The sequence below is a fragment of the Chitinophaga sp. CF418 genome (genome assembly GCF_900142925.1).
In the GTDB taxonomy this organism is placed as follows: Bacteria; Bacteroidota; Bacteroidia; order Chitinophagales; family Chitinophagaceae; genus Chitinophaga.
Genome location: NZ_FRCN01000006.1, coordinates 57,672 through 288,357, shown reverse-complemented (window position 1 = coordinate 288,357; position 230,686 = coordinate 57,672). Strand labels below are relative to the sequence as shown.

Sequence of the window (230,686 nt, the reverse complement as noted above, 5' to 3'; positions counted from 1 at the left end):
CTGCCGCACATCCAGTTGTTTTCTGAGTAGTGAGAAAGTATTTACTTTTACAAAAATACGCGCTACATCCAGCAAAAGATGTTGATGCGTATTCCAGAGACTATCCTTTATGCTGACCCCCTCCAGGGCTACAGAAACGTTTGGAAAACTGCGTATCAGCGAAGGTTCCATGTCTTTTATCACCAGTGTTCCTCCATGTAGCCTGTCATTCAGCCTGTCGCTGATCTGTTGCAGGATATCTGCCTTGTTATGGCGAATATATAAAGCTAGCCCCAGCCATAGCAGTACAAGTATCCCAAGGAGGCTACCAGAAACAATCAGGGTTATACGAAGCCATTTCTGCATGAGGGGTATTTGCGTGAACAATAGGAGGTTTGGGTTTAAATTAACACAAAATGTGCCGTAGTTGATCTTGTTGGAATGGCTTTTGCATTTTAAAGAACACATATGGAAAGACATACCTATCAGACAGGGATCATTGGCAATTGCGCATACCTTGCGCACGTCAATGTAAATACCAATATAGACTGGCTTTGCTGGCCGAGGATGGACAGCTCCTTTATCTTTGGCTGTATGCTGGATGCAGGTAAGGGAGGTGAATTTTCCATCCTTCCCCCGGGGGAATATGCGTCAAAGCAGTACTACCTTGAGAATACAAATATTTTATGTACCGAAATCACCAGTGAAAGCGGCAGATATCGTATTACCGATTTTGCACCCCGTTTTTACCAGTACGAACGGTATTTCAAGCCATTGATGCTGATCCGTAAAGTGGAGCCGCTGGAGGGTAACCCACGTATCCGGGTGAAATGCCAGCCGGTCTGTGAGTATGGCAGCGGATTTCTCAAAGCCCAGCGGGGCAGCAATCATATTGAATTCCTGGGATGTGAGGAGAGCCTGCGGCTCACCACCAATATTCCCATGAGTTATCTTGTAGAACAGGAACATTTTGTTCTCAACGAAGATAAATACCTGCTGCTGACTTACGGCAACCCGCTGGAAGCGCCGCTGAACAGTACTGCGGAACATTTTCTCAGGGAAACCACCCTCTACTGGCGTACCTGGATCAAACATTCCAATATTGCCAACTTTTACCAGCCGGCCGTTATCCGTTCGGCCCTCACGCTGAAGATCCACCAGTATGAAGATACCGGGGCCATTATCGCCGCCAGTACCACCAGTTTGCCCGAATATCCCGGTAGCGGTCGTAACTGGGACTATCGCTATTGCTGGCTGAGGGATACCTTCTATGTGATCACCGCACTGAACCATATTGGTCATTTTGAGGAAATGGAAAAGTATTTCAGTTATGTGGCCGATATCTCATTTTCGGGCGATTACCGTTATCAACCTTTATATGGCATTACGGGCAAAAAGAACCTGGTAGAACAGATACTGCCACACCTGGACGGATATCTCGGCAATCAGCCCGTACGTATCGGTAATCAGGCGTATGAACACATTCAGAACGACATCTACGGACAAGTGCTCATTTCCATGTTGCCGCTATATACAGATCACCGTTTTATATTCTCCGAAAGGAAGGATTCTACCTGGTGGATAGAATACCTGTTAAGCAAAATCGAGCATACGATCGACGAAAAAGATGCAGGCATATGGGAGTTCCGCAATTTCGCCAATATTCATTGTTACAGTAACCTGTTCCAATGGGCAGGATGTTCTGCGGCAGAGAAAATGGCCCGTACTATCGGCAATGAACAGCTGGCTGAAAAAGCAGTGGCCCTCAAGAATCGCGCTGCCGTCCACATAGAAAGCTGTTATGATCCGGTAAGAAAAGTTTACACCAATGCTGCCGGCAGTCAGCATCTTGATGCCAGTACCCTGCAGCTCATCATGATGAATTACCTCGATCCTGCATCTGAGAAGGCCAGAGATCATCTGGCAGCGTTGGAAAGGGAACTGAAAACTCCCCAGGGACTTTTCTACCGTTATCTGCATTCCGACGATTTTGGCAAACCTAAAACCACTTTCCTGGTCTGCGCCTTCTGGTACGTAGAAGCGCTTGCCTGTGTAGGGCGTCTGGATGATGCCATTCGTGAATTCCAGAACCTGTTACAGTATTCCAATCACCTGCTGTTGTTCAGTGAGGATGTAGATGAAGAGAATGGCAGCCAATGGGGTAACTTTCCCCAGGCATACAGCCATGTGGGATTGATGAACGCGGCCTACCGAATATCCATGAAACTGGATGTGCCGATATTTCTTTCATATCAACAACCGGTATCTTCTCCCGTTACAGCTACACCACTCATACAATCAACTATCAATACATGAAATAAAGAGAGCCTGCATCAGAAGAATACAGGCTCTCTTTATAATTATCTTTCACTACAATACGAGCGCCCTTAAAAACGCCCTTACTTCCTGGTGACTTCTGAGGTAATATCTCGCAGCGGATACCTGGCTTCCGACCTTGATCGTCACCGCTTCCGCAGGTAATGATTTAAAGATGTCTTCATCAGTATAATCATCGCCTATAGCCAGCATAAAGTCAAACTCACGGTCCTGTAACCAGGACAATGCCGCTTTCCCCTTATTGATCTCCATGTTCTTGATCTCAATGACCTTATCTCCCGGCAGGATCTGTAGGCCGATATCATTGGTAAAATAACGTAAAGTGTTCATCAGTTCATTGGCGCGCAATTCACCCAAACCCGTTTCTACCTTGCGGTAATGCCATACCAGTGAATAGCTCTTTTCCTCTATAAAGGAACCTGGCGTACGGTCCATAAAGGTATCCAGGATAGGCAGGATATCCTGCTTCCAATGCGCGGTCAATCCGGGAAGCATCAGCCAGTCCTCACCATATTTTTTATTCCATGCGCCATGTTCCGCAATAAGGTCCATCGGCAGATGTCCCAGCCATTCTTCCAATGTTTCATGCTTACGGCCACTGATCATTACAACATGATTTGCCGGATCATCCGAAAGTGTCTTAAGTAAGTGATAAAGGTCCTGGTCGGGAGATGCCAGATCAATATTGGATTGGAACCCTACTAATGTACCGTCGTAATCAAGGAAGATAGCCCGTTTGGAAGATTTCTTATATGCGTTTCTGACGGTCGACTGCATATCAAGGCTCATACGGCGGGCCAGCATGGACTGCTGCAATTGTTTGACCTCCTGTAATCGGGCCATGAACAACTTCACCCAATGTGCGATATTGAATTTCGCTACTACCTGCCGCATTTGCTTCATACGCCGCTGCTGTTCTCTTTCCGGCATATTCAATGCTTCATGCAGCGCCCTGGCAATGGCGCCGATATTATTAGGATTAACAATCAGTGCATCTATCAGTTCTTTCGAGGCGCCAGCCATTTCACTTAATATCAACACCCCATCATTGTTTTTGCGGCTCGCTACGTATTCCTTACTCACCAGGTTCATACCATCCCGCATAGGCGTGACCAGTCCCACATCAGCGAAATTATACAACGCGGCCAGCACTTCTACGGGAAATGAACGGTAGAAGTAATTGATCGGATGCCAGTTTATTGTACGGAAACGGGCATTGATACCGCCGGCCAGCATGTCTATTGCTTCCCTCAGCTCTTTATATTGCGGAACAGTATCTCTTGAAGGAACGACGATCATGTACAATATTACTTTCTCAACATATTCAGGATATAATTGCAGGAATAATTCGAAGGCCTGCAGTCGCTGGATAATGCCTTTACTGTAATCCAGTCTGTCGATAGACAGCACCATATGTATATGCTGAAAACTCTCCTTCAGATTTTCCATCTGTCGCAGCACTTCAGGATCATCAGAGAGCTGCTCAAACTTCTCATTATCGATACCCATAGGAAATGTTTCGGCAATCACTGCACGGTCATTCACCATCACAACGTTGGCAGAGGCATTCACGGGTAGCAAACGGGTAACAGCGTTAAGGAAATGATGGCTGTCGTCGAAAGTGTGAAAACCCAGCAGGTCAGCCCCCAGCATGCCTTCAAGCAGTTCGCAGCGCCATGGTATAAGACGGAAAAGCTCATAAGATGGAAAAGGAATATGCTGAAAATATCCGATAGCAACATCCGGCGCTTCGGCACGGATCATGCCTGGCAATAATAACAGCTGATAGTCGTGTATCCATATGATATCCCCTGGTTCAGCGACCTGCAAAACAACATCCCTGAATTTATTGTTCACCTGATAATAAAAATCCCAGTACACCTGTTCATAACGGGCATAAACGGACATATAGTGGAAAACTGGCCACAGTATCTCATTTGAAAATCCCTCATAATAGTTATTAATTTCTTCCTGTGTCAGGTACACAGGCATAAGGTTCAACGTTTCTAATTGTTCCCTGATTTGTGGTTGTGCTTCCTCACTCACATCAATGCCCGGCCATCCTATCCAGATATTATAGCCTTGCCTGTAAATGGATCCCAAGCCTGTAGCCAGACCGCCTTCACTCGGATTCAACACATATTCGCCATCTTTTTCTGTGATCTTTACCGGTAGCCTGTTAGATACAATAATGGTTTTACTCATAATACAGTTATTAAGTCAAAAAATCAATGCTAATATCAATGCCCGCTCCTGTAGTACGGAGAGCCTTTAACAAAAAACGCACCTGAAAATAGATACGGAAACTAGCGCTGCCTGTTTTTATAGGATACAATGGATCATAGCGCCGATGGCAATAGCGCCTAAGATACGGAAATTTATGGTATCTGTTTTGGAACAAACTCGTACATTGAGAAATAAATTGTAGTCATACGATCAACAACACCGTATCGATAATACGGGATCAACAAGACATCCATAACCATCTTCGATCAGGAACAACATCCGATCAGCTCCGTTAGGAGCCGCCGTGTTTGTAGCACGTAGCGATAACTACGGGGACGCGGTTAATAAACGAATAAAAAAATCAACGTAAATGGAAAAAAGACAACTGGGCAGATCAGCATTACAGGTTGCACCCTTGGTTTTCGGCGGAAATGTATTTGGCTGGACAGCAGATGAAGCAACATCTTTTTCATTACTGGATGCATTTGTAAGTGCAGGATTCAACACCATAGACACCGCAGACTCTTATTCTCATTGGGCGCCGGGCAACAGCGGTGGTGAATCGGAAACCATCATCGGCAAGTGGTTAAAGAAAAGCGGCAAACGCGATCAGGTGATCATCTCAACAAAAGTAGGTGGTGGCAAAGTAAGAGATCTCTCACCTGCCTATATTGAAAAGACCGTAGAAGAATCTCTCCGCAGACTGCAGACAGATTATATAGACCTGTATCAATCACATTATGATGATCCTAACACACCCATAGACGACACTCTTGCCGCCTTCGGCAAACTGATAAAAGCGGGCAAAGTAAGAGTGATTGGCGCATCCAACTTTAGTCCGGAAAGACTGTTACAATCATTGGAATTCAGTGAAACGAATGGTTATCCCAGGTATGAGTCTTTACAACCATTATACAATCTATACGACCGTCAGAAGTTTGAAAGAGAATACCTCCCCATCACACAACAATATCAGCTGGGAGTGATCAGCTACTACTCTTTAGCCAGCGGTTTTCTCAGCGGAAAATACAGAAGCAAAGAAGACGCTGCGCAAAGTGCACGGGGAGAAAAAGCCACCAGCTACCTTGACGAACGCGGACAAAGCATCCTCGAAACCCTTGACGAAGTAGCCGCAGACTTCAAAACAACTCCCGCCAGTGTCGCCATCGCATGGTTGGTACAACATCCGGATATCACCGCCCCTATTGTAAGCGCCACCAGCACAAAACAATTGGAAGATCTTATAAAGGCTACTCAATTAAAGCTGGATGCAGGAGCAGTAGAGAAATTGAATATAGCGAGTGATTATGTTGATGAGTGAGCCGTTATTGCTCCAAATCGAAAATTATGATAGCTATGCAGGGGATGGTATTGCCATGTTTTTTGTGGTATGGCAATGATTTTTTGAGCCTGATAAACCTATTGAGAGACCGCTGCAGCGTTGGTTCAGATAGAGATACGCAGTTTAAATATCAACGTTGGAAAGGTGCGCATTACTTTACTCAATCCTGATCACCGTCTTCCCCTTCCCCTTGAGTTTGCGACTCATCTCAATCGCCTCCGGCACCTCCTCCATACTGATCACCATTCCTACGGGTACTTTCAATGCCCCACTATCCACTGCATCCGCCAACGTATCCAAAGATGCCGGCGTTCCCTGCGTCTCAAAATTTCCTCCTGTAATCCCCCTCGCCTTCAACGCCTCTTTATCCGCCACAAACGCTGTCGTCAATGCGGCCCCGCCAACCTTCACCAATGCTGTCATGGCCTTGAACACTGGCGCAGCGCTGACAAGATCAATCAACCCCTCAACCCCCGACGGATATTTAGCATTTATCTCTTTCTCTAGAGATATTTTCTTGTAATTGATCGTCTCTTTCGCCCCCAGTTTCTTCATCCTTTCCGCACCTTCTTCATCGCTGACGGTAGCAATCACATAGATCCCCTGCATATTAGCCAGTTGTACGATGAAAGATCCTACACCACCGGTAGCCCCAACGAGTAAGAGCGTCTGCTCATGTTTAAGCCCCAGGCGCTCTAACAGCTGAAGAGCGGTCATCCCGGCAGTCGGCATAGCCGCCGCTTCGACGAGCGAAATGCTGGCAGGCGCGTGAGAGATAGCCGCCTTTTCAGGCACGACAACATACTCCGCGTAAGAGCCCTCGCCAATAGGTGAGTGTATAAATTGCCCATAGATCTTATCGCCCTGCTTGAAATGGGTAACACCTTCTCCTACTGCTTCAACGGTCCCTGCACCATCAACACCGAGCACCATAGGAAAATTGTGTGGCATCTTTCCGTCGAGGATACCATCTATTAATTTCCAATCAAACGGGTTAATACCTGCAGCGGCTACACGTACCAGGACAGTCCCTGGTTTTACCTGTGGTTTAGGTAATTCCATTACCTGTGGAATGGCCTTAAACTGGGGAACGGCTACAGCCTTCATAAGTTTCAATTCAAATTGTTCTGGTTAATCAATATCATGGTTCTTCGGTACCGCTATACGTTGCGCACTGTAGATGCCGGCATGTCCACTGAAATAATAAGCTGTGAAGCAAGCTACTGCGAAGTATAGTACATGTGACGTGCCAAAAAGCTCTACACCCATTAAAGTACAGGCAATAGGAGTATTTGTGGCACCTGCAAATACGGCAATAAATCCGAGACCTGCAAACAAATCCACCGGCGCACCTAAAAGTATTGCCAGTGTATGTCCTAAGGTAGCGCCGATAAAGAATAATGGTGTCACCTCTCCTCCTTTGAATCCCATGCCAAGGGTAATGGCTGTCAGCAGTAATTTCCATAACCAGCTCCAGGATGAGATAGGCGTACTGCTAAAGGCAGAAACAATACTAACGCCACCGGGATCAGGACTTGTCACGCCCAGGCCAATGTAGTCCCGGGTACCCAACAGGAAACAGGCTATAATAACAATAATCCCTCCTGCTACCGGGATCAGCCAGGCCGGCCGGATCCATTTCTTAGCACTGGCTTTGATGTTATGTATGCAAACAGAAAAGAGGTAGCTGGCAAGACCAAAGGCAACACCACCCACAATTACTTTCGCAAGTAACACAAAATCGAAATGTACAAAATGGAAGATTATATTTTTCTGGTCAAAAAGAATCTGGTAGTGTGTGTGTTGAATGCCCCAGGCAGAACATACGATATCTCCGAATACAGCGGCAATCAGGCAGGGAATCAGGGCATCATAGCGGATCAGGCCAATAGCGAGTACTTCCAGCGCAAATACAGCACCCGTCAGCGGCGTACCAAAAACAGCCCCGAAACCGGCCGCTATTCCCGCCATTAATATAATACGCAGGTCGGCAGCGGATAGCCGCATCCAGCGGGCCAGCATATTCGCCATACTGCCTCCTATCTGCACGGCAGTACCCTCCCTTCCGGCAGAGCCCCCAAACAGATGGGTAATGATTGTTGTTGCCAATACCAGGGGCGCCATCCTGACGGGTACGCCGCCACCCGGCTCGTGGATCTCATCCATAATGAGATTATTACCGGCTTCAGCATTGCTACCCAGCTTCTTATATAAAAAGTAGATCAGGATGCCCGCAAGAGGCAACAAATAGAGCAACCAGCCATGTTCCTGGCGAATGATGGTTACCTGCTCCAGTAACCAGAGGAATAAAGCAACGAGAGATCCTACAAGGAGAGATACCGGAATAATGATCGCCGTCCACCGGATCAACTGATATGCGATCTTCAATTGTTCAACAGAATGCCTGAAATATTTCATTAGCCTACAAATAAATACGAATTGCTTATTTCTCCCGTTGTATATATAGGGAGGTGGTTATTTGCAGGCGCCATCAGACTTGCCCTTATTACATGGGCGAAGACGGTTCTTGTGCAGGAAGACACCATTTCCTGGTATAACACAAATATACCATTTGTAAGTGTAAAAAAGTGAAAATATAGTTAAAGACGTGGGATTTTTAGAATCTCTACAGTTTCTTTTGGCAATTTTGTATTAATTTAAATAGTATTACCAGTTACATAAACAGAATTTACCAAGTCAAATATGAGATTGTTCTTACTGCTTAGCCTGCAACTGTTGACATACGCTTCCTATGCTGCTGCAGACACAACTATTGCGGGGATTAGTGCGGATACCACCAGTCCGGCAAATGTTGTGCCAACCACTACATCAGAGAAAGATGATACACCAGTTCCGGTATTTAATACGAATCTGAATTATAAACGTAGCATTCCAAATTACAACGCCAGGCTGGTAAGCATCATCGTTCCTACAGCTATGTTGACCTATGGCGCCGTGTCGCTCGGTGGTGGCTCATTGCGCTCCCTGGATATGTCGACAAGAAAAGAAGTCATGGAAGACCATGCTACCTTCCACACCAATGTCGATGATTACCTGAAATGGGCCCCCGCAGCTGCAGTATACGCGCTGAATATGGCAGGTATTCATGGTAAACATAACTTCGCTGACCGTACCATGCTGTTCGGCATGTCTACTCTCATAGCCACCGGAAGCACCCTCGCGATTAAGAGTGCTACCAACAGGCTTCGTCCTGATGGCAGTACTTATAACTCCTTCCCTTCCGGGCATACTGCTATCGCATTTATGAGTGCACAGTTCATGTGGGAGGAATATCATGAGGTAAGTCCCTGGTATGGCGTAGCCGGTTATGCGGTAGCTGCTACTACCGGTGCGCTTCGCATCTATAACAACCGTCACTGGGTAAGTGATGTGGTTACAGGTGCAGGTCTTGGTATTCTGAGTACAAAAGCGGCTTACTGGATGTATCCCAAACTGCAGCGCCTCTTTGTGCATAATCCGGAGCATTCATCCACAAAGATAATGTTGATGCCTAATTACAATGCGGAGTGGAAGTCTGTAGGGCTTTCAATGATGTTGATGAGGTAATTGTAATTAAATCATATTTGAGGGCAAGGGTCTTTAAAGAGCCTTGCCCTTTTTCGTTTTTATAAGCCGGATACAGTCTCCCTCCGCGTCCCCAAATATTGTCTTTCACTTGTTATTTTGTCGGGAATATTTTAATTGAAGGTATAACACCCCAAAACATATCAAGTATTTATGCGCTGCTGACGACAACGGTTATGCCATGGTCAAACTGTACGATGATGGCAGCTTTGAGAATGAGTACGTCCCTTACGGATGGACTGTTTAAGCCTTACGGCGCTTTTCACATGGCGCACATAACAGGGAGGTGCCTCAATTCCTTTGAGACACCTCCACTTCTCCATTCTGATCTGCCCTTATTCCCGCCTTTATCTCACAATTTCGAGACGTTCTTTATCCTTATCCAATCGATCCTTGTTCCTTTCTTTCTCTCATAATTCTGAGACGTGCTCCGCGCCAATCTAGTCAATCCTGATCCCTTCTTTTATTTCATCATTCGCATGAACAATCACCTTGTCTCCCGGCATCAAACTACCAAACACTTCAGAAGAATCGCTGTGATGATTCCCCTCCTGCACATCGATCCAGTGTGTATAACCCTCCCGGATCGCGACTACATACTTCTTTTCTGTGGAGGTCACGATAGCACTACCGGGCACCACCATTGCCTGTACTGAACCGGTAACGGGAATAGTGATCTCTGCATACATCCCAGGTTTTAGTTGATGCTGTATATTCTGGACATCCACTTCTACAGCTTCAGAACGATAACGGTCATTCAGTGAACCGGCCTGGCGACTGATAGCTCCGGCAAATACTTTCCCGGGTAAGGCATTCACATGAAAGGATACCTGCCTTGCTGCCGACAGTTGTGCACTATACACCTCCGGCACCTGTACAACCAGGCGCAGGCGGTCTTCCTGTTCCAACATCAGCATAGCACCGCCATCGAGTTTTGTTCCCGGTCCCACTAAGGCGCCCGGATGCACATTACGTTCTGTGATCACGCCATCAAAAGGCGCGGTAACCGTTAAATAGTTTCTGGTAGCTTCCAGCGCCCGGAAATTCGCCAGCTCGCTGTTCATAATGGCGCTGTCTGCCGTCATACGGGCATTGGCAACTTCTATATCATGTGCGGAAATAGTACCCGGGGTCTCACTCACTGCAAGCGTACGCTCGTAGTTATCTTTAGAAGCCGCTAATACCGCCCTCGCCTGCAGATACCTGGACTGTGCGGCAAAATATTGCTGAACGATCTCCGGAGCATCCAGCGTGATCAGCACCTCTCCTTTACGTACCACACTGCCCCTATCGACCGTCACGGTTTTTACAAAACCATTCACCCGCGGATAAATACTCACCCGCTGATACGCTTCTAATACTGCAGGCAATTGTATATCAGACGAAAGTGGTTCATGAACAACTGTTGCCAGTTCATATTTCCTGCCTTTATCGCTTTTACCGGCGACTTTCTTTTGGGGGGCCTTTTCATGGCAGGCAGTGAACAATGCTGCCAGCAGGCCTATAGTGAACAGATATTTATACATGAGTGGTCGCTATTTTAGGTTTTTTGATTTTGTTTTCAGGCATCAGTGAAGGATCCTCATAAGAGGCTTTCCGCTGGATGGCGGCATATACAAGCGGTAAGATCAGCAGGGCCGCCAGTGTGGAGGCGATCAGGCCTCCTATCACCGCCCGGCCCAGCGGCGCGGTCTGATCTCCTGATTCACCCAATCCCGTTGCCATAGGGATCATACCCGCTATCATTGCCAAACTGGTCATCAGGATAGGCCGCAAACGGATGCCTGCACTAACAATGGCGGCCTTATAAGCATCCCGGTATTCCAACCGGAGCTTCTCCGCATTGGTCACGATCAGGATCGCATTCGCAACAGATACACCTGTCGACATGATCATACCCATATAAGACTGCAGGTTCAGGGTAGCCCCTGTCAGCAACAGCATGATCAAGGCGCCCGCTATAACAGCAGGTACGGTTATCAGCACCACAAAACTTAGCTTGAATGACTGGTAATTAGCAGCCAGCAATAAGAAGATCACCACGATAGCAAGCATCAAACCATTCTGTAAGCTGGACAATGTATCTACCAGCAGACTGGAACTACCCTTCAGCTCTACCTTCAGTCCTCTCGGCGGTTCTCCCATTTCGTTGATCGCTGTCTGCACAGTCTTGGTCGCCGCTCCCAGGTCCTTCCCTTTGATGTTAGCACTCACCGTCACAAAACGCCTTGTTCCCGACCGGTCAAATTCTCCGGGCATCTCACCATTGGAAAAAGTGGCTACATCTCCCAACACAGGCCTTGGCTGCCCCTTAATAAGTGGTATCTCCTTCAGATCATTAATGGTCTGCATGATATATTCCGGCACCTGTACCTGCACCTGGTAAGTATAGGCGACCTTCTCATCCAGCCATTGGTTCTTTTCCGTAAAGCGGCTGGACGATGTGGATGCCGTTACAGAACGGGCCACCTGGTACATATTCAATCCCATCTGTGCTACCTTGAACCTGTCGATGTTGATATTAATCACCGGATAATGCAGCGGCTGCGCGATCTGTACATCCCGGAGGAAATCCACCTTTTTCAGCTTATCCACCAATTCTCCTGCATAGGCTGCTATCTGTTTCATGTCCTTTCCTGCCACCCTCACTTCAATGGGCGTAGCAGCTCCCTGCGCCATGATCTTTTCCGTCATGTCCACCGGTTCAAAGCTTACACGCATTTCGGGCATTCTGGCCTTAATACGGGCTCTTAATTCATCTTTGAGCTCTTCTATATCAACTTTGTAATCCTCATTCAGATTGACCTGTAATACCGCTTCATGAGTACCCGCATTAAACACATACAGGTTACTCGTGCCATAACTGCTCGGCACCAGCCCTACATACCCGGAGCTGATCGCCACATTTCCATTCACCGTACTGTCGATCAATGCCAGGACCTCATGTACTTTCTCCTCCGTTCTCTCGAGCCGCGTACCGTCCGGCTCCTTCAATCTCAACTGAAATTGCCCTGTATTCACATGTGGCATCAGATCTTTCCCGATAATCATAAAAGCCGCACCCGCAATTCCAAACGCCAGTATAACATACACGCTTATCACCCAACGGGAGCGTCTGCCCAGCCATTCCAGTAATGACACAAAACGGTTCTTGAAACGCTCAAAACCATTCGCTCCATGTTGCGCCTGATCATGCCTTACCTGCCTGATCTCTTCTTCATCCAACACTAGTCCATGATTGAACTTGCCCTCCTTCAGCCACCAGTTGGCCAACACTGGTACCAGCGACTGTGCCGCAAAGTAGGACGCGATCATCGCAAAGCCAATTGACAACGACAAAGGCAGAAACATAGCCTTCGGCACACCCGTCATGATCAGCGAAGGTGCAAACACCGCCAGTATACACAACAGTATCAGCAACAAAGGGAATGCAATCTCCTCACTGGCTTCATAAATAGCCTGCCGCTTGGATTTCCCCATTTCAAGGTGCTGATGAATATTTTCTATCGTCACCGTTGCCTGATCCACCAGCACGCCGATAGCTAATGCCAGCCCGCTTAATGTCATCAGATTGATAGTCTGCCCTGCCAGCTGTAATCCCAATACTGCCGCCAGAATAGCGATCGGTATAGTGATCACCACTACAAGACAACTCCGCAGGTCCTTCAGGAACAACAACACCATCAATCCTGTCAGCAATGCTCCCAATATCCCCTCTGTCAGCAGACTTTTTACAGCATTGATCACAAACACGGACTGGTCAAACTCATAAGTTACCTTCACATCTTCAGATAAAAGACTCTGCATCTCCGGCAGTCTGGCCTTTAGTTCTTTGACTACATCCCAGGTGGAAGCATCCGCAGTTTTCACGACAGGGATGTAAACAGAGCGCCTTCCATTCACCAATGCATAATCCACCGTTATGTCGGCAGCATCGGATACATGCGCTACATCCCTGATAAACACGGTAGAATTACCGTTCGTTGTAATAGGAATATCCCCGAAATCTTTCACTTCCTTTTCGAGTGAGTTGATAGTGGTTACATACATCGTATTGTTGATGCGGATGTTTCCCGAAGGCGTCATTACATTGTTCTTCGCAATTGCCTCCACCACTTCATCAGCAGTCATATTGTAACTACGCAGACGGTCAGGATCTACATTAACAATCACAGAGCGGGAGTTCGCACCAAAAGGTGGTGGCGCCGACAATCCCGGTACAGCGCCAAACATGGGCCTTACACGCGTATTGGCCAGGTCATAGATATCTTTCAGCGACCGGTTCGGACAACTGAACACCAATTGTCCCACCGGTAACGAAGATGCATCGAAACGAACTACCTGTGGCGGCAATGCGCCCGGCGGAAAGAACTTCATCGCCCTGTTCACCTGTAAGGCCACCTGCGCCGAAGCCTCCGCCATATTGGTATTCTCATAAAAAGAAAGCTTGATCATAGTAAGCCCCTGTATATTCTTACTGCTGATGTTTTTGATCCCGTTTACATACAGGAACTGATCCTGTAAACGGGTAGCGAAGAATCCTTCCATCTGCTGGGGCGACATACCGCCATAGGGCTCTATGACGTAAATAGTCGGCAGGTTCAGCTTTGGAAAGATGTCTATCGGAATGTTCATAACAGCCAGTACTGAAAACAGGAACATGCCCAGGGTAAGAACCACCACGGACAATGGCTTTTTCAGTGCGCTTGTGACTAATGACATAATAATATTATTTTGCTATTACTGCTTGCGGGCAACCTCCAGCTGCTGCACCAGTTCCTGAATATTGTTAGCTGTAAATGCCTGTGTGAAAAGGGCCTGCCACGCAACATTACGTGTCTGTATAAGGTCTGTTTCCGCCCTGTTCAGCAGGTATAAGGCATTGGCCACCTCAATGATGTTGGTCAGCCCGCCTTTATACAATGCCATCTTCTGCAAGGCAGCCGCTCTTGCTGCATTTAACTGTGCAGGCATTTCCCGGAGCTTGTCAAGCGAGGTATGAATATTCAACCGGGCCTGTTGCAATTGGTTATCCAGTATCGTCTGCGTAGTCTCCAGCTGCTCAGCAGCAGCTTTGGTACGCAAGTGCTGTTCCCTCACTTTATCCCGTGTATGTCCTATGTCAGCAAGGTTATACGTCAGCGCCAGTCCTGCCAAGTAATTATAGCGGCTGTAGCCCATGCCACTCCACAGGTTTTTATTATAGATATCATTGAACTGACCACTGGAGCCACGCATCCATCCTGAAGCCAGCAGTGATATTTTAGGCAGCGCCGCCTTACGGATCACCTGCTCATGTCGTTGCTGTTGCAACATAAGTCCATTATAATACTGCAATACAGGGTGCTCTTTCGCCACTGATGTGGTATCATTCAATTCTGTCAGCAACGACAGCAGACCATTGTTGTAGAGCGTATCCGGTTGAATGGCGCTGGTATCAAGCCCTGTCAAAATACCCAGGTGCAGCCGTACACTATTGTAATTGTTTTGTATATCGAGATAGTTCAGTCTTGCTTTGGACAATTCTGCAGCGGCTACCGAGCTGTCTACACCAGGTTTCAGACCATGCAGCACAATAGCCGTTACGGCTCTTTGTACAGATCGCGTGCGGTCTATATTGTCTTCCTGGATCTTCATTAGTGAATGGTATTGTAGTAAACCCAGGTAATCCCGTACCACAGCCACCAGAAGATCATTGGCACTAATATCTGCATCGAGGCTCAATACCTTCTGCTGTTGAATTGCTTCTTCTTTCTGCGTACGGTAAGCACCGAAATTGTACACCTCCCACTGTACCTGCGCCAACGCGATATTGCCACTCATCACGTCGCTGCGGTTAGCTCCCCGGATACCGCCCGATGTGGAAGGAATCGTACTTAAAGGAAAATAAGAACCATAGATACCATTGTCTGTTCCGGCAGTCGCCTCTTCGACCAGCTTTACAGAAGGCCACCAGTTATGGCTGATATCTGTTGTATGGGCAATACCTGCCCGCGATAATGTTTGCTTTGCTTTTAACGAAGGATAATGTTGAAGGGTCAGGGTAATAGCATGTTGCAGGGACAAGTCCCCTCCGTGCGACTGTGCACATACACAGTGGGAAACGCCAGTCACCAGGCATAGTATTATCACCCACAACCCTGCAGCAGTTTTTTTATTCATAACTACAGATGTTGAGTTACCATAGACACCCGTCTACGGCATTAATGAAGGATAATGAGAAAGAATGGAAAATCAGGCCAAAGGAGGGCCACGCCAGTCGCTCAGGGTGACGGCAACACTAATATAGGACGCTTTATAACCGCCGTAAACAGGAGGAATATAAACGAAGAATGTTTTAATACGGATACTGGGCACAAACAGACATAGCTCATGATAATCGTTCAATGCCCTGGTACGATGATTATATTTTCGGGAACTGCTCTTAAACCAATATGTATCGCAAGCGTCATTTGATACCCGCACCTGGTCATCATCAGCATGTGATATAACACTGATGCTACCTGCATGTATGACGGTCTGTGGTCCGGAAGAAATAAATGGGGATCCATCCCTTAGCAGAAGCAGGGAAAAGACGCATGAAAGAAAAAGTAAAAGCCCTCTGAGCTGTTTCAAGTTGAAACCCATTTATACACATGCAAGATATTTAAACAAATTTATAATACATAACCCACTCCGCAGGTTTTAAGCGAATTATAATGTCTGTTCCGGCATCCCGGTACAGAGCTTGCGTATATTTGCGGTATGAACTGCCTGATTATTGACGATAACAAACTGGCGCGCACCGCAATGAAGCAACTGGCCAGTCATGTGGATCAGCTGCGTGTAGCTGGCGAATGCTCCAGTGCATTGGAAGCTTATAATATCCTGCAGAAGGAAAAGATCGATCTGTTACTGCTGGACATTGAAATGCCCGGTATGAATGGTATTGAACTGACACGTAACATCGGGAAAAAAGGCCCTATCATCATCTTTACCACTGCCAAAAAAGACTACGCAGTGGAGGCCTTTGAACTGCATGTAGCAGATTATCTGATCAAACCTGTTACTCCTTCCCGCTTCCTGCAGGCTATAGAAAGGGCAAAAGAGGTGCAACAGGCTACCTCCCATGAAGTGCACGATACCGACAATGAGTTTGTCTTTATCAGGGATAGCGGTATACTGAAGCGCATCAAGCTGGATGATATCCTCTACCTGGAAGCAATGGGCGACTATGTAAAACTGCATACTTCCCAGAAATTCCACGCCGTTCACTCCACTTTAAAAGCGATAGAAGAACGATTGCCCGAAACGAAGTTCATGCGCGTTCACCGTTCTTACATCGTAGCGCTGGACAAGATCGATGCCATACAGGATGGTGCTATCGTCATCTCAAAGAATGCCGTACCTGTGGCTGATGCTTATCGCGCTGCCCTCAACAGTCGCTTGAACTTATTATAACTTCTCTAGTCACACAAAACTGGCCGTAACAAGCAGATTTACAGATATCTTGCCGATATCTATGATCCCAAACGCCAGATATAGGCACAGTCGGTTTTTTCTCCGGACAAACTTGCCCGCAATACACGGTAATTACTCGCTTAGATAACGCTTAGATAACGCTAATCTTACGTTCATGAACGTAGCATGAACGTAAGATTAGCGTTATCTAAGCGTTATCTAAGCGAGATATGTCTTAGTACAGAAAAACTTTACAGTTTTATTGTAGCCGTTCAGAATTGACTTTACAGGTGATTGTAAGAAATGCCCTTCTCCCCATTACAGTGAGAGGCGATATCTTCTAAGAGGGAGAGCGGAAGTAGCAGCGGTTTCAGATGGGAATGGCGGGCCTTCGGCTCTCGGGTGACACGACCGATATTGCTCAATCTATATTCAGAATCCTATTCGATTGACAACGCTCAAACGCCTTCCGGAGAGGCGCCGACCGCCATCCCATACTGAAACCGAAGCTACTTAGCGTGAATATTTAATAAACAGCAACAGCACAGAAAAACTTTACAGTTTTATTGTAGCCGTTCAGAATTGACTTTACAAAGCTTTACCTTACTTCAATCCCGCTGCAGTCTGTTGCAGATAAGCCGCCAAGCGGTTCACAGCTGCTGCTGCAATAGCGATCTGTTCCTCTGCTTCCTGCCATCTTCTCTGTTCTATTGCCTCCCTGATACCTGGTAACGTCTTCACACCATAACCGATATAAAACCCAGGAGCATACACAGTATGTTTATACCAGGCCCGGTTCGGCAATCCTTTATCATACAGCAGTTGTTGTTCTGCCTGATAAAGCGCCTTATTCAAGCTATCTGCTTTTGCCGGAGAAACAGGCGCTTTGGCTCTCGCCTCCTGCAATTGCTGGGAGGCTTTGTCCAATGCCACCAGTGCGTTCTGCAGTTTGGAAAAGTCAATGTAAGGCACTTCCGCTTTTACCGCCGGCGCTTTGATAGGTTTGCTGGCATCAGCCGCCAGCTGGTAAGCATTATTGTTGATGATCTGGTTTTCCACAGCGGTGGATTCTCTCATCTGTTCGGCCAGCGAGATCAGTTCTGTAGCATATCCGTTGATGGTTTTGGAAAGACTACGGAAGTCAAATGGCAATACATCAGCATCCGCCAGTCTCAGCGCCGCATGGCCGCCAAATTTGGACAATGCCACTCCATACTCAAAATCGGGATCTTTAAAGCGGGAATAATTTTCATACGTATCATAGATAGAATGGTATTCCCCGCCAGCGCCTTCACCACCAAAACCGATATTCAGAGAAGGGACGCCCAGATGCTGAAGAAAAGAAGAATAATCAGACCCTGAACCCAGTGCACTGATAGTCAGTTCTTTCTTTGCCAGCAGGTCCTTTTTAGCCTTTATGGTAGCCGCCGATACAATATCAGCCGCCTGCTTTCTTTCAAAGACAGTCACTTTGGTCTGTGGATCGGTGATCCCCTTTGCAATCTCTCCTGCAAAAGGTTCCAGCGCATGTGAACCACCTATACCCAGGAAACCACGGCTATTGCCGTCTGAATTAATATAAGCTACTGCCTTCTGCTGTAACTCAGCGGCATGCGTTTCCACCCATTCGGTAGAGCCGAGCAACCCCGGCTCCTCACCATCCCAGGCAGCATATACCAGCGTCCTTTTGGGTTTATAACCTTTCTTAGCTAATATGCCGATGGCTTTCGCCTCTTCCAGCAGGGCTGCCAGTCCGCTGACAGGGTCAGCAGCGCCATATACCCAGGCATCATGGTGATTACCTCTGATCACCCACTGGTCAGGCAGCTGACTTCCTTTCATAAAAGCGATTACGTTATAGGCAGGCACCGTCTTCCAGTCAAATTCTAGCTTCAAATGCACTTTCGCCTTGCCCGGACCAATATGATAAGTGAAAGGCAGGGCGCCCCTCCAGCCTTCCGGCGCCACCGGACCTTCCAGTGCTGCCAGTAAGGGAGCTGCATCATGATAGCTGATCGGTAACACCGGTATCTTCAGTAGGTTGGTGGCCTCAGCCCGCTCCAACCTTTTCGCATTTTCCGTCGCGCCTACGCCCGGAGTGAGTGGATCGCCGGGATAGATCACCATATCCATAATAGAGCCTCTTTGCACCCCGTATTCGCTTTTATAGGGCCCCTGCGGATATACATCCCCCTGGTAGTAACCATCATCTTTGGGATCGGAATAGATAAGCGTACCGATAGCGCCATGTTCCTGCGCTACTTTCGGCTTGATACCCCTCCAGGAACGGCCATACTTAGCGATCACGATCTTACCCTGAACACTGATCCCCAGCCTTTCGAGGTATTCGTAGTCCTCGGGCAGACCATAATTGACAAACACCAGTTCGCCGGTCACGTCACCGTCGGCGCTCCAGGCATTGTAAGTAGATAGTTCATCTGGCTGACCAGTACTGGGATCTTCTTTGAGAGCAGGCTCTTTGAGTACCGCCTTATAATTCTCCGGATAGCTGGCCTCCAGCACCCTGGTTTTGGGCGTAGGAAAAAGTACCTGGTAGGTTTCTATCCTGGCATCCCAACCGTAGCTTTTGAACTGCTGCAGGATATTCTCTGCCACCCACTTGTCTCTGGGCATACCGAGATAGTGTTGCTGCGCCGACAGCGTCCTGATGTTATTCCCAATAGCAGCCGCGTTCAGCTCCTTGTCGAAGTTAGCTTCGAGTTGCTGTTGTTGTTGGGCATGCTCACCGTTGAAACCACTCAGTTTCTGCTGGGCATAAGTGCCTTGCAGCGTTAGAATGAGGGCAATACCGGAAGTGATCTTCTTTGAATTCATGCAAAAAGAGGGTTTATATTGGTTGACATTTAATGTCTGTTGATGGCGGTGGCAAACAAATATAATATATCCCACCGACAGTTGTTCCTTTTCCACCGACGGCTGATGCCTGTTAAACAATTTACCCTGATCCACCCCTCATATGCCATGTATCTTTGGTTCAACAAAACAATAAAGCAGTTGAACAAAGCAACTGACCAATAAAGAAGAAATAATAGAAAAAATAATCGGTCAAACGAATTAATCATCAAATAAAAAAATAGAAGTCATGAAAAAGTTAGGAACTCTGATGGCTGCTGCTCTGATCTTTGCAGGTACCGCCACTTTCGCTGCTGCTCCTGTACATACAGCTAAAGCAGCAACTGCCAAAACCACAACTGTTAATGCTAAACAGCAGGAAAAACCTAAAGCGGCAACCGCCCCGCATGCTCACAAAGCTCACAAGAAACATCATGCAAAGAAAGCTGCTAAATAAGCAGTAAGATCAGCAGATTATGCGGTTCAGGAGGTTCTGAAAGAAAACATAATATCGAAAAAACAAGCAGAATACAAAACGGACAGAACAAACACAAAGAACCGACTGAATGCATAAAACCTGAAGAGCCATGAAGAGCATGTGGATGACTGGCTTATCTAAATAAGATTTGGGTTTATCAACAATGAATGACGGGTGACGAATAACTAGTATTCGTGATTCGTCATTCGTATTGCCAGGCAGTGGGAACGAATGTATTGCTTTAGGTATCAGAAAATATCCGGTTGGCCGGCGGATTAACTGTTGAAACGTAACTGATGTACTAAAGATTACAACTTAAAATTATCTGAAGCATCAAACAATATCTCAGGTGCCCACCAATAAGCAGCGGATGCTGGCTGCCGTCAAACAGTCCCATCAAACAACTACCTGATAAAAACCAGGAGACATAACAAAATACATTCGTAATTTTAAATCAAATATTCTCAGAAAAAATGCAGCCGAAGCTGATCAAATATTACCTACTAGGACTGTTCATACTGGGGCTGGTACTATTCATCGTGCTGCAATTTAACTCAGCCCAGAATATACGCAAACTCATCACCGGCAACGAAAAACTGCTCGACGAACTAAACGTCAAAAACGAACTGCAAAAGTTACAAACCAGTATAGCCAGAACCGATAGCAAGGTACGCGGCGCAGTGATCTCCCAGGATACACTGAATATCACCGGCATAGAAGCCGAAGTTGCCCTCATCAAAGCCGACCTGCAGGAAATTAATAAACTCGTAAGCAACGATAGCACCGAGAAATTGCTGACCCAGCTAAATTATCTCGTAGAAGAAAAGAACCAGTTGAACATTGCCACACTCGACACCTTCTACACCAAAGGTAAATGGTCCGCAGAGAAAATCATCAACGCGCAGAAAGGTAAACGCCTGGGCGATGCTATCAATGTGATCCTTCATGCCCTCGACAGCACCCGGCAGACGGAAGTGAATCACACCACGCACATGATCGACACCAGCGGGCAAAAAGCCCTGAACTGGGGCACGGTCATGCTGTTCTTCGCCTGCCTCTCCAGCCTGTTGTCCTTTCTATATATCACCAGCAGGATCTACAAACAGGAACACCTGATCGAGGCACTCGACAAATCGCGCCAGAAGGAAAAGAAGCTGACAGTTGTCAAAGATCAGTTCCTGGCCAATATGAGCCATGAAATAAGAACTCCCATGAACGCGGTACTGGGCTTCACTCACCTGCTGCAACAGCAACCCATGAATGAAAAGTCCAGAGAATATGTAGCCGCTATACAGCATGCCGGAGAGAATCTGCTGGAAATCATCAACGATATACTCGACATCTCTAAAATAGAATCAGGCATGATGCGGCTGGAACCCGTGTCCTTCAGTTTACGCGGTATGCTGCATTCCCTGGAACTGATGTTCCAGCCCAAAGCCCTGGAAAAGAAACTGGAATTATCCTTCAATATAGACACTCATGTCCCTGACATCCTCTACGGAGATGTTATGCGCCTGACACAGGTGCTGGTCAACCTGGTGAATAATGCGATCAAATTTACCCACCAGGGTAAAGTGCAGATAAAGGTAAACCGGGTAGTCGCAGAGACCGGGGTAAGACTATTGTTCACCGTCAGTGATACCGGCATTGGCATCTCGCCCGACAAGCTGCCCGCTATCTTCGACCGGTTTAACCAGGCAGAAGCAGACATCACCCGCAAATTCGGCGGAACAGGCCTGGGGCTGACCATTGTAAGACAACTGGTGGAATTACAACATGGCAGTATTTCCGTTGAAAGCGAACCGGGCAAGGGCAGCATATTTAAAGTGGAACTGCCTTACACATTAGGAGAGCTCTTGTCTGACAGCGGGGAGAACTATAACTATTCCCACGACAACTTTGCCCTGCCGCAACAACCTGATATACGCCTGCTGGTGGCAGAGGATAACAAAATGAATCAGAACCTGTTGAAGCATCTGCTGGGTAACCGGCAGCTGCATTATCAATTGGTGAATAACGGGCAGGAAGCATTATCCGCCCTGTCCAGGCAGCATTTTGACCTGGTGCTGATGGATCTTCAGATGCCGGAGATGGACGGCTATACGGCTACTAAAAAGATACGGGAGGAATTGCAATCCAATATTCCTATTATCGCCATGACTGCCCATGCGATGTCGGGAGAAAAGGAGAAATGCCTCCAGGCAGGAATGAATGAATATCTGGCGAAGCCCATACGGGAGGGAGAGCTATATCGTATGATACAGGTCTTTACAGGCAAGAGCAGTACACCGGAACTATATGCGCGTCATAACGGGTATACAGCCTTTAGCAATGGCAGCAGCAATGGACAGACTGTTGAACAGGAAACACCGATGATACAACTGGAATATCTGCAACAGCTATCTATGGGAGATAAAGCATTCGAACAGAATATGCTGCAGCAGTTCGTTACACAGTTACCGGAAGATCTTGGCCAGCTTAAAAATGCGATCGATGAGGGATCGGTAACAGCTATACGTAGTACCGCCCACAATATAAAAACCACTATTTCTTTTATAGGATTGGAAACCAGGTTGTACCCGCTGCTCGAGACACTTGAAAAGTTGGATAATACCTATGATGCGGACTTTGTAACAGAACAATACAACACCCTTAAAGAATTGTGTATAAAGGCTTTAGAAGAAACCCTGAGATTGCTCTTATAACCCGGCCTTCGTTTTTTCCTTTTTCAACGACAGTTAATCCCTGTTCACCGAAACCGCAAATTTGGCCCCTATTGCAGTTGTATCTTTACATAGCAATTAGAAATAATTCATCTCTCAATTAAAAATTATTACTCATGAACATCAAGAAAAGTCTTATTGTAGCTGCAGTATTTATGAGCGTTAGTGCTGTAGTTTTCGCACAGACACCTGCACAGAAACCTGTTAAGAAAGAAAAAGCAAAAACAGAAAAACCTGCTGCGGACACAGCTAAAGCTGCTCACAAAATGCACAAAAAAGCTGCTCCTAAAGCTCAGTAGTCTTTATGCGCAACGAAGAGATTCTAAAGGGACTGGCCTGTGGGTCAGTCTCTTTTTTGTTTGTCAGGGAAATAGTCTGGCAGATTATATCTGCATAAAAAAATCATTCACGTCAATCGGCTCCGGAGAAGCCGTGGGTTTGTAGCGTGGGGTGCAACCCGGGGATGACGTAATACGATGACGGAACCGATGCCGTCTGTAATAATGCACAGGGTATTTACCATCCGGAAACGCTAAAACATCAATACAAGGTCTTATCCCCCTTTATCTGCCAATCCCTGAACACATCTAAAGCAGCTTCAGACGGAAAAGCAATAAAAGGGATCTTTTTCAGGTCATGAGGCACTCCGATCTCCTGGTAAATGAATGAGTCGTCAAAATCGATTGCTGCAGCATCCTCTTTGGTATTGGCAAAATAAACGCGTTGGGGTCTGGCCCAGTAAATGGCACCCAGGCACATAGGACAAGGTTCACAGGAAGTATAGATCTCACAGTCATGCAGCTGGAAAGTACCTAAATGGGTACAGGCATCCCGGATAGCCATCACCTCAGCATGGGCAGTAGGGTCGTTATGAGACAGCACCTGGTTCCAGCCCCGGCCAACAATCTCCTCTCCCCTCACTACAATGGCCCCGAAGGGACCACCTTCTCCATTCTCCATTCCCTGACGGGAAAGATCCACTGCCATCTGCATAAACCGTTTTTCTCTTTCTCCGATCATAATATTGCTTTGTTCTCAAAAGTACGCAAAAATGACGCGCCTCCCTTACAGCATAAAAAAACCCGGATAAAGAATTATCCGGGTATTCGTAACTGTATATCGTCGTATTTGAATATAATGTATTGCTATGCGATTATGCATTCACGGTATGATGGTTATTATTGTTCCTTATTACTACAACTCCGTCAAACACATCTATCAATACCGGTTTGCTTTTATCAATATCCCCTGCCAGGATCTTTTTACTCAGCAGGTTAATGATCTCTTTCTGTATCAACCGTTTCAGCGGTCTTGCCCCGAATTGCGGGTCATAACCCTGGGTGGCGAGATACTCCATCGCATAGTCTGAGAATTCCAATATCATGCCATTTTGTGCAACCAGGTCCTTCAGCTGCTGTAACTGAATGTTAATTATTCCCTTAATTTCATTACGCAGTAATGGCTGGAACATAATTACCTCGTCTATACGGTTCAGGAACTCCGGCCGGATGGTCTGTCTCAGAAGATTCATCACTTCGGCCTTGGTAGCATCCACCACATCCTCACGGTTCTTTTCATTTATCTTTTCAAAATTCTCCTGGATGATCTGGCTACCCATGTTGCTGGTCATGATGATAATGGTGTTCTTAAAGTTCACCACACGCCCTTTATTGTCTGTCAGGCGTCCATCGTCCAGTACCTGTAACAGGATGTTAAAAGTATCCGGATGCGCCTTTTCTATCTCATCCAGCAACACAACGGAATAAGGCTTACGCCTTACTGCTTCTGTCAGCTGTCCGCCTTCATCATACCCCACATATCCGGGAGGTGCACCTATCAAACGGCTCACAGCATGTTTTTCCTGGTATTCACTCATGTCAATACGCGTCATCATGGAATCGTCGTCAAACAGGTATTCTGCCAGCGCTTTCGCCAGTTCCGTTTTACCTACACCGGTGGTACCCAGGAATATGAAGGAACCGATAGGACGTTTAGGGTCCTGTAAACCGGCCCTGCTTCTGCGGATAGCATCAGATACTGCGATGATCGCCTCTTCCTGTCCTACTACTCTCTTATGCAGCTCATCCTCCAGGCGAAGCAGTTTATCCCTTTCACTCTGCAGCATTCTGGACACCGGGATACCGGTTGCCTTAGCAACGTTTTCCGCAATGTCTTCCGCGTCTACTTCTTCTTTCAACAGCCTTTTGTGATCGGAGGATATAGTGTTCAGTTCCGCCGTGTAACGGGTTATCAGTTCTTCCTGCTCTTTTACCTTTCCGTAGCGGATCTCTGCTACCCTGCCATACTCCCCGTTACGCTCGGCCTGTTCAGCTTCCAGTTTCAGGTTTTCTATGGCAGCTTTGGCATTCTGCAGTTTATCTACGATCTCCTTCTCTGCCTGCCATTTTGCTTTAAATGTGCTGCGTTGTTCGCCCAGTCTGGCTATCTCCTCATTCAGCTCACGCAATTTATCTTCGTCATTCTCACGTTTGATCGCTTCCCTTTCAATTTCCAGTTGCCTGATACGGCGTTCCAGTTCGTCCAGTTCCTCCGGCATGGAGTTCATTTCCAGGCGGAGTTTAGCCGCGCTTTCATCTATCAGGTCAATAGCCTTATCGGGCAGGAAACGGTCGGTAATGTAGCGGTTTGACAATTCTACCGCCGCAATGATCGCTTCATCTTTTATCAGTACATGGTGATGGCTTTCGTAACGCTCCTTCAGACCGCGGAGGATGGATATAGCGTCTTCCACGTTAGGCTCGTCTACCATTACCTTCTGGAAACGGCGTTCCAGTGCTTTATCTTTCTCAAAATATTTCTGGTATTCATTCAGGGTAGTAGCACCGATGGCACGAAGCTCACCACGCGCCAACGCAGGCTTCAGGATATTGGCAGCGTCCATTGCTCCTTCCATAGCGCCCGCACCTACCAGGGTATGGATCTCGTCTATGAAGAGGATCAGTTGCCCGTCACTTTCAGTTACTTCCTTGATCACTGATTTCAGTCTTTCTTCGAATTCACCCCTGTACTTTGCACCTGCCATTAATGCACCCATGTCCAGCGCATAAATGGTTTTGGTCCTCAGGTTCTCAGGAACATCCCCGTTGATGATACGATGCGCCAGTCCTTCCACGATAGCCGTCTTACCTACACCGGGTTCACCCACCAGGATAGGGTTGTTTTTGGAACGGCGGGAAAGAATATGCAGGGTTCTGCGGATCTCCTCATCACGGCCGATCACCGGGTCCAGTTTACCGGCCCTTGCCAGCTCATTGAGGTTCTTGGCATACTTCTGCAAGGAATTGTACTGGGTGTCAGCTGTTTGGGAGTTTACCGTGCTACCCTTGCGTAATTCGAGGATAGCAGCCTTTAACCCTTTTTCCGTTACACCCGCATCTTTTAGCAGCTTTGCGGTATCATCACTACCGCCGAGTAAACCCAGTAGCAGGTGTTCTACACTAACAAATTCATCTTTGAATTCCTTGATGCTGGCGCCAGCTCTCAGCATGGCATTGTTGGCATCGCGGCTTAATACCTGTCCGCCTTCCCCTCCGGAAACGCGGGCGTATTTCTTTATTTGTTCATCCAGTCTTGTAGACAGGAAGTTGGTATTTACATTATTCTTCTTTAACAGATAGTCTATAGCACTCTCCTGGTCATCCAGCAATGCCTTCAACAGATGCCCGGTCTCAATGGCCTGTTGCTGTCCATTAAAGGCTAATTGCTGCGCCTGTTGCAGTATCTCCTGTGATTTAATTGTGAAATTATTCAGATTCATAACAGTTAGTTTTCTCCTTTTAACGTTATCTAAAAAACGTCTTTAAGAGAACAACAAAACCTGCTCCAAGGTTAACAGAGGGGGCAATTTGGCAGAAATACCGGTACCGGACTGCTCTTTTTACAGCATTTCCGGTACCGGACTGCAATTATTTCACTTTTTGACCAGCACCATCCTGGCCCTGTCGGCTTTATACATGCCATTATAGAACTTCTCCAGTTCCGGATAGGCAGAGGCCGGGTAAGATCCTCCCTTATGATCTATGGAACGGATATAGGTGATCACGTTGCCGTCTACTGCTACCTTCGAAGAGTAGGTGCCAAAGATGCTTTGTAATGTTACCGGTTGGGGCACTGCCTCCGGCGTATACCCTTCGGGAATGGTAATCTTTACAGTATCCACATCCCGGTAGGCATCATTCAGGTATATATCCGATCTGCGGGCTGTATCCGATGTTAGTCGTCTGCCGGTTTTAGTCAGCAGATTCGGTTCCAGGAACATACGTTTGCCCGTAACGGTAGCATAGTTATGGGCAGCAATCTCCAGGTGTTCATCAATGGCAGGCAGGGACTCTTTCAATTGCCTGCACTCATAGCTATTAACGTCATAGCTGGAGAAGTAACCCGCCTGTTTCAGACGTTCCAGGATCTTCTCCCTGGTCAGCACGTTCAGCCTCGCACTCGGGTCATCCTGTTGCAGACCTGTATAACGTGTATCCGCCTTTAGCGCCATGTCCCCTGTTGCTGCAATAGTGGCACTAATGTGGCGTATCTGTTGATTCTGTTCCATAGTGTACACCGGGGTGTGGACCAGCCTACTCCCTGTTTCATCCACAAACAGTACAGGCCTGTCCGCAGTAAAACTACCCAGGTATCCTACAGGCTGAAAACTACTCGTACATTCCAGCCATGTGCTGTCTTTAGTGCCAGGCACACAAACAATTACATGGTTAAAACGGGTGGAAGGAAAGCCCGCCTCTGTCACATCTTTAGCGTCTTCACCTGCATACACAAGTACACAGGAGGCTTTTACTCCCGCTTCCTTCAGCAGGGCACACATGTAATTGGAGAGTGCTTTACAGTCCCCATACCCCTTGGTAGCCACATAATTGGCATCAAAGGTCTGCCATCCGCCTATCCCCAGCTGGACACTGATATACCTTGTATGTTGCTGCAAATAAGTATAAAGCTTTGAGATCTTTTCCTCCCGGCTCAGGCCATCTGTCAGCTGATGTACCGTTTGTTTCACGCCATCGGGTAGCTGATCCCTTCCCTGGTTCAATATGTACGAAAAATGGCCGAACTCCTCCCAGGTGTTCATAGACCCTTTATACTGCTGCATTTCAAAAACAGCAGGCGCCAGCAGGACAGTCGTTGTACGTTTGTACCATCTTGGTGCATAGGGCTCGTCCGGCCGGGCGGCCATGTTCTTTACCTCCCATGTATAGGTATTGTCACCACCATCATTGGTCACCAACGGTTCTCCCTTATAATTGAAGTTCCGGTAACGTACCAAGTAATCCTTCGGAGCTGTTACTACCAGCTTGCTCTGCTGCACGGCATAAGACTCCGCTTCCTGCGGCACCCAGTAAGGCAGGTAAAAGGAGTGATTGTATTTTACTTCAATTTCGTACTCCACTGTATGCGGATATACGTTGTAGTAGAACGCATGCTGTTTATACCTGTCATCCGTCATCAGCGATTCACTGCCTACACCGCTCATATCCTGTATATCGCTCTGTTTCAGTTTTTTGATAGGCATCCCCAGGGCATCATACAGGGTACCTTTAATAGAGCGGAGATCTTTCAGTTTGTCGTACGATTCCGTCACTCTTGCATACTTCTCTCCTTCCGCATCCAGGACGGTGATTACAAAGTGGGTAGTCACCCTTACATCCCGGGGATCATTGATCTTAACGATCACCTCCTCCATCCGTTTCACCACATGTGCATTTTTCTTCAGTGAATCGGGGATCATAAATGCCGGATACACCGGGTCGCCTGCAAATACAGGCGTAAGGAAGAACAGGAAGCATACGCAGCAACAGATACTGTATGCATACTTCTTTAGCATGTAGGTTAGCATGTTTAGCTTTTTCTTTTGAGGACGATTTGTTCGGATTGTTTCTTTACGATCATATCAAAGAAATCACGCAGGGAATTATATTCATCCGGCGCAAACACAGCCCTGCTCAGTTTTATTCTTGAACGGAATTGGATAGAATTTTCACTTTGCTGGATGAGATACTGGAACACCCCTTCATTCTCATTGAATTTCACCATGGCAGACTTGGGGATTTCCTCTACTACATATCCGTCAGGGATAGTCAGATTAAGTGTATAGGTTTCATCCATCACACAGGGCATTTCAACAGGGTATCTGCGTTCCTGCGAACGGAAAGGATTCTTACGCATTGCCTCTGTAAATAAAGGATTGATATAGAGCATACCTGCATCATCTGCTTTCATCTCAAAATCGTACTTCATTTTCAATACTTCTTCATTGTCATCCAGGTTCTCCAGTTCCACACCGCTGATAACTGTTTCAGTTGCAAAGTCTTTTTCTCTTCCTTTAAAATAAGCATCCTTGCCCTTATCCTTTATGGAAGAACGGATCATGCAGGATTCAAAATAGGTGGGATATTGCTGCATGCTTCCTTTAAGGCTGCCCCCTTCTCCACCCATCAGCATCACAAAAGTACTCTTCTGTTCCAGCAGGTCGTCCGGGTTGAAATATACGGGCACTGATTCCGGAGTCAACATTCTTGCGTGACCGTTATAGCAGGCCATATCCACCCTGCCAAACCCCAGGTAAGGCCGGGAAGCATCCAGGAAGTATGTCAGTGTGTCCACTGTAATAGCGGCCATCGTATAGTTAAAACGGGATTTAAGCGGGTACAGCTCATGGGTAAAGCCATGATTACGCGTACTGAGCACCACGGGATCCGCATTCAGCCTTGCACGGCGTAACATAGCTATCAGCAGCAGGTTGATGTCTGCTTCACTACCGTTATGAGAAGTGAAAACCGATTTTAATGGTTTGGTGAGATATAAGCCGTAATGATCCGTGCAGGTAAAGTTATTCCTCACATAGTTATAGATGCGGCGCGCTTTGGCGGTATCATCTTTCAGGCCATCAGTCAGTTGGTCCACTACATCTCCCAGGTAGCCGTTATTCCTGCTCAGGTCTGCACCGAAATCCTCATCTTTGTTCAGTTCTTCAGAGAATTTCTGCCAGTTACCCAGTATTGGTTTTATAGGCGACTCAGGATATTTGATCGCAGACAACTGGAATTCTATCCTGGTAATATGGTTCCTCAGGGAGGTAGTATAGCTTTCTTCCTTCAGGGCCGGAATATCCTTGGCTGTCCATACGTTTTTTACCGTATTGGCGGTAAAACTGCCATGCTGGGAAGCGCCGGTAGGGCCATTTGATTCATAGGTCACGTTATAGGTCTGCCTGTCAACAGTTGTCTTTACAGCCAGCAGGCTATTGATATCCTGCTTCAGGAAAACGTAGTCATATATCTCAGGAATAGTAACACTGTACTCACTGAGCAGACAGGGATATTCGTCCTGGAAATTCCAGGGTTGCAGGTTAAAGTAGAAAGGAGAAGTTACCGAATAGGTATACTCGATGATCGTTCCCTCTTTTACCCCGGGAACGGTAAACTTCTTTAGAATGTGGTTCTTGTCAAACTTATCGGTGAAGACGCTTTTACTCTCCATTTTTGTTTCCACCACCTGTCCGTTTTCCAGGTTGTAGGCAACTGCCTTGAGGTTAATCAGCTTTTCTTCCGACTGGCCGGAGATATAAAGAGGGATATTTTCGGTAGCAACGTCGTAACCGTTCTTATCCACCACCTTTATTCTCTTAAATCGCTTATAAGTCAGTTCAAAATGGTCTCTCTCCACCTGGAACTCCGAAGAACCTATGTCCGCGAGAATAACCGCATGCGCTGATGTATCTTTTTCGAATGATGTCGGAGTAAAATCCTCCGCACTGATCTTCCCAAATCTGACCTTGTCCCTGGTCTGGGAAAATGTTGTAAGTGTAAACAAGCAAGCCGCTACGAGCTGCAGGGGGAACACAATAGATCTGCTACGCATACAGGATATAAGGATTATTTTGTGATGAAGGTAAGGGAAAAACCATATTCCAACCTTTGCTATAGCAAACTTTTATTTTTGTGTAACTTGCACTCAATCATGAACCTCGCAGCGAAATATACGGCATTCATCAAGCAGCATGCGGCTGATCTGGGCTTTGACCATTGTGGCATAGCCAGGGCGGTGCAGCTCGACGATGATGCGCGCCGGCTTGAACAGTGGCTGCATAAGGGCATGCATGGCTCCATGCATTATATGGAGAATAATTTCGATAAACGGGTCGACCCCAGGAAGCTGGTAGATAATGCCCAGTCTGTCATCACCCTGCTCCTGAACTACTATCCCGCCCAAACGCAGCAGCCTGAAGCGCCTAAGATCTCCAAATATGCCTACGGACAGGACTATCACGAGGTTATCAAAGGCAAACTTAATACCCTGCTGGCCCGTATGCAGGAAGCATTCGGAGAGGTAAGCGGCCGTGGGTTTGTAGACTCTGCCCCTGTGCTGGAAAGAAGCTGGGCCCAGCGAAGCGGCCTGGGATGGCTGGGAAAGAACGGGAACCTCATCCATAAACAGGCGGGTTCTTTCTTTTTCATTGCTACCCTCATTACCGATCTGGCGCTGGAATATGACAGCCCTGTAGGTGACTATTGCGGTTCCTGTACACGTTGCCTGGATGCCTGCCCTACCGAAGCACTGGTAGCGCCCGGGGTGGTGGATGGCAGCCGCTGCATTTCCTACTTTACGATTGAACTGAAAGAACTTTTAATTCCTGAAAACATGCAGGGCCGGTTCGACAACTGGATGTTCGGTTGTGATGTATGCCAGGATGTCTGCCCCTGGAATCGTTTTTCTAAACCCAATCAGACGGTTGAATTTACCCCCATCCCTGAGGTCCTCAACTTCAGCACAAAGGACTGGGAAGAGCTGACAGAAGAAGAATTTAAGAAGATCTTCCGCCGTTCCCCCATGAAACGATCAAAATATGCCGGTATCCGTAGAAATTTGCGTTTTATTAACGGATGAGGTTATTTCCTTTTGTTCTTTTTTGCGTACATTGTTATTCTCATATTGCCAACAACTATTCCATCACCTATCTGCTAAAGGGAGTGCTATAAAGTTTCTGTTTTATGGAAGTGAAGGTATTAACTGCACCAGGTTTACATGGCTCAGGCCCATTACACTGGCAAAGCATCTGGGAAAAGACATCCGGATATAAACGTATCGATCAACAAGACTGGGACACCCCGGTCATGACCGAATGGGTAAAAACAATAGAGGACGCTGTGGCAGAAGCAGGTCCTGACGTAGTGATTGCTGCACACAGCCTGGGCTGTATTGCGCTGGCCTACTGGGCGCAGCAGACAAAACTCAGCATTAAAGGTGCCCTCCTGGTAGCGCCTGCAGATACCGAGCGCCCCGGATTCCCGGCTGACGCACGGGGATTTGCTCCCATTCCATTGGGGCCGCTGCCCTTCAAAAGTATTGTGGTATCCAGCACGAACGACGAATATGCCAGCCTGGAAAGAGCAAGGTCTTTTGCTGATGCCTGGGGAAGCCGCTTTGTGAACGCTGGTCCCAAAGGACATATCAATGCAGATTCCAACCTGGGCGAATGGCCCACAGGACAGGTATTACTGGGTGAGCTGGTAAGGAACTGGGAGACGCTGTAATAAAAAAAAGGCCATCCGCCTGAAGGCGGACGGCGATTGATATTCCACGTCATGGCTTATTCAGCCGTTATAGATCTAGTTCTTATTTAAATCCTTTCATCAGGTAAAATGCATCATTCCAGCGCAGCTCATTTCTGAACTGATACAGGTCTGTATCCTTACCAATACGCACATACTCAATACCCGCCATGTCTGCAAAGTCCTGCATATGCGCAGCAGTCAGGTTCTGACTATAACCGGTGTGGTGCGCCCCTCCGGCCTGTATCCAGGCAGCACAACCTGTGCGCATGTCAGGCAATGGCTTCCACAATACCCTTGCTACCGGCAGTTTAGGCAGCTGATGTAACGGCTCTACTGCATCCACTTCATTCACCAGCAATCTGAAACGATTGCCCATATCAATTACAGACGCATTAATAGCCGGACCTCCCGCAACATTGAATACCAATCTTACAGGATCAGCCTTACCACCTATACCCAGCGGATGGATCTCACAGGATGGTTTGCCGTTCGCGATAGATGAACAGATCTCCAGCATGTGCGCCCCCAGTACCAGGCGATTATCCGGATCAAAATGATAGGTATAATCTTCCATGAAAGAGTTACCCCCTGGCAGTCCGCTACCCATTACTTTCATCGCTCTCACCAGTGCAGCCGTTTTCCAGTCACCTTCACCGCCGAAACCATATCCGTCAGCCATCAGACGCTGTACTGCAATACCCGGCAACTGCTCCATGCCATGCAGATCCTCGAAAGTATCTGTAAAACCTTTGAATTTACCTTCTTCCAGGAAAGCACGCAAGCCTAACTCTATACGTGCAGCTTCCCGCAGAGATGAGTGTTGTGCGCCACCTTTCAGCAAAGGAGCCGCAAGTACATAACTCTGCTCATATTCCTGTACCAGTGTGCCAATAGCAGCATCGCTGATCCCTTTGATATATTTTACCAGGTCTCCTACACCATAGCCATTCACTGAATACCCAAACTGCAGCTCTGCTTCCACTTTGTCGCCCTCAGTTACAGCCACCTGACGCATATTGTCTCCAATACGGGCAAAACGGGCGCCCTGCCAGTCAAACCAACCGGCAGCTGCACGCAGCCATGTACCTATTTCTGCTGTTACTTCCGGATCCTGCCAGTGGCCAGCTACTACTTTCCGGTCCATTCTCATTCTCGACATCATGAAACCAAACTCGCGGTCGCCATGGGCAGACTGATTCAGGTTCATAAAGTCCATATCGATATCTCCCCAAGGGATGTCCCTGTTAAACTGTGTATGCAGGTGTAATAACGGGCGTTGCAGGATCTTTAATCCCCCGATCCACATTTTGGCCGGAGAGAAGGTATGCATCCAGGCGATCACCCCTATACAATCAGGAGCTGTGTTAGCTTCCTGGCAAATGCGGTATATTTCATCCGGCGTTTTTACGACCGGTTTAAATACAATGCGTACCGGTATGTTGGCGTCTGCACTGAGCGACTGTGCAATCTTTTCTGCGTGCGCCGCTACCTGCTTTAAAGTTTCTTCTCCATAAAGATGTTGGCTGCCGGTGATGAACCAGGCTTCAAATTGCTTCAACTGTATCATGCTGTTGGAATTTTAGATGTGACCTGCACTATTGACCATAATAGGCATCGGGCCCGTGTTTGCGTTCAAAATGTTTTCTGATCAGGGATTCTTTCAGTTTAGGACACTCCGGACGGATGCTCTCTGTCAGGTATGCCATCCTCGCTACTTCTTCCAGCACCGCCGCGTTGTACACTGCTTTGTCGGCTGTCTTTCCCCATGTAAATGGCGCGTGATTGCCTACGAGTATCATCTCCACATCCTTATACGACAATTGCCTTTCCTGCAGGCATTGCATGATCTGGAAGCCAGTTTCATGTTCGTAGTTGCCCTTAATCATCTCATCACTCATCGGTGCTGCGCAGGGAACATCTGCCGTCAGGTGATCGGCATGTGTAGTGCCATAGATAGGAATATCCCGCTGTGCCTGTGCCCAGGCGGTAGCATATGTAGAGTGCGTATGTACAATGCCTCCGATATCCTCCCAGTGTTTATACAACACCGCATGGGTTTTGGTATCTGAAGACGGACGCCCTGTTCCTTCAACGGTCTTTGCGTCGAAATCAACAATTACCATGCTATCGGGCGACAATAGCTTATAAGGCACGCCGCTGGGTTTAATGGCAAAGACGCCCAGGTTGCGGTCTACCACGCTCACATTTCCAAAAGTGAACAATACCAGTCCTAAGGCGGGCAATTGCATATTGGCTTCGTAAGCCTGTTCTTTTATGCCCTTATAACGGTTGCTCATACGTACAATTTTTCGGTGAATGCGCCCAGTTCCTGGAATTGACGGTAACGGGCTGCATAGTATGGAACATTCTCCTGGCGAGGCTGCCAGACAGTTTCAAATCCAGAGGTCATCGCTTTCTGCGCACTGTCAATATCGCTATAGATGCCTGCCGCTGTAGCTGCAAACATGGCAGCGCCGAGTGCACATGCATTCTCACTGTTTACGATCCTGATAGGCCTGTTCATAACATCTGCCAGTACCTGCATGGCGTAAGAAGACTTCTTGGCCACGCCGCCCAATGCAATTACCTCTTTAATAGGCACGCCTTCTTTCGCGAAACGCTCAGCTATGCTTTGCGCGCCAAAAGCGGTAGCTTCTACCAGTGCTTTGAACATCTGTACGGCATCTATACCCAGGTGTAAACCGGTAATAGTGCTTTTTACAGTATGATTGGCATCAGGCGTACGACGGCCGTTAAACCAGTCTAAAGCCAGGGGATCATTATCCTTTAGCGGCAGCTGCTGCGCCTGTTGTGACAGGTAGCCCAGCAGTTTATCTTCCACTGCAGCGAGTTTATCCTTATCCTCAGGCAGGAGCGCATACAATGGCCCCATAATGAGACGGCGCAACCAGGCGAATACATCGCCATAGGCGGATTGTCCTGCTTCCAGTCCCAGCATGCCAGGTATTACAGAGCCATCTACCTGTCCGCAGATGCCTTTTACAAACAGATGCCCTGCTTCTTCCATGGGTGCCACCAGGATGTCGCAGGTGCTGGTTCCGATCACCTTACAGAGAGAATAAGACTGGATACCGCCACCTACAGCGCCCATATGCGCATCGAAGGCGCCTGTGCCTATTACCACATCTTTGGAAAGTCCCAGGCGGGTAGCCCATTCCTCACTGATGGTGCCAGCCGGAACGGTCGCGTCTACAGTATCGGTATATGTCTGATCATATTTGCCCAGGTAAGGGTGTAATTTCTCCAGGAAATCCTTCGGAGGTAAACCTCCCCATGAAGCATGCCACATCGCTTTATGTCCTGCCGCACAACGGCTGCGTAATAAAGTGCCGAGACCCTTGTTGCCTGTCAGCAGTGCCGGGATCCAGTCGCAATGCTCTACCCAGGAAGCCGCTTTCTCTCTCACAACAGCATCTTCTGTAATTACATGCAGGATCTTGGCCCAGTACCATTCACTGCTGTAGATACCCCCGCAATATTTTGTATAGTCGGTGCCATTGCTATGTGCAGTGTCATTGATCAATGCAGCCTCCTTATTGGCAGTATGATCTTTCCAGAGAACGAACATGGCGTTAGGATTATCCTCAAAACCAGGTAACAGGGCCAGCGGTGTGCCTGTTTCATCTACCGGGCCGGGAGTAGAACCCGTTGTATCAACGGCAATACCTTTCACGAGAGCAGCCGTACCTGCAGGACATTGTTTCAATGCCCCGAGGATGCTTTGCTCCAGTCCTTCCAGGTAATCTAATGGGTGCTGACGGTATTGCTGCACGGCAGGGTCACAATACAAACCTTTCTGCCAGCGGGGATAATAGTGCACGGCACTACCTACTTCCTCTCCTGTCCGGGTATTCACTACGAGAGACCGTACTGAATCGGTGCCGAAGTCGACACCTATTACAAATGAATTTTCCATAACGTACATCCTTGAACGGTCTTCCTGCCTGTTGGCAGCGAAAGACAACAACGTATTTTAAAATGAGTAATTGTTCCAGTCTACTTTATTGTCAAACAGACAATTATTAAATAAGGTAAAAAAACACTGATATGAGCGTCACGTATTACAGTGAAATCATATCAGTTTGCCTTATTTCAGATTTCCGGGATCGGAAACAAAATTGAGGAAGGCGTGGAATTTGGCGCTGTATTTTCTTTTATCCAGCTTATAATAGAATGCTCCCCTTTTGGAAGTAGCCCTCTCTTTTTCCTTCTGTTTGACAAGTAAGCCGGTAGATAATACCTTCCTGCTGAAGTTACGCTTGTCAAAGCCTGCATCATATACTGCTTCGAACAGTATCTGCAGTTGTGGGATGGTGAACCTGGTAGGCAACAGTTCAAATAACAGCGGGTGAATGGCCGCTTTATAACGAAGCCTTGCCTGAGCCTCTTCAACCATTTTTGCATGGTCGAAGATCAGTTTGGGAGCATCCCTGAGCGGAAACCACTCAGCTTTGTACTCATCCGTGATCTGTTGCTTGTACTGGTTGATATCGATCAATGCGAAATAGGACACAGAAAGCGTACGTTCCATCGGGTCCCTGTCCGGGCTGCCGAAAGCTGCCAGCTGCTCCATATAGACGCCTTCCAGCCCTGTGAGCTTGGTCAGCGTGCGGGCCGCTGCCTGTTCGAGATCTTCATCTGTCTGTACAAAGCCCCCCATCAGGCTCCATTTTCCCTTTTCCGGCTCGAAACCGCGTTTGATCAGCAAGAGCTTAAGATCCTGTCCGTCAAAACCGAAAATAATACAGTCTACAGCTACCAGCATCCGGGTTTGCCGGGAATAACGTGTCATACTATCCTGGAGTTTAATTCCGCTAATATAAAACTCCCCGTTGACATTGCCAGTTTTTTGAGCCACAGACTGTTTATTTGTACACAAGATAGAACTTTAAATGTCAATTTTACAATTATTTTTTATCAGTGTAACTGACCAGGAGTTAAAGACCTGTAATCAGGTACAAAAGTGATGATATTATTGTAGTCACCGAACTCCTCACGGGTGTGCATAGTGGTAAGCACCACCGCCTTCATACCCGCATTAGCAGCGGCTTCCACACCTTTTGGCGCATCTTCGAACACAATGCAGGAAGCGGGATCAACACCCAGTTCCTCCGCTGCTTTCAGGAATACTTCCGGATGAGGTTTGCTCGTGCTGACATCATTCGCAGTAATAATACTCCTGAAATAATGGCGTATATGCAGATTGTCCAGTGCAAAATCAACGTTAAAAGGAATAGCCGCCGTACCTATCCCCATTGGGATCCCCTCCTTTTCAGCGGCTTCCAGGAATGCCTGAAGGCCCGGTATCAGCTGCAGATGAGGCAAATAAGCCTTCTGGTAACGTTTCTCCTTCTCCAGGGACAGCTCATCCATCTCTGCCACTGTAAAACGGTCCTTTCCAAAAACACGGATCAGCAGCTCCTGGTTCTTACCGTACATTTCCTTCTTTACCGCCTCCCGGCTCAAACCTGCTCCCAGCTCTGTCAATGTGTTATACCAGCCCTCCAGATGATACGCCATGTCGTCGATCATAGTGCCGTTCATGTCAAATATAAATGCCTTTTTCATAAGTCTCTTTTACAATTTTGCAGGGTCAAAGCTAATAAATTAAATAGCGGCATAGTAGTCCCAATTCTATCCTTATTTGCTTAAGTTGGCCTTGAGATTCGGTTGATCCTATAGCCTACAGGCACTCTACTATAGCTTTATAGGCACTGTTCTATAGCCAAGGCTATACAAAAGCTCTGCTAAAGCAGGACTACAGCAGCTATAGCTATGGAATCCGGGCGAATCCTGAGCGAAACCGGAGCATTTTTGAACCACAGAAGATCCGGTTCTGAATTGCTACATAATTGGATCATTCGCAACAATAGGCTCCGTTAGGAGCCTCAGTGTTTGTAGCCCGGGGTGCAACCCCGGGGGACGAGTAGCGTAAGGTTTCAACCCCGGGTTCCGAAAGGGGCAATGCCCCCGGGATAGATACCAATAAAGAAAAAAAAAGAAGGTCGAATGAGTTCGACCTTCGCGATCTAGTTCACGTTATTGAATCGACCGCATGCGGCAAAAATTACTGGATTTGCATGCAGTTCGCAGAAACATTTATATAGTAAACCGGTGTCTCCTCCATATCAACATGCACACCCCATCAACTGGAAACAGACCCGGCAGCTATGAAAGCAACCACAATAGATTAATGAGCTGTAAGAAGACTCGTCACCCGCCGGATAAATAGCATAAACAGTGGAACATCCAGACAGGAAATTTTCGGTAAACGTAATTGCTACCTGATGCAATTTAGTGATAAATGTCAAAATTACAATTAAATATTTCCCTCCTTCCGGACATAAAGAAAGGTCCATGGACAAGCGCCACTTTTATAGCGCTGTCCATGGACCTTTATATGTTTCAATCGTATTGTTTACTCCCCTACCTGGAAACACCGCATGCTGATGCTGCCATTCTGGATCTCTTCATAAGTGAACCTGATATCTTCATCCGGTTCGGCCAGACCAAGTCCGTAAATGAAAGGAAAATAGTGGTCCGGAGTAGGGATGGAAAGTTTCGCTGCTTCCCCCAATCTCTCATAGTGCAGCAGGTCTTCAAATGCCTGCTGTTCCACCTTGTTCTTTACAGTAGCGTCAAACTCCTGTGCCCAGTCAAAGGGAGCTGCATTGTCTGCAAAACTGATCCTTCTCAGGTTATGAACAATATTGCCACTACCTACAATAAGTACTCCTCTTTTACGGAGTTCCTTCAGCTCCTGCGCCAGCTGATAATGATAAGCAGGTGGCTTATAATAGTCAACGCTCAGCTGGAACACCGGTATATTGGCTTCCGGGTACATATGTTTCAGGACAGTCCACGTGCCGTGGTCCAGTCCCCACTGATCATCTTCCACCACCTGGGTACTTTTGATCAGCTTTGCCGTTTCACGAGCCAATTCCGGCGCTCCCGGGGCCGGGTACTGCACATCATGCAGCGCCTGCGGAAACCCTCCGAAATCATGTATTGTAGCCGGCCTGGCGGAGGTCAGCACATGCGTGCCTCTCGTCAGTCAGTGGGCAGATACTACCAATATAGCGTTAGGTAATTGTTTCACTGATTCCCCCATCTCTTTCAACCGGCGGGTGAAAGCATTGTCGTAAAGCGCGTTCATCGGATTACCATGACCAATGAACATAGCCGGCATTAATGTAGTACGCTGATAATCACGGGTAATCTTCCCCAGTTCTTGTAATTGCATATATAATCCTCCTACAGGCAAAACGGCCATTGCGGCCAGAAAATCCTTCCTGTTCATCGTACACAAAGATACTCAACGCCTATGCGCAGGAAATGGACAAATCATCTGATAAAGTGGACTTTTCGATATATTTGAGCCATGCGGACCATACTCAAAAATTATAGCAGCCTGCTACTGCTGCTTGGCGGAATTATTGCCGGCAGCATTCTGGGGCTGATCTTCGGAAAACGGGTGGAAGTGATCAAACCGATAGGCGATATATTCCTTAACCTTCTTTTTACAGCTGTTATACCGCTGGTATTCTTTGCCATTGCTTCAGCTATTGCCAATGTTGACCCCAGTCAGAAGCTGGGCAAAGTGATCTCTGTTATGGGATTGGTGTTCGTTGGCACCGTCCTGATATCGGCATTTCTTACCATTGTTGCTATCTGGTTCTTTCCCTTACAGGCAGTAACCACCGGCCCCGCAGTTATGGAGGAAATGAAGACCGCCGGACCAGGAGAACAACTTACCCGCTTACTGACAGTAGGAGAATTTTATGAGTTGCTATCCCGGAAAAATATGTTACCCTTCATCATCTTCTCTGCTCTCGTTGGATTTGCAGCCCTAAAGGCAGGAGAATCAGGCAAGGCTTTCCGCCGCTTCCTGGATTCAGGCAACGAAGTGATGAAGCAACTGCTGAATATTATTATGCTCCTCGGACCTGTTGGTCTGGGCGCATATTTCGCCTACCAGGTAGGTACGCTGGGGCCTGAGCTCTTTGGCACCTATGCCAGTTCAATGGCGGTTTACTATGGCTTCGGACTATTTTATTTCATAGTAATATTCAGCGTCTATGCTTTTCTGGCAGGAGGAATGGCCGGGGTGAAAATTTACTGGAAGAATAACCTCGTTCCTACCTTTACTGCACTCGGTTCCTGTAGCAGTATTGCTACCATACCAGCCAACCTGGTGGCCGCACAGCGTATGGGCATTCCAGAACATATCGGGAATGTGGTTGTACCATTGGGCGGCACGCTGCATAAAGATGGCTCCAGCATCTCTTCTATCGTAAAAATAGGCGTCGTATTTGCCATGTTCCACCGTCCGCTGACAGGCGTGGATACTGTATTGCTTGCATTGGGGGTAACGGTAATTGTGAGTATTGTAGAGGGGGGAATTCCTAATGGTGGTTATATCGGGGAATTGTTGGTAATGTCCGTATACGGCTTTCCGATAGAAGCCCTTCCGGCTGTGATGGTGATCGGTACCCTCGTGGATCCCCTGGCTACCATCCTGAATGCTACCGGCGATACAGTAGCCGCCATGATGGTGACCAGGGTAATGAAAGGGCGCCGTTGGCTTAAGGATCGAGAGGATCTTCAGGATCCTGCTGCCAGGCTTTCAGATCCGGCAATATAATATTCTCCGTAGGAGCTTTTCTTTCCAGACCTGTATAAGGCAGATAACCTATCTCATTTATAAAGCGCGCCGCCATCTTTTCAATAGCGAGCGACTGGAATGAATCTGATACGATCAACATCGGTTTTGACGCTGGTATATTGAACAGGTATACCAGTCTTACGGCATTCCTGATGTTGGTCGTCGTGTGTCTTGCATGCGGTTCTATGATCACAACACTATCAGGGATACCTAATTTGTCGACCATATACTTCTTCATCTCTATCGCTTCACAGAAAGGCGTTTTATAAGGATGTACATGCCCGCCGGACACAATGATAAAAGGCGCTACATTATCACGGTACTGTTCTGCCGCCAGTTTACAACGGAATATTCCCATACTGTCCATCGTCTGTCCTGCCTTTCCCGGACCGCTTCCAGGAACCATGATGGTACTGAAGCGATAGGCATTCCAGTTGGTCCTCTTCAACTTTGCAAAGGGCGCTGCATTCTGAGCCTTATATAAGGGTTCATAACGGGTGGCTTCATCCCTGCCATTAATTTCCAGCGCCTTTAGCGATCCCAGTAAAGATTGTTTATAGAACGTATTGCCTGTACCGATAGGCATGATCTGCTGTACCGCCGTTTTCACCTGCTTCACAAATCCAGGATCTGAGGGCCGGAAAGAAATAGAATCGATCCTCGGATAACGGGGAGGAAGCCCCTGGAGATATACCCTGCACACATGATTGATGCCTGCGGCTACATCCTGCCAGGCCTTACGGATAAAGGTTGTGTCGGGGTTCTCTGCATATAACGGATAACGATCTACAACCTTGAGACGCTGCACAGTTTCCGTAATATCGGGATTGGTGACTGCCAGCCTTTTGAACTCCTCACCCACTTCCTGTATCTCGGCTGCCGTCCATTCCAGCGCTTTGCCAATACAGGCTGCGTCTGCGCATTGGCTGTAGGCGGCTGTTAAACGTGCCTGCCTGTCTTTCGCGATCTGGTTAAACACGGCATCTTTTACAATAGCATCATGCGCAGGACCTGTCCTTTCCAACAGATATAACAGGTAGAATGATTTCCTCATCTGCACCTGCTGTGAAGCAGTGTAGGAAGGAGTGACAATCTTCGCTGTCTTTGTTGTCCTTGCTTTGGATTTACCTTTTGTTGATTTTCTACGCTGCGATTGTGCGGTCAATGTTACCAGGCACAATAACAGGCATAAGCTCATGTTGACTGCTGATCTCATATTTTTTCCCCGGCGCGTTGGCAGCGCCTTAGTTTTGATTATTGTATCTGTTTCCCGTTCTTATAAATAGCTTTAATACTACGTGTAGCTCTGATATCCTGCAAGGGATTGGCATCCAGTACCATAAAGTCAGCCTTTTTACCGGGCAGCAGGCTGCCGGTCTGCCCTTCTATTCCCAGCATGGCAGCTCCGTTATAGGTAGCATACCTGATCACTTTTAAAGGAGGAACTCCCGCCTCTGTCATCAGCTGCAGTTCCATGTGTTCGGAAAAGCCCAAGGCTCTCACAGGCTGTGCGCCGGAGTCGGTACCCATGACAATTTTTATGCCTGCACTATCCATTTTATGCAGGTTCCGGGAAGCGATCTGGAGCGATTTCATCTTACGCTCCCGTTCACTGTTTTGTTGTTTTTGATATTCTTCGCTCTTCAGCATATCCCATACGCCGGGTTCCAGCGAACGGACAAAGAAAGGATCAGCAAACCATCCCGGCAGGGTGGCATAAGCAAAACCGAATTCTTCAATGCAAAGAGTGGGGATATAATAGACATTCTTCTGTTTCATCGCAATGATCAGGGAATCATCCACCTCCTGGTCCCTGATACTGTGCGCCAGTACATCGACGCCTGCATCTACCAGCTTGCGGGCATCTTCGAGGTAATATACATGTGCGGCTACCTTAATGTTATGCGCATGTGCTTCTGTAATGATGGCATGGTAGATCTCAGGAAGAAGACTTGGCTCTCCATCTACCCATATCTTGACAAAGTCAGGTTTCAATACAGCCAGGCGGCGCATATCCTGTAAGGCCTGATCCGCGCTTATGGGGCGCAGAATGCTTGGACCAAATGCAAGGGGAGGTACTCCTTTAGGAGCACCAAAACCATAACCGGCAGTGTAAAAAGAGGCGCCGGGAAGCATGTCCATCCGTGATGCGTCCCGAAAAATGAAAGCGGCTGGCTGGTCGGTTCCCAGACTCAATATTGTTCCCACACCATATTCCAGGTATTGCATCAAATGGTGGTTAACATTTTCCGGAGTATAGTTGGCAGCTGCAATAGTCGTGCCCTTTAATAATCCAACATGCGCATGACCGTTCACCAGTAGTGGCATCACGGTCATCCCCTGACCATCTATTTCAGCGGCGCCTTTAACGGGGTAGTTTGTACCTGCCGGTAGTATAGCGGCAATGGTGTCTTCAGTAACAACCAGACTGACATGGGAACGGGCTTCAGCCCCGCTCCCATCAATCAGGGTAATATCCTTGAGTATAAAAGAAGTGTTGTCCTGGGCATAAGTGTAGTAACATATAGCGGAGAGGCAAACACTGAAAAATGTACGTTTTAGCATAGTTACGCAATTTGCAGTTTATCAATCCAGAAACTGCAAACTACGAAACTATAAACTTAAAACGGACCCGGCCGCCTGCTGAATTTTATAAAAGGCAAGATCAAGATCCGAAAGGAGGTCTTCCGGCTCCTCCAGTCCTACCGACAAACGGACCAGACTATCGGCCACCCCGGCGGCTCTCCGCTTTTCATCAGGGATGGATTTATGGGTCATGCTGGCCGGATGGCATAACAAACTTTTAACACCTCCCAGGCTTTCCGCCAGCTTAAAATATTGGGTACCAGTCACAAAAGCCTGTGCTGTTGCTTCCGTATCATCTTTGAAGGTAAACGAAACAATCCCACCAAAACCTTTCGACTGCTGTTTCGCAATGTCATGACCGGGATGGCTTGCCAGACCGGGATAATATACTTTATCCACCAGCGGATGCTGCTCCAGGTATTCCGCAATAGCCTGGGCATTGGCGCAGTGTTGCCGTACACGCAGGTGTAACGTCTCTATACCACGGATTAACAGAAAACTATCAAACGGTGAGAGAATGGCGCCACAGGCGTTCTGGTAGAATTTGATCTCTGCACCCAGTTCAGGCGTTCTGGTCACTACCAGACCGGCAATAAGGTCGCTATGTCCTCCCAGGTATTTGGTAGCACTATGCACTACTATATCAGCGCCAAGCGCCAGGGGCTGTTGTAATACAGGAGATGCGAAAGTATTGTCCACACAGAAAAGGCATTTACTGGCGGCTGCAATCTTCGCAATGGCAGCAATGTCAGATATCTTTAACGTAGGGTTGGTGGGTGTTTCCAGCCATATCAGTTTAGTGGCCGGAGTAATGGCATTGAAGATAGCCTGCACATCAGAAGTATCCACATAAGTGACCTTGATGCCAAATTTATTATACACTTTGTTGAATAACCGGAAAGCCCCTCCGTAGATATCATCCACAGCAACAATCTCATCACCGGATTGCAACAGTTTCACAATGGCGTCAATAGCTGCCAGTCCGCTGGAAAAAGCAATACCGGTAGCGCCGCCTTCCAGCTGTGCAGCTATCTTTTCCAGCGTTTCACGGGTGGGATTATTGGTCCTTGCATAGTCATACCCTTTATTTACGCCGGGCGCCTCCTGTACGAAAGTAGAGGTCTGGTAAATAGGTACAGCAATAGCGCCTGTTTGTGGATCTACGGGAATAGAATGGATCAGTTGTGTGATTGTGCTCATCTCTTTTGTGTTTTTGAGTTTGATGAAAATTGTTGATTAAACATGTCCTTATGAGGAACTTATCAAAAGAGATGCAGATAGCGGCAGGAATTGCTTAAAAGCAAAAAACTCACCTGGTAGCCAGGTGAGTTTATATATTTCTAGTAAAATAGATCAAACCTACTGACTTATCTTTCCCGCTGTGAGCGGGCTGGATGTAGCACCTTTCCGGTTTGGTGGAACCAGGTGGTTGCTAAGGCTTCGCAGGGCCATTTCCCTCTGCCTTTCTTGATAAGAAACTTAAAGAACTGGTGCAAAGGTATATGAGAACAAATTAAATCGCCAAATTTATTTTTTGCTGTCTGCAATACTTTTCACCGTTAGGGCAATACCATCTTCATAAGAAGTGGGTTTAAAATTGAAATGCTTTTCAAATTTCGAGCTGTCAAAAATATACGGATGTGTAGTCTGGTACATCATCTCATGCAACTCGCCGATAGTTTTATTAAAGAGACCTGCCAGACGAATCATAAAACCATTCAGCTTTGAATAACGGGGTTTCACATTTAAAGCTGCCGCCACCATGTCCACATATTCTTTTCCGTTAGGCGCAGGATTAGTCGTGGGCAGATGCCATACCTGGTTAAAGGAAGACGGATCGGCTGCCAGCAGATAAAGCGCCTTTCCTGCATCAGGTATAAATGTATAGCTATGGGTTACCTGGTCATTGCCCATCCAGTTGGCCGCTTGTCCCTGCGCCAGTTTATTGATCACCATGATATTGAGAACGCTGGTACTGTCTGCCGCAGGGCCATAAAAGTCGGCCGACCGTGCGATGGTCGCTGTAAGATTACCCCGTTTCACATTTTGCGTGATCTTATCTGCAATCATCGCTCTGATCTCTCCTTTCTTACTCCGCGGATTGTACGGCGTATCCTCGGTCATAGCGCCATTCACCAGCCCATACATATAGACATTGTCAAAAAAGATGAAAGGAATACCCGCTTCGCTGCAAGCCTCAATCACATTCTGAATGATCTTCGGCCACTTGTCCTGCCATACCTTGTGGTCATAGACCAGTCCCACACATAAAAACACGACAGATGAACCGCTGACAGCCCTGCGCGTCTGCAAAGGATCTGTAATGTCTGCCGCCATAATATCCGATACCCCATTTACCGGCTTCGCCTGCCTGCTTACCAATCTCACCTGTTTGCCCTCCTCCAGTAAAACGCTTGTCAGCTCCCGCGCTATACTCCCTCCTGCTCCCAAAATTGTGTAAACTCCTGATCCTGTAACGTTTGATAGTGTGTTGTTGGTCATAATAGGGTAGTTTTTTTAATATTAATGACGTAAAGCTAAAAGAAATATTTTATTTTCTGAACACTGTTTATTAAATTTGTACTGTAAAGTTATTTATATGGGCATCACAGACAGAAAGGAACGGGAAAAGCAGGAAATGAGGAAACTGATCATCGACGCCGCGATGGAAATGTTTATTAAAGAGGGGTTTGACAGGACCTCAATACGCAACATAGCTGATAAGATAGAATATAGCCCTGCTACTATTTATCTCTATTATAAGGACAAGGACGAACTTTTATATGAAGTACAGGGCCAGGCCTTCCTGGAGTTATATAATGCTTTCGTTAGAGACGTAACAGCTACTGATCCCCTGGAAAGATTGGAACAGCTACTTCACTCCTACGTAAACTTCGGTTTCGAACATAGGGATCTGTACGACCTGATGTTCATCCTGCGCTCTCCTATGAATGCCGTAGACGAGGGTAATGACTGGCCGAATTGCGATGAAGCTTATAATTTCCTGACCGATACGATGAATAAGTGTATCGACCAGCTGCGATATGAGAATGCGCAGATTGCCGCTCTCTCTATCTGGTCACTTGGGCATGGCCTGATCTCCCTTTTTATCAGAGAGCGCATTAAGGTTGCTCAAATACCTGACGATCAGATGCGTAATGTGATTACAGCTACTGTAAATGAACATCTGCGGCTGATAAAAAAATAAGCGATGGCGTTGGATAATTGACGCCATCAACTATCCGGGGCTCAGATAATGAAGACACCTGGCTCTTATTTGACCTTGTCAACATAAAATAGGTATCAGTATGATCTACAGCTGATATTGCGACACTTAATGTGTCTTTTTTTATCCTCTATTACTAAACACTGTTCATAATTTCAACTACGATCATGAAAAGAAAAACGTTCATAATACTGCTCGCCTTGTCCGGAATAGCCAGCCAGTATGGCTATGGACAGGGAAAGATCCTGGATGACTATATCCAGAGCGCCTTTTCGCAGAACCAGGGGCTGAAACAGCAGAACTTTCAGTTGGATAAATCCCTCTATGCCCTGAAGGAAGCTAAAAGCCTTTTCTATCCTCAGGTGGGCCTTGCAGGCAGCTATACCAAAACTGATGGCGGCCGTACGATCGATCTTCCCATCGGAGACATGCTGAACCCTGTTTACAGCACACTTAATCAGCTGACCAACAGTGAGAAATTCCCACAGGTGCAGAATCAGTCGTTCTTACTGAACCCTGATAACTTCTATGATGTACACGTGCGCACTTCTCTCCCTTTGGTAAATACGGAGATATGGTACGCCAACAAGATCAGGAAGGAAAGCATTTCACTGCAGCAGGCTGCAGTGAACGTTTATAAACGCAAGCTGGTAAAAGACGTTAAAACTGCATACTACCAGTATTATCAGGCGGGGAAAGCTGTGGAGATCTACAATACCGCACAACTCCAGGTACAGGAGAATATAAGGGTCAACACCAGCTTCCTCGCCAACGGTGTCACTAACAGCACTGCCCTTACCCGTGCAAAGGCAGAACAGCAAAAGATCGCAGCCGCTATTACGGAAGCAGAAAATAAACAACGGAATGCCCAGGCATATTTCAACTTCCTGCTCAACCGTGATCTGAACGCTTCCATTACCATAGACAGCAGCATCTTTATGCCGGAAGAAATACTGCCAGCTCCCACTCCTACCGGCAATACAAGAGATGAACTAGTTCAGTTATCCCAGCAACAAAAGATCGCTTCACTATTCTACCGTCAGTCAAAGTCTTACCTGGTGCCGAAAGTCAGCACCTTCCTGGATCTTGGCTCACAGGGTTTCAACTGGAATGTTGATGATAAATCCCGTTACTACATGTGGGGAGTGAACCTGCAATGGGATATTTTCGCTGCCGGCCAGCGCAAATACAAGGCACAGCAGGCAGCCATTGACGTTAGCAATTTGCAGGCTGCTTACAACGAAACCAGCATCTCATTTCAACTGGAACAACAAGTGGCTGAAAACAACTACCGCACAGCAGTCGCCAACTTCAAAAGCGCCAGACAACAGTTACAGTTATCCGAAAAATACTATACAGACCAATCCAAGGTATACAAAGCGGGACAGTTACTGTACATCGAATTACTGGATGCACAGACCCAGCTTACCAATGCAAAACTGCAGTTGTCCGTAGCTTTTGCTGCCGTACAAACCGCTATCGCCGACATTGAACGCACACAGGCTTCCTATAAACTTTAATCTACTTCCTTAAAAATATTCAACATGAAATCTATTCTCTCTTTCTCACTACTGGCATCTTTTTCCTGCCTGGTCATCTCCTGCGGAGCACCCAGCGCAGCGGAAAATAAAAATAATCAATCCAGCGAGATACCAGTGAAGCTCCTTCCGCTGAATGGCCAGATGAACTCCAACCCGGCTATCTCAGTATCAGGCCAGTTTACTACTGATGATGAAGTGCTGTTGTCTTTTAAAACGGGTGGTATCATCCAACGTATCCTGGTGAAAGAAGGCGATGCCGTTAAAAAAGGACAACTGCTGGCAGTACTGAACCCTATAGAGATCAATGCGCAGGTACAACAGGCGCAGCTGGGTTTTGAAAAAGCACAACGTGATTACAAACGTGTGGAGAATCTTTATAAGGATAGTGTCGCTACCCTCGAGCAGTTACAGAATGCAAAGACAGCTCTTGACATGGCTGGCGAACAGGTGAAGACTGCACAGTTCAACCGTACGCACTCCCAGATCCAGGCGACCGAAAGTGGTTATATACTGCGCAAACTTGCCAGTGAAGGGCAACTGGTGCAGCCGGGCACTCCCGTGTTGGAAACCAATGGCGCCCAGTCAGGTAACTGGATGTTGCGTGTGAATGTCAGCAATAAAGAATGGGCAGCTATTAATCTTCAGGATAAAGCGAACGTAGAAGTGGAAGCTGTTCCCGGTAAGACCTTCGAGGGTGTTGTTTCCCGTAAGTCAGAAGGTGTGCAGCCACAAAGCGGCTCTTTCACTGCGGATATTAAGTTAACCGGAGAAAAACCTTCCGCCATCGCCTTCGGCATGTTTGGTAAGGCCGTTGTCAAACCCGTAGTTGCTGCTTCTGCTGATGGTAAAGGTCCCTGGGCCATTCCCTATGATGCGTTACTGGAAGGTGATGGTAGTACAGGCTATGTATATGTCACCAACGATAACAAGACCGCACACAAAATAGCTGTTACCATTGCGGGAATGGAAGCCGATAAAGTGATCATCAGCAAAGGACTGCAGGACGCAGGCGCCCTGATCATCTCTGGCAGCGCTTATCTGACAGAAGGCAGCACTATCACCGTAAAATAATACCCGCCCGGTAAGAACTCCTCTAATAAATCAACTAATCATGAAAATTTCTTCATACGCGGTAAAGAACTATCAGTTTACACTGGTGATCTTTATTATGATTATCGTACTGGGTATTACCACCATCCTCACGATGCCCCGGTCCGAAGATCCCGAAGTAAAATCTCCTTTTTTTAATGTCGTAGTCGTATATCCGGGCACCAGCCCGAAAGACATGGAAGACCTTGTGGTAGATCCGCTGGAAAAAGAATTGTCTTCCCAGGAAAATATTAAACGTGTAAGGACCAGTATCGGGGACGGTCTGGCTGTAATACGTGTGGAATACAAATACAAAAGCAACGTTGATGATAAATACCAGGAAGTACTCCGTGTGGTGAATGGCAAACGCAGCGCGCTACCAGAGAATATCAGTATAGATGTTTTGCGCCAGCAACCCAGTGATGTAAATATCATGCAGATAGCCCTGGTGTCTGAAACAGCATCTAAGGACAAGCTGCAGTACTACGCAGAGAAACTACAGGACGACCTGGAAACGATCAAGGCCCTGAAAAATGTGGAGATACATGGTATTCCCGACAGGCAGGTAAGAATTGAGCTGAACCTCGAAAAGATTTCCCAGATGGGCCTACCGGTAAACAAAGTCATTTCCAGTATTCAAAACGAAATGAGCAATATCCCCGGTGGTAGTATTGAAGCTGGTAACCGTAGTTATAATATTAAAAGCAGCGGCAGTTATCAGCAGCTGGATGAAATAAAGAATACGGTTGTCTTTAACAGTAAAGGAAAAAATGTCTTCCTTAAAGACGTCGCCGTTATTCATTACGGCCTGGCAGACGAACAATATGAAACAAGACTGAATGGACACAGGTGCGCCTTTGTGGTGGCCGCTCAGAAAGAAGGTGAGAACATCAGCGCAACGAAAGAACTTTATCTGCCTGTACTGACCCAGTTTAAGAAAACGCTGCCCTCAAACATCGAAATGATCCAGCATTTTGACCAGGCAGACAATGTGAACAGGCGTTTGGGAGGACTGGGAAAAGACTTTATGATCGCTATATTGCTGGTGGCGATTACCCTGCTGCCTTTAGGATTCCGCCCCGCATTGATCGTAATGATCTCCATTCCGTTATCACTGGCTATCGGGATTGTGTTACTGAACTTATTCGGTTATAATCTTAACCAGCTCAGTATCGTAGGGTTGGTAGTAGCATTGGGATTACTGGTGGACGACAGTATCGTAGTAATAGAAAATATAGAGCGCTGGATACTGGAAGGACATTCGAGAATGGAGGCCACACTCAAAGCCACGAAACAGATCGGCCTTGCGGTAGTGGGATGTACGGCTGCGCTGGTAATTGCGTTTATGCCATTGGTGTTTCTGCCTGAAGGTGCTGGCGATTTTATCCGCGGACTCCCTATGGCTGTGATCCTGAGCGTATTTGCCTCTATGTTCGTATCGCTGACCATCATTCCCTTCCTGGCCAGCAAACTGCTGCCGCAACATGCAGGCAATCCTGAAGGTAACATCTTCATGCGCGCCCTTAAAAGACTGATCCATGGCAGCTATTCACGCGTGCTGGACAAGGCATTGAAAAGACCTGTTCTCTCAATAATAATTACCGTGATTATCTTCAGCGGTTCCATCGTATTGTTCCAGGTAGTAGGTTTCAGTCTTTTCCCGGCGTCAGAAAAGCCACAGTTCCTGGTGAATATTACAACACCGCCACAATCAAGTCTTGCTTACACCAAGAGCATCGCGCGACAGGTGGAACGGGCTTTGAATAAAGAAAGAGCGGTTACCTACTTTGCAACCAACGTCGGTAAGGGCAATCCCCGCATCTACTATAATGTCATACAGGAAAATGAAAGAAGCGACTTCGCCCAGATATTCATCCAGCTGGACAATCACACTACTCCTTATGATAAATTACAGCTGATTGAAAAATTGCGTAGGCAGTGGACACCATATCCGGGGGCTAAAGTGGAGGTGGTCAACTTTGAGCAAGGGCCACCTGCCCCGGCCCCGGTGGAAGTACGTCTCTTCGGCGATAACCTTGACACCCTCCGTAGCCTGGCTGCAAAGGTAGAGATCATGCTGCAGAAAGTGCCCGGCGCTATTTATGTGAACAATCCGGTAAAACTGCTTAAAACAGACATCCGGGTAGATATCGATAAAGAGAAAGCACAGCTGCTGGGCATTCCAAGTATCAATATCGACAGAACAGTGCGACTGGCAGTAGCAGGATTGAACCTGGGACATTATGCAGATAAGAATGATAACGACTATGATGTATTGCTGACACGCAATAAAGACGGCCGTCCTACAATGGATGTCTTCAACAACCTTTACGTAAATAACCAGGACGACAAGCCTTACCCGCTGTCGCAGGTAGCAAACCTCAGAATGGAAGCCTCTCCCCTGCGTATCAATCACCAGGAAAAGAGACGGGTAGTCTCTATTACAGCTTCCATACAGGAGGGCTTTCTGACTGACCGGGTGATCAACAGCACTATAGAGAAGATGAATGCCTTCCCGCTGCCTGCCGGCTACAGCTATGAGATGGGCGGCGAAGTGGAAACAAGACAGGATTCTTTCGGAGGTTTTATGAGCATTATCATTGTCACCATATTCCTGTTCGTGGCTGTGCTTGTACTGGAATTCAAGACCTTCAAAAGTACGTTGATCGTACTGTCAGTGATACCGCTGGGAGTAGTGGGTGCCGCTGTCGGCCTGTGGGTGACCGGCAATTCCCTGTCCTTTGTGGCCATTATCGGTATGATAGCCTTGGCGGGGATTGAAGTGAAGAATACTATCCTCCTGGTGGATTTTACGAACCAGCTCAGAGAGCAGGGCAAGTCCCTCGAGGAAGCAATCAGGGAGGCAGGGGAAATACGCTTCCTTCCTATTGTACTAACTTCACTGACTGCTATCGGAGGATTAATCCCTATCGCGATATCGACGAACCCATTGATAGCGCCATTGGCAATAGTACTCATTGGCGGCTTGATCAGCTCCACCCTGCTGTCAAGGATTGTAACCCCTATTATCTATAAACTGATTCCTCCGAAAGTGGAGCGTCACTAATAAGCACAAAAAAGCCGCAGAGATCATCTGCGGCTTTTTTATGAGTATTCAATTAAATTATTTCCTGATCACGTCCATCCAGGAAGCCGCCATCAGCGAAGCTCCGGCTATCGCAGGATGCACTCCATCGCCTGTCCAGTAAGAACCCGGTGCAGACTGCTGGGCCTTATCATAAATAGCCTGGTATGGGATGAAGGCCGCATTAAATTTTGTCGCAATTTCGCGGGCAGCCGCACGATACTCGTCAAATGCCGGGAACCATCTATCGTCCACTGCTTTCACGCCTTTAACAGCAAATGGCTCACCAATGATCAGCTGTACGTCGGGTAGCTGCTGTTTGGTACGTTCCAGCAAAGCGGTAAAATCGTCGCGATAAGTTTTGATAGTGCCGCTGTAGTTGCCATTCAGCATATGCCAGTAGTCATTTACACCAATGAGTATACTCAGCACATCCGGCTTTATCTGCAGGCAGTCTGTATCCCATCTTTCAGCCAACTGGTACACTTTGTTACCACTGATACCCTTGTTATAGATCTTCAGATTTTTCCCGGGAAACTCTTTCAGCAAAGCTGCAGCAGTAAGGTACGCATAACCATTGCCCAGTGCGCTCGTATTGTTGGCTTCACTCTGGTCCCGTTTACGTCCTGCATCTGTAATAGAGTCTCCCTGAAAGAGAATGACTGCATCCTTTTTTAATGTTACTTTTTTAGCGTGGGCTTTCATTTCACTGGAAGCTGCCGACACGATGTTGGGAAGACTAAGGGCGGCTAGACTGCCCAGTGATACGTTCCGGATAAAATTCCTCCGGTTTGAATTAGGTTGTTGTTCCATGGAATTATGATAGTTAAGTATGCACGTTGTGGTTATACCATGCAAATGGTGAGAACCTGTAATGAATAAAGCTAATGAATTATCGGAACAAAATAAAGATGCCGCCCAGGAATGAGCGGCAATTTAGTTATCTATCCTATGAAAACCTGTGTTTAAAAAATCTTTCGCATTTGCCGGGTATACAATCTCATAATTAACATACCAGGCTAGCGAAACCATGTGGCTTTATTATGGATATGGATATGGCAGTATTAATATATTCAGATATGTCGATTAAACATATAATTTTTTGAACTTATTGATATTAATTTTTACTTCAAATTCACTTAATGCTAAATGATTTATGCATTTCTTGTGTAAAGATGTACAATTGTTGCTGCCAATTTCGTAAATTTCAGGAGCTTATATCGAAAATGAGTAAGGACACACATATTTCTAGGTGCTAACACTTATTTTCAAGAAGCACAGCGGTCTTGGCGGTAAAAGGCCCCATTATTTGACGCATATTTACGCCCAGCTCGCTGCTTTGACTGTTTTTACCCACCTATCTTCTCTGGAAAACCTCATTAAAAGTAAATCCTGTATTGTCCGGGTACATTGCTGCTGACCATATAGGTGTGAATTGTTCATCGATCAGTAAATAGACTTATTTGAATACAAAATTTGATACGCGACCTATAACTATGCGGATACAATCTTTGCCTACTGCCAATTTCAGCGGCGGTTATACGTTTAATGAAAAAAAAACATCCGAATGTCCGGCAAACAGGTGTAATGAAGAATGCACTAACGGGGACGAACAAACTACCTCAAACTAGTTAGCCAATGAACGAGCCAATTTACAGAATACTGGTTATTGAAGAAGATGCTGCTTTAATAAAAAAGATTCAACAGTTATTAACCCCGCATCATTATGACGTCTATACTTCCACGACTCCGGAAGAGGGCATTTATATCTGTCGGCAGTATAGACCGGATCTTGTCGTATGTGGTGTAAGGCTGCGTGGTGGAAGCGGATATCATTTCCTGATGGAACTAAGGAATGATCCATCCCTGCAGCATATTCCCCTGATCTTCATCAGCGGCAAAGAGGGAACGGAAGACATGCGCATGGGCATGAACCTTGGTGCGGACGACTTCCTTTCAAAACCCTTCAAGAGTAAGGAATTGCTGCTTAGCATCAAATCCAGGCTTACCCGCTTTACGGTTTTTAATGTACAGCAGAGAGAAAAAAAGCACACTACCATCGTTTCCATGCCCGTTATCCCTCCTGAAGTCCATCACAAACTGAGCAAAACGGAATTCAGGGTAATGCAGATGATTGCAGAAGGAATGAGCACTAAAGAGATAGCACAAACACTTAATATCAGTATTAAAACAGTAGAGAACCACAGGCACAATATTTCTAAAAAGCTGAATCTTACAGGGCATAATTCATTAATAAAATATGCCATAAAACACCTTACACAGCAATACAAAATATTATCATAAGGGGACTCTGTAAGTGCTTATAGGGGGCAGTGGGGACTTACACGTCGTTCCGGCCGGTTGGGGTATTTATAGTGGTGATGCCCGTGCCGGCGGGTAGTGCAGTTTGCTATTGATGGTGAAAACCGCCAGCGATGACGGTCCTCTCAAATTCATTTCAAATGTATGGCGCCGTTTTCGTCATAACTGTATTTGATGTCGCCGATCAGTTCCAGGGTTTCCAGGAAGTAATCCAGACGTTGCAGTTTCTCAAGTCCGCCCGTAAACTTTTTACCGGCCAGCGCCTTATTGTCAAAGACAACCTTTACTCCGTACCAGCGTTCCAGGACCTGGGCTATCTCGAGCAGGGAGGTATCATGAAATACATACACCCCTTTCATCCAGGCCAGTACTTCGCTCTCGTCAAATGAGCGTACATTATACCCCTGGTCGGCCTTGTAAACTGCCTCCTGTCCTGGCTGCAGGCGTACTTCCTTTCCATCGGCCCTGGCTATTATAGCGCCGCTTACGAGTGCCGTTCTGGTGAGACCATCATTGTAAGCATTGACGTTAAAGGAGGTACCCAGTACTTCTATATCCGTTTGCTCGGTGTGTACAACAAATGGTTTGGAATCGTTTTTTGTTACCTGGAAATAAGCCTCTCCGTCCAGGTACACCTCTCTCTTATTGCTTGAGAAGTTAAAAGGAAAACGGAATCTGGAGGTGGCGTTCAGCCATACTTCCGTCCCGTCTGATAGCAATAATTTATAATCCATTTTAGGTGGTACGGTCAGCGTATTATACCCGTTGCCCATGGCAGTACCGCCTGTAAATTGCAACTTTTTAGCGCCGGCGCTGAGCTGTACATCCCCTGCCTTAATGTTCTGTTTTTCCTGGTTGTAGGGCAATGCAATTGTCTCTCCTCCTGCCAGTTGTAATTGCAGTCCGTTAACCGGAGCGGGTGGCGCCGCAACTACCGGAGGCGTCTGCACGGCTTTGCGCTGCGTATTTTTCCATATCAGGCTGATGCCGATGCCGGCTACTGCCAGCACAGCTGCCGCAAACAGCCATCTTTTGATGCTGTGGATCCCGTTCTTTTTGACGGATAATTCACTCCTTACGGAACTCCAGGCGTTGGCTACGTCTATCTGCTGCCAGAATTTCTCTTCTCCGGGCAATGAAAAACTGTGTTTCAATGCCCTCCACATCAATTCAACATCCTCATGACCGTTGATTAACGCTGATACATACTGATCGTCAGACTCGTTAATTGTACCATTACGCTTTTTCAACAACAACTGGTAAATGTGTTCGTGATTTTCACTCATCATTCTTAACTGTTCGATTTTATGGTAGATGGCTCCGCACGTGGATAATGCAGGTTCATTCACTGCAATCTATTGCATGAAGCTACGTACATCTCGTCATTAAAACTGTTAATTGCCAGTTAACGCATTTGCTAACAAATTGTTATGAGGGTTGTAAGGTAAACGATTGCGCTGGAAATGGTGCCGCAGCAGGCAGATTACCGGAGTATCTGTTAACTGGCTGTAATATAACGAAAAATGGCCGCCCTGTATTTAACGGGGCAGCCATTAGCCTCATATCTTTATATGATCAATACTTTGAATCCGGACGGTTAGCCACCAGTTTGCCGAAATCGGAAGGCTTGTTGCCCATCGTGATTTTCAGTACTCCTCCCTTCAGGATATCTGAGTGACGGATAAAACTGTTATTGTACGGTTTACCATTCAGGGTTACCTGCTGGATATAGATATTCTCAGCACTGTTATTGATGGTTTCTACGGTAAATGTTTTACCACCCTGTACTTTCAGGCTTGCCTTTTCGAACAGCGGACTACCGAATACGTAAATACCTTTGGCAGGATTTACCGGATATAAGCCGAGGGAAGAGAACACATACCAGGAAGACATGGCGCCAACATCTTCGTTACCTGCCAGCCCTTCCGGGGTCTTGGTATAGAAATCCTTCATTACCTGTCTTACCTTTTCAGCCGTCTTCCACTGATTGCCGGAATAAGCATACATGTAAGTTACGTGGTGGCTTGGCTCATTACCATGTGCATACATCCCGATCAGACCGGAAATATCGTTGGATGCCTGAGCACCCATGTCTCCTTTTGCTACGAACAGGCTATCCAGTTTCCTGGTGAAAGCGTCATCACCGCCCATCAGGCTGATCAGACCTTCTACGTCCTGCGGTACCAGCCAGGTATACTGCCAGCCATTACCTTCGGTAAAGTCACCTTTCTCATGGATAGAGTTGAATGGATCGTAAGGCGTTTTGAAGCTGCCATCATCCATTCTGGGGCGAACGAACTTAATGGTGCTGTCGAAGTAGTTTTTATAGTAGCCTGCTCTTTTTGAATAATATTCAAAGTCAGCTGTACGGCCCAGTTTCTTTGCTACGGCAGCAATACACCAGTCGTCTATTGCATATTCCATGGCTTTGGATACAGACTCATATTCCTTATCAGCAGGGATGTAACCTTTAGCCTTGATATCTTTCATACCCAGATCATCTCTTGTAGAAGATGCCTTCATCGCCTCAAAAGCAGCATTGATATCAAAACCTCTGTATCCTTTCAGATAAGCGTCTGCGATCACCGGCACAGCATGATAACCCACCATACAGTTTGTCTCACTGCCCATCAATGGCCAGATAGGTAATTTGCCCTGCTGCTTGTAGATGGTCAGCATGGAATTCACAAAACTGTTTACTCTTTCCGGTTGCGTCAGTGTATACAAAGGAGCGCAGGAACGGTAGATGTCCCAGAGGGAGAACACGGTATAGTTGTCAAAACCTGGATTGCTGTACACTTTTTTATCAGTACCACGGTAGGCGCGGTTATGATCATTGAAGAGCGCAGGTCCTATCATAGTATGATACAAAGCTGTGTAGAAGATGCTCCTGTTGGTTACATCTTTGGTTTCCAGCTGTATCCTGGACAGTTCCTTATTCCATTTTGCAGTGGCAGTTTTCAGGGTGCCTGCAAAATCCCATGACGGGATCTCACTATTGATATTTGCCAGGGCATTCTCACTGCTAACAGGGGAAATACCTACTTTCAGCATCGCCTGCGCCGGCGCTTTATCAAATGAGATCACACCTTTGATATTCTTGCCTTTACCCTCGGTACCCGCCAGTTTCTCATCGCCATTGAACACCTGGAAATCTTTCAACGGTACGCTACTGCGGATAGCAAACCAGAGACGCTGATCTTCCGCCCAGCCCTTAGACAAACGGTAACCAACCAGGGTGTAGTCGTCTTTCTTCTGGATGAAGGTTTCTACGGGAGCATCCCAGCCTATGCCTTCTTTCAGGTCTACAATGATATGACCTTCTTCCCCCTGCGGGAAAGTATATTTATGAAAACCGACCCTCTCGGAAGCGGTCAGTTCTACCTTGATATTATAATCTTCCAGCTGCACAGAATAATACCCCGGCCTGGCTGTTTCATGTGCGTGGGTGTAATGGGAACCATATCCACTGGTAGGGTTCTCCTGACTACCATGGTTAGTCCTGATCTTACCGGTGTAAGGCATGATCAGTACATCTCCCAGGTCGCCGATACCTGTACCGCTAAGGTGTGTTTGCGGAAAACCGATTACCACACTGTCCGAATAGTGATACCCGGAACACCAGTCCCACCCTTTTACAATGTTGGTAGGCCCAACCTGTACCGCGCCAAATGGCACGCTCGCTCCCACAAACACGTGACCATGACCACCCGAACCAATGTAGGGATCTACATATTCTACCGGTTTAAAATCTTTTGCTGCGGTGAAAGCTGTTTTTTTCTCTTGTCCCTTTACCTGCATGCCCGCTAATAATAGTGAAGCAGCCAGTACAGGATAATGCTTAAGTCCCAATTGCATATCTCAAAATTCCTTTAGAAAGGCAATATACGGAGCAGAACGCAGAAAATGAAGGACAGACGCGAACACCTTTCATCTATAAAAACAATTCATTATGGATTATTCGCTGTAAATGGTCAATTTATGTCCTATAAGACTATCTTTTTAAATATGCTAACACGTTTTGGGGAAGCATAAGGAATTGAGTATGAGTACTGAAAAAGCTCCTAATCATTCATGGTTGATAATCAACATATAGACACCTTCCACTTCAAGTAATCTATTAATTCATATACCACGAAAGTTGTAAATATAATAGTCAAAATGAGTATAAACCCTTCATTTCTACATCCAACGTGTAGCAGGTTTGTGTAAACAATACATTAAAATAAGAATAAATAGAATATAAGTCATATCTTTACTTTATTTATAATATAAGATATAATATAATATTATATGCTTATAGCCTTATTACTGTTATAACTTGTATGAGATGAAAGCAATTTTACTCATTTTATTTATTCCCATTTTCGTCTGTTCGGGCTTCCTCGCAAAAGCACAGCAAAGTGGCTTGTGGGGTATCAACTACCAGGCAATCGCCAGGGAAAACCCCAAAGGTGCTGTAATTGGCCTGCAGGCAATACAGGTAAAATTCAGTATTCTTGATGGTAGCCCCGATGGCAATCCCCTGTACACTGAAAAGCATTCGACCACTACCAACAGTCAGGGTCTCTTCTCCCTGGTGATAGGTGCTGGTACTCCAGAGATTGGCGACTTCAAAACCATCCCCTGGAGCAGAGGTAATCAGTACCTGAGAGTGGACCTGGACATAAAGGGAACAAATGACTTTGTACCTATGGGTGTAATGCCGTTCATGACAGTGCCTTATGCGCTTTATGCAGCCAATGGCGGTTCCGGCGGCAACGGAGGAAATGGCGGTACCTATGTCAGCATTGTGTGGCTGGGTACACTGACAACCCCACCGGCAACACCTTCTGCAGGTCAGGCATATTATAACAGTACAGACAAGAAATCCTATATCTACGATACAACCGGCAATGCCGGCACCTGGAATATCATGGCCCAGGACGGTTTACCTGGTACTGCTCTCTCCTGGTTAGGTTCATTTACGACAGTACCTTCCGGTGCGGGAGTAAATCAGGCTTATTATAACCTGACCGACCGGAAAGCATATATATATGATGGCACTGCCTGGCAGGTTTTCTCTGAAAGCGGCCAGAATGGTGTTGGTACAGGTATCAGCTGGCTGGGCTCTCTGGCAACGCCACCTGCCAGCCCTGTTGTAAATCAGGCCTATTACAGCACTACAGACAAGAAATCCTATATCTACGATACTACCGGTACCGGTAGCTGGCAGATACTGACACAGGATGGTATCTCCGGTACCTCCATCAGCTGGCTGGGTACATTGGCTACCCCTCCGGCTACTCCTGCGCAGAATCAGGCTTACTATAACAGTACCGACAGAAAAGCTTATATCTACGATACTACCGGCACCGGTAGCTGGCAGATACTGGCCCAGGATGGTTCTACCGGCATTTCCATCAGCTGGCTGGGTACATTAGCAGCTGCTCCTGCCGATCCGCTGACAAATCAGGCTTATTATAACAGTGCAGACAGAAAAGCTTACATCTATGATTCTACCGGCACCTGGCAAATCCTGGCGCAGGATGGTACAGGATGGAACCTGTCAGCACTGGAATTCCAGGATAACGGAGCTTTAGGACTAACAACAACAGCGAATACCGATACAGTAAAATCTGCAAACAGGGCATGGCTGGTCAGAGGTAACAAAGACACCAACCCGGCCCTTGACTTTATCGGTACAGTAGATGATAATCCATTTATAATAAAAGCTGGTGGTACTGCCCCTAACTTTGAAAGGCTCCGTACCTTCCCCGATAAGCCGGTGACTATCTTAAACGGTACTGACGATGCAGGTGCACAGGTGGGTAAAGCTGTATTAACAGTATTTTCAAGTGAAGTGCCGACAGGTATTATTAATGGCGACCCCAATTACTCCAATGGTATCGTGGGATATGCCAACAGTAGTACCGGCGCCGGCGTAGCAGGATATAACTTTGGTAGCGGCCCTGGGGTAAGAGGCGCTACTGCCTTCGGACCTGCTGTTCTCGGAACGGGTACTTCACGTTATATACAGGGTGTAAAAGGAACTAACTCTTCTACCAACGGTGGTTTGGGCGTTGAGGGTACAACTAACTCTCCTTATAAACCAACTACAGAAGTAAGATCTGCCGGTGTGATGGGTTCATCCACTCATGCAGCTGGCTACGGTGTGGTTGGTGTCGGCAATAACCTGAAACCGGACCTGTTCACAAACCCGCCAACAATTGGTGGTGGTATGATGGGTATCGGTACCCGTGCGGGTGTAGTTGGCTTTGCAACAACAGCTACCAATGGTATTGGTGTAGTGGGCGGTGGAAATAATGAGGTAGTTGTATATCCCATCGGTGGCGCCGGTGTAGCCGGTTCTGCAGGTGGATTGAACGTGGGCGTAGGTGTACATGGTTTTGCTAAAGGTAACGCAACTGATATTGATCGTTGGGGTGGTGTTTTCCAGTTTGGTACTGGTATCTCTGCTACACACGTATATACTTACCTGGCTGGAGCCAATTCCAGTGGCATCTATGGTCTTATCTCCAACGGTACTAAATCAACCGTTGTAAAAGACAACGCAGGTGAAAACCGCCTCCTTTTCTGTACAGAGGCGCCTGAAGTGCTCTTCCAGGACTTCGGAACTGGTGAGCTCCAGAACGGTTCTGCTCACATTGATCTCGAGGGTTTACTCACAAAAGTGATTCGCGTAGACGCCAAACATCCGATGAAAGTGTTCATTCAGCTGGAAGGCGAATGTAACGGCGTATATGTGACCAATAAATCAGCTAAAGGATTCGATGTAAAAGAATTACAGGGTGGTAAATCAAATGTTCCCTTCACCTGGCAGATCGTAGCATCCCGTGCGGATGAAGTACTGCCTGACGGAACAGTACTCCCTTACTCTGACAGACGTTTCCCTGTTGGTCCCGGTCCATTACCGGTACAGGAAGTATCTACTGCTGCTACTCCTGATGCTCCGGTAACCACGGCTAAGCCAGCCCTCAAAACAGTGGAGCTGAAAACAACAGAAAAAGAAGTTATCAATAAAGCATTCTCCAACCTCCAGTTTGCCAGTGCAAAGGCTGATATCGCTACGACATCACTGCCATCCCTGGATAAAATGGCTACCCTGCTGCAGGCGCATCCGGAATGGCACTTATCCCTGAGCGGACACACTGATAATGAAGGAACAGAGGCATTTAACCAGACTTTATCAGAAAAAAGAGCGGAAGCAGTGAAAGAATACCTGGTTAGCAAAGGTGTTACCGCTGGCAGAATTGCCGCTAAAGGGTACGGACAAACGAAACCACTCGCTGCCAACGACAGTAAAACTGCCAAAGGAAAGAACAGAAGAGTGGAAATGGAAATCCTTACGGAAGAAAAACCTTAATAATGACAGTCATCAGAAAAATATTAACTGTTAATGCTGTGTGTGCGTCCCTCCTGGTTTCAGGAGCGGCGCACGCGCAGTATATTGAAAGACAGGTAATAACCAGCACCGGTAAAAACGTCACTTATGAAGCTGGTTCGAAGTTTGAACTCGGACTTGACCTGGATTGGACCGCAGGTGATATTGCCGTAAGAACCATTACTTATCCGGACGTGGCTATGCTCACACAGGGGTTCCTGCAACCCCCGCTACAGAACCTGTTAGTCCTGAAAGATAATGACATGGTCCTGTATCCCAACCCTATTGTTACGACCCCCAAACTGACGATCGTTTATATGATGGATACGCTTTCCACAAAGCTGATAGATATCCGTATTATAAGCATTGGAGGAACTACTGTGTACACTGAAAAAGGGATTGTTCCTACAAGAGGAACAGGGACCAGATTTGATCGCGAGGTGGATGTCAGCAATTTCTATCCTGGCGTCTACGTAGTTACATTGTACCTGAACACCGGTATTAAAGTGAGTAGAAAATTCATAAAATTTGCTTCCCAATGAGTATATTGGAGCATGAAAAGACGGATTCCACAATGCCTTTTACTGGTGGCTGTTATGATCATCTCCGGTATGCCAACGTTCGCCCAGCGGAAAAGCGCTATGCTAAACCATATAGCGCTTTATGTTTATAACCTGGAAAAAAGCACAGCTTTTTACAGGGACATCATTCAGATAGATACCATCCCCGAACCTTTCCACGATGGTCGTCACACCTGGTTCAAGGTAGCTGAACATAGTCATCTGCACATTATATCAGGAGCAAAGGAAATCGTTCCCCACGACAAAAACTCCCACCTTTGTTTCAGCGTTCCTTCAGTAGAAGAATTTATGACACGTCTGCGCCAGCATCATATTCCTTTCGAAAGCTGGAAGGGAGAAGCTGACAAACCTACCCTCCGTGTAGATGGTATAAAACAGATCTATTTCACCGATCCTGACGGCTATTGGGTAGAGATCAATGACGATCATTCCTGATCCCCGATCAGCGGACGCTCTCCATCTTCAAGAATAGTACGTTTTTTAGGCAGGCAGTAAGCGTGATGCTCCTGTATAAAAGCAAGCATTTTCTCCCGTAGATAGCAACGCAGGTCGAAAGCCCTGCCTGAACTATTGGCGCTCACCAGCATCCGGACTTCTACCGTCTGTTCTGTAATGTTGGTGACCTGCATCACCTGTACCCTTTTGTCCCACAATGGCTGGTCCTTCAGCAGGCGCTCAAATTCCGCACGTAATATGTCAATTGGGGCGTTATAATCCAGGTACAGGAACGCCGTACCCAGTATGGCAGAACCGGTCCGTGTCCAGTTCTGAAAAGGTTTTTCTATGAAATAATTGATGGGCAGGATCAGTTTACGCTGGTCCCAGATACCTACCACCACATAGGTAAGGGTGATCTCTTCCACCCTGCCCCATTCTCCTTCTACTACCAGCACGTCATCGATCCGGATAGGCTGCGTAAATGCGATCTGCATACCCGCCAGGAAATTAGACAGGGAACGTTGCGCCGCAAAACCGACGATGATACCGCCAACCCCGACTCCCGTCAACAGCCCTGCTCCTATCTTACGCAGATTGTCAAAACTGAGCAGGACGGCGCAGAGTGTGAGTATCATAATGGTGCTGATAGCCAGTTTACGTACAAACTGCAGCTGGGTTCGCATTTTTCTCTCCAGGAGATTATCTTCCTTTTTGAGATCATAGAGATGCGTCAGATAGTCCTCAAATACCTTCACCAACGCCGTCAGCGTAAAGCCAAAAGAAACGATCAGTGAAATCTCCACTACCTTAGTCAGCACGGCCATCGGCTTCCTGTTCAGCTCCATGAATGGCAGCACTATATCCAATACCAGCACGGGCAGGAAATAGCTGATCGGCCTCCCCAGGCGCTTCAGCACAGATCTTACAAATGAATAGTCGGTCGCCTTTCTGGAAGTATATTTCAGGATGAGGGCTACGAGATATTTGATGATTAAGCCGCTGATCAGAGCTGCACAGCCAAGTAAAATATTCCATAAAACGGGAGGAAGACGAAGGTCCCGCTGCAGATTTTCGAGCATATCAGACGGTTTTTAGATACCCGGCTTTGCTGCAAAGAACATACCGTATGTGCTCTGAGTACAATTCCTTATCTTTAACTAATATTTTTTTGAATCAAAACCATCTTAGCATTTTGTATTTTGACGAATTTGACCTGGACGACAGGGTTTTGGACGGAATAGATGCCATGGGATACACCACTGCGACACCTGTTCAGGAAAAAGTTATCCCCCCAATTATTGCCGGGAAGGACATTCTGGCCTGCGCACAGACAGGTACAGGGAAAACTGCGGCATTCCTTTTGCCAATATTGCACCGTTTAATCACTGAGCCCCACGATACACATAAGATCAACTCACTGATTATAGTACCCACCCGTGAATTGGCAGTGCAGATTGCCCAGACACTGGAAGGTATGTCCTACTTTACATCCGTCAGCTCTATTGCCGTATACGGCGGTAGCAACGGCGCATTGTTCTCTGCAGAAAAGAAGGCACTGACCTCGGGGGTAGATATTGTGATCTGTACGCCCGGACGTATGATCGCGCATTTAAATATGGGCTATGTAAAGCTGGATGCCGTTAAGTACCTGGTATTGGACGAGGCAGACCGGATGCTGGACATGGGCTTTAATGACGATATCATCAAGATCACGTCCTTCCTGCCCAAACAAAGGCAGAATCTCCTCTTTTCGGCCACCATGCCGGACAAGATCAGGAAACTGGCCCTTAAGATCCTGCATCAGCCTGAGGAGATCAATATTGCCATCTCCAAACCGCCGGAAAAGATCGTACAGGAGGCATTCGTAGTCTTCGAAGAGCAGAAGATTGCGCTGATGAAGCACCTGCTGTCGCAAAAACAGTTTGGCAGCATCATTATTTTCTGTTCCCGTAAGCAGAACGTAAAACAGCTCTGCCAGGAGTTAAAAAGGGCCCGTTTTTCTGTCGAAGAGATCCATTCCGACCTGGAGCAGGAAAAAAGGGAACAGGTGCTCATGGACTTTAAAAACAAAAAACTGAAAATGCTGGTAGCTACGGATATTCTGAGCCGTGGTATCGACATCGAGGATATTGACCTGGTCATCAACTATGATGTACCTAATGACGGTGAGGACTACATTCACCGTATCGGGCGTACAGCCAGGGCGGCCACAGATGGCACAGCCTATACCATCGTCAGTGAAAAAGAGCAGCGGAAATTTGCCCGGATAGAAGAGGTACTGGGAAAACCTGTAGAAAAGGCAGCCGTACCTCCAGCCCTTGGCCCGGTACCGGAATACACTCCCAAAGTTGGCCGCTCCGGCGGAGGCAGAGGAGGCCCTGGTAAAAAACGCCCTGGTGGAGGCGGTAACCGTAACCACAAGCCATCCGGTAATAATAACCGGGGCGGCGGCCATCCTCAACAACAGCGCAGCAAGAGTAGTAATAGCCAGCGTAGCGGCAATAATCACCCGCAAAAGCCATAATAGGAATGCCTGTCCCAGGCGCCTGAAAAGTAATTATATATCATATTATCTGAAACGTTCCGGTCATCCGGGACGTTTTTTTTATGATCCAGCCTTGTTTTTCCATTTTCTGGAATTTTTTTCCTGCAAATGGACGTTTTTCGCCCCGTGCCAATTCTATCATCAGCCACCACGGCCACTTTGGAGCGATTTCGCAATCTGGCATCCAAATGGATTCTATTATATCAAACGACGCAATATGGCAAACAAATTCGACAGTAAGATTTATGTAGTGGATGATGATCCATTCTGTTTAGCCACTTACGATAAGCATCTCAGGGCGCAGGGATATGAAAAGGTGACCTGCTTCTTATCGGGTACAGACTTTCTGCTGCAATTGTCAGATGAGCCGGATATTGTGCTGTTGGACCATGACTTAGGAGATATGACCGGACTGGAATTATTAAAGGATATCAAGCGATTCAACTCTGACATCTTCGTAATCTTCGCCAGCTCCCGTCAGCAACCGGAGATTGCTACAGAGTCCCTCAAGAACGGCGCGTTTGACTACATTATAAAAGACGACAGTGTATTAGACCATATAACTGCCACACTTAACAAATTATTCATAGTACAGGATTATCTGAAGAAAAAACGACGAAATAACAGGTTCTTCTTTTTCGTGGGATTGGTGCTGGCGTCCTGTTCATTATTCAGCTATTTATACGATGTATTGAGATCTTCATAACCTACTTGCTTGCCTGCTAAACCCACAACTGTTAAAGAAATGTTCTGCTTATCCCTATACCTATATCACCACACTTAACAACGCATATCATGAAAAAGATCATAGCAGTACATCTGCAGAACGACAGAAGCGGCAATACGCTTGTATTTCGTCAGTCACTGGAAGCATTGGCCGAGAAAGAAATGGAAGTGCACCTTATTACAAATCGTACAGGTGAGATGCCTGGGTTCCTGACAGGTATCCCGGGTGTACAGTACCACTATATAAATTATTCAGAACGGGGGAACAAATGGCGTCTATTCTTCAGCTTCCTGCTGGCACAGGTGCTGATCTTCAGGAAAGTATTGAGTCTGTATGAACCGGAAGCGAAAGTGTATATCAATACTTTGCTGCCTTTTGGAGCAGCATGGGCCGGCAGGCTGAAGAACGCGCCGATCACCTATCACATTCATGAAATGACGGTGCCGCTGCCCTTCCTCCGGGCTCCACTGTATGAAACTGCTAAAAGACTGGCTACGCATGTTGTGTTCGGTTCAAGGTACCTGCAGTCACTGATGAGTTTTCCGAAAGCAGAGAAACATGTCATACACAGTTGCCTGCCTCAGTCATTCGTACATGAAGCCGTACTGCATTCTAATCATGGTTCCCGCAAAACGGTATTGATGATCGCATCCCTGGATGAAGGAAGCGGATTGCATGAACTACTTGAATTAGCTACGCTCATGCCGGCTACAAAGTTTGAACTGGTGATCAATGCCCATAAGAAAGATGTCGACGCTTATTTCGAAAACTGCCAGATGCCGGACAATTTAATGGTATATGGTACGCAGCTGAACCTGCATCCCTTCTACCAGCGCGCAGCTTTGGTGCTGAATCTCTCTCACGTTGAATACAAGGATACGTTTGATATCAGCATATTACAGGCAATGAGTTATGGCAGACCGGTGATCGTACCACTAAGTGGAGGAGCTAATGAACTGGTGGCGCACGGATGGAATGGCTATCGTATCAGCGGAAATTATATTGACAAAGTACGTAAACACGTGGAGCAGCTGTTGCAGAATAAGCCTTTATATGCTGACATGAGTTGTGCAGCACAGTTGGTGGCTTCTCAGTTCAAAGCGGACGTTTTCAGGCAGCAGGTGGAAGACATTTTTGTAGAGGGTAATTATTTTACCACCTCGCGCAAAAAGGAACAACTGGCAGAAGTACTGCTCTATCCCGCTGCCTTACAGGAATATATTGACAATGCAAGAAATTAATATAGGATACGGGTATGGATGCCAATTTGGGAGACTGACACTAATTCAGGAGTCATTCAGGATATCAGTTGAAGATGTGTGTTGATTTTGTAGACTTTCATCCCGGCCCCTGTGCAGGAGCCTATTGTGGAGCAGAAGGGGCCGGTCGATGAGTCAAAAAGAAATTGAAATTATTACGGATGTGGATGTTATGCTTTGCCAGCTTGAGAATGCGTCATCCCGGCCCCAGTGAAAAAAAGGAACGTGTCGTAGAGGGGCCTGGCGATGATAACAGTAAAAAAAGATCTTTATAAGACAAAATATTGTGTTGAGTATGTGGACTGTCATCCCGGCCCCTCGTGAGGGTTGTCATTGGTGAGTGTTGGAGGGGCCAGGCGATGATCGTAACAAAGTAGTAAAAAAGAGGTGATTTATACGTGGACGTGGTCCTATCCGGCTTTGAGAGTGAATCATCACGGCCCCGATGCAAATGGATTTGTGAGGCAGAGGGGCCCGCTGATGAAACCAGAACAGTGAACAAATATTGTTTTTTTGCTTGCCTACATAATCCCTATCGGGCCTCCGGCGCGTACACTTTCGGAAAGTGTCGCAAAGGAGGCCTTTTTTGATGATGGGAAATTTTCCTAAATTAACAGAAAATTCCATGAATGCTCGATTTTAAGATTTTTATCGTTGAGGATGACAAGTGGTACGGAGGATTATTACAGCATTACCTTAGTCAAAACCCCGACTACGAAATAACCTTGATCGGTTCAGGCAAAGAATGCCTGGCACAGTTGCACCGGAAACCAGATCTTGTGACTATTGACTTCGGGCTTCCCGACATGAACGGGGAAGAACTTTATAAAAAAATCAAACAGGCCCAGCCCAATCTGCCTGTGATTATCATCAGTGCACAGGAAAGGATCACTACAGCAGTGGATCTGCTTAAAATGGGAGCTGAAGATTACCTGGTAAAAGATGATAATACCCAGCAGCTGTTGTGGAAGGCGATCATCCGCTTACGCGAGAAACTGTCTCTCAAAAATGAGATTTCCGAGCTCAAGGCTGAGCTCAAGACCAAATACGACTATTCCCGGTCTATTATAGGCAATAGTCCTGCCTTACAAACCGTTTTTAAATTAATAGATAAAGCAGCCGGTTCACTTATCAATGTTTCCGTATCGGGAGAGACTGGTACAGGTAAGGAACTGGTAGCGCGGGCGGTGCATTATAATTCCGCCAGGAGCAGTCATCCTTTTGTTCCGGTAAATATGGCCGCAATTCCGAGAGAACTGGTCGAAAGCGAACTATTCGGTTACGAAAAAGGCGCCTTCACCGGTGCACAGAACAAAAAGACCGGCCGTTTTGAGGAAGCAAATGGCGGTACCCTTTTCCTGGATGAGATCGGGGAAATGGACCTGAACATACAAAGCAAACTGCTGCGGGTATTGCAGGAAAAAGAACTGACACGTCTTGGAGGCACCAGCAAGATCAAACTGGATTTCAGGTTGGTTGTGGCCACCCATAAGAATCTGGCGGAAGAAGTTAAAAAAGGGAATTTCCGCGAAGACCTTTATTACCGCATCATCGGTCTTCCTATCACCCTTCCTCCGCTGCGCGATCGCAAAGAAGATATCCTGCTGCTCTCACAGCATTTCCTGACCGGTTACTGTAAAGAGAATAAAGTGGCTGAAATAAAAGTGTCTCCCAGTGCAAGGGAAAAACTGCTGGGATACGGCTATCCGGGAAATGTCCGCGAACTGAAATCGGTAGTGGAACTGGCAGCGGTGATGTCAGAAAATAATCTCGTGGAACCTGAAGATATTACCTTCCTCTCGGGTAATAATCATGATGTGGATACTGTATTGAATACGGAACTCACCTTAAGAGAATATACAAGGCTCATTATCCGCAATTACCTGAAAAGATATGATGACAATGTGCTGTTGGTTGCGGAGAAACTGGATATTGGGAAATCCACTATTTATAAAATGTTACAGACAGGTGAAATAGAGGGCGCCTGACGATACTATCAACCCATTATGCGACCGGAACATCAATTGTATACTTACACTTACCTGTACAAGATAAGTAATACCAGCACTGCTTTCATTCAGAAAATGATCATACTTTTCATCTCTTCACTGGATGAATACATTATTGAGCTGGCTACGCTGCAAGAGCAGAAAAACCTCCCGGAACTTAAAAAAGTATTACATAAAATGAAACCCAGTGTGATAAACCTGGAGGTGAAGGGAGCTGCGGATATTCTGAAATCATTGAATAGCGCTACCTCCTGGAACAATGACACCAATCGCCGTGTTACACAGCTGCGGGAAATATTTGCTGCAATTAAACCAATGATGGAAAAAGATCTTGCCCATTTGGGCACTGAAGAAATATAAAACAAAGAGGCTGCTCCATTACAGAGCAGCCTCTTTCAATTTTTTTCGCCCAATTATTGGTTATCTGTTTTTATTGGCATCCCGAAGGGCCTTGATCTGATCATGGGAAGCTCTCAGGGTGGCCTGTTGTTCGCTGATCATTTCATGCAGATAAGCAGGTAGTTCTTCATCTTCGAGGGCTGTTCTGTATGCACGTTGCGCTGCATCTTCACCAGCTTCGCAGTTGGAAAGTACCGTGTGACGATCACGGCCTGTAAACACAGCTTTAATATCCATCCAGGCACGATAGATCTTGCCACTTGTAGTAGAAGAATGCTCCATATCCCCACCTAGCACATTTACTTCTGTACCTAATGCAAGACGGATTTCGTGGCTTTCGCTGATCATGGAAGAGAACAACGCTTTCAGATCTGAATCTTCTGGTTTTAATTCCTTCAATGCTTTTTCATATCCCTCGATACGATCATTATTGATCTGGATCAGATCATTCAGTACCTCAATAGTTTCAACTGTAGCTTGCATAATATAAAATTTATTGGTTAACAGATAAGGCTGTTACACTGCCTCTGTATTACGCAATAATTCTAACAAAATTATGCCACAGGAATTTCTCTCCCTATAAGCGCTGTGCCTCGTAGAAGTTGGAGTAATGTTCTCATCACTATGTGTAAATTAAAGGACGGTCTCAGGCGGGAACCTTTACCGCCTGCCTGGCAAGTAGTTTCCACTGATTGCCTTCTTTACTCCACACCAGTAATACGTAGAGCTTTACATGTCCCGCCACGCCATTGTCATTAGTTTCTGCAGTAAGCGTATGTCTTACAATTGCTGTATTTCCGCTTATGACAATTGTCTGATCAGCGAGATCGATGGAGACAAAATCAGATTTTCCACCCACGATATTGGAAACAAACGCAGTTTTGTCTTCTATTTTACCACCGGAATGTCCATAGGACAGTTTCTCGTCAGCTACCTTTTCCAGTGCTGCCTTATCTGCGTCCACCATGGCTTTTCTCAATATTTCCACCTGTGAAGCGACGGCCTTTTCTTCTTTGGACTGTGCGAAGGAAATTGTTGACATTGTGCAAAATGCTAGTAATATGAAGTAAATTTTCATACAGTTTAGTTATACAATAAAAATATTGAATAGCGTTCTTAAAAATAAGTGTTTTATTATCTTTTTACAGCAAAGGCTACACGATAGAATTCATATCCTTTTTCGCTGCGTTCAGGGAGATAGTGGCTACGGTATTCTCCGGCACTGTAGTCTTCCAGCAGGTCCATGTTAAAATTATCCAGGTAACGTCTGGTCAGGAAGGGCTCCAGCCCAAAGGTCCAGTTTTCCTCGATCTGCTTCAGGTCTTCCAATAATTTTTCGCCTCCGAAGAAGGCTGCGGGATACCTGATGATCTTCTCGTCCACATAAGTAAAGATCACATAACTGCCACGCGCAAACTGTTGCATAAACGAAAAGGTAGCGGCAACAGCATCTGCTGTGAGATAATTTGTGACGCCTTCCCAGATAAATACAGTAGGTAATGTGCGGTCGATCTGCTGTTCAACAGCCAGCTGCTCAAGGCTCCGGTCATTAAAATCCGTCTGGATATACCGGACATTCTCCGGTAATCTTCCCAGGCTTCTCTTTACCCGCTCCTGCTTAAGGCGGGCTGTAGACGGATGATCTATTTCTATCACGGGCAATGCACGCAGGAAGCCCAGTCTCAGGGCACGGGTATCGTATCCTGCTCCTAATATGATCACCTGTTTAACGCCGTTACGTACGGCCTGTTGCAACAGTTCATCAATATAACGGGTACGCGCTACTCCGGATGACAGGGCTCCCGGAATTCTTTTCCGGATGATACGATAGACCAGGCTCCGGATAAAAGGGATAACTGATAATTGGGTAATGAATTTAAATCCTGAAGTAAGAAAAGAAACAGCATAAGGGTCGGTGAACAGTCTTTTTCCGGATGGACGATTCGTCTCCAGTGCCCGGAACAACGCCATATATTGGGCGGTACGACTGGCGGTATTTGCTTTCATAACGGGTGGATGTTGCGGTTTTACTAAAGATAATAAAAAAAACTGCGGATAAAACTATTTGTAATAGTATTATCCGCAGCCGGTCAAATGTGTCTTTTTACAAAAAATCTATCCCTTAACTTAAAGAATATTCATTATTCTTCATGAATGTTGCAAACGCTTCCTGGGTCCATTGTCTGTAATCTTCCAGGTTAATGCCCAGTTTTTCGTCGCGCTGTATTTCCTTGATCTCGCGGCTATCCCAGTATCCTTTGGCCAAAGACTGCACATTGGCAGCTGTATCCTTCGCCTCGATTCCATAATCACCAGGGTAGCTTCTGTAGTTACCTATTGCCAATTCCTGGATTGCATGCTTAACGCCTTCTTTACTGTTCTTTGACATAGTTAAAATTTTTAGTTCTGCTACATAAAACAAGAACTATTCCTCTATGCCAATATCGGGCAAGGTTTAGCGGAATTTTAACTTATCTTTTAGTTTTCTTTTCCGTGATATAGCCGTTGAATGTGATAGGTTGCCTGTTATTACTGATGACCTGCAATGAAGCATATCCTGTCTCGGAAACACTTAACGACATTAACCTTGTATCCTGGGTATCATGTGGTTTGATTACGATATCCCAGCCACCTTTCTTTCTGGCTGTCTGCGTATAATCAAATTTTGTAGAAGTGAACTGGATACCGCCCTTGGTAGGGTCCATCGGTGCATTGTAAGCGCGGCCAAAATAAGGCAGGTAACTGATGATGGTATCGGGAGAGAATTTTACGTCATAATCAGATGTCAGCTGCCTGTTCATTGTTGGACTGGTAGGCATCACCGTCTGCGCCTTAAAAACATAACTTCGGGCCATGATCATTTTTTCGATAGCCAATTCTTTACTATCTTGTTTCTTCTGTGCATATAAATGACTGGAAAACAATGCCATAAGAAATAATATTACTGCTATACCTTTGCATTGTGCACGTCTCATATAAAAGTATTTATTGTAGAATATGCTAAGATCATTCCATATTTTGTTATATAAAAGTTATAACATCTATGTGTTATAAATATTCGCTTTTAAACTATGAACTTTGCGTAACTTATCTATTATCAGCATTTAGACTATAAAAGCCCAGCATTTGCATAAAATTGTACGTAAACTAGCCAACGTATGGGAAGAACTAGTAGGAAACCCTGCATCATTCTCACTTGAGAATCGGGCGTTTAACTCTATCAGCGTCGTGACAATGGCGCTGCTGACAGTATTGCTGCCTTTTAATATGTGGCTGGGACTCACGGCAATATGGGTGATGGTTGCAACGCTGCTGGCATTACAGGGTTTCTTTTTCTATCTTTCCCGTTACAAGCGCATTTACTACGCCAGTATGCTGGCTTATGTGATAGTTAGTTATATCACCCTTACTGCTACCTTTTACCTCAATTCCGGTAGCCACGGTCCTGCCCTATTGCTTTTCTTCCTGACTTTTAACCTGCTGATCGCATTCAGTCCCCGTCGCCGGCACTGGATCTGGGCCTTGTTGCATCTCCTGATCCCGGTGATACTGCTGACCAAAGAATACCTTCATCCCGCATGGATAGCAGATAGCTATAAAGATGCGTCGAACAGGTATATTGATATTCTTTCCAGTTATATTGTCACCCTGACATGTATCTACCTGATTACCAATTATCTCAGGAATAACTATGAAAGGGAGAAACAGAATGCAGAAGAACGTGCTGACAAAATAGACACTCAGAATATCAATCTTGAGCAGTTGAACCAGAAAAAGGATAAACTGTTTTCTATCATTGCCCACGATCTTCAGAGCCCTCTTAATTCCATCATCACCACCCTTCACCTCATAGCGGAATATGAACTGGAGGAAGAGGAGAAAAAAATGCTGGGCGACGAACTGCTGACCCTGACCAAAAACACATCCAATTTACTGACCAACCTGCTGACATGGTCAAAACTGCAGATGGATGGAAAAGGCGTCAGGTTGTCATCAGAAAATGTCTACGAAGCAGTGGAAAGAGTATTGTCTATACAACGTATGCTGGCCGACAAAAAGTCTGTCGACGTCATTTCCCATGTAGATCCCAACATCTTTATCACTGCTGATCATAACATGCTGGAACTCGTGATCCGCAACCTGATCAATAACGCTATCAAGTTTACCCCCTCCGGTGGGCAGGTCGGCATCGATCTGCAGATCAGGAAGGATTTCTGCCATCTCATGGTTTCTGACAACGGAATTGGTATTGATCCCAGTCAGCAGGACGAGATCTTCTCCCTTAAAACCCAATCCACCTTCGGCACCAACAACGAAAAAGGGATCGGCTTAGGTCTTGTACTCTGCAAGGAACTGCTGGCTTTACAGCAGGGAGAACTATGGTTTGATAGCGCTCCGGGTAAAGGGACAACCTTTTACGCCAGTTTTCCGCTTGCCCAGCTGAACAGCAACGGTAAAAAGCTATCCGCCTGAGATATTCGGTCGCTCCTCACCATGTTCCCGCACGTTTTCTGAATATGCCCCGTATACAGCAGGAATACAGCCGCGCCTTTCTGTATATTCTACGCCCCGGTAACGAATTGCTTTTTATGTCTTTAATCGCTTTCTTTATCTCCATTTGACCTGCATATGACTAGCATACAGCCAGGATATGACTAGCATTATCCTCCGTTCTTCCTCCGTTCCGAACGAAGGATTAACGAAGGATAATGCTAGTCATATGCAAGTTACATGCAAGTCAGATACACCCATATCCGACTCACCAACATCACATCTTTCCAGGAAGATGCAAGCCTGATCCTGGTTCAATCTTACTTGTCCCACCACAGATGATCAGCCAGTGAGCCAACAGCAGGCACATTTTCCGCGTTCCGGCTGGTTTCAGACGTCGGATACCCGACTCTTCTGATAAAAGTATTCAGTTGCGCGTTCGTTGGTAAATTGAAATTCTTGTACCTGTAATCAAACCGGCGGGCATCCGTCCAGGTTTCAGGCTGCAGGAAGGTAGCCACATATTTCTCCTTGAAGATCAGTTCTTTCGTAAACGCCGCTACGCCTACCGCGACTACCGGATTGCTCAGATAAGCCTGTTTGGCAGCAGCAGCAACCCCGACCTTATCCATGTTGGCCGCTATACCATCCAGGTATGCCTGGTAAGATCTGGCCTTATCTGTGCCAAAAGAGGCTTCTGCTTCGATGAATTTCATCTCTGCATAGGTTAACATCAACAGGGGTGTTCCGCCCCGGGAATAATACCCATTTGGCGATAAAGCACATGCCGAGTTATCGGTACCTGAGCCGGTACGGCCCACGCCATTTGCAGTGCCCCTGTAATCGCCGAAACGGGTCGTATCGGTAATGAGGGGAAGACGGGGATCAAAAACTCCGAATGTGGTCCCGTTAAGGGCATTTACGAAGGTGGCGCTCAGCCATCCGTCCAGGCTGCCGCTGGCGTTATTCTTTGCCACCCCATTCCAGAGGCTCAAGCTTTCAAAACGGGTTACCTGGGCATCGTCAGCATTACTCGCATAGGCTTTCCCCAATGCGTCAAAAATGGCCGCAGGATCATAGTTGGACTGTTTGCTCATCCGGTTCAGTAAACGTGCCTTCAGGGCAAAGGCGGTTTTAAGCCAGGCCGCTTTCCTGCCGTTATGAATAAGATCATTACTCACTGTATCCAGGCTGATTGCCGGATTTGGCAGATTCAATGCTGCCACTCCCTGGTCTATCAGGGACAGACAACTATCGTAGATGGCCCTTGCTGAATCATATCCCGGTTTCAGGTTCTCACCTTCACTCCATGCTTCGCGGTAGGGCGCATCGCCGAAAAGATCTGTCAACATACTCATGTTAAATGCCTCGAGTATATCTGCTACTCCCAGATGTTCATAGGCATTACGCTCAAGCGCCAGTTTCTTCATCTGGCGGATATCCGTGACATTCAGATAAATATATCTCCAGGTGGTACTCCTGTCCACGTCGTCATAGATGTCGGAACCACTGCCGGCATTGGGAGACGCCAGCTGCTGTACATAATAGGAAGTGATATTTCCTGCAGAAAAAACATTTACCGCCGATTTATAGGTCACTCCTGCCAGTAGCCCATTAATGGGCGGGTTTTCTGTCAGATTGGGATTAGTCTGGTTCACGTCCAGGTATCCTTTCTTACAGGCAGCCAGTGAGAACAACAGTCCTGCAGCCAGCGCCATTGTATATATTTTGCGATGTGTGCGTTTCATTGATAGGCTGTTTTAGAATTGAAGGTTTACGCTGAAAAGGAAACTGCGTGTAGCCGGATAAGTAAATCCGGAGAAAGCATCCGATGCGTTATTACCTGCAGATGAAGAACTTGTTTCAGGATCGAAGCCCGTGTATTTTGTATTCAGCCAGAGATTGTTCCCGGTGAATGATACGGTCGCCCCGGTGATCGTCTTTGTAGCGCTCAGCCACTGGGCAGGTAATGTATACGACAATGACGCAGACCGCAATCTCACCCAGGAAGCATCTTCGATGAAGTTCTCACTCGCTCCCCTATAGTAATTCCTGTAAAAACCAGCGCCATAGTCTACCCCATCAGGGCCTTTGGCCTGACCCAGGTATACCGGTTTGGTATTAGGCGTTCCATCAGCATGTACACCATTGAATACGATGGTCTGGTCGCGGTCTTCTGTTAGTTTCGATTCTCCAAAGGCTGTCAGGAAGTTGGACAACTGGTTGTACTTGTAATTGCCACGGCGTACATCCAGCAGCAGCGACAATGATAGTTGTTTATAACGGAAGGTCTGTGTGGTGCTACCGATCCATTTAGGTAAACTGTTACCCAGGTAACGCTGATTGGAAGCATCATCCAGCACAGGGAAACCATTGGCGCCGATCAGCAGCGGAAGGTCTTTACGAAGCGTGATCTTATCATCCACTTCATTGCCATAATAGCGCTTGTAGGTTCTGCCGTATAGCGCTCCGTAAGACTTGCCCGGCACCAGTTTGGTGGTCACACTGGAACTGAGATAACCAAATTGTGTAGCGATAACGATCTGTCCCAGGTTGTCATTCAGTTTTTCTACCCTGTTCCTGTTCGTTGAAAAGTTTACACGGAAGTCCCAGCTGAAGTCTTTTGTACGTACCGGCATGGCAGATAATGTCACCTCCAGCCCCTTATTATTGATCTCACCTGCATTGACATAAGCCTTGTCAAAACCCGTAGTAGGCGAAACATCCACAGGTACCAGCAGGTCTTTACTCTTCTGCTGATAAGCTGTCACTTCCAGTCCCAGCCTGTTCTCCAGGAATCTCAGTTCAGCGCCTGCTTCCAATGTCTGGGTAAATTCAGGGCGAAGGTTAGGGTTGCCTAAGGTCCTGCTCTGATAGAAAGGAATGGTAGAACCCAGGGGAAGCCCCGTTTCAAACCCGTTGGTGATCGCGTAAGCGTCACCATCCTTACCGATCTTCGCATAAGACAGCTTTGCCTTACCATAGCTCCACCAGTCAGGCAGTTTGAACTGATCGCTGAAGATATAGCTGACACTCACAGAAGGGTAAAAGTAGTTGCGGTTGCCTTTTGATAAGGTAGTGGTCAGATCATTTCTGCCGGTTACTTCCAGGAACAGGTAATTGTTCAGTCCCAGGGTCAGATCGGCAAAGTAGCCATAGTTCCTGTAATCCAGGATGTAGGAATCAGCCGTTACACGTTTGGCATTACCCAGGAGGAAAAGGTCAGGCACCACCAGGGTATCTCCCATTACGCTGCTTCTCCTTACCCGCTGATCGCGCAGGTCATGGCCCAGTTTCAGGTCAATGGAATATTTCTTATTGAAAGTATGCGTGATGTTTGCCAGTAAAGTAGATGTCAGGTTACGGCTACGCAGGTTGTACTCGTAAATGAAGCCGTATTCATTGTCATCGAGATTGGGAGCTTCTCCCACCAGTCCCATTGGACCAGGCGCCTGATGTGTTCTGCCATCGGTATAGAAATCGTTCCCGATACGGTAGGAAAAATTCAGCCATTGTGTAGGTTTATAGGTAATGAATGTACTGGCGATAGTACGGTTCACATTATCCCTGAACTTGTTGGTTGACAAGGTATAGATAGGATTGTTCGTACCACTGCTGTAAGTCTGCTGGGTACCGTCAGCTTTCACATAATCTTTCATGTTCCAGCGGGGTGACCAGTAAATGATCTGTTCACCATAGCGGTCCGAATTTATCCTGTTACCTCCTGCATTAATATAGTTGAGCGAAGCTCCTGCACTGATCTTATCACTGATCTTAAACTGAGCGTTCAGGCGTGCATTATAGCTGGTATAATCACTGAAAGGAATCACTCCATCCTGGTTGGAGTAGGACATAGATCCCATTAACTGCGCCCTCTCAGAACCGCCGGTCATATTCACGGTATGTCGTGTCTGCGTACCCGTTTCGAAAGCCTGTTTGTAATTATTATATAGCTGTGCCGGGTGAGTATTATCCAGTTTCCTCGCATCTTCCACAGTAGGACCAAACGAAGGCCAGAAACTGGCAGGATCATACACACTCAGGTATCCCTGCGAAAACCTGGACTGTACATCCGGTGTTTTGTTCACTTTATCCAGCCCATACATACCGCTGTAGCTCACCTGCAGCTTACCGGCCTTTCCCGATTTTGTGGTAATAAGGATAGCGCCATTCGCTGCGCGGATACCATACAAGGCTGTAGCCGCTCCGCCTCTGAGCACGGATACACTTTCGATATCATCAGGATTGATATCGCTGGCGCGGTTGCTCATGCCTCTCGTTTCGGAGCTGCCGGTAGTATAGGTGCTATTATCTATTTCCACTCCGTCTACGATAAACAAAGGCTGACTGTTCCTGTCACTCGCGATGGAATTGATACCCCGGATAATGATACGGGAGCCCTGACCTGGACCGCCGCCGGCACTGGAGATCTGTACGCCGGCCACCTTTCCCTGGAGTGCGTTCACCACGTTGGATTGATGATTCACGTTCAGGTCTTTGCTTTCTACCTGTTGAATAGTGTACCCCAATGCACGTTTTTCCTTCTTTACGCCAAAGGCTGTCACAACTACCTCGCTCAGGTCTTTCGAAGAAGACTGCATGGTAACGTTAAGCGTCTCACCATTTCCTGCGGGCAATTGCTGTGTGCCATATCCCACGTATGAGAATACCAATGTAGCATTGTCGGCGGTGAGGGTTATTGCATAGTCGCCGGCGGCTCCTGTAAAGACATGGTTCTGTGTGCCTTTTTCCAGTACGGCCACTCTTTCAAGCGGTTGCCTGTTTTCTCCGGCAACTACCTGTCCGCGCACGATTCTCCCTTTCTGGGCAAATGCGGTAGAACAGGTAGCCAATAGCATGACCAGTGCCAGCCCTGTAAAAAATTTCATAAGCTGTAAGTTTAGAAAGTGATGTGAAAAAGCATGAAAAGTCTGACCGTCCTTTTGAGACAGCATGGTTTTGTCCGATAGTGCAATAAATAGCTTCCTTTAATAGGTTACGAACTAGAGTTTCCTCGACATAAGCAATTCTTCCTTATCTGATTTTGGTTAAAACAAGCAGTTTTATATTACTACATAGGACAAAATATAAAAAGAATCATTCTTTTACAAGAATTTCATATATCAATTTAATTATTATCTGATTACCGGTAAATGCAGGCACTAAAGCGGAATACACAGGATAGCGCACTGACCGGGCATTCAAAGAAATCCTAATCAGGACTATAAAAAATGATGATCTCTACCCTACGATTCCTTCTTCTTCCTTCAGCAGACTGGTTATTGGCAACAGGCTGACTTTCACCTGCGCCACTGATCTGCCTGATATCATTTCCAAGGCCATGTGCCTGCATATAATGCGCAACAGCGTAGGCACGCTTAATGGAAAGCGTGTTATTATACGCGGTGGTGCCTGCATTGTCAGTATGACCGCTCACCTGCAACTGGATACTGCCATTACGGGGTATCTTATTCATGAGGCTGTCCAGTGAACCGTAAAACGCGGTATTCAGTTCGCTGCTGTTGAATTTGAAGAGGATATCAGGAATGATGAGGGTATCAGGATGTTGTACTACCTTGTTGGGACGAATAGTATCTTTCGCAATGGGTGGACGGCAAATGATCATCTCCACACGGTTATTGTCGCCTGCAACGTTGCCTGTTGTATCATATCGGGGATACTTCTTGCCTACTCCCTGTATATCGAAGTCATCGAAGCTGTATCCTTCGTTATAGACAAGATAGTTGGCTACGGCTTTAGCTTTATCAGCAGAAATGATCTTATTGAATTCATCAGAAGCAGCCTGCCATGCATGACCGATCAGGAGTATGCGGGCCCGGTTACCACTACGGTAATTCTTCAACGCTTCGTCGATCTGCTGTTTGTAGCGGGCATTCAGACTACTTCTGTCAGCGGTGAACAGATCATCTTTCAGGATGATGGTATCGCAACCTGAGCGGTTATCAAGTCGATGAATAAGGCTACCTGCGGGGATGTATTTTTCGGGAATAGTATGACGGTGATGTTCTGTGTACAGATGCCGAAAAGTGCTGTCCTGGCCGGAACAGGTCACCTGACCGTCTACCGGTGTTATACTGATACTATCTATCAGCAGTTGCGCATTTTTATAACCACCACTGTTCTTTTCGGGATGCCTGAAATTGCCTATGAGCAAATGTGTGGCTGCACCCGTTGCAACGTAAGTCTTTTCCAGGATATACCAGGGATGCTTAAAGCGGAATAACTTCTTCTGGACATCATTTTCAGTGAGTTCCATGCTGGCGGGAACCGTAAGGCAGATGGACTTTTCAGTAAAAATGAAAGCAGTATCAAAGCGGATCCCGGCGCGTAAGGGATAGTTATCTGTATTCATATACAGGCGGATCCTGTAGGCCCGGCCTTTTTCAAGGGGGCATAAGAGACGTGTCTGGATATATACCCTGGTATCGGGGTTATCACGATCTTCCTGTAGTAAAGTGACATGGTGCTGTCCCTGAAGGGCGGCGCCGTTACACAGATATTTCATTCTGGCAGCCTCCGGGGCTACAGAGAGCCAGGCAGACGGGGCACAGGGCGCTGTATATTCCGTACAGATATTTACATCTTCGAAAGAAGCATTCAGCACCAGGTTCTGGGCCATTGTGGGCGTCGCACAGCAACCATAAATCAGTATCATTGCGATACTTTTTCTAACATTGGCCAGCATGCACGTGGAATTATTATATCTTAGTCCATCGAAAACCTACACCAAAAGTACTACTTATGTTGCTCTTAATTAAATTTCTCATTGGCTTTTGCGCCCTGGAGCACCTCTATATCCTATGGCTAGAGATGTTTGCATGGACCACACGTGCGCCAAAGGTCTTTAAACAGCTGCCCGCACACCTCTTTGAACCTACCAAAACACTGGCTGGCAATCAGGGACTTTATAATGGTTTCCTCGCCGCAGGACTGATCTGGTCATTCTTTATCGGGGATACAGCATGGTCGTTGAAGATCGCTGCTTTCTTCCTGATCTGTATAGCGATAGCGGGCATTTACGGAGCGTTTACGGCAGGAAAACGTATATTCTTCGTACAGGCATTGCCGGCGCTTATTGCCTTAGCATTGTTGCTGTTTCTTTAAGGAGGCTTCCGGATATTTTTCCCGGTACGATTACCACCCTGTTGCTTTCATATGTCATCTTTGTATGTGAAAATGAACGGTGTCGTGGGTTACATACCTATTGTGTGATGTTTCACAGCAGTGAAACGCTTATCAACATACAACCCATGAAAAAGATATTAGGGCTGTTACCGGCAATTATAATATGCCTTACCGTTATAACAGGTACCTCCTTTGCGTAATCGGGGAAATATGCCAGGGATCTTTATACATTCCGTACAAACCAGGCCAGCCATGCTACGGATGGAAGGATCAGGACCTAACCGGAGCCACCGGGCCAGAGGGTGTATCGTAATGCAGATACACCCTCTCTCCTGTTTTATAGTCTGTATATTATACGCCGGTCAGTTCCAGCACCATACTGGATAATTCACTTCTGCCGGATACCGGTAGTCCTACCTTCATCAGGTAATCTCCAGTAAATACTTTCCCGTTCTCTTTCCAGTGGCTGGCCTTTCCGTCGGCCGTATTGATCTCTTCCACTTTATATTGTTTTGCAGCATCCAGCCCTTCCAGCCGCACATTGGGAAAGCTCTCCCCGTAGCGGGTATGCAGGTTGTATGAGAACACCACGGCTTTATCCTTTACGCCATTTACATACATCAGCACAGCCCTGTTTTCCTCATATGGCGATATGAGACGGTACAGGTCCCCATGACTGATAACGGGATATAAACGCCTGTAATTGGCTACTGCCTGCTGACTGAAAACCAGTTCCTCCGGTTTGAATTTATCTACGTTAATATCGTATCCCAACCGGCCCATCATAGCCACATCGGTACGGTATTTCAGGGACTGTTTACCCCAGGAGGTCACGTGGCACGCAACGGTGAAGGAGGGGAAGAAATAAGAGTAACCCCATTGAATGAAGACCCTTTCGAAAGCATCAGTATTATCGCTGGGCCAGAATTCGGTGAAATAAGGCAATGCGCCATAGTCCACACGACCACCACCACCGGAACAAAGCATGATAGGAACATCCCTGTACTTGCTTCTTAAACGGCCCAATACTTTATACAGGCTGCGCACATAATCAATGTATAACGCAGACTGATTATCCTTCAGGTAAGGCGACCAGCCATTGGTGATCATACGGTTACAATCCCATTTGATATAAGCAATATCCGGATTGGCAGTCAGCATATTGTCCAGTACTCCGAATACAAAGTCCTGCACTTTTGGATTGAGCAGGTCCAGGACCAGCTGATTACGGAAATAGTCTTCCTCACGGTTAGGCAGTTTCAATATCCAGTCAGGATGTTTTTCATAGAGCTCACTTTTAGGATTCACCATTTCAGGTTCCACCCAGATACCGAATTTCACACCTTTGGCGGCAGCTGTTTTCACCAGGTAGCCAATGCCATGAGGCAGTTTGGTGCTATTTTCTTCCCAGTCGCCTAAAGATGTTTCATCGTTATTACGGGGATATTTATTGGCAAACCATCCGTCATCCAGCAGGAAGAGGTCTGCCCCTAATTTCTTTGTATCGTCAAACAGGTTTGTCAGTTTCTCTTCATTAAAGTCGAAACCGGTTGCCTCCCAGTTGTTCAGCAGTATCGTTCTGGGAACATCGCCATTCAATACACCCCATTTATTGGCCCAGTGGTGGAAATTACGGCTTGCAGTTCCTCTTCCGGTATTGGAGTAGGTAAAGAGAAAACCAGGTGTTATAAACGATTGATCAGGCTGTAGTTTATACTGGGATGCATAGGTATTCATGCCTGTCACCACACGAAGGGAGTTATGTTCATCTACCTCAAAGGCGAAACGGAAGTTACCCGTCCATGCGAGGGTACCGGCAATCAGTTCCCCGTGCGTCTCTGTGGAAGGTTCATTAAGGGACATGAAAAAGAAGGGAGACTGGTACATATCAGCCCTGGTACCCAGTTTGGTATCGAGGATCTTGATACCGCTGGTCAGTTCATTATCCTTCATCTTAGCTTCTTCTGCCCAGTCGCCATGGAAATTGGTCAGCCAATATTTACGTGCATCGAAGTGCAGCATGGAAGAAGCGAAATTATTCAGTATAACAGGGCCTTTCTCCTTATGGCGAATCTCTGTCCAACTCTTAAAAATATCATCTTTCTTGTAGCAGTCAATATGCAGGAGTACTTCAAAAGGGTACTGTGGATCTTTCAGCGTAATCGTATACGCTGTTATGCCTGAAACGACAGAATCTACTGATAAAGAAGAGAATAAGAGCTCCAGCGAGGGGTTTCCGTCAGCATGTGTCACGCTGACAGCGGGCTCGAACAGGTTGTTGGTACCGGCAGGAACATAGGCTTCATGACGGCCCTGCGGCAGGTCATTATTTCCAATTAATCTGCTACCCAGGTAACTCTGGAACAACTTTCCTTTCGGGTCAACAGAGAAGACAAGCTCGGTATGGTCTGTTGTTAATGAGATTCTCCTGTTTGTCTGGGCTGTGACGGGTTGCAGCACCAGTGAGGAGACAAAAGCAATCGCGATCTGTTTGATCATAACGTTGAATGGTTAATATAAACACATAAGCTATAATTTTTTTTTGAAAGATTACAATTTTCAGGAATGAATACTCAGGCGGGCCTCAGGGAATGAACAGAATAGGGACGTCACACTATTCTGTTTCATAAAAACTAATACCAGGCCGCTTTATCAGGCATTAAACCCACCGTCTATCGTCAGCGAAGTACCTGTGATAAAGCCGCTTTGCGGGCCGGCAAGGAAAGTCACCAGGCTGGCAATGTCTGTAACGGTACCATAGTGCGGCAGTGCCATCATGGAACGGAGTTTGTCGGCGTGTGCGCCGATAGCCGGGTTCATATCGGTATCTGTAGGACCCGGTTGTACGAGGTTGACAGTAATGCCCTTCGGACCGAGTTCACGGGCCAACCCTTTAGTCAAACCTATCAGTGCTGACTTACTCATGGCATAGAGTGTGCCACCGGGGCCGGTTACACGATCCGCCATATTGCTGCCGATACTGATGATCCTCCCTCCTTCTTTCATGTATTTAATGGCGGTAACGGAAGCCATAAATACAGCTTTCACGTTGATATCCATCATTTCATCATAGTCTGCCGCAGTTTGCTCTTCCAGGGGTTTCCTTTCATAGATACCGGCATTATTCACCAGGATGTCTATGCCTCCAAGCGTGCCCACTACTTCTTTCACAGCCGCTGTTACAGCGGTATCAGAAGCGCTGTCGGCCGCCAGGGCAAGAACGGTTTGCCCGGTTGTATTTAATATTTCTGCAGCCAGTTGATGGGCTTTTTCGGCAGAACGGACATATGTGAATGCTACCTTTGCTCCTGCTTCAGCCAGTTGTCTTACGATGGCGGCGCCCATACCACGACTGCCTCCAGTCACTAATGCGACCTTGTTTTCAAGATGTTTCATAATAACTATTTTTCTTAATTGTTTGTAAAAGTAAAGCTGTAGCGTTAATTTTACAGGTACTGACAAGATTATTAAGTACTGACAAAAATGTAAGTAATGAGAAAGGAAAGCTCAACTAATACATTGAACAGGAATAAGATACACATAAATTGCGGGATGGCTTATACGCTCGATCTCATCGGTGGAAGATGGAAACCAACGATCCTCTGGGCGCTGCTGGAAGGCAAACTGCGGTATAGTGAGCTGAAAAAGAACATTCCTGATGTATCCGAGCGTATTCTTGTGTTGCAACTGCGGGAACTGGAAAAAGACGGGCTGATCAAACGGCTGGTATATGCTGAAGTACCACCAAGAGTGGAATACGAGCTCACAAGTGACGGGCAGTCAATGAGACATATGTTGCAGATCATTTCTGACTGGGGCGATCTGCATAGACCTAAAAAGGCAAATTAGTACTATCTTAAGAATCCTTAGTATAAATTAAGACACATCATACATGACGTTAGACATATTTTTCACCATCTTCCTGGTTCTGCTGAACGGATTTTTTGTGGCAGCAGAGTTTGCGATAGTGAAAGTCCGCTCCTCGCAGATAGAAGTCAATTCCGGCCGTAGTAAAGCGGTCTCGCAGGTGGCCAAAAGTATTGTTAATAACCTCGACGGTTATCTTGCGGCCACTCAGCTGGGGATCACCCTTGCTTCACTCGGATTAGGCTGGGTAGGCGAAAAAGTCACCACAACACTGATCTTAGAACTTTTTCATGCATTACATCTCAATCTGGAAGAAGCAGTAGCGCATAAAATAGCCGTTCCTGTTGCCTTCCTTAGCATTACCATCCTGCATATCGTATTCGGAGAACTGGCGCCTAAGTCGCTGGCTATACGTAAACCGGTGCCTACCACCTTTACCATTGCGCTTCCCCTGAAATTATTCTACGTGGTGTTCAGACCTTTCATCTGGATACTGAACAGCCTTGCCAATGTGATACTGCGAATGGTAGGTATCCGCCCGGTACATGAGCATGAAGACATCCACACGGAAGAAGAGCTCCGCGTGATTATAGCTGAAAGTCACCAGGGAGGCGTGATAGAAGAAACCGAGAAAGCGCTGATACAGAACGTATTCAACCTGGGCGACCGCCAGGTATCTGCCCTGATGACACCCCGTAATGAGGTGGTATGGCTGGATATTACTGACGATCCTGAAGTAAATAAGGCGAAGATCCTGTCACAGAAACATACTGTCTATCCGCTTGCTAAGGAAGACCTCGACCATACAACAGGTTTCGTGTATTCCAAAGACCTCCTCAGCGAGAATTTTAATGATGTGATCAATAACCTTGAAAGCATCAGCAGGAAACTGCTGGTTGTAACTGTCCATAACAGGGCCTATCAGCTGTTGGAGCTGTTCAAAAGGGAACGTATCTATCAGGCGATGGTAGTAGATGAATTTGGATCTATCAAAGGCCTGGTAACCATCAACGATATCGTGGATGCTCTTGTAGGAGACATCTCTGAAACGAATGAATTTGAATACGAGGTGACCCGCAATGAAGACGGCAGTCTGCTGGTAGACGGTCAGTTACCTTTCGTAGAGTTCCTCGAACTGATGGGTTTAGACGCCGATCCGCAGAAAGTGAATATTGCCAATTTCGTGACCCTGGGTGGGTTTATATTGGACAGGATGGGCAAGATACCCAGTACCGGCGATAGTATCAACTGGCGGAACCTGAAGCTGGAAGTGATCAGGATGGACCAGCACCGTATTGCCAAGGTACACATCTGTAATTTTGAAAAGGATAAAGACAGGGAAAAGGACAAAGAGGACGAAAAATAATGTTTCTTCTGACCAATAAAAGAAAGGAGCGCTGTTTAGGACAGGGCTCCTTTTTTATTTAAACTATTTATATATTCATCGTTCAATTAGGACACTTTATGATCACCCGTTTGAAGACCTTGCTACCACATGCCCTTGCTATACTGGCACTGTTAATACTTTCTATTATCTATTGTAAACCAGCGCTGAATGGCAAAATACTCAGCCAGAGTGACAATGTGCAATGGCAGGGTATGGCCAGGGAAGCCATGGAATATAAGAAGGCACATGGCATCACTCCGCTGTGGACAACCAGTATGTTCGGGGGAATGCCTACCTACCAGATAGCGATGGAGACATCTTATGATTTTACCAATTACATTCCGGCTGTTCTGACGTTTGGACTGCCCAAACCGGTCAATGTCCTATTCCTCTCTGCACTATGCTTTTACCTGTTATGTATTGTGCTGGGTACAAATCCCTGGGTGGGGTTTGCGGGAGCAGTGGCGTATACTTATGCAAGTTATTCACCAATCATTATCGTAACAGGCCATGAAACCAAGATGCTGGCACTCGCCTATCTGCCTGCGGTAATAGCAGGATTTGTGCTGATCATGCGCAAAAGATACCTGTTGGGAACCGGCATCATGGCCTTATTCCTCACCTACCTGGTAGGCGCCAATCACCTGCAGATCACCTATTATTTCTTTCTGATACTGGCGGTGGTTGCAATTGTCTATGCCGTGTACTGCATTCTCCAAAAACAATACAGGCATCTCCTTATCAGCGGTTTGCTAACGGTGCTGGCGGTGGTGCTTTCATTGGGTTCGAATGCGGTTTCTTTATGGACAACCTATGAATATGCGAAGGAAAGTACCCGTGGCGGCACTTCGGAACTCACCCCGCTACCAGGAGCATCACCCGATAAAAGCAAGGGAGGATTGGACAGGGAGTACGCCTTCCGCTGGAGTTATGGCAAGTTTGAGACATTTACCATGCTGGTGCCTGATATATACGGAGGCAGCTCCGGGGGGGCATTGAGCAGCAATACTGAAACATATAAGAAACTGATGGCAATAGGTCTGCCCGAACCCAATGTACAGGAAATGACCAAACACTGGAATCTGTATTGGGGTGATCAGTCCTATCTGGGCACTTCCGGACCGGTATATATGGGCGCTGTGATCTGCCTGTTGGCATTACTGGGTCTTTTTATTGTCCGCTCCTGGCATAAATGGTGGCTGATTGCAATCAGTGTATTGGGCATTTTATTGGCGTGGGGGAGTAATTTTCCTGCCTTTAACTATTTTATGTTCGATCATTTCCCGATGTACAATAAGTTCCGCGCACCATCACAGGCCCTCATTATTCCCCAGCTTTCATTTGCTGTATTGGCGGTGCTCACCTTACAGGAGCTGATCAGCGGCAAACTATCGCGTGAGGAGTTGCAGAAGAAACTGAAATGGACAGGAATGATATTCGCCGGTCTGCTGCTGATCATCTATGTAGCATCCTTTAACTTCAAATATACAAACGCCACCAACAGTGTTGATAATCCGGGCGGAGACGACGTTTTCCATTCCAGACTGGTACAGATGTTTCAGGGTAATACCCAGATAGCGGACGAGCTGATGGTGGCCCTGTATACAGACAGAGAAAATCTGTATCATGATGATGTATTACGGACTGCTATTTTCGTGGGGCTGGCTTTTCTCTTGTTATGGCTATTCATCAAGGGCCGCTTCAATACCACCTGGCTGCTGGCTGGTATCTCCCTGTTAATTGTGATAGACCTGCTGCAGGTCGACAACCGTTATCTGAATGCGGACAGTTTTATGGACGAAAGCAGTTACAGTCTTCCCTTCCAGGCCACCGAAGCAGACCAGCAGATATTACAGGATAAAGATCCTTACTATAGGGTATTTAACCTGACGGCCCAACCGTTTGATGATGCAATGACATCCTATTTTCATAAGAGTGTAGGCGGCTATCATGCAGCTAAATTACAATTGTATGCAGATCTGATTGAGCGACAGATCAGCCACAATAATATTAAGGTGCTTAACATGCTCAATACAAAATATGTGATCGTGCCCGGAAACGACGGGCGCCCGGTGGCACAAAGGAACCCTGATGCACTGGGTAATGCCTGGTTTGTAAAACACATCCTGTGGGCTAAAAATGCAGATGCAGAGATGAAGGCGCTCGACCACCTGGAGACGAAGGATACCGTGGTGATAGATCAGCGTTATAAGGAAGTGATAAAAGGTCTTCCTGCTTTTGATTCTACGGCGACTATCAATCTGATTGCAAACAACCTGAATGAGATCAGTTATAGTTCAACAGCGGGCAGTCAACAATTTGCAGTGTTCTCAGAAGTATATTATGAGCAAGGCTGGAATGCGTTCATCGATGGTCAGCCAGCACAATACTACCGCGTAGACTATGCATTGCGCGGCATGGAAGTGCCAGCAGGAAAGCATACTATCACTTTCAAATTTGAACCATCATCTTATTACACGGGTATTAAACTAGCGATATCAAGTTATATCGCGATGTTATTGCTACTGACCGGAGGTGTAGTGATGGGTTTGAGAATGAACAAAATGAATAGCGAAAAACCGAAAAGGGTTTAATATTTTTGGCGGGTAATAAAAAGCCATTGTTTGTTTATGATAGAAGATATAAATCCACCATAGGATAACTGAGTTTATCTTTATCCGAAGATAAACTCAGTTATCCCTTTGAAAGAAAGTAACCATTTTTCACGTAGAAAACTGTTTTTATGATAATGCAGATACTACCTGCTCAGCTACCAATATTATTTCCCGGTAAAGAGAAGCAGGTATCTAAAAAGTTACCGGGGTATAAGGTGCAATATTCACCGAATGTAGTTGTATCAAAGCCTGCTCAGTATCGCAGCGCCAATTAATTTGTTTGTAGACGCTCCCAACCACACATAGCCGCAATAAGTCTTTTGCCGGCATCAACTTAACCACCTGAAGAATTGAAATTGTCACAAGGTCTGTTTATCGTGAGGTAAGCGGAACAGAAGCTCATTGTCTTGGCACTGGGACTTGCATTTTTATGTGCCGTCCGATTGCCAGTGGAGTTTAGCTTCTTATGTGATATTGCGTAGGAGGTTTAAGAGTGTTGGAGTTGCCGGGATGTGTTTTTGGGAAACGGTTATTATGCGGAAAGTTGAGGCTGTGCTGGAATTGTGAGGAGCTGTTTTTTGGGAGCCGGTTATTACATGGAAAATCAAAACCGTTTTTGGATTGTGAGGATCCCTTTTGGGCGCCGGTTATTGTGCGGAAAGTTGGTACAGTATGGCAATTGTGGGGATATCATTTTTAAAAAAACAATTATTGTACAAGCAGTTACGAACTGTATGGAGATCACATTTTTTTTATCCAATTAGTTTATATAAAAACATCTTGATTATGGAATTTACAATTAAAGCTGACGTAGCGCAACAAATTCTGGTAGTATTTAACATTATAAGTGCCAAATTTATAGATCCACCATGTAAGAATGAACCACCCATTGGAAGAACAGATGCCTCTCCGAAAGAAACGGAGATGGCAGAGAAAAAGACTAACGCTGACCTCACAGATGATACTGCAAAGGAAGTTAACCCTGTAATGAAATTTCAGGGAGATCATCTTTAACCAATTATTTACACAAAAACCATCTTTATATGGAATTTACAATCGGAGCTGAGACAGTACAGCAAATACTGACTCTATTGACCAATCTGGATGCGAAGGTAGATGCACTCGCAGAGAAAGTAGATGCAATCGCAGTAAGAGTTGAGGCACTTGAGGAGAAAGTAGATGCACTCACAGTAAGAGTTGAGGCACTTGAGACGAGAATGACTGCAGTTGAGGAGAAAGTAGATGTACTCATCATAAGGGTAGATGCGCTGGAGGTTAACTTGTACAGTTTTAGAAAAGAAGTCAAGGAAGAATTCAGGGTACTGGGAGAAAGAGTGGCAATCGTAGAGAAGAAAACAAGTATGATCGAATCAAGACAGATCGACATTGAGCAGAAGTTTGTGGCAATGGAGATTCAGATAGAAAGCCGGTTCTTTTCGTTAGAGGTACTGCTCGACAAAAACGCTGAACCAGCATCTGTTAAGAAAAACATTCCCAGGCATGCAACTAAAGGCCGCGCCTGATAGCAATATTGTGGTCAATGACATGAACTGGAATAAATAGGAAACGCCGTCCTGGCTCACCAGGACGGCATTTTTTATACCGATACGGGTTTATTTACCCCATACGGCGCTGAAACGTTCACTATCATCATAATTCTGCACCTTCACCAAACGTAAACCCTGGGAGGTAAACTGGTTAAATTTGGCCTGGTAGTCTGCGGACGTCATACCATAGTAAGCGGCGTAATTGTTCTTTTTCGGACGCCATACCCCTCCTACCTGATTACCATTTACACAGATGCTCTTCAATTCCCAGTTAGGATATAATTCATTGAATTTGTTGTTAAAGTCTGTTGAATTCATACCATAGTAGAGATAGAAGCCATTGTCGTTAGGTTTATTGATAAAGACTGCGGCATGCAACCTCTTGCCATTTACTGTATAGTCAACGTGTTCCTGTACATGCCATTTTTTGGTGGTCACATATGTTTTCCAGGCATTGTCAAAGGCAGCATCGTCTGCATTGTGGATAGAGTATGCTGATTGTCCGGCCGGATTCTTTTCCCAGATCACAGAAAAACGCGGATTACCACTGCCGTCCTTAGTTACTGATATCTGGCGGGGACGCATACCTTTTGCATTATAGGTATTAAAGTAAGTCTGGTAAACAGTACCTGTCATATAGAAGTGTGTATACCACTCTCCGGATAATCCCCACTGGAAGGAACCAGCAGCATACAGATCACCACTATGGCGGTCAACGCTTACTGTCTGTAACGCCATACCCATACCAGTATAATAAGACCAGAATTTGTTTACAATATTCAGTGGTACGTTATGGAAGCTGGGATAAAATGGTGCAAATAAACGGGCATAAGGGGTTACAGATTCAAGATCATAACAACTAACACCACTATGATTGTATGTGCCATATGGATCTATATTCACCCATTCACCACTATGACCACTACGGGTATCCAGTACACTTGTTTCAAAATGCAGGTGCACGTTGAATGATTTTGTGCCTGGATTTGTCAGTGTACCATCTTCGTTGAGGATAACACCGATACCACCGGAGCCGGTATTGCCTGAGTAAGCCAGGAACTGCCCCGCCTGTACATAGTCATCTTTCTTGACTTTAATAGTCTGACTGTTGGTCCCCCAGCACAAGGCACTGGTAGTACCATTTTTTGCAAATGCTTTATACTTGGCAGTTGGAGAGTTTTTAGCCAGCGCCCTGTCATTATCATATCCATTACGGAGATGCAGATAACGGCTGCGATATTTAAATCCGTCTGGTGCGGTATGTTCGATAACGATAATATTACCACCACCATTTGACCAATATACATCAACGACTTTACCGGGTGCTATGGCATACACCCCAAAGGTAGGGTCTTCATTGGTATCGACTGAAGTCTTACCATAATCGATAGCGCGGTGAATATCTTTACTACCGTCGTTATTTTTATCCCAATTGTAGTAAAAGCCCTGCCAGATGCCTACGCTGCTGTTTTTATAAGGCAGGTATAATGGCATATGTGGTTTTACGCCATCATATACAGGGTCCATACCATCCTCCACAACCGGAGGAGCACAACTGCCTCCACTGCGCATCATTGCAATGCCGGGAGCATCTGCTTCTGTAAATATCACCTGTTTGGTGGCACTGATCCTCCTTGCGGGAGTGACTGTCCTTAACCTGCTACTTAGAGGCCTGTTGCTGATCTCGTCACCATCCGGTCCGTCCGGGGTGGCCATTGTTACTTTTTTAACGCTCTTGTACAGAAGTTCTGGTGCATCTTTTTCTTCTTTTTGAGGGTCTTGCGCAAACGCTTGTATGCATAGAAGCATGGCCGCTGCGGCTGTCATTGCGATTTTCATATTATGCAATTTTTTTGGGGTTGAATATTTTTACGGAGGCAAAGTAAGAGCATCCCACAAGAAAAGAAAAATGGCAATTCCTATCTGGTTAGAATTGGCGGGTAAATGGTACTTATGGCAAAATAAAAGGCAGTATAAATCCTCAAAGCAGCCACCATTGCGGGAAATACGTATCCCCTAACCTTTCAGTAACTACGTAAATATTGCGGATTATAAGGGTTGGGCAGGAATAAAATGTGCGCGGTGCCAGAGAGCTGCGGAATGGAAGAGGCTGACAGTCAGAAAAACAGGGGCAAACGATTATTATATCTGCCCCTGTTCTATTGTGCGTCTAATATCTCTTAGGCTTTTAGCAAATTGCTTTTCACATATCCGTAACTCTTCTTAATACTTTCAAACGGATCAATGGAGATCTTGTCCTGCTCTACGAAAGCATATTTAACACCTGCTACACTGGCATTGGCAAAGACATTTTTGAAATCAACGGCGCCGGTACCTACTTCTGCGAATTTCACATGAGGCAGGATCTCCATGGCTGTTTTATGATCTGCATCGCCACCTGCAATTTTCTCAGTGGCTGATTTATCAATGTCCTTGACATGCCACATAGAGAAACGGCCGGGATATTTTCTGAATAACGTTACAGGATCAACATTGGCTTTAATAGCCCAGAAGAGATCCAGCTCAAATGTTACCAGAGATGGATCAGTACCTTTCAGCATGATCTCATATCCGGAGGTCTGGGCCTCTGGCAGCTGTCTGAATTCCCAGTAGTGATTATGATACCCTATTTTCAGGTCAGATTGCTGTGCTAATTCTCCTGCCTTATTCAACTGTTCTGCGATGAATTTATAGTCATCGGCAGTCAGCTTATCCCACGTACCAACAGGGGGAACCGGTACAACCAGATATTTCTGTCCAAGTTCGTTAGCGATGCCGAGCTGCACCTTCAAGGCTTCCTCCTTACCATTTCCGCGGGTCAGGTAATCGTTCAGCTGATAGTGCCCACTGTAGGTAGCAAGGTTATTGTCTTTCAAAAGGGCCTTAAACCCTTTAGGATCAAGTCCCCAGAACTGTTCCTTCTGATCAGGTGCTTTGTAGCCGTAGAATGTCTCAACATGACTATAGCCGGTCTGAGCGACCTTCTCTATGGTGTTTTTTACGTCTTTCGCCAGCTGTTCACGCAGGGTATATAACTGGATACCTATTTTGCTAACTGTATTTTCACGGCCTTTGCTGAAAATACCAGATGGGTTGATCATAACACCGGCGGCTATGAGGCCTGCCTGTTGCATAAATTGTCTTCTTGAACTCATGTTTTTTGTGTTTAACGTGGCATGGTATGACAATGAAAATACAAAAAAACAATTACCACAAGAAAAGTATAGGAAGAACGGTTATTTTTTCATGCGGTCCCCGCTTCCGGTGAATATAGATAACAATGGCAAGGGAATATAAAAAGAGGGCGTATCAGACTTTTTTGATACGCCCTCTATATTTATGTGCTGAGTAACAGTTAAGCAAAAATTTTCACAAAAATCAGTATCAGTGCGGCAATAATAGGACCGGCAAAAGCAAGCCATCCCATTTTAGGCCTTGGCAATGCGTTCAATGCCGGCAAGAGTTCATGGTTTACTTCATACAGCTTGTTATCAGTCTTACGTACACACCATTGTGAGCCAATAGGAAACATTGGGATCCAATACAGATGCGCATATTGTTGTCTGTATTCAAATTGTACCACGCCCGGAACTTCGGTGTGGATACCAATTTCCGACAGCTGAACAGTCTTCGTCTTAAAACTGTTGCGTCCATAAAAGAAAATCATAGGTTCTGGGTTTAGGTTTAGGGAAAATGCCGATTAAGTATAACAAATATAAATAATTTAAATAAGAAATAAAAGGCCCGCCGGAGACGGGCCTTCATAGGTATAGGGTATATAGAACAGGGGAAAATCTTATTTATTTCCATGGAAGATCCACGGTAGCACCGAAACGCAGTGTATTGGACAGAGGGCTTTTGGTGGCGCCGCTGCCGGATGGTACGATGTAGGCGATATTGATCATAGCGGAACCATATCTATATCCAACGCCGGTGGTCAGATATTTACGGTCACCATGGTATTTGTCTTCGTAGAAATAGCCGGTGCGGAGGAAGAACTGATCTTTATAGCTGTATTCACAGCCCAGGGATACCTGGAAGGATTTCAATCCACCGTTAGCACTACTAAAGGATTTAAACCAGCTTTTAACGACGCTGTAATCGTAGTATGAGGCAATACCTGCGGAATCGTTGGGAATAACAGGCGTCAGCATCTTATTGAGTTCCAGGCCGAAAGTAAACTTATGGCCTTCCTGTACCGGCAGATGATAAGCGACACCTGCACCGAAATTGGAAGGCAGATAATCCTTGGCAGCGCTGTTATTGCTATAGTTAACCCGTGAACCCAGGTTAGTGATAGTGGCTCCGGTTGTAAGCCCCTTCCCTTCTTCGTTTACCGCATTGTAAGTCATGGAGATATCCACTCCAAAGGCATTTCCGGCTTTGTAATTGACTCCGGAATTGTTGGCGTTACCGGTGGCCAGCTTTGAATAAATATAACGAGCTGCCAATGCGAGGCTCAAACGATCTCCCAGTTTACGGGCGTAACCTCCTTCCAGGGAGAACTCCCGTGGACTGGAGCTGCCCAGCGGATTCCCCGAAGCGTCCGCAAACTGAATATTACCCAGGTTAAAATACCGGAGCGCCCCACTTACCGCCTGGTTATCATCCAATTTATGATAACCGCTGACAGTAGCCAGGTAAATCTTGTTACTGATCTCCCTCAGCCAGGGAGTATATGAAACCGCCACGCCGTCTGGCGCATCTGCAAAGACAATCTTAGACAAATTATAGAAAGGTGCATTGGCATCCGCTTTTGTGGCAATGCCCATTTCTCCCATACCACCTGCACGGGCATCCGGAGATATTCTCAGGAAAGGTGCGGCAGATGTAGCCACATTAATAGTCTTTTGTGCATGCGATACAACAGGCAGAACTGTTCCTATCAGAAAAGCCAGTGTTGCAGAACGGAAACAGAAACGTATCATCTCAGTTGTTTTGTATAGTCCCGGCAGCTCAGGTTAGCTACCGGAACTATCAGTTGTTATCTTGCTATTACGACTGTAGTGTTAAAGCTGTGATCTTTCATCCTGATGTACAGTACATATGTACCGGAAGGAACACGTTGCGTATTGAAGGTCAGTATACCATTCTTCACAGTACCATTCTGCTGCAACAATACCTGGCCTGCCATACTTGTCATAGTAAAATTAGCATCTCCATAATCAACCCCAGAGAAGCGTACATTCACCACATCAGTTGCCGGCATTGGGTAGACAATATCTATACTCATCCCGAATTTTATTCGGAGGGCCAGCGTACTGGAAACCGTATTGCCATTACCTGCCATATCAGTTACCTTATCCGCCGGAACGTTCACTGTCATCATCCCATTTTCCAGCGGCACAATAACCACATCATAGATGGTGGGCGACAACTGTTTGACTTCCTTCACGGTACCATTGGTCACATTGATATCTCCGGATTCGAACCCTATAACATCTTCAGAGAAAGTAAACGTAAAGACAGCAGGATCATCCAATGGCTCTTTAGCCCGCGTCATCAGAGATACGTCGGGCTTGGTGAGGTCCACCGTCATTACCACCTGGTTACTATGCCCACTTTCATTTCCCTGCTTGTCGGAGGCGGTCACAGTGATATTGTACGCACCTTCTGCCAGTGCAGGATTATAGGTATAAGACCAGTCGCCGGCAGCGTTTACGTCAGCCGTACCTACCGCCTTACCGTCGGTGTAAATGGTGATGGTCGTACCTGGTTCCCCTCTGCCTGTGATCCTTGGAGTACCGGTATTTACAAGACCCGGGATATTTATACCAGGCAATACAGGAGCTCGAGGAATACCCGGAGCTGTTGCATCGATTGAGAAGGAAAGCGGACCACCTGGCAAGCTGGTATTACCTGCAGCATCGGTGGCTGTAGCCGTGATGGTATGAGCGCCCTGAGATAAAGCAGGGTTGAAAGTATATGTATAATGACCACTTGCATCTGCAGTTGCAGTACCTGCCACTACCCCATCCGCATAGATTGTCACAGTGCTGTTAGCTTCCGCAGCACCTGAGATTGTTGGCGTGTTGGTAGTGATCACACCATTGTTGCTGGCGGTTTCCAGTACAATGGTCGGTGCAGTTGGCGCCTGGGTATCAACAGTGATACTCAGTGATGGCGTTTGTGCGCTGGTATTGCCTGCAGCATCTGTGGCGGTGGCAGTAACGTTGTGGTTACCGTCGGTCAATGCAGGATTGAAGGTATAGTTGTAATTACCGCTATTGTCTGCAGTTGTTGTACCAGCAGGTTTGCCATCTACGTAAACTGTTACGGTACTATTCGGTTCTGCTTTACCGGTGACAGTTGGTGTATTGTCGTTTGTAGGCGACTTGTCGGTCGTAACAGTCGGCACAGGCGGCGCTTGTGTATCTATCACGATAGCAAGTGCCGGGCTTTGTGCGCTGGTATTGCCGGTAGCGTCTGTTGCGGTTACGGTGATGTTGTGCGGTCCGTCTGCTAATGCAGGATTAAATGTGTAAGTGTAATGACCGCTGGCATCAGCTTTTGTGGTGCCGACAGGTATGCCATCTATGTACACGGTTACGGTACTGTTGGCTTCTGCGTCACCTTTGATAGATGGCGTGGCATCATTAATGATGCCATTAGTGCCACCGATCAGTTGAGGCGCAGCTGGCGTTGCGGGGCCAGCTGCATCAATGGTGATATTTAAGGCCGGGCTGTGTGCGCTGGTATTACCGGCGGCATCTGTTGCCGTCGCGGTAATAGCATAGCTACCATCAGCCAGAGCTGGATTAAACGTATATGTATAGTTACCACTGGCGTCTGCCTTAGTGGTGCCTACTGCGGTTCCATCCCGATAGATTGTCACTGTGCTGTTAGCTTCCGTTGTACCGGTTACTGTTGGCGTATTATCGCTGGTAGGTGTTTTATCGGTGGTGATGGTTGGCACAGCTGGCGCCTGGGTATCGATAGTGATATTCAGGGTAGCACTTGGTGCACTGGTGTTACCTACTGCATCGGTAGCTGTAGCAGTGAACGCATGTGTACCATCTGACAGCGGTGTTGGTACTGTGAAGGTGTAGTTACCACCGGCGTTAGCAGTAGTTGTACCTACTGCTGAACCATCTACATAGATAGTCACAGTGCTGTTAGCTTTTGCTGTACCAGTTACGGTTGGTGTGTTGTCGTTAGTTAATGTCTGAGCCGTAGTGATAGTTGGCACAGTTAACACCTGCGTATCTATAGTGATATTCAGCGTGGCACTTGGTGCACTGGTATTACCTACTGCATCGGTAGCTGTAGCTGTGAATGCATGCGTACCATCTGACAGTGGTGTTGGCACTGTGAAGGTATAGTTACCACCGGCGTTGGCGGTAGTTGTACCTACTGCTGAACCATCTACATAGATAGTCACGGTGCTGTTAGCTTCCGCTGTACCTGTTACGGTTGGTGTGTTATCAGATGTTAAGGTCTGAGCGGTGGTAATAGTTGGCACAGTTGGTACCTGGGTATCGATAGTGATATTCAGGGTAACACTTGGTGCACTGGTATTACCTACTGCATCGGTAGCTGTAGCTGTGAATGCATGTGTACCGTCTGACAGTGCTGTTGGCACTGTGAAGGTATAGTTACCACCGGCATTAGCTGTAGTTGTACCAACTGCTGAACCATCTACATAAATAGTTACAGTGCTGTTGGCTTCTGCTGTACCTGTTACAGTTGGTGTATTATCAGATGTTAAGGTCTGAGCGGTAGTAATCGTCGGCACAGTTGGCACCTGGGTATCAATAGTGATATTCAGCGTAGCACTTGGTGCACTGGTGTTACCTACTGCATCGGTAGCTGTAGCAGTGAATGCATGTGTGCCATCAGACAGTGGTGTTGGCACTGTGAAGGTATAGTTACCACCAGCATTAGCGGTGGTTGTACCTACTGCTGAACCATCTACATAGATAGTTACGGTGCTGTTTGCCTCTGCTGTACCAGTTACAGTTGGTGTATTATCGGATGTTAAGGTCTGAGCGGTAGTAATAGTCGGCACAGTTGGCACCTGGGTATCGATAGTGATATTCAGCGTAGCACTTGGTGCACTGGTATTACCTACTGCGTCAGTTGATGTAGCAGTGAATGTATGCGTACCATCTGTCAGTGCTGTTGGCACTGTGAAGGTATAGTTACCACCAGCGTTAGCGGTGGTAGTACCAACTGCAGTACCATCTACATAGATAGTTACGGTGCTGTTAGCTTCGGCTGTACCGGTTACGGTTGGTGTATTATCGGATGTTAAGGTCTGAGCGGTGGTAATAGTCGGTACAGTTGGCACCTGCGTATCAATAGTGATATTCAGCGTAGCACTTGGTGCACTGGTATTACCTACTGCGTCAGTTGATGTAGCAGTGAATGCATGGGTACCGTCTGACAGTGGTGTTGGCACCGTGAAGGTGTAGCTACCACCAGCGTTAGCAGTAGTTGTACCTACTGCTGAACCATCTACATAAATAGTTACAGTGCTGTTAGCTTCTGCTGTACCAGTTACGGTCGGTGTATTATCAGATGTTAAGGCCTGAGCGGTGGTGATAGTTGGTACAGCTGGTGCCTGCGTATCGATAGTGATATTCAGCGGAGCACTTAGAGCGCTGGTATTGCCTACTGCGTCTTTAGCGGTGGCAGTCAGTACATAAGAGCCGTCAGGCAGTGATGTAGTAAAGGTGTAAATATAATTACCACTAACATCAGCAGATACTGTAGCCACAATGGTACCATCCTTATAGATGGTTACGGAGCTGTTAGCTTCTGCCGTACCTGTTACAGTTGGTGTATTATCAGATGTTAGGGTCTGAGCTGTAGTGATAGTTGGCACAGCTGGCGCCTGGGTATCGATAGTGATATTCAGGGTAGCGCTTGGTGCACTGGTGTTACCTACTGCGTCAGTCGCTGTAGCAGTGAATGCATGTGTACCGTCAGATAAAGCTGTTGGCACTGTGAAAGTGTAGTTACCACCGGCAGTAGCGGTAGTCGTACCAACTGCCGAACCATCTACATAGATAGTGACGGTGCTGTTAGCTTCTGCTGTACCAGTTACAGTTGGTGTATTATCAGCGGTCAATGTCTGAGCCGTAGTAATAGTCGGTGCGCCTGGCGCCTGGGTATCAATAATGATATTCAGGGTAGCACTTAATGCACTGGTATTACCAACTGCATCCGTAGCAGTGGCTGTGAATGCATGTGTACCGTCAGACAGTGACGTTGGTACTGTGAAAGTATAGTTACCACCGGCAGTAGCTGTAGTTGTGCTTACTGCTGAACCGTCTACATAGATAGTTACAGTGCTGTTGGCTTCCGCCGCGCCGGTTACAGTTGGTGTATTATCACTAGTCGGTGTTTGAGCGGTAGTGATGGTTGGTACCGTTGGAGCCTGCGTATCGATGGTAATATTCAGCGGAGCACTTGGTGTACTTGTATTACCCACTGCATCGGTAGCTGTAGCAGTGAATGCATGTGTACCGTCAGATAAAGCTGTTGGTACTGTGAAGGTATAGTTACCACCGGCATTAGCAGTAGTTGTACCGGCTGCAGTGCCATCTATATATATGGTCACCGTGCTGTTAGCTTCCGCTGTACCTGTTACAGTTGGCGTATTGTCAACAGTCAGTGTCTGGGCAGTAGTAATGGTCGGTGCAGTCGGCGCCTGGCTATCGATAGTGATATTCAGACCCGCACTTGGCGCACTGGTATTACCTGTTGCATCAGCTGCTGTAGCGGTGAACGTATGAGTACCGTCAGATAAGGCCGTTGGTACTGTGAAGGTGTAGTTACCACCGGCATTAGCAGTAGTTGTACCAACTGCTGAACCACCTACATAGATAGTTACGGTGCTGTTAGCTTCCGCTGTACCCGTTACCGTTGGCGTATTATCATTAGTTGGTGTCTGAGCAGTAGTAATGGTCGGTACACCCGGCGCCTGCGTATCAATCAGGATATTCAGGGGCGCACTCTGCGGACCGGTATTACCTGCGGCATCCGTCGCTGTAGCGGTTATTCCACGCAGTCCGTCGGCCAATGATGAAGTAAAGGTATAGCTGTAGTTACCACTGGCATTAGCAGCAGTTGTACCAGCCAGCACACCGTCACGATAAATAGTTACTGTGCTGTTAGGCTCTGCGGTACCGGTAACGGTTGGCGTGTTGTCATTAGCCGGAGTAGCGACAGATGATACAACAGGAGCCGGAGGCGCCTGGGTATCAATGGTAATGTTCAATACGTTACTCTGTGGACTGATATTGCCCGCAGCATCAGTAGCGGTAGCTGTTACGGCATATACATTATCCGCTAATGGAGAACTGAACGTATAAGAGAAATTACCACCGGCATTAGCCGTAGTCGTAGCCACAGCAACACCTCCTTTATAAATAGTTACCGTGCTGTTAGCTTCCGCGGTACCTGTTATGGTAGGAGTATTATTATTAGTTATTAATTTATTGGTAGTAATAACCGGAGCATTAGGAGCGGTAGCATCCACCGTAATGTTCAGCGGACTACTTTGCGCACTGGTATTGCCTACGGCATCAGTAGCAGTTGCGGTGATGCTATAAGTAGCGTCAGGCAATGCAGGACTAAAGGTGTAGGTATAATTGCCGGAAGCATTCGCGGTAGCGGTGCCAGCTGCCACACCATCTTTATAAATGGTTACAGTGCTATTAGCCTCCGCTGTACCGGTTACAGTTGGTGTGTTATCATTTGTCAGCGTCTGAGCAGTAGTGATGGTTGGCACAGGAGGCGCCTGCGTATCTACGGTAAAGTTCAGCGCAGGACTTTGTGCACTGGTATTACCCGCAGCATCTGTAGCTGTTACATTCACAGTATAAGGCCCATCGGCGAGTACCGGGAAGGTAAAGATATAATCACCGTTATTATCCGCATGGGCAGTACCGGCAGCAACACCACCGTTATAGATCGTCACGGTACTATTGGCTTCCGCCTTACCAATGATAGTAGGGGTATTATCATTGGTCACACCGGCAACACCACCTACCAGCGTTGGAGCGGGAGGCGTGGCAGGTGCTGTAACATCTATAGTCAGCGGGAAAGGATCACTGCTGACACTCACATTGCCCGCAACATCTGTTGCAGTCACAGTAATATTATGTAATGAAGTGCTCAGGGTAGGTGCTGTCAGCGTCCATTGACCGGATGCATTGGTAGTAGCGGTACCTATCTGCGTAGCACCATCATATATTTTCACGAGGGAACCTGGTTCTGCAGAACCTGTCAGATCAGGCGTAACATCATTCGATGCATTTCCACTACCTGATGCTAAAGCAGGCTGCCCTGGTTTGAACGGAGCTGTCAGGTCTACCGTTATTGTATAGGTCTGACTCGCAGCACTTGTCTGACTACCAGTAGTAGCGGTTGCCGTGAATGCATAGGTACCATCGGTCAATGAAGTACCGGTATAGTTAAATGTCCAGTTACCGGAAGCATTGACGGTGGTTGTACCTATTGATCCTATATCTGCCCTGTATACGGTGATAGTGGCAGAAGCCTGCCCTGTTCCACTGAGAACCAGGGTGTTATCGTTAGTAATATTATCTATGGAACTAAGCCCATTATCACTGGAAAACGCAGTAATAACAGGAGCCGGCGGTGCATTTACCATCACCCTGCTATAGTCAATATTCAGTACCGGATCAGAAGCATATCCTCCATATTCCACCACATATCCCAGATTCGAAGTATTCGGAAGGTCATTCCATTTACCCTGATTCGTGGAATACAGCTGCATGTACTGCTCGTTGGTACTCTGATAGTTATTTGGCTCGCCCGCGTTCCAGTTCATATATGCGCCACCTACTGCGACAGGAGTGTTCAATCCTGTGGAGATAGCCGTTCCTTTTTCAGGGCCCACTACCCAATAATATTTACCATTCGCCTGATTCTGATTGTTAAATACAGTACTGCCCACGGCAGTATTTACCAGCGTATAGTTACAGGAAGCTCCTATCCAGCCATCGGCAGAGAGTTTGGAAGTAATGAAGTCATTTTCTATCTGTGCCGTACTGGTAGCCAGGTAACCCTGGAGACCATATAATGTACGCGCCTCCGCAGCTGCTTTTGCTGCGGTCCAGCTCATAGGAGTGGTAATATATTCGTAGTAGTGGGGCTTGGTGCCAACAGTATAAGTCACCACGTTACTTAATACAAAACGGATGGTCCTGTTGCCCGTAGTGCCACTGGTGGTGTTGAACGTAATAGTACGGTAAAAATTCTGCCAGTCGGTAGACGAAGCAGTACCCGTAAAGTTAGCCACCCCGGTAGTAGCATTATATGCACCCGTAACCCCGGTAGGTAAGGTCCCCCAGGAGATCACGTCTCCCGCAGTAAACCCTGTTTCTATATACACTTTTCCATCTGTAATGCTGGAACTTCCTTTTACAAGTATCTGATCATCAACCACTGTGGCGGTAGTAAATAATGATTTCTGCTGAACACCTTCATTCGTTGAAGTGATTTCAGAAGCAGTACTGGTAGCTGCCCTCGTGGCTAGTGTGAAGTAATCGCCCTTCGTGAGGCTTACACCGGAAATACATACTCTGTTCACCAGGATGGTCACGCCTGTGCTGATAACAGTAGCGTTACTGAAATCTCCATCCTTATCTATCAGCAGGGCGAAGTTGCCTGAGTTGGAAACGTCAATACCCAGGCCGCTTAGTTCGAAGCAGACATCCACAGTACCAATATTTCCATTGAGGTCTGCCCGCCATACCTGCTGTAACCTGGAGGTATACGTGGAAGGCGTCTGAGAGGAACTGCCATATCCTCCGCGATCATTACCGAAGCTTAATACTACGCCGGTATTACTCGCGGAAGGATTGGTAACTGACAGGATTGCACTGAAAGAAGCGCTGATATTATAGGTACCCCCACAAGCCGAAGTACGTACACCTACACCATTGATATCATTATTATAAGGAATACCGAGTGTATAGTTAGACGCCATATCGGTAAAGTCCGTTGCGTATTTGGCCGCGAGGTAAATATTGATCTTTTCTATTTCACAGGCGCTCAGCTTCCTGTTATATACGATCAGTTCACTGACATCGCCGTTGTAGTAATTATTATCGCCATCCAGACCTATCTTAAAAGTCGAAAGACCAGAAGCACTGGCTGTCTGGTCCGTAAATGCAGAAATCAGCTTCCCGTTCAGGTAAGCTGCAGATGCGTTGGCGCCACTACTATAAACGGCTGTGACAAGCCTTGTCTCTCCGTTCTTTGCGCCTCCGGGTATGACGACGGCCGTGCCTCCGGTGGCCAGACTGGCATCCGTAGTACCGGTAGCCGCTTTGTTATTGAAGTAACGCTGCTGACTGCCATTATCATTTCCCCATATTGCCTGGGCATTACCATCGTTTGTACCCGGACGGTATACCGCGAAGATGGTGACATCCGGAGAAGTCACCGCTCTGATGTCCAATCCGGATACTGTCATGCCTGAACCTGCTGCTGCGGAGGTCCGGGTAAAATTCACAACAGGGCGACCATTTGCGCCACCAGTATTGTATATCACTGCGTTAGCGCCAGAGCTGACTGCATTATGCCCGCTACCCGACTTATCAAACCATGTAGCCAGCGTTGTGCCAAAAGCCGGAGCGGTTCCTCCTGCCAGTACATCTGAAGCATCCAGCCACAATACAGCTCCGTTATTTACACCGGCTGGTCCTGTCTGAGCAAATGAAGAAATACTGAGCAGGCAGCATAAAAAAATGCAAACCAGGCACTTAGGAAGAAATAATCTCATTCTGAAAGTAATTGTGTATTGGTATCGGGACAGAAGACCGCTAAGTACTTCCGAATCATTCATAGGTATATTTTGTTTTGTTCACTTGACGGTTTTCACATACAACAAATTTATATACTTGTTTGATTTAATTATTTAGAATAACTTGTATTAATATGTAGTAGTTTTACTACAAAACTTTTTTTCTCCATCTTCCATGCATTGTTTATTTAACCGTTGTAACATACTTTTACACAATAAGTTGCTATGCCTAATATCTTAGTTGTCGATGATCAGGAGGTGGTCCGGTATGGAACTACACTCATTCTGCAAAAGTCCATCGAGGATGCGCATCTCAGTGAGGCGTCCAGTTTCGAGGATACCCTGAAAATATTATCTACTAAAAAATTCGATCTGATAATACTGGACATTGACATGCCGGGAGGGAATAATCACCAGATGCTGGATGTAATCCGCCTCAGACATCCGGATGTCAAGATCCTTATCTTCTCCAGCTACGATGAGCAGATCTTCGGATGGAGGTATCTTGAAGCGGGAGCTGATGGTTTCCTGTCAAAAAAAACCGGTATAGAAGAGATCAAAAATGCCGCTAAGACCCTGCTCAGGGACGAAAAATACCTCAGCCCTACACTGAAACAGACTTTACTGAACAATTTTACCAATAAAAAAGCTGCCACTAATCCAATTCAGCGTTTATCCAGCCGTGAGAACAATATCATGCAACTGCTGATAAAAGGCTCCAGTGTGGCAGAAATAGCGGAAAAACTCAGTTTACAGATCTCAACTGTCAGCACCTACAAAAAACGCATTTTTGAGAAATTGCAGGTCTCTAACGTCATAGAAATGATAGAGAAAGTACAGCTTTACTCATAATTCCCCATTCTCCAATTATTAAATAATTATTATATTGAAATCCCAAATCAACTAAAATCATTAACATAAGCATTATTCCAGTAACCCTATGAAAAAACTATTGACTGTTGTTACGGGCATTCTTGTAACTTCTATTTCCATGGCCCAGGAAAAACGCGGCCCCTTCCAACTGGACGGCACTATTACGGGCAAAGACAACGGATACGTATATCTCCGTTACGGTAATGGCTTCTATATTGAAGACAGCTGTGCTATAAAAAATGGTGCTTTTTCCTTCCAGGGGATGCTCAGCGAGCCGGTATTGGCCACCATCAGCAGTAATGGAGAAAGCGGGATTGACTTCTATCTTGATCCCGCCCAGATGACCATCAACATTAAATCGCCTGCCTTCCAGGAAGCCACGATAACAGGATCGGGCACTCAAAAAGATTACCAGGAACTGTTAAATGAGAGGGCCAGCGTGCAGCAGGAGATGGCGCCCCTATCCAGGGCCTTTGAAGACGCCAATAAACTGTACCTGAAGGCTATCCAGGCCAGGAAAAGCGATGCAGAACTGAGCACGCTGAAGGCAAAAGCAGATGCTGCCAAAGAAAAGCTCGCACCCCTCCAGGAGAAGGCCAGGGATGTGAGCTACGGCTTTTTCCGTTCTCATCCGGATTCCTATGTCACGGCTGCGGAACTACGGTATTTTACCAGCTACATGAAACCAGAAACGCTGAAATCTTATATATCCAAACTCTCCCCCTGGCTGCAAACCAGCATCTATGGCAGAGAACTGACTGATATCCTGGAGAAGATCCAGAACGGCTCACCCGGTAGCCGCGCCCAGTTATTTAGTCAGCGTGATATAAATGGCAACCCTGTCAGCCTGACGGACTTTAAAGGCAAATACCTGCTGCTTGACTTCTGGGCCAGCTGGTGCCTTCCCTGCAGAAAGAACAATACCCATCTGAAAGAGCTATACGCTCTGTATAAAGACAAGGGACTGACAATACTAAGTATTGCTGATAATGACAATAAAGCCGATGAATGGAAGAAAGCAATTGCAAAAGATGGTGTGGATATCTGGAATCACGTGCTTCGCGGACTGGATACCGGCAAATTTAAAGAAGACGGTAAGCCACAACCAGGAGATATTTATAATATGTATGGCGTCCATGCCGTACCTACCGAGATCCTGATCAACCCTGAGGGAGTCATTATAGCCCGGTTTGGAAGCGGAGGAGACGACTACGAACAGTTAGATACTAAACTGGCGGAGATTTTCTAAGAACAGTCTGCCCGGCAATTCCTATGAGCACAGCCTGCCGGGCAGTCTGATCAGATTTCGGGGGAATAACCAACAAATTTCACATTTCTATATGAAGGCATACGGGCTGAAAATGATACCTTTGTATTTCAGTTTTGTTAATGGCCTAAAACAAGTTGTGTGTTATGGAAATTACCTTTCACATTTTGTTACACCTGAAAACACTGGACGGACATGAAAACTTCGGCAAATTCTGCATGGGTCATGACAGAGAAACAGCCGACGGTATATTTTATCAGCTGAAAGGGAACTCCAATGTAACGGATCAGTGTGGCCTGCATCTTGAATTTATAGAGATGCATGGTACGCTTCCATATAATATCAGAATGCTGAGTTGTACATTGGATCAATTGGCAGAAAACGTCAGGATCATTACCAAAGAGACATTCAAACGATTTACTACATAACGGACTACTACAAACTTCTATTGACCTGTTCCAGGAAAGGTGATGCGTGAGAAATTTCCAGTATACGTCGGTACATTTCCGGGATTCATCTATATTATCTTTTCACTGAGGCATAATTAGCTAGTTTAGCCACCATATCACACTGCGAGCACACATTTAACCCACCATTTTCCTATAAACTGCACATTTACCCATTTACCTACATCACTGCTGTCGGCTGTTCAACCTGTAAATCAATATGCGATGATTATACAACTATGCGGTTTATCCGGTGCGGGCAAAACTACTATTGCGAAAAACGTACAACGAAAAGCAGCAGCTTATGGTACTCCAATCGAAATTATTGACGGCGACAGTTACCGGGAATTCCTTTGCAGGGACCTGGGTTTCTCAAAAGAGGACCGTTGCGAGAATATCCGCCGCCTGGGCTTTGTTGCCAGTCGTCTGTCAAGTTATGGTATTGTAAGTATCATCAGCGCCATTAATCCTTATGAGGCAATACGGCAGGAATTGTCTGCCTCCTATACGCACGTCAAAACAGTGTTTATTGATTGTGCGGTGGACGAACTGATTGCGAGAGACACAAAGGGGCTTTATAAACGGGCGCTGTTACCAGACGGACATCCGGATAAGTTAAGCAATCTTACAGGCATTAACGATCCATTTGAAGTACCCTCCCAGCCTGATCTTCATCTTCATACAGATGAACAGAGCATTACCGCCTGCACTAATTTATTCCTTCAATTTATAATCCAGTCACTGGCATTACAGCAGGCAAAATATGCCAGCGTGGCTTCCAACTAAGAGACAATAACATGAGCAATAATGTATTAATCATAACGGGCATGCACCGTTCGGGCACTTCATTGCTTACCCAATGGCTATATAAATGCGGATTGCACATGGGAGATCAGTTCCTGGGAGCTGGCATTGGCAATACACAGGGACATTTCGAAGACGTAGATTTTTATAATTATCATCAGCGGGTATTAAGCGAACATGATCTTCGGAAAGATGGTCTTGTAAGTACACTACCCTCTTTATCTGAAGCGCAAAGACGATCCCTGCGCCTACTGATCCGGGAAAAGGCGGCAAGCCAGGTGCAATGGGGATGGAAAGATCCGCGCACCTGCCTTTTCCTTCCCTATTACAGGGAGTTACTACCGGGTGCACGCTACCTTGTGATATTACGCGACTACAGGAGCGTTGTCAGTTCGCTTATACAACGCTTATACGCCGAAAGCGTACAAAAATATGAGGGGAAAGGATGGTTACCACGGATGATCTGGAAGTATTTCAAACAACCCTTCCGGAAAGAGAAATTGCTGAGAAAATATAGTGAACACAATCTGAAAGTATGGATTTCCTACAATGAAGCCATCCTGCAACACCTGCAGCAATTACCGTCTTCAGCCTACCTGGTGGTTGATCACTCTTTTCTTGCTAATTGCAACAGGAAAGTGTTTGATCACCTGTATGCCGAATGGAAATTCTGCCTGGAATACTACAATTTCAATGCTTTGTATAAAGAAAGCCTCATTAGTGAGAGACTGGATATTACATCTTATATAAAAGATCCGTCCCTGCTGCAAAAGGCTGCAGATGTACAATGCAGATTACAGACGCTGGCAGTCTGATCCGATTGATCGGGGCTTATCAGCGCGATTTTTTCGTAAATTGAAGAAAAACGACGTATGACCTCGAAGCAAATTATCTGGAAAGGAATTTACTATAATACGCTCGAATACCTTCATCTTCAGTCTGATAATGCTCATCATATACGTGGATACATTACCGGTCTGGTGAATGATCTGCCGCTACATGTGAACTATCATATTACAGCTAATGCGGACTGGGAAACAACCGCTGTCCTGATCAGGGCACATGATCATATACAGAAAGAGTTGCAGTTTACAAGACAAGACGGCAAATGGTATGATAAACTGGGAACTATTCATGAGATCTTTGATCCCTGTATTGATATTGATATTTCCATTACGCCATTCACGAACACACTGGCAGTGAACAGGTTAGCGCTCGTGGAAGGGGAATCGCAGGAGATCACTGTTTTATATTTTGACCTGCCGGCCATGGATGTGAAACCTGTGAAACAACGGTATACGCGGCTGGGAGAAAAGCTGTACCGGTACGAGAGTCTATGGTCAGGCTTTAAAGCAGATCTTGAAGTCGATGAAGATGGATTGGTATGTGATTATCCCGGGATATGGCAGCGGCAATGGCCCGTTTCGAACTAATCTTCTGCATTCTCATCTGTCGGTTCCTGCACAAAATCGGGATGTCCCACAATCCAACCGGAATCCGTCTTCGATCTAACTAAATACCAGATCCATTTTTTGTCACGAAAATTTCCAATCGAGTCAATGGCTCTTATAAATCCTACAATTGAATGATCTTCCAACAGCCTGATTTTATGGGCATTTGTGTCCGGCCTTTCATACAAAGGTACAGCACTTATTATTTTAAGCCTGGCGTCTCCCTTCAATGATATCTCAGGAATATCAAATTTGATCTCAGGATATAGTTGCCGCAAATCATGCGCCGTTCTAAGGAAATATCCTGTCAAATCGTCTATAGCGCCCGGAGGTACTTCCAATTTTTTAAAACTACCGTCCTCTGTGGATTTTTTAAAACAAATATATCGTCCATCGAAAGCGACGCCTTCGTAAAAAATATTATTGCCATACTGGCTTTGCCTAATAATTCCTAAAGATTTAACAAAATATAGATCGTCATCGCCGACAGCAGCTCCTCCGTCCTCAAAAGTTGAATATTGTATTCTTAACGCCGTTTCATCTTCAAAAAACAACATTGCTTTCATCGTATCATTGATGCCGTTGGGAGGAAAGTAGGCAGTCCTGGTTGTATAGACTTGACTTTTGATCGCGCCTACAGTGCTGTCTATCCTCTTCATCATCTCCTGTTCAACGCCATTCCCTTCCTCTGGCGGACCTGCTATCCCCTGCTCAATAGCTACTGTATCGTTAGTTACATTTTTCCCGGCCTCAGTTCCAGCGCAAGCGTTGGTCAGCAAAAGAACTACGGCAAGTATGCTGCTTTTATAATTCATAGGTTAAGGATATATAACTTACTGCAAATCCGGCGAACCCACAAATACTTTGTACTCACTATACGCGGCTGTGGGCTTAAATTCATCGCCCTCTTTGTAAAAGAACTTCATGCTATCAAACTCTTTTTCCTGCCCGGAAAGCTGTTTGTAGTTATCATAATAGCTCTGTACAATCGCATATTCACCATATTCTTCAGGCGCTTCTGCATTGGCGCCACCGGTAGATTCCATCAGCATGGATGTTTTAAGCACATATCTCATGGACGTCAGATAACCGGAGGACTTGTCAAAATCCATCTGCAATTCTTTATAAGGCCCACCTTCCTTAAAGCCAACCCGAATAGACTTCACCGTTCCTTTTTCGGTAACAGAACACCGGTTTACACCCGCTGTTTTCAATGACGCCCGCATCTGCTCCAGCGGATCAGCAGCATTCATCGCCATCGGTTTTGACAGATACATGATCTTGTCTTCCTTAAAAAGCGTGATCACATATTTATCATTAGCAGTCATTTCAGTATTAGCCATCTGATAATAATACTTACTGCCGGCAATATCTGCGTGGCCGCTTAAAGAATCCAGTATCTCACCAGGATGCAGCTCACTGGCATAAGTATACCTGATATCAAAAGACAACGCCTTCTGCTGGTAAACACCCTGCAGTGTTTTCATTTCAGCAAATAATTTCGCCGTATCATTCACCTCCTGTGCGTTTGCGGTGTGAAGCACTGCAACACCACACAGGATCATTAAACCTGTTCTCAACACGCTCATATCTTTTTAACTTATTTTGTATAAACAAACTTCATCTGCCAGTATTCATTCCTCGAATTCTTCACACGGAGCAGATAGCTTTTACCATCCTGCAGATTGTATTTTCTTTTTACTTCAAATGCCATCATATTATCACCTGGTTTAACGTTCAGGTCACCGGAAGCGATCACGGTATTACCTGTCTCCAGCCCTACCAGTTCGTACTTAACAACATTATCGTTCACCTCATTGGTATAAGTAAAATGTACATTTCCGGTTACTGCCGCTACAGCTCCGTCCAGTTCTTTTCTAAGCTGGATATGCGTATTCTCTGCTACTTCCTTTTTTACCAGCGTAGACTTCAGCCTGAATGTCCACACATCTGTCTGTGCGGCAAAAGCAGGTCCGTTCTTGGCAATAATGGTCCATGCATATTGTTTGCCTGTATCCAGCGATAAAGCTGAAGACGGGTAATTGGCAAACAGATTATTTGTAGAAGGCAACCTGTATACAGGCAGGTTTTGCTGTATTGCTTCTACGGCAGATTGTCCACTCCTCACTTCTGTCAGCAGTAACTCATAATTCAGATTACTGAAGATACTGGCAGGAGATGGTGGCAGCCAGGTGAACTGCGGATTGAAGGTTTCCAGTATGCTCTGATCCGCTGGTGTGTTCAGTAACGGCGGACCTACAGGAGCTACCGCAAAAGGAATACAATCTTCAGAGATCAGATCTCCGTGAGAAACACCCTGTATAAACAAACTGTAACATGCCTGGTAGTTACCTACCGGCAACAAGCCATTCGGGCTTCTGTCTGCTACATTCGACAGGTATTCATACTGAACCGGAGACACGTCGCTCACCTGCAGCTGTTTTGCCCCTTTCGTCAATGTAATATTACGGGAAATACCAGTCAATACCGGCTGGTTAGTTTTGATATCTGTCAGGCTCATTACTATTTTAACTGTAGTCGGGGCCTCAGATACGGATACCAGTACGACATTCCACAATTGCGCTTTCACCAGGACGCCCTCCGGAGGTACTTGAGCAGTCATACTAACCTGCGCTTTGGTCTGCATACCAAAGAAGAAAACAAGCAGTAACAGCAGGTAATTTTTCATTTTGATCATGTTTAAAATGTCTTTGTATAGGTTAATCTTCCATTATTACTGGATACCAGGCGTTTCTGCATACCTGGTATAAATGCCTTTTCTGCCATGACAGCAATCTCGCCCAACAGAGGGATGATTACTCTTGCATTGCCGGAGTAGCCCATCTGTGTAAGGTCATAAACTGTCTGGTAATTATATTTCATACCACCACCGATCTCAAGCCATGTTCTCATCTTATACTGCACATTTCCATCTGCACCATACAGGTTGTACTCCGGATTGGTAGCGAATGAGCCTCCACCATTGATAGTGAATTTCCCCACAAAAAGGGTCTGGTTCAACATCATATTCTTGCTGTTGAAATAAAGGAAACTACTATCAGTCTGTTTATTATAGAATTGCGTGTAGGAGAATACAGTGCTCATCATAATACCCCTGTAGGTATAGAAATGGCTGGCGGTTCCCACCAGGTTGTAGAACAGGTTCTCCTGATAACTATTATCACTCAGCTTTGTGATCTGGGAGCTTGGATAATACCCCACGGTTATCACCGGCCACTTCTTTCTCCTGAAGGTTGCCTGTATGCTTTTGAAAACAGTATTGCTCTGATAGTTTGTCTGCTGATAACTGGTGGTAAAATCATTCTTCTTGATACTTCCGCTGATGATCAGCTGTTGTTTGAAGAAAGGCTGATCCACGCGGATGGACCACGCTGTCTGGGAAGAACCGGTAGTAAAGAGGCTGAATGACTGAAAATTAGCGCCCATCGTCTTATACATACCATTGATCTTCGTTCCCGTTTGAGGCCAGAAAGAGCTGGCTTTTACAGAATATGCCTCGTTGGAATGATCAGCCATTTTAAAAACGCTTCCCAGTGTACTGCTATGATCTTCAGCAGATCTGGCATAGGTGGGCAGTGATGATTTGGCGGCCTCTCCTATGATATAATTGTTCTCATCCAGCTGCCAGCGGCCTTCCAGGGAGAAACCCATGATCCGCTGTTCCAGGTTGCCGGTATTAACACCACCGGGAGCAGTATTAAAATTATATACCTGCTTTTTGCCGGTATAATAAGTCATGATGATATTGTTACCATCTCTCATTCCCAGACCTGCGCGCACGAGAGTCAGATACTGTCTGGACCTGTTCTCATTAAAGAAAAAGTCCCGGAAACGGTAGTCTACCCTGCCTGTTGCAAAAGCTACATAATAAGAGGGATTGTATTCCGCCTGTACACCCAGTATACTTATATCCTTAGCCGTTAGCTCTGAATAATTGACCAGCGTACGGCCAATGCCGACCGATCGGATCGCCAGCAGGTGTTTGTAACCTTTGGGCAACATCGTATCCGGCAGGTTCGCTGCCTTCAGATTCTCCGCCAGTTCCTTATTATTCCTGCTACGTATTAGTATATCTGCCAGCGCGCCTTTTCTCGTGTTATAGATACCCTCCTGTTTCCTATACAGCGCCTGTAATTTTGCCAGTTCGCCCTGCAGGGAATCCAGTTTCCTGTCCACCCCTTCATAGCTGGCAGTCAGTTTTTTCAGGGCAGAATCTGCCTTGTCCTTTTCAGAACCGCCCGTACCCTTCACATCATCAGGCAATTCCAGTCTGCCAAGCCCTCTTTTTCCAATATTCAGGTCAGGCATTTCAACTTCCGGCTTATTGAGCGCAGCTAAGGAATCTTTGATCCTCCCATAATAAGCCCTCTCCCGGGCCTCCACCATACGCTGTAATAAGCCGGGATCTGTTTTCCACCCTCTCAGCTTATTGATCTCCATCTGTTTGGCTTCCAGCTGCATCCTGAGTTTTTCCAGCTCTTCCAGCTGCGCATATTTCCCGGCATCCCAGCCTTTGGCGCGTTGTAACATGGCATTCTTGAAATCCCTGCTGGTGAACTGAAGATTAAAGTCTGTAAGATTCCTGAAAAGAGAAGAATTCCCCATCCTGGTGGTAAAGTTCAGCCTTATTGGATAACGATCCTTATAGGTGAGCACCAGGCTGGTTTGCAATGTATGCTGGTAAACGTCTTTCTGTACAAAAGGGGTATCAACATTGGACTGATAGAAAAGATCATACATCACATTCCCGTGCACGGTCAGCAGCGGAGTACGCGGAATAGCGATTACAGGGGTATGGCTGTTTTTATTATGTTCGTAATATCCTATCACCGTGTCATAGCCTGTTGGCCGGAAAGGAACAATGACGATAGCAGGGGCTTTATTATCTCCATTCACAAAATAATACAAACTATCGCCGAACTGAGGGTATTGCTGGCGTTGCGGAAGTTTTACCTTCCATTTCCTGTAATAGTCAGACATCTGCATATTTACCGCAGATTGACTATATACATGGCATATAGTGGATAATAAAGTGATTAAAAGGGATAAATAATATTTCACGGTATAACAAATCGAACTACTTTCAGGCTAATAACATGCTCATCGACAAGAGATCAGGTGTAATTTGCCTTATAGTAAATTATTAATCAGGAAAGCAAACAATCTCAAATAAGTTTTTGAACAAAGCAACGAAACATAACAAGTATAAACTAATCCATGCCGGAACAAATACGGGAAGAAAAAAGGATTCTTTTCACAGAGGTCTGGCGTCAAACAATCCAAAATGTTGTCCCAATAGTTGTATCGCAAACATAGGCATTTTTTAAAACATTTAATATTGTACGGATGTTTTTTTATTCAAATAATTGCCTGAAGGTCTAGTTATTAGCGTGTTGACGAGGTACACGGGATGGGGTAAATTGCCTACCTTTGCGCCCACAATTTAAAACTATGGAAGGTCAGTACAGAAAAGATATATACCCGGGATTGGCAGTGGCGATCATTCTCAAGAAAGACCAGCGCAGCGGGAAGCTGACATATGGCATTGTAAAAAACATCCTCACTTCCTCCCCTTACCATTCCCGGGGTATAAAAGTCAGACTGGAAGACGGTCAGATAGGCCGTGTGGCAGCCTTCGCTGATGACGAAGACCTGCTTTAGAATGGCCGGGTCCTGAATGGCGCTACCAAGATAAAAAAATTCACTTAAATACCTTCGCGAGGTTATCTTTGCCACATGAAATATGCCGACAAAGAGATCCAGGAGATGGAGGAATTTTTTAAAACAGCTGATCTGCCAAAGACTATTGACTTAGGTCCGGGAAGTGTTATCACCAATGTTCCGGCTTTTGTGTACAGCCACCTTCAGATTATCAAGCTAAGAAAAGGGGTAGGGATTTTTGAGATTTTCTACGACCGCCTCGTAATAGTGAAAGAGAAATTATCCGGAATAAATCAGGGGGTATCATAGGTACTCCCCCAATTATACCAGCTTTGCCGAACGGGGTGTCATACCCGTTTGCTTTTTGAAGAAGTTATTAAAGTAAGCCGGATAATCAAATCCCAGGCTATATGCGATATCCGCAATATTCCAGTCTGTATTTCTCAGTAATAATTTTGCTTCCGCAATAATACGTTCCCTGATGTGCACTGTGGTAGCCTTTCCTGTAACGTCCCTCACTGCATGATTGAGATGGTTAACATGAATGGCCAGATGTTTTGCATAATCACCCGCTGTTTTCAGCCCCAATGTCTGAGCCTGGGAATTTATAGGAAACTGTTTTTCCAGCAATTCCATAAATGACATGGTGATACGCGCCGCAGCGCTGCTTGGTTTATGGACAGTTGCAGCAGGTTGCATCCTCAACGCTTCATGAATAATGAGGTTCACATAATTTCCGATCACTTCATATTTGTGTACATAATCAGTTGCTTCTTCGGCTATCATTTTGTTGAAAAGACCTTCCACTGTTGCATATTGCTCCTCACTCAGAAAGCACACCGGGTTACCTCCTATTTTAAATAATGGCGAATCCTGCAGGGAAAAATGTCCACTGTTACGGATATGAACAAAATCCTCCGTAAACTGGCAATAGTAACCTGTCCAGCGTTCTGAAACAGGCTCCCAGCTATAAGGCACTAAAGGATTCGAAAATGTCAGTGCAGGCCGGTCTATCAGAATGCCCTGATCAGCGTAGTGTAACCTGCTGATACCTCTGAATAAGGTTATTTTGTAAAAATCCCTGCGGATATAAGGTGTGGCTACTTTAAACTGATCACTTACCGCATGCACTTTAAAATGCCCGTTCTCAATTCTCACCCCATCACATCCATACATTAGACGTCCTCTGTTTTCGTTGGCTTCCATATTATCAAATTTGAGATAAGACTATTCTGACAATAAATCTACGTCAAAATAGTCTTACTCAAATGATTCTCCGTAAAATCGCCAACATTTGGCATTCAAATACCACAACTATTTTATTGAATAGTCTTTTCTCAACGAATACCGTATGTTAATGTCAGACAATACATTCCTCCGACAGACGGACCTCCCAAAAAGGAGTAATAATACTTATTCAACAGGTTGCTGGCGCCTAGTTTCGCCTTGCAATTCAGTTTATCAAACATGTATGTCACCTGCGCATCGACTGTAGAATAAGCGTCTACATTACCATTTACCAGGAAAGACTGCCAATAGTAGCTGCTCTGCCATTTCCAGGAAATACCGGCTCCTGCATGTTTGATGATCCGCTCTTTAGCTACAGACACATTCACTGTCCAGGATGGTGTATTAAAGCCATCTTCCAGTCCGTCTTCCTTGTCAGACATCTTCAGTTTTGCATAGGTCACATTTCCATTAGCCACATAGCCGTGTTCTGTATAGGTCAGCCCTACGCTTCCGCCATAGTTGTTCACTACGGTCTGGGAATTCGTCCACATGCGGTACGGACTCTGTTTACTCTTATTATACAGCGCAAAAGGAATAGAGTCTGCTACTTCAGTGTTCGGCACATTCATATTCGCCTGGGCAATAAAATTCGCATACTTATTCAAGTAAGCTTCTGCATCTATAAAAAATCTGCCTTCATCAAAGATGCCCTTGTACCCTACTTCCACCGACTTCACATGCTCTGCTTTGATATACGTATAAGGATTCTTCTTCAGGATGTCTCTATTCTTTGAGATAGCTTCATTCTGTGTCAGTCCGTTCTTATTGATATCGTTCAGCACTGCCGATTGGAAAGCCGTAATAGATGAGGCAAGCCATGCGTTCTCAAAAATGCCCTGCGACATGGCAGGCAATCCGCCTACACGTTTCACACCGCCGCTATTCACATTGGAATATGCTTCAAAGATGCTCGGATAGCGGTAGCCACTCTGATAAGACGCGCGGAAATGCTGCGTATTTACCGGTGAATACACTGCGGTGAAACGAGGCGTGATCATCAGATCGAAATAGTCATTCTTATCGCCACGCACAATAGCACCCAGTTTCAGATCGCCGTTGAACAAGGTCTTGGTAACAGATATGAAACCGCCTGTCTTGGCATAATGAATGTTTGTATACTCCTTGCCCTGTTCAGTATTGATAAAGTAGTTCCCATCCGGCGCTATGATATAGGTACGGTGGTCACCGCCCACCAGGATCTGCATACCCAGTTTGTCCTTCACGTCACGCAGCAAATCAGCTGTCAGATCTACCTGGCCTTCTGCATGTATAAAACTTGCTTTTACTTTCAGTGCAGCGCCGATATCCCAGTTATTGATCTGCGCCAGCTTGTTCAGGGTATTATCGAATGCAGCCGTTCCTGGCTGATATCTGCCGGCATCTGCAGCTGTCCTTGCCTGCCGGTGAGCATCCGCTACAGAGGCTCCGGCCCCCGTTGCATTGTTGAAAGCCGTTGTATAGTCTGCATACCATTGATTGTCCGATTTGTAGTTGCGGTCAATGTTCTCTGCCATAGAACGCAGATTATAAGAGTTACCAGTGTTCTCACGGTTCAGGTATAACTTCAGTTCTACACTGTTGGACTGGAACTGTAACCCATGCTGTTGCACCAGATAATCCGCCAGGCGGAAACGGTTGGCCCGCTGATATACGTTATCCAGCAGGGCCATATGGTACAGGTAGGTCAGCGTCATACCCGGCTTCAGCTGATAATAGATACCCGCATCGGCCTTAATATTCTGCAGACCATAATCCACTACATCTCTTTCGTCATAACCGGTACGTGCTACCACATAATTACGTCCTCCCAATGCGATTGTTTTCCTGTCGGAAGATTCGTTTCCGTAACTGCTCAGCGGGTCCTGCGCCGGATTATCCTTTCCCAGTAATCCTGTGCTGGCATTCGCCTGTCCGTTCAGTTCTCTATGATCATCTGCCATCCAATCATATCCCTTGTTAAAAGTACCGTTGATCTTGAATGCAAGTTTTGGACTGATCACCTTTGCCCAGCGCAGGCTTGTTTCTGTATATACTTTTATACTGCTTTTGGCATCCCCGAGGTGTGTCAGCGCCGTTTTCTGCTGTATGCTTACACCTTCAGACGTGAATGGGTTTTTCGTAGAAATATTGGCCAGCCCGTTGACAGTATTCATACCGTACAATGCGGATGCCACTCCCGGCAGGATCTCTACATTACTGACATCAAGATCAGAAGGGCCCAGGGCATTGGCTATCGGTCCGCCGATATGTGGCGACTGCACATCCATGCCATCTACCAGTTGTGCGAAACGCACATTGGTAGTATTGGCAAAACCACGGGCATTCAGCACTTTGAACCCAAGGCTCGGGGTGATCAGCTGTACACCCTGTAAATGTTCCAGGGCATCGTAAAAAGAAGGTGCGGCAGACATCCGGAAGTATTGCTCTCCCGCTTTCTGAATGCTTACCGGCGACTGCAACAGGCTTTCCCTGGTACGCGATGCCGATACCGTTACCTCCGACAATATTTTCACCGTAGTATCTCTCTGTACAAAAGAAGTATCCTGTCCATACACACCTGCACTACATAAAACAAAAGCGATGAATAGAGATTTGGTCATAAAAGCTACTTATCACGTTATATCTTGTCGGATATAACGATCAGGTAAAAAAAGCACATTCTGATGATGTGCATGTGTGTCTTATTTTAAACGTTGTGTTTCTTCTTCGAGAAATTTGCTGAACCGCACCCTCATTTCCCGGTGATAGGCAATCAATTGGCGGGCTTCTTCAGAAATAGCAGAACCGCCTCCATTGTCGCCGCCTGTACTGGTAATCACCAACGGGCTACCTGCCATATGGTTCAGGTTACTAATGAGTTCCCAGGCTTTCTTATAGGACATCTTCATTTTCTTTGCCGCCTGGTTGATTGAACCGGTTTCCTGGATCAGCTCCAGCAACTCTACTGGTCCGGGGCCGAAGAATCGTTTGCCATTCCCTTCTACCCACAGGCTGCCATTTACTTTCAATGCGCCATTTACCAATATGTCTTTGATTGCTTTTTCCATTTCGTTAGATTCCGGTTGTGGTTGTGATAATATGACGATGTGTGATCCCGATTCCTAACCCCGCAAACGAGTCGCACACCTGGCGGCGTGGCTCAATGCAGCGAATGCTCATCGCACAATATCATTGATTGACAGCGCTTCTGCACATGCAATTTATATCATTCCGTCAATTATCCGCCGATGGTGATCATACTCCTGTTTTTAATAGCAGCGGCTTCCACTTCTTCCAGCTTTCCGGAGAACTGACCTCCCAACGCTTTAGCCTTGCTAAGGATGCTCTGCTGGATCAATGGCAATACGTCTTCCCCGTTTCTCAGGGCGGTCAGCAGATCTGTTTCCCCATTCGAGAAGAGGCAATTCTTCAGTTTACCGTCTGCGGTAAGACGCATCCTGTTACAGGTATCGCAGAAGGGAGCAGTCATGGTACTGATAACAGAAAATGTACCGGCATGGCCTGGCACAATGAATCCCTTAGCTGTATCATGTGCGCCGCCTTTTAAGGGCAGGTAGTCATACTCCGTACTGATACTTTGCAAGATCTCCTGTAAAGACATCACTTTATTGCTCGTCCATCGGTTACCGCTGAAAGGCATAAATTCTATAAAACGTACATGCACCGGCGTATGTTTCGTCCAGGCCACAAAGTCATTGATCTCAGTGTCATTCAGGCCCTTCATCACCACCACATTGACCTTTACATGAATGCCTTTCCCGATCAGCAGATCGATATTGCTCTTTACCTGGTGAAAAAGGTCACGTCTGGTAACGAGCATAAATCTTTCAGGCTGCAGGGTATCCAGGCTGATGTTCAGGGATCGTACACCTGCTTCTTCCAGCACATCTGCAAATTCATGGAGGCGGACGCCATTGGTAGTCATAGTGAGTTCCACAGGCAGACGGGAAAGAGATAGAATGATCTTTGCCGCGTCTTTTCTTACCAGCGGCTCACCGCCGGTCAGCCTTATCTTGCGTACTCCATTGGCAGCAAAGATCCCTGCTAAAGTGGCTATTTCATCGGCCTGCATTAAACGGGAAGCCGGCGTAAAGTCATAGTCTTCCTCCGGCATGCAGTAAAAACACCGCATGTTGCAATTATCTGTCAGGGAGATCCTCAGGTAATCATGCACACGGTTAAACGAATCAATTATCATCTGCTAAAACTTGCCCTGTTAATAATCGCTGATAATCCTCAGCTGTATCAATATCTAAAGCTCCAAGCGGAAAAGGCACCAGGGCCAGGTCGTCGGTAGACTGCTGTAGTATCTTTTTAGCACCTTCCTGCCCCTCTAAAGCCGTCAGCGCATCGAAATAGGTATTTGCAAAGAGTACAGGCGTACCTGCAGTATTATCGTAAGTGCAGGCGATGATTCCCTTTCCTGCAATTACCTGTTGGTCCATTAGCTGCCTTAACAAGGCTGCGTTGACAAATGGCTGGTCGCACACCATGATGATCACTCCTGCCAGGCCTTCATGTTTTACCAACATCTTCATCCCCGTACTGATGGATGAGCCCATGCCCTCTATCCAGTGATCATTCTCCACTATCTCAATCGCAAATCCGCAAAGTTTTTCCAGTATCTGAGGCGCATTAGCCCCCGTTACCAACACCACAGGACTGCCTACCGCTGCAATTGCTTCTTCCGCCATCTGACAGATCAGGGTTTTCCCCCTGTACATCAGCAGTTGTTTCGGCTGTCCCAGGCGGGAGGAATTACCCGCCCCCAAAATGATTACACCGTAATTTTCCATATCCATACGATTTACACAGTATGTATCGGCCCGTTTTTCTCTCTTAAAGGAATGCCAGTCCTTTCTGAAAGTACGCTTTTTATTTCAGCCGTCACAGACAATGCAATTTCTTCTGCTGTTTCCGCTCCTATATCCAGTCCCACCGGTCCGTGGATCCTGGATCTTTCTTCTTCTCCTATTGTGATGCCCTTTGCCGCCAGTTCGTCCAGCATGCGTTCCAGCTTCTTTTTAGGCCCCAGCGTACCGATGTAAGTTACTTCTTTTTGCAGGAGTAATTCCAGCAGTGCCAGGTCATAATTATAATTATGGGTCATCAGGACGAAAACAGTCCTTTCGTCGATCGTCACTTTTTGCAGCACTTCTGCCGCTTTGCTTACAATCACCCTGCGGGCGCCGGGGAATCTCGCGGGTGTGGCATAAAGGGCCCTTCCATCCACCACTGTCGTATGCCAACCCTGGATGCGGGCTATTTCCACTAAAGGCATAGCATCATTTCCTGCCCCTGCTATAACCAGGGAAACAGGAGGTTTCAGTAATTCGACAAAACCATGTAGTGCTGGTTTTTCGTCTCCATACTGTTTTACCATCCCCTGTTTCGTGCTGAACACTTCCAGCACATCTTTCACGATCTCTGATCTCAGATCACCGTCTTCCAGGCTTCCGGCAAAATTATTCCCTGAATAACGAAGACAGGTGCCAGGCTGCTGAGCAGCCTGGTTTAACCTGAAAAGAGTTACTAATACGGCATCCTCACGTTTTTCCAGCACCTGCTCCAGTAGCCTGATAGCATTGTGCGGCGAAACAGGGTCTATTGGTTCGAACAGGATGTGAACAATCCCATTACAGCCAAGCTGTACACCTATTTTCGCATCATCCTCATCCGTCGTGTCGTAGGTGATCAGCTTATTCTGCTGCTGGATGATAGCCAGGAGCGCTCTTCGCAAAGCATCTCCTTCCAGGCATCCACCGCTGATAGCTCCGGTCATCTCTCCATCTTCCGTCACCAGCATCCTGGCTCCCGGACGACGATAGGACGATCCTTCCACGTGTACAACAGTAGCGAGCGCCACTTTCTTCCCATTCTCCCGGGATTGTGCATAGGCCCGTAAAATATCCTCGATTTCTTTCATCTTATTTATCCGGCAAGTAAGCGCCCTTATCCAGCCATGTTTTAAAATGTTTCACAAATTCCGCACGGCTCATAGGCAAGTGGGCTACACCCTCTGCAGGGTTCCATCCGCTACCCACCAGTGAATCCTTGCTTACGTGCTCGATCAGGGCTTCATGGTCTTTGTGACCATTCAGATTTTGATTCAGCAGGGTCATTGCCAGCTCTCTCGGCTTTTTACCCTGGAACACCATCTTCATATCAGCCGGTGGCAGGTGCCAGTTCGGATTGCCCGGAGGCATATGCAGTCCCGGCGTATTCTGTGGCTGGTGACAGTTGGAGCATTTCATTGCATAAAGCCCCTTACCATCTGTACCACGCTGTACGTTCATGGTGTGTACGTGGCTATCGTCGCCCTGTAGCGGCCTGTCGCCTTTCGGGTGGCAGTTCATACACCTGGGATGCATCAGCACTTTATAAGCCTGTAAAAAGGCCTTTTTCGAAATCACACTATCCGGCTCCGCCATTTCTGCCTTAGCAACTGTTGTTTTATCTTCTGCAGGTACGCCATTGAAGGCATCCGTACGGAAAGATACTACAACCGAAGAAATTGCCGTTGCTGCAAGCAGAAGATATACAACTTTCTTTGTATTAAAAAACTGGTTTTTAGTTGTTTGTGCCATAACATCTCATTACGTGTAAAAAATCAGGATATCTCTCCTTATGCCAACAGATTTGCCTTATTGAAAGGCATCTGTCTCAGGCGTTTGCCTGTAGCGGCGAAGTAAGCATTCGCGATAGCCGGCGCCACCGGTGGCACGCCGGGTTCACCCACGCCACCCATTTTATTGGTGCTTTCCACGATATGCACTTCTATATCCGCCGGGGTGTCAAACATCCTGGCTACCACGTAATCATTAAAATTACCTTGTTTTACACGCCCGTTTTCCAGGGTGATCTCTCCATGTAGTGCTGCGGCTACCCCGAAATTAATACCGCTTTCGATCTGGGCTTTCACGCCGTCAGGGTTCACCGCCAGACCACAGTCAATAGCGCTTACTACACGGTGTACTTTGATCGTGCCGTCTTCATTCAGGGAGATCTCCGCTACATGCGCCACAAAACTGAGGAAGGATTCATGTACTGCTATACCTCTGAATCGTCCGGCAGGCAGTGGCTTACCCCAGCCAGCTTTTTCAGCTGCCAGGTTCAGTGCCGCCAGATGTCGCGGGCTGGACTTCAGCAATTCCTGACGGTAAGCCAGCGGATCTTTGCCCGCGGCATGCGCCAGTTCATCGATCATTGCCTCCATCGCCATAGCGGTGTGTGTATGTCCTACGGAACGCCACCACAATACCGGTACTTCATTCTTGGGAGAATGCAATGTCACCAGGCGGTCGGGGATGGCTTCCATATAAGGGGAATCAACGACACCTTCTACGGAGGAACCATCGATGCCATCCTTGATCATTCCCGCGAAGAGTGTCCCTTCCATAATAGACTGGCCCACAATGGTGTGTTTCCAGGCTATTGGCAGCCCCTGAGCATTCAGGCCGGCAGTTATCTTGTGCAGGAACATCGGGCGGTAATAACCGCCTTTTACGTCATCTTCACGTGACCATACCATCTTCACCAATGGCTTACCACTGGCTTTGACGATCTCGGCAGCTTCTCCTACGAAGTCAGAGGAGGGCGTTGCCCTTCTACCAAATCCACCGCCCAGGAAAACTGTATTCACTCTTATCTGTTCAGGCTTCAATCCCAATATTTTGGCTGCTGCTCCCTGATCCAGACCTGGCATCTGCGTACCGGTCCATATCTCACATTTACCATCTTTCAGCTGGATGGTCACATTCAAAGGCTCCATAGGCGAATGTGCCAGGTAAGGGAATACATATTCTGCCTCCACAGTCTTCACCGCTTTCGACATGGCGCTGTCTACATCCCCGGCTTTACCGGCCTGGGTTCCAGGTTTCTGCGCCAGTTGTTTGTACTCAGCCAGCATCGCTACTGAATCCACTTTCACACCTGATCCCAGGTCCCAGTCCACTTTCAGCGCTGCCCGGCCTTTCTTTGCAGCCCAGTAGTTGTCGGCCAATACAGCTACCCCGCTGGGGATCTGTACTACCTGACGTACGCCTGCTATCGCTTTCGCCTTTGCGGAGTCCACGGTTTTCACCTTCGCGCCAAAAACAGGTGCGTGTAACACAACTGCTGTCAACATGCCCGGAAACTGCATATCCATCCCGAATTTTGCAGTACCGTTTATTTTAGCGGGCGTATCCAGGCGTTTTACGCCCTTGCCGATATACTTCCAGCTCTTCGGATCTTTCAGCGGCATATCACCCGGAGCTGGCAATGCTGCTGCTGCAGTGGCCAGTTCTCCGTAAGTAGCGCTCTTATCGCCTGCTGTTACCACGCCATTTTCTGTCTTACAGTCGGCCGGGTTCACGCCAAATTTCTGCGCGGCTGCCTGCACCAGCAAAGCTCTGGCGGTTGCGCCGGCCTTGCGGTATCTGTCAAATTCAGACCAGGTAGTGCTGGAACCTCCGGTGATCTGGATCCCGAACATGGTATGATTATAAGGCGTCCACGCATCTCCATGCTGTACCACCATCTTATTGACATCCACATCCAGTTCTTCTGCTATCATCATAGATAATGTCGTCCAGATACCCTGCCCCATTTCAGCATGTGCCAGGTATACCAGTATTTCATTATCCGCTGTTATATTCAGATATGCGTTAGGAGCGAATGCTGCGCCACTCTGTGGGCCCAGCACTGCAGGTGTGGCTCCTCCGAGTTTCTTTGCGCCGGGAACTGTGAATGAGATCAGCAGTCCGCTGGTCAGTACAGCACCGGTTTTCAGGAAATTACGCCTGCTGGCGTTCAATGTTGTGCTCATTTGTTATTACCTCCTTCCCGCTGCATTTTTGCGGCCAGGTGAATGGCCTTTCTGATACGGGGATATGTGCCGCAGCGACAGATATTCCCGGACATTGCACTGTCTATGTCTTCATCTGTTGGATTTGGGTTTTCCCTCAACAACACCGCTGCAGACATGATCTGACCGGACTGGCAATAACCGCATTGTGGTACGTCCAGCTCTATCCATGCTTTCTGCAGGTAGTTGTCCGGATCAGCAGATAATCCTTCAATAGTTACTATTTCCTTCCCAACGGCCCGCGACACCAATGTAACACATGAACGTACCGCTTCTCCATCCAAATGAACGGTACATGCGCCACACTGCGCCATACCGCAACCGAATTTGGTACCAGTTAATCCGACTACATCCCTTATTGCCCATAACAAAGGCATATCAGGACTGGCGTCCACTGAGTACTCTTTCTGGTTGATCTTTAGCTTAACCATAAAGAATTGCTTTTCTGTAAATAATAGATCTAAATAGGTTGACTTGCGGCAGGGGACTATTGATAGTAGGGGAACCCCGGTTTACGGCGCACTGTCTCGCCGTAGCTACCTCAATGGGTTATCCAATATCAAATTTGACCTTTGCTTCCTGAATCGTTAACGTTTAAAAGCAAATTTAGTTCGAAGGGCGGGAATACAAATTGCAATATTCAAACAGATAAGTATAAATTTCAAAGTTTCATCTGAGTGATGGGGAGGTGGGCGTTATTTACATAAAAAAATAACGACTATAGAAGGTTGTAAGAATCAAACCGGCGGCTTCGGTGTTGTGTCGTTGACGCTTGGGGGTTATGGGTAGGTTGCACTTTTCAAAGTATTAGCTTTGTTGGAGTAGGTTTCCCTTAAAAGGTGTTTGTATAACTCGTGGCTTGCTTGCGCTTGATGGTGTTGAAGCTTACGCGAATTATCGCGTAGCTCTTGGTTTTATCTTAATGTGGCTTTTCTGAGAATTAAATAAGTAGCTCGCGGCTTGAGATGGGACCGCGGGCTGTACCCCCTTTCCGAGACGCGCGATTGAGCTTTGTCAAGCGTAGGGGCTTTGAAATGCTTATTTAACCCCTGTCAATCGTATCAGGCTCTCCAAGGGGCTAAGGCCCGCAGTCTCCACCTCAAACCGTCCGCTACTTATGCGTTCTTCCGGCTTTCACGTCGCCGAAATTTTTAGAAAAAGAAATAGACGCCAGTGCCACGTTCAAGGGCTTCCTGGAAAAGGACTTTCAACCGGTCAAGAATATCGTTGGAAACGGGCATGTTAAACAGATCACTGTTCAACACATTTTCTAAGTCTTCTTTTTTTATAATCTCAGCGTCCTCAAAATCATCAATCATGGCCAAAGTCATCTCATTCAAAACGTCGAAAAAGCCGACATTCCACAACTCCACAAATTCAGGGCTAGTTAAAAAAATGCGGATCAGCTGACCTGGTGTTGCCTCATCATAGTCTAATGCGTATTCAGCTTCTTTATCTTTAGGAACTTCTATCAATCTTGTTCTCATTTTTAATCTGCATTGTTGAAGCGAGTAACTTGTTCATATTTTATGCAACTCTTTGGAAGTTTGCTCAAATTATTTCGTAGCTCGCGGTTTGAGATGGGACCGCGGGCTGTACCCCCTTTTCCGAGACTTACGATTGAGCTTTGTCAAGCGTAGGGGCTTGGGAATGGCTTATTTAACCCCTGTCAATCGTATCAAGCTCTCCAAGGGGCTAAGGCCCGCAGTCTCCACCTCAAACCGTCCGCTACTTATGAGTTCTTCCGGCTTTCACGTCGCCCAAATTTTTAGAAAAAGAAATAGACGCCAGTGCCACGCTCAAGGGCTTCTTCGAAAAGGACTTTGATTTGTGCGAGTTTGTCTACAACTGCATCCTTTGTAAAAGCGTCGCTCTCCAGTACCTTTTCCAATTTTTCCTTCTCTACTATTTCTGCGGACTCGAAATAGTCAATCATAGCCCCAGTTATTTCATTCATAATGTCAAAAACACCAGCCGCCCACAATTCATCGAATTCTTCATCTGTTAATAACACCTCAAGCAGTTGGTCTGGCGTTGCTTCATCATAGTCTAATGCGTTTTCTGCATCCTTGTCCTTAGGCACAGTTACAGTTTTTCTTGCTACCATATTTGTCATATTATTAAATGAATGTTTTTATGCTTTGTCATTAAAGTCCTTATCTCATCAAATCTGTATTTTTGAAGTGCGTGACGTTTTGATACTCGGGTTTACTTCTACCCTTTTGTTTTCCATTAATAACTTTGTTGTTGGGAATCGTACCATCTAAATCCAAATACCGTCTATCCCAGCTTAAATTTGTATTTTCTATTCGAAAGTAATTACCTTTATTATCCTCCACTACCTGAATCCCAGTCTCATTGTTTCGATACATTGTTTTCGTGCCATTCTTATTTAAAACGCCTTCTGCACCAGGAGCAAACTTCTCTATTGCGTCCTTTAAACTACCGGTCGCCCATCCCTCCCCATACTCCGCCGCACGCCCTGCACCATCCAGCTTCGCTTTCATTTGCGCCGTTACCTCAAATCCTTCCGCAGTCTTAGCGCCCGCTTCTGCTGCTTTTGAACTAAGCGCAAACTCCTTAGCCGCAACAGTAGTGAGTTTTACTTCCAGACCACCAATGCCAGTTGCGGCGCCCAGAGGATTTTTGCGAAACTCATCGAAAAGTAATTGAGGCGTTGTTGTTCCGGTGGCGATACGATCCTTGAAATTATTGATTCCTTGCTGTACTTTTTCACGGATGAAATTCTTTTGTTGGGTGGTGTTCCTGCTGAAATTGTCTTTGGCATTGGCGGCAAAGTTGAGTAATCGCGTAAAGAGACCGTCCCCGGGACCAGGCCAGTCGCCTAAGGGATCGCTGTACCTGACGGGATTGTCAAAGTTAGATACGTACGGCGACCAGGATTCCATGTTGTCAATCTTTGGATCGATCTGTCTCCATCTTCCAATTTGAGGATCCAGGGTGCGGTAGAATGCGTCGTATTGATAGAGGTCAAGGTCCTGGCTGAAGTCGATACCGTTGTATCTTTTGCCGTTCTCAGGATACAGTTTTCCTTTTAGGGCATTTCTGCTGATGCCGGCCATCGTCAGGCCGAAAGGATAATAGTGGGTCTCTTCGAGCAATGCGCCTCCGTTGTGGGTGACTACCAGGTTGTCAAAGAATACATCCTGCCCGCTTTCGTTACTGGTGTATATGTAAATAAAGCCCGTCTTCTTTATCCGCATCTTTTGTACTGCCAGGGTCTGTAAGGCATCCAGGGCTCCGCTTACCTGGCGCATGCCGGAGTTGTCGTCTACCAGGTTAAACTGATCGTCGAATAATACGTAGCTGAGATATGCTTTGGGCTTGTCCGGCTGGTTCTGAGAGGCATCTTTCGTTTTTAATTGGTTATATGTGTTGTTGTTCAACGTGTATACGGGTGAGACGCTACCGGTGGACTGGTGGATACCGTCTATAGCTCCCCCGCCGCTGAAGGCATCCAGAATGGCTGATACCATCGCCGATACGGTGGTACTGGAGGTAGCGGCTCCTGCGTGCTTGTATAAGGCCCTCACTCCTATTTGGATGCTGTCGCCTGCCATTACCCTTAAGACCAGTGAGGGGCCGATTTTTTGCCCGTTTATGGCATTGAGCCTTGCTACGTAGGCGTTGGGATTGGTGGTGGCGTCTGTTGGGTAATTTGCCGGTTTGGATGTGCGTGTATTGTCAATGTTACTGAACAGGGCATTTTCGACCCCGGCCATAGCTGTTTCCATTGTTGCAGCATAAATGGCGGTGTCTTTCTGGCTGCTCAGTACCATGCGGACATTGCCCAGTTGATCTTTTATGAAATAATCAAAAGCATAACTTACCGGCTGTCCTGTTTTGTATATGGGCCGGATTCTGCCCTCTTCATGAGAAATAAATTGTAAGCTATCCTGTTCATACTGGAATCCATTAATGTAATGGGTTGTACGAAATAGTTGGAGTTGAACGCTGCCATCTGATACCATTTTTGCCAACCGCTCACCGCTGCCTCCTGCATAGAGATAGTAAATGGATGCCTGTTTGTTCTTTGCATAAAGAATGGCAGGCAATTGCTGGTGGTTATAATAGATGGTATCTATGGCCTTGTTCTTATCCTTCGCTATATTACCGTTCGGGTCATACCAGTAATCCTGCACTTCGCGGTTGTCTGCTTCTTTAAAGTCGCCTAATGTGCTGGAAGGACTATTCTTTTTATCAGTTACATAACTAAGCCGATTACTGTTCGCGAAATATCCGTATTTCAAACTGTCTATTGTTTGAATGACAGGACCGTTTAGTCCTGTCTGTTTCATTGATAAAAGGTTGCCACCAGGGTCATAGGCTAATCCGCTTACGGAGAAGTCTGATTTTGTGTTCGTCCAGGCGGCACTACCGCTCAGTTGTTCGGTGAAATCAGCGCGGGTTAGTCTGTCTGCCTTGTCGTAATCATAGCCGTAGGCGCGGGGAATACCGTCCGATATACTTTTCCATTTGATGCCGGCGATATTTCCGGCGTAATCAATACTATCAAATCCATAATCGTAACAGTATTCCTGTCCAAACCAATTGGTGCTGGCATTGGGAGTACTGATAAACTGTTTATTGATTGATCTTAGCCAGCCACGAATATTATATTCATACTGCAGCAATTCTAATTGGGTGGCAGTTCCGGTGACGTCCAGGCGCTTTGTTTTCAGTCTTCCGAGTTCGTCGTAGGTGTTGACAGCTATTGTGCGCTGCAAGGCAGGATTGTCATTGAGCCGTTTTTTAATGGTGTCAATCCTGCCCATAGCGTCATAGTCGAACTGCGTGAGTATTGTCGTCTGCGGTATTAATGTGCTGTGTGGATTGGTGTGTTTCAGGTAAGTGCTCAACACTTTGCCGCTGAAATCGTAGAGGGTGTTGGTAATATCCCGGCCACCAGGCATATTGTCTGCAATGGTCTGGATCACCCGTCCTTTGTCGTTGTAGTAGATCGTCGTTGTATTGAACTGCTCCATGGCTTCGATACGGTAACGTTTACCTGTTATCAGTCCCCTGGTCATGGTACTGGCCGTCGCTGGTAATACTTCGGCATATTGATTGGCTCCTGCCTGCACCTTTGTGATGTCGGTCGTGATATAAGTTTGCCTCCCGGGGAAGTTATAGTTGTCGTAGTAGGTATTTGTCAATATCCGCAAGGCGGAGGAATCAATAAATGGGAAGGCATTCGACGGATCGAACCCGGCCTGGTTAATGGCAGCCTGCAAGGCCTCCCGGCTCCTGGCGTCGTAGAACAAGGCCGTCTTTTGCTCCCGGTCCAGCTGGTCGTAATAGGTGCCATGCCACATGCCCAGCCCCTTCAGAATACCATCCCGCTTGCCTATCAACCTGTCCCGTGCATCATATATCATTTCTGTGCTGTCAGCCCCAGGCACTTTCTGTACGATCATCCGGTTGCGTTTGTCGTAACGGTAGCAGAAACATAATTCCCTGGCTATATCAGCAGATATCGCCCAGTTACTACGGATGGCATCTACCGCTTTAGGCGGTATTATAAACCGCAGATCTCCCATGCCGTCATAGACGTAGTAAGTGCAAAGCCAACCTGTATGTGCGGTACCTGGTGCGGCGGCTAACTGCGTCTTTTTCAATACCACGTGTTCTTCCTTGTCTTTATAGCTCACCGTTTGTGTGCCCGCTTCATTGATGACAACTTCCTTCAGTAATTCTCCGTTGCCATATATCCGGCTGCTGACCGGTATGAGCGAGGATACCGGTACGTCCCAAAGTCTGACGGAATCGGCTATTCCGTTCACCTGGTATTGCTGCTTTACAGGATGATTGCCGCCCTCTTTTGCCCAGCTGTTCCCCGGCGCCCAGGTCTGTAATACCCGGTTTAAAGGGGATGCTTCGTATGCTGTTTGCGTGTAGTAAATACTGTCGCTACCTGTTCCCGGCGCCAAAGTACTGTCTTTGTAAAAGGCTCGCTGGCCGATAAATGGCGCCGTCTTAAAAAGGCCATCATTGACACTTCCTGTTTTCGGTACATAAGGCAGGTATTTATATACCTCCCTTCCAAAAGCGTCATAATCCACCGGGGTAACCAGATCCCTTCCTCCCGGACTGGCGCCCTTTTCAACTGTCTGTAATAAGCGTCCCAGACCGTCGAAATATTGGGTTTCCTGCCTGACCTCCGTCACAGTTCTGGTGGCAGATATGACCACCGCACTTTCAGACACGGGCATGGAAGGCGTCCAGGTACGGATCGAATTGACCATTGTGGTTGTATAAGGAGCCGGCGGCGTTGCCGGAATAGCGGCAGGTCTGCTTGTATTGGCGGGCCTGTTCTGTGCCCGTAAACTCCCCACGATACTTAAAAGAATTAATAAAAGGATACCGGTTACTTTCATGGTATGGCTATACATAATGATTAACACAACTAATGATCACAACAATTAATGATTAACACAACACGGATAAGTGAACAGCTCCGATGACAATCAAAACTGGTAGCAGCAATTGCAGAAGAGCTGCAACGACAATAAACAATCAATGGAGGCTACACAGCCAGCACAGCACAGATCCAGCACTAACAATAATCTAAAGTAAATTGGAAATATATGGTTACAATGGTAGGTATTGCAGATACCAACTTTTCATAATTAAACAATGAATGGTTATACAAAAAACTAATGGTTACTAAAGCAGTGCGAAGTACGGTTAACTTTTTGAAAAAAGAGTTAATGCGAAGTTAACAAAACAAAAAAGTACCGGGAAGGACATACGTTATTACCTGAATGCGCAGGGGGAGATATTACGCCCCCTTTCCCAGGACGATAATATCTTTTCCTTCGACTATCTTTTTCCCGTATCCGTTCAATGTCACGTTTATCATAGCCCGCCCCATCTCTTCCAGTTTTGCAAATCCTGCGGGAAACAATGCACGTCCTATAGGGAACATCCAGCCTACGTATTTGTAAAATGAGTGCACATACTTCAACCCTTTAATAGGTCTGATAAAACCCGGACGGAAGGCAAATACAGCCCTGAAAGGCAGCTTCATAAGGTCGTTTTCGGTTTTCCCCTTTACCCTGGCCCAGTTTGACCGGCCTTTTTCCGTACTGTCAGTACCCGCGCCGGATACATAACAGAAAGTCATATCCCTGTTCAGCTGACTCAGTGTTTCCGCTACGTGCATAGTCAGGGTATAGGTCATCCTGTAATAGGTTTCCTTGTCCATTCCTACAGAGGAAACCCCCAGGCAGAAATAACAGGCATTATAGCCACGTAACTGCTCCCTGATAGGGCTAAAATCAAAAAAATCAGGGTGAATGATCTCTTTCAGCTTGGGATGCGTTACACCACAGGGCCTCCTGTTGATGACCAGCACCGCTTCCACATCCCCGCTTAACAGGCATTCATGCAGAACGCCCTCTCCTACCATTCCTGTCGCTCCCGTAATGATGGCTCTTATTTTCATGCCATAAAGATAACGGAAGGGCGCAAACTGCCAAAAGCCGCTCCGATTCCCTTCTAATAAGGCTGTTTTAAGGGTCGTTTCTCGTCAATTAACCATATGTAAACTATAATCAACCCATATATAACCCATATATAACCCATATATAACCCATACCTTTTAAATATGGATTATATATGGGTTAAATATGGCTTATATATGGGTTATATATGGGTTATCTCCGAGAACGCACTATAGTAGCGCCCTTACAAGGCATATATCTGAACATAATTTGTTACGGCCTTGATAACACGATTATAAGAAATAACATTCAATGCATATATGACATACATTATGTTAAGTAGCCCTGTTCCATTAAATGGTATATTTCTGCTGCTTTCCTGACCGTTAACTCGTCGAGGCCTGTACGCTATCGTAAAACTTTTGAACATGCGGGGCTTTCATAGGTTCCGGGTACACATTGCTGGCGGTATAATCGGCTTCGATCGCTTCCTGGGGTACTCCCGGGGCATACAGGAACAGGGAAGTCCTACAGCATATCTCCGCACTTCTGCAGGTAATATGAATGCAAAAACATTCTGATGTTTCCTATATTTGGGGGTATGAAACCTATGAGAACGAAGAAGATCTTCCTATACTTTGTGCTGTTCCTGCTCACCATCCCGCTGGGATTGGCTACCCGTTTGTACCCGGATCACTTTCCATATATCATAAAAACCTATGGCGGTGATGTATTGTATGCTACCTGCCTGTTCTTCTTCCTGCGGTTTTTATTCCCTGCCACAGAGGTGATTAAACTGGGTATCCTCACCTTTCTTGCGTGTATCATTATCGAGCTGCAGCAATTATATAAAGCCAGCTGGATCGTGCAGCTGCGGCATACGTTCCCATTCGGCCTGATACTCGGTTATGATTTTGTGTTGAGTGACTGTATCTGTTATGCGGCAGGCGCGGTACTGGGAACAGGTATTGCAATGCTGCTGGAGAGATCCTGGGTGCTTCGTTAAGGTCCGGGGCTTAGCCCGCTTATCAATCGGTCTCCCTTTTCTATTTATAAAATCCTATTTTGTTCCCTCGTCAATTTTTCGTCTAATTCATTGTTATGAAACTATCTAAACACGTCACGTTATTGTTATTGCTCTCCCTCTCTTTTAAACCATTTCAAAGCCGCGGCCAGGGCTTTCTGAGGGCCAAAGGCACACAGATCGTTAACCAGAAAGGAGAAAACGTACTCCTGCGCGGTATCGGCCTTGGTGGCTGGATGCTGCAGGAAGGATATATGTTACGGGTAAACGGCCAGGGCCAGCAGCACAAGATCCGTGCGGGTATTGAGAGCCTGATAGGGCCGCAGAGAACGCAGGAATTTTATGATGCATGGCTGGAAAATCATACTACCAAAGCGGATATTGATTCTCTGAAAGCATGGGGTTTCAATTCCGTTCGTTTGCCCATGCACTTTAACCTGTATACATTACCGGTAGATAAAGAACCTGTGGCCGGACAAAATACCTGGTTGGAAAAGGGATTTGCCATGACCGACAGCCTGCTGGCATGGTGTAAGGCAAACCATATGTACCTGATCCTGGACCTGCATGCCGCTCCGGGCGGACAAGGCAATGACCTGAACATCTCTGACCGGGACGGCTCCAAACCTTCTCTCTGGGAAAACGAAGCCGACCGCTTAAAGACCATAGCCTTATGGAAGAAACTAGCAGAACGTTACCATGATGAGCCTTTCATCGGTGCTTATGATATCCTGAACGAGCCCAATTATGGCTTCGAAGATCCTGAAAATGATAAGAACGGCCTGAAAGAACAAAACAACGTACCGCTTAGACAGCTGCTGCAGGATATTACCAAAGCGATCCGTGAGGTAGATGACCGTCATATCATCATCATTGAAGGAAATGGCTGGGGAAATAACTACAACGGTATGCTGCCACCGTGGGACAAGAACATGGTACTGAGCTTCCACAAATACTGGAACCTGAATGATACCAAATCCATCCAGCACATCCTGGATTTCCGCCAGAAATATAATATACCTGTATGGCTGGGTGAAACAGGCGAGAACTCGAATGTCTGGTTTACAGAAGCTATCCGCCTCTTTGAGAAGAACAACATCGGCTGGTCATGGTGGCCGCTGAAGAAATTAGGCGCCAACAATCCGCTGGAGATCAAATCCAACGATAAATACATGCGCGTGATCAACTATATCAGCGGCAAGGGCAGCGCACCTGCCAGCGGCGTGGCCTATGAAGGTTTGATGGAAGTAGCCAGGGGAGCGAATATCAGTAACAATATCCTGCACCGTGATGTGATAGACGCTATGATCCGCCAGCCGTTCTCTGACAAAACGCTGCCCTTCAAAAACAATACGATCACTAATACGGGAATACTGGAGGCAGTGGACTACGACCTGGGTGTAAACCGGGCGGCTTACTTCGATACTGATACGGCCAATTACCGCATCTCCAATCCCAAATGGGTAGGTGGTAACCGCGGCAGGGTATACCGGAATGATGGAGTGGATATTGTAGCCGATTCTGCTGATGCAGGCAGTTATTATGTCACTGACTTTGCTACGGGAGAATGGTTGAAATACACGATAAATATTACCCTGAAAGGGAAATATACACTTTCCTTCATTGGAGCTCCGGGTAAAGTGCCCGGCCAACTGGCTGTGACAATTGACGGAAAGCCAATAGGTAAGGTAGCCGTAATCCGGGCAAAAGAAAATAAGCGTGGTGAATGGCAGACCTACAATATCAAAAACATTGTGCTCAGGAATGGCCGCCAAACCCTCCGGCTATATGCTGAAACCGGAGGATTTGACTTGAAAGCCATTCGTTTTGAAAAGTCCCCTGTACCTTAAAAATTTACATGCCATACTGGCACGGGGGTATTATAACACTGATCATCATAAGTTCACAAATTGATACGAAAAGTCCTGTCAGTTGAAACTGCAGGACTTTCCATTTTCGGGATAGTGTTTAAGTCAGCGGTTGTGTCGTTTCCAGCTCCGCAACCTCCTCATCGGAGAATACACGGGAACGGATATGAAATCTGACTCCAAGGGGGATCTCCAGTGAAAAGCTACTGCCACGCCCCTTGATGACGTCCAGGATCAGTTGCGTGTGTTTCCAGTATTCAAACTGGTCCCCGTTCATATAAAATTTACATCCATCTACTTCGCCCAGACATACATCTGTAGCGCCTGTTTTAAATTCCCCCTCCGGAAAGCACATCGGTTGTGAGCCGTCACAACAGCCCCCACTTTGGTGGAACATCAGGGGGCCATGCGTGTGACGGAGCTCATTGATCAAGGATATGGCTTCCTCTGTTGCTATGATTCTCTTAGTCATGAAAAAAGTTAAGACACTGTATAAAAGTCAGGAATTAAGAATTTTAAAACGCCTGCATTCCGGATTAAACCCTATTTAGCTCCGGAGGTACGTTGTGTTTGTAACCCCACTGCCTGCATACCGGAATCATTCGCGGCATTTAGCTCCGTTGGGAGCGTTGTGTTTGTAGCGCGGGGTGCACACCCGGGTACCCGGTTTATAACAAACGCGAATCAATTTTCAATTCCTGATCTAAAATTTTATTAAAAGAATCCCAGTTTCTGTTTACCGTAAGATATCAGCATATTCTTCGTCTGGCGATAGTGATTCAGCATCATCTTATGTGTTTCCCTTCCGAAACCGGATTTCTTATAGCCTCCGAATGGAGCGTGCGCCGGATAAGCATGGTAGCAGTTCACCCATACCCTGCCAGCCTGTAATGCCCTTGGCACCTGGTACAGTTCATGTGCATCCCTGGTCCAGACACCAGCGCCCAATCCATAGAGTGTATCATTGGCAATCTCTATCGCTTCTTCCGTTGTTTTAAAAGTGGTCACACAAGCTACAGGTCCGAATATCTCTTCCTGGAATACCCTCATCTTGTTATTTCCTTTCAGCAGTGTGGGCTGAACATAGAATCCGTGCTCCAGTCCGTTGTTCTGATGGTAAGCTTCGCCGCCGCACAATACCTCTGCGCCTTCCTGTTTACCAATATCCAGGTAACTCAGGATCTTCTGGAACTGGTCTTCGCTGGCCTGGGCGCCCATCATGACAGTTGGGTCAAGCGGATTACCCATCTTAATGGCTTTTGTGCGCTGAATGACACGGTTCATAAAGCGGTCATAAATGTGCTCATGTACCAGTATACGGCTCGGACATGTACATACCTCACCCTGGTTCAGGGCAAACATTACTGCTCCTTCTATGGCCTTATCAAAGAATTCGTCATCTGCGTCAGCTACGCTTTCAAAGAAAATGTTGGGACTCTTACCTCCCAGTTCCATCGTAACCGGGATCAGGTTTTCAGAGGCATACTGCATAATGAGCCTACCGGTGGTGGTTTCTCCTGTAAAGGCTACTTTCTGCACTTTCGGAGAAGAAGCCAGCGGTTTACCCGCTTCCACACCAAAACCGGTTACTATATTCAATACACCTTTAGGTAATACGTTACCGATCAGTTCCATCAGCACCATAATGCTGGTAGGTGTCTGTTCCGCAGGTTTTACAACTACGCAGCACCCTGCAGCCAGGGCAGGCGCAATCTTCCAGGTTGCCATGAGCAACGGGAAGTTCCATGGAATGATCTGTCCTACAACGCCGATTGGCTCATGCAGGTTAATACTTACTGTAGTTTCATCATGTTCACTGATCGTGCCTTCCTCACTGCGGATCACCCCGGCGAAATACCTGAAATGGTCTACTACCAGTGGCAGGTCGGCTGCTTTTGTTTCCCGGATTGGTTTCCCGTTGTCTATCGTCTCAACAACGGCCAGGTAATCCAGGTTATCTTCCACTATCTGTGCAATTTTCAATAACAGGTTACTCCGGTAAGATGCAGCTGTTTTGCTCCATGTTTTAAATGCTTCATGGGCCGCATCTATTGCTTTATCAATATCCGTTGCATTGCCTCTTGCAGCTTGTGTGAAAACCTTACCATCGATGGGAGAAATGTTATCAAAATATTCACCGCTGGATGGTGGCACCCATTCCCCGTTAATAAAATGCTCATACCTGGTCTTAAATTCAGGACGTGCTGCCAGGGTTGACGAAGGGGCAGCAGATGTTGCAACGCTCATAATTTGTGGAGTTTTTTAAACGTGAAATAATACGTGAAATTATATATGCAATTTCCTGAACTGATGATAAGACGCGGATATTTTCGTACTTATTTATAGCACAATCGTACCTTAATTTTGAGATGGCTGAAAAATTGGTTAACTTGTTAGTAGTAAACAGATTTTCTATGCAGATAAAGAATTATTTGCAGACGATAGACCTCACTATTCCACGGCAGCTGCAAACTTTAGTAGAGAGTAGGCGTGTATTTAATCTCCGTAATTGTGAACTGAGTATCTTTGAAAGTTATGAGCAGGCCTATGATGTGCCGCTTACTTTCAATGACCTTGTAATTACCAGTATGGTACGGGGCAAAAAGATCATGCACCTTATCAATAAACCTTCTTTTGATTATCTGCCGGGAGAATCGCTCATCGTACCGCCACAGGAAACCATGATCATCGATTTTCCGGAAGCTACCCTGGACAATCCCACGCAGTGTATTGCCCTGGCTATAGACGACAGCTATATCCGGGAAACTGTCAATTATCTGAATCATTATTACAACACCGGCGGTGAGCAGCAAAACTGGCAACTCTCCTTCCAGCAGTACCATTTTGAGAATAATCATGAGATCACAGAATTGATCAATAAACTGATCCGCATCTGCAGCAGTAATGATAAGTCAAAGAATATCTATGCAGACCTGCAGCTGAAAGAATTGCTGATCCGCCTGCTGCAAAGTCAGCAGTTAGGACAGGCGGAAGAAGGCAGTATCTCAAATGAAAACGGTAACAGGCAGAATTTTGTATTGAACTATATCCAGGAGCATCTGACTGATAAGATTGCAGTAGAAGCCCTGAGTCGCAAGGCATATCTCAGCAGGAACCTGTTCTTCAAGTGGTTCCGTGAGCAGTTTGGCATTCCTCCGCTGGAGTATATCAACAAGGAAAGGATTAAGCTTGCCAAACAGTTACTGGCAAAGCCGCAAAGCAATATTTACGATGTAAGCAAGCTTTGCGGCTTCACAGATGTCAATTATTTTATAAGAGTATTCAGGAAGGTGGAAGGTACTACTCCCAAAGTCTATCAGTCTTCCTGCAATTGTAATTAATTAGCTCTCCACTCATTATCTTCCGGTGTGTAGTCGGTATTCAAAACACCGTCCAGCATTACCGCAGCTACCCTGCCGCTGACAGGCACCGTTACAGTCACCTGTTTGCTGCCACTCTTCCATAGGGCTGGCGTCTGGTGCACAGTTTTAGTCGTACCATCAGCATATGTGATTATCACATCAAAGGGAATAGCAAAGCCGCCGGCATTTACAACCGACAGTTCAGCATTATTACCCTTTGTCTTTACACCCGCCAGCTGCAGATCAATATAATTGTTGCTGAAGAACCAGTTATTCCAGAACCAGTTGAGATTTTGACCAGCGTAGTTATTGAAAGCGTTGAAGAAGTCCCAGGGAATAGGATGTTTGCCATTCCAGTCGTGCATATAGCCATGCAGGCACTTACGGAACAGATCATCGCCCAACAGGTCTTTTACCGCCAGATAAGCCAGGGAAGGCTTTCCGTAAGAATTGTTACCATACCCTGCACCACTTACCTGGTGGGACTGGGAAATAATAGGCTGATCTTCCTCACCGGAAGCATCTTTGATATAAGCATCCACCCGGAACATCCGGTAAAATTTATCAGCGGCTATCTTGCCCTTCTCCGCCACACCGATCAGGTATTCAAAGGTAGTGGCCCAGCCCTCATCCATAAAGGCGTAACGACTTTCATTGATGCCCATATAAAAAGGAAAATACGTATGTGCGATCTCATGGTCCTGCACCAGTTGTGCGAAACCGATCTGATCGCCCACGGTTGCGTCATTGACCATCATAGGATATTCCATATCTGCAAATCCCTGGAAGGCGGTCATAGTAGGGAAAGGATATGCCACTCCGGGCCAGTAACGGGAGAACCAGTCTAATGCATAGCGGGAAAAATCCACAGAATGATGAAAGTCCGCAGCGCCGTCATCATAAGCGGCCTGCACACTGGTACGACGGCCGGCGGCACTATCTACCACCACACTGGCGGCATCCCATACGTAATGATTGCTCATCCCAAAGGTTACGTCTGCTATATGGGAGGCGCTGAATTTCCAGGTATTCCACTCCTTCTGAGCGGTTACTTTGCCCCCACTCATTTCATCTTTGCCGGCAATATGGATCAGGCGGTCTGAAGTATAAGACGCTTTCAGGCGCTGCGCGATGGCCGGCTGTAATACCTCCTCTACATTCTGCAATACACCAGTGCCCCATACCACATAATTCTTCGGTGCGGTGACCGCTACGTTATAATCGTTGAAATCACTATAGAATTCTACCCTGTCCATGTGTTCGATCCTATCCCATCCGTTATAGTCATCGTACACAGAAATGCGGGGATACGCATAGGCAAGAAAAAACGTGGTACTATCTATCTTTCCCTCCCTTCCGCTCAGTTTGGATAAGGTGTAATGCCAGCTGACATCCAGGTCAAGACTGTCCTTAGACTGCAGTGACTGGGGCAATTTAACCGTACCTACCGTTGCGATGTCATTGTCAAAAGGAACGTTAATGCCGCCAATGATCAGGGTATCTATTGTAACGCCATCTTCTGTCAGGAAGTCTTTGCTGACGTATCCGGAACGGGGGGCATTGATCTTATGCAGATTACATATCAGGCGGATAACGACTTCATTCAGGGGGTCAGGGCTATTGTTAATATACCGGATCTTTTCCCGGCCATACACAAGGCCAGCGGGTGCATTTACCTTCAGCTGAATATCATAACGGCCTTTATTCTGCCAGTAATTCTGGCCCGGAAGACCATTCTTTGCCCTTGTCTGATTAGCATATGCCTTTTTTATATTCCGGGGCATGTAAAGCTCCTGGGCAGACACTACGCCCGCGCACCCGAGCATGAGCGTCAGTGCGATTACAATCCTGATCATAAGTAGTATTTAGATACCCGACAAATATACGGTTGCCACTGATTAGTAGGTGAAATCAGGCATAATGATTGTACCGATTTCTATAAAAGATTATATATGAATGCATTCACCATCGACCACAATAATAGTCAAATAACTGTAACACCATTGGGCAAATGTCTCTTCAAAGTGGAAATACCCGGCAAAAAACTGTTGTTGCTGTTGAAACAGGATAACGAAGGCGCCGACCACTGGTTTGAAGATGGCACTGACAATGAAACAACCGAAACCCGGGCTATCGGAACAGCTATCGATAATTATATGGCGAAATATGATTCGCTCCCGATGCCCGATCCTTATTATTGATAGAGCAGTCCGCGTAAAACAGGGATCTTATGCGGACTGTTTAATATTTGAAGTTCAGCCGTTTGTGATGAACGGTAAGTGTCTGCTTACAATTATTTAACAAAAGAATTCCCCCTGGTCTGACGCACGATAAATATATCCGGCGAATGACAGGTAAGCCCGGTCTGATAAGAGACTTCACCTATGCCGAACTGCGGCAGTGCCCACTGTTGTTTAACGGACAAGCCTCCACGTTGTTTTGAGCAACTGCGTAAAGATGCAACATATGCTAACGCTGTTCAGACAGATCATCCGGAAAAGCTGTTGGCCTACCAGCGTAAAAAGGACTACATAAATAAGCATTACTTAACCTGGTATATACTTTTTATCATTACGAGACGATGCACTTTGTTGTAAGGTGCGTCATCTTCTTATTGATGAAAAGGAAACACTGTTAGCTCTTTCCATGGACCGTGCAGGTAACGCCATGTTTGCAATCCCGTAGCCCTGATCTCAAAAGGTACAAAGTCCTGCAACAATGTCTGGTGTACATACTGGGCCTTAAATGAAGTGACTTTGTTCTGTACTGTAATATGCGGACGCAAAGGTTGCCTGTCCTGTTTTATCAACCAGGGATCGAAGGCGGTCTGTAACTGTTGATGTAATATCTGTAATTCATCTGATACCAGTCTGTAAGCAACGCCCTTTCCAAAATTGACTATACCCGCTACAGTTAGTATGAGCGGGCTTCTCTGGCTTACATCCTGCAAAGTGGCTGTGATAGCGGGTTCGCCCAATGGCAGATGATGGAACAGTGTAATATGAGCATCCAGATAATTGGCGTGAGCCGGAAAATAACGTTGTCGCAAAGCATTAAAATGCACCTGATACGCTTCTTCCATTTGTAATGTAATGATCTGGATACTACTCATTGTCTGTAAAAAAATACTCAATTTAAACATTACTGTGTAACTAGAAAACATTGGAATCCGTTTCTGATAACAGTTACAGCAATACGATGTTATAACATGGATAAAAAATTAACGATCTTTTTATAAAAAATGAATAAATCCTTACAATTTAATATTATTAAACGTGTAATTTTGGTTTTCAATAAAATCAGCAGAGGAAGAAACCTATCATGAGAAAAACTTACCTTTTATTGGTAACGATAATCATGTTAACCCAGACCATTATAGCACAACAACAGACACCTTATTTCAATACATTAAGGACTGAGAACGGGCTTTCCCACAATAAAGTCAACTGTATATTACAGGACAAGCGGGGATTTATATGGTTTGGTACAGAGGATGGTCTAAATCGTTATGACGGTAAGTATTTTACCGTCTTCAGAAGAACACCTGGTGATACAACCTGCATATCCGGCAATATTATCAGCGATCTTCTGGAAGATGAAGACGGCATTATCTGGATTGCTACTGAAGACGGAGGATTAAGCGCTTACGATTACCGTCTTCCACCCTCAAAGCAGTTCAGGCAATTCCGGTACGTTGCAGGCAATGAAAATGGTATTCCGGAAAACCATATCAATGTCATAGCGGATGATGATAAAGGCTATCTCTGGGTGGGAACGGGTAATTATCGCACCAGGAGATTCAACAAGAAGACGGGAGAGTTCTCTCACCCGGTGAGGACGGGCACCACTTCCATCCTGTCACTGAGTATGGACGCCAAAGATACGCTATGGGTGGGCAGAAGCGGCGGGGGCATACTCAAGGTCAACACCCGCACACTGCAGTTCACCGGCGATAAAAGATATGATGATCTGTACGCACGGCTTCCACATGTCTCGGTTACCGCCCTGTTCCTTGATTACAAAAAGGACATGTGGTACGGAGCCTGGGACAAAACACTCTACCATTACGATCATATTAAGAAAACAGAAGAAACGTTCCGGGGTATACCGGGGAAGAACTCCTTTCCGGATGACGAGATCAATGGCTTCGCAGAAGACAAAGCGCACCGTCTGTGGATGGCAGGCAGAGATTCCGGGGTGATTGTGTACGATAGGGAACAGCATCATTTCTATCACTACAAACATCATCCTTATGTAGATGGGTCTATAGTGGATAATCATGTTAACGCCGTCTATATTGACAGAACCGGTATCATCTGGGTAGGTACCGACAACGGTATCAGTTTTCACAATCCTTTGTATTATCCGTTTAAACAGACCTTCCTGCCACAGACTGGAAAGGATATCAACATCTTTGACTTTTACAAAGATGCGGGCGGCCGCTTATGGATGGGCACCAATGATGGCATTTTTATCCAGGCTCCCGGTAAACAGTCATTCGAGCACCGCACGCTGACCTATAAAGGACAGCAGCTGGCGGTCACCAAGTTCTTTGCAGACAGTGATGGTACTTTTTATATAGGCACCGACTATACCCTCTTTATATATGATACGCTGAAAGGTACGCTGATCACCCTTCCCGGTACGGAGAACGATCCGGTGATGAAGAAGCTCATCGCGTCCAGGATCGTGTCTATTGTGAAAGATACGATGGCTATGGGTACACGCCCAGTGCTGATCGTATCGCCATATGGGCATTACCTCAGCTATTATGATTTTAAAGACGGAATCTGGGTGACCCGCAGCGATTCCACAAGGGCTATACTGAAACGGTTCAACCTGAAGGATAATCTCGTGAGAAAAATGTCCAAGGGTACGAGTGGCAATATCTGGCTGGCCACTGCCAGGCATGGGTTGGGCGACTGGCCACAGAAAGAGGGCTTACAGGTAAAGTACCTGACAGATATGAGCAATGAAGACGTGTATGATATCCAGGAAGGAATGCAGGGCCACGTTTGGATCAGTACCTACGGCAGAGGATTGAATTACCTGAATGCGCATACACAGAAAGTGCAGCATATCGCGGAATCGAGCAACCTGACAGAAGGTATGCAGACAGATGATAAAGGCAATGTATGGATGGTCTGTAATGGTCACATACACAAGTATGATCCCGGCGTCAGGATCTACAGCTGTTATGACCTGCCTACCCTCCAGAAGAATGGTGGCGTGAAAGGTTATATGTATAAGGATAAGGATGGTAATATCTATGTGGGCGGTACCAACTATTACCTGTCATTCCATCCGCGTGATATAGCCAGGATCAACACTGAGCCACCGGTATACCTGACGGACTTTAAGATCTTCAATGACTCGCACAGCGATTTACTGCAAGAGCCGGCCGTTGCACTGGATTATACCAAGAACTATTTTTCTATAGAGTTTTCCGCGCCCGAATTCAGCGGGGACAACCTACAGTACTCCTACATGCTCAGCGGGGTGGATAAAACGTGGAACAGCGTTGGCAAGCGCAACTTTGCCTCCTATTCCAACCTGAAAGGCGGAGACTATACGTTCATGGTAAAGGCCAGCAACTGGAGAGGCGTATTCGGCAATAAGGTTACAGCCCTGCATATTACCATCATTCCTCCTTTCTGGACGAGATGGTGGTTCTACCTGTTGTGTACAGGACTGATAGCCGGTACTATTTACCTGATCTACCGCTACCGTATCAATGAGTTGCTGAAACGGCAGGAGATCAGGAATCGTATTGCACAGGACCTGCATGACAGCGTGGGATCGACACTGAGCGGTATTTCCGTTTACAGTGAGGTAGCCAGAATATACAATGAACAGCAAAAAAGTGAACAATTAAAAGAATTGTTAACCACCATTGGTACAACGGCCAATGAAATGATCTCCGAGATGTCTGACATTGTGTGGGCGATCAATCCGAAAAATGATCACGTCAGTAGTATTGTGAAGCGGATGGAATCTTATGCGAAACCCTTATGTACCGCAAAAAAGATCCATTTCGTATTCGACTGCGATCAGAAGATTGAGACCCTGAACCTTGCCATGCATCAACGGAAGAACTTCTATCTCATTTTCAAGGAAGCAGTGAACAATGCCTTAAAACATGCAGCATGCAGTATTATCAGGGTGAACATAAGCTACCGCCGGAACATGCTGGAGCTTAACATCCAGGACGATGGTATAGGATTTGATCATCAGGCAGTGCAGGATCCTTCCGTCAGGACCCTGTCTGGTAATGGGCTCAACAACATCAGGCACAGGGCCAGTGAAATGAAGGCCGACCTGGGGATAGAAAGTAAACCACACCAAGGGACATATTTAAAACTAAGCTTTCCCGTTGCCTGACAAGCAACAAAAAACGACAAACCATGAGTATACGCGTTGCCATCTTTGACGACAACAAAAACATCCGTAACAGCATCACGTTATTGCTAAACACGGCCCCTTCAATTGAAGTAGTGGGCGTATTCAGTGACGCCCGTAATTGTGTGAATGATGTATTGAATTGTAACCCGGACATCGTACTAATGGACATTGAAATGCCGGAAATGAGCGGTATTGAAGCCATCAAACTGCTCTGCAAGGAAGTGCCACATGTACAGATCCTCATACAGACGGTATTTGAGGATGATGACAGGGTCTTTGATTCCATTTGTGCCGGCGCATCCGGTTACATCTTGAAAAACCATCTTAACACACGACTGCTGGACGCTATCCAGGAACTGCAGACAGGCGGCTCGCCTATGAGTCCTTCGATAGCGCGCAGAGTATTGAACCTGCTTCAGAAAAGCGTAGTACAGAAACCGGAGCCGAACAATGACAGCTATAACCTGACTGCGAGAGAAAAAGAGGTATTGACCTGTATCGTTAACGGACTGAGTTACAAAATGATTGCCAGTGAACTTAACATCAGCTACGAGACAGTACGTAGTCATGTGAAAAAAATTTATGAAAAGCTGCACGTGGCTTCACTTACAGAGGCCGTTGCGCTTGCAATCAATCAACGTATTGTATGATACAGCCTTGCCAACTCCCCACTTAGAGTTATTGGTCTCCCCGATTTAGGTGATTTTCTAACATGTGAAGATGGTCTACATTTGCTATAGAAAAGGCGATGAGGCCTGTTCAAAGAACAAAGAATTTAAACCTTAAAATTACATCCTGCTAGAGATAAACTAAATTCAAATGATCTGTTTACGTTAATTTATCTGGTGTAGCCCTGTTCTCAGGGCTCTTTTTTTTCATATCATTTGCACCGCATTTCGGTTGCCGGGGGTTGAAACCTGGATTAAAAACACCGCATTTCCGTTCCCCGGGGTTGAAACCTGGATTAAAAACACCGCATTTCCGTTCCCCGGGGGTTGAAACCTGGATTAAAAACACCGCATTTCCGTTTCCCGGGGTTGCACCCCGCGCTACAAACACACGGCACCTGACGGAGCCGATTGCCGCGAATGATCCCGTTTATATCCTAAAAGCGAATAGCGGTTACTGCCTGCACGAACATCAATTATCCGTAAGCACTCTCATGAAGGCTATGATGTCCCGCTTCTCTTCCTCCGACAACTGCAACGGGTCGGCAGAAAGCGTTTGCCCCGGTAGTGTAATTCCGTAACCCGCAGCCCCTCCTTTATTATAAAACTCCATTACCTCTTCCAGTGTCCGAAAAGTCCCGTTATGCATATAGGGCGCCGTCAATGCGATATTGCGCAATGTAGGGGTCTTAAAGGCATATTTCAGTTCCTCCATCTTTGTGTGCGTATATCGTCCCTCATCTGGGTCCAGTTCAGGTACTCCCGGTGCGCGTAGTACGCCCAGCACTTCAGACTCTGTTGTGGCAAAGACCGGCGCTGCCGTACCGTTGAACAATGGCAGGAAGTGACAGGTGGCGCAACGCGCCTTCCCCATAAACAGGTTGAAGCCTTTCTTCTCCTGTTCATTGATGGCGTTTAGCTCACCTTTCATATACCGGTCGAATCTTGAGCGGAAAGGGTGTAATTGGCGGATATAAGCCGCAATTGCCTGCATCAGGTACCTGGGCCTGATCGTATCTTCCATGTCCGGAAAAGCGGCTTTAAACTGTGCTTTTATCACCGGCTCCCGGTTCAGCCATTTTACGACTGCGTCCGCAGAGGAATGCATTTCCGCTTCGTTGTGCAATACGTCCAATACCTGGTTCTCCAGCGTAGGGGCACGCATGTCATAGAACTGTGCCTGTTGCAGGCCGGCATATAGTAAGGTTGGCGTGTTACGCAGGATGGTAGCCGTACCGCTCAGCGAAACATTCTTCGGCATCCCGTCTGTAAATGCCTTGTCCTGCTGGTGACAGCTGTTGCAGCTCCGCTGCTGATTACCCGCCAGCCGGGTGTCATAGAAAAGCATTTTGCCCAGGGCAACCTTCTCCGGTGTAGGGAAAGCATCCGCAGCATGCACAAAATAACTGATGTTGAAAGACGTACTGTCAAACATTGTGCGGGCATGAGTGTTCAACGCGCCGGGATACTTTAACGGCGTTAGCCCTTCGCTGAAGAACCAGTCCGTCATAGCGGCCGCCAGTGGGTCCAGGTAAACTGCCATATATGTTGCGTAATCAAACATGCCGACAGACGCAGGCTGTTTGCTTGCAGCAATGACGGTGTCAAAAAGGTGTAACAATGCATCGGGTGCGCCCGCGAGTTGTATTACTTGTTTCACTGCATTCAGCGTAATACCGGCTTCCGTAATGCCCCAGCCGGATAAAGGCGTATCAAAGCCACTGATGCCCAGTGTTTCTATCCTGAATATTTCCAGTTTACAGGCATCAAAAATATGGGCCGTATCAAAGTGAGTATTTTCAATAGTATGCCGCAAAGGTATCAGATCAGACCTGAAGACCTTTACTTCCCTCAAGAGGGCGCTGACGGCGCTGCTATCATATGGGAATAGTAATTCCTCCATCACCTGTAATCCTGCCGGTTCTGCTTTTTTATGCTCCTCTATCTCAATCTCAGGTAATGGCGGCCCATTCAGCTGACGGGAAGTGGCAGGCGCATAGTATTCACTAAACCATTCCATCTGCTTATACCTTTGCCTGCACACTTTAAATGCCTGTTGCAGCTCAGGCCCGGCTGCGTGTTCTTCCACGAGCGATAATAACTGCGCTGCTCCTGTTTCCAGGGAATCCATCTTTAAAGTCAGCCACTGGTGTATACTTTTATCCAGATCCTGCGGATGATCCGGCCCGCTGCAGGCTATCCAGATAGTAATTCCCAACGCAGCGGCAATTATTGCTAAAGTTCTGAATTTCATATTCTGTTGCTACAATAGCAAAAGTTTCCCTGCAGAGAGGGAAACTTTGCCAACAATATCAATGGTTGCCTGATGATTTATTTTTCTACACCTGTAACGATGATGGTCTGACCACCTTCCTTATTGGTAGTGAGGCCGCTGCCATCAGCATTGGCAAATTTATTGTCCACCCAGGTATGTGGATGAATGTTCACTACGAATGTATTAGGCTTACCAACCAGGTCAGAAATATCGTACATCGCACCATATTCCCATGATCCCAGACGGGTTTCATTACCCGGATTGTATTTGTTGTTAAACTCGGCTTCAGTACGGCGGTGGTTCATCTCCAGCATTGGCTTCAGCGCTTTGGTAGCCAGGTTGTATTGCCAGATACGGCCGTCGTGCTTGTTATTTACATAGTAAGAGTCGCCATCTTCCTGGATATACAGGAAATTCTGGGTAACACATATATTGTCTGGATTTACCAGGCTGTTACCCGGATCTACATTACCATCCACCAATGGAGTCAATTTACCCTTCAGCGGATTACTGGCGTCCAGCACCAGTTGGTATACACGGCCCCACATGGTGAGTCCTACTTTCGGTGTCACTTTATCTGCCTCACTTACACCAGTAGATGTAAAGTACAGTTTACGGTTGTTCTCTACAGAGCCTTTACCATAATCCAGGTCTTCCACGCGGGCAAACTGGATCGCTTTTTTGGCAACTGTCTGTGTAGCCAGTTCAGCTCCTGTGCTGTTTGGCACATTCTCGTATTCCACAAACTCAACATCGTATGCTTTGCCCACTTCCATATCGGTTTCAACGATATTCTGGTCAATACGGCGCAGCATGTACAGTTTACCATTCTGCAGATCGCCCACCGTGTTGGATACATACAGGTTCACCTGACCTAAGCCCTGACGGCTGCTTTCATCTTCACCAATGAAGATGGCAGTTTTACCCGGGAAAGCATTTTTAGATAATGGTACAGCGTTTTCCGCGCTGCATTTTCCGAGGGCAGGTACAGTACGGTTGGTTTTCTTCAGGTCTACAGCACCCAGCGGATCGATAGCATGGATCATAGATTCGCCGTCCGTCTCACCTGCGGTCAGGAACTTAGAAAAACCATGTTCTTCCTGGTTGGTCAGGGTTGCCGAACAGAGACGCATACGGCCACCCTCTGCATCTACGATATACTCACCTTTAGTTGGCTTCAGGTTATTATCCAGGTACACACGGGATACAGAAAACAGGATCTCATGATTGGTGATCATGATGTATCCTTCGCCAGCAGGATTTTTCATCATACCAGCGCCATCGGGCTGTGCTCCGTATCTGAAAGCAGGAGAACCTGGCAGGGTATCGTCACTGCTGATCAAAGGATAGACCTTCAGGTTTTCAAAACCTGTCATTGTTTTTACCAGTGAAGGTGTTACAGATTGTGCCTTGATCTCAATACCGGGAGTTGGCGGCGGAGTGGAATCATTGTTGTCGCAGCCGGCCATCAATACCGCTGCCATCAGCGGACTGATTCGGGTCATCAAAGAATTAAGCTTCATATAGGTTTGATAGATTTGATCCCACAATATCAAAACCACATGTTGCGCTAATGTTAATGGCAGGTTAAATGAATATGAAGACTGGAAGGTCTATTTGCTATCCTCCCGGTAAAGAATGTCTTTGCTGGCCTGTTCAATGTCGGCCGTCCGGTATAAATGCTCAGGGATCTGTGCCAGCGTGGAAGGGTGTACCTTACTGCCCAATCCATAGAATTCCTGGAAACTCATGATCAGCGGGCGCCATTTGTCTGGGTCTACCTTATGCTGCTGTCCCTGCATTAAGATCGATTCATCCAGATGCACCCGGGTGATCCTCATTTCCAATGTGAGGATCTTTCCCCGTTGTGCCGCACTATCTGCTGCTAAGCCGTGTGTTGCTACCAGTACTGCCTCCTGATGCACCGGGCATTCCAGTACGCGGGGCGGAGCAACTGTTTCAGCTGCTACCGGTGTTAAGCCGGCTATCCCGAATTTATCCTGCTCATGGCGATAACCTTTCTGCTGTTTACCTGCCGGTACCGGGTCGCTTCCCGTGGTACGGGCCAACAGGTTCACCGCTTCTGCCTGATGTACGGAAGGCAGGTTCAATACACATTGTCCGGTACGGAGAATGTTTTCAGTTGTTTTAGAGAGTGCTGAAAGCCCCAGCATACACCGCCATCCTAACCAGAATACAGATGACATAGGCGCCAGGTTATATGTCCCGTTTTCATTCACGGTGCTGATCAGCACTACGGGTGTGCCAAAATAAAGGATAGATGGTTCACTGCGGAGATGCATAATTATTTTGTTTAGACATCCCAAAAATAGACCGGCTGCAATGGTGTTTCAACCCGGTTCTTGCTGAAGTGATATGCGAATAATTTATCCCTGAAGGGTTCACAATAATCCCCGGCGGCTTTCCGTTTAATGGTCGCATCTTATTGTTCTACCTCTCTTTTTAGAAACCATATACTTTAGTTCACCCATTTAAAATCTTTATACTCAACGATCCATTACAACCGGTAATTTCTAATCAAAACAAATACTATGAAACTCAGAAATCGTCTGCTGGCAGCAGTCACCCTCCTCTTTGCCATCAGCTGTAGCAAGAAAGACCTCAACAATGAGGCAGAAAAACTGTATGGTCAGCAAAACATGCAGGCCAACGTCAACGCATCTCCGGTTGGGGATGTAGTAGGTAAGATCGCCGTAGGTTACCAGGGATGGTTTGCCTGCACGGGAGACGGCTCTCCTATTAATGCCTGGTGGCACTGGACACAGAACTGGGCACAGTCCCCCTCAGCCACCAACAATGGCATCAAGTCATGGCCCGATGTAAGGGATTATGCCAATACCTATACCACTGCCTGGCCTGCGCTGAATAACGGGCAACCAGCAAAACTCTTCTCCTCCTTCTCCGATCAGACGGTCAATACACACTTCCTCTGGATGCAGCAGAACGAGATAGATGTTGCAGCTTTACAGCGTTTTAATCCGAATGGCCAGGAAGGTCCTATCAGGGACGCCATTACCGCTAAGGTGAAAACGGCGGCTGAACAATACGGCCGTAAGTTCTACATCATGTACGATGTAAGCGGCTGGACAAACATGCAATCGGAACTAAAGACAGACTGGACAAACAAAATGTCTGCCTACACCTCCTCTCCTGCTTATGCCCGTCAGAATGGCAAACCTGTTGTCTGCATCTGGGGTTTTGGTTTCAACGATGAGAATCATCCCTGGTCAGCAGCTGTTTGCCTGGACGTGATCAATTGGTTTAAGAATCAGGGCTGCTATGTGATAGGTGGCGTACCTACCCACTGGCGCAATGAGACCAGCGATTCAAGACCTGGCTTCCTGAATACCTACAAAGCATTCAACATGCTCTCTCCCTGGATGGTAGGCCGTATCGGTAATGCAGGAGACGCCGATAATTTCTATAACAACGTTAACACGCCTGACCTGGCTTATTGTGCTGCCAACGGCATCGATTATCAGCCCTGCATATTGCCGGGTGATCTCCAGGAAAGACAACGTGCACACGGCGATTTCATGTGGCGTCAGTTCTATAACATGGTAAAACTAGGCGTACAGGGTATTTATATCTCTATGTTCGATGAATACAACGAAGGTAACCAGATCGCCAAAACCGCGGAGAACAGCAGTCAGATACCGGCAGGTTCCAACTTCCGGACACTGGACGAAGATGGTGTGGCCTGTTCTGCTGATTATTACCTGCGCCTCACCCGTGATGGCGGCCGTATGCTGAAAGGCCAGATAGCGCTGACAGCAGTGCGCCCCACTCCTACTATTCCCGGCGGCACAGTGATTCCTATCGGACAGACTGTTACCATCAAAGGCTTCAACAATATGTACGTATGCAGCGAGGGCAATACCCAGCCGATGATCTGTAACCGTGCTGTTACTCAGTCATGGGAACAGTTCACCATAGTAGATGCCGGCGGCGGTAAAGTGGCGCTGATAAACCAAAGCAACTATGTATGCTCTGAGAATGGTCAGCTGCCAGTTATCTGTAACCGTCCCGCCCTGGGACCATGGGAACAGTTTGATTGGATCTCCAATGCAGATGGCACCGTTTCTTTCAGGGGTAACAATGGCGCTTACCTGTCAGCAGAAGATGGCGTAGCACGTATGACCTGTACAAAAACAACCATCGGATCAGCAGAGAAATTCAGGATCAATCAATAAACAAAAAAAAGGACCAGGTGTTGCTCAGCACACCTGGCCCGCAAATGAAAAGGCGCCCCGTGATCAACCCGGGACGCCTTTTTACCTATTGGACTTTACACTTCTTATCTGATTACTGTTATCTGTCCTGTCACCTGTGTAACCGGACCTCCCACCTTCTTTTTGTAATTGATGACCCAGATATAAGAACCACTTTCTACCAGGTTGCCTATATATCGGCCATCCCATCCTAGCCTGTAATCTTTGATGAAGCAAACCTGTTGACCCCAGCGGTTGAAGACGCGCAGTTCATAGTCGTACATCGGACCTTCCGCTGTTGGTTTGAACACATCGTTCTTGCCGTCGCCGTTAGGCGTAAAGGCTGTCGGGAACTGTGGATTAGCTTCACAAGGCTTATAAGTTACTGCTATATGGTCAGATACAGAACCGCAATCATTATATACCACCACAGTGTAGTAACCAGTGCTGGTCACAGTATAAGTGCTGGTAGTAGCGCCATCCTGCCAGCGGATGCTGTTGCCCGTACCGGCATTCACTTTCAGTACCAGCGCTTTTTCTAGACACAGCGTGGTATCGCGGCCCAGGTCGAATTCAGGGATGCCTGCTACTGTTACATTTACGCTATCCATTGTGATCTGAGAACAGAACCTATCCATCACAGAGACAATATATTTACCTGGTTTGTTCACTTCTTTCACAGGATTGGTATCACCATCATTCCAGAGATAAGATACTGCGTCGGCATTGGCTGCATTCAGTACTACGCTGCCTCCGATACAGATATCCCGCTGTGGACCGATGTCGATATCGAGGTGAGATTTCAGCGTCACTCTAACTGTATCTTCCACCACACAACCACCGCGGCTTACGGTTACCCAATAGTCGCCCGGTCTTGATACCACGATCTCATTAGTAGTTTCCCCGCTGTTCCAGCGTACATTACCACCATCAGGATCTACCGTCAGTATGGCTGTTTCATCAGGACAGATCTGCGTATCGTCGCTCAGCACAACATTCGGAGCAGTAGCCACCGTCACAGTCACATCGTCATGTGTGGTACAGCCATTCAATGTTACGTCCACACCATATGTACCGGCCATATATACATCTATCGAAGATGTTGTTTCACCTGTGCTCCAGATGTAGGAAGCGGCCGGGATGTAGGCGTTCAATTTCACGCTTGAACCTTCGCAGATAGTAGTATCTGCCAGATTTACTACCGGCGGATTATTTACCGTTACTTTCACTTCATCAGTGGTCGCACACACACCGTTGAATACAGTCACACTGTAAGTGCCGCTGGTATTCACCGTGATAGTCTGCGTGTTAGCGCCTGTTGACCAGCGGATGTTATAACCAGCATTATTGATGCCTGCATCGAGTGTTGCAGATTCACCGGCACAAATGGAGACATCCTGTCCCAGTTCAACCACCGGCTTTTCGATGTACTTCAGATCGTAGGTAACCGTATCTGATACACAGCCTGTTACACCGTTAGTCACTGTAAAGCTGGCCTGTATAGCACCATTCAGGTCGAATACGTTACTGCTCTGCGTCAGTGGCGTAACCGCTGCGGTGGCTGGCACCACGCTTACCAGGGTGAACTTCGGCTTGCTTACTTTATTTTTTAAGAGTATTGCAAATTTTGTATTGTTCGAACAGTTCGCAGGCAGGTTCGGATCCAGTTCCGGTTTAGGAGCCGGACTTACGGTAATGGTCTGCACACGTTCTATTGCCGCATTGCCGCAGGCGTCGGAAATATTCCATCTTCTTACAACAGTATATCCTGCACATTTATTAGCTGTAAACGGATCCTGTACCATGGTTACCTTCTTAGGGAAGTTCACATCGCAGTTATCAACTGCATACAGGGTAGCCGGAACAGGGAGCGACTCATCATAACTGATCGTTACATTTGCCGGCGCCGGATCGATCTTCGGTCTGGTAGTATCCGCTACGGTGATCACCTGGCGGAGAGTGCTGGTATTGCTACAAGCATCCTTCGCAGTCCATGTACGGATCAGGCGATAGTTGCCGGCGCATGTGCCGGTGTTCTCACGTGTCTGTAGATAAGTCACCTTCACGGTACCGCAATTATCTGTTGCCGTCAGGGTAGCCGGAGGCTCTGGTACTGCATTACAATCTACTGTAGTATCAGCAGGTGCTGCTGAAGTGAATACCGGTTTTGCCGTATCCTGTACAGTGATCACCTGTTGCATGGTGGCGGTATTACCACAATTGTCAATGGCGGTCCATATACGTGTCAGTCTGTAGTTACTTGGACAGCTGTTAGAGAGGAACTCTTTCCGCTGAGATACTTTCACTTTTACAGTAGCTGTACAGTTGTCTGTAGCAGTTACTGCAGCTACATCCGGTACGCTGTCGCAATTCACGGTAATAACCGGAGCTACAGTTACAGAGAATACCGGTTTCACATTATCCTGTACGGTGATGGTCTGCGTCAGAGCAGCCTTGTTACCGCAAAGGTCTGTCGCTGTCCAGGTGCGGATGATCTGGTAATTACCATCACAGTTGCTGCCTGGCAGGGTTTTACGTACATCCACCGGATTTACGGTAATAGTACCCGGCGTACAGTTGTCGGTAGCCGTCAGCGGTTGTCCTGCAGGCACCTGGTCACAACTAACTGTGATATTGGCTGGTGCAGGATTATCGAATACCGGCGGAGTTATATCGCGTACAGTCACCACCTGTTTCAGGGTATCGCTGGCATTACCACAGGCATCCACAGCTACCCATTTACGGATCAGCTGGTAGTTGCTTGGGCAGGCCCCCGGCTGGCTCACGGTTACTTCTATCGGAGTCACCGTCAGCGGACCAGAGCAAGCGTCTGTTGCAGTGAGGTTCACAGCTGCAGGAATAGCGTCACAGTTTACGGTCACATTAGCCGGAGCTTTTGCGTCGAATACAGGAGCTGTCTTATCCGTTACCGTGATCACCTGTTGTGCCTGGGCGCTCAGACCACAACGGTCAGTCGCAGTCCAGGTACGCTCTATTCTGAACGTACAAGCATCTACGGTAGTTGTCACGTCAGCGCTGGTAACGGTTACTGGTTCATTATTATAAGGAGCATGGCTGAATACCGGTGTACCAAACTTTGTGGTATAGTCAGTACCCTGTACGCAATCAACAGTGATCGGTGCAGGAACAGATACTACTACCGGCGGTGTGCTCATCAGGTTCAGCATCACTGCGTTACTGATGTTGCCGGTACAAGCGCCAGACATCACCACACGTCTGAACCAGGTGTTCTGACTGATGCTGGCCGGTGTATAGCTATCGCTGGTACCACCGGCGCCGGTAGTTACATTCGCAAAGCCGGTGATGGCATTGGTAGTACTCATCTGCCACTGGTAGGTAAATGTGCCGGTACCACCGCTTACTACACCACCTGTCAGCATTGCAGGAACATCGCTTGCGCACAGCACCTGGTCGGCAGTGATCGTATTACCCTGAATAGCAGGCTGATTGGTCAGCACAACGTCATCAGGCGTTGAAGTACAGGCCCCGTTAGCGATTGTCCAGCGGAGGGTGGTAGTTGTACCTGGCTGTAAAGTCACGTTAGCGGTAGGACTATGAATATCTGAGATGACAGCGGTAGCGCCACCTACGATGGTCCAGGTACCTACGGCGGTAGCTGGAGATGCGCTGTTGGCATTCATAGTGAAGTTCGGATCATCACAATGTACCTGGTCTGCACCTGCGGTTGCATTGTTCGGCATTACGCTGTTGATGAGCGTAATACTATCCACCGAGTTACAGGTACTGTTCGAGATCACCCAGGCGATAGTAGCGCTTGTACCAGGAGGTACGGTCACTACTGCAGCCGGATTACTGAAATTGCCGGCGGCGATGCTCGCGGAAGTTCCCGCAGGCAGGCTCCAGGTAGCAGTACCTGTTACTGGTGTGTTGGCCGCCATTGTGAACAGCGCATTATCGCAATGCTGCTGGTCTACGCCGGCATTGGCAGTTGTAGGTTTAGGTATACTTGTTAGTGTTACTTCGTCAAAATTGGAGCAGAGGCCGTTCGTCATCGTCCAGCGTAATACCGCTGTCGTACCGGTAGGTAATGTCACATGCGCTGTATCCATATTAGCCTGACCTGCTGCAATAGTAGCAGAACCGCTTACTACTGTCCAGGTACCGGTAGCACCTGCCACTGTAGGCTTGTTGCCGGCCATTTTGAAGTCAAGGCCCGCACACTGTGACTGGTCTGGTCCCGCGCCTGCCACGTCCGGCAATGCGTAGTTTGTCAGCACCAAAGTATCACTTGTCGTACAACCACCATTTGCGATCGTCCATTCCAACTTCAGCACAGTACCCGCAGGTACTGATATATTAGCCGCCTGATTGTTAATATCTGCAGGAGGGAAAATAAATGTTGACGGAGATAATACTCTCCAGGTACCGGTGCCGCCTGCAGCTGAATTAGCTGTCAGCGCGAAGGCCGGTGTATTACAATGTACCTCGTCAGGACCGGCAACAGCAGGATTTGGCGCCAGGCTATTGCTCAGTGTCACATCATCAGAAGAAGAGCAACCACCATTGGTGATGGTCCAGCGTAATACAACTACTGTACCTGCCGGAATGCTCAACACCGCATTCGGATTGTTAACGGAGGCTCCAGGCAAGACAAAGCTGGCCGGAGACACTACACTCCATTTACCGGTGCCGCCACCGGCTCCCGGCGCATTGGCAGAAAGGGTGAACACCGTGTTATTACATTGCGACATATCCGGTCCTGCATTTGCCGTTACGGGCATCACAGAGTTGGTCAGTGTAACATTGTCTGAACTTATACATGTACCATTTGTGGTCTGCCATGTCACCACCACGCTTACACCTACCGGTACACTGATCACTGCATTCGGATTGTTGATCTGTGAAGCAAGAATGGTAGCAGGAGTACCAGCTGGCAGTATCCATTTGCCCGTGCCTACCGTTACCGGTGTGGCAGTCATGGTAAAGTTACTTACACCACATTTCGCCTGATCTGGTCCGGCATTAGCCGTCGTTGGCGGGATTGCATTCGTTAATACTGCATTGTCGGTAGAAACACAAAGGCCATTCCTGATGGTCCAGGTAGCGGTCACAGTGACACCTGCCGGCACATTGATCGTCGCATTCGGATTATTTTGCTGTCCGGCGGTAATGCTGGCAGTAGTACCTGCCGGCAATGTCCAGGTACCTGTACCTATTGTTGCGGCATTCGCCTTCATAATGAACTGAGCGTTGCCACACTGTATCGAATCACGACCCGCATCAGCGATAGTCGGAGGTGCAAAGTTGGTCAGCAGAGCAGTGTCTTTTGCAACACAGGTACTGTTTGTTACGGTCCACACAGCGGCTACACTGATACCCTGCGGTACATTGATCACAGCAGTTCTGCTGTTCACCTGACCGGCAGTAATAGTAGCGGTAGTTCCTGCTGGCAGGCTCCAGGCGCCCACACCAGGTGCAGGATCGCTGGCTGCCATTGTAAAGGTGGTACTGTTACAGTTAGACTGGTCAGGACCTGCGCTTACAGTTGCCGGCATTGGCGTGAAAGTCACCAGTTTACTTACACAAGCGGTAGTATCACAACCGCCGAGGCTTTCTGCTCTTACATAATAAGTGGTGGTAGCGCTCAGTGGCAGGGTAACAGTTGCACCTGTAGCCAGGCGGGTACCTGTACCACAACCTCCTGCATACCATGCCCATACGCCGTTTGGCGTCACTTTGTCTGACTGCAGGCCGAGGCTTCCGCCATTTACGGTCAGCGTAACAGTATTACCTGCACCACAGATGTTGGTAGCGCTTGCCGTAATTCCCGTAGCAGCTGTTGGCGCAGACGATACATTTACGGTGAACGGAATGGTAGAATCACAACCCGCTTTCGCAGTCTTGTAGCTCAGATTAAAAGTATACACTCCCGGAGCCGTTGAAGCAGGATATGAAACATTCAGCGGCCAGTTCAGCGGCTGGTCAATAACATTTACAAAGCCAGGCATCGGCGATGTGCCGGGAGTAATAGAATATAAGGTAGGCGTTCCTTTAGTAGATAAGGTATCTAATGTAAAGGTGCCTTTACTGCTGCAGGATATAACAGGGTTCACCAGCTTGATAACCGGCTTACCTATTTTATGAAGTATAACAGTATCGATATTGGCAACACATCCACCGGCATTTGTAATGCTCCAGGTGAGTACGATATCGCCCTCATTATCAAGTGCCGTTACAGCTGTATTGTAAGCAGTGTCATAAGCGATCGTCGCGTTACCGGACACCAGTTTCCAGATACCTTTTTCTGCCGCCGGACCGGAAGCCGCGGTGTCAGCAAGCGGCTGGCTGGCGTTCATAATAAAGATATTATCTGTACCACACTGGGTAGTGTCCTTACCGGCATTACTATAAGTAGGATCTACCAGGAGATGCAGGGTATCCAGTATCGTCGTAGCACAGTTGGCATTGGCCGGGCTCCTTACCGTCCATGATAATACTACAGAAGTACCTGGTCTCTTCAGCGTCACCCTTGTACGCTCAGCAGAAGGCAGCAGGATCTTCACATAATTATCGATCACATCATCGGTAACGTTAGGACCGTACACATCTTCCACTCTCCAGGTACCGGTTGCGCCTACTATTTTACCTACTTCCACGGTAAAGTTACCGGTCGGATTGGCAGATGCACAATAGACGTTCTGGTTAGGTTTCAGCGCGGTGCTTGGTGTAGCGCTGACGTCTATAATTACCGGGTTGGAAGTTACCTCGCAGACATTCGCCACATCTTTTACCGTAACGGAGAACACGGTGTCGGCCAGGCTGTTGATCTGGATCTGAGATGCCTCTACCATATTATCGTACTCCGGCATTGGTGTCGTTGCACCACTTGCATCCGGACCTCTGAACCAGTTAATAGTATAACCATTCAGTACATCGTTGATCTTCAGGTTCACAGATTCACCCACGCAGATGTTAGCGTCAGAAACTGCCACATCTACCCTTGGAGAGCGCACCATCTTGATCTCGGTACTGTTCTCGTCCATACAGGTATGTCCGTCAGCATATTCTACATATCCAAACACAGTAATAGTAGTATCCTTATCTACCTGGATGGTACGTTTGGTATCTGTATAGCCAGGCAGGTCTTTCCAGGTATAGTAATCGAAACCACCGGAAGCTTCCAGTTCCACATAAGTACCGGAGCACACCTCACTCTGGGTCAGATTGAGCGTCGGCATTGGCAATATCGTCAACCTGATCTGGGATGAGGGTGAGGAACAGGTAGTAGAATCACTGCCTCTTTCATATATAAGTACCTGGAACAGGTAGTCTGATGCTACTTTACGTGTACCTTTCAGTTCACCCGGTCCTATCACCAGTTGTGGCGCGTTACCGGAACCATAAGGAACATTTATCCATGTACGGCCTTCATCGTCACTCATCTGCCATTGATAGACAGGGTCAATGAAATAACCGACTGGCTGGAAGGACGCTGATAAAGTGATCGGTGCGCCTTCACACAATACTTCCTGGAGGGTTTCATTATCACCATCTATCGTAGCAACAATACTTGGGCTACAATAGGAAAATTCGATATCGTCTATAGCGATATCGTTGCCACAACCTCCTGGTTTATTATTTGTTACATATACCACTACAGAATCCACATCAGAAGGAACAATGAATGTTCCGCCATATCGCTGCCAGGTTGGTCCGGCAGTACCCTGCATCATAGATACAGAATAAGTCCTGAAATTATTCAGGATCCTTGCAGGATTGGCTGCATCCACCACCGTGAAGGTAACACCTGCATATTGATAACCGCTGCGGCAGGTATTGTTTAATGCATCAGGAGAGTTGACGTTCATTAACCAGGCGCTGAAGTTATATACAGAACCAGGACAAAGACCTGTTATGGTCTTCTCATAGAACTGGCGGGAAGCAACAGCCGAATTAGCTACCAGCATTGCACCACGGTAACCGCCGGTATGATCTGAAGTTGTCGACACCCAGTCGCTCTTGGCAAACGAAGGACTATTGGTGATCGCGTAGCTATCGTTATTAAGATCACCTGTAGGCTGATAATTATATAATACCACACCATCCACAGGATAGTTTCTGCGATTTACGCCATCAGGCATGCTCCCGAAATTCTCAGAGAACCCGGCCATGGTGGCGCCACCGACACCACAGGTGCTGATGGTACAGTCCACAGCATGCATCTTCACTGTGCGTGTCACGGTTTTCAATACACTATCCGCTCCTTTATAATAAAGCTTGATATTAAATGTATAGTCGCCCGGTACCAGGAACTGCAGCGTCAACGTCTTGGTATTAGTCAGCTTGTTGGCTTTAGTTCCGACAGGATTCTCCGTATAGAGGATCTCGTAGTCCGCGTCGGTATTATTAGGGGAAGTGATAGTCCAGTCGGCCTTTTGGGGGATTGCCAACCCGGCGCCTTCTACCATAGCGTTCACACTGGTGAACTTGATCTGATTGGCAGTAGCGTTGGTTCTGGACATACATACCGTATCCGGTATATTTACGTACACTGTCTGTGCATGCAAGGTCCCGAAAGCACAACACAATGACAGGCATAATAGTATTAGAAGCTTTTTCATCAATAGGGATTTCGTGAATGGTCAGTAACTGTTAAAACCTGCGGTGTTACCAGTTAGCTGACATACAATGTTTTTGTGTTTGAAAAAGCCCTGTCCACCTTTCCCGCAACAACATGATGGGAAGTATAAAAAGTCTCCATAGGCATAATGTGGTATAGCGAAAAAATATTACTATTTTAAGATTAAAAGTATAAATAATATGAAAATATTAAAAATACGTCCCCACCCCTGGGATGTTCATGGGAGAGACCAACCTGACGGGCTCGGGCAATGGAATTTGATAGTCAGTCTTTTAACAGCTAAAGAAATGTTAAAAAAATTTAGCAAAAGTTATCCACAACAGAAGTTATCCACATTCCTTTAATGAGTACTACCAGTAGTGTTTTACGACAGATAGCTGTCCAACACATTTATAATCAATAGTTCTGATCAGCATACCCCGTTTTATACTTTTATTCCCGCCCGGGTGAACCTGTTGTGGGTGATCTGTGTTTTTTTTCAGAGCCCGGGATGATGCTGACATAAGGTTGTCACCCCGCATGATTTCCTTTGTACTGTAAGCAAATTACTCATCTTTAAACCCATCAGGACATGACACAGCAACTGACCACATCAGCAACAGTAATTACCCCCGAAGAACTGCTTGAACACTGGCAGGGACATCGCCGGCTCACCCGTAGAGTGATCGAAGCCTTTCCGGAAACCGAACTTTTTACCTTCTCCGTGGGAGGCATGCGTCCATTCGCAGAACTGGCCCTTGAAATGATCAATATGGGTAATCCGGGTATGGATGGCATCGTTACAGGCCAATGGCTGGCCTATGGAGAACAGGAAAAAAAATCTGCTCCGCAGACCAAAGAGTCCTTATTATACATGTGGGACGAACTAACGGAAAAGATTAATCGTCTATGGCCACAGATAAAGCCTGAAAGATTCCACGAAGTTGACCTCGCCTTCGGACAATGGGAGGGCACCATCCAGTTCCTCCTGTTTTACTTTATCGATAATGAGATCCATCACAGGGCACAGGGCTTTGTATACCTGCGGGCGCTGGGTATTGAACCACCTGCGTTCTGGGACAGGTCATGACACTTATGTTAATGACGCGATTCCACCCCATCATTGTCTGATATGGCCACCCCTGGAATCTCATTATCCATTTAAATTTGAATTATTCCATAACGCGCAAAAAGAAGTATTCTTTAACAATCAAAAAAACTGATATGGCTGCAATTAACCCTTATCTGATCTTTAATGGCAACTGTGAGGACGCATTTAATTTTTACAAGTCTGTGTTTGGCGTAGAATTCCAAATGATTTCAAAATTCAAGGACATGCCTGCGGAAGCGGGAAAAGAATGCCCTGCTGCCGATGAGAACAAAATTATGCACGTGTCAATGGCTATCGGCAACAAAGGCGATGTGCTAATGGGCAGTGATAACGGTTCCGGAATGGGAGACGTAAACATTGGCAACAACTTCTCTATTTCCATCAGTTCAACTACTGAAGGAGAAGCAAAGAAACTGTTTGATGGCCTTTCTGCAGGCGGCAAAATCATCATGCCACTGTCGCCTACTTTCTGGTCTCCGCTCTTTGGTATGTTCACCGACAAGTTTGGTATTAACTGGATGGTGGGCTACGACAAACAATCCTGATCAGATGCACAAAATCTGAGAAGCCTTTAAATCCCAGGAGGGACTTAAAGGCTTCTTTTTACATGGGTATTTCATAGATAGTAGGTTGCTTATTTCAGTACGCCTGCCGGAATATGTCCGTCGGCAGTGTTAAATGACAATCCCAACAATTTCGCGATGATGGGTGCTATATCTGTCAGATCCATCTCCTTTACTGTATTGCCCTTCGCTATACCAGCGCCATATGCCACAAAACCGGTCTGGATCTCACGGAAGTCCGGATAAAAACCATGTGTCCCCCCTTTCGCTGCTTTCACAACAGCTCCCTTCACTCCGCCGCCAATGGTTACACCAGGAGCCGCTGCCAGCGCCAGTGCCGCATTAGGGTCTGCCCCAATGGCGTCCAGTTGTTTACGGTCTATTATTTTAAACAGTTTCTGCTGATCGGCCGGCAAACGCGTCAGGACCTCCTTTACCTTTTCCAGTGAGGCCTTGTCATTTTTATCTTTCAGATGTAAAAAAGCGGAACCTCCCGCAGAATGAAACCTTGCTTTCCAGTTACCACTGTCTGCATCGGCGATCAGTCCTGCATCAGCCAGCAATACATTCGGGGAGAATGACTGCTGAATGTCCACAAAACCGTGATCACCTGTTACAATAATAGTAGTACTGTCTTTAATACCAGCTCTGATCAATGCTTCCAGAATAGTACCGATGGCCCTGTCAGCACCCGCTACTGATTTTCTAACCAGCAATCCGTCCCTGCCCTGCATATGCTCATAGTGATCTGTACAGGCAAGGTGTAGCGTGGTGAAAGCAGGTTTATATTTCGTTATAATATAAGCGCCCATTCTGGCCACGTTCTCATCCATCACCAGTTCTTCCCTTACCATCGAAAAATCATCTGCACCCAGCTTACCTGTTGCATTGTCCTGCAACTCCTGCCAGAGACCAGCAGGCGTGGTTGCTTTGGCAGTTTCTTCCCTCCTGTCGGTCAACTTACCTATCGGCCAGATATCCGGAATATTATAATCTATAGGTCCTCCGACAGTCACCGGCCAGATCACATTGGCATTTGTTCTACCAGCTTTATGTACCGCATCATATAAAGTAGGCACCTTGATGCCGCTATAATAAAAATACCATACACCACTGGCCTTTCCTTCCTCAAAAGGTGCGTTATAATAAATACCATGTTTAGCAGGTTTCACACCTGTAATAATCGTAGTATGATCAGGATAGGTTACACTGGGAAACACACAGTTCACCCCATCTGCAGATACGCCGTTCTCTTTCATCATCCTGAGGTTGTTCATACCCCAGGATGCTTCCTGGTAGAAGTCTGGACGGAATCCGTCAATAGTGATCAATACGACATGACCTGTCTGTTGTGCGGCGGCTGACAATGTTAACAGCAGCCCACCTGCTATTGCATAGATACGCTTCATCTTCGCTGTCTTGTTTATGAGAAGAACTGTAAGATGAACCGCTTACCGTCAGCAGGCAAGGTTAAGAAATTGTTATGAGCAGATGGCGGCATTATAATTTAAAGAAGATCTTCTTTTTATACAGCCAGTAGCAGAGATACCATTCCAGCCCCCAGGTGGCCAGTGCTGCCGGTATATGCCATGGAACAAAGATGCCCACTACCCCGTTCAGCCATTGTGCTCCAACTGTTTCAAAGAACAGGTAGATAAAAATAGCGTTCATCCCAACCACCACGGCTATCCAGGTATACCGCTGATGATCCTGTACATCTATCCACCAGTAGAGGAAGGACAGTATAAGTAATACCCATCCGGCAGATGCTAATACAAATCCGGCTGTACTGATCCTCTTAATGATGGGCGACAATCCTGTGAGGTCAGCACCAAACCCGAGACAAAGTAATACCAGCCCGGCAACAGCGAGTATCCCCACTTTCCGCTTGCCATCCACTGCCGAAGACAATAATTTCCCCGCAGTTACACCCCATACCGTATGCGCAGCCGTAGGAATGATATTGATAGCTACCCAGCCATCTGTATTGATCTTCCCCATCAGCAACGTGTCCATATAAGCGCCGAAATTGTGGTATTCAACAAATGGCTGGTCGAAACCGGGCATGAGTATACTACGGTAAAGGACATCGTTCAGCAGGATCAGGAGCAAGCCTGTACTGATCTGGAATGTATAGGAACGTCCGATCACCAGGTAAGCGATGATCCCGGTTACGGACAATTGTGTCAGCACATTCCACAGCTCCCACACCAGCTTGCCTGCATATACGCAATGCAGGCCCGTCCCCAGGAGGAAGAGCTTTGCACTGCGTATAGCGATATGTTTAAAATTCTGATTCCAGCTGACGCCCTTCCGGCGTTTGCTTCCATAGGATATATACATTGCCGTACCCGCCATGAACATAAAAGCGGGTTGCACCAGATCCCAGAAACGCAAGCCGTGCCAGGGGTGATGAAAGAATTGCCGGATAAAAGCATTGTCATGCCACTCCCTGATCGACTCATATACCCGGCAACTTTCGCCCGCCAGTAATATCATGATCACTCCACGCATGACATCCAGCGATAGTAAACGGCCGGTCTGTTTTTCCATTATTTATAGTTGGGTTACGTAGGTCAATTATTGTTCAAAATTGATGAGCACTGAAGGTTGTGACTTGCCGGGCATATCCCCGAGTGTGGCAGACCAGTCACCCTTTGTCGCCTCTATACCAATGCGCAGAGCGGTGGTAGCAGCCAGGCCTTTCAGCTTCGCACGGGAAAGGCGCAGCTCAAACTTCAGCACATTACCATCCTGCTGCTGTGCTCCCCGTGTATAAAATTCCGTCACACCGGAGGCATCGAAAGTGAAGGCATTTTGATCACCCTTGTGATAGAATGCATCGAACCAGTCGGCCAGCACCGCTCCTTCCAACAGTACATCATAGCCTCCACCGGGGAAAGTGCCGGTCAGCAACCCTGTTCCTGCATTATTATCTGTGTCCATATAAAAATCGTATATATCGGCGTTTTCCGCCTTTGAATTCACTTCGAGGTACACATAAACATAAGAGGCGTCATAGTCGAATTTTGCCCGCTTAAAATACGTTTCCCCTGCAACGGGAGTAATGTCATAGTCCGTTACATGATCCCAGTCGGCCAGGGAATTATCGTCCATTTTTACGGGGGATGTTTTGGCAATATACAAAACCGTCGAACCTTCGGTCACCTTTCCATCCTTTGTGGTGGCATACAGGGTAGGCACGTATTTCCCTTTGCCAGGATAGGTGTGTACCGGACTTTCCTCTTCCGACGTAGTCCCGTCCCCGAAATCCCATTTGTAAGACACGGCGCCGGTCGTTTTGTTGGTAAAAGTTACATCATCGCCATTGATGCTGACCTCATAAAAAACAGCAGCATCCGGTGTTACTTTGTCGTCGCTGCAGGCACTCATAAGCGCTGCCGCTATAATGAAGAAGATATATCTGAATGAACGCATAGTGATCAGGCTTTAATAGATGAATTAAGGATTCTGTGAGCACAGTTTGTTGGTCTGGACCTCATCGATCGGAATGTAATAGACCACCCGATTATTATCCGGAGCGATGATCATATTCGCATATCCCGCGGGTTTCTTACTGAGATCTATATCAGACTCCTTCAGTCCTGGCAGATGGTACCCCCAGTAAGTCCTGTTCATGCTTAATTTATTGCGGTACACGTCAAATGTGCGGTGCCCTTCAAAGGCCAGCTCTACCCTTCTTTCTTTCAGCACTGTTTCCAGCGCTGTCTTACCTGCAGGCAACTGCCCATTATATAAGGCCCCCTCCAACCCCCTGTTCTTCCTGATCATGTCCACGTCCGTGAGCGCGGCGGCGGTATTACCGGCTTTAGCTTCTGCTTCCGCCTTATTGAGATACATCTCCGCCAGGCGGAAAAATATCGGAGAACTGAGTGTAGGACTGCCTCCCTGACCCGAGAACTTGGTAATATAATAAGTTTCAATGCCGTTCTTCTTCTGCAGATTCCCGGAGCCGTCTTTCAGTGGTACAATATAAGACCAGCGTATATCTTCCGGATGAGCTGACATAGTATCGCGCAGCGACTGCGATGCAAACTCCTCTCCCCAGCCGGAATTACCGTCAGAATAGATCATAGAGGCAATGGAACCAGCTTTACCATAATCATCCACTGTGGTAAACGCCACACAGAGGATCGTCTCTTTACTGCCGCCAGCATTGGCAAACATAGAAGGATAACCCGCTGCAGTTTCCAATGTGAACCTGCCGGAATTGATCACTTTATTGCTATAGTAAATGGTGCTGTCATTATCCCCTTTATAGAGGTACACCCGCGATAACAATGCCCATGCAGCCTCCTGGGAAGCATACTGTACACCGCGCTGCTGTCCCATCAGCTCAGCGCCTTTTGCCGCATCGGCAATGATAGCCGCATAGACCTCCCCTACCGTGGACCGGGCCTTGGAAGCAGGATCGCTGGTAGATGTGCGAAGAATGATACCGGCTGCTGCTGCATTCTCTGCATAAGGACGGGCATAGAAATTCGCCAGGTTGAAGTGACAGAACGCTCTCAGGAAGTAACACTCTCCTATCAGCTGTTTCACCGTTGCATCAGGATTCTGGATACCTTCCGCAGCTTCTATTACGGTATTTACATCATTAATGATCTTGTAGGAAATGTACCAGAAGTAACGACTGTTCGTCTGCGTGGGCGTATGGTTCAGCGAGAAACTATAATACAGCGGATCAGTGGTGGTTTGTGCGCAGACAATATCATCACTGGCAAAATCACTCATCTGAAAATATTGCCGCAGGTACATGTTATTCAGGTCTGTCGTGCCATTGAACTCCACGTGATCTTTAAACAGCGCATATGCGCCGCTCAGCGCCTGTTTTAGTCCCTGTGTTGTTTGTGTCAGCGTTCCTGTAGTCAGTGAGTCACTGGGATTGATATCTTTCAGACAACTACCGAACAGTAGCGGAAAGGTTAGTATGATAAGGAGAAATCTTGTTGTCATGTGCAGATAGTTTACTAGAACCTGATATTGATGTTAAACAGATACTGGCGGTTGTTCGGGTATTTAAAATCCGATACGCCAGGCATTACATAACTGCCAGCGGTAATAGTTGTAGCCGGGTCCTGTCCGAGAAACTTCGTGAAGGTATATACATTGTCTGCCGTCAGGGAAAGCGTTACGCCATCCATATGCCAGCGGCTTATCCATAGTTTAGGCAGCTTGTAAGACAACGAGATATTACGGATTGCCAGGAAGTCGCCGTCTTTCAGGTAACGGGTGGAAGTTTCTGTAGAATTGGCAGCGTTCTGCGGACTAGGCTCTGTCGCATCATCTCCCGGATGCGTCCAGATCTTATAACCGGAAGGCAGTTTGATCTGGTTGTAATAAGGCTCATTACCATCATTCATCACAAAGCGCAGGCTGTTGCTGAAAACTTTATTGCCTGTCAGGTAATAGGCATTCACACTCAGAGAGAGATTTTTGTATGTCCATTGTGAGGTAATACCGCCCTGCAGTTTCGGCAAAGCAGAACCCACTTCCTGGTAGGTTGCACTGGCGTAATCGGAAGTAGCCGTGCGTGAGATCTCTTTACCACTGGCATCGCGGTTAATGACCTCCCATTGCGGCGCTCCTGTTTCTTTATTTACCCCCAGCCATTTAGGCATGTAAAACTCATACAGGTTACCGTCGTTGCGGTATATCTGTGAAATGCTCCAGGTAGGCTGTGTACGGGTGATATCACTGGGCAGTTCTTTTAGTTTATTTGTGTTATAATTCAGGTTCAGGTCTGTCGTCCATTCAAAGTCCTTTGTCTTGATATTGATAGAGCTGATGGTGAATTCTATCCCATTATTAATCACCTTTCCCACATTCTCCCAGCGCTGTTCAAAACCCACTGATAGCGGCTGCGGCACTTGTAACAGCAGATTGTCTGTTACGTTGTTATAGGCATCTACCGTTAAATTGATCCTGTTGAACAGGCCTACGTCCAGGCCCAGGTTCAGCTGCTTTTTGCTTTCCCAGGTCAGGTTGGCGCTTGGCAATTGTGAAGGCGTGGCTGCAGTACCGCCATTGTATTGGCTACTCAGTGAATAAAGGCCCAGGTAACGGGAAGAACCTATGTCCTGCGTACCGGTTACCCCATAACTGGCCCTCAGTTTCAGGTTGCTGAACAATTTATTGCCCACCAGGAAATCCTCATTGCTGATCTGCCAGGCGGCAGATACAGCCGGAAAAGAACCGTAACGGCGGTTGGAAGGGAATGCCGTAGAACCATCCACACGGTATGATCCTGTCAGAAAATATTTATCTCTGTAACCATAGCTGAGTTGTGAGATAAAAGACTGTATAATAGCCTGATCATTGGATCCCGTCACCAGCTGGTTGTTAGACACTACGTTCAGCACCTTCAGTCCTTCAGGCAGCCCTTTACCGGAGGCTCCCAGTATTTCAGTTTTACTGTTCTCTATCGCGACACCCGCCAGCCCACTGATGGTATGATCACCTTTACGGAAATTGAACTTCAACAAGTCATTGGAAATGATGCCGTATGATAAAGTGCTCAGCTCATTCAGGTAACCGGCGCCGTTATATTGCCCTGCCACTACAGATGAATAATAGTCGGTTCCCTTATTATAACTGACAGCGGCCCTGTTACTGCTGGAGAAAGATAGCCAGTCAGTGATGTTTACGTTCAGTCCCAGGTCATAGTTGACGTCAAAATTCTTGTAAGGATGGTTGGAGTTTCTGATGGTATGTATGGGATTGACCTTATCCCTGGACCACCATTTAAAAGTAGCGTTACCATCCACATATACCGGCTGTCCGTTAGCATCGTAGGGATTGTCCCACGGCATGTTCAGGTAAGCATAGTATACATCGTCGTAGTTATAACTTTTACCGGTAGATCCGCTGATATTAATATTATTGGTGACACTCACATGTTTAGAGAAATGATAGGTGGAATTTCCGCGTAGGTTGATGCGCTGAAACCCGGTATTCATAAAAGTACCCTTTTCATTATAGTAGGAAAGACCTGTATAATATTCACTCTTCTCCGTACTTCCGCTGGCTGCTAAATAGATATTCTGCATAGGGGCTGTTTCGAACATGGTATTCAGCCAGCTGTAATTCTGACCACGCAGGGTTTGAGGTCTTTCGCTATAAAATTTAAGGATATCGATCTTATAGGAATTATTATCAGTACCCGGAATATAATCCCGGTAGAATTCTTTATGGCGGTCGTACAACTCACTGCCAGTCAGCATCTTCATTTTCCCAAAGTCCGGTTTACGAAAGCCCGTGGTGACCTTTGCCTCAAAGCGGGTCTTGCCCAGTTTAGCCTTTTTCGTCGTTACAATGATTACCCCGGCATTGGCTTGTGAGCCGTACATAGCGGTGGCGCCTGCATCTTTTAATACTGTAATGCTTTCAACATCATTGGGGTCATAATTACCGCCAATAATACCGTCTACAACAAACAGGGGGCTTTGTGAAGCATTCACGGAAGATACACCTCTCAGGCGGAGTTCAGCCGCTGTACCGGGCACACCTGAACTATTCACCACCTGCAGACCAGCGACCTTTCCCTGCAACATGCTGCCCACGTCATTGGTGGTTACGTCTTTCAGTTTCTCAGATGATACGACACTCACCGCGCTGGTCAGCTCACTTTTCTTTTTGTCGCTATACCCTACCACCACGACTTCATTAAAATTGCGGGTGTCTTCTTCCAGCTGCAGATTGATCTGCGTAGCAGCGGGTACTTCTTTGGTAGCGAAGCCGATATTGCTGATCACCAGGACATCTCCCGGACGCAGATCGCGTAATACAAAACGTCCCTGGCTGTCGGTCTGCGTACCTTTCTTTGAGCCTTTCACCAATATGGTAGCACCAGGTAACGGCACATTATTAGGTGCGCTGACCTTCCCCGTGACGGTAATTAACGAATCGGCTGCCGGAGCCGGAGGGGCCAGCTTTTTAATGACAAAATTCTTTCCTTCAAGTGCATATACTATCTGCTGGTTGTGAAGGCAGAGGTCCAGCACTTCCTGTACAGAAGCGTCTTTCACATGGAAGGTAACGGGAACGGTATTGGAAAGCACCTTTTCCGAATAAATGATCGAGACACCGGTCTGGGTGATGATTTCGGCGAATACATCCCGTAAGGGCATATCCTTCGCGTTTAAAGTTACCTTCTGGGAATACCCGGCAGCACTCACATGCAGGATGGTCACCAGCAACAGGAACGTGGTCAGTTTCATAACCAGGCAAATTTTGGTTGATAGCCCGCGCATAGAGCGGGCCTGTACATAACAGTCGAAATGCATACTTTTGCAGTGTTTGGTGGTACTTAAATGGTCTTACAGCGATTTATTGAGGACACCAGATAACTTGCCGGAGGTGTTGCGAGCATCTCCGGTTTATTTGATTGTCCTCCTGGTTGATATTTACTATGGTAATACGATTACCTTTCTTCCTTCGACCCTGAAATGATCATAGCCGTTTCCTTCCAGCAAAGCCAGTATATCGGCCAGTTGCAGGTTCCTTCCAATACCGCCTCCATACAATTCCGTTCCGGGGCTGGTCGTGTAGACAATATCCACATCGTACCAGCGAGCCACTTCCCTTAGAATAGCGGGCAAGGCCATGTTATTGAATACAAACAATCCGTTCTTCCACGCGGTTACTTTTCTGATGTCTGCCGTTCTGACCGTAAGCTGATGGTCTTCATTGTTCATTACCGCCTGTTGGCCGGGGCGTAATAGTTGTTCATTGCTGCCTTCCTTCACCTGGATGCTGCCTGTGAGGAGGGTGGTATTAATAGAGGTCTCGTCCCTGTAGGCCATAATATCGAAGTCGGTACCCAGTACCTGGACCTCCATACTATGTACTTTTACCTTGAACGGCTGCCGGGCATTGGCTGCCACTTCAAAGTATCCCTGTCCATCCAGTTCCACCACCCTATCCTTCCCGGTAAATGCCGTAGGATAACGTAACATGGAGGCTGAGTTGAGCCAGACCCTGGTACCATCGGGCAATACCACTCTGAATTGTCCTCCTCTTGGGGTGGTCAGCTTGTTGTAGTGTACACTGCCGTCTGTTGGCTGGTTGCCATATGATAACTGTCCGTTCTGTTGTTGAATAGCGATGCCTCCCTGCCTGATCACCTGTTTACCTGTACTGTCCAGCGTCACCACCGAGCCATCTGCCAGGGTCAGTACGGCCTTATTGCCACCGGGAGCGATCACTGCCGGACTTGCCTGTTCCGCCAACCCGGATCGTGATCCAACCTGCCGCCGTGCCATGATCCAGTAGGCAGCTCCCGCCACCAGTACGAATGCGGCAGCCACAGCGACCCGTTTCAGGGTGATCAGGGCCCGGCGTGGTTGCCGTACTGGCCTGATCTGCTGATATGCCTGCTCATAATCGATATCCGGTGCTGCCAGGTCTGCATGCCAGCTCTCCTCCAGGAAACGTTCGAGCGTTTCCGGATCATCTCCTTTCCCAATGGCTGCAAAAAGTTCATCCAGCTCTTCCCGGCTACATGATTTATTCACATAACGTTCTAAGAGATAAGCAATTCTTTGTTGATGATCAGGCATATACTATAAAGACGGATGTAATGGAAAAAAGGACCGTGGATATCTAAAAAAAAAATTCAGGGGGTGATCAGTACGAAGAGGAAAAGCAATAATTCCGAATGCCGGGACAGGAATTGACGGAGAAACCGTAATGTTTCCACCTGTACGTTTTTAACCCGGCTTTTAGACAATTGTAACTGGCTGGCAATAGTGGCGTGGTCCAGCCCTTCCTGCCGGCTCAGGCGGAAAATAGTGCGCTGCTGTTCCGTTAGCCTGGAAAGGGCGGCGTTGATCAGCTGCTGGCTTTCCCGGGCGTCCAGTTGCAGATCGAGGGCGTCTGCCACGCTGGAGATATTGGCCCATACATGGTCCACCAGCTTTTGTTGCTGCGCGATCTTCCGGAGATGATCCAGGGTTTTATTCCTGGCGATGATAAAAATATAATTGGCGGGATTGACGATAGCCGGCAATTGCTCCCGGTTCGCCCATAGCTTCATAAAGGTTTCCTGCAGGATGTCTTCCGCATCTACAGCCGAATGGGTCAGGTGAAACACAAAAGCGGCCACCTGCCTGCTATGCCGGTCATATAATTCCCTGAAGGCGCTTTCATCGCCTTTTTTCATCCTTAATAACAGGTCGTTATCGGTGTCTTGCTGCATGCGTAAACCCGCTGTTCCCTTTAGCTGCGTAAAATGTTATCCAGCTAAAAATACAAAAAACTATAGTTATCCTCCTTATATTACGTACCTATTATTTATCGATTAATTACCCTATCCTATGCACCCTCCTGGCACCTATTATAAGGCTTCGGGCCGTTTCGACCCTAAAAGGCTGGCCATTTTTACCCTGGTTGGTGTACTCTTCGCGGTCTTTATTGGCTGGCTGTATTATATTCTCTGCCGGATCAATCCGATCACACACCTGAATTTCATTGTACTGGGTCTGGCAATGTTTGCCTGCATCTGCGCATTTTCAATCATCATTTACGAGAGCCAAAGCAGGCACATAAAGCTCAATACTGTGATCCTGGTGCTGCTCTGTTACCTGACATGGTCATCCCAATGGGCCTTTTTCAACCTGCGCTGGCATTATGGATATTCTTTCTGGGGAGGTCTTTTAAATCCTCTGACTACTTTAAAGATCATTAATGCCCGGGGAGACGAGATAGACATGGGCCGCTTTCCTTTTGGCGGAGGGTTTCAATACCTACTGTATATCGCAGAACTGGCAGGTTTTATGCTCTCGGTTAAATGGATCACCGCTTCCAAAGATTACTTCTGCGAAGATTGCAGACAATTTTATACGCATCAGCACTCCCATCTCCTGGAAACGGAAATGGAAAACTTCTATCTGCTGAAAGAAATGGAAGGAGAAGATCATCAATACCGGTTCCTGCCACAGCTTGTGTTTGTGAAGAAACTGGCACCGGTGTATGTAGAGAGGAAACCTGTTATGAAGGTCACGCTGTACTATTGCGCAAAGTGCCACGAGAATAATATAGTGAGTGTGTCTTCTTGTATGCAGGAGTTAGACAGTAATAACCGGTTACAGACAACGCTGATAAAAGAGGAACCAATAACGGTGGGTATGTATGTTGCCAAAGCAACGGCAGACGCATTACATCGGAAATTCATCTAACTAACACACCTGTTACATAGTGGAAGGATCTGAACGGAACCACTGCTGAAGGATGCTCTGAGACAGCATCCTTTTTTATTGTTGCAAAATTGAAAGCAGCGGTCCCGTTCAGATGTGTTATGATATATTGTCGATCACTTTTTTCCGATTAAGCTGGTCAGCTTCTCTTCCAGTTGATTCCCTTTCACGTTCCTGCCTATGATCTTTCCCGCCTCGTCTATCAATACGTTCTGAGGCACAGCAGAAATTTTGTACAACAACGCTACCTCATTCTTCATGAACTTCAGATCCGAAACATTATAGCCGATAAGCCTATCTTCACTAAGCGCCTTGCTCCATTGTTCTCTGCGGGCTTCGAGACCTACGTTTATCACCACAATTTTCTTATTATCATAGCCCTTCACGATCTGTTTCAGTTCCTGGTTCTCGATCCTGGAAGCGGAGTTCCAGCTACCCCAGAAGTTCAGCAGTACAAGCTTTCCCTTGAAGGAAGAGAGTGTCACTTTATTACCATCCAGATCTTTCTGTGTAAAATCGGGAGCGTCCGTACCTACAGCCGCCAGTTTGGACTCAAGCAATTTCTTCTGAAATGCCTTTCCCCGTATAGTCTTTTTGGTCCTGTCACTTAATACTTTATAAAGTGGTTCCACGTCCGCGTAGTCTACAAAGGCGCCTGCATATTCCTCCAGCACATCAATGCTGATGTACATTTCAGGATTCTGCTGAACAAACTCCTTCATTTTTACTTTCCGCTCTTCCATTGCAGCGCGGAAACGCTCCATGTAGTTCCTTTTCGCAGCAAGTCCCTGTGTACTAACGTCAGAGAACATGGTGTTGGACGATTCCTCTGTCAGTGCCTCAATCTTGGCATTGATCTCCGCCATATGCGTCTGATACACTACATATTCGTCCTGTGTTTTAGATCCGGTCGCTTCGAAGTTTGAGATGTCTTCGTCGGAAGTCAGCCAGATGTTGGCGCCAGGTTCCACATACAAATGCGCAACGTTTTTGCTGCTGAAAAAATTCAGTGGTTCTCCGTTCCTGCTTACCATCAGCAGTGCGTTTACCGGGTAAGGTACGTACTGCATGATCTTAAAAAATCCATTCTCTATGTATGCTGAATCATATACAACGTCACCATCTACTGAATAGCCTAAATAAACTATTGCCGGAGCTGGTAGTTTCCCAAGTTGTCCTCTGATATAGAAACTTGTTTGAGCAAACATTGGCATCGATATCAAACACGCCACGAGAAACATCAAAATTCTGTTCATCTGTTATAACCTTTATAAATGCTATATGAATTGTAGTGGATAATCAAAAAGACAAATGCGCATTATCAATTAAATTATTCGTTTGACTATATGACAACATTTATTACCCGATAAGCGTACAAGCGTTAAAAAAAATTTAAAAGTATTTCTTCCTAGCGTTGTGACGCGACTATTCATAAATGAGAAAAAAACATAAGGCATAACGGCTCATAACTAATTTGCTTTCTGCTGTTTAAAACAATAAGTATGTATAGGCTATACGAAAATCCTATCAGGAAGATCTTTTTTTGGTTTTTTTCAGACGCATTGATAATCAGTTAAAAAAAATTTATTCGACGTATGAGCATCTCCGTGAAAAAAGATTTTTTATCCCCATAAGCAATAAAATCCATGCTCATATTTAAAAATTTGTTAAATTGTCGTTGAGTTAATGAAAATTCTGTCAACAAAAGCCGAGGCCTATGAACAAAAAAGTACTCTACTTATTATTTTTTATTGCTGCTTCCACGTTTTCATTCATTTTTGGAAATGCTGCAGATGCAAAAGTTGCCAAAGCAACTTTTACCGAAATCGGATATCAGAAAGATGCTGATTACCATTATACATTTTATGTAAACCTTGGCAAGGAGGAAACAATTTCACTGGCTTATATCCAGGTACAAAGCAATGCTACCGGCGAGGTATTGAAACTGGACGGCTTCAAAGGCTACGTGGCTTACTGGAAAGGTTCACAGTTCATTATAAAAAACGAGGCTACCGTTTCATTTTTTGATGGCGAGAAGCTGGTGTCAAAGGCACTGAAAGGTGTGATTGAAGGTGGGGTAAAGATGTAAAAAATCATCAGAAGAAATAAAAGAAGAAGTCCTGAAGACTGTTGTATATAACGGTTTTCAGGACTTCTTCTTTTCGGAAAGCTGTTTTAATTCATTACTGCTTATTTCCTGTACGCATTGAAGCTTTCATTACAATGCCGTTTCATCAGCCCCGATATCCACCCTGCTATTCTGTTTCCTTGACTGCTTATCTATATCCAGCTCTCCTGATGCCGGCACAAAAGCAGGATCTCCTGCATTAATACAAGCCGAGCCACTGGCCAGATGCAGGTTAAGCGCTGCCGCGGTATTATTCACAAAAGACAGATTGCCGTAAGTCGAATGCGCATCCAGCCCTGTACCTGCCTGAAAACCAGCCAGCGTGGTATAGAATCCATCAGTTCCCCAATCGAACGTGGAAGCGCTTCCTGAATTAGTATAATATCTGTCATAATCCATTGCCAGATTGGTAGTAGTATATCCCAGCAATTTGATAACTACGATATCGCTGGCGGATTGTATAATGTTATTGGAGAATGTCACATGATCAGTGTTCTGGAGACTGATCTCACCTCCCCAACCGCCTTTTGTATAATTTTTAAAAAGCGTGTTATTACTGATAGTAGAATAAGTCACTTTACTACCAGATGCGTTCGAACCTATCAATAATCCCGCGTCTATATTATTGTAGATAAAATTGCTGCGTATATTGATCCCTTCAGCAGTATTATTGGCATTCTCGCAACCGACAGTAATACCAGCACCGTTATTGAAAGATGTATTCCCTTCAATGTTGATCCAACGCCCGCCATCAACATAAATGCCGCCGCTGGTAGCCACTGGTGAAATACAGTTATACACAAGGTTACCTTTTACATTGCCATTCCTTGCAAAGTTTACACTGTCAGGCGCACCTGTCCAGCTGTAATGCCCGGTCATATCTATTCCTATATTCTTGATATGGTGTACAATGTTATTCTCAATCAGGAAGTTACTGACGTTTCCTCCGATGGTCATGCCTTCACTATAACCAGTGTTACATGCATATACCTGGTTGCTGCCAAAATATATCTCTGTATAGGCTGTGGGTGTTGAACCAACCAATATCAACGGATTCGCATTATTCCCGGAGTTCGGCACGGCAGTGGAATCTGTTGTCCAGCCAACATTATAGATCCGGCAGGAAGTTATCTGCACATCTGTGCCTGTACCTTCGACATGGATGCCGAAAGCACCGGGCCTGATATTATTGGCAATACGGATATTATTGATCCGTATATGGCTTTTACTGACTACATGGATCAGCGCAGTTCTGTCGTCGTTCGTAGCGCCTACGCCATCAATAATGACGGTAGCGCCGGAATAGTTCGTCAGCGTGATAGGCTCAGTAGCAGACGCGCCGGAATGAGGCCAGCTAAGCCGCTCTTTATAAGTACCGCCCGCTACGTAAATAGTAGCTCCGGCCCCTTCGGTTGTCTTGTCCAGGGCCTTCTGAATAGTTTTGAGGGCTGTGCTCTCGGAAGTACCGGCGTTGGCATCATTACCGGAAGTTCCGTTAACATAGTAGTTAGTGATAGCCAATGCACTGGCGCTTTCGACGTCTTTTTGGATCAGTTCACTGTCTTTTTTACTACATGAAATAAGGGTCGCCATCAGGAGGCATGCAATAGCATTTTTCATTGTTGTTTGGGTTTAATGGTTATGTCAATACTGCTAAAGACGATACTCCGGATAGAAAGGACCGTTTAAGGAGGTAATTAGCTGAAAATAAATAAATACTAAAAAAACACCATCTACATCTTTTTAATTTACAATTAAATTGGTAAGAATTCACAAAAATGGCATAGTTTTGTCTATAGTACTGTATAAATTGATAAACCAAAAAATCAGGCCATGAAACAGTTATTTTTGAGCTTAGCAACAATCGTCACGCTATTCGCCTGTAATAACAAACCATCTCAGGAAGAGGCTATTGAAGCTGCAAAACAGGCAGCGGTAGACTCTGTTAATGCTGTTAACGAAGTAAAACAGCGCACCATCGATTCAATGGAGACCGTTAAAAATATCCATGGAAAGAATGCACCAGCCACTGTTCATCACAGCAGCAGTAGCAGTGCAGACAACAGCGCACCAGCTGCTACTACCACCACTACTACTACTGAAAAGAAGAAAGGCTGGAGCCACACTGCTAAAGGTGCTGTTGTAGGTGCCGGTACAGGTGCAGTTACAGGTGCTATCCTGAACAAAAACGACCGTCTGAAAGGTGCGGCTATCGGTACCGTTGTAGGTGCGGGTGCTGGTGCTGGTATTGGCGCGATCGTAGATCATCAGAAGAAGAAAAAAGAGGCCACCAAGCAGCAGTAAGCACTTGCGCAGCATGAAATTACATATAGTCCCGGGTACGTAAGGTGCCCGGGATTTTTTTTGCCGGACAGAAAATGACCAGCGGTTATTAAAAGCGCCTGATTATGCCTACTTTTTCGCCCTGGTTGCAAACAAACGCTTACTGTCATGCTGAAAATGTATTCATTCTTCCTGCTGTCTCTTTTTCTGTCTGTCCAGACAAGAGCACAGTCTTCTTATCCAACACCTGCAGAAGGCACCTATACGGTTGAAAATTTCACTTTCGAAAACGGGGAAAAACTCCCCCTGATGAACCTGCACTACTATACGATAGGCTCTCCGCGTAAAGGCAAGGATGGTAAGGTCATGAATGCTGTATTGATCATGCATGGCACCACCGCTTCTGCTGCGGGATTCCTGGGAAAACAGTTTGCCGGTCAGTTATTCGGCCCCGGTCAGCCACTGGATGCCAGCAAATACTTTATCATACTGCCTGATGCGATTGGTCACGGCAAATCCAGCCGTCCGGGCGACAGTCTTCATATGCATTTCCCTGCATATACCTACAATGACATGGTGACTGCTGAATATATACTGCTTACCAAACACCTCGGCGTTGACCACCTCCGCCTCATACTAGGCACTTCCATGGGCGCCATGCATACCTGGGTCTGGGGATACACCTATCCCGATTTCATGGACGCTATGATGCCCCTGGCCTGCCAGCCTGCCCCTATTGCCGGCCGTAACCGGATGATGCGTAAAATGGCGATAGACCTTATCAAAATGGACCCCGCGTGGCAGAACGGTGAATACAAGTCACAACCTACCCTAGGATTGACAGGTGCTTTGTCCTCTTTCTTTTTCATGAACAGCAGTCCGCTGCAGCTGCAACTATCTGCCCCTACCCGGGAAGACGCAGACTCGCTGGTGGTGAGAATGCGCAGAGCCAGTCTGGCCTCCCTGGATGCTAATGATGTGATCTATGCGTTGGAAGCCTCCCGTTACTATAATCCTTCGCCTCACCTCTCAAAGATCAAGGCACCCGTTTTTGCTGTCAACTCTGCTGATGATGAGATCAATCCTGCAGAACTGGGAGTGATGGAAAGAGAGATTAAAAAAGTAAAGAAAGGAAGATATATCCTGCTCCCGATCACCGACAAAACAGTCGGCCATGGCACGAATTCACTTCCTGCTGTATGGGGACAATACCTGAAAGAGTTGCTGGAGGTCTCAGAGAAATAACTATTTTCATATCTCCATAACAGCAGCAATGAAAATACCCGGACTCGTAGGCGGGACCAGCTGGGCTTCCACTATAGACTACTATAAAAAAATGAACCTTCGCATTTATACATTAAGTGAGTGATCGCTATTCCCTTCCCGCCCTGAATACCAGGAGAAATCCTGCTATTACCAGCAGTAACAGGGAAAAGATAAAAGTAGCCCATCCCCATCCCGTCAGCACAACACCTGTAGCTGTTCCAATAATGGCGGATCCTGCGTAGTAGAACAGCCAGTAAAGCGAAGTTGCACTGCTCTTCCCTTCCTTTGCTTCCTGCGATACTATTCTGCTGGCCAGTGTATGCGTACCAAAAAAGCTGAACGTGAAAATTCCCAGTCCGCCGATAAAGACCACCAGCTGTGATATCAGCATCAATAGTAGCCCCACAGCTGTTGCGGGAATGAAGAAGCGGATCAGCTTTGCCGGGGCAATTTTATCAGATAACCTTCCGGCTACCATCGTGCCCGATACCCCTAACGTATACATCAGGAAAATACAGGCAATCACGTAATGCGGTAAGGAAAAAGGAGGCTCCTCCAGGTGAAAGCCAGTGTAGTTATAGATACTCACGAACCCTCCCATCAACAGGAATGCTGCCAGGTAAATGAAGACGATCACCGGTTGCCGGAAAAAGATACCCATCTGCTGCCATTTCTGGCCAATATTGACCGGCAATGGCATAAAATGTTTAGAGGCAGGTAAACGTTTCATGAAAAACAAGCCTAAGATCAGGCTGGAGACTCCTACAAATGCTGCCGCCCATCGCCAGTTCGCCCAGCCTGCTATTAACATCACTACGATCCTGCCCGCCATTCCACCAATCGCATTCCCGCTCAGATAAAGACTAATGGCCAATCCCAACGCATTGAGACTTACCTCTTCCGATAGGTACGCTAAGGCCACAGCTGTAACGCCAGACAGAATAGCACCCTTGACGAAACTTACCGCTATGAGCAAATGGAAATTATGAATGAAAACCGACAGCAATGTCAATACTGCAGATGCCAGCATGGCAAACCCCATCAACTGCTTTCGCGGTAAGGCATCCGCTTTTAAGGAGAAGATAAACAGCCCAACTGCCATTCCCATTGTCGAAGCAGACACCGCCCAGCTGCTTTCAGCCGGCGAGATCTTAAACTCCTTACATAACAACGGTAATACAGGCTGAAATAAATATAACTGTGCGAATACCGAAAGCCCTGACAAAAAAATGCTGTTCTTGATACGCCGGAAACGGAGACTCCCCCTTTCGGCTTTTATAATTGATGATGTACTGGTCGTTGTTACTGCCATCTCTTTGATCCATTCTCAGAGCAAAGGTCAGTACATTGAGGGAATCTAAAAATGACATTTTACGGTTTTTGAGGAAACAGCAAAAGCATGAGAACGGCCTTTCGCCATTCCCATGCTCCGCTATCCATCTATCTTTACTAGGGCAACACAGCAAATCCAAGATATTTCTCCGCATAATGGCTGGTAAGATTATAGATATACGAGCCATCAAGGAAGGTGATCTTATACCCCACCAGCGACCTGTCTGTCGCACTTAAACGGATGGTATATCCGCAGGACTGCAGGTACTTTGTATCAATGGTGAAGGCAAGACCATTATTTCCATTATCCGCCAGGCTTATGCATGACCTGGAAGAAGGATTGACAATAGTGCTCAGCGGCGTACCCGGAGGGATGATATGCGCTGCGGGCTGCAGGTCGAAGTACCAGTTGTTGAAGAACTTGTCGATCACTTTCAGCTGACCACTGATCACATCTCCCTTATTGTAGAATTTACAATCGCCACCGGCAATGATCACATCCAGCGTACTGGCAGGATCCAGTGTAGTTGAAGGCGCACCGTTGACCGTGTAACCGGTATTATCAAGGTAAATGTATGTTTCGGCAGAGGTGGTGATATTGACCGGCGCATGCAGCGGATCTTTGGTGAATAACACCCTGATCTTATAAAGACCGTTCCTGCTACCGCTATCCCAGAATGCCAGCAGGGACAGTTTCTCTGCTTTAGAAGGCACCGCAGGCAGATAGGTGAGCCAGCCGCCTGTCAGTGATGGATCCTGATCATGCAATGTCAGCACGCTGCTTTCAATGATCTGGAACTTCTGTTTATCCATCACATCCTGCCAGGTACCACCACTGGTATCGAGGAATTGTACCTTATAGAATGTAGTGCCGGACGGACCGCTGTTAGTGAACATACCACTCAGTTTGATCAAACCACCAAAAGGATAGGCTGCTCCCGGGAAAACAGCACTGCTGTAGGCCAGCCCCCTTGTAGCTGCCGCCACCTGGTCGATGTTGCTCAATGCCACACCATTCACATCAAAGAGGTTGATACCCAGTTTGCCGCCGTCCTGTATGCCAGGCCTGATCTGTACCCTTACATCTACGCGGTTGCCATAGAAGTTCAGGTCGTTCGGATCTGTTGTAGAGGGTAATGTCTGCCACGACAATACACCGCGTATCCTGATGACATTAGGCACATCACAGCTTTTCAGCCGTTTGGAGAGATCCAGTGGCAATGCCACGTTATAATACAAACCATCTTTAGGGACATTGCTGATGTCATGCACATTGACGCTGGCAGTACCCAGGTATTCATCAAAAGTGCCGTTGTTGTTCCAGTCTGCCCAGAAAGCAACATATTCCTTTGATCCCGCGGTACACAGGTTACCACTGAAACCGGTACTCTTTTTCAGTTTGATCACTGCTCCCAGCGTATCAGAAACGGTATTAAGTCCTACGCAGGTCAGCTGCTCGTAATCGATATTGGCATTGTCCTTTTCAAATATGGGATTGGCGATTATCTTCGTGATGTCGGCAATGTTCACTCCTATCTTACTGACAATGTCCAGGTCGAAGACAGGCTCCGTAGTAGGTATCTGGGCCACCTGTGGCAACTGTGGTATAATGCTGCTGTAAAAAGTACGGTGATCTTCCACGCCCGCCCCTTTGTACATTTTGTAGAACTGTTCTACCGGCGGTAGCGGCTTATCGATCACAGGCAGTTTAAACGCTTCATCCACCTGTGGCAGTACGTCCAGTTTCTCTTTGATATTCAGTTCCTTGATAAGATCTCCCCAGAAGATGATCCGTTTCCTCTTGAGCTGAATATTAACATCTACCACGTTGCCAAAATGTGGAATGTCAGCGGGATTCAAAGAAGGAATGCTGTTCCATGACAATACCGCTCTTACAGTAGGTATAATGGCCGTATCACAGGCGGTGAACCGGCGATGTGCTTCATCATTGAGGAAAACATATACCATGTAATGAAGCGGATGTTTGGTATGAGGATTCGGATCGGGAATATCCGCCACTTTAAAGCTGGTCAGACCGGCATCCTGAAAGCCGGCGCCATCATGATAGTCTACGAAGAAGCGTACAAATTCATGCGATCCTGTACTGCACAATCCGCCGCTGTAGCCAGTAGGTTGTTTGATCTTCACTACGGCTTCCAATCGGGATACATCGGGATTAAACCCTACACACATCAACTGTTCCCAGAAGGTAATGTTGGATGTTTGTTGTGGCAGGAATTTCGAGAGCAATAAAAACTTACGGTTTTCCAGATACAGTTTGATCTGCTCTTCGTTGAGGTTGTCTGTTGCAATTGCTTTGTCCATTTGTTAAATTTTTTGAGGTTACAAAACTGATAGATAATAGCAGCTCCTGACAACGCCGGTTGCGTTGCTTGGCGCATGACAATGGAGATTCGTTGGGGCATGTAATGCTTAACTGTTAAATTGTTGTGATTCCGCTATTTACTATGTTGCTGATGCTCCGGGGTCAACGTGTCAGTGCTCGTGATTGTTGTTCAAATGCTGCCGTGATGCTGATGTAAAGGTCCATCAGATAAAACATTATGACAAGCGTATAAATACCTGGTTTCCCTGGTAGAAAGTACTGCATTTTGAGGAACAGTCTTTCGGGACTAAAGCTGATGCCGGAACTTTGCGGCCGCGAATTAAAACAATCAGGTAAACCCGCACAATATAATGGGGAATCAGCTATTATTGCTTTTTGAGCACCTGTGCTATATCCCTGCGATAAGTATCTCCGATAGGAAGGGAAATGTTACGAAGTTGTACAGTCTTGCTATTGTAAGAAACAATATCACAAACAGGAATAATATAGGAACGGTGTATTCTCAGGAACTGCTGCTGGGGAAGTTTTAGTACGATTTCTTTCATTGACATTAAAGCCAGTATCGGTTGCGTTTCCTGTCGCATATAGATTTTGACATAATCATTCAGCCCCTCAATATAGCGGATATTTGATAAGGGTATATTTTTCAACTGGTAATTATACCTGATAGTAATAAAGGCCTGATCATCCGGCTGTATATTGGTCTTTCTGGACAAGATCCTGTTCACAGACTGCTTTAGGCGTTCAGGATCAATTGGTTTAAGCAAGTAGTCGACAGCCTCAAGCTCAAATCCCTCTACTGCATAATTGCTATAGGCAGTAATAAAAATAACAGGGGGCCTGTTGACAAGTGATCTGTAAAAGTCCACGCCATTAAGACCCGGCATTTCGATATCAAGAAAGATGAAATCTACCGGGTACTCTGACAGGTAATTTTTTGCCTTGTCTTTGCTGGTAAAAATCTTTACCAACGTTACATCTGGAATCAGCTGTATATATTCTTTCAATACATCCAGTGCCAATGGCTCATCATCGATTGCTATACAACTTAACATGACAGATCAATATTCAATTCTACATAATATTTACCCCCTGCTGCATAAGTAGTTAACGAATACTTACCGGGATAAGTCATATCCAATCTCTTTACAGAATTACTGATACCGATACCGGAATGAAATGAAGAGATATTATTCTCATTGACATCATTCATACAGGAAAACAAAATGTAGTTATCAACGTAATGTATATCAATCACAATATTACTTTCCACTTCCGATGAGACACCATATTTAAAAGCATTTTCAACAAAAGGAATGAAAACCAATGGAAGGATATTTATCTGTTTCATATCTCCCTTTACAGAGAGTGAAACATGGTTATTGTCGCTTAGCCTGATTCTTTGCATTTCTATATAATCCGTCACATACTTCACCTCGTTCTCCAGTTCGACCATCGGATGATCAGAATCATATAGTACATACCGCATGAGGTTAGACAATAGCAATACTGCCTTTGGCGCTAAGGGCGACTTTTTAATGATCATCGCATAAATGCCGTTCAGTGTGTTAAAAAAGAAATGAGGGTTGAGCTGCTTTTTTAAATACAATAATTCTGTAGCTCTCATTTCATTTTCCAGGTCTTTCTTTTCCTGTCGTATTCTTTTCCAATCTTCAGAAAACCTCATGGCAAAGGCCAGCACCGATCCCGTCATAGACACCAGTATTGTACCAACTATAAAATTTAAAGAGGATGCGGACGGATTCCGGCTATAGAGGTAATCAAGGATGACATTTATACAATACGGACCGGCTAAACATACCAGGAAGATTGCAATAAGATAAATGGTATATTTAGAATAATTACCGGAAAATATAAATCTTGGTATTAAGAAATAATAGTTAATATAAAATATTATTACCCCCATTAGATTATTTACTATAATAGTCGTTCGCCACTCTTCCGGTTTGACCCTTACCGAAAAATCTGGCATTATGAACAATGGGACATAAAAAAACGCTGTTAGAAATAATACGTGCACTATTATCGAGGTCCATCTTACTCTCATCAGGGAAAAGTAAAATTTTCATTGATCTGATATATAATAAATCGACAAACCGGCAAATTTGCAGGATAAATCTGACACACCGGAGGCTGTTATTTACACGCGGTTACCCGTAAAGAATACTATAACATATATTTTCGCATTATGCCGGTTTCTACCTGCATTTTAACAAAACATTCTGACTCTTTTCATTCTCCCTGACATTAGACTGATTCATCTATTTTTTCCCTTACCAGACAGATTCACCGATAGATTTGCGAGCACGAACAATATTTTATGAAGATCTCACTACAAGTCACTTTATATTGCGCTTCTGCTCTCTATACTTATGGTCAGTCTCCTGCAACTCAAAAGGTATTTATAATAAAAAACCACGCCTCCGGGAAAAGTGATACCATAAAAACTGGCGCCTTCATAAAGTTATGGTTCTGGTCTGACGGAAAGCTGAAAATGGAACAACCTCTTACCAGGACGGATTTCAGGCGGCATACCTATTATATTGAATCCGTACTGACGGGGATAACAGACTCATGCCTGATATTTCCAAAACGGCCTCCATTCATTCCTGTTCCGATTCCCGTAAAAATGGATTCCCCTGGCTTTGACACCGTCAAATTTACCAACATCAGAAGGATCAGGCCCATTAATAAGAATGTGGATGCCGCAGCAAAAGGAGTGGCGATGCTCCCTATCATATCCTTTTTGCCGGAATATTTTTCTTCGTCTCCCGGCATATGGATAATGATGCCAGGTATGCAATTGTTTAACACCTATTACGGTGATGTAGTCTTTCCCTATCACAGCGTAAATAAAGAAAACAGTAAATACAGTCTTTACACCGGAGAAATACCTGCTGATACGATGTATTATATTCAGAAGAGAAAAATGAAAAGTGAAAATGACTACGAATGGGAAATAGAAAGGTTAGAACGACATGATAAAATGTACAATCATGTACGCAGGGAAATGGCTGACCGGTTATTAGATACCTACTTAAGCAACAAGGTGATTAGTGTTACGATAGGCAACACCTACATCCCAGGCGCTTACCAGACACCGGAAGATGTAAAAACAAGAATAAGCATTGCAGAAAAGAAATTTTACTTCGGTATCGCTTCTGAAAATTTCATTTCCGACAGACATCGTGTCGGCACAGAAATACAAATGAACAAAACCGAACGTTACATGGCTATGCTTGGCAGTAATGGTTCTCATATCAGCGCAAGCACAGGATTCATTCTATCCAACTTCTCCTATTTCAAATGGGGATTGGGGGGTATTTATAGTAAAAGGTACAAAGCCAGTCAATGGGGAAAGATCAGGGCATTGGATGAAGAAATTTCGAAGGAACAGGACGAAACTGAACTTGGCTTTTTAAATGGCCGGAGAAATTCCCTAAGGGATTTGTTAGCCGCAGAACCACGGCCTTACGTAATGCTGGGAATTGGTGCAGTTAATACAACCCTCATAAAAATTAAAGGCAGTATGGGCGATATTGCTGCTAAGGATTATTCACAGAAACGCCTGGCTCTCGAAGCTGGAGTGGGCATGTTTACCAGGGCAGGCAAACGCTTAACCTACGACCTTTCAGTTAAATATGTATGGACCTCCAAATACGACCCCTATATAGGAGGGCTGGAACGTTATAGTGGGTTTAGGGTACAGATAAATTTCGGGTATATGATGGGCCCGGCATTTGCAAGGTATAAGCGCACCCTGAGGCAAGTTGGGACGAACAGGGATCATTAAATGTATCAGTCGGGGACTACCCGCTCCCTGGCGCATCTTATTGGAGGAGAAATTCCCCACCAATAAGATGACACATGCTTATCGTTGTTCAAACGAAAATCGCACCGGCTGTCAGGAAAGCGCTGGGTAACTGATGCTATCAATCAGTCAGCTGGGCCTTTATGCCCCAGCCGCCAAAAGCTTCGGATATGGCGATCAACAGTTCATTACGCCCCTTCTCCAGGGGTAGATAGAGCGCATCCCAGTACCCCACTGTACCGAGGAAGCGGTAGTCGCGGGTAAGAAATTCATCGTTTCCTTCGTACAATAACCGGCCGTTCAGGTATACACGTGCCTTATCAGAAAATCCAAAGTTTAGCTTCCGGATACGTGGCGAGCCTGCGTCAATCACTTTGCGGACAAACACCGTGTTTTTCTCTTCTGTTACGGCCGACAGCACAGATACATTCGTAATACCATTGTGGTCAGCCCAGAGCGTTTTCCAACGGAGCGATGCAGTATCCGCCGCCTGGAGCTTCGTACGGCCGTCCACCTGTTTTTCGCTGAAAACGGTACTCACGTCCCAGCTGGTGATCGTACCCTCAGGCAGTTTGGGAAATTGCCGGGAACTCTTAATTGTAACGGCATCTGTGGAGGTATACACGAAGTTACTGTACCACGCCACCGCGTCCCAGGGATTGGCAAGCGAGATCATACCCGCAGTGGGTATCCTGTCCAACGGATTAATATATAATACCGGCTCCGCTCCATTATCGAAATAGATCTCAGCCTCCTTCTCCTTCACCACCATTTTGATGTGTAACCAGCGGTCAAAAGGCAGCACTACTGCATTGTTGTAACCGGTACCGTAATACAATTGAAAGCCTCCATCACGGTTATAGACCGGTGTATACTGCATAGCATCAGGATTACCCGACTGGTGGGGCCGCAGATAATATTCTTCAAAATTGGAATCGTCCTGTATACGGAAATCAATACCGGGAAAGTAACGGGCTTTGGATAACGCAATATCAAATTCAATAATACCATTCTTAAAATTGGCATCTGCCAGTAAGGCGCTACCCGATTTCAGTTTAAGGGAGGGCTGTCCCAGGTGTGCTTCCTTCACAGCTTCCTGTCCTGTGATCTTCCACCGTGGTGAATCAAATGGAACAGTAGTCTGGGCCATGGCATTGAATGAAAAAAAGGTGATGATAAACAGAAGGCGATACATAACGGGTTAGAAGGTTTTGTGATTGAAAAATGAACTTCGGATGCGCATCCACCGGTAAATTAGTATATCCGGTCTGCCTGGCCCCGTTCAGCAGGGAAACAAGTTCGTTCAAATTCGTTCAAATCACATTTAATTGATTATCAATACACATCTTTACTCCTGCCTTCATCAATACCGTTGCTGGTTTACCGAACCTTGACCAAGTCAAATGCCGGATACCAGGTACAACCAATCGGGATTCTCCCCCCAGTAGAGGTGTATATAAGACGCAATCACATTACCCTTCCGGTACACCGGGGTGGACACTTCTTTTCCCCTGGCATTGAACACCTTCCCTATCTTTGGAAGCGTTTCCGTCTCCGTACAACCGGAATAGTGAAATTCATGCCCTTTAAAGCGATTTAAGCCCATTTCTATCTCCCGGTAGCCAAGTGACAGCTTTGCGTCCTTCATTGTCGTTTTAAGGCCCAAAAATCCCACCATCGGGTATTCCTTCCCGGTACTGTCTGCCAGGGTTTCTCCCAGGTACATCATACCCCCGCACTCCGCGATCACCTTTCCCCCATTTGCACAATAGTCAAGAATAGATGCCCGCATAGTCAGGTTAGCTGACAATTGCTCCAGGAACAATTCAGGATACCCTCCGGCCAGGTAGAGCAGATCTGTTTCGGGCAGTTTGAAGTCGTACAGGGGACTAAAGGTAGTCACCTCTCCGAGACTCTTCAGTATCTCCAGATTCTCTGCATAAGTGAAGTTAAATGACTCATCCATGGCAACAGCTATCTCCATGGTACGGACAGGGGGCAATATCGTCTGAAGAGGTCTCTGCAGCACAGGCCTCCGGGTAATCGTCAACAGCTGCTCTATGTCCACCGTTTTACTGATATGGGCTGCAGCCTTTTCTATAATAGCGTTATAGTCATTCTCCCCAGAAATAGCCAGTCCCAGGTGACGGGAAGGGATCTTAATATCATCACTGGCAGGCACATATCCCAACGGGATAACGCCGATATCTTCACAGGCGTCCTTCAGGAACTGATAATGACTCTCCGTATTTACAAAGTTGAAGATCACGCCTGCTATCTGCACCTGCGGGTTAAAATGCATGAAGCCATGGATCAGGGGAGCCACAGAATAAGCCATCGCTTTTGCATTCACGACCAGTATCACCGGCAGGTCCAGCAGGATGGATATCTCTGCGCTGCTTCCCTTCATCCGGTCCGCCCCGTCGAACAGTCCCATGACGCCTTCCGTGATCACCACATCTGCTCCGGCACTGTATTTCGCATACTGCGACCGCAAATGTCCCTCGCTCATCATAAAAGTATCCAGGTTGATGCTCTGGGAATGGGCTGCCAGTGAATGATGTTTGGTATCGATGTAGTCCGGTCCGCACTTGAACGGCTGTACTTTTAAGCCCCGGTTATGCAAGTGTCTTAACAGACCTAATGTGAGTGTCGTCTTGCCGGAATTACTGGATGGTGCTGCAATTAAAAACTGAGGCTTCATTCCTCCAAAGATAGTACATTCGCAATCTTATGCAGCAACTAAGGTCCATCATGTTTGCCGGCACTGCATCTGATGTTGGCAAAAGTTTTATCAATACAGGCTTCTGCCGCATTTTCAAACAGGATGGTTACCATCCCGCTCCCTTCAAAGCACAGAACATGTCGCTCAACAGCTATGCCACACCAGATGGCTTTGAGATAGGACGCGCCCAGGCGGTACAGGCGGAAGCATGCGGTATTCCCTGTAGTACCGATATGAACCCGGTGCTGTTAAAGCCGACCAGCGATAAGGCTTCCCAGGTGGTTCTGTTGGGCAAGCCTGTGGGCAACCAGTCTGCCTATGATTATTTTATGGGCAACAATAAACAGGAACTCTTCAAAGAAGCTAAAGCTGCGTACGACCGTCTGCAGGCAAAATACAATCCTGTTGTGATGGAGGGCGCCGGCAGTATCAGTGAGCTGAACCTGAAACACCGCGACATTACCAATATGCGTATGGCGCTTCACGCACAGGCCGACGTATACCTGGTCGGCGACATTGACCGGGGCGGCCTGTTCGCCAGTGTCTACGGCACTATGGCCCTGCTGCCACCGGAAGAAAAACAACTCGTCAAAGGGATCATCATTAATAAATTCAGGGGCGATGCCCGTCTCTTTGAGTCAGGCAAAACAATGCTGGAAGACCTCTGTGGTGTACCGGTTGTGGGCATTATTCCTTATCGCAAAGACATTTACGTAGAGGAAGAAGATTCCGTCGGACTGGAACACAAACACAATCAACATGCCTCCGGTAAAGTGAACGTCGCGGTTGTATTGCTGAACCGCCTCTCCAATTTCACTGACTTCAATGTACTGGAACAGGACGAACGTGTACACTTATTCTACAGCAACAATCCTGCTGATATTGAAAAGGCCGATATCATCATCATCCCCGGCAGTAAAAACACTATTGCCGACCTGATCGACATCAAGAACAACGGAGTAGCAAAAGCCATCGTGCAGGCGCATAAAAGCGGTAAAACGGTGATTGGCATCTGCGGTGGTTACCAGATGATGGGCAGCAGTATAGAAGACCCTCATCATATGGAAGGCGCAGTGGAATCCATGCCTGGACTAGGCATTCTGCCCGTAAGAACAATCTTAACGGAGAATAAGGTGACGGAACAATGCCGCTTTTATTATAAGGGCCATGCTGCTACCTGCAATGGATATGAGATCCATATGGGTCTCAGCACTGCTACCGGACAAGAAAGCCCGCTCAACAAAACGGCCACCGGCAACAATGACGGCTACATTCTGCATGAACATTGCTGGGGAACCTACATCCACGGCATCCTGGACAACGCCGTTGTAATAGACGATCTATTGAAAGCACACACAACACAGCTGTCCTCCGCTCCTTTTGACTACCTGGCTTTCAAAGAAGCCCAGTATGATAAACTGGCGCAACACCTGCGGGAGCATGTAGACATGGCATATATTTACGGACAACTAAAGAAAGACAGATGATCAACGGCCACGGAGATGACAGATACCTGTTTAACTATAACATCGTTGCTGACTTCAGCTCTAATGTATATTACGAAAGCTGGGCAGCCGGCTTACAGCAACACCTGACGGACTGCCTGTATAAGATCAGGAACTACCCGGAAGCAAACGCTCAGCGTTTACAAACTGCTTTGGCTGAATGGCATGCCCTGACGCCTGCACAGGTACTGGTAACTAACGGCGCCACAGAAGCTTTTTACCTGGTAGCACATGCATATCGCAGAAAATCAGCGACTATCATCATTCCAGCCTTTGCTGAATATGAAGATGCCTGCCGGGCAAATGATCTGCAGATAGATTATCTCCATTGGGATGATCTGCGGCCTGATACCGTCTTTCAAACAGACATCGTCTTCTTCGGCAATCCGAATAATCCCACTGGCGCAATACTGTTTCCAAGCACCATACAACAGTTATTGAAACATAATCCCCTAACGATGTTCGTGGTCGATGAAGCGTATGTTGATTTTACGGTGGATGTTATTTCAATGATTCCCTCCCTGAATCAATATCCTAATCTCATCATCATCAAGTCGCTTACAAAGACGTATTCCATCCCCGGATTGCGTTTAGGTTACATGCTAAGTAGCGAAGCAATCATCAATAACATCCTTCCTTACAAAATGCCCTGGTCTGTCAATGCCCTGGCTATTGAAGCAGGATTGTTTATTACAGAACACCGGCAGGAAATGATATTACCCGCGGCTGATCTGGCATGGGATACATTACACCTGATCGGGGCGCTGAACCACATCGGTAATATTTCCATCACGAAAACACATACAAATTTCTTCCTCTGTCAAACAAACAAAGGCACTGCGGCTGAACTGAAACAATTCCTGTTACAGACATCAGGTCTGCTGATCAGGGATGCTTCCAACTTCAGAAGTCTGACACCACAACACTTCCGCATTGCTACCCAGCGAAAGGAACACAATATATTACTGGTAAACAGCATCAGGGCATGGATGGAAAATTGCTGATCATCACCATTCCATTGGTAGCGGGTTATCTGCTGGATATTCTATTAGGAGATCCCAGGTGGTTACCTCATCCTATCCGTTTATTTGGCACTGTGATAGGTAAAGGAGAGGTTTTGCTAAATAAAGGGAAGTCTCAACTACTAAAAGGAGCATTACTGACAATCCTGCTGTGCGTGCTGGTATTCAGCTTTTTCTATTTTACACAACGCTGGCTATTAAGTATCAGCATACCAGCTTATTACATCTTCTCCAGTATCTTTGTTTTCTATGGTCTGGCCAATAGAAGCCTGCTACAGGAAGGCAAAGAAGTCTTCAACACACTGCAGCATCAGGGCCTCGAAGCAGGACGCAAACGACTATCATGGATCGTGGGCCGGCAGACTTCTGCTCTAAACGAAAACCAGATCCGGACGGCCGTATTCGAAACCCTCTCTGAGAATTTAAGTGATGGAGTGATAGCACCATTGTTCTATTACGCCATTGGCGGAGTGCCCGCTATGATGGTGTATAAAATGATCAATACCCTCGACTCCATGATCGGCTACAAAAGTGAGCGATATTTCTACTTCGGAAAATTTGCAGCGAGGCTTGATGATGTGGCTAATTTCATCCCCGCCAGGTTAACGGCATTGCTAATGGTGCTGGTAACGTTCAGTAAACAGGGGTTGGCATATATCTTTAAATACGGGCACAAACACGCCAGTCCAAATTCAGGTTACCCCGAAGCGGCATTGGCAGGTATTCTGCAATGCCGCTTCGGAGGCCCGAACACTTATCATGGGCAGGTGGTCGTTAAGCCGTATATCGGCGAGGCGCCACGGGAGATTGCGCATGGGGAGTTAAAGAGAGTAATGTATGTGAACCATGCGGTGACATTACTGACTGTTTGTATGATAATTCTGTTAACTATTATATGAAGTACTGGCTTTCTGATTTTATCCATAAGTAGCAACTTCAAATATCTTTGGAAGACAATATATTAATGAAGTATCCGTCTCGCTATTTTATAATTGATTTTTAAATCATCCTTTAAATTTACATTCAGATGGGCAGTATCTCTCTTTATTAATGACATTGCTCCTCCTTCTATCTTATACTTATTTAGTTTGTACAAATAAGTAGTGTCATTAATATAATCAGGAGTATCTGTAGTTAAAAACGTCGAACTTTTCCCATCGATCCAAACTAGACTAAAAGAGGTCCTGATATCACTACCAAGAACTTCTTGAGACTGCAGATTTAAAATATACACCGATAAAAAATTGTTCATCCCAATTAACGGTAAGATCAAAATGCTATCATGTACGAGATAGTAGCTGGATTCTCTAAATGAACCATCATTAATTATCCCTACAGATGTATCCGGGAATACTACGTCCGAATAGTCAAAATACTTAAAACAAAAATATTTATAAGTATTTGTATGATTCAAGCGATACTTCAGGCAAATTTCTCCTTCCTTTCCTTTAGATGCTTTTAAATAAAAACTTGAGTCCTTTGCTTCAAGTTGATCCAGGCTATCAGCCTGCAGAGAATCCACCTGCTCGTGCTTCCCTTCAACTTCCGCACTAGTGGAACTCCCCCCACTTTTACAACTTAAAGAGGTAAATGTCAATGCTACATACAAAAATATCATCTTCATACTAATTATTGATTTACATCTTTTTTTACTGCTTCAAACTTTTCATTCTGCTTGGTCAGGGTTTCTTTCTCAGCTTTCAGTTGATCTTTGAATTCGGCAGTCACCACATATGAGTTAAGCAATGCGTCAATTCGTTTTATTTTCAAGTTATTATTATTAATCTGGTAATCCAAACTGGCGACGAAACGTTTCCTAAAGTCCCCTATTTGTTTTATCAATTTTGTACCATACTTATTATTATTAGTTTTAGTATCCTCATCAATATCATCAAAATTGTATGTTCCATGCCCCGTCTTATTTCTCTCCTTCTTAAATTCAAAATATTTACCTGTATAAAACGCTTTATCTACATCATCGGCCGTAAATGTAGGCTGTTTTATCAATTCATCCGATGCTGGCCATTTCCTTGATTTACCCTCAAAGTAATCGTCAATAGACCCTTGCCATTTTCCGTTATTGGAGTAGTCTTTAATCTTCCCGTGAATATTTCTAACCTTATAATCACTTCCATTCGTCATAACTCCGAAAAGATTATAATCGCCTCTTTTAATAGCATCCTGACCATATCCGGATTCAATGCTCGCTTGTGCCATTACTAATAAAGCTCCCATCCCGGATGCTCCTTTAGCTTTTGCTGCATCATAAATATCCAGCGCTACTGTTGTTAAAAACTCATGGTGCATTGGATCTCCTGGACCTTCTCCATTATCATCAACAAGCCTTATCGGATTATCAAAAGCGTAAACATATGGAGACCAATCCGGATATTCCTTACTCTTTGGATCTAGACTAAGGAACCTGCCAATTCGAGGATCATATACCCTCGCACCGAAGTCTAGGCTATTCCCCTCTCCTTTGATTTCATTGTCATTCTCCTTCCCGTTAAACCCATACCTGTATTTATCATTACTGGAGCTTCGCCCCGGCATTCCCATTCCAAAGGGATAATACTCGTGGGCAGATAGTACATCAGGCATAAAATAGCTAATGCTGGTGCTATCCGTAGAAATACCCCTCTTTTTATCTGATATTGTCGCCAGCACATTACCGAGGTAGTCAGACAGCTCGAAGAGCTTTCTTCCACGCAGGAAAGCAGTACCTATCCCATTACCCAGTCCTTGCAAAGGTACTATTTCCAACGGTGCAACGTTTTGCACGTCGGTATTCAATATGCCGATACCTAAACGCTTCCTGCCATACAAATGTGTTTCTGTTTGTGTCAGATTACCACTATTGACAGCAGTATTCCCTTTGGTATATACACTCATCACGTTTCCTGAGGCATCACGCACATACCATGTCTGTATGCCATTCAATGTTTTACTGATACGATTTTCGGATGCATCGTAAGTATAGCTGATAGTGGTGCCATCTGTTTTAGTGATTGAAGCAATTTTACCGTATACGGTCCAAGTTATGCCGCTGATTCCTGCAGCGATGTCCTTAATAAGATTGCCCGTACTGTCATAAGCATAATTCCCAGCCGTCTGACCATCCAGATCAATATCATAATTAGCCGCACTTACTGTATCCCCTATAAAATCAAGCTGATTTTTACCAGCCTTATAGTTATAGGTAAGATTGTCCATTCCCAACGGTTTACTGGCAAATGTATTGTTACCATTACGAGTGTAAGTTAAAATATTTCCATCTTCATCGTATGTAACGCCCTCTTTGAAGTCCTGAATAGCTACAGGTGTCCATCTATTGGTGTTTGTATTTAATCCACGGATCGCCTGCATTCCTTTAAGACGGCTCAACACATCATAGCTATAGGTAGATAACAAGGATTCTCCCATAGCAGGAATATGACGGCTAGTCGCCGCAATATTTCCATTAAACAAAGGCTTAAATCCAGAACCCTCAATTGGAGCAAAAGGGGTCAGCCCACTGATAGAAATATAATCCCTGAAGCCATAATAATACAAACTATAGCCAACCGCATCTCTCGCCACAGTATTGCCCGCTACTCCATCTTTGCCCATATCCGTGCTACCCCCAATCGAAGTCGTATTCACTCCTTTCAACAAGCCATGTAATGTATAAGCATAGTCCAATCCCTGTACCTGCTGCTGTCCCAGCACGGTTCTCGCCAGTTGCCCATGCCTGTAATACTGATAATACGCATCATTCTCCCAATACACGCTATCCTTACTCGTCTCCACATTAACCAGCCTGTTCTCTGCATCATACGTATAACGATGATAAAACGCATCCACCTGCGAAGGCTGATAAGCCACCTGTTTCACATTACCACTGATCAGGTCATATTTATAAACGATCTTCTTAAACCTGTTCCCCCCATCTGCCATACCACCCACTTTATAATCCTGCAGGAGTGTATCGACATTTCCATGTATATCATAACTGTAGAAAGTACCGGCGGTATAACGGCCTGCTCCAAGATCCGTAGCATTGTTGTATACGGCAATCCACGCTATCCTGTTACGTAAATTACGGGCAGACAGTACCAGCTGTGATAACGGCGCATAGGGTATATCATATGTCGTTTTGGTAATCTGAACACAAGTCGCCCTTGCACTTGAGTAAAAATGCTGCAGTGTCGTCGGATTACGGGTAAGATTGTCCGTCACTATAGTACTGCTCCTCAATTGGCCGACTTCCGTCATTCTTCCCAATGCGTCATAAAATATATAACTGTAATCACGAACTGGACGTTGCTGAGCATTCTGGGATAATACTAATCTTCCCAGGTTGTCGTACCAGAACTTGCTGATACCTCCATCCGGTGTTTGCTGCTCCACTAACAGGTCCAGCGTATTATATCTATACTGCGTAATCTTCGTATGTGCAGGCACTTTCACCTGCCCTGCCGCTCTCGCTGCCTTCACACTATTCACCCAGGTAGAAGACCTGTCTATCACCACACCAGCCGGAGGCACTGTCTTCACCAGGTTACCCGCCTGATCGTAATAAAATAATGTATAGTGGTATTCACTTGTGTTATAGCTCACCGTAAACACTTCCCTGTTCGCAGCCAGCAGTCCGGTGTTAATATAGTCCTGACCAAAGCTGCCCAATAAAGAATCCCGGTAAGCATTATATAACTCCGTTCCTTTACTGATAGAGAAGAAAGCCGTATCAGAACAGTTATTCACTGTATTCACATCCGTTGACGGGAATACAGGTGTCGACTTCCCGCATAACAACGGTCCATCATAGGCTCCTGGCGGTGTTGTAGGCGGCGCACTACCACAGATACCTGAAACAGCCCCACAATTCGCCTGATAGAAGCTATCTATCTGGGCCATTGTATAGTTAGTGCCCTGACCGAAGTTATCATTGAAGTAAATTTCAAACTCATTACACCTGTGCGCCTTATAGGTCACATTCAGGTATGGCGGTTTAGCGCTGGTATTGGTAGTAGAATTTGACCAGAATACAAACGCGTTATATTGCTGCGCAGGCTCCGAACTTAATCGCATGATCAACCCATAATCAGTGCCTGTACGGGAAGCCGCATACATATCCTTCACGAGATTAGTACAAACCTGGTTCAGGTAGTTGGCGCTGCTCTGCGTAGAAGTGATCGGCGCTAAAGTGAGCGTGTTGGCAGCTATCGTTCCAGGTTGTCCTGCCCATGTCGTAACATTAGCCACTACGGGTCCCGTCGACCGGGAAAACAGACAACTGATGGTTCCCGGACTAACAGAATAATGCGATAGAGAACCGCATACCAGCTCTCCACCTGCAGAAGCAGGTTTTGCAAACAGGTTCATGTCTGCATAGGTGATATTCGCGCCTCTTGCAACTTTCGCAAAATTGAACACCAGGTTATCCCTGAATGTAAACCAGTTACCGTTCGTCCATACTGCTGCACCCAGCGTAACTGACGACGCATATGCAGTGGTCCTGGTACTCAGCAGGTGTGTGATCCTGAGCGTGGGCGCCGTCTTGTTCACGGTAATGGAATCGCCCAATGTAACAGGATACAGGTTCAGGAAGTTGTTCTTAATATTAGTGATCGTTGTGCACGTAGCTGTCGGCGGTGGTGCCACCGGACAATCATTCTTAAACTTCAGATATTCCCAGGCCTGTTTATTAAAGCCCAGCTCATTATTCATGTAATTGGCAAACAGCTTATTCTTCTTTTGCTGTGTGGTATCGCCTTCTTCTATCGTCGGTGTGATACCCGGGAACTTAGCAGTAAATCTTGTATACGCATTATTCACCGTACCACAAGTCACACATGTCTCACCGGTATAACATTGCAGTGCTGGCGGCAGACTGATAATCTTTGTAAAGTAAGTACAGCTGCTGGTAGTATTACATGCATTCAGCAACTGAGTGAGATCGGCATCCGTCATATTGATCCCCCTGGTACGGGCCAGATAACCGGCAAATCCGCCATCTGTATCAGTATTATACTTAAGATACTCTGCACGGAGATTGTTCAGCTTACGGCATTCACAGGTATCCGGTTTAGAATATACCGGCTTGTTACCGTAGGCAGTCTGCTTGTCGTAAGGAGCAGGCGCAGTGATCACGTAACCATTACAATCAACACTGTTGGAGATACCCTGTTGCGCGTTAAACTCTTCCAGTACCTGCTGGAAGCTCTTGTAAGCATAAGTACTGCCCGGTCTTACAGAACTCGATCCCATCGGATGAGAAACATCAGATCCCTCCTTACATACTTCCACTAATCTCGGGATGAGTATATTCAACATCGCCTGCGTGTATTTGCAAGGCGCCAGTTGCTGTACCCATGCCTTGGCATAGGCATTACAATTGTCTTCATAATGCCTTTTCACAGCATTATTCGCAGAATCTGAAGCTGCCCCTGAGGCACCGGTATTGTTCAGATATCCAAGTCCATTCTGTCCTAAGGCATCAGTCGCGTTATTAAAGTTGAGCTGTTTTCCGGCAGCGAGCAACTGTGCTGATGTCGGGTTAGACACACCCGCAGGACAAGCGGCACTCTTTATCTTATTATCTAGGATGGCCCTTTTTGCAGACAGGTACAACTGTCTGAAGTTACGCCAGGCCATATCCAGATCGCCCGTGCACAATGCACTTTCGTTGAAAGGCGCAGTAGCTGGCGCATAAGCAGTAACACAGGCTGCATTATTGCCATCACATTTCACTGTAGCCGTAGCAGTGCTCCACATCGTCAACACGGAACTACCAGAGCCTCCGTTATAATTAGTCAGCTTCGCCTGCAATGCATTATACATCTCAGTGCTTTCCAGCGATAATGGATCTCTGTTCGCGGTCACTATCGGATAGGAAACACTGCTCATACCTATCGGATTCAGATATCCCTTCGCCTTCGCTTCAGCATAAGTATCTATCTTCTCAAAATCCCGGTCCCACGTATAACTAGCCTGGTGCTTCTGGAATTCCAGCCATTTACAATATTCCGGGTGGAACTTCAGCAATGCCGGCGCCCAGGATGCTTTGAACTGATTAGCAAACTGCTCCGGCCTTAAACGCTGAGGGACGACATAGGTATTACTAAACTCATCATATGCCAGATCGGGCTTGCCTGCTTCGTCCAGATAAGTAACCGTATCGCGCTTGTAAGGCGGCAGTGTATTCTCATCCGGCTGATAAAAAATGGAATAGATATTCAGCGTATCATCCGCATCTGCATACTGACCGGAAGGCGCTGATACATCCAGCAACAACGCCGACTTCACGTCAGTAGATTCCGTTGCCTTATCACATAGGGCCTCACAGGCAGCTACCGCTTCAGCATATGCCGCCTGCGCTTCTCCTCTATAAGTAGCACTATCTGCAATGGCAATACCAGCCGTTACCATGTACCGGTTACGGAAATTATCCCAGGTGCCAATACTATCCTGACACGCAGCACAACTTGGAACACATTGCGTATTCACCAGGAAATCACGCTGTTGTTGTACGAACTGCTCCAGCGTAGTACAGAGATTTTTCTTCATGAAGACGCTATCTCTGTAATAGGCCATCGCCTCCCTGTTAACTGTCAGCCGTTTGGTGATCTGGTAATTACCTCTCGGCAAACGTAATGTAAAGGCTACCTGCAAAGCTGCCGGTGTATTACAATCCGCTACAATCGTTCCGGTATAATTGCGGATGATCGTATCAAAAGGTTTCCCACCCAGACGCAGGTTATAAGCATCATCAGTGATCTTTATTTCAAGATCATACAGGGCAGTATAACAAACGGTATTATTATTACAATCCTTTTTCTGTAATACCGGTGGCGCCAGTGAATACTTGAACTGATAATCGCCATCTATGGCTACCAGCTGACTCTGGGTATTCTCCATCACCAGGTCTTTGATCACATTACTGTTCAACCTCGACAAAGTATCTGTTACCGGGAAACTGGTATTCGAAGAAAGATTATCAAGACTGGCGCTATCCGGTGTGCCTGCTAAAGCTGTTGCCACCGTACGACCATACATATCCAGGTAGGTAATAGCATACTGGCCATTGGCATCCTGCACCATGTTCTTGAAGTAATGGCTCTTGTCGCCAGCCTCCGTACCAAACAACACATCCAGTTCATTGTCACCAGGCGTACCATAGTAATACCTCGTTTCATGGTTGCTGCCTATCCTATACACAGGTCCCAGTCCACTCTGCCGGGCGATCTTGCCCGTATTATCCTGTGTATATACTGTTTCAGTAAAGGCAAATCCTCCCGCATCCGGGATGAACTGGTTCACACCAGTATTCTTGTCCGGGTTGTTGGCAGAATAATACTGGTTAGCACCAGTAGCAGATGACATCTGGCTCGCCCGAGCTGTCAGATACTCAGACGGAGCATTCAGCTTGTCATAGTTTGACTTATCATATTCAGCGCCATTCAATGCACTGTTGAAACGGGGCGCATACTTGATCACTGAATTGATCGAGGGAGCAGGCATCACTTGTATGGCCGGTCTTCCCTGATAATCATAAAAGGTCTCTCCTACCGTTGTCTTATTCGTGGTATTATCTTTCGTCACCACCTGCCTGCTGCGCAGACTTCCATCATAATATTCAACGACTGCTTTTCGCTTTCCTTCCTCCGCATAATTCACCGTCATCTGCCAGTTCATCTTTCGCTGGTGACCGGTGAAACTGTAACTTCCCAGGCCTCCGCTATAGTCAGAGCTCCATGCAGTTTCTATCCTGCTTACATTGCTTTTCTGTTGTACCGCCCGGACCCTGAAAAAAAGGAGTCCTCCGTTATCATACAACAGCGGAATACGATACGTATTATCAGCAATTGTTACACGGGTGGCATTGTTTCTGAACAGCAATACCGGGTTAACAGGATTACCATATTTGTCGCTGGTATAAGCAGAAGAATCCACGTATGCCCACTCCAGGTCATACACATCCGCACCGGCAGTAATGGGCCAGCTGACAGTCAGTTCATCCGTAGAATCAGTATTGGGTGCGCCGACAGCACTGATACTTTTAACTGCATCATCAGTACAGGATAATTTGTATACAGGAGCAACCTGCATCTCATTCTCCATTACCAGTGCATTTAAGACCCTGGCGGCAGCGGTAACAGAAACACTGAGCACTTTCACCGTTACCTTGTGTGAGTTACCAAACACGAAACTGCTTCTGTTGGTATAGCTTCCAGCGGCATCATAGTTAATAATGAAACTCTTATCAACAGAGTCTATCGCAAAGTCAGGCCTGGTATAGATCAACCGGGCATTGACGGTAGCAGTGAATTGCGCAGGCAGGTAAACATTGCTGTATTCATTCACCTTAAAGGTGATGATATTTTTCACCTGGTAAGGCGTATCCAGTTTACTGATCAGCGACGGATTAAAATAAAGGCTGTCCTGAACAGTGGCAACAGAATCTTTTGCTAACTGACCTCTGCTGCCGTCCAGTATATTTCTCAGCGTTCTGACAGTACCGGTTTGCGCAAAGCTGTTACCTGCCGCCATCAGCAGCATCAACACCGTCAGCCATAAAGCGCTCTTTCTTGGCAAAGAATGCATAATATCTTATTTAATAGGGGGTACCAGGAATAATTAATCTTTTAACAATGCGCTTCTAGTTTCTTTAATGGTCTTAATGCCACTTTCTGTTTCCCGCTTCAACCTGATCAGCGTACCATCATCGTCGTACTCATAGAAAGTTGCATAGTTATTTTCATCCAACTCTGCCATCAGTCGCAGGTCAGCCGGATTGTACACATAAGAGCGCATATTGGCATTGTAAGGATGTATACGCAGGTCATCAAAGTAAACAGTCGAAGTGCCTGTTGCCTGCATGCTGACAATCAGCTCAGTAGCATCCGCAGGTAAATCTACCGGCTGCTCATAACGTTGCCAGCCATCGATAATACCTCCTTTAGGCGTTGCAACCAGTACGCTGGATGTCGTACCCCGCTTCGCCGAAATAACCATCCTGTTGCCGGTATAGGTAATCCCTTTGCAATCTTTTCCTTCTTTCACCCATACACTGATAACTATCTTCTTACCTGCAAACGGTGAGTACACAGGAAGTATAGCATCCTTATTCGTACGGATACTTCCCAGTACCTGTCCGCCACTCACACAATTGTTGGCACTCTTGTTGAAAGACAGATTAAACCCTGCAGTACTATCGGATACTATTACCGCGCTGATACCGGCGCTCTTACCTGCCGCTATACGCAGACTATATTTCCCTGTATGTTGTTGTGTAGAATCAAGATCACCTTTATAAGAAGAGAAGTCGAAACTGCGTCCGCCACTGCAGGCAGTATCACAGGTAGCGCCTGCAAAATAATAGTCCTCAAAGCCTTCATAGGCTGACTCGCGGTAACGACTGTTCTGTGCCACAGCGGTGGTCAACGCATCATCAAATCCATAGATAGCAGCGTTATACCGACCCAATGGATCTGTATTCTCCAGTTCAAATCCTTTCTTGTTATATAAGGTGGTAGCATTGTTCCATACCCAGCGGGATGTATCATATTGTGGTTGCCATCCGGCACTGCTACCCTTCTTCCAGAAAGCAACGAAGTCTTTTATCGTGCCATCTGTCCTCACGTTTGTAGCCGCTGCCGTACTGCCTTCTGTTCTCGCGGCATAGTAAGAATAACTCCGCTGCACTTTCCAGTTACCCAGCAAACCATAGGTATATGGATTCACACTCGTATCTGTTACTGCACTGTAGCAGGTCAGGTTGTAAGGAGCCAATGTGACATTTACATCTGCATGGATAGGATTCATACAGATGTCCGAATAGATCACTACGTGATAATTACCTCCGCTGTTGGGTGTAACCGGAGATAATACCGGGTTCTGTAAGGTACTGCTGAAACGATCAGGCCCTGACCATGCATAAGTGATAGCCGTTGTAGGCAGGTTGATGATCTTAAATTCGATCCTGTCACCAATACAATAGGTCAGCTTATCGGAAGTAGCCAGTTCTGCGGTCTCGAAGTCGATGATCTTTAATCGTTGTACGGCTGCCGCGCCACATTCATCTTCCACACGTACATCGTAGTTTTGATTTTTTATCAACTCATAGGCCCCGCCTGAAGTGGCGGTACTGAACTTCCCGGTTGTATTGGTCGCCCAGTAAGGCCCTGTGGCACCTTTTCCTTCAGCGGCCAGCCGGTAGGTAAACACTCCTGTGACCGCCTTACTGCCACCTGCTGCAACAGCTACTATACTACCGGAATTATCAGGTGCGCCGGGGCAGACCCAGCCCAGGGATTTATTGACGTCAACAATTAAGGGCTTATAGGTGAAGTTGATCTCTTTCGTATTGGGGCTGTTTGCCTGCGAAAAATCTCCCACAATGGTCGGGTATGAGGACATCGCGATCCTGTATGTACCTTCCATTGGCAGTAAAAGGGAATCTCCGGTTGTGACGATAGAATTGTCATATCCCACGGAACCTTGCGGCCCTCTTACGATCCTGAAATAGACAGGCTGCTGCGTATTATTATAAACACTCGTGCCGGTAGGCTTAATCTTCAGACCAGTACAGGTTTGCTCTTCTGTATAGGTCAGATTGAAACGGTATACATCTTTTTCGGTTACAGTAACAGGCAGATCATAACTGAAACAGCTGTCAGTAACCCTGAAAGTATAGTTACCCGGGTAGAAATACCGCGCAGGGTTATCCTGCGTCATATATACGCCCCAGGTATTGCTCTGATAAGTAGGGGTGATTGTTGTGGTATAGGGAATATTGGAAGGACTGGTCAGGCTTATCGTCGTTCCAGGAGTGAAGTACCCCGTTGATTTATAAATGAAGAACATGACTGCGCCGTCATTCCCATAGAATCCACCGTTATGGGTTATGATTACAGAATAAGGATTGGATACAGGACCGTTAATGACCACATCCCTATCAGCCACTGTCACACCATCAGCTGTAATACCCGTTATATGATAGGTGCCAAAGGGCATGTGTGGCATCGTCTGAGGGCCCGCATTTTTCCATATTGTATCATAGCGTATCGCATTGGTTGTCTTATTCCTGAAGGACACATAAATGGGATAACAATGCGAGTACAAGGTGTCCACGTAATAACTTTCGTCAAAATCTGTAGCGCAGTTCAACTTGTAATAATCCCACATATAAGGGATCCCGAATACCCTCGGATAAACGACTTCATCACCACAGGCTGTCCTGATATAGTAAGTGACCGTTTTAGTGTACATGTCCTTAAAAGTCTGTCCCGCAGCCAGCGTGAAGGTATCCTTTCCTCCAAGGTCCTTATAGGCCGTCTTAGGTCCGCCATCAAAGGATACACTATAAGTCATGGGCGTACCAGGCGCCAGATACTGAACAAAGGGACTTCCGGAATATGCGCGGGGACCGGTTATTACAAACTTATTACAGGTATTCGGTACCCCGTATGGCATGGCGGTATACAAATCGGAAGTTGGTATCAGGGAAAGTTCATCAATTACCAAAGCCTGGACAGAGGCTGCCGCTCCACAGGCGTCTGTAATGGCTACTGTGTAGGTACCCGGCTGCAGGCTGTCTATATAAATGTCCTGTGTTGCGGTAAATGATGTGCGGCCGGTATATGAAGCTGGTTTGCCTGTTATGTTGACCTGGTAAGGTAGCCTTCCGTTTTTCATGGAAACATACGCCCGTCCTGTATTACAGGCATGCAATGCCGGACGGTACTGGGATATCGCCGCGGTAAACGGAATATAGTTGCCAGACACTGTCACATTGACTGTAGCAGACACCACTGCATTGTTACAGATCCCTTTGGCTAAAGCACTGTAGCTGCCCGCAGGAATATTTTCAAACACGTTAGATGTATTGGGAGACACACTGTAACCTCCGGCAGTCAGCGGCTCAAGGCTGAATAACATGTCAGTTACATTACCTGCTCCGGTACCGGTAAAAGACAATGTGATCTTACCGCTGGCAGCGCAAAGAGAAGGCTCTGTAACGGCACTGATGCCCCAGGGAGGACATGTCTGTCCACTGGCGCCGACGGTAAACAATAACAGCAATGCCGGTAAAATAAAAGTATACTTACGCCTGAATATCTTGTATATCATTGGTATAGCGATAAAGCGGTTAACGAACTACTGTTTCTTTTTATAGTAACAGGTACATTCCAATACAACCGGAACACTTCTGGCCGTATCCATAAAGGAGGCTCCCGGCAGTTCCAACAGCAAGGTTCCGCCACTTTGCACCTTATAGCGGTAAGGCAGATATGGCGCCTCAGGAGACGGTATGCCAGGCATCACGTTCTGTGGCATCGGTGGCAGCGCTTTCTGATACAACAGCACACCTTTCTCTTCTATCTTATATTTACCTGTCTCGGTGAATCCCGAAGCATTTGTGATCATGCAGTTTTCCCCCTCCACCGAGATCTTCATCGGCACAAAACCCGTCAGGTTTTTAAACTCTTCAGCCTTCGTCAAAGTCTTCTTCTCCAACAGTTGGTTATCCTCCTGCGAGAACAGGCGGGTTTCTATCTTCACCACCTCCCAGGTTCCTGCTACCGGTGGTCTGCCACCCTGCGCATTCGCTATACCGTAACCGGCAACAAGTACTATCAACAGCGCAAGTATTCTCTTTATAAACATATCTTCTGATTTTACGTAGTCAATTAATTAGCGCAAACCGCCTTTTGTTTCTTTTTATCAGCCACCTTCCAGTCCTGCTTATATTCCACTGCATTAGCTTTAATCACTCTTGAATTGGCATCTATCACCAGCTGGTATTTATCGCCCTGTTTTACCAGCGGATTATTCAGCATAGACGCCTCTCCCACTGCCGTGCTCATATTCTTTCTACCTGAACGCATGATCTTCATCATCACATCATTGCCAGAGAATGGTACTCCATCAGCATTCACGAAATAGATATCAGGCGTACCGCCGCTCACCGCATTGGCATCTACCGCATACAATACACTGCTGGTACGGAAAGTCGCGATCTGTGGTGTGCAATCTGCTCCGCCTGTCTTTACTTTGGAGCCCACCAGGATCACGTCTCCACTGCTGAAATAACTGGACTCTGTACCCGCTGTGATACCTTTCGTGATCTTGCCTCCGGAGATGAATATGTTATCCAGCAGCACATTCACATTCTTATAAGCGCCGCTCATACCGTCGTATGTCCATCCTGAAGGCCAGGTAAAATGATACACAGGATCACCAAAGAGGTTCTGGGTACTGCTCAGCACCACAACACCGGTTTCATTGTCGTATGCAAGGTTGCGTGTCACTACCCTACTGCCCTTATCAACCACCACTATGCTATCAAGCAAACCATGGCGGCTGATCACCTTAGTGGCAGCAACAGATTTGAACAATACCTCCTCTCTTTGCGCCAGGTTCCATAAGGTCGGGATGAGGAATACAGGCGGGAGACTGAATGAGAAGAAGTCGCCGTTCACGTTAAAATTGTTGGCATTGGTTACACTCTTCTGATGGCGCATATCCAGCATCAGTTCCACATCTTCTCCCACTGTAGCTACTGTGTCTACTACACCGTCTGGATTAATAGTAGTAACAGTACTGATCAGGTGCTTGAACTCAGCTTTAGGCACTTCTGTTCTGTAGAAATTCTCTGTATAAGCAATAGGATTGTCAGCATCTGTTTCTGCATAAGATGCCTGGGAGCGTAGCTTACCATTCATGTCATTCAGCTCTACTTTAAAGCCCTGACTGATGGCTACAAAATGTTTTGCATTGATACGCAGGAAATTGGCCAGTGCAGGCTTAAAGCGTTTTTTGCCATCAGCAACCAGCGTCATATCTGTCAGTACCGGGAAATCATAAGTAGTATAGAATCTGGTTTCTTCAAAACCATTGGCAGAGCGTACATTCTTTGAATTGAGAGAACGTACTCTTACATTTCTGTATCCTACAGAGGGTGAAGGGAAGAAAGATTCGCATAAAGGCTCTTCGGTGTAACCCATATTCACAGGCGCCAGCGCGGCCACCTGTTGTTTATATTCCAATGGCTGACGCCATGGATTCTCTTCATTTCCTATCATCGGTTCATAACTGGCCACGCCACTGCTGATCTCTACAGGTGTTCTGTTCACCTCCTTCGTAGTCGTATACTGGTATTCGGTACCGTATACAGACTCCTGCTGTTTGGTCATGGCATTCCAGTTATCATATATCCTGATCCGCTTTACACGGAGGCCGCCGCCATATTTCTTATAGAATGGATTGTCCAGTCTTACCATCGTGCGTGATGTATCTATCTCACGCATCCAGGTTTTGGCTCTGGCAGCTACATTATAGGTAAGGAAGGTATTATTGATATTATCCGCTTGTGAAAGCAGGATCTTGATAGCATCGGAGAATTGGAAATCGTCACCTGTATCCGATCCCGGATAGGCTTTGGAAGGCAGGTTCAGGCGGAGATATTGAATAGCTGCCTGTGCCATCGGACTGAATATGCTCGTTGTCTCACCTGTATCACCTCCTGCAGTAATGGCCTTTACTTTGATCCAGATCGTATTGCCATTATTGAAATAACCATATTCGTTATCATCGATGATAGCATAACAAGGCACATATTCACCGCCACCGCCAAACTTATCTCCCGGTACCTGTACATATAAGCGGAAGTAAAGCCTGCCATTCAGTCCTTCGAGATATCTTGAATAGAGGTCCTGCCTGCTGCTTACTGCTTTGGGAACATTCACGGCAACATACCTGTAATCTATCAATCCATATAAAGAGCGGTTCAGGTCACCTGAACTATTTGGTGCTCCAGCGGAGAAGCCAGCTACTTTGAACATCTGTGCCGCACGCTTGTTCTGTACATAGGCATAGTCATCGCTCTCATAATCAATCTTCATACGGCCGCCACCGGGCAATATGATAGAATCCAGCGTCCATGCTGCCGCATTAGCAGCTGCCAGTGAGCTGTCCTGCAATGCATAAGGATACTCGGCATTATTGATCTGGTTAGACGCGGTATAACCCGGATTCTGTGTGGCAGGTTTATAATTGCCCCAACGGTCGTACGACTTGGCATTATACACCGGGTTATTTTTATTGTAGCTAAAGACATAAGGATTTCTCTTGCCTTTATCATTTCCGTTATAGGTAAACCATACACGTTTCAGCGTCAGCTTACCATTATTGTTTAAAGGCCTGTTCACGCCAGGACACAACTCATAAGTATATTCAAAGTGAACTGTCTTGATAGGTTTGGCCCCAGTATTATATTTCTGAAAATCGGCTTTAGCATATAGGTTGATCTCATCCAGTTTCCGGGCCACACGTCCGGACTGCTTTACACCGTCCTCATTGATTGCAGGCAGATCATCACGGTCACTTGTTTTGAAGGTGGCGATCATTGTCTTTGATTCAATAGAATGCAGGTACCATAATTCCTTCTCACCTGTTACGTAGCTGCCTTTATCGTCCCTGTTATCTGTTCTCAGGCCTTCATTATACGCGGCGCTGTCATTGGCAGGTGTTCTCCACTGGTAGGGATTCTTTATACCGGCCATCTTTGTATAGTTGAATTTAACGGCCGTTCCCAGGTCATCATCAGAAATGCCATCTCCGGTAACATCTGCATAATCAGGAGAGACGATGCCTGTCAGCAGGAAAGCATGTGCGTAGGCGGGAAGCTCCTCACTGTTGAAGTAATGGTCATTACCCTTGTTGTTACTCAGTGTATTATCAGATCCGATAGCGTACTTCACCATTCCCTCATTCCTGTTACCACCGGAAGCAGCTACAGAGAATGTTACATCTTTCTGTTTCAGATTGTATACCGGGATACCGTATACATAACGGCGTCCATCCGTATTCAACACACTGATCTCCGAGATATGATCAGGCTTGCGAAACTGGTTCACACGCTTCTCTCTTGAGAGCAGGCTATTACCTACGACAAAAGTATCCTTATCAGGCATCAGGTAGAGATTCGAAGTAGGAATAGGCACTTCCGTAGTGGCCAGCGGTTTCCAAAGCATTCTCATTACCGCGCGACCTCCTGCCTGGTAATATTCTGCCCGGAGATTATACAATTCGCCTCCTACCAGGTTCACCCAGGCAGTGTCCAGTTTCTCCGGATGATCATTCCAGCGGTCTATCAGCAACGTATCATTCAGGTATATTCTCACGCCATCATCACTGCGGGTAGTGATGCAGTAACGTCCTGTAACATCGGCCTTCAGCCTGCCAGTCCAACGTATGGAAAAGTTATTATCAAGGCTGACGCCTGCAGGCGCCGTGGCTGCAAACTCTCCTTTGTTATTGAAGTTCACCAGGGGATCTATACGCTCGAATAACTTCTCTTCGAATTTTTTCCCTTTGAAATATTCTGCCTTCAATCCTACACCCTGTCCGTTAACATTATCAGGAAATTCAACACTGCAGCTACTGAGGCTGAATAAGTTCGGCGTATAGTTCTCAATATATTTTGAAAGACCACCAACACTGGCTTCACTAGCCGTCAGGTAAGAAATAACCTGGCTGCGTTTGTCGCGTGTGGCTTTATACACGTTATCCGATGTAAGGGTCTTCTTAGCTACCAGCTTCTTATTACGATAAGCATTCAGTCTGTTTGTCGCTTCAATGGTAGGACTACTATTACTTGGTTGGTACAGATCTACAGCTACCACATCATCACCACCAATAGCATCATAAAATGCTTTTGTGTTACCGCTCATTTCTCCCGGGTTCCTGAAGTATGCGCTTTCGAATGTCTTATCAGACTTCCTGAATGCAACTGTACTCGCCAACGGATTCTGTTCTATCCAGGGGCCTACCTGTGTGTAAGCGCGGGTAAGGCTTAGGTCAACACCACCATGCACCAGATCTCCGATACCGATATCTGTACTGAGCTTGTCTGATTTATCCCTTGATCTCATAGCGTGGTCATACACATACCCGATGTCTCCGCGGTAAGCGCGGAACATACCGCCATTGCCTTCTCCCGAGATGGCGAATACATCATAGGTGTAAGAAGGAACACCGATATTAGGCACGGCAGGCTTTTCCCGGTAAGCGATCTCTCTATCACGATTGTAGTCCAGCAGGGCGCCTTCATTGCCATTCGCTTTCTGGTAGTTCAGATATCCATATGCGGGCAATGACAAGCGTTTATCTGCATCAGCAATATCCTGTAACGACACATATCCTGTGATATAAAAACTTGGGTGTACTACCTTTGTCTCGTAGCCTATCTTGGCGGTATAACTGAATGATGTATTGGTATAGGCAAGATTCATGGATGGCATGAAAGCTGGCTGTGCAAAGGAGATATAGCTGGACACAGAGCTGCCCTGTTCGGCAACACCTCTGCAATTCTTATCGTCCACTGTGTATTGACGCAGGCCTGCGGAGAACGTCAGCGCCTTTAAGCCTTCGCGGGCATTATAGGAAAGTCCTGTAGATACGCTGCCACTCATTCCCCCATGTTCTGATGCATATTGATCCGCAAACTTGTAACTGAAGGAAGTACCCAGTGTCACGCCATCCTGCGAACTGTTGGTAATAGACAAACCACTGGTCAACCTGCCCATACTGCGTGAGCCTACATTAATATTGGCGTTCACGCTGGTTTCCATTCCCCAGCCTTTATAAGTGTTATACAATACACCCATGCTGCCGCCTATGCCGAAGCCAACAAACTTACTCAGTCCCGTTATTTCAACATCAGCGCCGGAAGTAACGCCGATCGTTTTGTTCTCCTTCATGTTGGATGCCTTCTGCACGGTATCTGTACCGTTAAAGTCATCGGGCAGTCCACGCATGTTCCTGGTGATGGATCCGGGGTTGATATTCCAGCCCAATCCAACCCAACTTGCCTCCTGATCCATGGAAATACCGCTGTTGTAACCAAGTGCCAGCGGATAACCGCCTACGTCCATCAGGGGAATGTTGTAAGAGAGGTCACCGGAGAACAGGTCAACCATCTTATCGCTGTTCACGGAATGAAAGGACTGACTTTCGGGCTGTCCCGGGCCACCAAAATGCTTTTCGTTTGCTTGCTCTTTTAGCGCCACATCTGCAGTAACGACAGGTGCAGACGGCGGTTTTCGTATGCTGCTCACCGTCACATGGCTGTAGTGGCGTGGCGCCCGCGGTGCAGCAAATGCGTATGCGGGCAATACTGCTTCACAATAAAGTAAGATAAGCATGGCAATGGCAAATGCTTTCTTACCTTTCGCAGCGGTCTTCAGTATCATTGAAAGTATATTTAAGTATAGGAAATAAGGGTCCTGTTCCTCCGGGAAGAGGAAGTCACAGGTATATGATTGTCCGGCAGGCTACAAGCCTGTTAACTGATATACATATTTAACCTTGTATGTGCTAAATGGTACAACTGTGGACTGATATCGCCCATAGGGATAACTGATTTCATTAGTAGAGGTTTTACTGTTATATGCCACGTGAAAGATCTGCCTGTTGCTTGTTACAACATCAAATCATCAATAAGTCAGATTTATTTTTGGTTTACTGGGCAACAATGCTCGGGTTCATTGTCTCTTAATTAAAATGTTAATTCGTTGCGAAATTAACTCAGGATATAAACCTACGGACAATAACGTATATTTCAAAACATTTATTAAAAAAATCTCTAGTGTCAGGAACCTGGTGCCAGCTTTTATTGTTGCTTTCTCTTGTATCAATCCCATCGGCTGCGGCCTGTATTAGTCACATACGTATAGGATTCGCAGCGGCCGGGTGTCTGCGATGATCGTTTCCTCTCCGGGACGTGTGAGCTTACATTATTATATTATAGTCCCGTTTACATTGTCAACTGTCCGCTCTGCGTGCGTGCTGGTTAAGAAAGACATTCGAGCCTTTTCCAGCGGATTTCTTCGTATCTTTGCACCATAGATAAGCTTTGGGGCCTGCTTTTTCTCATGTCATTTTCGCGCATGCTCTTTTCCGCTTCCTCTCATATTAATCTATAGACAGCAGCTTTACTTGCCGAATTTTCCCGCATCAGTCGCCATCCGGCTTTTATTGCTGATTCTTCCTTTGCCAGTGCCACATATTTTCCACCTGATCTCATCATCTCAATCCTTCGACACACAAACTTTTGCCTTGATCAAGTCCAGGTCAAGCCCTACTCATTCCCTATTCAAGTACCATACTATAAGCTCATTTAAGGTTCATTATAAGGGCATTACAATAGCCCTATAAGGATATATAGAAGTCCTTTTTATCTCCTTATAATTCCCTTAAAGAATAGAGACATAATCGAACAAAAAGCTAGTTATCAGCTTATTAATGCCATTTTTTTCCGTAAATTGAACAATAATCTATTGCATGTTATGGCCCAAAACTTCAACATTATTACCCAGGGTCTTTCCGGCCATGTCGGAGACCTGATCTATTACGAGCGAAACGGCAAACAATTCTGCCGTAAAATGCCCCAGTATGGCCCGGATAGTATGTCCGCCGCCAGCAAACAAAGCAGCCGCGAATTTGCAAAGGCCAGTAAGGCCGCAAAATCGATCCGTTCTGCCCTGAACGGTATATGGCAGCCAGCCCAGGACGAAACGACCGTATACCGGCTAAATAAGGCCGTTTATGCGGCTTTGAGAGAGGACATCCTGCATCCACGGGGGAAACGTGTATTCAGTGCCGCAGCCTTGCATCAGCACCTTAAAGATTTCCGGTATAATAAGAGAGCCGTCATGACCATTGGCGGCATAGATACTCTCCGCCATGAGAATGGTAGCGTGATGGTAAAGCTGCCTGCTAACTGGCAACACTGGCTGAAACCGCCTAAGGATGCCCGTTATATACAACTCCAGGCAGTAGCGCTGGATATGGACTTTGAGCAGCATATCTGCCTGGGTACAACAACAGCAGCGAGTTGTGTGCCATTGGGACAGAAACAACATACCCTCCTGTTGCCTGTCAGGGCGGCCAAAGCCACTGCTACGATCATTCTTTTACAGATCCGTTTTTTGCATACCAATACAGGTATTCAGGCAGCCGGCACCGTCAGCAGCGAACAGGCATTTGTAACAGCCGTGCTGGAGCCGGTATTACCATTGGAAGAAAAGATAAAAGATCCACAGCCTGCCAAAACGTCCAGGATTGCGAAGAAGAGCCGCTCTGCGGCGGATATGCTGCGGAGTGTCGGGCAACGAAACAGCATAACAGCGCATGTATCCAGGGAGGAAGTTCGCGAACAGGTTATTCAAAGGAAATTGATAATTATACCGGAGGAAAGTCTTTCAGCAGAGCTATTTCATCAGTATAACTATGACCAGTTCCTGGTTTGATACAGCGCCTTCCGCGACTTAAAGATTATTCACAGAAACGCGATGATCAATTCGGGACCGATGATATTTCAGTGTTCCGATATAAGCTTCAGCGCGCGTACTTTTGCTACATCTCTTCCCATCAAAACAGCTGTGATATCGGGAACAGCCGGGAATGCAGGCCAAACCCCGTGACCATTACCGGCGCCAGGCATGATCCGAAACGTTGTGGTGGAAACAAAGCCTCTTATCTGGGTTTGCGGCAGTGATATTTCTGTTGCGTCTCCACTAATAATATACTTATTGCCACCTGTCTCTTCCCCTACAAAGACTGCCCTTTGATCTTTTTCAAGACAGGCGCTAACAATTGCAGTGTTGGAAAAACTGCCACCATTTATCAGTACGAATAACTTTCCGGTAAAATGATTGATTCGGGGCTGTATTAACCGCGCTTCTTTTCCAAACTGTAAATAGCGGGTAGGATTAATCAGTAAGTACGACAACAGGTAACGCCCCGGTTCAAAATCGCCGCCCTGGTTGTCCCGTAGATCCAGGATAAGATTTGCAGTCCGATTGCGTTTCAACGCGGCGAAAGCGCTGTCAATTACATATTTATAGTCCTGTTTATAAAGCGATCTCAGTAAATCAGGATCGAAACTTTTAATAGTCAGGATGGAAGTTGTGCTATCCCTTTTCTCTAATGCAATTCCATGGTCTTCAATAGCGGGATAGCGGATTTGACGGAAAAGCCTTATACTGTCCTTTGTGAGAGCTGCTATCTGCTTTTTATGAAGTTCGCCATTATTGTTCCTCAGTTCCAGCCAGAACTGCAAAGGCTGGCCATAAACAAAACTATAGTAAGCCGTAAAATAATGATTTAGTATCCAAACCGGATAGGTTTGGTTGTATCCGTCTCTGATTTGCCTTGCCATCAGTTGCGACATGACAACATCTATTCCTTCTCCATTAATACTTACGATCTCTTCTCCTTTTTTAATGCTGGAATCGGGGGAGCAATTTTCAAGAATATAAAGCTTCCCGCCTATGTATGACAGTGAGAGGGGCAGAAATCTGCCTTTGCTATTGTTATAATCAGTTGTCGCCTGGCTTGGCAAAAACATCGTGTGTCCATCGCCAATTTTAGCATGTAGCAGGGTAATTAAGCTTAGAAATTCCTGCTCGTCCATTGGCCTGGTAATGGAATTGTAAAGACTGTCAAAAAAGATATCAAACGCTGGTTTAGGAGTATAGCGATAAAGCCCCGGATGTATTTTCTCCAATTTTCCCCTCAGGAACTGCAGATCAGTTTTCAGCTGATTCTCAGGGTACATCTGATTTTTAGCAGACAATTGAACTTGCCCGAAAGCGCATAGGGCATTAAACAGGAACAAAAAAAAATGTAGATAAACGGGATAAACACGTAGCATATCTCAAATTAAACAAATTTTGATTTTGAAATACTATTACAGTATCAGATTGAGTATTCTTTCGATTTACCCTCTCGCATGATAAGAGGGTAGCAAATGGAAGCCCGGCTCCTTTCGAAACCGGGCTTCCATTTGCAAATATTCAAGTACTATAACTTCACCTTCTCAATATACTCATCACTTAATAAACCACTTTCCATCAACTTTAGTTTACCGATCTTAGCGACCACCTTTTCCAGGTCCTTCTTATAGCCCGGATCAAAGCCCATTGCTTTATGCAAAAGCAGGGCCTGGGTCTCGTAGAAAAGATTCAGTACATTCTTTTCTTCAATCGGTGATACAGTCTTCATGGTGATTTTGATATGCTTAATCCCCTCCTCGACACCTTTCAGATCTGTTGCTGTTTCATAGCAATGGTAAGCCAGATTATTATGGGCACTACGTAATGCCGCACGGATAGGATTAAACTCTTCCAGGTAATCCCACAAAGTGACTTTATTTAATTCAGTAATGGTGTTACGGCATAATGCAAGCGATTCCTCTTTCCTGCCAGCCTCATAGAGCGCGTAACGCTGATGGTCCCATACATAAGCCCACAGCCTCATTTCTGAACATTGTGCATCCCTGAGCAGTTTCTCAGCCTGGCTGAGTATATCAATTGCCTGGATATAATTCTTATCCTGCACCAGTAAGGACGCCTCCCGCATCTGCCTGTCAAATTCTTCCTGGCTGAATTCGTATACTCCAGGAACATCCGGCAGCTGGAAAGAAGCATAAGGATATGTTAACCAATCCTCATCCTCAATTTTCTGCGATTTGGCAATGTCCTGTGATTTACGCCAGTATTCAGTAGCTTTACTGGTATCTCCATCCAGGAAGTAGGTCCAGCCAAGATAATAAACGGATTGATGCAGGTAAAACGGACTGACATTCTTAGTAGTTTCTACTTCGGTTAACTTCTTCCTCGCATCGACATATTTCTTATCCAAAATCAATCCCAGTCCCCGGTTTACGAGCAGATAATCCAGGGAAAATCTGTTCTTATACTTTGTAAAAAGCATTTCATAAACGGCAGTATACAACGCATGCGGAATATATTTACTCAGCTTGCTGTCATTCAGAACAGCTCCTACACAAAACGCTACAGTACGTAGCTCAAGCGGGACAAACTTTATGTTTTCAATATCTCTGCCGATTGCCAGTTCACAAACCTTTGCCGTACGCATGGGCAAAGGAACATACTCAAGGGCTGCGCCATAGTCCAAAGAACAGGCCTTTTCACACATCTGCTGCGTCACAAGATGTTTCGGCACAAACTGAAAATCGTATGAGTTCTTTGCGACGGCAATATCACAGATCTTTTGTGTCAGGTATTGCTTTGGTACATCGTAGATACGTTCATTGGATCCGGATTGATTGGCTGTAATGGCTTTAATAATAAAGTCTTCATCCCAGTAGCAGGCCCATACCTTACCAAAGGTGTCATAATTAAACTCCGGCTCTGCAAGATATTCATTTGTTATCTTGCTCCGCTCTTCCCAACCAGCTGCGGCCGCCCTCTCATTGAACCCTGGCAGACTTCCCAGGTGTTTCTTGTAATAAGCATGGCTATGCTTGTTTATCTGCTCAGCATCGATATGATCGAAGATGTTCATGCCGTATTTCCTTACAGCTTTCCCCATCCTCTCCAGATCCGACTGGGATCCAAAGCGCCATCTATCCCTGTCGTACTGTTCAACAATAAAAGGCCATTCATGCTCCTGGCTGTATTTTCCGGTGGCATACTGGTATATTTCTGTATCCACCAGTTTCGGCGGAATGTTTTTAATAACATGAATACCCAGGTCAATGGCCTGTTTAATGTATTCATTGGTGTAGTATTTTGAAGGCAGGTCCTTGCAGTGTGTATCCTGCAGATTACCACCGGCAATGAGCGCAATATTCATCCGCTCATCCCTGAATGCAGCAGGTACATGCTTATAGTTGTATTGATTATCGATCACTGCGCGGAAACACAGATCATAAGTTAATTGTTCCTTTGGCACATATGCCAGGTCTATGCCATGCGGATGGATCTGGTAGATCTGTTCTGTGAGGAATTCAGCAGGAATCTCATGGTAAAAACAGGGTTCTTCACGGTTTACTGCCAGCAGGATAATGTCGGGTGTATATAGTTCCCGTTTGAAATGCCCGATCAGCCGGCCTCTTACATCATATTCACCCTTTGTCTTATGCTCCAGCAATGCCTGTAGCATGTCTCTCGTCCGGTATTGATCGGGTATCGTTAATAGTTTAGCGCTAAGCCATTCGTCAGGGAATTTACCGGTCTTCTTATACATATCCGGGCCATATTTACCCAACATGTCAGCAAAATACTGGTCCCAGTATGCCTGGTCTTTTACAGTCGATACCTGGCCTTGTGTATCCCAGTTCACCGTTACCGGATCTCCGTATAAATAGTGAAGACTTGTATGCTCCGTATAAGGTTGTGCGCTGCCACTCTTTTGGGCAGCCTCCTTGTAATATTTGTCTGCTTTTTTCTCATCCCCCTGGAGATGGTAGACCAATCCCAGCAGCCAGTTATTGGTAAAAATGCTATTTATCTCTACTGATCTTTCCAGGTAGCCTTTAGCTTCTTCCAGCCTCTGCTGACAGATAAGCGCTTCTCCCAACACCCGCAGAGCAAAATATGCCGACTCGTTCTTTTGCAGCGCTGTATTTGCCAATTGGATAGCCTTATTATATTCGCCGATCCGTACAGCAGATAGCGCTGCTTCTTCCATACAGGCGAACTCGTACTTAACTTTCTCAGGCGTATAAGGAATACCTTTGGTAAATACTTCCATGGCCTGTTTGTAGGCCTTCTGTTCAAACAGGCATTTACCTGCATGATAATAAGCCAGGTAATAACCAGGGGCTTTTGTGAATGCCTCTTTGAAACATTGATAAGCCCCGGTAATATCCTCCTCCTTTGTCAGGCGCACTCCTTCACGGGTCAGTTTGATACCTTCCAGCGTAACTCCTTTCTGCAAGACCGGCTGGTTGTTCTTCAGTGCCTCATAGACAGACCGCATACTGATGTTCAGCGTATCATGATGGGATTCATCCAGCGTGTAACAGAGCTCCGGAACGAATGCATATGCATAATCGTGCCAGGCCAGAAAAGCATTATCTGTCACATAGGATGATAACTCATCATAATTGTACAGGGCAGTAATGAGCGTCTCCGGTGCAAATTCAAAACAGCCCAGATCATAGAACCAGGAGAAGAAATACGGCGCATTAATACTCCGGAAAGGCATGGAATGTACCACCTCATCATCCTCACCCCAGGCAGATGCAACATACCGGATGGTTTCTGTCCCTAAGGTCTTCTGAAAATATCCAAGATCCAGGTAATCAACGGTCGTATTGCCGGTAACATAATACGCTGCAGTTCTACCATAAGAAGAAGCAACCTTACCATGTATGGTCATATTACCACGTACCACAAGGAGTGCTATATTAACATGCGGGATTTCCAGGTCGCCATCAATATGCAGGTCTCCATCGCAATAATAAATAGCACTGCTGAAATACTCAAAATACTCCCGTTCGCTCTCATAATTGGCTGCATAGGAATTATCTCCATCTTCATCCCAATAATCAAATAAATGATCGACGCCCAGGGCCTCGAGTATTTCATCATAAGAAACGGCTTTTATACCATGTTTTTGAAGGAATACCTGTGTCTCTTGATTTTCATCTTCCTCTCCGCTATCCTCTTCTTCAGCTTCAGCCTCTTTTGTACTAACGGTTAATGCCTCAAAGGCGGCCGTGCCCATAAAAGACTTCAGCGAAGCCTTTGCTTCCAGCACAGGCGATAATGCCTGGAGAAAAGCCTCATCATTGGTGTTTTTTAAGGCCTGCGGGAAATGAATACCGCGTATCATTCCCAACGGATCACTGACAAATATCCTCATTTCTTCTCCGCTGATAATCATCCCCAATACCCAGCAGGCTTTCGACAAGAAGCCTGCTTCCTCTTCAAGCAGCTTGAATTTACACCTATAGAAATTCTGATAGAACGTCAGGAAACCATGCAGGTTGTTACCATTAACGCCTTCAGCGTTATAGCAATATATTGCGCAGATAAAATCATCTTTACTAAAGAAGAGTGAGCCCTCCTCCAAGCAGAAATCAACGAATGCTTCCGGCATCTGAAAACCGGCAGCCGATTCCATCTCTTCAATGTTCTCGTCTGTTACGTGAACAGTTTCCAGCTCTCCGGGATAATTTCCGTCAGCAAGATACTGGCCAAGTGCGAGCAGGTCACCGAACAGATGCTGAGGTGGTGTAGAACTGGCTGCTTCGGAGATGGCTGTATGGGAGTTAACTGGTTCGGCACTAACCTCTTCAGTGACCTGGATATATCCTTTCCTGACCTTCTCAGCGATCAACTTGTCGGCAGCCTTTTTACATTCTTCTTCCGATGTATATTCTTTGGTTTGGGTTTGTCCCTGGGTACCAGCTTTACCAAAGTAAACGGTAAACAGGTTTCCGTTAATTTCAATGTCCCAGAATTTATTAGATTTTCCGTCCTGGTGAATAAACTTACTTTTCATGTAAAATCTTTATTGTTCCCGTATTACCTTACCTTAATTGCAGTGTTGGCTACGTATAGTCAGCACGGAATATCTCGCAAAGGGGGGCGTTGGCTGGTTAATATCCAGGCATAGACGGGTACCCTTGTCAACGGTGATTTGGAATGCATTTTACGGCTATCCCACCAGGATGTCCAATTCTGATCAATTTCCGGGGTTACCGGCTGGTCCTGGAAGAATCGCTCGAGGTTTTCCTTTTTTGTTTTGATTTTTAAGTAGAGAGAGCGAGGCTCTGACATAAGGGTTATATTTAACTAAGTGTAAGTTATAAGGAAGTTTTTTATTTTGCAAGGTGGCTTCATTCGTCCCGATCCACCAAAGTCGCCTGAAAAGTCTCAACCCTTCCCTGAGTTAGATTTACTTTTGCGTCCAGGTTAGCTTTATGCCCCTGATAAATGCGAATAATACCATTTAACAGTGCTGACACCGACGCTATATCTTTCCGTACGAGGTCAACATACACAATTCTATCTCCGTTTTCTCTCTGATAACCAACATATTGACGATAATACAAAGGCAGTTCAACATTCGAATAAATCTTGCGAAGTTTGATGACTTGCTCAACCTGTACTTGCAAAATCCGTTCTGCCAATTCTATATCTTTACAGCCAAGCTCAATATCCACAATGTCTCCATAATCTACAGTATGACCATAGGCTGCTTCCTTCCGGAATACAAACCCCTGGTAACCTTTCCCCATACAGAGAAATGAAGGAAGCTTTGCATGCATATGGTTATACATCCAAACAACATCCTGTGCTTTTGCTGTCAGGTCACACATCAGCACTTTATCCATTGCTGTCTTAAGGGGTATTAAAGGGTGGTCTAAAACATTCAGCTTGTGGTCGATATGTTGAGACTTTAATACAATGCGGAGATTTTTATAGAAATCATCTGCTGTTTTCGGTGTTACATAGCCTTTTTGCTTGTCGAACGCCAGAGGCGCAAATTCGATATAAGTATAGGTAATATATAGCCACCAAGACGCAGCGGCGATGCAAACAGCTAAGAGTGAGGCAATGATGGAGATTTTTAATATTCGTTTTTTTGGCATAGGCGATGGGATTTCCAGTCAATAATAGGGAAATTTTTGTAATGTTTCTTAACGGTGTCTCACGTGTTTTCGGACCGTATTATTTCTTACCAAAGTAAATGCTCGGATTCAACACTTCTTCGAGATGTCCTTGTTTTAATATGTCTCTAATTGTTTGCTCGATACAGTTCCTTGTTAGCTCTTTTACAAATAGGTCAGGTGGCTTTTGGTAAAGCCCCTTTAAATTACCACCGTTTTCCCTGTCGTCATTGACGGCGGTTTCGAGATATTTATAAGTCCATACATTCAGCCCGTAATGACGCCCGTCGGCCAAATCAACATGTATATTACAAAATTCATTTTCCGTGTCCCAATTACCGGGATCAACCTCTTCAAACTCCAACCATAATTTGAAAGCCATGCCCTCTTCTGATTGGCCCAAACGTTTGTGATAAAGTTTCCTCAGCTCCTTATTCCCTATCCAACCTTTACTTTCGGTCATGGCGATGATCAGGTAATCCTTCGCCTCTTCAATTGAGTTCGCCTGTCCATGTACGGTAGCATATTTCCATGGACTTGTTGCCTCAGGCATTTTATAATTGAATTGAAAACGCTTATCTCCAATGCTATAAACTGTCACATACCATTCATCCTTCCAGTCATCTGTCTCCCGTATAACAAGTGAATAGTGAGAAGTCAAACCATACAGCGTTGTCTTGGTAAATGTTTCATTTACCATCGAAATAAAAGACAACATCGCTGCGCCGATTTCTTTTTCAACCTCTGTACTTTTTCCTTCTGTTAATTCCAGATAGAATTCCTCAAGTGTTTTACTCTTTTGACCTGAACTCCTGATGATGGGCATACCGTTTTTAAAATTGGTTACAAGATAAAAAATGAAACAAAAACTATCGATTCCCGGCGCTATTTATTCCAATTACCTTCTCGTTTGCTCCGAGGTCCTTCCGACTATATCCATTGGGTGACTAAGCACCCTGAAACCCAGAGGTGACATATTAAACTATCCCGCCATTGTAATGTTCTCATTCTGTTGTCTCTCAATCCAGCGAGAGTGCTCCCTTTTATTATAGTTGACAACTGAGTTCTTAGATCAAATGGTTCAATTGCTCATTTTCAAAAAATTTAGGGTTCTGCTATACAGAAGAAGACACAACAAAGCGCTTCAAGATGGCAGAAGACGACAACGGAAAAAAAATTTATTTTAGGAAGGTTGTAAAAAGACCTTCTGCTTTCCAGCGGAAGGTCTTTTGAAGTCACTTTACCGGGACAAACCTAGTCTTTTAGTTCGCTTACATAAAAGCTATCAGTCAGTCTTTCCATATTTCTAAACGAATTAGCTTTCCAATATTGATTAAATATTTTGTTGGTATCTGGAACAAATACAGCCTCAACACCATCCAACAGTTTCATTCTAACCAATTTCCCCTGATGTGGCAGACCTCCAATAATCTGATGTACATTAAGCTCGTAGTATAGACCCATAACTCGGTTACTATACTCATTAACATACGCAAGGGCGGAATCTTTATTATAGATATTATTATCCCTTCCAAAACTATACAGATCGTAGTAGTTATCTTTTGATAGTAAAGTATCGCCTTTAAAAACAGGTATATTATATGTTTTCCCATTAACATCCACCTGAAATCTAATCAAATGATGCTTGCTTTCATCTGTAAAATCTCTTGGCATAATATTCACATTATACAATATATCCATGTTTCTACTGCTAACAATGTCGTTTATTCTATTGAGATTTTTTGTCTTTGTAGAATGTTCCTGTCGCTTACAGCACATGATCAACATCAATATTCCCGATGCGAAATATATCTTCATTGATAGTTATTTTCTAATACATTCCTTTGACAATGTTATTTGACAAAACGTCTCAGGCCCCCTCAGCTTATCGCATTGCAATAGCATTCAGAGACCCTGCTGTTAATATAACACTAAAGAGAACACCGCCGACATTGGGCCCCATTTATTCTATCATTATAGTCTATAGTTACTGCTTGTCCGTCAGGTTTCGCACGAGCCCCGTCTTCACTTACATCACCTCCAAAAAAGTCAGATAAGGATGAAGGGAAAAAGTAGCTTATGGAATACGTTATTCATAAGGAACCGCAGTCAATTGCCGCGGTTCCTTATACAAATATTGCTAAAGTCTATGTCGTCTTTGAAAAAATTTCAGAATTGAAAAGACCAATAAATTCAACAATGCGGAACAGGTAAGCAGCGATATTATATTGAGAACATTATCGAGGGGCAGTCGAGTTCCCTCATAATTATTATTGTTATATAATACGACAACAATGATACTAATCGGAATTGCCAAAATTCCTAAAACCAAAAATATCATTCTTATTAAGAAACTTTTTGACTGGAGCATTCCAACTATTTTTTCTGTCGTACTGAATGTCAAGACACCATAAATAAGTAGTAAAATAAGTTTTCCTGTTCCAATACCGAGACTAGTTACACTATATTGTATCACTGAGTACTTTTCTACCACCCAACCATAAGTTACTAAATAAACGAATATTGAAGCCGCTAAGTAAAAAACAAACGTGAATATTTTCATTACCCCATTTAAATAATTTTAGTTACCTAAATTTCCCATAACTTCTTTTTTGGAAGCTTACTTGCTGACTGATCTGTGATCATTGGATAATTATATAGTCTTGTTGCAATCACAGCATTTGTCTTACTATCCACAATCCTCTCTGTTCCTTTCCGTTGAATGATAACGTTCGTTTTGCTTGAACCATAGTATAGAACGGCTGAAATATCCCCCTTAATAACATTATACCGCACTTTCCCGTACCAGTTTTCCTGGGTGGCAACAACATCTTCCAATAGAGCATTTCAGCAATTGATAAAACAGGGTGAGTCTATTTTAGACTACAATTATTTGGATTCAATTTTTTCAAGTTTCTCCATTACCAGCTTTAACTGCTCTTCCAGCTCTTTATTCCGCTTGTCTTCTTCTATCACATGCAACGTCAACTCCTCAATCTTCTGCAACAGTATCTTATTCATCTCCGCCACATTTATCCCCTCTTCCTCTATCTCCTTCGCTGAAGGCACATCCGGCAGATGGTTATTTTTCTTCACATACGCCTCCAGTTCCTGTAATGGCATCAGCTTATAACTCTCTCCAAAAACATAATCCGGCCAGTTAGCATACGCTTTCACCTGTATTCTCGTAAACATGGCATCTCCATTAACCGCCAGCTTATACCCCTTGGTATCTGTAGTCCCGATGCCAACATTGCCATTCACCGCGTTCCTTGCCCCTGCCAGTATAACATCTCCATTTGACTTGAAAACCAGCGGAGCGAAATACCCACCCGTTATGGCTCTGGTTGCGTAAAACTCGAGGGTCGGACCAGTCAGATCATTGCTGAAATAGCCATCCTTTCTTAAAGAAACCAGCCACATGTTCGGCTTGCCGGAAGCCAATCCTGTTGTTGTTTTTATGGTGAACTTCAAATCCGAATAGGCATTGGCATCTCCATCACTAAGCATATTTATTGCACTCCTGGTAGCGCCCATATCGATAGTCAGCTTATCGGCTCCGGGAGCAGTACCGATGCCAACATTGCCTCCTGCTGTTAACGTACCCTTCATATTCAGATTACCAACATTATCGAGGTACATGATCTGGTCTGTATCTGTCGTATAATCAACAGCGCCATTATCATGTGCTAACCAGCGAAACTTAAACCCGGTAGACTTAGGTCCAAACAGTCCGTAATTGATAGAGGCATTAGACTGATGAATAAATCCTGACCTGTTATTGGATGTGTACAAGCCCGTCGTGATCGTATTTGTATAGGTGTTAGGAAAGTCTATCGTAGTAAAAGTTCCCGTTTGTCCGTTTACGCACAGAGATGACAATAAGAATGCTGATAAGCTTAAAAGTCCCTTATTCATGGTATATAGTTTATATAAAAGTGTAAATGTGTTGATCTTCACCTGCAAACGGCGATCCCGGGTTAACGCACTCGTATTTTTACGATAGGCATCAACAAGGCTACGCAGACTATTGTAGTAGTCCGGTTGTTCGCTTATAGATAGATTAAGATCTGAAACTGAGAATTCTGAATATGCTCGAACAAAGTATAGGTGACTAAACGGGTAATGGGCAACATCAAATTCTAACTGACTGCAAAGGTGTCAAAAGGACTTGACAAAACACATAACATGTTAGTTGTACGTACGTTATAACACACCAATTCCCCCTCTTACCACAAAGAAAGATACAGGCTGCGCAGCGTATATGCGTAGGAGGATCTCAGTATATGCCTCCTGGCCAACCATTCCCCCCGTAGGAAAACACCAAATAATTCCCTACCTTCACGCCAGTTTTTGGTTTTCAACCGCTCATACCGGCTGAAATTAAAAGGGAATTTGGTGTAATTCCAAAACAGTTCCCGCTGCTGTAAGTTCCAAATCAGCCCTTAAACCAAAGCCACTGTCCAGGTCTCAAAATGGATGGGAAGGCGTTAAGAGTGGAACAAGTCAGAAGACCTGCCAACAACTATGTTTATCCAACGCTTCGGGAAGAAAGCACAGGAAAAAGCAAGCGTCATGTCATGTGGTCCGCATTGCCCCACCTCACTATTTCCCCTGAAGCTTTGTTTAATCATTAACGGGTAATTAATGTATTAAATTAAATGTAGGCAACAGTATGGCGATCAAAGACCTGACGAAAGTTCAGAAGATCCTGTTTATTTGCAATGGCGGCACCTGCAGCAAAAGCGGCGCTGACGAGAACACCAACCAGTTAAGAGCACATCTTACCGAAAACGATCTCAACGACGAAATTCACACCGTACGTACCAAATGCCTGGGCCAATGTACCTGGGGTCCCATGATCTTCATGCACCCGGAAGGGCTCTGGTATAAAGGCGTTACGCCCGACACTACCCGTGAGATCGTTACACAACACCTCATGCAGAACATCCTGCTGGAAGAACATGTGCACTTCCCCGCAGCCGAACTGGTAGATGCTAAACCTCTCACCTTCAGCGGACAACCTAACGAATAATGGATTTTCTACAACAGGACCTCACGGGGTTCATTGTCCTGTCGGTATTAGGTTTACGACATGGACTGGACCCTGATCATATCACTGTCATAGACGGTTACACCTACCGGCTGCACCTGAACAAAAGTATCTGGACCCGCTGGGTAGGTACCTTGTTCACCTTCGGACATGGCATTATGGTAACGGCAATTGCCCTCTTCCTTTGCATCCTGAAGAACAATTTTGAAATGCCGGCCATGCTGGACATCATAGTGGAATGGCTTTCCTCTGTTATGCTACTCTTCATGGGCATCTCCAACCTGATCTCACTCACCCGTAAAAATAACGGGCAACTGACCGGCTTCAGGAAAAAGCTGCTGCCGAAATCGTTCAGCAATAGTCTCAATCCCTTCACCGTAATTGTAACTGGGATCATCTTCGGTTTTATCTTTGATACCTCCTCCCAGATCGCTGCCTTCGGCTATGCCGTATCTGTTTCCAATCAATGGATATATGCTATACTTGGTGGCGTGGTATTCTCCCTGGGATTGATCCTTACCGGTACCTGCGACTCCCTGCTGCTGAGCAAGTTGCTGAAAACATTTGATCAGAAAAAGATCCAGAGTCATCGTTTTAAATTGAATGTGCTGATCACTATCATGTGTTTTGCCATTCCGCTTTATAAAATTGCAAGTGCCATGAACCCAGCGCTGGAACTGAATGATTTCCAGAATAATATTGTCGGTCTTGTTTTTATCAGTATCATTATATCGTTATACGCAGAGCTGTACCTGCGACACAGGTATGCCAAAAGCGAAGCGGTATTGGAAAGCGTTAAGGATAATTAACTATGACTAAACAAACACTGGAAAATACGATCAGCATCCTCGGTTGCGGTTGGCTGGGACTGCCACTGGCAGCACACCTGGTGCAGGAAGGTTACACCGTTAAAGGTTCAGTCACCCAGCCTGAAAGGTTTGAAGAACTGGCGCAAAAAGGGATCACGCCTTACCAGGTGGAGATCACTGATACAAGTATTACCAGCAATGACCTGGCAGGATTCCTGGAAAGTGAGATCCTGATCATCAACATCCCTCCTTCCCGCCGGGAAGATGTGTTGCTCTATCATCAGGCACAGATGAAGTTACTGCTGGAACAGGTCCTCAAAAGCCCTGCAAAGCATATCATCTTTGTCAGCTCCACATCTGTATATCCCGATCTGAATCAGGAAGTCACGGAACTGGAAACAGCCCCGCCTTCCAAAGATAGCGGCAGGGCGCTGTTAGCAGTAGAGAAGATGCTGCGGACGAACCCACATCTGCTCACAACCATCGTCAGATTTGCCGGACTGGTGGGATATGACCGCCTACCCGGACGATTCCTCGCCGGTAAAAAGAATGTAGAGAACGGAGATGCGCCTATCAACGTTATCCACCAGGACGATTGTGTTGCACTCATAACCGGGATCATACAGAAACAGGCATGGGGTGAGATCTTTAATGCCTGTGCGGATATGCACCCTACGAGAAGGGAGTTCTATACAAAGGCGGCTGCGAAAGCGGGCCTTGAACTACCCACCTTCGCAGTCACAACAGATCCTCATTTTAAGATCATTAATTCCGATAGGATCAAACAACGGCTGAATTATTCATTCAAATACCCGGATCCTCTCGGACTATTATAAAGTCATATCATGAAAGGGATATTAATATGTGGTCATGGCAGCCGGGATCCCGAAGGTGTACACGGCTTTAAGGCATTGGTGGCAGCACTGCAAAAACGCTATCCGGACAGGATGGTGGATTACGGTTTCCTGGAATTTGCCCATCCTGTATATGCAGCAGCCGTTGAACGCATGTACCTGGCAGGCGTAAGGGAGATCATCGCCGTACCTGCAATACTCTTTGCCGGTGGCCACGCCAAGAATGATATTCCTTATGAAATGAATACACTGCAAAGCCAGTACGAAGACCTGACAATCAGGCTGGGCAGACATATCGGTATTACGCCGTCCATGCTCCAGCTGGCGAAGCAACTTATAGAACAGGCGGAAGCAACAGCACCGGCGCTCAACAGGAAAGACGCCTGCCTGTTGCTGATAGGCAGAGGCACCTCCGATCCGGACGCTAATTCCGACGTAGCGAAACTCACGCGTATGCTGAGCGAAGGGCTCGGCTTTGGTTTTTCCACCACAGCCTTCATTGGTGTAACACAACCACTGTTAAAAGACCTGCTGCCTGTCATCGATCATCTGCCATACAAAAGGATCGTGGCTTTGCCCGTATTCCTCTTCACAGGCGTGTTACTCAAAAAGATCTATGCGCAACTGGATGAATTCAAAGCAGTGTCTGATAAAGAAGTGGTTACCACTGCCTCCTTCGGATGTGATGAACTGCTGCTACAAGCTATTGATGAACGCATCCGGGAAGTGGAGGAAGGCAATCCTAATATGAACTGCCAGCTATGTAAATATCGTACACAGATCATTGGCTTTGAGGAAGAAGTGGGCCGGGACCAAATGGGCCATCACCTGGCAGTGAAAGGTATCCTCTTTGAAGAAGATGAAAAGATCGGTGATAAGAAAACAGTGTTTAAAAAAGTTAAAAAGATCCTCGGTATCTGATACATGCATAAACAGGGAAAGATATATGGCGTTTCATTAGGGCCCGGCGATCCACTGCTGATCACGGTAAAGGGCCTGCAGATACTGCAACAGGCGGATAAGATCTATTATCCGGGATCGCTGTTGCCTGATGGGACTACCTCCAGTTATTCATTACAGATACTACAACACTATCAGCTGGAAGAAAACAAACTGCATGGTATGTTCCTGAAAATGTCTGACGACCGTGAGTCAGCCGAACAGACGTATGCGGATACCGTCCAGCGTTTGCAAGCAGACTATAATAGCGGTCTCAAAGTAGCCTTTGTCAGTGAAGGAGATATTTCCTTCTACAGCACCTTCGCTTACCTGTTAAAACATATCCATGCACACAAACTGGACCTGGAGATCATTGCCGGTGTACCTTCCTTTATACTGGGCGCTGCCGAACATCAATCATCCCTGGCTATTCTCAATGAGAAAATAGCTATTCTTCCGAGGATGAAAGACCGCGATACCCTCTCCCGCTACCTGGAAGAGTTTGAAACAGTTGTGCTGATCAAAGTGCGCAGCGTGCTGCAGGAGATCCGTACACTCATCCATCAGACAAGCCTGCACATGGTCTATTGTGAGCGATTGGGAACAGCACAGCAATACATCACAACAGATATAAACGATTTGGAAGAAAGGGAGATCCCCTATTTTTCTTTACTCATTCTAAAAAGGATATGAAACTAAGTGTAGTTGGCATAGGACCCGGCGGTAAGGATTATATTCTACCTGTAGCCCAACAGATATTGGCAACAGCTGATACCGTGATCGGGTACAGTTATTATTTTCAGTTCATTGCACATCTCTTAAAACCGGATTGTGAATGTATCGGGAAAGACCTTACGGAAGAAGAAGCCCGTGCAGAACTGGCTGTTAACTGTTGTGAACCGGGCAAACATGTAGTGGTGATTAGTTCCGGTGATGCTGGCATCTACGCAATGGCGTCCCTTGTTTACCAATACGCCAGCACCCGCACCGACAAAGAGATTGATTTACAGACCATCCCCGGCATCAGTGCATTTATTGCTGCTGCCGGCAAGCTGGGCGCTCCACTGGGACATGACTTTTGCTGCATCTCGCTCTCCGACCTGATGACACCCTGGCCGGTGATCGAAAAGAGGATACAGGCAGCAGCCATCGGTGACTTTGTTACTTCTCTTTATAATCCGCGGAGTAAAAAACGCTTCTGGCAACTGGCCCGTTTTAAAGAGTTGTTCCTGCAACACCGGGAGCCAGGTACACCAGTCGCGATCATCCGGCAGGTAACTAGACCGGATGAACAGATCACGATCACCACACTGGCCAACCTGCGTATCGAAGATGTTGACATGTTCTCTCTTGTGATGATCGGGAACTCACAAACCTATCAGTTTAAAAACCACCTCGTTACTCCCCGCGGATATATGGCCAGAAAGCCACAGAGCGGCCAGGAAATACAGGACGAAAGTTTCCGGC

General features: G+C 46.3%; 157 protein-coding genes and 3 riboswitches (2 of these 160 only partly in view). Of the genes, 63 read left to right on the top strand and 94 right to left on the bottom strand.

The window, feature by feature from the left end; genetic code table 11:
• Positions 1-345 carry the 5' portion of an AsmA-like C-terminal region-containing protein gene (locus tag F3I09_RS15270; RefSeq protein WP_188133822.1) on the bottom strand. Its footprint begins 2,115 nt before the window's first position, so 345 of the gene's 2,460 nt are visible here — the first part of the coding sequence; it begins with the start codon at positions 343-345; the stop codon falls past the left edge of the window.
• A 102-nt stretch (positions 346-447) separates the two neighbouring features.
• Between F3I09_RS15270 and F3I09_RS15265 the strand changes: the two genes are divergently transcribed.
• Positions 448-2,295, top strand: a complete 1,848-nt coding sequence (locus F3I09_RS15265; RefSeq protein ID WP_149695901.1) for a glycoside hydrolase family 15 protein — start codon at positions 448-450, stop codon at positions 2,293-2,295.
• A 54-nt stretch (positions 2,296-2,349) separates the two neighbouring features.
• On the opposite strand, the gene F3I09_RS15260 is transcribed toward F3I09_RS15265, so the two are convergent.
• The gene (locus tag F3I09_RS15260) at positions 2,350-4,521 is read right to left on the bottom strand and encodes a bifunctional alpha,alpha-trehalose-phosphate synthase (UDP-forming)/trehalose-phosphatase (RefSeq protein ID WP_149695900.1); all 2,172 of its coding nucleotides are present in this window, start codon (positions 4,519-4,521) and stop codon (positions 2,350-2,352) included.
• A 391-nt stretch (positions 4,522-4,912) separates the two neighbouring features.
• On the opposite strand from F3I09_RS15260, the gene F3I09_RS15255 reads away from it, so the two are divergent.
• Entirely contained in the window at positions 4,913-5,863 is a 951-nt protein-coding gene (locus tag F3I09_RS15255; protein WP_149695899.1) for an aldo/keto reductase, read from the top strand.
• A gap of 177 nt (positions 5,864-6,040) precedes the next feature.
• On the opposite strand, the gene F3I09_RS15250 is transcribed toward F3I09_RS15255, so the two are convergent.
• Together F3I09_RS15250 and F3I09_RS15245 are read right to left on the bottom strand one after the other, a co-directional pair.
• Positions 6,041-6,991: an NADP-dependent oxidoreductase gene (locus tag F3I09_RS15250; RefSeq protein ID WP_149695898.1), complete on the bottom strand. Its 951-nt coding sequence runs from the start codon at positions 6,989-6,991 to the stop codon at positions 6,041-6,043.
• A gap of 24 nt (positions 6,992-7,015) precedes the next feature.
• Positions 7,016-8,302: a voltage-gated chloride channel family protein gene (locus F3I09_RS15245; protein ID WP_149695897.1), complete on the bottom strand. Its 1,287-nt coding sequence runs from the start codon at positions 8,300-8,302 to the stop codon at positions 7,016-7,018.
• A 57-nt stretch (positions 8,303-8,359) separates the two neighbouring features.
• Positions 8,360-8,443, bottom strand: a riboswitch (Fluoride riboswitch).
• A gap of 144 nt (positions 8,444-8,587) precedes the next feature.
• On the opposite strand from F3I09_RS15245, the gene F3I09_RS15240 reads away from it, so the two are divergent.
• The gene (locus tag F3I09_RS15240) at positions 8,588-9,451 is read left to right on the top strand and encodes a phosphatase PAP2 family protein (protein WP_149695896.1); all 864 of its coding nucleotides are present in this window, start codon (positions 8,588-8,590) and stop codon (positions 9,449-9,451) included.
• Between the two features lie 458 nt (positions 9,452-9,909).
• On the opposite strand, the gene F3I09_RS15235 is transcribed toward F3I09_RS15240, so the two are convergent.
• From F3I09_RS15235 to F3I09_RS15220, 4 genes are all read right to left on the bottom strand, one after another.
• On the bottom strand, positions 9,910-10,995 hold the full coding sequence (locus F3I09_RS15235) for an efflux RND transporter periplasmic adaptor subunit (protein ID WP_149695895.1): 1,086 nt from the start codon (positions 10,993-10,995) through the stop codon (positions 9,910-9,912).
• Positions 10,988-14,191, bottom strand: a complete 3,204-nt coding sequence (locus F3I09_RS15230) for an efflux RND transporter permease subunit (RefSeq protein ID WP_149695894.1) — start codon at positions 14,189-14,191, stop codon at positions 10,988-10,990. The genes F3I09_RS15235 and F3I09_RS15230 overlap by 8 nt, the downstream gene beginning before the upstream one ends.
• Positions 14,192-14,209: 18 nt before the next feature.
• Entirely contained in the window at positions 14,210-15,631 is a 1,422-nt protein-coding gene (locus F3I09_RS15225) for a TolC family protein (RefSeq protein ID WP_149695893.1), read from the bottom strand.
• A gap of 72 nt (positions 15,632-15,703) precedes the next feature.
• Positions 15,704-16,084 (bottom strand): hypothetical protein, encoded by a 381-nt coding sequence (locus F3I09_RS15220; RefSeq protein WP_149695892.1) that lies wholly within the window; start codon positions 16,082-16,084, stop codon positions 15,704-15,706.
• Positions 16,085-16,213: 129 nt separating this feature from the next.
• On the opposite strand from F3I09_RS15220, the gene F3I09_RS15215 reads away from it, so the two are divergent.
• Positions 16,214-16,909 (top strand): LytTR family DNA-binding domain-containing protein, encoded by a 696-nt coding sequence (locus F3I09_RS15215; RefSeq protein WP_149695891.1) that lies wholly within the window; start codon positions 16,214-16,216, stop codon positions 16,907-16,909.
• A 603-nt stretch (positions 16,910-17,512) separates the two neighbouring features.
• On the opposite strand, the gene F3I09_RS15210 is transcribed toward F3I09_RS15215, so the two are convergent.
• Positions 17,513-19,744 carry a transferrin receptor-like dimerization domain-containing protein gene (locus F3I09_RS15210; RefSeq protein WP_149695890.1) on the bottom strand — a complete coding sequence of 744 codons (2,232 nt, stop codon included), beginning with the start codon at positions 19,742-19,744 and terminating at the stop codon, positions 17,513-17,515.
• A gap of 268 nt (positions 19,745-20,012) precedes the next feature.
• On the opposite strand from F3I09_RS15210, the gene F3I09_RS15205 reads away from it, so the two are divergent.
• The 3 genes from F3I09_RS15205 (at position 20,013) to F3I09_RS15195 (ending at position 23,262) form a co-directional block, all read left to right on the top strand.
• Positions 20,013-20,219, top strand: coding sequence for a hypothetical protein (locus tag F3I09_RS15205; RefSeq protein ID WP_149695889.1), 207 nt, complete (start codon positions 20,013-20,015; stop codon positions 20,217-20,219).
• Between the two features lie 494 nt (positions 20,220-20,713).
• Positions 20,714-22,945 carry an ATP-binding protein gene (locus F3I09_RS15200; RefSeq protein WP_149695888.1) on the top strand — a complete coding sequence of 744 codons (2,232 nt, stop codon included), beginning with the start codon at positions 20,714-20,716 and terminating at the stop codon, positions 22,943-22,945.
• Positions 22,946-23,079: 134 nt separating this feature from the next.
• Complete coding sequence (locus F3I09_RS15195) at positions 23,080-23,262, top strand: hypothetical protein (protein WP_149695887.1); 183 nt, start codon at positions 23,080-23,082, stop codon at positions 23,260-23,262.
• Positions 23,263-23,503: 241 nt separating this feature from the next.
• Here F3I09_RS15195 and F3I09_RS15190 read toward each other — a convergent pair whose 3' ends face one another.
• From F3I09_RS15190 to F3I09_RS15175, 4 genes are all read right to left on the bottom strand, one after another.
• Positions 23,504-23,983, bottom strand: coding sequence for a nucleoside deaminase (locus tag F3I09_RS15190; protein ID WP_149695886.1), 480 nt, complete (start codon positions 23,981-23,983; stop codon positions 23,504-23,506).
• A 133-nt stretch (positions 23,984-24,116) separates the two neighbouring features.
• Positions 24,117-26,741, bottom strand: a complete 2,625-nt coding sequence (gene clpB, locus F3I09_RS15185) for an ATP-dependent chaperone ClpB (RefSeq protein ID WP_149695885.1) — start codon at positions 26,739-26,741, stop codon at positions 24,117-24,119.
• A gap of 153 nt (positions 26,742-26,894) precedes the next feature.
• A complete protein-coding gene (locus tag F3I09_RS15180; RefSeq protein ID WP_188133821.1) occupies positions 26,895-28,814 on the bottom strand; it encodes a DUF3857 domain-containing protein in 1,920 nt (639 codons plus the stop codon).
• A 14-nt stretch (positions 28,815-28,828) separates the two neighbouring features.
• Positions 28,829-30,850, bottom strand: a complete 2,022-nt coding sequence (locus F3I09_RS15175; RefSeq protein WP_149695883.1) for a DUF3858 domain-containing protein — start codon at positions 30,848-30,850, stop codon at positions 28,829-28,831.
• A 99-nt stretch (positions 30,851-30,949) separates the two neighbouring features.
• Between F3I09_RS15175 and queG the strand changes: the two genes are divergently transcribed.
• Positions 30,950-31,876, top strand: coding sequence for a tRNA epoxyqueuosine(34) reductase QueG (gene queG / locus F3I09_RS15170; protein WP_149695882.1), 927 nt, complete (start codon positions 30,950-30,952; stop codon positions 31,874-31,876).
• 104 nt (positions 31,877-31,980) lie between these two features.
• The gene (locus tag F3I09_RS15165) at positions 31,981-32,523 is read left to right on the top strand and encodes an alpha/beta hydrolase (protein ID WP_149695881.1); all 543 of its coding nucleotides are present in this window, start codon (positions 31,981-31,983) and stop codon (positions 32,521-32,523) included.
• Between the two features lie 82 nt (positions 32,524-32,605).
• Here F3I09_RS15165 and araA read toward each other — a convergent pair whose 3' ends face one another.
• The 7 genes from araA to F3I09_RS34405 all read right to left on the bottom strand — a co-directional run bounded on the left by araA (position 32,606) and on the right by F3I09_RS34405 (position 39,865).
• Entirely contained in the window at positions 32,606-34,111 is a 1,506-nt protein-coding gene (gene araA / locus F3I09_RS15160) for an L-arabinose isomerase (RefSeq protein ID WP_149695880.1), read from the bottom strand.
• Positions 34,112-34,139: 28 nt separating this feature from the next.
• Entirely contained in the window at positions 34,140-34,841 is a 702-nt protein-coding gene (locus F3I09_RS15155) for an L-ribulose-5-phosphate 4-epimerase (RefSeq protein WP_149695879.1), read from the bottom strand.
• Entirely contained in the window at positions 34,838-36,481 is a 1,644-nt protein-coding gene (locus tag F3I09_RS15150) for a ribulokinase (protein ID WP_149695878.1), read from the bottom strand. Before F3I09_RS15150 ends, F3I09_RS15155 begins: the two co-directional genes overlap by 4 nt.
• Before the next feature lie 171 nt (positions 36,482-36,652).
• Positions 36,653-37,357, bottom strand: a complete 705-nt coding sequence (locus tag F3I09_RS15145; protein ID WP_149695877.1) for an NUDIX domain-containing protein — start codon at positions 37,355-37,357, stop codon at positions 36,653-36,655.
• A gap of 125 nt (positions 37,358-37,482) precedes the next feature.
• A complete protein-coding gene (locus tag F3I09_RS15140) occupies positions 37,483-38,133 on the bottom strand; it encodes an HAD family phosphatase (RefSeq protein ID WP_149695876.1) in 651 nt (216 codons plus the stop codon).
• A gap of 850 nt (positions 38,134-38,983) precedes the next feature.
• The gene (ygiD, locus tag F3I09_RS15135; protein ID WP_255479709.1) at positions 38,984-39,619 is read right to left on the bottom strand and encodes a 4,5-DOPA dioxygenase extradiol; all 636 of its coding nucleotides are present in this window, start codon (positions 39,617-39,619) and stop codon (positions 38,984-38,986) included.
• Positions 39,620-39,865: a hypothetical protein gene (locus F3I09_RS34405; protein ID WP_223233250.1), complete on the bottom strand. Its 246-nt coding sequence runs from the start codon at positions 39,863-39,865 to the stop codon at positions 39,620-39,622.
• Positions 39,866-39,946: 81 nt separating this feature from the next.
• Here F3I09_RS34405 and F3I09_RS15130 point away from each other — a divergent pair, with 81 nt between their 5' ends.
• Positions 39,947-41,209, top strand: a complete 1,263-nt coding sequence (locus F3I09_RS15130) for a dicarboxylate/amino acid:cation symporter (RefSeq protein WP_149695875.1) — start codon at positions 39,947-39,949, stop codon at positions 41,207-41,209.
• Here F3I09_RS15130 and F3I09_RS15125 read toward each other — a convergent pair.
• From F3I09_RS15125 to F3I09_RS15110, 4 genes are all read right to left on the bottom strand, one after another.
• Complete coding sequence (locus tag F3I09_RS15125) at positions 41,151-42,446, bottom strand: YdcF family protein (protein WP_149695874.1); 1,296 nt, start codon at positions 42,444-42,446, stop codon at positions 41,151-41,153. The genes F3I09_RS15130 and F3I09_RS15125 overlap by 59 nt on opposite strands.
• A 38-nt stretch (positions 42,447-42,484) precedes the next feature.
• Positions 42,485-43,795, bottom strand: coding sequence for an amidohydrolase family protein (locus F3I09_RS15120; protein WP_149695873.1), 1,311 nt, complete (start codon positions 43,793-43,795; stop codon positions 42,485-42,487).
• A gap of 48 nt (positions 43,796-43,843) precedes the next feature.
• Positions 43,844-45,016, bottom strand: a complete 1,173-nt coding sequence (locus F3I09_RS15115) for a PLP-dependent aspartate aminotransferase family protein (RefSeq protein ID WP_149695872.1) — start codon at positions 45,014-45,016, stop codon at positions 43,844-43,846.
• A gap of 164 nt (positions 45,017-45,180) precedes the next feature.
• Positions 45,181-45,293: riboswitch (SAM riboswitch) on the bottom strand.
• Positions 45,294-45,343: 50 nt separating this feature from the next.
• Positions 45,344-46,318 carry an NAD-dependent epimerase/dehydratase family protein gene (locus F3I09_RS15110; protein WP_149695871.1) on the bottom strand — a complete coding sequence of 325 codons (975 nt, stop codon included), beginning with the start codon at positions 46,316-46,318 and terminating at the stop codon, positions 45,344-45,346.
• 97 nt (positions 46,319-46,415) lie between these two features.
• On the opposite strand from F3I09_RS15110, the gene F3I09_RS15105 reads away from it, so the two are divergent.
• From F3I09_RS15105 to F3I09_RS15090, 4 genes are all read left to right on the top strand, one after another.
• A complete protein-coding gene (locus tag F3I09_RS15105) occupies positions 46,416-47,024 on the top strand; it encodes a TetR/AcrR family transcriptional regulator (protein WP_149695870.1) in 609 nt (202 codons plus the stop codon).
• 185 nt (positions 47,025-47,209) lie between these two features.
• Positions 47,210-48,562 carry a TolC family protein gene (locus F3I09_RS15100; RefSeq protein WP_149695869.1) on the top strand — a complete coding sequence of 451 codons (1,353 nt, stop codon included), beginning with the start codon at positions 47,210-47,212 and terminating at the stop codon, positions 48,560-48,562.
• Positions 48,563-48,586: 24 nt separating this feature from the next.
• Positions 48,587-49,654, top strand: a complete 1,068-nt coding sequence (locus F3I09_RS15095; RefSeq protein WP_149695868.1) for an efflux RND transporter periplasmic adaptor subunit — start codon at positions 48,587-48,589, stop codon at positions 49,652-49,654.
• 40 nt (positions 49,655-49,694) lie between these two features.
• On the top strand, positions 49,695-52,739 hold the full coding sequence (locus F3I09_RS15090) for an efflux RND transporter permease subunit (RefSeq protein ID WP_149695867.1): 3,045 nt from the start codon (positions 49,695-49,697) through the stop codon (positions 52,737-52,739).
• Between the two features lie 57 nt (positions 52,740-52,796).
• Here F3I09_RS15090 and F3I09_RS15085 read toward each other — a convergent pair whose 3' ends face one another.
• Positions 52,797-53,570, bottom strand: coding sequence for an SGNH/GDSL hydrolase family protein (locus tag F3I09_RS15085; protein ID WP_149695866.1), 774 nt, complete (start codon positions 53,568-53,570; stop codon positions 52,797-52,799).
• A gap of 825 nt (positions 53,571-54,395) precedes the next feature.
• Here F3I09_RS15085 and F3I09_RS15080 point away from each other — a divergent pair.
• Complete coding sequence (locus tag F3I09_RS15080; protein WP_149695865.1) at positions 54,396-55,061, top strand: response regulator transcription factor; 666 nt, start codon at positions 54,396-54,398, stop codon at positions 55,059-55,061.
• Positions 55,062-55,210: 149 nt separating this feature from the next.
• On the opposite strand, the gene F3I09_RS15075 is transcribed toward F3I09_RS15080, so the two are convergent.
• Positions 55,211-56,368 carry a FecR family protein gene (locus F3I09_RS15075; protein ID WP_149695864.1) on the bottom strand — a complete coding sequence of 386 codons (1,158 nt, stop codon included), beginning with the start codon at positions 56,366-56,368 and terminating at the stop codon, positions 55,211-55,213.
• A 286-nt stretch (positions 56,369-56,654) separates the two neighbouring features.
• The gene (locus F3I09_RS15070; RefSeq protein WP_149695863.1) at positions 56,655-58,937 is read right to left on the bottom strand and encodes a GH92 family glycosyl hydrolase; all 2,283 of its coding nucleotides are present in this window, start codon (positions 58,935-58,937) and stop codon (positions 56,655-56,657) included.
• Positions 58,938-59,409: 472 nt separating this feature from the next.
• Here F3I09_RS15070 and F3I09_RS15065 point away from each other — a divergent pair, with 472 nt between their 5' ends.
• From F3I09_RS15065 to F3I09_RS15055, 3 genes are read left to right on the top strand one after another with little or no spacing between them, the layout of a single operon-like run.
• Positions 59,410-62,445 (top strand): OmpA family protein, encoded by a 3,036-nt coding sequence (locus F3I09_RS15065; protein WP_149695862.1) that lies wholly within the window; start codon positions 59,410-59,412, stop codon positions 62,443-62,445.
• A 2-nt stretch (positions 62,446-62,447) separates the two neighbouring features.
• Entirely contained in the window at positions 62,448-63,005 is a 558-nt protein-coding gene (locus F3I09_RS15060; protein WP_149695861.1) for a T9SS type A sorting domain-containing protein, read from the top strand.
• 12 nt (positions 63,006-63,017) lie between these two features.
• A complete protein-coding gene (locus tag F3I09_RS15055) occupies positions 63,018-63,479 on the top strand; it encodes a VOC family protein (RefSeq protein ID WP_223233249.1) in 462 nt (153 codons plus the stop codon).
• Here the strand turns inward: F3I09_RS15055 and F3I09_RS15050 are convergent.
• Positions 63,470-64,561 carry a mechanosensitive ion channel family protein gene (locus F3I09_RS15050; protein ID WP_149695860.1) on the bottom strand — a complete coding sequence of 364 codons (1,092 nt, stop codon included), beginning with the start codon at positions 64,559-64,561 and terminating at the stop codon, positions 63,470-63,472. The two genes, F3I09_RS15055 and F3I09_RS15050, sit on opposite strands and share 10 nt — an antisense overlap.
• A gap of 89 nt (positions 64,562-64,650) precedes the next feature.
• Between F3I09_RS15050 and F3I09_RS15045 the strand changes: the two genes are divergently transcribed.
• From F3I09_RS15045 to F3I09_RS15025, 5 genes are all read left to right on the top strand, one after another.
• Positions 64,651-66,006 carry a DEAD/DEAH box helicase gene (locus F3I09_RS15045; protein ID WP_223233248.1) on the top strand — a complete coding sequence of 452 codons (1,356 nt, stop codon included), beginning with the start codon at positions 64,651-64,653 and terminating at the stop codon, positions 66,004-66,006.
• A gap of 238 nt (positions 66,007-66,244) precedes the next feature.
• Entirely contained in the window at positions 66,245-66,733 is a 489-nt protein-coding gene (locus tag F3I09_RS15040) for a response regulator (protein ID WP_149695859.1), read from the top strand.
• Positions 66,734-66,822: 89 nt separating this feature from the next.
• Positions 66,823-67,995 (top strand): glycosyltransferase family 4 protein, encoded by a 1,173-nt coding sequence (locus tag F3I09_RS15035; protein ID WP_149695858.1) that lies wholly within the window; start codon positions 66,823-66,825, stop codon positions 67,993-67,995.
• Between the two features lie 647 nt (positions 67,996-68,642).
• Positions 68,643-70,001, top strand: a complete 1,359-nt coding sequence (locus F3I09_RS15030) for a sigma-54 dependent transcriptional regulator (RefSeq protein WP_149695857.1) — start codon at positions 68,643-68,645, stop codon at positions 69,999-70,001.
• Positions 70,002-70,019: 18 nt separating this feature from the next.
• The gene (locus F3I09_RS15025; RefSeq protein ID WP_149695856.1) at positions 70,020-70,382 is read left to right on the top strand and encodes a hypothetical protein; all 363 of its coding nucleotides are present in this window, start codon (positions 70,020-70,022) and stop codon (positions 70,380-70,382) included.
• Positions 70,383-70,442: 60 nt separating this feature from the next.
• Here F3I09_RS15025 and F3I09_RS15020 read toward each other — a convergent pair whose 3' ends face one another.
• The 5 genes from F3I09_RS15020 to F3I09_RS15000 form a co-directional block, all read right to left on the bottom strand.
• The gene (locus F3I09_RS15020; protein WP_149695855.1) at positions 70,443-70,904 is read right to left on the bottom strand and encodes a PA2169 family four-helix-bundle protein; all 462 of its coding nucleotides are present in this window, start codon (positions 70,902-70,904) and stop codon (positions 70,443-70,445) included.
• A gap of 163 nt (positions 70,905-71,067) precedes the next feature.
• Entirely contained in the window at positions 71,068-71,463 is a 396-nt protein-coding gene (locus tag F3I09_RS15015; RefSeq protein WP_223233247.1) for a nuclear transport factor 2 family protein, read from the bottom strand.
• 92 nt (positions 71,464-71,555) lie between these two features.
• The gene (locus F3I09_RS15010) at positions 71,556-72,428 is read right to left on the bottom strand and encodes an SAM-dependent methyltransferase (RefSeq protein WP_149695854.1); all 873 of its coding nucleotides are present in this window, start codon (positions 72,426-72,428) and stop codon (positions 71,556-71,558) included.
• A gap of 115 nt (positions 72,429-72,543) precedes the next feature.
• On the bottom strand, positions 72,544-72,810 hold the full coding sequence (locus F3I09_RS15005; protein ID WP_149695853.1) for a hypothetical protein: 267 nt from the start codon (positions 72,808-72,810) through the stop codon (positions 72,544-72,546).
• Positions 72,811-72,892: 82 nt separating this feature from the next.
• The gene (locus tag F3I09_RS15000) at positions 72,893-73,396 is read right to left on the bottom strand and encodes a DUF4251 domain-containing protein (RefSeq protein ID WP_149695852.1); all 504 of its coding nucleotides are present in this window, start codon (positions 73,394-73,396) and stop codon (positions 72,893-72,895) included.
• Between the two features lie 151 nt (positions 73,397-73,547).
• On the opposite strand from F3I09_RS15000, the gene F3I09_RS14995 reads away from it, so the two are divergent.
• Positions 73,548-74,894 carry a sensor histidine kinase KdpD gene (locus F3I09_RS14995; RefSeq protein ID WP_149695851.1) on the top strand — a complete coding sequence of 449 codons (1,347 nt, stop codon included), beginning with the start codon at positions 73,548-73,550 and terminating at the stop codon, positions 74,892-74,894.
• A 338-nt stretch (positions 74,895-75,232) separates the two neighbouring features.
• On the opposite strand, the gene F3I09_RS14990 is transcribed toward F3I09_RS14995, so the two are convergent.
• The 3 genes from F3I09_RS14990 to F3I09_RS14980 all read right to left on the bottom strand — a co-directional run bounded on the left by F3I09_RS14990 (position 75,233) and on the right by F3I09_RS14980 (position 81,588).
• Entirely contained in the window at positions 75,233-76,660 is a 1,428-nt protein-coding gene (locus F3I09_RS14990; protein ID WP_149695850.1) for a SusD/RagB family nutrient-binding outer membrane lipoprotein, read from the bottom strand.
• Between the two features lie 12 nt (positions 76,661-76,672).
• A complete protein-coding gene (locus tag F3I09_RS14985) occupies positions 76,673-79,801 on the bottom strand; it encodes a SusC/RagA family TonB-linked outer membrane protein (RefSeq protein WP_149695849.1) in 3,129 nt (1,042 codons plus the stop codon).
• Positions 79,802-80,124: 323 nt separating this feature from the next.
• On the bottom strand, positions 80,125-81,588 hold the full coding sequence (locus tag F3I09_RS14980; RefSeq protein WP_188133819.1) for an OmpA family protein: 1,464 nt from the start codon (positions 81,586-81,588) through the stop codon (positions 80,125-80,127).
• 86 nt (positions 81,589-81,674) lie between these two features.
• On the opposite strand from F3I09_RS14980, the gene F3I09_RS14975 reads away from it, so the two are divergent.
• On the top strand, positions 81,675-82,037 hold the full coding sequence (locus F3I09_RS14975) for a DUF1304 domain-containing protein (RefSeq protein WP_149695847.1): 363 nt from the start codon (positions 81,675-81,677) through the stop codon (positions 82,035-82,037).
• 372 nt (positions 82,038-82,409) lie between these two features.
• Here the strand turns inward: F3I09_RS14975 and F3I09_RS14970 are convergent, their stop codons facing one another.
• Both F3I09_RS14970 and F3I09_RS14965 read right to left on the bottom strand, forming a co-directional pair.
• Positions 82,410-84,557 (bottom strand): alpha-galactosidase, encoded by a 2,148-nt coding sequence (locus F3I09_RS14970; protein WP_149695846.1) that lies wholly within the window; start codon positions 84,555-84,557, stop codon positions 82,410-82,412.
• 153 nt (positions 84,558-84,710) lie between these two features.
• A complete protein-coding gene (locus F3I09_RS14965; protein WP_149695845.1) occupies positions 84,711-85,454 on the bottom strand; it encodes an SDR family NAD(P)-dependent oxidoreductase in 744 nt (247 codons plus the stop codon).
• A gap of 96 nt (positions 85,455-85,550) precedes the next feature.
• Here F3I09_RS14965 and F3I09_RS14960 point away from each other — a divergent pair, with 96 nt between their 5' ends.
• The 5 genes from F3I09_RS14960 to F3I09_RS14940 all read left to right on the top strand — a co-directional run bounded on the left by F3I09_RS14960 (position 85,551) and on the right by F3I09_RS14940 (position 91,450).
• On the top strand, positions 85,551-85,907 hold the full coding sequence (locus tag F3I09_RS14960) for a helix-turn-helix domain-containing protein (RefSeq protein WP_149695844.1): 357 nt from the start codon (positions 85,551-85,553) through the stop codon (positions 85,905-85,907).
• A 43-nt stretch (positions 85,908-85,950) separates the two neighbouring features.
• Positions 85,951-87,291 (top strand): hemolysin family protein, encoded by a 1,341-nt coding sequence (locus F3I09_RS14955; protein WP_149695843.1) that lies wholly within the window; start codon positions 85,951-85,953, stop codon positions 87,289-87,291.
• A gap of 98 nt (positions 87,292-87,389) precedes the next feature.
• A complete protein-coding gene (locus tag F3I09_RS14950) occupies positions 87,390-89,906 on the top strand; it encodes a YfhO family protein (protein WP_149695842.1) in 2,517 nt (838 codons plus the stop codon).
• 807 nt (positions 89,907-90,713) lie between these two features.
• A complete protein-coding gene (locus F3I09_RS14945) occupies positions 90,714-90,941 on the top strand; it encodes a hypothetical protein (RefSeq protein ID WP_149695841.1) in 228 nt (75 codons plus the stop codon).
• A 29-nt stretch (positions 90,942-90,970) separates the two neighbouring features.
• Positions 90,971-91,450, top strand: coding sequence for a hypothetical protein (locus F3I09_RS14940; RefSeq protein ID WP_149695840.1), 480 nt, complete (start codon positions 90,971-90,973; stop codon positions 91,448-91,450).
• 90 nt (positions 91,451-91,540) lie between these two features.
• Here the strand turns inward: F3I09_RS14940 and F3I09_RS14935 are convergent, their stop codons facing one another.
• From F3I09_RS14935 to F3I09_RS14915, 5 genes are all read right to left on the bottom strand, one after another.
• Entirely contained in the window at positions 91,541-93,313 is a 1,773-nt protein-coding gene (locus F3I09_RS14935) for a peptidoglycan DD-metalloendopeptidase family protein (protein ID WP_149695839.1), read from the bottom strand.
• A 341-nt stretch (positions 93,314-93,654) separates the two neighbouring features.
• Positions 93,655-94,629 carry a sugar phosphate isomerase/epimerase gene (locus F3I09_RS14930; RefSeq protein ID WP_149695838.1) on the bottom strand — a complete coding sequence of 325 codons (975 nt, stop codon included), beginning with the start codon at positions 94,627-94,629 and terminating at the stop codon, positions 93,655-93,657.
• 200 nt (positions 94,630-94,829) lie between these two features.
• A complete protein-coding gene (locus F3I09_RS14925) occupies positions 94,830-95,141 on the bottom strand; it encodes a hypothetical protein (protein ID WP_149695837.1) in 312 nt (103 codons plus the stop codon).
• Between the two features lie 133 nt (positions 95,142-95,274).
• Positions 95,275-96,402, bottom strand: a complete 1,128-nt coding sequence (gene porV, locus F3I09_RS14920; protein ID WP_149695836.1) for a type IX secretion system outer membrane channel protein PorV — start codon at positions 96,400-96,402, stop codon at positions 95,275-95,277.
• A gap of 56 nt (positions 96,403-96,458) precedes the next feature.
• A complete protein-coding gene (locus F3I09_RS14915; RefSeq protein ID WP_188133818.1) occupies positions 96,459-105,236 on the bottom strand; it encodes an Ig-like domain-containing protein in 8,778 nt (2,925 codons plus the stop codon).
• 246 nt (positions 105,237-105,482) lie between these two features.
• Between F3I09_RS14915 and F3I09_RS14910 the strand changes: the two genes are divergently transcribed.
• From F3I09_RS14910 to F3I09_RS14885, 6 genes are all read left to right on the top strand, one after another.
• Positions 105,483-106,109: a response regulator transcription factor gene (locus tag F3I09_RS14910; RefSeq protein WP_149695834.1), complete on the top strand. Its 627-nt coding sequence runs from the start codon at positions 105,483-105,485 to the stop codon at positions 106,107-106,109.
• Positions 106,110-106,197: 88 nt separating this feature from the next.
• Complete coding sequence (locus F3I09_RS14905; RefSeq protein ID WP_149695833.1) at positions 106,198-107,379, top strand: AhpC/TSA family protein; 1,182 nt, start codon at positions 106,198-106,200, stop codon at positions 107,377-107,379.
• A gap of 164 nt (positions 107,380-107,543) precedes the next feature.
• Positions 107,544-107,825 (top strand): hypothetical protein, encoded by a 282-nt coding sequence (locus tag F3I09_RS14900; protein ID WP_149695832.1) that lies wholly within the window; start codon positions 107,544-107,546, stop codon positions 107,823-107,825.
• Between the two features lie 243 nt (positions 107,826-108,068).
• Positions 108,069-108,629 carry an adenylyl-sulfate kinase gene (cysC, locus tag F3I09_RS14895; protein WP_149695831.1) on the top strand — a complete coding sequence of 187 codons (561 nt, stop codon included), beginning with the start codon at positions 108,069-108,071 and terminating at the stop codon, positions 108,627-108,629.
• A 41-nt stretch (positions 108,630-108,670) separates the two neighbouring features.
• A complete protein-coding gene (locus tag F3I09_RS14890) occupies positions 108,671-109,462 on the top strand; it encodes a sulfotransferase (RefSeq protein WP_188133817.1) in 792 nt (263 codons plus the stop codon).
• Between the two features lie 57 nt (positions 109,463-109,519).
• Positions 109,520-110,080 carry a putative glycolipid-binding domain-containing protein gene (locus F3I09_RS14885; protein ID WP_149695829.1) on the top strand — a complete coding sequence of 187 codons (561 nt, stop codon included), beginning with the start codon at positions 109,520-109,522 and terminating at the stop codon, positions 110,078-110,080.
• Here the strand turns inward: F3I09_RS14885 and F3I09_RS14880 are convergent.
• Genes F3I09_RS14880 through F3I09_RS14865 form a run of 4 tightly spaced genes read right to left on the bottom strand, consistent with a single transcriptional unit; the run spans position 110,077 to position 115,105 of the window.
• Positions 110,077-110,913 carry a hypothetical protein gene (locus F3I09_RS14880; protein WP_149695828.1) on the bottom strand — a complete coding sequence of 279 codons (837 nt, stop codon included), beginning with the start codon at positions 110,911-110,913 and terminating at the stop codon, positions 110,077-110,079. The two genes, F3I09_RS14885 and F3I09_RS14880, sit on opposite strands and share 4 nt — an antisense overlap.
• An 18-nt stretch (positions 110,914-110,931) precedes the next feature.
• A complete protein-coding gene (locus F3I09_RS14875; RefSeq protein WP_149695827.1) occupies positions 110,932-111,687 on the bottom strand; it encodes a hypothetical protein in 756 nt (251 codons plus the stop codon).
• An 11-nt stretch (positions 111,688-111,698) separates the two neighbouring features.
• A complete protein-coding gene (locus tag F3I09_RS14870) occupies positions 111,699-112,787 on the bottom strand; it encodes a hypothetical protein (RefSeq protein ID WP_149695826.1) in 1,089 nt (362 codons plus the stop codon).
• A gap of 11 nt (positions 112,788-112,798) precedes the next feature.
• Positions 112,799-115,105, bottom strand: coding sequence for a hypothetical protein (locus F3I09_RS14865; RefSeq protein WP_149695825.1), 2,307 nt, complete (start codon positions 115,103-115,105; stop codon positions 112,799-112,801).
• A 465-nt stretch (positions 115,106-115,570) separates the two neighbouring features.
• Here F3I09_RS14865 and F3I09_RS14860 point away from each other — a divergent pair, with 465 nt between their 5' ends.
• Entirely contained in the window at positions 115,571-115,780 is a 210-nt protein-coding gene (locus F3I09_RS14860) for a YwbE family protein (RefSeq protein ID WP_149696050.1), read from the top strand.
• A gap of 75 nt (positions 115,781-115,855) precedes the next feature.
• On the top strand, positions 115,856-116,089 hold the full coding sequence (locus F3I09_RS14855) for a hypothetical protein (protein ID WP_149695824.1): 234 nt from the start codon (positions 115,856-115,858) through the stop codon (positions 116,087-116,089).
• Positions 116,090-116,101: 12 nt separating this feature from the next.
• On the opposite strand, the gene F3I09_RS14850 is transcribed toward F3I09_RS14855, so the two are convergent.
• The 13 genes from F3I09_RS14850 to F3I09_RS14790 all read right to left on the bottom strand — a co-directional run bounded on the left by F3I09_RS14850 (position 116,102) and on the right by F3I09_RS14790 (position 133,386).
• Entirely contained in the window at positions 116,102-116,986 is an 885-nt protein-coding gene (locus F3I09_RS14850) for an AraC family transcriptional regulator (RefSeq protein ID WP_149695823.1), read from the bottom strand.
• A gap of 131 nt (positions 116,987-117,117) precedes the next feature.
• Positions 117,118-119,670: a TonB-dependent receptor domain-containing protein gene (locus F3I09_RS14845; RefSeq protein ID WP_149695822.1), complete on the bottom strand. Its 2,553-nt coding sequence runs from the start codon at positions 119,668-119,670 to the stop codon at positions 117,118-117,120.
• Positions 119,671-119,751: 81 nt separating this feature from the next.
• On the bottom strand, positions 119,752-120,117 hold the full coding sequence (locus F3I09_RS14840) for a winged helix-turn-helix domain-containing protein (protein WP_149695821.1): 366 nt from the start codon (positions 120,115-120,117) through the stop codon (positions 119,752-119,754).
• Positions 120,118-120,287: 170 nt separating this feature from the next.
• A complete protein-coding gene (gene moaA / locus F3I09_RS14835) occupies positions 120,288-121,268 on the bottom strand; it encodes a GTP 3',8-cyclase MoaA (protein WP_149695820.1) in 981 nt (326 codons plus the stop codon).
• Entirely contained in the window at positions 121,258-121,866 is a 609-nt protein-coding gene (locus F3I09_RS14830) for an NTP transferase domain-containing protein (RefSeq protein ID WP_149695819.1), read from the bottom strand. Before F3I09_RS14830 ends, moaA begins: the two co-directional genes overlap by 11 nt.
• 11 nt (positions 121,867-121,877) lie before the next feature.
• Positions 121,878-122,996: an XdhC family protein gene (locus F3I09_RS14825; RefSeq protein ID WP_149695818.1), complete on the bottom strand. Its 1,119-nt coding sequence runs from the start codon at positions 122,994-122,996 to the stop codon at positions 121,878-121,880.
• Position 122,997: 1 nt separating this feature from the next.
• Positions 122,998-123,657 carry a hypothetical protein gene (locus F3I09_RS14820; RefSeq protein WP_149695817.1) on the bottom strand — a complete coding sequence of 220 codons (660 nt, stop codon included), beginning with the start codon at positions 123,655-123,657 and terminating at the stop codon, positions 122,998-123,000.
• 38 nt (positions 123,658-123,695) lie between these two features.
• Complete coding sequence (locus F3I09_RS14815; protein WP_149695816.1) at positions 123,696-125,879, bottom strand: xanthine dehydrogenase family protein molybdopterin-binding subunit; 2,184 nt, start codon at positions 125,877-125,879, stop codon at positions 123,696-123,698.
• Positions 125,876-126,349 carry a (2Fe-2S)-binding protein gene (locus tag F3I09_RS14810; protein ID WP_149695815.1) on the bottom strand — a complete coding sequence of 158 codons (474 nt, stop codon included), beginning with the start codon at positions 126,347-126,349 and terminating at the stop codon, positions 125,876-125,878. Before F3I09_RS14810 ends, F3I09_RS14815 begins: the two co-directional genes overlap by 4 nt.
• Before the next feature lie 720 nt (positions 126,350-127,069).
• Positions 127,070-127,405: a hypothetical protein gene (locus F3I09_RS14805; RefSeq protein WP_149695814.1), complete on the bottom strand. Its 336-nt coding sequence runs from the start codon at positions 127,403-127,405 to the stop codon at positions 127,070-127,072.
• A gap of 281 nt (positions 127,406-127,686) precedes the next feature.
• Positions 127,687-128,025, bottom strand: coding sequence for a hypothetical protein (locus F3I09_RS14800; RefSeq protein WP_149695813.1), 339 nt, complete (start codon positions 128,023-128,025; stop codon positions 127,687-127,689).
• A gap of 49 nt (positions 128,026-128,074) precedes the next feature.
• The gene (locus tag F3I09_RS14795; protein ID WP_149695812.1) at positions 128,075-132,331 is read right to left on the bottom strand and encodes a DUF6443 domain-containing protein; all 4,257 of its coding nucleotides are present in this window, start codon (positions 132,329-132,331) and stop codon (positions 128,075-128,077) included.
• Between the two features lie 389 nt (positions 132,332-132,720).
• Positions 132,721-133,386 carry an NAD-dependent epimerase/dehydratase family protein gene (locus F3I09_RS14790; RefSeq protein ID WP_149695811.1) on the bottom strand — a complete coding sequence of 222 codons (666 nt, stop codon included), beginning with the start codon at positions 133,384-133,386 and terminating at the stop codon, positions 132,721-132,723.
• A 426-nt stretch (positions 133,387-133,812) separates the two neighbouring features.
• Here F3I09_RS14790 and F3I09_RS34060 point away from each other — a divergent pair, with 426 nt between their 5' ends.
• The 3 genes from F3I09_RS34060 to F3I09_RS14780 all read left to right on the top strand — a co-directional run bounded on the left by F3I09_RS34060 (position 133,813) and on the right by F3I09_RS14780 (position 136,258).
• Positions 133,813-133,965 carry a hypothetical protein gene (locus F3I09_RS34060; protein ID WP_188133816.1) on the top strand — a complete coding sequence of 51 codons (153 nt, stop codon included), beginning with the start codon at positions 133,813-133,815 and terminating at the stop codon, positions 133,963-133,965.
• 20 nt (positions 133,966-133,985) lie between these two features.
• The gene (locus F3I09_RS14785) at positions 133,986-134,390 is read left to right on the top strand and encodes a DUF2809 domain-containing protein (RefSeq protein WP_188133815.1); all 405 of its coding nucleotides are present in this window, start codon (positions 133,986-133,988) and stop codon (positions 134,388-134,390) included.
• 95 nt (positions 134,391-134,485) lie between these two features.
• Complete coding sequence (locus F3I09_RS14780) at positions 134,486-136,258, top strand: cellulase family glycosylhydrolase (RefSeq protein WP_149695809.1); 1,773 nt, start codon at positions 134,486-134,488, stop codon at positions 136,256-136,258.
• 118 nt (positions 136,259-136,376) lie between these two features.
• Here F3I09_RS14780 and F3I09_RS14775 read toward each other — a convergent pair whose 3' ends face one another.
• Both F3I09_RS14775 and F3I09_RS14770 read right to left on the bottom strand, forming a co-directional pair.
• Positions 136,377-136,748, bottom strand: coding sequence for a DUF779 domain-containing protein (locus F3I09_RS14775; protein WP_149695808.1), 372 nt, complete (start codon positions 136,746-136,748; stop codon positions 136,377-136,379).
• Positions 136,749-136,990: 242 nt separating this feature from the next.
• Complete coding sequence (locus F3I09_RS14770; RefSeq protein WP_149695807.1) at positions 136,991-138,523, bottom strand: aldehyde dehydrogenase family protein; 1,533 nt, start codon at positions 138,521-138,523, stop codon at positions 136,991-136,993.
• A gap of 167 nt (positions 138,524-138,690) precedes the next feature.
• On the opposite strand from F3I09_RS14770, the gene F3I09_RS14765 reads away from it, so the two are divergent.
• Complete coding sequence (locus tag F3I09_RS14765) at positions 138,691-139,617, top strand: AraC family transcriptional regulator (RefSeq protein WP_149695806.1); 927 nt, start codon at positions 138,691-138,693, stop codon at positions 139,615-139,617.
• Here the strand turns inward: F3I09_RS14765 and F3I09_RS14760 are convergent.
• Complete coding sequence (locus F3I09_RS14760) at positions 139,614-141,494, bottom strand: M1 family metallopeptidase (RefSeq protein WP_149695805.1); 1,881 nt, start codon at positions 141,492-141,494, stop codon at positions 139,614-139,616. The two genes, F3I09_RS14765 and F3I09_RS14760, sit on opposite strands and share 4 nt — an antisense overlap.
• 96 nt (positions 141,495-141,590) lie before the next feature.
• On the opposite strand from F3I09_RS14760, the gene F3I09_RS14755 reads away from it, so the two are divergent.
• Positions 141,591-141,839, top strand: a complete 249-nt coding sequence (locus F3I09_RS14755; protein ID WP_149695804.1) for a hypothetical protein — start codon at positions 141,591-141,593, stop codon at positions 141,837-141,839.
• 410 nt (positions 141,840-142,249) lie between these two features.
• Here F3I09_RS14755 and F3I09_RS14750 read toward each other — a convergent pair whose 3' ends face one another.
• Positions 142,250-142,750: a 2'-5' RNA ligase family protein gene (locus F3I09_RS14750; RefSeq protein ID WP_188133814.1), complete on the bottom strand. Its 501-nt coding sequence runs from the start codon at positions 142,748-142,750 to the stop codon at positions 142,250-142,252.
• Positions 142,751-142,959: 209 nt separating this feature from the next.
• Between F3I09_RS14750 and F3I09_RS14745 the strand changes: the two genes are divergently transcribed.
• Together F3I09_RS14745 and F3I09_RS14740 are read left to right on the top strand one after the other, a co-directional pair.
• Positions 142,960-146,019 (top strand): sensor histidine kinase, encoded by a 3,060-nt coding sequence (locus tag F3I09_RS14745; RefSeq protein WP_149695802.1) that lies wholly within the window; start codon positions 142,960-142,962, stop codon positions 146,017-146,019.
• A gap of 23 nt (positions 146,020-146,042) precedes the next feature.
• The gene (locus F3I09_RS14740) at positions 146,043-146,690 is read left to right on the top strand and encodes a response regulator transcription factor (RefSeq protein ID WP_149695801.1); all 648 of its coding nucleotides are present in this window, start codon (positions 146,043-146,045) and stop codon (positions 146,688-146,690) included.
• A 490-nt stretch (positions 146,691-147,180) separates the two neighbouring features.
• Here F3I09_RS14740 and F3I09_RS14735 read toward each other — a convergent pair whose 3' ends face one another.
• The 3 genes from F3I09_RS14735 to F3I09_RS14725 form a co-directional block, all read right to left on the bottom strand.
• Entirely contained in the window at positions 147,181-148,962 is a 1,782-nt protein-coding gene (locus F3I09_RS14735) for a cytochrome-c peroxidase (protein ID WP_149695800.1), read from the bottom strand.
• Positions 148,963-149,039: 77 nt separating this feature from the next.
• Entirely contained in the window at positions 149,040-150,506 is a 1,467-nt protein-coding gene (locus F3I09_RS14730; protein WP_149695799.1) for a hypothetical protein, read from the bottom strand.
• Positions 150,507-150,596: 90 nt separating this feature from the next.
• Positions 150,597-151,286 carry a flavin reductase family protein gene (locus F3I09_RS14725; RefSeq protein WP_149695798.1) on the bottom strand — a complete coding sequence of 230 codons (690 nt, stop codon included), beginning with the start codon at positions 151,284-151,286 and terminating at the stop codon, positions 150,597-150,599.
• 249 nt (positions 151,287-151,535) lie between these two features.
• Between F3I09_RS14725 and F3I09_RS14720 the strand changes: the two genes are divergently transcribed.
• On the top strand, positions 151,536-153,197 hold the full coding sequence (locus F3I09_RS14720) for a lectin (protein ID WP_149695797.1): 1,662 nt from the start codon (positions 151,536-151,538) through the stop codon (positions 153,195-153,197).
• Positions 153,198-153,301: 104 nt separating this feature from the next.
• On the opposite strand, the gene F3I09_RS14715 is transcribed toward F3I09_RS14720, so the two are convergent.
• Entirely contained in the window at positions 153,302-161,818 is an 8,517-nt protein-coding gene (locus tag F3I09_RS14715) for a gliding motility-associated C-terminal domain-containing protein (RefSeq protein ID WP_149695796.1), read from the bottom strand.
• Positions 161,819-162,409: 591 nt separating this feature from the next.
• On the opposite strand from F3I09_RS14715, the gene F3I09_RS14710 reads away from it, so the two are divergent.
• The gene (locus F3I09_RS14710) at positions 162,410-162,907 is read left to right on the top strand and encodes a DinB family protein (RefSeq protein WP_149695795.1); all 498 of its coding nucleotides are present in this window, start codon (positions 162,410-162,412) and stop codon (positions 162,905-162,907) included.
• Positions 162,908-163,041: 134 nt separating this feature from the next.
• Complete coding sequence (locus tag F3I09_RS14705; protein ID WP_149695794.1) at positions 163,042-163,473, top strand: VOC family protein; 432 nt, start codon at positions 163,042-163,044, stop codon at positions 163,471-163,473.
• A gap of 89 nt (positions 163,474-163,562) precedes the next feature.
• Here F3I09_RS14705 and F3I09_RS14700 read toward each other — a convergent pair whose 3' ends face one another.
• From F3I09_RS14700 to F3I09_RS14670, 7 genes are all read right to left on the bottom strand, one after another.
• Positions 163,563-164,900, bottom strand: a complete 1,338-nt coding sequence (locus F3I09_RS14700; RefSeq protein WP_149695793.1) for an alkaline phosphatase family protein — start codon at positions 164,898-164,900, stop codon at positions 163,563-163,565.
• A 91-nt stretch (positions 164,901-164,991) separates the two neighbouring features.
• Positions 164,992-166,044 carry an acyltransferase family protein gene (locus F3I09_RS14695; RefSeq protein WP_149695792.1) on the bottom strand — a complete coding sequence of 351 codons (1,053 nt, stop codon included), beginning with the start codon at positions 166,042-166,044 and terminating at the stop codon, positions 164,992-164,994.
• 27 nt (positions 166,045-166,071) lie between these two features.
• Positions 166,072-166,929, bottom strand: a complete 858-nt coding sequence (locus tag F3I09_RS14690) for a PKD domain-containing protein (RefSeq protein ID WP_149695791.1) — start codon at positions 166,927-166,929, stop codon at positions 166,072-166,074.
• Positions 166,930-166,953: 24 nt separating this feature from the next.
• Positions 166,954-168,468, bottom strand: a complete 1,515-nt coding sequence (locus F3I09_RS14685) for a RagB/SusD family nutrient uptake outer membrane protein (RefSeq protein ID WP_149695790.1) — start codon at positions 168,466-168,468, stop codon at positions 166,954-166,956.
• A gap of 14 nt (positions 168,469-168,482) precedes the next feature.
• Positions 168,483-171,731 carry a SusC/RagA family TonB-linked outer membrane protein gene (locus tag F3I09_RS14680; RefSeq protein WP_149695789.1) on the bottom strand — a complete coding sequence of 1,083 codons (3,249 nt, stop codon included), beginning with the start codon at positions 171,729-171,731 and terminating at the stop codon, positions 168,483-168,485.
• A 189-nt stretch (positions 171,732-171,920) separates the two neighbouring features.
• Positions 171,921-173,072 (bottom strand): FecR family protein, encoded by a 1,152-nt coding sequence (locus tag F3I09_RS14675; RefSeq protein WP_149695788.1) that lies wholly within the window; start codon positions 173,070-173,072, stop codon positions 171,921-171,923.
• Positions 173,073-173,128: 56 nt separating this feature from the next.
• Positions 173,129-173,710, bottom strand: coding sequence for an RNA polymerase sigma factor (locus tag F3I09_RS14670; RefSeq protein WP_149695787.1), 582 nt, complete (start codon positions 173,708-173,710; stop codon positions 173,129-173,131).
• Positions 173,711-173,828: 118 nt separating this feature from the next.
• Here F3I09_RS14670 and F3I09_RS14665 point away from each other — a divergent pair, with 118 nt between their 5' ends.
• Entirely contained in the window at positions 173,829-174,689 is an 861-nt protein-coding gene (locus tag F3I09_RS14665; protein WP_149695786.1) for a hypothetical protein, read from the top strand.
• A gap of 134 nt (positions 174,690-174,823) precedes the next feature.
• Here F3I09_RS14665 and F3I09_RS14660 read toward each other — a convergent pair whose 3' ends face one another.
• Positions 174,824-175,915, bottom strand: a complete 1,092-nt coding sequence (locus F3I09_RS14660) for a TlpA disulfide reductase family protein (RefSeq protein ID WP_223233246.1) — start codon at positions 175,913-175,915, stop codon at positions 174,824-174,826.
• Positions 175,916-176,424: 509 nt separating this feature from the next.
• On the opposite strand from F3I09_RS14660, the gene F3I09_RS14655 reads away from it, so the two are divergent.
• Positions 176,425-176,796 carry a hypothetical protein gene (locus F3I09_RS14655; RefSeq protein ID WP_149695784.1) on the top strand — a complete coding sequence of 124 codons (372 nt, stop codon included), beginning with the start codon at positions 176,425-176,427 and terminating at the stop codon, positions 176,794-176,796.
• 129 nt (positions 176,797-176,925) lie between these two features.
• Here the strand turns inward: F3I09_RS14655 and F3I09_RS14650 are convergent, their stop codons facing one another.
• On the bottom strand, positions 176,926-178,455 hold the full coding sequence (locus F3I09_RS14650; protein ID WP_149695783.1) for a right-handed parallel beta-helix repeat-containing protein: 1,530 nt from the start codon (positions 178,453-178,455) through the stop codon (positions 176,926-176,928).
• A gap of 213 nt (positions 178,456-178,668) precedes the next feature.
• Between F3I09_RS14650 and F3I09_RS14645 the strand changes: the two genes are divergently transcribed.
• Positions 178,669-179,139 carry a YMGG-like glycine zipper-containing protein gene (locus tag F3I09_RS14645; protein WP_149695782.1) on the top strand — a complete coding sequence of 157 codons (471 nt, stop codon included), beginning with the start codon at positions 178,669-178,671 and terminating at the stop codon, positions 179,137-179,139.
• Between the two features lie 147 nt (positions 179,140-179,286).
• Positions 179,287-180,363 (top strand): alpha/beta fold hydrolase, encoded by a 1,077-nt coding sequence (locus tag F3I09_RS14640; protein WP_149695781.1) that lies wholly within the window; start codon positions 179,287-179,289, stop codon positions 180,361-180,363.
• A gap of 127 nt (positions 180,364-180,490) precedes the next feature.
• Here F3I09_RS14640 and F3I09_RS14635 read toward each other — a convergent pair whose 3' ends face one another.
• The 4 genes from F3I09_RS14635 to F3I09_RS14620 all read right to left on the bottom strand — a co-directional run bounded on the left by F3I09_RS14635 (position 180,491) and on the right by F3I09_RS14620 (position 185,777).
• Positions 180,491-181,696, bottom strand: a complete 1,206-nt coding sequence (locus tag F3I09_RS14635; protein ID WP_149695780.1) for an MFS transporter — start codon at positions 181,694-181,696, stop codon at positions 180,491-180,493.
• A gap of 137 nt (positions 181,697-181,833) precedes the next feature.
• A complete protein-coding gene (locus F3I09_RS14630) occupies positions 181,834-184,041 on the bottom strand; it encodes a hypothetical protein (RefSeq protein WP_149695779.1) in 2,208 nt (735 codons plus the stop codon).
• 387 nt (positions 184,042-184,428) lie between these two features.
• Positions 184,429-185,118, bottom strand: coding sequence for a LytTR family DNA-binding domain-containing protein (locus tag F3I09_RS14625; protein ID WP_149695778.1), 690 nt, complete (start codon positions 185,116-185,118; stop codon positions 184,429-184,431).
• Positions 185,112-185,777 (bottom strand): sensor histidine kinase, encoded by a 666-nt coding sequence (locus tag F3I09_RS14620; RefSeq protein WP_188133813.1) that lies wholly within the window; start codon positions 185,775-185,777, stop codon positions 185,112-185,114. The genes F3I09_RS14625 and F3I09_RS14620 overlap by 7 nt, the downstream gene beginning before the upstream one ends.
• Before the next feature lie 627 nt (positions 185,778-186,404).
• Here F3I09_RS14620 and F3I09_RS14615 point away from each other — a divergent pair.
• On the top strand, positions 186,405-187,877 hold the full coding sequence (locus F3I09_RS14615; RefSeq protein ID WP_149695776.1) for a hypothetical protein: 1,473 nt from the start codon (positions 186,405-186,407) through the stop codon (positions 187,875-187,877).
• A 139-nt stretch (positions 187,878-188,016) separates the two neighbouring features.
• Here the strand turns inward: F3I09_RS14615 and F3I09_RS14610 are convergent, their stop codons facing one another.
• The gene (locus F3I09_RS14610) at positions 188,017-189,090 is read right to left on the bottom strand and encodes a hypothetical protein (protein WP_149695775.1); all 1,074 of its coding nucleotides are present in this window, start codon (positions 189,088-189,090) and stop codon (positions 188,017-188,019) included.
• Positions 189,091-189,294: 204 nt separating this feature from the next.
• Positions 189,295-190,599 (bottom strand): cobyrinate a,c-diamide synthase, encoded by a 1,305-nt coding sequence (locus tag F3I09_RS14605; RefSeq protein WP_149695774.1) that lies wholly within the window; start codon positions 190,597-190,599, stop codon positions 189,295-189,297.
• A 29-nt stretch (positions 190,600-190,628) separates the two neighbouring features.
• Here F3I09_RS14605 and F3I09_RS14600 point away from each other — a divergent pair, with 29 nt between their 5' ends.
• The 3 genes from F3I09_RS14600 to cbiB are packed head-to-tail and all read left to right on the top strand — an operon-like array spanning position 190,629 to position 194,046.
• Entirely contained in the window at positions 190,629-192,107 is a 1,479-nt protein-coding gene (locus tag F3I09_RS14600) for a cobyric acid synthase (protein ID WP_188133812.1), read from the top strand.
• The gene (locus F3I09_RS14595) at positions 192,104-193,129 is read left to right on the top strand and encodes a histidinol-phosphate transaminase (RefSeq protein WP_149695773.1); all 1,026 of its coding nucleotides are present in this window, start codon (positions 192,104-192,106) and stop codon (positions 193,127-193,129) included. The genes F3I09_RS14600 and F3I09_RS14595 overlap by 4 nt, the downstream gene beginning before the upstream one ends.
• Positions 193,111-194,046, top strand: a complete 936-nt coding sequence (gene cbiB / locus F3I09_RS14590) for an adenosylcobinamide-phosphate synthase CbiB (RefSeq protein WP_149695772.1) — start codon at positions 193,111-193,113, stop codon at positions 194,044-194,046. The genes F3I09_RS14595 and cbiB overlap by 19 nt, the downstream gene beginning before the upstream one ends.
• A gap of 62 nt (positions 194,047-194,108) precedes the next feature.
• On the opposite strand, the gene F3I09_RS14585 is transcribed toward cbiB, so the two are convergent.
• The 5 genes from F3I09_RS14585 to F3I09_RS14565 are packed head-to-tail and all read right to left on the bottom strand — an operon-like array spanning position 194,109 to position 212,385.
• The gene (locus F3I09_RS14585) at positions 194,109-194,771 is read right to left on the bottom strand and encodes a hypothetical protein (protein ID WP_149695771.1); all 663 of its coding nucleotides are present in this window, start codon (positions 194,769-194,771) and stop codon (positions 194,109-194,111) included.
• A 5-nt stretch (positions 194,772-194,776) separates the two neighbouring features.
• Positions 194,777-202,732 (bottom strand): RHS repeat domain-containing protein, encoded by a 7,956-nt coding sequence (locus F3I09_RS14580; RefSeq protein ID WP_149695770.1) that lies wholly within the window; start codon positions 202,730-202,732, stop codon positions 194,777-194,779.
• Between the two features lie 33 nt (positions 202,733-202,765).
• A complete protein-coding gene (locus tag F3I09_RS14575; RefSeq protein ID WP_149695769.1) occupies positions 202,766-206,260 on the bottom strand; it encodes a hypothetical protein in 3,495 nt (1,164 codons plus the stop codon).
• A 27-nt stretch (positions 206,261-206,287) separates the two neighbouring features.
• A complete protein-coding gene (locus tag F3I09_RS14570; RefSeq protein ID WP_149695768.1) occupies positions 206,288-206,797 on the bottom strand; it encodes a hypothetical protein in 510 nt (169 codons plus the stop codon).
• Between the two features lie 23 nt (positions 206,798-206,820).
• Positions 206,821-212,385 (bottom strand): PA14 domain-containing protein, encoded by a 5,565-nt coding sequence (locus F3I09_RS14565; RefSeq protein WP_149695767.1) that lies wholly within the window; start codon positions 212,383-212,385, stop codon positions 206,821-206,823.
• Between the two features lie 1,095 nt (positions 212,386-213,480).
• Here F3I09_RS14565 and F3I09_RS14560 point away from each other — a divergent pair.
• Positions 213,481-214,443: a hypothetical protein gene (locus tag F3I09_RS14560; RefSeq protein WP_149695766.1), complete on the top strand. Its 963-nt coding sequence runs from the start codon at positions 213,481-213,483 to the stop codon at positions 214,441-214,443.
• Positions 214,444-214,511: 68 nt separating this feature from the next.
• Here F3I09_RS14560 and F3I09_RS14555 read toward each other — a convergent pair whose 3' ends face one another.
• The 6 genes from F3I09_RS14555 to F3I09_RS14530 form a co-directional block, all read right to left on the bottom strand.
• Entirely contained in the window at positions 214,512-215,609 is a 1,098-nt protein-coding gene (locus tag F3I09_RS14555; protein WP_188133811.1) for a S41 family peptidase, read from the bottom strand.
• Positions 215,610-215,998: 389 nt separating this feature from the next.
• Positions 215,999-220,453, bottom strand: coding sequence for a WGR domain-containing protein (locus F3I09_RS14550; RefSeq protein WP_149695764.1), 4,455 nt, complete (start codon positions 220,451-220,453; stop codon positions 215,999-216,001).
• Positions 220,454-220,790: 337 nt separating this feature from the next.
• The gene (locus F3I09_RS14545) at positions 220,791-221,546 is read right to left on the bottom strand and encodes a hypothetical protein (protein WP_149695763.1); all 756 of its coding nucleotides are present in this window, start codon (positions 221,544-221,546) and stop codon (positions 220,791-220,793) included.
• Positions 221,547-221,625: 79 nt separating this feature from the next.
• On the bottom strand, positions 221,626-222,390 hold the full coding sequence (locus F3I09_RS34400; RefSeq protein WP_223233245.1) for a hypothetical protein: 765 nt from the start codon (positions 222,388-222,390) through the stop codon (positions 221,626-221,628).
• 428 nt (positions 222,391-222,818) lie between these two features.
• On the bottom strand, positions 222,819-223,238 hold the full coding sequence (locus F3I09_RS14535; RefSeq protein WP_149695762.1) for a hypothetical protein: 420 nt from the start codon (positions 223,236-223,238) through the stop codon (positions 222,819-222,821).
• 1,215 nt (positions 223,239-224,453) lie between these two features.
• Complete coding sequence (locus F3I09_RS14530) at positions 224,454-225,482, bottom strand: hypothetical protein (RefSeq protein WP_149695761.1); 1,029 nt, start codon at positions 225,480-225,482, stop codon at positions 224,454-224,456.
• 419 nt (positions 225,483-225,901) lie between these two features.
• A riboswitch (cobalamin riboswitch) is annotated at positions 225,902-226,102 on the top strand.
• 137 nt (positions 226,103-226,239) lie between these two features.
• Between F3I09_RS14530 and F3I09_RS14525 the strand changes: the two genes are divergently transcribed.
• The 6 genes in view from F3I09_RS14525 to cobJ are tightly spaced (at most 9 nt apart) and all read left to right on the top strand, a layout consistent with a single transcriptional unit that may run on beyond the window.
• Positions 226,240-226,599, top strand: coding sequence for a ferredoxin (locus F3I09_RS14525; protein ID WP_149695760.1), 360 nt, complete (start codon positions 226,240-226,242; stop codon positions 226,597-226,599).
• Positions 226,599-227,426: an NAD+ synthetase gene (locus F3I09_RS14520; RefSeq protein WP_149695759.1), complete on the top strand. Its 828-nt coding sequence runs from the start codon at positions 226,599-226,601 to the stop codon at positions 227,424-227,426. Before F3I09_RS14525 ends, F3I09_RS14520 begins: the two co-directional genes overlap by 1 nt.
• A gap of 2 nt (positions 227,427-227,428) precedes the next feature.
• The gene (locus F3I09_RS14515) at positions 227,429-228,262 is read left to right on the top strand and encodes an SDR family oxidoreductase (protein WP_149695758.1); all 834 of its coding nucleotides are present in this window, start codon (positions 227,429-227,431) and stop codon (positions 228,260-228,262) included.
• Positions 228,263-228,271: 9 nt separating this feature from the next.
• Positions 228,272-229,201: a sirohydrochlorin chelatase gene (locus F3I09_RS14510; RefSeq protein ID WP_149695757.1), complete on the top strand. Its 930-nt coding sequence runs from the start codon at positions 228,272-228,274 to the stop codon at positions 229,199-229,201.
• 3 nt (positions 229,202-229,204) lie between these two features.
• On the top strand, positions 229,205-229,912 hold the full coding sequence (cobI, locus tag F3I09_RS14505; protein ID WP_149695756.1) for a precorrin-2 C(20)-methyltransferase: 708 nt from the start codon (positions 229,205-229,207) through the stop codon (positions 229,910-229,912).
• On the top strand, positions 229,909-230,686 hold the 5' portion of the coding sequence (cobJ, locus tag F3I09_RS14500) for a precorrin-3B C(17)-methyltransferase (protein WP_149695755.1). 578 nt of this gene lie beyond the right edge of the window; only the first 778 of its 1,356 coding nucleotides appear in the window; the start codon lies at positions 229,909-229,911; its stop codon lies off the right edge, out of view. Before cobI ends, cobJ begins: the two co-directional genes overlap by 4 nt.

Excerpts from the sequence above, each read along its gene's own strand:
- F3I09_RS15265 (WP_149695901.1), top strand. The coding sequence starts at position 448 with ATGGAAAGACATACCTATCAGACAGGGATCATTGGCAATTGCGCATAC.
- F3I09_RS15260 (WP_149695900.1), bottom strand. The coding sequence starts at position 4,521 with ATGAGTAAAACCATTATTGTATCTAACAGGCTACCGGTAAAGATCACA.
- F3I09_RS15255 (WP_149695899.1), top strand. The coding sequence starts at position 4,913 with ATGGAAAAAAGACAACTGGGCAGATCAGCATTACAGGTTGCACCCTTG.
- F3I09_RS15250 (WP_149695898.1), bottom strand. The coding sequence starts at position 6,991 with ATGAAGGCTGTAGCCGTTCCCCAGTTTAAGGCCATTCCACAGGTAATG.
- F3I09_RS15245 (WP_149695897.1), bottom strand. The coding sequence starts at position 8,302 with ATGAAATATTTCAGGCATTCTGTTGAACAATTGAAGATCGCATATCAG.
- F3I09_RS15240 (WP_149695896.1), top strand. The coding sequence starts at position 8,588 with ATGAGATTGTTCTTACTGCTTAGCCTGCAACTGTTGACATACGCTTCC.
- F3I09_RS15235 (WP_149695895.1), bottom strand. The coding sequence starts at position 10,995 with ATGTATAAATATCTGTTCACTATAGGCCTGCTGGCAGCATTGTTCACT.
- F3I09_RS15230 (WP_149695894.1), bottom strand. The coding sequence starts at position 14,191 with ATGTCATTAGTCACAAGCGCACTGAAAAAGCCATTGTCCGTGGTGGTT.
- F3I09_RS15225 (WP_149695893.1), bottom strand. The coding sequence starts at position 15,631 with ATGAATAAAAAAACTGCTGCAGGGTTGTGGGTGATAATACTATGCCTG.
- F3I09_RS15215 (WP_149695891.1), top strand. The coding sequence starts at position 16,214 with ATGAACTGCCTGATTATTGACGATAACAAACTGGCGCGCACCGCAATG.
- F3I09_RS15210 (WP_149695890.1), bottom strand. The coding sequence starts at position 19,744 with ATGAATTCAAAGAAGATCACTTCCGGTATTGCCCTCATTCTAACGCTG.
- F3I09_RS15205 (WP_149695889.1), top strand. The coding sequence starts at position 20,013 with ATGAAAAAGTTAGGAACTCTGATGGCTGCTGCTCTGATCTTTGCAGGT.
- F3I09_RS15200 (WP_149695888.1), top strand. The coding sequence starts at position 20,714 with ATGCAGCCGAAGCTGATCAAATATTACCTACTAGGACTGTTCATACTG.
- F3I09_RS15195 (WP_149695887.1), top strand. The coding sequence starts at position 23,080 with ATGAACATCAAGAAAAGTCTTATTGTAGCTGCAGTATTTATGAGCGTT.
- F3I09_RS15190 (WP_149695886.1), bottom strand. The coding sequence starts at position 23,983 with ATGATCGGAGAAAGAGAAAAACGGTTTATGCAGATGGCAGTGGATCTT.
- clpB (WP_149695885.1), bottom strand. The coding sequence starts at position 26,741 with ATGAATCTGAATAATTTCACAATTAAATCACAGGAGATACTGCAACAG.
- F3I09_RS15180 (WP_188133821.1), bottom strand. The coding sequence starts at position 28,814 with ATGCTAAAGAAGTATGCATACAGTATCTGTTGCTGCGTATGCTTCCTG.
- F3I09_RS15175 (WP_149695883.1), bottom strand. The coding sequence starts at position 30,850 with ATGCGTAGCAGATCTATTGTGTTCCCCCTGCAGCTCGTAGCGGCTTGC.
- queG (WP_149695882.1), top strand. The coding sequence starts at position 30,950 with ATGAACCTCGCAGCGAAATATACGGCATTCATCAAGCAGCATGCGGCT.
- F3I09_RS15165 (WP_149695881.1), top strand. The coding sequence starts at position 31,981 with ATGGAAGTGAAGGTATTAACTGCACCAGGTTTACATGGCTCAGGCCCA.
- araA (WP_149695880.1), bottom strand. The coding sequence starts at position 34,111 with ATGATACAGTTGAAGCAATTTGAAGCCTGGTTCATCACCGGCAGCCAA.
- F3I09_RS15155 (WP_149695879.1), bottom strand. The coding sequence starts at position 34,841 with ATGAGCAACCGTTATAAGGGCATAAAAGAACAGGCTTACGAAGCCAAT.
- F3I09_RS15150 (WP_149695878.1), bottom strand. The coding sequence starts at position 36,481 with ATGGAAAATTCATTTGTAATAGGTGTCGACTTCGGCACCGATTCAGTA.
- F3I09_RS15145 (WP_149695877.1), bottom strand. The coding sequence starts at position 37,357 with ATGACACGTTATTCCCGGCAAACCCGGATGCTGGTAGCTGTAGACTGT.
- F3I09_RS15140 (WP_149695876.1), bottom strand. The coding sequence starts at position 38,133 with ATGAAAAAGGCATTTATATTTGACATGAACGGCACTATGATCGACGAC.
- F3I09_RS34405 (WP_223233250.1), bottom strand. The coding sequence starts at position 39,865 with ATGAACAGGAAGGATTTTCTGGCCGCAATGGCCGTTTTGCCTGTAGGA.
- F3I09_RS15130 (WP_149695875.1), top strand. The coding sequence starts at position 39,947 with ATGCGGACCATACTCAAAAATTATAGCAGCCTGCTACTGCTGCTTGGC.
- F3I09_RS15125 (WP_149695874.1), bottom strand. The coding sequence starts at position 42,446 with ATGAGATCAGCAGTCAACATGAGCTTATGCCTGTTATTGTGCCTGGTA.
- F3I09_RS15120 (WP_149695873.1), bottom strand. The coding sequence starts at position 43,795 with ATGCTAAAACGTACATTTTTCAGTGTTTGCCTCTCCGCTATATGTTAC.
- F3I09_RS15115 (WP_149695872.1), bottom strand. The coding sequence starts at position 45,016 with ATGAGCACAATCACACAACTGATCCATTCTATTCCCGTAGATCCACAA.
- F3I09_RS15110 (WP_149695871.1), bottom strand. The coding sequence starts at position 46,318 with ATGACCAACAACACACTATCAAACGTTACAGGATCAGGAGTTTACACA.
- F3I09_RS15105 (WP_149695870.1), top strand. The coding sequence starts at position 46,416 with ATGGGCATCACAGACAGAAAGGAACGGGAAAAGCAGGAAATGAGGAAA.
- F3I09_RS15100 (WP_149695869.1), top strand. The coding sequence starts at position 47,210 with ATGAAAAGAAAAACGTTCATAATACTGCTCGCCTTGTCCGGAATAGCC.
- F3I09_RS15095 (WP_149695868.1), top strand. The coding sequence starts at position 48,587 with ATGAAATCTATTCTCTCTTTCTCACTACTGGCATCTTTTTCCTGCCTG.
- F3I09_RS15090 (WP_149695867.1), top strand. The coding sequence starts at position 49,695 with ATGAAAATTTCTTCATACGCGGTAAAGAACTATCAGTTTACACTGGTG.
- F3I09_RS15085 (WP_149695866.1), bottom strand. The coding sequence starts at position 53,570 with ATGGAACAACAACCTAATTCAAACCGGAGGAATTTTATCCGGAACGTA.
- F3I09_RS15080 (WP_149695865.1), top strand. The coding sequence starts at position 54,396 with ATGAACGAGCCAATTTACAGAATACTGGTTATTGAAGAAGATGCTGCT.
- F3I09_RS15075 (WP_149695864.1), bottom strand. The coding sequence starts at position 56,368 with ATGATGAGTGAAAATCACGAACACATTTACCAGTTGTTGTTGAAAAAG.
- F3I09_RS15070 (WP_149695863.1), bottom strand. The coding sequence starts at position 58,937 with ATGCAATTGGGACTTAAGCATTATCCTGTACTGGCTGCTTCACTATTA.
- F3I09_RS15065 (WP_149695862.1), top strand. The coding sequence starts at position 59,410 with ATGAAAGCAATTTTACTCATTTTATTTATTCCCATTTTCGTCTGTTCG.
- F3I09_RS15060 (WP_149695861.1), top strand. The coding sequence starts at position 62,448 with ATGACAGTCATCAGAAAAATATTAACTGTTAATGCTGTGTGTGCGTCC.
- F3I09_RS15055 (WP_223233249.1), top strand. The coding sequence starts at position 63,018 with ATGAAAAGACGGATTCCACAATGCCTTTTACTGGTGGCTGTTATGATC.
- F3I09_RS15050 (WP_149695860.1), bottom strand. The coding sequence starts at position 64,561 with ATGCTCGAAAATCTGCAGCGGGACCTTCGTCTTCCTCCCGTTTTATGG.
- F3I09_RS15040 (WP_149695859.1), top strand. The coding sequence starts at position 66,245 with ATGGCAAACAAATTCGACAGTAAGATTTATGTAGTGGATGATGATCCA.
- F3I09_RS15035 (WP_149695858.1), top strand. The coding sequence starts at position 66,823 with ATGAAAAAGATCATAGCAGTACATCTGCAGAACGACAGAAGCGGCAAT.
- F3I09_RS15030 (WP_149695857.1), top strand. The coding sequence starts at position 68,643 with ATGCTCGATTTTAAGATTTTTATCGTTGAGGATGACAAGTGGTACGGA.
- F3I09_RS15025 (WP_149695856.1), top strand. The coding sequence starts at position 70,020 with ATGCGACCGGAACATCAATTGTATACTTACACTTACCTGTACAAGATA.
- F3I09_RS15020 (WP_149695855.1), bottom strand. The coding sequence starts at position 70,904 with ATGCAAGCTACAGTTGAAACTATTGAGGTACTGAATGATCTGATCCAG.
- F3I09_RS15015 (WP_223233247.1), bottom strand. The coding sequence starts at position 71,463 with ATGTCAACAATTTCCTTCGCACAGTCCAAAGAAGAAAAGGCCGTCGCT.
- F3I09_RS15010 (WP_149695854.1), bottom strand. The coding sequence starts at position 72,428 with ATGAAAGCAAATACCGCCAGTCGTACCGCCCAATATATGGCGTTGTTC.
- F3I09_RS15005 (WP_149695853.1), bottom strand. The coding sequence starts at position 72,810 with ATGTCAAAGAACAGTAAAGAAGGCGTTAAGCATGCAATCCAGGAATTG.
- F3I09_RS15000 (WP_149695852.1), bottom strand. The coding sequence starts at position 73,396 with ATGAGACGTGCACAATGCAAAGGTATAGCAGTAATATTATTTCTTATG.
- F3I09_RS14990 (WP_149695850.1), bottom strand. The coding sequence starts at position 76,660 with ATGAAACGCACACATCGCAAAATATATACAATGGCGCTGGCTGCAGGA.
- F3I09_RS14985 (WP_149695849.1), bottom strand. The coding sequence starts at position 79,801 with ATGAAATTTTTTACAGGGCTGGCACTGGTCATGCTATTGGCTACCTGT.
- F3I09_RS14980 (WP_188133819.1), bottom strand. The coding sequence starts at position 81,588 with ATGATACTGATTTATGGTTGCTGTGCGACGCCCACAATGGCCCAGAAC.
- F3I09_RS14975 (WP_149695847.1), top strand. The coding sequence starts at position 81,675 with ATGTTGCTCTTAATTAAATTTCTCATTGGCTTTTGCGCCCTGGAGCAC.
- F3I09_RS14970 (WP_149695846.1), bottom strand. The coding sequence starts at position 84,557 with ATGATCAAACAGATCGCGATTGCTTTTGTCTCCTCACTGGTGCTGCAA.
- F3I09_RS14965 (WP_149695845.1), bottom strand. The coding sequence starts at position 85,454 with ATGAAACATCTTGAAAACAAGGTCGCATTAGTGACTGGAGGCAGTCGT.
- F3I09_RS14960 (WP_149695844.1), top strand. The coding sequence starts at position 85,551 with ATGAGAAAGGAAAGCTCAACTAATACATTGAACAGGAATAAGATACAC.
- F3I09_RS14955 (WP_149695843.1), top strand. The coding sequence starts at position 85,951 with ATGACGTTAGACATATTTTTCACCATCTTCCTGGTTCTGCTGAACGGA.
- F3I09_RS14950 (WP_149695842.1), top strand. The coding sequence starts at position 87,390 with ATGATCACCCGTTTGAAGACCTTGCTACCACATGCCCTTGCTATACTG.
- F3I09_RS14945 (WP_149695841.1), top strand. The coding sequence starts at position 90,714 with ATGGAATTTACAATTAAAGCTGACGTAGCGCAACAAATTCTGGTAGTA.
- F3I09_RS14940 (WP_149695840.1), top strand. The coding sequence starts at position 90,971 with ATGGAATTTACAATCGGAGCTGAGACAGTACAGCAAATACTGACTCTA.
- F3I09_RS14935 (WP_149695839.1), bottom strand. The coding sequence starts at position 93,313 with ATGAAAATCGCAATGACAGCCGCAGCGGCCATGCTTCTATGCATACAA.
- F3I09_RS14930 (WP_149695838.1), bottom strand. The coding sequence starts at position 94,629 with ATGAGTTCAAGAAGACAATTTATGCAACAGGCAGGCCTCATAGCCGCC.
- F3I09_RS14925 (WP_149695837.1), bottom strand. The coding sequence starts at position 95,141 with ATGATTTTCTTTTATGGACGCAACAGTTTTAAGACGAAGACTGTTCAG.
- porV (WP_149695836.1), bottom strand. The coding sequence starts at position 96,402 with ATGATACGTTTCTGTTTCCGTTCTGCAACACTGGCTTTTCTGATAGGA.
- F3I09_RS14915 (WP_188133818.1), bottom strand. The coding sequence starts at position 105,236 with ATGAGATTATTTCTTCCTAAGTGCCTGGTTTGCATTTTTTTATGCTGC.
- F3I09_RS14910 (WP_149695834.1), top strand. The coding sequence starts at position 105,483 with ATGCCTAATATCTTAGTTGTCGATGATCAGGAGGTGGTCCGGTATGGA.
- F3I09_RS14905 (WP_149695833.1), top strand. The coding sequence starts at position 106,198 with ATGAAAAAACTATTGACTGTTGTTACGGGCATTCTTGTAACTTCTATT.
- F3I09_RS14900 (WP_149695832.1), top strand. The coding sequence starts at position 107,544 with ATGGAAATTACCTTTCACATTTTGTTACACCTGAAAACACTGGACGGA.
- cysC (WP_149695831.1), top strand. The coding sequence starts at position 108,069 with ATGATTATACAACTATGCGGTTTATCCGGTGCGGGCAAAACTACTATT.
- F3I09_RS14890 (WP_188133817.1), top strand. The coding sequence starts at position 108,671 with ATGCACCGTTCGGGCACTTCATTGCTTACCCAATGGCTATATAAATGC.
- F3I09_RS14885 (WP_149695829.1), top strand. The coding sequence starts at position 109,520 with ATGACCTCGAAGCAAATTATCTGGAAAGGAATTTACTATAATACGCTC.
- F3I09_RS14880 (WP_149695828.1), bottom strand. The coding sequence starts at position 110,913 with ATGAATTATAAAAGCAGCATACTTGCCGTAGTTCTTTTGCTGACCAAC.
- F3I09_RS14875 (WP_149695827.1), bottom strand. The coding sequence starts at position 111,687 with ATGAGCGTGTTGAGAACAGGTTTAATGATCCTGTGTGGTGTTGCAGTG.
- F3I09_RS14870 (WP_149695826.1), bottom strand. The coding sequence starts at position 112,787 with ATGAAAAATTACCTGCTGTTACTGCTTGTTTTCTTCTTTGGTATGCAG.
- F3I09_RS14865 (WP_149695825.1), bottom strand. The coding sequence starts at position 115,105 with ATGCAGATGTCTGACTATTACAGGAAATGGAAGGTAAAACTTCCGCAA.
- F3I09_RS14860 (WP_149696050.1), top strand. The coding sequence starts at position 115,571 with ATGGAAGGTCAGTACAGAAAAGATATATACCCGGGATTGGCAGTGGCG.
- F3I09_RS14855 (WP_149695824.1), top strand. The coding sequence starts at position 115,856 with ATGAAATATGCCGACAAAGAGATCCAGGAGATGGAGGAATTTTTTAAA.
- F3I09_RS14850 (WP_149695823.1), bottom strand. The coding sequence starts at position 116,986 with ATGGAAGCCAACGAAAACAGAGGACGTCTAATGTATGGATGTGATGGG.
- F3I09_RS14845 (WP_149695822.1), bottom strand. The coding sequence starts at position 119,670 with ATGACCAAATCTCTATTCATCGCTTTTGTTTTATGTAGTGCAGGTGTG.
- F3I09_RS14840 (WP_149695821.1), bottom strand. The coding sequence starts at position 120,117 with ATGGAAAAAGCAATCAAAGACATATTGGTAAATGGCGCATTGAAAGTA.
- moaA (WP_149695820.1), bottom strand. The coding sequence starts at position 121,268 with ATGATAATTGATTCGTTTAACCGTGTGCATGATTACCTGAGGATCTCC.
- F3I09_RS14830 (WP_149695819.1), bottom strand. The coding sequence starts at position 121,866 with ATGGAAAATTACGGTGTAATCATTTTGGGGGCGGGTAATTCCTCCCGC.
- F3I09_RS14825 (WP_149695818.1), bottom strand. The coding sequence starts at position 122,996 with ATGAAAGAAATCGAGGATATTTTACGGGCCTATGCACAATCCCGGGAG.
- F3I09_RS14820 (WP_149695817.1), bottom strand. The coding sequence starts at position 123,657 with ATGGCACAAACAACTAAAAACCAGTTTTTTAATACAAAGAAAGTTGTA.
- F3I09_RS14815 (WP_149695816.1), bottom strand. The coding sequence starts at position 125,879 with ATGAGCACAACATTGAACGCCAGCAGGCGTAATTTCCTGAAAACCGGT.
- F3I09_RS14810 (WP_149695815.1), bottom strand. The coding sequence starts at position 126,349 with ATGGTTAAGCTAAAGATCAACCAGAAAGAGTACTCAGTGGACGCCAGT.
- F3I09_RS14805 (WP_149695814.1), bottom strand. The coding sequence starts at position 127,405 with ATGAGAACAAGATTGATAGAAGTTCCTAAAGATAAAGAAGCTGAATAC.
- F3I09_RS14800 (WP_149695813.1), bottom strand. The coding sequence starts at position 128,025 with ATGGTAGCAAGAAAAACTGTAACTGTGCCTAAGGACAAGGATGCAGAA.
- F3I09_RS14795 (WP_149695812.1), bottom strand. The coding sequence starts at position 132,331 with ATGTATAGCCATACCATGAAAGTAACCGGTATCCTTTTATTAATTCTT.
- F3I09_RS14790 (WP_149695811.1), bottom strand. The coding sequence starts at position 133,386 with ATGAAAATAAGAGCCATCATTACGGGAGCGACAGGAATGGTAGGAGAG.
- F3I09_RS34060 (WP_188133816.1), top strand. The coding sequence starts at position 133,813 with ATGCGGGGCTTTCATAGGTTCCGGGTACACATTGCTGGCGGTATAATC.
- F3I09_RS14785 (WP_188133815.1), top strand. The coding sequence starts at position 133,986 with ATGAAACCTATGAGAACGAAGAAGATCTTCCTATACTTTGTGCTGTTC.
- F3I09_RS14780 (WP_149695809.1), top strand. The coding sequence starts at position 134,486 with ATGAAACTATCTAAACACGTCACGTTATTGTTATTGCTCTCCCTCTCT.
- F3I09_RS14775 (WP_149695808.1), bottom strand. The coding sequence starts at position 136,748 with ATGACTAAGAGAATCATAGCAACAGAGGAAGCCATATCCTTGATCAAT.
- F3I09_RS14770 (WP_149695807.1), bottom strand. The coding sequence starts at position 138,523 with ATGAGCGTTGCAACATCTGCTGCCCCTTCGTCAACCCTGGCAGCACGT.
- F3I09_RS14765 (WP_149695806.1), top strand. The coding sequence starts at position 138,691 with ATGCAGATAAAGAATTATTTGCAGACGATAGACCTCACTATTCCACGG.
- F3I09_RS14760 (WP_149695805.1), bottom strand. The coding sequence starts at position 141,494 with ATGATCAGGATTGTAATCGCACTGACGCTCATGCTCGGGTGCGCGGGC.
- F3I09_RS14755 (WP_149695804.1), top strand. The coding sequence starts at position 141,591 with ATGAATGCATTCACCATCGACCACAATAATAGTCAAATAACTGTAACA.
- F3I09_RS14750 (WP_188133814.1), bottom strand. The coding sequence starts at position 142,750 with ATGAGTAGTATCCAGATCATTACATTACAAATGGAAGAAGCGTATCAG.
- F3I09_RS14745 (WP_149695802.1), top strand. The coding sequence starts at position 142,960 with ATGAGAAAAACTTACCTTTTATTGGTAACGATAATCATGTTAACCCAG.
- F3I09_RS14740 (WP_149695801.1), top strand. The coding sequence starts at position 146,043 with ATGAGTATACGCGTTGCCATCTTTGACGACAACAAAAACATCCGTAAC.
- F3I09_RS14735 (WP_149695800.1), bottom strand. The coding sequence starts at position 148,962 with ATGAAATTCAGAACTTTAGCAATAATTGCCGCTGCGTTGGGAATTACT.
- F3I09_RS14730 (WP_149695799.1), bottom strand. The coding sequence starts at position 150,506 with ATGAAGCTTAATTCTTTGATGACCCGAATCAGTCCGCTGATGGCAGCG.
- F3I09_RS14725 (WP_149695798.1), bottom strand. The coding sequence starts at position 151,286 with ATGCATCTCCGCAGTGAACCATCTATCCTTTATTTTGGCACACCCGTA.
- F3I09_RS14720 (WP_149695797.1), top strand. The coding sequence starts at position 151,536 with ATGAAACTCAGAAATCGTCTGCTGGCAGCAGTCACCCTCCTCTTTGCC.
- F3I09_RS14715 (WP_149695796.1), bottom strand. The coding sequence starts at position 161,818 with ATGAAAAAGCTTCTAATACTATTATGCCTGTCATTGTGTTGTGCTTTC.
- F3I09_RS14710 (WP_149695795.1), top strand. The coding sequence starts at position 162,410 with ATGACACAGCAACTGACCACATCAGCAACAGTAATTACCCCCGAAGAA.
- F3I09_RS14705 (WP_149695794.1), top strand. The coding sequence starts at position 163,042 with ATGGCTGCAATTAACCCTTATCTGATCTTTAATGGCAACTGTGAGGAC.
- F3I09_RS14700 (WP_149695793.1), bottom strand. The coding sequence starts at position 164,900 with ATGAAGCGTATCTATGCAATAGCAGGTGGGCTGCTGTTAACATTGTCA.
- F3I09_RS14695 (WP_149695792.1), bottom strand. The coding sequence starts at position 166,044 with ATGGAAAAACAGACCGGCCGTTTACTATCGCTGGATGTCATGCGTGGA.
- F3I09_RS14690 (WP_149695791.1), bottom strand. The coding sequence starts at position 166,929 with ATGCGTTCATTCAGATATATCTTCTTCATTATAGCGGCAGCGCTTATG.
- F3I09_RS14685 (WP_149695790.1), bottom strand. The coding sequence starts at position 168,468 with ATGACAACAAGATTTCTCCTTATCATACTAACCTTTCCGCTACTGTTC.
- F3I09_RS14680 (WP_149695789.1), bottom strand. The coding sequence starts at position 171,731 with ATGAAACTGACCACGTTCCTGTTGCTGGTGACCATCCTGCATGTGAGT.
- F3I09_RS14675 (WP_149695788.1), bottom strand. The coding sequence starts at position 173,072 with ATGCCTGATCATCAACAAAGAATTGCTTATCTCTTAGAACGTTATGTG.
- F3I09_RS14670 (WP_149695787.1), bottom strand. The coding sequence starts at position 173,710 with ATGCAGCAAGACACCGATAACGACCTGTTATTAAGGATGAAAAAAGGC.
- F3I09_RS14665 (WP_149695786.1), top strand. The coding sequence starts at position 173,829 with ATGCACCCTCCTGGCACCTATTATAAGGCTTCGGGCCGTTTCGACCCT.
- F3I09_RS14660 (WP_223233246.1), bottom strand. The coding sequence starts at position 175,915 with ATGTTTGCTCAAACAAGTTTCTATATCAGAGGACAACTTGGGAAACTA.
- F3I09_RS14655 (WP_149695784.1), top strand. The coding sequence starts at position 176,425 with ATGAACAAAAAAGTACTCTACTTATTATTTTTTATTGCTGCTTCCACG.
- F3I09_RS14650 (WP_149695783.1), bottom strand. The coding sequence starts at position 178,455 with ATGAAAAATGCTATTGCATGCCTCCTGATGGCGACCCTTATTTCATGT.
- F3I09_RS14645 (WP_149695782.1), top strand. The coding sequence starts at position 178,669 with ATGAAACAGTTATTTTTGAGCTTAGCAACAATCGTCACGCTATTCGCC.
- F3I09_RS14640 (WP_149695781.1), top strand. The coding sequence starts at position 179,287 with ATGCTGAAAATGTATTCATTCTTCCTGCTGTCTCTTTTTCTGTCTGTC.
- F3I09_RS14635 (WP_149695780.1), bottom strand. The coding sequence starts at position 181,696 with ATGGCAGTAACAACGACCAGTACATCATCAATTATAAAAGCCGAAAGG.
- F3I09_RS14630 (WP_149695779.1), bottom strand. The coding sequence starts at position 184,041 with ATGGACAAAGCAATTGCAACAGACAACCTCAACGAAGAGCAGATCAAA.
- F3I09_RS14625 (WP_149695778.1), bottom strand. The coding sequence starts at position 185,118 with ATGTTAAGTTGTATAGCAATCGATGATGAGCCATTGGCACTGGATGTA.
- F3I09_RS14620 (WP_188133813.1), bottom strand. The coding sequence starts at position 185,777 with ATGACGGGATCGGTGCTGGCCTTTGCCATGAGGTTTTCTGAAGATTGG.
- F3I09_RS14615 (WP_149695776.1), top strand. The coding sequence starts at position 186,405 with ATGAAGATCTCACTACAAGTCACTTTATATTGCGCTTCTGCTCTCTAT.
- F3I09_RS14610 (WP_149695775.1), bottom strand. The coding sequence starts at position 189,090 with ATGTATCGCCTTCTGTTTATCATCACCTTTTTTTCATTCAATGCCATG.
- F3I09_RS14605 (WP_149695774.1), bottom strand. The coding sequence starts at position 190,599 with ATGAAGCCTCAGTTTTTAATTGCAGCACCATCCAGTAATTCCGGCAAG.
- F3I09_RS14600 (WP_188133812.1), top strand. The coding sequence starts at position 190,629 with ATGCAGCAACTAAGGTCCATCATGTTTGCCGGCACTGCATCTGATGTT.
- F3I09_RS14595 (WP_149695773.1), top strand. The coding sequence starts at position 192,104 with ATGATCAACGGCCACGGAGATGACAGATACCTGTTTAACTATAACATC.
- cbiB (WP_149695772.1), top strand. The coding sequence starts at position 193,111 with ATGGATGGAAAATTGCTGATCATCACCATTCCATTGGTAGCGGGTTAT.
- F3I09_RS14585 (WP_149695771.1), bottom strand. The coding sequence starts at position 194,771 with ATGAAGATGATATTTTTGTATGTAGCATTGACATTTACCTCTTTAAGT.
- F3I09_RS14580 (WP_149695770.1), bottom strand. The coding sequence starts at position 202,732 with ATGCATTCTTTGCCAAGAAAGAGCGCTTTATGGCTGACGGTGTTGATG.
- F3I09_RS14575 (WP_149695769.1), bottom strand. The coding sequence starts at position 206,260 with ATGATATACAAGATATTCAGGCGTAAGTATACTTTTATTTTACCGGCA.
- F3I09_RS14570 (WP_149695768.1), bottom strand. The coding sequence starts at position 206,797 with ATGTTTATAAAGAGAATACTTGCGCTGTTGATAGTACTTGTTGCCGGT.
- F3I09_RS14565 (WP_149695767.1), bottom strand. The coding sequence starts at position 212,385 with ATGATACTGAAGACCGCTGCGAAAGGTAAGAAAGCATTTGCCATTGCC.
- F3I09_RS14560 (WP_149695766.1), top strand. The coding sequence starts at position 213,481 with ATGGCCCAAAACTTCAACATTATTACCCAGGGTCTTTCCGGCCATGTC.
- F3I09_RS14555 (WP_188133811.1), bottom strand. The coding sequence starts at position 215,609 with ATGGACGAGCAGGAATTTCTAAGCTTAATTACCCTGCTACATGCTAAA.
- F3I09_RS14550 (WP_149695764.1), bottom strand. The coding sequence starts at position 220,453 with ATGAAAAGTAAGTTTATTCACCAGGACGGAAAATCTAATAAATTCTGG.
- F3I09_RS14545 (WP_149695763.1), bottom strand. The coding sequence starts at position 221,546 with ATGCCAAAAAAACGAATATTAAAAATCTCCATCATTGCCTCACTCTTA.
- F3I09_RS34400 (WP_223233245.1), bottom strand. The coding sequence starts at position 222,390 with ATGCCCATCATCAGGAGTTCAGGTCAAAAGAGTAAAACACTTGAGGAA.
- F3I09_RS14535 (WP_149695762.1), bottom strand. The coding sequence starts at position 223,238 with ATGCCAAGAGATTTTACAGATGAAAGCAAGCATCATTTGATTAGATTT.
- F3I09_RS14530 (WP_149695761.1), bottom strand. The coding sequence starts at position 225,482 with ATGAATAAGGGACTTTTAAGCTTATCAGCATTCTTATTGTCATCTCTG.
- F3I09_RS14525 (WP_149695760.1), top strand. The coding sequence starts at position 226,240 with ATGGCGATCAAAGACCTGACGAAAGTTCAGAAGATCCTGTTTATTTGC.
- F3I09_RS14520 (WP_149695759.1), top strand. The coding sequence starts at position 226,599 with ATGGATTTTCTACAACAGGACCTCACGGGGTTCATTGTCCTGTCGGTA.
- F3I09_RS14515 (WP_149695758.1), top strand. The coding sequence starts at position 227,429 with ATGACTAAACAAACACTGGAAAATACGATCAGCATCCTCGGTTGCGGT.
- F3I09_RS14510 (WP_149695757.1), top strand. The coding sequence starts at position 228,272 with ATGAAAGGGATATTAATATGTGGTCATGGCAGCCGGGATCCCGAAGGT.
- cobI (WP_149695756.1), top strand. The coding sequence starts at position 229,205 with ATGCATAAACAGGGAAAGATATATGGCGTTTCATTAGGGCCCGGCGAT.